This is a genomic window from Sphingomonas sp. Root241, from assembly GCF_001428865.1.
Classification (GTDB): domain Bacteria; phylum Pseudomonadota; class Alphaproteobacteria; order Sphingomonadales; family Sphingomonadaceae; genus Sphingomonas.
On record NZ_LMIV01000001.1, the window covers coordinates 981,195 to 1,211,880 of the forward strand.

Below are 230,686 nucleotides of genomic sequence, written 5' to 3' on the forward strand. Positions count from 1 at the left end.
CCGCGCGACGATCACCAGGTCGTGGCCGGTGCGCGCCAGATGCTCGGCGAAAGTGCGGCCGATGCCGGCGGACGCGCCGGTGACCAGGGCGCGGGGGCGAGTCGTCATGTTCAGTCTCCTGGGATGGGGTGCAGGATCATATAGGGAGTGCCGCGCCGAGCTTCTCCAGCGCCGGCACCAATTCGTCGAAATGATCGATCACGGCGTCCGCCGCCAGCTCCTCGATCGGTTGCATCAGGAAGCCGAAGCTGACCGCGACAGAGGGGATTCCCGCACTCCTCGCCGCCTGGATGTCGAAGATCGAATCGCCGACGAACGCCGCGCGCCCGCCGCCGCAGCGCCGGATCATTTCGCGGATTCCTTCGGGCGAGGGCTTGCGGTTGTCCGGTCCCATCGTGTCGCCGCCGATCACGCAGGCGAAGCGATGATCGAGCGCCAGTTCGGCGACCAGCTTCACCGCGAGGCTCTCCGACTTGTTGGTGACGATCGCGAGCTTCACCCCGCGGGTCTCCAGCGTGTTCATCGCTTCGACGAGCCCCGGAAAGGCGTAGGTACCTCGCGTGAGATTGTCGCCGTAGAAGGCGAGCAGCTCGGGATAGGTGCGCTCCAACACCTCGGGATCGCATCCGCCCGAGGCCTCGAGCCCCTGCTGGAGCATGTATTTCCCGCCGCGCCCGATCATCGGCTTTACCGTCTCGACGCTGAGCGGCGGGCGGCCGAGCAGCTCCAGCCCATGGTTGAGCGCGGCGGTGAGATCCGCACTGGTGTCGAACAACGTGCCGTCGAGATCGAATCCGACGATATCGAAGGGGAAGTCGGCCATATGCGGCGCCTGCTGCCAGCAACGCTATGGAATTGGCAAGCTTCTCATGGCAGGGGGCTTTTCCGGAGGGTATCATGACAGCGCCGATAGCCGCGATCATCCTTGCTGCGGGCAAGGGCACGCGGATGAAATCCGATACGCACAAAGTGCTTCACCCGCTCGCCGGGCGGCCCATGCTGCTGCACCTGATCGACAGCGTCGATGCGCTCGATCCGGCGCGCAATATCGTCGTGGTCGGCGCCGGACGCGAGCAGGTCGAGGCGGCGGTCCAGCCGCTCGGCGCCGAGACGGTGCAGCAGGTAGAGCAGCTCGGTACCGGCCATGCAGTACGGATGGCGGAGGATGCGCTCGCCGGGTTCGAAGGCGATGTGCTGATCCTTTATGGCGACGTGCCTTTGGTCTCGACCGCGACGATGCGCCGGATGCTCGAGCGGCTACACGGCGCCGATGCGCCCGTGGCCGTGGTGCTCGGTTTCCGCCCCTTCGATCCCGGCGCCTATGGCCGCGTGATCGCGGACGGGCAGGGGCACATCGTCAAGATGGTCGAGTTCAAGGACGCGAGCGCCGAGGAGCGCGCCGAGACCCTGTGCAATTCGGGGCTGATGGCGGTGGGCGCGAAGAACCTGTTCGCCTTGCTCGCGCAGGTCACCAACGCCAATGCCGCGGGCGAATATTACCTCCCCGACGTCGTGATGCTCGCCGCCGCCGCGGGCCGCCACTCGGCGGTGATCGAGGCCGACGCGCACGAAGTCACCGGCGTGAACAGCCGCGGTGAACTCGCCGCGCTCGAAGCCGAATGGCAGCAGGCGCGGCGCGCGCGCGCCATGGCCGATGGCGCGACCCTGGTGGCGCCCGAGACGGTGTGGTTCGCGCACGACACGAAGCTCGGCCGCGACGTGCTGATCGAGCCGAACGTGTTCTTCGGGCCCGGCGTCGAGATCGCCGATCGCGTCACCATCCACGGCTTCAGCCATATCGAGGGCGCGCGCATCGCCAGCGGCGCGAGTGTCGGCCCCTATGCGCGGCTGCGCCCCGGCACGGTGCTCGGCGAGGGCGCCAGGGTCGGCAATTTCGTCGAGACCAAGAAGACCGTGCTCGGCAAGGGCGCCAAGGCCAACCATCTGACCTATCTCGGCGATGCCGATGTCGGGGCGGGCGCGAATATCGGTGCGGGAACGATCACCTGCAATTACGACGGCTTCTTCAAATATCGTACGAGCATCGGCGAAGGCGCGTTCATCGGCTCGAACAGCGCATTGGTCGCGCCGGTCGCGATCGGCAGGGACGCCACGGTGGGTGCGGGATCGGTGGTGACGCAGGATGTCGAGGCCGGTGCGCTCGCGCTCGCCCGCGCCCGGCAGGAGGCACGGCCCGGCTGGGGCACGCGCTTCCGGGAAATGATGAAGGCCAGGAAGGCGGCTAAACCATGAGCGACCGCTACGCCGGCAAGCCGTTCCTCCGGCTGCTCGAAAGCTATATCCTCGATGCGATCGGTCATCTCGATCCGGCGGCCGATGCGTCGCTGCGCGCGATGGAGCCGCAATATCGCGAGATGTTCGGCGCCACCGGCAGCTGGCGCGAGATCGTCGTCGGGCGGATGCAGTTTCCGGACGGGATGCAGGGCGCCGTCCGGGAGGTCTGGCAATCGGGCCGCGTCCGCTTCCAGCAGGCGCACGGGCGCGAGCCCGATCCGATGGAATTCACGCGGGTTTTCGTAGACACCAAATTTCCGCACTGATCGCGGCAGGGGATAAGTTCGATGTGCGGAATTGTCGGAATCGTCGGCAACCAGGACGTGGCCCAGCGCCTGTTCGACGGGCTCAAGCGGCTCGAATATCGCGGCTATGATTCGGCGGGCATCGCCACGCTCCATGACGGCGAGATCGAGCGGCGTCGCGCCGAGGGCAAGCTGATCAACCTCGCCGCGCGGCTGGCCGAAAGCGCGCTGCCGGGCACGATCGGCATTGCGCACACTCGCTGGGCCACGCACGGCGCGCCGACCGAGGACAATGCCCATCCGCACATCGTCGGCGACGTCTCGATCGTCCACAACGGCATCATCGAGAACTTCAAGCCGCTCCGCGACCAGCTGATCGCCGAGGGTCGCGAGTTCAAGAGCCAGACCGACACCGAAGTCGTCGCGCACCTCGTCAGCCGCGAGCTCGAGCGCGGCAGCAGTCCTCGCGACGCAGTCGCCGCGGTGCTCCCCAAGCTCCACGGCGCGTTCGCCGTCGCCTTCCTGTTCCGCAACCAGCCCGACCTGCTGATCTGCGCCCGGCTCGGTGCGCCGCTCACCGTCGGCTATGGCGAGGGAGAGAATTATCTCGGCTCGGACGCGCACGCGCTCGCCTCGCTCACCCAGCGCATCGCCTATCTCGACGAGGGCGACTGGGCCGTGCTTACCCGCGACAAGGTCGAAGTCTTCGATCGCGACAACAATCCCGTCGAGCGCCCGATCGTCGCCTCGGGCGTGTCGGCGGCGCTGATCGACAAGGGCAATCACCGCCATTTCATGCTCAAGGAGATCTACGAGCAGCCGGTGGTGGTCGCGCAGACGCTGGCGTCGTATATCCGCCCGGTCGAGCAAAAGGTCGCGCTGCCCGACATGAGCTTCGACCTGAGCAGGATCGAGCGCGTCGCGATCGTCGCCTGCGGCACCGCCTCCTATGTCGGGATGATCGGCAAATACTGGATCGAGCAGTTCGCGCGGCTGCCGGTCGAAGTCGATGTCGCCTCCGAATTCCGCTACCGCGATCCCGTCCTGCTCCCCAATACGCTCGGCGTGGTGGTCAGCCAGTCGGGCGAGACCGCCGATACGCTCGCGGCGCTCCGCCACATGAAGGCGAATGGGGTTACCACCGCCGGCATCATCAACGTGCCGACCAGCTCGATGGCGCGCGAAGTCGACTTGCTGCTCTCCACCCATGCCGGCCCCGAGATCGGCGTCGCCTCGACCAAGGCGTTTACCTGCCAGCTCGCGGTGATGGCGGCGCTAGCGGTCAATCTCGCCCGCGCCAAGGGCAAGCTGAGCGAGGATGCCGAGCGCGAGATCGTCCGCCATTTGATCGAGGCGCCCGCCGCGATCAACGCCGCGCTCGCGCATGATGCCGAGATCGAGGGCATGGCGCACACCATCGCGGCGGCGCGCGACGTGCTCTATCTCGGCCGCGGCCCCGATTATCCGCTCGCGCTCGAAGGTGCACTGAAGCTCAAGGAGATCAGCTACATCCACGCCGAAGGCTATGCCTCGGGCGAGATGAAGCACGGACCGATCGCATTGATCGACGACAGCGTGCCGCTGATCGTCCTCGCCCCATCGGGCCCGCTGTTCGACAAGACCGTCTCCAACATGCAGGAGGCCAAGGCGCGCGGCGCCAAGGTCGTGCTGATCTCGGACGCCGAGGGGCTGGCGCTGGCCGGCGAAGATGCGCTGGCGACGATCGAGATGCCCAGCGTCCACCCGCTGATCGCGCCGCTCGTCTATGCGGTGCCGGTGCAGTTGCTGGCTTATCACGTCGCCGTGGCCAAGGGCACGGACGTCGATCAGCCGCGCAACCTCGCGAAATCGGTAACGGTGGAATAGGAGCCGCTACCCCAGCAGCGCCCGCAACGCCGCATCGATATCGGCTTCGCGATAGGGTTTCTCGATCAGCGGCAATGTCTCGAAACCCTCCGGCAAAGTGCCGTAGCCGCTCGCAAAGGCGAAGGGCACACCGCGCCGGCGCAGTGCCTCGGCGATCGGCGTGCTGCGTTCGCCGCCCAGATTGATGTCGAGGATCGCGGCGCCTAGCGGCTCGTTCTCGGCCATCGCAAGACCATCGACCAGCCGCGCGGCCGGTCCCACCGTCTCGCAGCCGAGCGCCTGCAATATGTCTTCGAGACACATCGCCACCACCGGTTCGTCCTCGACGACGAGCACGCGCAGCGCGCCATAGCCGCTCATTCGGCACCCTCGGGCAGTGGCGCGTCGACGGTGCAAACCAGGCCTTCGGGGCGGAAATCGATCTTGACCGTACCGCCGAATTCCGCCGCGAGTCCGCGTTCGATCATCCGCGTGCCGAAACCGCGGCGCGTGGGAATCTCGACTCTGGGGCCGCCGCGCTCCTCCCACAGGAGCGACAGCCGCGCGCGGTGATCGCTCGTCGTCCGCGCCCAGCGGATCGCCACGCGACCCTCGGGTTTCGACAGGGCTCCGTGCTTGACGGCATTGGTCGCGAGCTCGTGGATCGCCAACGCAAGGCTGATCGCGGTCTTGGGCAGGATCGGGAGATCGGGCCCATCGAGCTCGATGCGTCCAGGCTCGCCGCCATGCGGTGCGACGGCATCGCCGATGATCTGCGCCATCGACACCGCTCCCCAATGCTCGCGAGTGAGCAGATCGTGCGCCTCGGAGAGCGCGGCCAGTCTGCCCTCGAACGCGGCACGCGCGGCCGCCACGTCGGCACCGTCCTTGAAACTCTGCTGGGCAATGCCCTGGACGATCGCCAGCGTGTTCTTCACTCGGTGGTTGAGCTCGTCGACGAGCAGCCGGAGATGCGTCTCGGCGCGCTTGGCCTCGGTCATGTCGCGGCCGATCGCGTGGAGCGCAGTGGGCTTGCCCTCGTCGTCGGTGGTCAACTGCGAGTTGATCTCCCAGATCAGCGGCCGGCCGTCGCGCGCGCGCACGGTAACGGTCAATCGCGTGCTGCCGCCCTCGCGCATTTTGTGATTGAACGCCTCCATGCTCAACGCGAGTTGGTCGGAGTCCATGAAGTCGCCGATCGAGGCTCCGATCACTTCGTCTTCGGCATAGCCCAGAGCCGCGAGCACGGCCGGATTCACCGAAGTGATCTTCTGATCCAGCGTGGTGGTGATCAGGAAGTCGTTCGCCTGCTCGAAGATCGTCCGGAAGCGCGCCTCGCTTTCGCGGAGTTCGGCCTCGGCGCGTTTGCGGTCGGTGATGTCGAATGAGACGCCGACGAAGCGGCTCGGCCTCTTGTCCTCGTAATCGATGCGGCTGCCATGGCTTTGGAGCCATCGCTCCTCTCCATTGTCGGCGCGGTTGACGCGATATTCGATCGTGTAGGGCGTGCCGGTGTCGAAGCAGTTCCGCGCCGCGGCACGCACCATTTCCCGATCGTCGGGGTGCACGCGCTCGAGCCATTCGGCGAAGCTGCCGCGGCTGTCCGCCCGCCGCGCCATGCCGAGCAGGTCGAAGCGATTGGGCGACCATTCGCCCTGCATCGTCTCGAGATCGAGTTCCCAGCTCGCCATGCCCGCGCTTTCGATGGCGAGGCGCAGGCTTTCCTCGCTCTTGCGCAACCGCGCCTCGGCCGCGCGGCGACGCGTGACATCGAGCGTCACCGCCAGCACGCCGAACGGCTCGCCATCGGCGCGGCGGATCACCGACACCGAATTGTTGACCCACACGACGCTGCCGTCCTTGCGGACATAACGCTTCTCGTGCGTGTAGGGGGTGCCTTCGCGCACGGCTCTTTCGAACAGCGGACGATTGCCGTCGCGGTCTTCGGGATGGGTGATGTCGAGCATCCGCATCTCCATCAGCTCGTCGCGGCTCCAGCCGGCGATTTCGCAGAAGCGATCATTGACCAGCGTGAACTGGCCTCTCAGATCGACCTGCGCGAAGCCCGCCGTCGACTGGCTGATGAATGCCGAAAGCTGCGCCTCGCGGTCGCGCAGTGAGAGTTCCGCCTCCTTGGCTTCGGTCACGTCGTGCGCGACGCCGATAAAGCCGATATGCCGCCCCTGCGCGTCGCGCCGCGGGGAAGAGGTGGAGTGGAGCCAGCGCCATTCTCCGTTCGCGTTGCGATAGCGTCCTTCGAGATCGAAGGTCTCGAGACGCGCTTCTCCAGCGATCGATTCGGCGAGGATCCGCGCCGCGTCCTCGGGGTGGATGATCCTGCGCCAATCGAAGCGGAGCGCCTCGTCATAGGAGACGCCGAGGAATTCGACATAGGCGCGATTGACGAAGCTGCGCGTGCGGTCGAGCCGCGTGACCCACACCGCCACCGGCGCGCTATCCGCGATCAGGCGGAACTCGTCCTCGCCTACGGGAAGCGGTTCGTGCCCGGGCTCGGCTTGGGTCATTACGCGGTACGCACCCCCGAATGCATGCTTCGCATTCCTAGACCTAACCTCTGGAGAATCAATTGAAGGCTTAGCCGCGCGGCATCGCCAGCACGGCTTGGGCACGCTTCAGGTGCGGCATGTCGAGCATCGCGCCGTCGAGTCCGATCGTGCCGGCTCCGGGATTTGCCGCGAACGCCGCGACGATCCGTTCGGCACGCTCCAGCTCGCTTTCGGATGGCGAGAAGGCGCGGTTGATCACCGGAACCTGATCAGGATGGATCGCCATCATGCCCCGGAAACCCGCGCGGCGCGCCTTGGCGGCCACCTTGGCCAGCCCGTCGAGATCGCGGAAATCGCCATGGATGGTCTCGATCGGAGTCACCCCCGCCGCCGCGGCGCCCGCCAGCGCCAGCGCGCGGAAGAGCTGGTAGGGGAAGTCGTATTCGCCGGTCTCGTCGCGATTGTCCGTCGCGCCGAGTGCGGTCGCGCTGTCCTCGGCGCCCCAGGTGAGCGCGGCGAGGCGCGGGCAGCCGGCATAGTCGCCGAGGCCGAACAGGGCCGGCGCGGTCTCGGTCGCGACGACGATCGTGCGGATCGTGCCCGGCGCGATTCCCGACGCGACCTCGAGCGCAGTCAGGTAATGGTGGAGGCGATCGGCTTCGGCGCGCGTCGCCTTGGGAAGCATGATCCCGTCGGGACGATGGGGCACAACCGCGGCCAGATCGGCGAGCGCATGCCCGGTGTCGAGCGGATTGATCCGCACCCATTGCGGCTGCGCGCGCTCGGCGGTGCGCAGATGCTCGGCGACCAGCCGGCGCGCGTCAGCCTTGTTCGGGGCGGCGACCGCGTCCTCGAGATCGAGCAGGACGAGGTCCGCGCCGCTTGCTCCGGCCTTGGCCAGCTTGCGTTCGGAATCGCCGGGCGCGAAGAGCAGAGAGCGTGCGATCAACGGTTCGGCCATGGATCCTCCAAATTCGGTCGACAGACCTAGAACGCGGAGGAGCGCGGGTAAACCATGCGGGGCCCAGCCGAAGCCGTGAGGGATTGGTGACGGCTTCGGCTTGCTCTCTGGGCAATGCCCCTCCGGTAAGGAGAGGCGGCACTCGGTACGGACGAAGGCCCCAGGGAGACAGAGGCATCCGTGAACAGACTTCTAGACCGCATACCGTGCGAAATCCGCTCGGGAGTAATCCGTTATGGGTTTGTACCAGGTCTTAACGACGCGCGGCCGCCGCCACCGCTGGGCCCGGGCCGAATTTTACCCCGCGTTAACGCTGTTCACTTACCTTGTTTCAGTGCGGATCAAGGGGATTGGGGCATCGTGCGCATTCTAATCGTGGACGACGAACCGGGAATGCACGAATCCTATCGGCAGTGCTTCGCGGCGTCGCGCCCGAGCCATAGCGAAGCCGTGCTGGATGCGATGACCGCCGAATTGTTCGGTGACGCCGCGTCCGCCGAACCCGAAGATCCGACGCCCCAATTCGCCTGCGACCACAAGATGCAGGGGCTCGACGCCGTCGCCGCCGTCGAGGAATCGGTCCAATCGGGCGAACGCTATGCCGTCGCCTTCATCGACATCCGCATGCCGCCCGGGATCGACGGGAAGGAAACCGCGCGCCGCATCCGCCTGGCCGATCCCGACATCAACCTCGTCATCGTCACCGGCTTTTCCGATTTTTCGCCGATCGACATCAGCCGTGCCGCGGGTCCCGCCGACAAGATCTTCTACATCGCCAAGCCTTTTCAGGCCGAGGAGGTGCTCCAGACTGCGACTGCGCTCGCCAATCGCTGGAAGATCGACCTCGATCTCAAGCAGGCGATCGCGTTGCTCGAGGAGCAGAAGCTCGAGCTGGCCGCGAACGAATCGCGCGCCATCCACATGGCCAACCACGACTCGCTGACCGACGCGCCCAACCGGCTCGCCTTCCTCCACACGCTGGGGCAGGCGGTGCGAAGCGAGCATCGCTTTGCGATGGCGATGCTCGATCTCGACCGCTTCAAGCTGGTCAACGACACGCTCGGTCATCTCGCCGGAGACGAACTGATCCGCATGATCTGCGAGATCCTCCAACAGAATGTTCCCGCGGGCGGCTTCGTCGCGCGGCTGGGCGGTGACGAGTTCGCGATGCTGCTGCACGTGACCGGCGAAGACGAGGCCGCGATGCTGTGCGAGCGGCTGCTCAAGGCGTGCAGCACGAGCTTCACGGTGTTCGGCCATTCGGTGCAAGCCGGTGCTTCGATCGGGCTGATCGTCGTCGAGCCGGGCAGCATCGGCGATCCGGTCGACGTCATGCGCCGCGCCGATCTCGCACTCAACGAGGCCAAGCGCCAGGGCCGCGGTTGCGTGCGGCTGTTCGACGAGAGCATGGACGAGTCCATTCGCTTCCGCCGCCAGATCGAAACCGGGCTTTCCGGGGCGATCGCCAAGGGCGAACTGAAGCTCGTCTTCCAGCCGATCGTCGGCCGCGACATGGAGATCACCGGCTTCGAAGCGCTGATCCGCTGGTGCAGCCCCGAATATGGCATGGTCCCGCCGGCGATGTTCATTCCGATCGCCGAGGAATCGAACCTGATCCACGAGCTCGGCGATTGGGTGATCGATCGCGCGATCGAGGCGCTCGAAACCTGGCCGGATCAATATGTCTCGGTCAATTTCAGCCCGCGCCAGTTCCGCAGGCACAATTTCGTGGCGCATGTCGTGGAGCGCGTCGCCAGTGCGGGCGTCGCGCCCGGCCGCTTTCAGATCGAGATCACCGAGACCGCGATCTTCGACAATGTCGAGCGCGCCGCCGAGATCCTGTTCAAGCTCCGCCAGATGGGCTTCCGCATCGCGCTCGACGATTTCGGCACGGGCTATTCGTCGCTCTACAATATCCGCCGCTTCGCGCTCGATTGTCTCAAGATCGACCGCAGCTTCGTCGACGGCATGGGCCGCGAGCGCGAGTCCGCCGCGATCGTCCATTCAGTGATCCATCTCGGCCGCGCGCTGGGCATGGAAGTCGTGGCCGAAGGCGTCGAGACCGAAACCCAGCTCCAGGCGCTGCGCCTCGCCGGCTGCAGCCATATGCAGGGCTATCATCTTTCGCGTCCGGTCGATGCCGAGGATGCGCTGGTGCTCGCGCAACGCGGCAGTCTTTCCGCCCAGACCGACCTGGAGACCGAGGCCGCGGGCGACGGGACGAACGGCTGATGCCGGGCACGGGGCGCCTGCGCCCGCCGCGGTCGCTCGGCGCAAAGCTCGTCCTGATATTGACGGGTGTCGGGCTGCTCGGCGCGACGACGCTCACTCTCTTGCTCGCGACAGTCATCACGCCGAGCTTCAACCATCTCGAGCATACTGCCGAGGCGGCGCATGTCGCGCGCACCAAGGCCGCGATCGAAGATCTTCCGGCCAAGGTCGAGAGCGCGGTTCGCGACTATGGTGACTGGAACTCCTCGTGGAATTACATGGCCGCGCCCAGCCGCGCGTTCGAAGAGGAGAGCTTCTCGACCCTGGCGATGGTCAATCTCGATATCAACGGCATGGCCTATGTCCGGCCTGATCGCTCGATCGTGATCGCGCGCTGGATCGACGTGGCACAAGAGGCCGATGTGCCGCCGATGCGCGCCGCGCTCATCGGCGCGATCCAGCGGCTCGATTTCGAGGGAGCGCTCCAGGGGCGGAATTCGGCCGGCTTCTATCTCCGCCTCGGCGACACGCTGGCCGCGGTCGGCATCGCGCGGGTGCGCCGCAGCGACGGCAGCGGACGTCCGCGCGGCTATGTGCTGATGGCGCGCACGGTGACTTCGGCCCAGTTGAGCACCTTGCTCCAGCTCGAGGCGAGCTTCACCGCGCCGGTCAATCAGGTGACCGTCACGCCGACCTCCTCGCGCACCCGCATCGCGGTGCCGGTGCCGGGGTCTGATGGCCACGCGATCGCCACTGCCGCCTATAGCGTGCCGCGCGATCTCTCGATGCTCGGCAAACGGATGCTGATCCTCGCGGTGCTCGCGTCGACGCTGCTGCTGGCGGTGGTGCTGCTGGTGCTGCGGCGGATGATCACGCGGCTGGTGCTGCAGCCGCTCCATCGCGTCGAGCGCCATATGGGATTGGTCCGAAGCTCGGGCACGCTGGGCTTGCTCACCGAGCGCCCGCGTGACGACGAGATCGGCAGCCTCGTCACCAGCTTCAATTCGATGCTCCGCCAGCTCAAGGATCTGCGCGAGCAGCTCGAGGTGCAGAGCTTCACGCTCGGCAGGAGCGAAAGCGCGGTCGCGGTGATGCACAATGTCCGCAACGCGCTGAACCCGGTGACGACCGTGCTGAGCCAAGGGCTCGACCGCCCCGCCGCGCTTGATCGCACGACGATCGACAAGGCGCTGGCCGAACTCGCCGACCATAGCCTGGCGCCGGATCGCCGAGCCAAGCTGGCCGCTCTGCTCGCTGCCGCATTCGATGCGATCGAGTGCGAGCGCGAGGATCGTCGCGCACAGCTCTGCGTCGGGCGCGACGCGCTGCGCCACGTGCTCCAGATCATCGGCGAACAGCAGGAAGCCGCGCATGAGCGTCCGCCGCTCGCCACTTGCGACATCAGCGACATCGTCGCCCAGAATGCCACGATCGCGCGCTATTCGGGCGAGAACTCGATCGCTTTCAGCTTCCCGGCCAGGCCGCATTGGGTGCTCGCGAACCGCGTGATCCTCAGTCAGGTGGTCGGAAACCTGTTCGCCAATGCCGCGGAGGCAATTGCCGCCACGGGCAAAGGCGGGGGCAGCATAGCCGTGTCGATCCACGAAAAAGGCGACAAGATCGAGATCGTCATCCGCGACGATGGCGAAGGTTTCGATCCCGCGCTGGCGCCGACTCTGTTCCAGCGCGGCTTCTCGACACGCCCGCACAAGTCCGGCGGGTTCGGGCTTCACTGGTGCGCCAATTCGATGCTCGCGATGGACGGCGCGCTCGAGGTGCAGAGCGACGGCAAGGGTATGGGAGCTAGGGCGATCCTGAGGCTGAGTGCCGCGCCGCTTGCCGATGCGGAGGAACTCGCGGCGTAAATACAACCGTCACCCCCGCGAAAGCGGGGCCCCATCTCCCGGATTATCCACGAACACACCGGCGCTTTTTTGCCGCTCGTTCAGGAGATGGGCCCCCGCTTCCGCGGGGGTGACGAGTAATGGGCCTTACCCCACCGCCCGTTTCTCCGTCACTTCGTCCCGCTGCAGATACGGCGCCACCAGATTGCGTGCGCGGAACCACTCCCGGCGCTCCGCATCCAGCGAATCGAAATTGCCGATCACGCGCCGGCAGCTGGGAGCCTTGCACTGGCAGAGCATGTGCCAGTTCGATTCGCGCAACGTCGTCGAATAGTCCCAGCTGATCTCCTCGCCCGGCGCGATCGCGCGTATCGCCACCAGGAACACGCCCTCATCGCCGAAGCGCAGCCCTGCATTGGGCGCGCAATTATGGTTGACCAGATCGTCGAGCCGCCCGGATGGCCCCATATAATGATCGGGCGTCACCTGGACGAAGCGATCGCCGCGTCCACGCATCCGGCTCGGCACCTGGTCCGCGCGCAGCCGCTGGCCGGTGAATTCGAGCAGCACGTCTCCCTCGGCGAATCCGGTCGCCGCGAACACGGCCTTGCCGAGATGGTTCTCGCCGACCCTGAAAAGATTGGTCGAGGGACGATAGCGGTCGAATATGAAGAGCCCGCCGCGGCGGGCGCCGAGCGACCGCAGCGGATTGATCGTCGCCAGTCCGATCAGGAACCAGACGCTGGCATGGCAGAGCAACTCGACGAGGATATAGCCGAGCTCGGCTACCCCGAGTTCGGCGCCGCGGACCGCGATCAGCAAGGTCGCAAGATCGCCGAACGTCCACAGCCCCCAGGCAGGCGATCGCTCACGCGAACGATCTGCCCAGATGCTCGCCCAAGTCGGCCAGAAGCTCACCGGCACCGCGGCTACCACGAGCATGTGTGCCCAGAAGGCCTCTCGGAAAACCAGCCACAGCACCAGAGCGGTGAGGCAGGTGCCGATGCAGAAAGTGTCGGTCGGCGAGGGTGGCGACCAGGCCGAGCGGTGCCAGATGCCGATCGTCACCAGGATACAAGCGGCGGCGGACAGCGCGAACACCCAGCCCTGTGGCGCGCCCGGGTTCACCGCGGCATAGGTCAGTGCCTCGAGCGCGGTTGCCGTCGCCCAGATCAGCCAGGATGCGCGATTGGGGCGAATGGTCTGGCGGCGCAGTCCCAGCAGGTATGCGGCATAGCCCGAAAAGCTGAAGCCGATCGCCAGCAGGAACCAGATGTCCAAGCCCAAGAAACGCCCCTCCCCGGAGGAGCGTTTACCATGTCCATTGACTCTCGTCCACGCGCGACTCGGCGGGAATCCGCGAGTCGCGGAGATGAAGCTCCTCCGGGATAGGTGCGGCGGTAGTCCCCACAATCGTCATCCCGGCCTTGAGCCGGGATCCCGCTTCTTCCTGGCCAGAGGGTCAGCGGGACCCCGGCCCAAGGCCGGGGTGACGAACAGACGGAAGCGGCGATCCGCTAGGTTGAGGACTCATATTCAGAATCCGTCATCCCCGCGAAAGCGGGGACCCATCTCCCGAGCGGGCAGCAAAATGCACCGGCGCGCTCGTGGAAACTGTTGGAGATGGATCCCCGCTTTCGCGGGGATGACGTAAGGGGTTCGCGATGGACGAAGTGCAGCCGTTATGAATCAACAGCTTGTATAGGTTTTCACCCTAGTCCCGCCCGCAATCCCTTACCGCCGCCAGCACCGTCTGCGCCCATTCCTTCCGGCAGATCAGCAGGTCCGGAATGCTCGTCTCGCGCTGGTTGTAGACGATCGGCGAACTGTCGATCCGCGACGCGTGCAGCCCTGCCGCCAGTGCCACTGCGACCGGCGCGCAATTGTCCCATTGATGCTGGCCGCCGGTGTGGAGGTAGATCTCGGCCTCGCCGCGCACCACCGCCATCGCCTTGGCGCCGGCCGAGCCCATGCCCACCCGAACCGCGCCGATCCGCTCGGCCACGTCGACGCACAAGGCGCTCGGCCGCGTGCGGCTCACCAACAGCCGCGGCGGCGTCTGCGGAGCGGGAAGCGGGGGAGGGGCGTCGCTCGACAGCGTCACGCCCAGTTTCGGCAGCGCCACCGCGCCGCTCTCCGCATGACCGTCGACCGCCAGCGCGACATGCACTGCCCAATCGTCGCGCCGCTCGGCGAATTCGCGGGTGCCGTCGAGCGGATCGACGATCCACACGCGGCTGCGCTCCAGCCGGGCGAGGTCGTCGGCGGATTCCTCGGAAAGGATCGCATCCTCGGGCCGGGCCTCCCGCAACCGCGCGAGGATCAGCGTATTGGCCTCGCGGTCGCCGCGGTCGCCGCCCGCACAGTCGCTCTGGATCCGCATCAGCAGGGCACCCGCCTCGGCGGCGATGTCCCGCGCGAGTTCGGCGTCGGTCAAATCACCGGGCTCCACGTTCCCATGATCGTCTCGACGATCCGCTCGGCCGCGGCCTCGGGCGTTTCCTTCGTCGTGTCGATCCGGATCTGGGGGTTCTCCGGCGCCTCATAGGGGCTCGAGATGCCGGTGAAGTTGGCGATCTCGCCCGCGCGCGCCTTGCGATACAGTCCCTTTGGGTCACGCCGCTCGGCTTCGGCGATCGGCGTGTCGATGAAGATCTCGAAGAAGTCGCCTTCGGGCAGCATCGCGCGCACCATCTCACGCTCGGCGCGGAAGGGCGAGATGAAAGCCGTGAGCACGATCAGCCCGGCATCGGTCATCAGCCTCGCCACTTCGCCGACACGGCGGATATTCTCGACCCGGTCGGCGTCGGAGAAGCCGAGATCGCGGTTGAGCCCGTGGCGGATATTGTCGCCGTCCAGCAGGAAGCTGTGCTTGCCCATCGCGTGCAGCTTCTTCTCGACCAGATTGGCGATGGTCGACTTGCCCGAGCCCGAAAGCCCGGTGAACCACAGCAGGCGCGCGCGCTGGCCCTTTTGCGCGGCATGCGCCTCGCGGGTGATCTCCACTGCCTGCCAGTGCACGTTCTGCGCGCGCCGCAGCGCATGGTGCAGCATGCCCGCCGCGACGGTCGCGTTGGTCACCTTGTCGATCAGGATGAACCCGCCGAGATCGTGGCTCTCGGCATAGGGCTCGAAGACGATCCCGCGGTCCGCGGCGATCTCCGCGACGCCGATGTCGTTCAGCTTGAGCGTGCGCGCCGAGACGTGCGCGAGCGTGTTGACGTCGATCGCGTGCTCTGGCTCGCGCACCGTCACGCTCACTGTCTGGGTGCCGAGCTTGAGCCAATAAGCGCGGCCGGGCAGCAGATCGGCCTGGTCCATCCAGACGATCGTCGCCTTGAACTGATCGGCCAACTGCGGCGGCGCGTCGGCCGCTGCGATCACGTCGCCGCGCGAGCAATCGACTTCGTCGGCGAGCGTCAGCGTGACGGATTCTCCGGCGCCCGCCTCGTCGAGGTCGCCGCCGATCGCGACGATCCGCGAGACCGTCGTGGTCCGGCCCGACGGGAGTATTCGGACGGTGTCGCCGGGCTTGACGGAACCGCTGGCGATCAGTCCGGCGAAGCCGCGAAAGTCGAGGTTCGGTCGATTCACCCACTGCACCGGCAGCCGGAACGGCCCGGCGCGGTCGGTGTCAACTTCGACGTCTACTTGTTCCAGGTGTTCCAGCAATGCAGGCCCGCCGAACCACGGCGTTTTGGCCGACAGTCCGGTGATGTTGTCGCCCTTGAATCCCGAGATTGGAATCGGCGTGAAGCCCGCAATGCCGATCGATTCGGCGAAACCGCGATAATCTTCGACGATCGCGTCATAAGCGGCCTGATCGTAACCGATCAGGTCCATCTTGTTCACCGCGAGCACGATGTGCCGGATGCCGAGCAGGTGCGCGAGGTAGCTGTGTCGCCGCGTCTGGGTGAGCACACCTTTCCGGGCATCGATCAGGATGACGGCGAGGTCGGCGGTCGAGGCGCCAGTGACCATGTTGCGGGTATACTGCTCGTGCCCCGGCGTATCCGCGACGATGAATTTGCGCTTCTCGGTCGCGAAAAAGCGATAGGCGACATCGATCGTGATACCCTGCTCGCGCTCGGCGGCGAGTCCGTCGACCAGCAATGCGAAGTCGATCTCCTGCCCTTGCGTCCCCAGCCGTTTGCTGTCGGCTTCGAGGCTTGCCAGCTGATCCTCGAAGATCATCTTCGAATCATAGAGCAAGCGCCCGATCAGCGTGGATTTTCCGTCGTCGACCGAGCCGCAGGTGATGAACCGCAGCAGCGACTTGTTCTGGTGCAGCGTCAGATAGGCCGAGATATCGGACGCGATCAGCGCGTCGGGGCGATAGGAGGTCAAAAGTAACCCTCCTGCTTCTTCTTCTCCATGCTCGCGGCCTGGTCGTGATCGATCGCGCGGCCCTGACGTTCGGATGTGGTAGTGAGAAGCATCTCCTGGATCACCTCCTCAAGGCTAGCCGCCTCGCTCTCGACCGCGCCGGTCAGCGGATAGCAGCCCAAGGTCCGGAATCGCACCGATCGCTCGACCGGCACCTCACCCGGATTGAGCCGGAAGCGTTCGTCGTCGACCATCAGGATCAGCCCGTCACGCTCGACCGTCGGGCGGGGTGCCGCGAAATAGAGCGGGACGATCTCGATGCCCTCGGCAAGAATGTACTGCCAGATGTCGAGCTCGGTCCAGTTCGAGATCGGGAACACCCGCATGCTCTCGCTTTTGTTCTTCCGCGCATTGTAGAGGTGCCAGAGCTCGGGACGCTGGTTCTTCGGGTCCCAACGATGGCTGGCGGTGCGGAACGAGAAGACGCGCTCCTTGGCGCGGCTCTTCTCCTCGTCGCGCCGCGCGCCGCCAAAGGCCGCGTCGAAGCCGTATTTGTCGAGCGCCTGTTTCAGTCCCTCGGTCTTCCACAGATCGGTGTGCAGGCTGCCATGATCGAACGGATTGATTCCCTGCGCCAGCGCGTCCGGGTTCTGGTGCACGATCAGCTGCATGCCGGCGGCTTCCGCCGCCTTGTCGCGCAAGTCGTACATCGCCCGGAATTTCCACGTCGTGTCGACATGGAGCAGCGGGAAGGGCGGCGGCGCGGGATAGAATGCCTTCTTCGCCAGATGCAGCATCACGGCGCTGTCCTTGCCGATCGAATAAAGCATCACCGGCCGTTCAGCCTCCGCGACGACTTCGCGCAGGATGTGGATGCTCTCGGCCTCGAGGCGCTGGAGATGGGTGAGGGGTGGAAGAGACAAGTCGAATCCCGATTACGCTGCGTTGCCCGGCTAAAGCTTCGTGAACCTTCTGCCGCTATTTGGCAGTGTTGATCTAGGGGGGAGGGAGCCTCGATTGCGAGGCGTTCCTAATTCGGAGCGGAGAAGAAAAATTGTCAGGCCATTTCCGCCGCAGCGGTGATCGCAGGCCCGAGCCGCACGGCGTCAAGGGGATCATCCTCGCCGGCGGATCGGGCACGCGGCTCTATCCGGCGACATTGTCGATCTCGAAGCAATTGCTGCCCGTGTTCGACAAGCCGATGATCTATTACCCATTGTCGGTGCTGATGCTGGCGGGCATCCGCGACATCCTGATCATCTCCACCCCGCGCGATCTGCCGATGTTCGAGGCGCTGCTCGGCACCGGCGCAGCGTTCGGCATCAACCTCAGCTATGCCGTGCAGGCCGAGCCGGCAGGGCTCGCCCAAGCCTTTCTGATCGGCGAGGAATTCCTCGCCGGAGGCCCTGCGGCGCTGATCCTTGGCGACAATATCTTCCACGGCGATGCGATGGGCGCAAAGGGCCACATGGCCGCGACAGCGGCCGCGGCCGGCGGGGCGACGGTCTTCGCCTATCAGGTCGAGGATCCCGAGCGCTACGGCGTGGTCAGCTTCGATCCCGAGACTGCGCGCGCCACCAGCATCGTCGAGAAACCGGAGAAGCCAGCCTCGCGCTGGGCGGTCACCGGCCTCTATTTCTTCGATTCCGACGTGACGGCGATCGCGCACGCGCTGAAGCCTTCGGCGCGCGGCGAGCTCGAGATCACCGACGTGATCCGCGCCTATCTCGATCGCGGCGATCTGACCGTGAACCGCCTGGGCCGCGGCTATGCCTGGCTCGACACCGGCACCCATGACAGCCTGCACGAGGCGGGCGCGTTCGTCCGCACGATCGAGCACCGCCAGGGTATCAAGATCGCATGCCCCGAGGAGATCGCCTTCGACCTCGGCTATTTGAGTGCCGACGCAATGCTCGATCGCGCCGCGACGATGGGCAAGACCGGCTATGCCGATTATCTCCGCCGCTGCGTGCAGGACGCCGCATGATCCGGCGAGTGCTCGTCACCGGCGGGGCCGGGTTCATCGGCTCGGCGGTGTGCCGCCTGCTGGTCGCCCGCGGCTATCACGTCGTCTGCCTCGACAAGCTGACCTATGCCGGTAACCGCGCGTCGCTCCGCGATGCGGAGGCCGAACCCGGTTTCCACTTCGTCCGAGCCGACATCGCCGACACCGAGACGGTGCTGGAGCTGCTCCGCAACGAGCGGATCGAAGGCATCATGCATCTTGCGGCGGAGAGCCATGTCGATCGCTCGATCGATTCACCTGCGGCGTTCGTCGAGACTAATGTCGTCGGCACCGTCCGGCTCCTCGATGCTGCGCTCGCGCATTGGCGCACGTTGCCCGCGCGGGCCCGCGAGCATTTCCGCTTCCACCACGTCTCCACTGACGAAGTGTTCGGCGATCTGCCGTTCGACAGCGGCGTCTTCACCGAGGCAACGCCCTACGCGCCGTCCTCGCCTTATTCGGCGTCGAAGGCTGCGTCGGATCATTTCGTCCGCGCCTGGCACGAGACCTATGGCCTGCCGGTGGTGCTGTCGAACTGTTCGAACAACTACGGGCCGTTTCACTTCCCTGAAAAATTGATCCCCCTGACCATCCTCAACGCGCTCGAGGGCAGGCCGCTGCCGGTATATGGTCGCGGGGAGAACGTCCGCGACTGGCTCTTTGTCGAGGATCATGCCGCGGCGCTCGAGCGGGTGCTCACCCAAGGCAGGCCAGGCGAAACCTATCTGATCGGCGGCCGGGCGGAGGCGACCAATCTGAGCGTGGTCGAGGCGATCTGCGATATTCTCGATCGGCGCCAGCCGCTGCCTGGAATGGTCCGCCGGTCGCTGATCGGCTTCGTGGCCGATCGTCCCGGCCATGATCGCCGTTACGCGATCGATCCCGCCAAGGCGGAGAGGGAACTTGGCTGGACCCCGAACGAGAGCTTCGCATCGGGGCTGAGCAAGACCGTGGACTGGTATCTCGCCAATCGCTGGTGGTGGGAGCCGATCCGCGCTTCGAACTATGCCGGCGAACGGCTGGGAAGGGTCGCCTGATCAGCCCGCTCTGGGCTTGCCCACGCCGACCAGCTTCAATCCGGCGCGCGCCGCTTCCGCCGGCGGATAGATATTGCGTAGGTCCACCAGCAGCGGCGTCTTCAACGTCCGCGCCATTCGGCCGAGATCCAGCGCGCGGAACTCGTCCCATTCGGTGACGATCACCAGCGCGTCTGCGCCCTCTGCGGCTGCATAAGGGTTCGAGGAGAACTCGACGCCCGGCAGCATCGGCCGTGCCTGCTCGACGCCTTCGGGATCATAAGCGCGCACTGTCGCGCCGGCATCCTGCAGCGCCGCGATCACCGACAGGCTCGGCGCATCGCGCATGTCGTCGGTATTGGGTTTGAAGGTGAGGCCAAGCACCGCGACGGTCTTGCCGTGGGCGTCGCCGCCCATCGCCTTGATCACTTTCCGGCCCATCGCACGCTTGCGCGCATCGTTCACCTGGACCGTAGCCTCGACGATGCGTTGCGGCGTCTCGTTGTCGGCCGCGGTCTTGAGCAGCGCCAGCGTATCCTTGGGGAAGCACGAACCGCCATAGCCAGGGCCGGCATGGAGGAACTTGGCACCGATGCGATTGTCCATGCCAATCCCGCGCGACACTTCCTGCACGTCGGCCCCGACCGCTTCGCACAGATCGGCGATCTCGTTGATGAAAGTGATCTTGACGGCGAGGAACGCGTTCGCTGCATATTTGATCAATTCGGAAGTGCGGCGGCCGGTGAAGACGATCGGCGCGTTCTGATTGAGCGAAAGCGGCCGGTAGATCTCGCGCATCACCTGTCGCGCGCCTTCATCGTCGGTGCCTACGACGACGCGGTCGGGCCGCTTGAAATCCTCGATCGCCGCGCCTTCGCGCAGGAATTCGGGGTTCGAGACGACTTTCGCGCCGCTGTCGGGCGCCACTTCGGCGAGGATTCGTTCGACTTCGTCGCCGGTGCCCACCGGCACGGTCGACTTGGTCACGATCACGCTCGGTCCGGTCAGGTTCTCGGCGATCTCGCGCGCCGCGGCGTAAACATAGGAAAGGTCGGCATGGCCGTCGCCGCGCCGGCTGGGGGTGCCGACCGCAATGAACACTGCGTCGGCATCCTTGACGCCCTCGGCCAGATCGGTCGTGAAAGTAAGGCGGCCCGCCTTGACGTTCGATGCCACCAGCTCGGCGAGGCCGGGCTCGTAGATCGGCATCACATTCTGGTGGAGCAGCTCGATCTTGCGTGCGTCCTTGTCGACGCAGATGACCTCATGGCCGAAATCCGAGAAGCAGGCGCCGGAAACCAGCCCCACATATCCCGTGCCGATCATCGCGATGCGCAAGGCCAATCCCTCCAGTGTGAGAGACAGCGCCTTAACCAGACGTGCGCGGAGGGCAAGGGCGGGGCGACGCAACCGCTCTCCGGTGCTTGCCCGCGGGCAATAAAAAAGCGGCCGGAAATCCAGCCGCCGCAAAAGAATCGTCCGGGCCGGTCAGCGCGCCTTCACAGCTGAAGGTGCTTCACCGCCGGCCCGGAAGTGACGATCAAGTTAGAACGGACGAATTTCTTCGCCGGTGCTCTTGTCGCGAAAAAGAAGGTCAAACGCTAACATCAATGATCTCCCATCGGCGCGCAACGACGCGCAATTCGACTGGTTAAGGAGAGATTAACAACGAATCAATCAGGATTTCTGCGGAATGGCGGAGATCGGAAAACGTCAACCGCTTCCGATTTAACCCTTCCTTCAAGGGTCCGGTCGTAGTTCTCCAGCCATGTCAGGCGGGTCTGAGCCTTCGGTGCCCATGGGGGACGCAGCGTCGCACGCGACCACTTCGTCCATGGAAACCAATGGAATCACGGCGAAAGTCGAGTCGCGGCGCGCAACCAGGGCGTGCGCGCGCGAGGCGCTTGATGCGCCGACGACGCTGCGTGCGACGACCTCCGCGAGCCTCGCCAAGGGTGAAAAGCCCGTCCGTCCCAAATCAGGCTACTGGCGGATTCTGTCCCAATGTGAGATTCTGAATTTCGCGACTCTGCGTCGCCATCTCGGCCGGCCGCGCGCCGACGCGCTGATTCTCGATGTCGCGGCGCGAATCGCCGAAGTGCTTCCCGATGTCCGTATCCTCACCGCCGGCCGCGCGCTGATCGAGATCGGCTTCGAGCGCGAGGCTCCCGAAGCGGGCGCCGCCGATATCGATCGGCTGCGCAAGGCGCTGGCCCGGTCGTTCGATCTCGACGGCGAGCCGTACCAGCTTCAGATGCAGTTCGGCGTGGCGGTGGCGCCGTGCGAGGACTGCGACGACGTCCGGCTCACCGAAGCCGCCGAATCCGCGCTCGACCAGGCACGGAGCGAGAAGAAGGTCGTCATGCTCGATCTGTCGCGCGCGGATCTGGCCTTTGATCGCATGACGCTGATGCGCGAACTTCCCCGCGCGATCGCCAATGGCGAGATGTTCCTGCAGTATCAGCCCAAGGTGCATGTCCGCCGCCAGGAGATCGCCAGCGCGGAAGCGCTGATCCGCTGGCAGCATCCGCAGCGCGGTTTGATCCTGCCGGGCGATTTCATCTCGGTCGCCGAAGAGGCTGGCGAGATCGGCGCGCTGACGATGTGGACGCTGCGCCAGGTGATCGCGGACCAGAAGCGCCTCGCCGGCGAAGGCTACGATATCACTTTGTTCCTCAATATCTCGGGCATGCTGCTCGCCGATGCGGACTTCGTGAAGGAAGCATGTGCGATCGTCTCGGCCAGCGGCGCCAAGCTCGGCTTCGAGATCACCGAGACCGCAGTGATCCGCGATCCCGACAGCGCAATCCAGCATCTCCAGACCTTCGCCGATATCGGCGTCCGGCTCGCGATCGACGATTACGGCGCGGGGCTTTCCTCGCTTGCCTATCTGAAGCGCCTGCCCGCCAGCGAGCTCAAGATCGACAAGATGTTCGTGATGCAACTCACCAGCAGCAATCGCGATCCGCTGATCGTCCGCTCGACGATCGATCTCGCGCATGCGCTCGAGATGGAAGTCACTGCCGAAGGCGTCGAGACGCCGTCGGCGCTTGCATTGCTCAGTGTGATGGGCTGCGACATGGTGCAGGGTTTCCTGCTCTCGCGCCCACTCGGGTTCGACGCCTTCCGCAAATATCTCGTCGACGAGGCGCATCTCGCCAGTTCGGCCAACGTGCAGTCATTCATCCGGCCCGAGAGCTTCTGGAAGCGCGCGTGATGCGCGTGCTGCTTCGCCTGGCCGGTCTGGCGCTGGCATTGGCGGTCATCCAGCCCGCCCGTGCGGACGACGCGGCTTTTCCCGCCCCGCTCCAGGCGCAGATCGATGCCGCGAAGAGCAGCATGATGGCCGATCAGGCGCAGGTGCTGCGCCATGTCGTCCTGATCGATGGGCTCGCGCGTCGCATCCCCGACGCTCGCCAGCGCACGCTCGCACTCGCCACTGCGCGGTGGCTCGGAGCGGAGGCATATCTGCGAAGCAATGCGTCGGAACGCGCGAGGCCGCTTCTCGACGAAGGGCTGCGCCTCATTGGTGCGATACCCGCGCCGATCAAGCTGCGCGGCGATCTGCTGATGTCCCAAGGCGCGCTCTACATGCAGGCCAACGAGCCGGTGAAGGCGCTGGCCAACTATCAGGAAGCTTTTCGGATCTTCGGTTCGGTACGCGAGCCGCGCAGCCAGGCGATCGCGCTCCAGAATATCGGCGGGCTCTACAGCGTCGCGAACGACGACAATCGCGCACAACAATATTATCGCCAGGCTTCCGAGCTCTACGACGGCGATCCCGCGCTTTCGCTATCGCTACACAACAGCCGCGGCAATGTCCTCGCCCGTGCAGATGAGGGCCGCGCAGAAGCGGAGAAGGAGTACGAAGCGGCCTTGGCCATCGCACGGCAGCTCGAAAAGCCGTTGCTCGAGGCGCGAATTCTCGTGAATCTCGCGCGCAACCAGGTCGAACTCAAACATTACGAAGCCGCGGATCGCACCTTGGCGCGCGGCTTCAGGCTGGTCGAGGAGGCCGATGCGGATCTCCTGCGTCGCCAGCTTCTTGCCACCGCCGCCCGCCTGGCTGCCGATCGAGGTGATAAGGCGAAGGCGGTGCGGCTGATCGAACAGTGTTTCGCGGGCATGGATCTGACCACGACGACAGGCGATTTCCGGATTTCCCATTTTTTCGCCTACGAAATCCTGCGCGATGTCGGCGCGTCGAAGCTGGCCTTCGCGCATCTCCAGGCGCTGAGGCGCCTCGAGGAGGAAACCACCAAGGTCGCGACCTCCACAGGCGCGGCGCTGATGGCGGCGCGTTTCAACTTCGCCGAGCAGCAGACGCGCATCCAGACGCTCAAGGCCGACGAGGCCCGCCGCACCGCCGAGTTCCAGCGCACCCTGTTCCTCAGCATCGGCGGCGCCACGCTCGTCATCATCGCGCTGCTGAGCTTCGGCCTGGTCACGCTCCGCCGCAGCCGCAACCAGATCCGCGCGACCAATGTCGTGCTGGGCGAAACCAATCTGGCGCTCGAAAAGGCGCTGCGGGCGAAGACCGAATTCCTCGCCACCACCAGCCACGAGATCCGCACGCCGCTCAACGGCATCCTCGGCATGACCCAGGTCATGCTCGCCGATCCGAAGCTGGAGGCGGGGACGCGCGATCGCATCGGCATCGTCCACGGCGCCGGCGTGACGATGCGCAGCCTCGTCGACGACATTCTCGATGTCGCCAAGATGGAGACGGGCAACCTCACCGTCGAAGCCCTGCCGCTGGACCTTTGCCAGACGCTCCGCGAAGTGACTCGGCTGTGGGAAGAGCAGGCGCGCGGCAAGGGGCTCATCTTCCGGCTCGAGCTCAGCCACGCGCCGGGCTGGATCGTCAGCGACGCGGGCCGCCTCCGCCAGATCGTCTTCAACCTCCTGTCGAATGCCATCAAGTTCACCGAACGCGGTGCCGTCACGCTTCGCGCCGTGGCCGAGGGCGAGGGCGAGGCGCGCCGCCTGCGGCTCGTCGTCACCGATACCGGCATCGGCATCCCGACCGACAAGTTCGAGGAAGTCTTCGAATCCTTCCGCCAGGTCGATGCCGGCACGACGCGCCAGTTCGGCGGCACCGGCCTCGGTCTTACCATCTGCCGCAATCTCGCCCGCGCGCTGGGTGGTGAGATCTCGGTGGAGAGCATCGAAGGGCAGGGCGCGACCTTCACGGTCGATTTGCCGCTGGTTGCTGCCGAAACCCCGGCCGAGGGCCCGTCCGGATCGCGCACCGGAGGCACGATGCTGATCCTCGATCGTAACCCGATCGCACGGAGCATGCTGCGTACCCTGCTGGAGCCGAAAACCGCCTCGCTGCGGTTCGTCGCCACCGCCGAAGAGGCACTGGCAATGGTCGAGGAGGGAGGCGTCACGCATCTGCTGCTCGACGAAGCGACGCTCAAGGCAGGCGACGGCGAGCCGATGGTGACCCTGGCCACGCTCGCGGCAGCCAGCGCCCCCGCGATGTGTGCGGTTCTCTGGATGAAGCCCGACGACGCGCTCCGATCGCAACTTCTCGCCACAGGCATCGGACAGATCATCGAAAAGCCGATTTCCGGCGCGGCGCTGGTTGCCGCGATCATTACGGATACGGAAGAAAATTCTGGGCCGGGTGGCAGCGACCCGCTTGTGTCGCAGGCGGCTTAGCGCGATAGCACACGTCATATGATAAAAACGGTCGCCTCGTCTCCCTCGCTCCGCCCCGGCGGCAGTCAATGAACATCCTCTTCATCGAGGACGATCCGATGAACCGTCGGGTCGTGAAGGACATGCTCGACGTCGCCGGGGCGACCATGGCCGAGGCGAGCTGGGCCGAAGAGGGGCTGGCCAGGATCGACGCCGAGAGCTTCGACGTCATATTAGTCGATCTGCGCATGCCGGGTACCGACGGCTTCGAGACGATCCGCCGTATTCGCGCGCGCGACGACGAGAAAGGCAAGCTGCCGATCATCGTCGTGACCGCGGACACCGCAGTCGATCTGCGCGAGCGCTGCCTGGGGCTCGGCGCCGACGACGTGCTGTTCAAGCCGGTGGCGATGGATGCGCTGTTCGATTCGATCGGCCGCGTGCTCGCCAGCCGCGATGGCGGGATCCTCGCTTAGTCCTCGACGATGCGGCTGTGCTTCGCCGTGTCGCGCATCTTGAGATAGGTTATCAGCGAAATCCCGATCATCGCGGTGACATACCAGTAGAAGCCGCGCTCCCAGCCGGCGTCCTTGAACCACAAGGCCACATAAGGCGCCGTGCCGCCGAAGATCGCATTGGCGAGCGCATAGGGCAATGCGACGCCGAGCGTGCGGATATGCGCGGGGAAGAGCTCCGCCTTCACGACTGCGTTGATCGAGGTGTAGCCGGTGACGATCACCAGTGCGCCCGTCATCAGCCAGAATGCCTGCCATGCGGTCTCGACATTCTCGAGCGCCGTGAAGATCGGCCAGGTGAGCAGCACGCCCAATATGCCGAATCCCACCATCAGCGGCTTGCGCCCGATCCGGTCCGACAACGCCCCCGCGAGCGGCTGGATCGCCATGAATACGAACAGGGCCGCCGCATTGACTTGCGTCGCCATCGCATCGGAGAAGCCGGCGGTCTTCTTGAGGAAGGCGATCGGGTAGATCGTATAGGCATAGAAAGCGAGCGTGCCGCCGGCGGTCAGCAGCATCACTACCGCCGCCTCGCGCGGATGCTCGAGGAACAGCGCGGCGAAGCCGGATTTGCGCGCGGTGTCCCGCTTCTCGAAGCTCTCCGTCTCGGCAAGCCGTCGACGCAGCCAGAATACGATCACTGCCAATACGCCGCCGACGGCGAACGGAATGCGCCAGCCCCATTGCTTGAGCTCGGCCTCGGGCATCGAGGCCTGCAGCACGAGCAGCACGACCAGCGCGGTGAGCTGGCCCGAGATCAGCGTGACATATTGGAAGCTCGAGAAGAATCCGCGGTGCCGCTTGCCCGCCATCTCGGAGAGATAGGTCGCGCTCGCGCCATATTCGCCGCCGAGCGACAAACCCTGGATCAACCGCGCGACGACCAGCGAGACCGTGGCCAGTGAGCCGATCGCGGTGTAGCCCGGGGTAAGCGCGATCATCAGCGAGCCGATGCACATCAGCGTCACCGAGAGCGTCAGTCCCGCCTTTCGGCCGTGGCGATCGCCATAGACCCCCATCAGCCAGCCGCCGATCGGCCGCATGAAGAAGCCCACGGCGAACACCGCCCAGGCGTTCAGGTCCTTCGATGCGTCGTCGGGGAAGAAATGCGGCGCCAGATAGGTGGCGAGCACCGCATAAGCGTACCAGTCATACCATTCGACGAGATTGCCGGCCGAGCCGCCGAGGATCGATCGAAGGCGGTGCGGGCGTGCTGGTGCGGAGGTCATCGCCGTGCACTATAACGGCGCACCGTCTGCCGGGAAGTGGTGCACAGGAGTATGCCACGGCGCAGGGGATGCTGACCGCTCCATCCCTCGGGGTGAGCCCCATTTAAGCTGTTGATTTTACCTGGCAGGCTGACCCTCCTTTTCGTCATCCCCGCGAAAGCGGGGATGACGTGTTTTGGATATGAGTCTTCGACCTGGAGATCGAGGAACCTCAAGTGGTCCTGCATTCGCTTTCGCAGGAGCACTGAAGCCTACCGCGCCAGCCCGATCACCGCGGTCGCCGTGTACCCCGCCGCGGCACTCCCGCTCGTCGTGGGCGTCTGCTGGGCGATCTGCGCGCTCGTATTGTCGCCGAACACATTGTCGCCGCTCAGCGACACGCCGGCGAGGTTGCGCACGCTGGCACTGTAGCCCGTGCCGTTGTTGTAGACGTCGGTGCAGGCCGCTGCGGGCATCGCGAGCTGCGAAACCAGCGCCGCATAGCGCCCGCTCGTCGCATTGCTCAGGCTCGAAAACACTTCGAAATGCACGTGCGGCCAGCGCCCGGCATAGCAGCCAGGGAAGATCGTGGTGAAGGTCAGCTGCCCGTTGGCGTCGGTCACCCCCACGCCGCGCAGATAGCTCTCGTTCGGCAGATCGTAGAGCGAGTATTTCCCATCGCGGTCGCAGTGCCAGAGATACACCGCATAGCCCGCCAGCGGCGCGCAGCTCGCATTGACGTTGACCAATGTCAGCGTGAGCGTCAGCTGCACGCCGGCGGCCACCGCGGTGGAAGTGCCGATGAAGCTCGGGCGCAGGTCGCTACGTACCACGTTCGCGGCGGTCAACGCGTTCGAGGTGAGTCCGCTGGACGTGTTGGTGCCGTCGGCAGGGTAGGGGCCGTTGGTCTCGCTCGGATCGGCGACGCAACCCGCCGTCGGTGTCGGCGTGGCAGTCGCACCGGGTGTCGGTGTCGGAGTAGCGCTTGGCGACGGCGTAGGCGCGACGATCGTGCCCGTAGCCGAACCGCCGTCGCAGCCGGTAAGCAGTGCGCCCGCGCCCGCCCCGGCAAACCAGCGCAGCGCCCGGCGGCGGCTGGCGAGCGCGTTGATGGCCTCCAGATCATGCGCGAGGCCGAGATCATGTTCGTGATGGTCGTGATGCAATGCGATACTCCCGCTGGTTGATGGCAAGGAGTGGCGGGGAAACCGCGCCGCTCAATTTCGCACCATCGCGCGAATGTTTCACCGGATTGCAGTCGGCAATTCCTCCCTCGCGAAGCGGGGGAGGTGGCATGCGAAGCATGACGGAGGGGGCTTGGCCGCAGGCGAACCGCTTGTGGAGATGCCCCCTCCACCACTTCCTGGTCCCCCTCCCTCGCTTGCACGAGGAAGGAAACGATTACTCCGCCGGCAGCCGCACCCGCACGCGCCCGCCGCCGGCCTCGCGATTCTCCAGCCGGACCTCGCCGCCATGCGCCTCGGCGATCGAGCGGACGATCGCGAGGCCGAGGCCGGTGCCGCCGGTCGCGCGGTTGCGTGAAGCCTCGCCGCGTACGAACGGCCCGAACAGCGCGTCGGCGCGGTCGCGGGGGAAGCCGGGGCCCTCGTCCTCGACCAGCACTTCGACCCAGCCCGGCGTGCAGGACCAGCCCAGCCGCGCCCGATCGCCATAGCGGACCGCATTCTCGACCAGGTTGGTGAACAGTCGGCGCAGCGCCGCCGGGTCCCCCTCCACGATCACACGCGGGCCGAGATCGACTTCCACCGGCACGCCCGCCACCGCAAGATCCTCGCCCAGGCTCTCGACCAGGCTGCCGAGATCGAGCCGGGCGTACGGCGCCCGGTTGCGGTCGTCGCGCGTGAAACGCAGCACCGCACCCAGCATCGCGCGCATCTCGTCGATATCCGCCGCGGCGCGGTCGCGCGCGGCTTCGGGAAGCTGCTCGACCCAGAAGGCGATCCGCGACAACGGCGTGCCGAGATCGTGCGCGATCGCCGCGAGCATCGTCGTGCGTCCCTCCGCCTGCTGGAGGATGCGGTCCTGCATCGCCTCCACCGCCTCGGCGAGCTCGCGCACTTCGCGGGGGCCGCCGCGCGGGATCGCCGGCCGCGCACCGAGCCGCGCCCGCGTCGCCGCCTCCGCCAGCTTGCGGATCGGCTGCGAGATCCTGGCCGCGACATACCAGGCGAGCAGCGAGAGTATCGCCAGCGTCAGCAGCATCCCCGCCAGCCGCCGCAGGTGCCAACTGGTGAAGGTGGGCGGTGGCGTGGTCGAGACGAGGATCCAGCCGTCGCCGTTCTGCAGCCCCACGGTGAAACTCCCGCGGATGTCGCTGTCGGGGTCGCGCGGCGGGAATTCGTAGAGTCCCTGCACCTGGGCGGCGGGGGCGGGGATCAGCTTCGCAATCGCGGCGTCGCGCTCGGAGGAAGGCTGCTCGTCGCTGCGGCCGAACCGATCCTCGCCGGTGCGTGTGACTTCGATGCCCCGGCTATTGTCGGGCACCTGGCCGGTGCGCAGCGCTTCCGCCACACGCGCGATCGGAACCGGCCGGAACCAGGGCGGAGGCCCGCTGAACATCGATGTGAACTGCACCGTCGTCGCGATCAGCGCGGCGGCGATCACCAGCAACACGATGGGAACGACGATCGAGCGCGCGCGCCTCACTTCGCCGTGACTTCGGCGACGAACATATAGCCTTCGTTGCGGATCGTGCGGATCAACTCCTCGCGGCCCGGCCGTGCCAGCTTCTTCCTCAGGCGGCTCATCTGCACATCAATCGCCCGGTCGAAATGCTCGGACATCGGCCCGCGCGAAAGATCGAGTAGCATGTCGCGGGTCAGCACGCGCCGCGGCCGCTCGACCAAGGCGAGCAGCAACCGGAACTCCCCGTCGGAGAGGTTGATGATGACGTTGTCGGGGTCGTAGAGCTGCCGCGCGACCGAATCGAGCCGCCAGCCGGCGAAGCGGAGGAAGCTGCGCTCGGGTGCTCCGGACGCAGGCCGGTCGCCACTGCGGCGGAGCACCGAGCGGATCCGTGCCAGCAATTCGCGCGGATTGGCCGGCTTGGCGATGTAATCGTCCGCGCCCATTTCGAGCCCGACGATACGGTCGACATCTTCGCCGATCACCGAATGGAGGATCACCGCCGGCCCGGTCTCGCGATCGAGCGAGCGCAGGATGGTGAGTCCGTCCTCGCCGGGCATCATCAGATCGAGCACGATCAGTGCATAATCGTGCGCGGCCATCGCTTCACGCATCTCCGCGCCGCCCGCGGCGGTATCGACGACATGGCCGTGCTGCGACAGGAAGCCCGCGGTGAGTTCGCGGATACCGGGATCGTCGTCGACGATGAGGAGGCGGGTCTCGAGGTCCAGGGCGTAGGCTAACTGCATGGGGGTGGACTGGCAGGCGAACCTATCGGCTGCGTTGCAGCGCTGCAACGCAGTGTAATGTAGGTGCGCTGTTGCCCAGGGGCCACACCCGCGGGGCGGTATCCGGCCCGGATTCGCGCCGGGGTGCCGCTTCGGACCTTGAAAAATAGGATTTGCGCTGTTAGGTGGCCCCGATAACGCCGCAGCCTGCGCTCCGGCGAACCCTATTCTATTGTATCGAGATCGGAGCTGTACGGCCTTATGCAAATCATCGTTCGCGACAACAATGTCGACCAGGCGCTGCGGGCGCTCAAGAAGAAGCTGCAGCGTGAGGGCGTCTATCGCGAGATGAAGCTCCGCCGTCACTACGAGAAGCCCAGCGAGAAGCGCGCCCGTGAGCGTGCCGCCGCCGTCCGCCGCGCGCGCAAGCTCGAGCGGAAGCGCGTGGAGCGTGACAGCGCACGGTAATAAAATTGCGTATTGGCGCAGTTTCATTGCACGATTGCCGTGAAATGTGTGAAATTTGAGCGGCGGAACGCCGATCTGAGGATGACTCGATGTCCGTGACCGCCGTTCCGCTCCAGCCCGTCAAGCGGGCCTACAAGGTCTGGTTGTGGATCGGCGTGCTGCTGGCGATCGCGCTGGCATTCGGCCTCGCCTGGCTCGGCACGCGCGAGCAGGTCGCCGCCAAGCTGCCCAACGATCAGTTCCTGGCGTGGCACAAGGGGCAGGCGGGCATCCAGACCACGCCGTCGGGCCTGCAGTACCAGGTGCTCAAGGCGGGCGAGGGCCCGACCGCGAATGACCAGGACGGCGTCTCGCTGCAGATTCACGGCACGCTGCGCGACGGCAGCGAGTTCCAGCCTGCTGCGCCGATGCGCTTCCAGGTCGGCCAGCCGATGATCCCGGGCTTCACCGAGGGCGTGAAGCTGATGAACAAGGGTTCGAAGTTCCGCTTCTGGCTGCCGCCGAAGCTGGGTTATGGTGCCGAGCCCGGTGCGCAGGGCCCCGGCGCCGAACTGGCGGACAAGGTGCTGATCTTCGACGTCGAGATGAGCGATCTCGTTCCCGCCGCGGTCATCCAGCAGATGATGATGCAGCAGATGATGCAGCAGCAACAGCAGGGCGGCGCTCCCGGTGGTCCGCCTCCGGGCGCAGGTGGTCCGCCGCCGCAGGGCGCGCCGGGACAGTAAATCGCGCGTCAGCGGCGCGTAATTCCGGCGCTTGCTTGGTCGAGAATATCGTTCGCCATTCTCCGCATGATATTGTGTCGGGCAAATCGCTGCTTGAAGGACTCGCGGTCTATCGTCCCGGACCGGGCCAACAGCCTGTCGAACGCCTCGCACATTCCGGCCACGTCGCACGGATCGAACACTTCCGCAGCCGGCACTTCGCTCCGCAGGAACTCGGCCGCGTGGCCGGCCACACCGGCCAGGATCGGTTTGCCTGTCGCGGCATATTCGAAGAGCTTTGACGGCAGCACCTTCCTGAACGCCGCATGGTCGTTCAGGTGAAGGAAGAGGATGTCGGCCTCTCGATACTGTTCGAGCAGTTCCACTCGCGGCACGGGGTCACGTAGCTCAACCGAGCCGCGGCCCGTGCTCGTCGCCATCGCCGCTTCCAGCTGTTTGCGGCGCCCGCCATCGCCGATCACCCGGAAGCGGGCCCTTTGGGCCAGCGCTGCCGCCGCGGCCGGGACGATGCTGTGCAGGCCTTGTCCCTCGCCGATATTGCCCGCGTACAGGATTAGTGGAGGCCGTTCCGCCGTGGTTCCGGCGGTGGAGAAAGTGTTTGCGAGGAACTCGTCGTCGATTCCATTGGTGAAAATGCTCAGATCCACATCTGGCGCGATTGCACGCACATGGCTTTCGAAGCCCGCCGAGACGAGATTGATGTGCGACGCGCTTCGAAACGTCCGTCGCTCGAGGAGCCGGAACAACGGCAACGCGAAACGCAACGGGCTGTGCGCTAGCAGATCGCTCATGGTATCCGTGAACAGATCGCGGATATCGAGATAAAGCGGCGCGCGCGCGTGCTTGGCGAGATGGGCACCGAGCGCCGCAGTCATCAGACGAGACGAGGTTGCGAAGACGATGTCCCAATCCTGGCCCCGTACCAGCCGACGTGCCTGCCGGGCGAAGTGGATGAAGGCATACGCCTGGTCCGCCATGCCGCTATCATGGCCTGGCAGAGCGATACGCCGCACGCGAACCCCTTGCTGATTCTCCTCCGTCGCCGCCTCGCGGGTCAGAGTGCGATAACGATTCGGCATCGATGTGATGACATCGATCTGCAGGTTTTCGTTACCTACCTCCCGCAGCGCCTTCACCAAGGCCAAGGCGCGGAATGACCCCGCACTGAGATCCGGGGGATAATAAAAGCTGAGAATGAGAACCTTCATCGTAGCCCCCAGCCCTGTGCCGGCGTGATTGCCCTTTCGGAGCCGACCGACTGGGTTGAATTCTGTCGTTGCATCATCCGGCAGTCTCTTGCCTCACTCTATCGCCATGTCCCCCACCGGCGGCGGTCGCGAGCGCTATCCGCAGGTCGAGCAGGAGGGATTGCGACGCGCAATAACGGGCGTCCCATTCCGCGAGCAATTCGGGATCGCTCATGTCGATCCCGTTCACCTGCGCCAAGCCAGTGATCCCGGGCGTCAAAGCGAGTACGCCCCGGCGTTGGCGCGCAGCGACCAGGGCTGTCTGTACGGGCAGACACGGGCGGGGCCCGATAAGGCTGATCTCGTTGCGCAGAATATTCCAAATCTGCGGCAACTCGTCGAGTTTGGTGCGGCGAAGGAATGCGCCAAGCGGCGTCACTGCCGATGTCGAGATTTCGTGCGTGCCGAGCTGTGCGGTGCCGATCTTCATCGTTCGGAACTTGTAGCAGACGAACGTGCGGCCGTCGCGGCCGACACGCTCCTGCGCAAACAGTCCGGGGCCCGTCGATGACAGACGAACCGCAATCCAAATCAACAAGCCGAGCCACCAGAAGAACAATGCTACGACAACGGCAAATGCGAGATCGATCGTTCGCTTGGTAAAGCCAAAGAACCAATTCTGGCGCTGCGTGTCGGAAATCACGGTACGGCTCTCGCTCGGACCCCCGTCGATTAGGAAAGCACCCAGTTTCGCGATATTCACCGTGGGCTTCAGCGCTTTCAGAACCGAGAACAGCGATTTGGCAAGGGGACGCGGCAGCGTGTTGAGAAAGGCGAGCTTACCGCTCCACTGTCCAGAATAGACAAGCGGCAGATAAATGGTGAAGCATCGGGGGCCAGTGACGGCCGCCAGTGCCTCGGTTCCTTCCCGCTTGCTTTGGGCATAGGGGCTGTGATCCTTCGGATCCAACGCGCGGATCGAGGATATGTCGACAAATTGTTTGATCCCGGCTTCTCGCGCGCGGGCGAAGGTGTCGAGCAACATGTCGACATTGACCGCCCTGAACTGATCCAGGCTAGCATTCTGGTCGTTGTTCAACGCGGCGAGATGCAGCAGGAGATCGTATCCGGCGGCCATTTCCTGCAACTGCGAATAGTTGCAGACCGGGATCCCGGGAAACAGGTCGGTAAGCTTGGCAGGATTCCGGCCAACCAGCAGCAGTGTCGCGCCGGAAGCATCCAGTAGAGGTACGAGCTGTTTTCCGACGAATCCGGAAGCGCCGGTGATTGCGATCTTCATTGCGTGGCTTTCTGGTCCGGCTAGGGCAGTGACAGCCGCCAGTTCATTCTGGAAGCGTGAGCGTGCTAGCGCCCTGTCAGGCGGCTCGACCGGAATCCGGCCTGGATTCCAATGCCGCTGGCGGAGCTGCGTATTCGGGAACAAGATGCTTGAGAATCGCGATCGCGTTTTTGCGGTTCCCTCCGCGTACCGCCTCGCGAAGCAAGGTCAACTGGGCTTCCAGCGCGTGCCAAGGCAGGTGATCCTCGCGCGCCTGCATGATCCGTGGGTGTGGCGTCGCACGCGGTTGGTCGCCGATGAGAAGCTCCTCGTAGAGTTTCTCGCCTGGCCTCAACCCGACCTCGAGGATCTCGATATCGCCGTCGGGGTGATCGGCGTCGCGAACGCTCAAGCCCGAAAGGCTGATCATCGTGCGCGCGAGATCATAGATGCGGACCGGTTCACCCATGTCCAGCACGAAGACCTCGCCGCCGGTGGACATGGCGCCGGCCTGAATCACCAGCTGCGCCGCCTCGGGAATGGTCATGAAATAGCGCGTCACGTCGCGATGGGTGAGAGTCACCGGACCGCCGCTGCGTATCTGCTGCTGGAAGCGGGGAACGACGGAACCGCTGGAGCCTAGGACGTTGCCGAACCGTACCATCGTGAACCGTGTCGAACTGCCGCGGGCCGCAAGTGCCTGGAGAACCAGCTCGCAGATCCGCTTGGTGGCGCCCATGATGTTGGTCGGCCGCACGGCCTTGTCCGTGCTGATCAGAATGAAGTTCTGGACCCCGGCGCGCTCGGCCGCCAGCGCGCAGTGCAGCGTGCTGAAGACGTTGTTCCACAGCCCGGCCAAAACGTTCTCCTCGACGAGGGGAACATGCTTGTAGGCCGCAGCGTGAAAGGTCGTGTCAGGCTTCCAGCGCGCGAACAGCCGATCCGCCACGTCGGCATCTGCGACATTGCCCAGTTCTGCGACAATTCGCGTCGTCTCGGGAACGAGCCCGTTATCGCGCGCATGGCGCAGTTCCGCCTCGATCGAGTAGAGAGCATGTTCCGTCATTTCGACGAGGATGATGGTCGTCGGGTTGAGCGCCATGATCTGCCGGCAAAGCTCACTGCCGATCGAGCCGCCGGCACCGGTGACCATCACCGACTTCCCCTTCACCTTGCGATGCAGGAGCAGATGATTTGGCGGGACCGGATCGCGCCCGAGCAGGTCTTCGATTTCGATCTGCCGAAGGTCGTCGAGAGATATCTTACCGTCGACGATCTGCAGGACGTTCGGCAGCGTCAGCACTCGAACCTTATAGCCTTCGAACGAACGCACGATCCGTTCGCGCTGCGACCGCGGGAGATTCGGGATCGCGAGCAGAATCGTGTCGATCTCGAGCCGCACGAGCCATGCACCGATACGGTTGCTGCCATAAATCCGCACCCCGTCGAGATGCTGGCCATCGAGGCGAAGGTCGTCGTCTATGAACCCATGGAGCATCATCGTGGGCTCATGGCGCAGCGAAGCGGCCAACTGACGCCCCGCCGAACCGGCCCCGAAAATGAGTACCCGGCTCTGCGGACCGACGCGGTTGCGCTGATGCAGCAGGTCGAACAGGATATAGCGGATGGTGACGCGGCTGAGCATCAGCAGCAGCCCGAACACCAGCGGATGGATCACCGACACGGTGCGCGGAACACCCTCGACGCTCGTGACGCCGAACACTGCGACCAATCCGACCGTCATCAGTGCGCAGGAAGAGCCGATCCGCATCATCGTGCGCGAGCCGATGTAACGCACGATCGAACGGTAGATGCCCCGGATCAGGAAGATCGGCAGCCAGAGACCGATAGCCACGAGGCCAAAGGCCCCCATCGGCGGGCTCCACAGCCGCCATTCGCCGAGGCGCAGCGAAAACGAAATCCAGACCGCTGCGATACAGAGCAGGGCATCCAGTGCCACCAGCAATACGAACTTGGTGGGGCGCCCCAGATTGACGAGCCTCTGTATCGCACGGATTGCCGCGGCTTCCCCGGTGAGCAACCAGTTCCTCATCAATCCCCTCCCGGCTGCCGCTCGGATCGAGCCGCCGTACGGTCCGCGTCCATAGCCAAGTGCATCTCGCCCATCAACTCTTTCGCCGGATGCGGCCGTCGCAGGCGCGGGCGTCGCAATGCGGCAGGCAAAGATGCCTCATATCTTCGCCGCATAGACGACGATATCGCGCCCGAAACCGAGCGTGGCGGCGTGCTCGCAATAGCGGACATAGGCCTCGGGGTTCTTCTCGACGAGATGGTTCACGCAGAACACACGCGCCTGATGCGCCTGCTTCCCCTTGGACGGATCGGTGACGTAATTGGCGTGCGGATTGGCCAGGAAGAGCTCGATCGGGAACGTCACCTGCTTCGAGAGAATGCGCAGCCCCCTGTCCTCGAAGATCCGGTCGATATTCTCGGTGTTGAAATAGGAAAGATGCTCGGGGGGTGCGAACCAGGTGTTGCGCGTCATCTGGTTGGCGAGCAGCGCGGCCTGGAAATCGGAGTAGTCGTTCGGCACCACGCACCGGATCACGGTGTCACTGCCGCAGAGCTGATACAGCCCATCGACCGCCTCGGCCGGATCGAGCACATGTTCAAGCACGTTGGAAAAGTTGATGAGGTCGAATTGCGCGTCGTTCTGTAGTGAACGGATCACATCATAGGCGTCGCCTTTGATAAAGTGCTTCAGCAATTCAGGATGAAATCGGTTCAATCCGTCATCGGAGAAGTCGCAGCATTTGATATCCCAGCCCATGCGGGAGAAATAATTTGCGAAAAATCCTTCTCCGCAGCCGACGTCGAGCAGGGAGGTCGCCTTCTTTCCAAGAAGTCGGAGAGTGGTTTCGGCAAGAATGCCGTCAGCATCAAAGAACCTGATCTCATCATCGCTGTAGCTATGGCTATATTGCCCAAGCTGCTGCTGATAATATTTCTGTTCGTAGAACGTCCGGAGATCCTCGGCGGACGGTCGAGGCGTCGCCTCGATGAACCCAAGCTTGTTGCGGGTTTCGCTATACATGGTTCCCATTCTCTCAGCTGATCTCAAACTGTAAATCGAAGTGGATCGTGAACGGCCCCGGCGCCCAGCGTCCGTCGCCGTCCCTCACCAGCAGCAAATTGCCCGCGCCCGCGCGCGTCACGACGCCGCCGCTCTCGCGTCGACCTCCGGTGACGAGGCGCATCGGGTGCTCGCCATCGCGTGCGGCCCGTATGCCGCGCGGCAGGGACAGGTTGACCGCCGCCGCAGGCCGCCTGAGCGTGCCGCTGAGCGCGCCCGAAATGCGAACCGTCCGGCCCTGGCGTTGAAACCGGCAGTGATTGTCGGAGGAAGCGGCTACAGTCATGCTCGCTTCGTCGTTATCGCCGGCGAGCGTCGGGAGGTAATCCCGCCAGTCGGCGAGGCTCCAGCTTGCCTTGTTCGCCTCGTCGCTGACGACCCTGGAATAATCGTATCGATTGCTCGCGGAAGGGAAGGTTGCGGCGGCGCCGCCTTGCAGGACGATCGAGGGCTGCATCGTCGCGGCCAGCCATTCGTCGGTGATCGTCGGGTTGCATCCCGCGCCGACGGCGAGAATGGCGCGCGCGGTGCCGATGTCCATCGAAAATCGGCAACTCCGGATCGACGGCCATACCTTCCGGTTCGGGTCGCTGCCATCGAGGCGCAGGTGAAAGCCAAGCGTCAGGCTGGCGCCTTGTCCTCGCCTTCCAGACACGGTGAACGGCATTTCCGGAAATTGCGAATAGGCGCCGGCGTCGACGATCCGGACCGCGCGCAGCCCGCCGCCATTGTCGACCGCATCGACCACCAGCACCATCGGACCGGAACTTGCGCCCCCGGCCACCGTGAGCCGATCGCCTGAAGCATATCCCGAACCCGCCCGAAGGATCTGGACCGCGCCGCCGGAATGCCAATTATCTTCGAACCAGCAGCCGTCGAGGACGACGCCTTCGACAAACCCGTTTCCGCCTGGCGCGAACAGCAGGCCTTCGCGCCCGTTGCTTTCAAAGTCGCGGCCGATGCAGGTGATCGCCGCTCCGGATCGGATCACTCCTCCTTCGAGCCGTGCGCCGGTGTTCACGCCGCCGATATGAACGAGCGATGTGGGGAAGGCGGGGTCCTCCCCATGCCACAGCTCGTTCACGGCATTCTCTTCGGCGGTAACGTTGATGAAGACGCTTTTGAGACAACGGTCATATCGGATGCCGATCGCGCCGGGGCCGTTGAATTGCCGTACGCGAACGTTCTGGACCGTGAAGGAACCGCTGTTCGCCGCGCCGAAATGCATGCCGGTGGCGCCCGGCGAGCCGTTTCCCTGCAGTTGATAGTCGCGATGGGTCTGGCAATAGCCGGCCAGCGCCAGCCCGCTGCCGGCTTCAATCCTGAGAATGCTTCTGTGCTCCCCTTCGCCGATGATGGCGTCGCACGCGGGAGGGGCGAGGTTCGAGACCCGGTAGGTTCCGGCAGGAACGAGTATTCGGCGGCCCTTGGTCGCGAATGCGCGGTTCAGCGCGTCAGTGTCGTCGGCCTTGTCGTTGCCTACGGCGCCAAAGGATTTGATCGAGAGCATGCCGGTATCGCCTGCGGGCTCCTGCGGAAGCGGGGGCGCCGATCTCGCAGGTCCGCTTACGCCGGCCGCGGCCAGCAGGCTCAGCAGCGAGCGACGAGAAGGTTGAAGGTCCAAGGTGGGCAGTCCCGTACGCGTTGGTCAATAACGGTTCATGCGCTAGCCTATCCTTTGTGTTCGCGCGATAGCGTCGCGCGACTGGCAGATGTAGCGCCTTCGGCAGAGACGCGACAACGCGCAAGCTCGTGAAAGTCGACGAGCTTCTTGACTAGCAAACGTTGCCCACTATGCAGCGAAGCGGCTCGACGGGGCCGGGCGCGTCCTATGCTCAGGCCGTGTCCTGAACCGTTTGTACCGTCGTGAGAAGGATTTTCCTGACATTGAAATGATCCCTTCGACGGAGGCTCGCGCTGTTGCGGCATCTGGAGGGTTTGCTCCATTGCCGTCGGCGGCCATCCCGGCTCGACGGGGCCTCGCGATGGGCGACCCGGATGCTTCGCTACGTGATTTTAGAATAGGATGAGACATGCTTGAAGACGCAAGCATCTTGGTAACAGGGGGAACCGGGTCCTTCGGCAACGCATTCGTGCCGATGACTCTCGCTCGCTATAATCCGCGGCGGATCATCATCTTCTCACGCGACGAGATGAAGCAGTGGGAGATGGCGAAGAATTTCCGCGACGATCCCCGCGTGCGCTTCTTCATTGGCGACGTCCGTGATCGCGAGCGCCTCTATCGGGCTCTCGATGGCGTCGATTATGTCGTTCACGCAGCGGCGACCAAGATCGTTCCGACTGCGGAATATAATCCGTTCGAGTGCGTGAAGACCAATATCAATGGCGCCATGAACGTCATCGACGCCGCCATCGACAAGAGGGTCAAGCGGGTCGTCGCGCTGTCGACCGACAAGGCCAGCAGCCCGGCAAATCTCTATGGTGCGACCAAGCTCGCATCCGACAAGCTGTTCATCGCGGGCAATTCCTACTCCGGCAGTCACGAGACGCGCTTTTCCGTGGTGCGCTACGGCAATGTGATGGGATCCCGCGGTTCGGTCATTCCGTTCTTCCAGTCGATCCGTGATCAGGGCGTGCTGCCGATCACCGACGAACGGATGACTCGCTTCATGATTTCGCTCGAACAGGGTGTCGAGCTCGTCTGGCATGCGCTGGACGACATGGAGGGGGGGGAAATCTACGTGAAGAAGATCCCCTCGATGAAGGTGGTCGATCTCGCCCATGTCGTGGCGCCGGAGGCGCGGCAGGAAATCGTGGGGATCCGTCCGGGCGAGAAGCTGCACGAGCAGATGATCAGCGAAGAGGATTCGCACTACACCTTCGAATATCCCGAGCACTTCAAGATATTGCCGGCGATCAACGAATGGTCTCTCAGCCAAAGCCGGATCAAGGACGGCCGCAAGGTCGCCGAGGGTTTCAGCTATACCAGCGACAATAATCCGCAATGGATGACCCGCGAAGACCTCGCCGCGTGGATCGAGAAGAACAAGCAGAAGATCGGGAAGATCTAGGCCGTGATACCTTATGGTCGGCAGGATATTACGCAAGCGGACATCGACGCGGTCGTGTCCGTTCTGCGTTCCGATTTCCTGACGCAGGGGCCGATGGTCCCCCGCTTCGAGCGGGCGGTCGCGGATCATGTCGGGGCGGCGCACGCAGTGGCGGTGAACAGCGCGACCTCGGCGCTGCATATTGCCTGTCTCGCGCTGGGCCTCGGCGCAGGCGACTGGCTCTGGACGACGCCGACCACCTTCGTCGCGTCCGCCAATTGCGGTCTCTATTGCGGCGCGCAGGTGGATTTCGTCGACATCGACTCCCGTACCTACAACATGTGCCCGCGGGCCTTGCGCGCGAAGCTTGAGGTGGCGGCGCGGGAAGGGCGCCTGCCGAAAATCGTCGTGCCGGTTCATCTCTGCGGCCAGCCCTGCGACATGGCGGCGATCCACGCGCTCGCTGTCGAGTTCGGCTTCAAGATCATTGAGGACGCGTCGCACGCGATCGGCGGCCGCTATCGCGGCGAGTATGTCGGCAATTGCCGGCATAGCGACGTCACCGTGTTCAGCTTCCACCCGGTCAAGATCGTGACCACGGCGGAAGGCGGGCTCGCGACGACCAATGATGCGGATGTGGCCCGGCGCATGGAGTTGTTTCGCAGCCACGGGATCACGCGCGATCCGCTACAGATGACCCATGCGCCCGACGGACCGTGGTATTACCAACAGGTCGAGCTCGGCTACAATTACCGGATGACCGAGATCCAGGCGGCGCTGGGCGTCAGCCAGATGGATCGGCTCGACGAATATGTCGCGCAGCGGCACGCGCTGGCACGCCGCTACGACACGCTCCTCGCGTCGCTGCCGGTGATCACGCCGTGGCAGCACCCTGACGGCTATTCCGGTCTGCATCTCTACGTCATCCGCGTTCCTTCGGGAGGCAACGGGCTTTCCCATGCCGCCGTGTTCGAAGCACTGCGCGCCGGCGGGATCGGCGTGAACCTTCACTATATTCCGGTCCACACCCAGCCTTATTATCAGGCGATGGGGTTCGCGCCGGGCGATTTCCCCGAAGCCGAGCGCTATTATGAAGAGGCGATTTCGCTCCCCATGTATGCGACTCTGACCGAGACCGAGCAGGACAAGGTGGTCGAGACGCTTGCGAATGCGGTCAGGCATTGAAGCTCGCCCTCGGCACCGCGCAATTCGGCCTCGATTACGGCGTCGCCAATCGGACGGGCCAGGTCGATGGGCAGGCGGTTCGCGAGATACTGGCACTGGCGCGTGCATCGGGCATAGACGTGCTGGATACCGCGATCGCCTATGGCGATAGCGAGGCTGCCCTCGGGCTGGCAGGAGTCGGGGGGTGGCGCGTGGTTACCAAGCTTCCCGAAATGCCGACCGGCGAGGGGCCGGTGGAGGCGTGGGTACGGACGCAGGCGGAACAGTCGCGCACACGGCTCGGGATCGGGCAGCTGGACACGGTGATGCTGCATCGCCCGGGGCAATTGTTCGGTCCGTCCGGTGCGGCGTTGCTCGATGGGCTCCGGTCGCTCAAATCGTCGGGCATCACGAAGCGGATCGGCGTCTCGATCTACGCGCCGGACGAGTTGCCGAGGTTGTTCGACCTCGAGGCGTTCGACGTGGTCCAGGCGCCGATGAGCATCCTCGACCGCAGAATGGTCGAGAGCGGATGGGCCGATCGGCTTGCCGGCATGGGGGTCGAGCTGCACGCGCGTTCGGTTTTCCTGCAAGGCTTGCTGCTGCTCGCGCCCGAGGCGCGCCCTGCCGGGTTCAGCCGCTGGAACGCGCTGTGGACCCTTTGGTCGGACTGGCTGAACGAAACCGGCCTGACCGCGCTCGAGGCATGCTTGCGGTACATATTGTCGCTGGACGCCGTGCAGAGAGCGGTGGTGGGCGTGGACGGCCCGGCGCAGCTCGGCGAAATCGTCGCGGCTGCCCATGGCGCCCTGCCGGCGCCTCCAGACTGGCCCGAGATCGATGCGGCGCTGATCAATCCTTCCTGCTGGGCAACGCTATGAAGACCGTCGCAATCGTTCAGGCGCGCATGGGCTCCACCCGACTCCCGAACAAGGTGATGCGCCCGATCACCGGCACCCCGATGATCGAGCTGCTTCTCGCAAGACTGCGGGAGGCGGCGGAGGTGGACGAGATCGTCGTCGCGACGTCCGACGCGGCGCGGAACGACGTGCTCGCCGATCATGTCGCCGCGCTCGGCTATCGTTGCTATCGCGGCAGCGAGAACGACGTGCTGGATCGGTACCTGCTAGCCGCGCGCGGATCGGAAGCAGAGGTGGTGATCCGCATCACCGGAGATTGTCCGCTGGTGGACCCCGAACTCGTCGACCAGGCGGTGCGGCACTTCCGCGAAACCGGTGCAGACTATCTGAGCAACAGCGCCCCGCCGACCTTTCCCGACGGGCTGGATATCGAAGTTTTCACCGCTGCGGCGCTCGAACGCGCAGGGCGGGAAGCGACGGAAGTGTTCGATCGCGAGCACGTCACACCCTATCTTCGCCGGCCGGGCCTGTTCCGGCAGGCTTCGCTCGAGAATGACGTGGATTTGTCTGCGCTTCGCTGGACTGTCGATGAGCCGCACGATGCCGGGGTGATCGAAGCGATCTTCGCGCACTTCGCGCCCGACATTCATTTCGGGTGGCGGCAGGTTCTGCAATTGCAGCAGGCGCAGTCTCGGCTATTTGACGGCAATCAGCATATCGCGCGCAACGAGGGAGCTACGATGGGTACCGGCCAAAAGCTATGGAAGCGGGCCAAGCAGGTCATCCCCGGCGGCAATATGCTGCTTTCGAAGCGGGCGGAAATGTTCCTGCCCGAACAATGGCCGGCGTATTACAGCAAGGCCAAGGGCTGTCAGGTCTGGGATCTGGACGGCAACGTCTATACCGACATGACGATCATGGGCATCGGCACCAACATCCTCGGCTATGCCCATCCCGAAGTCGACGCTGCCGTCCACGCCGTGGTCGACTCGAGCAATATGTCGACGCTCAATTGCCCGGAGGAGGTCTACCTCGCCGAGCGCTTGATCGAGCTGCATCCCTGGGCCGACATGGTCCGTTTCGCGCGTTCGGGGGGTGAGGCGAACGCGATCGCGATCCGGATCGCGCGCGCCGCCTCGGGTCGGGACAAGGTCGCGATCTGCGGATATCATGGCTGGCACGACTGGTATCTGTCGGCAAATCTGGGAGAGGATGAGAGCCTTGCCGGGCATCTGCTGCCTGGGCTCGATCCCGCCGGGGTGCCGCGTAACCTTCGCGGCACGGTCTATCCCTTCAACTATAACGACTATGAAGGTCTCGAGGCTCTCGTTCGGGAGCACGACATCGGCGTGATCAAGATGGAGGTGGCGCGGAACCGGGGGCCGGAGAACGACTTCCTCCAGAAGGTCCGCGCCCTGGCAACCGCGCGCAACATCGTTCTCATTTTTGACGAATGCACCTCTGGGTTCCGGCAGACCTTTGGCGGGCTCCACAAGCTGTATGGGGTCGAGCCCGACATGGCGATGTTCGGCAAGGCGCTGGGCAATGGCTACGCGATCACCGGCACCATCGGGCGGCGCGATATCATGGAGGCGGCGCAGTCCACCTTCATCAGCAGCACCTTCTGGACCGAGCGGATCGGACCGACTGCGGGCCTGAAGACACTCGACGTGATGGAGCAGCTCCAGTCTTGGGACGTCATTACCCGGACCGGTCTGGGAATTCGCCAGAAATGGCAGGACCTTGCGGACAAGCACGGCCTGGCGATCGATCATTGGGGCCTGCCGGCGCTGACGGGCTACACGTTCCGCAGCCCGAACGCGCTCGCCTACAAGACGCTGGTGACGCAGGAGATGCTCGCCAAGGGCTATCTTGTCGGAAACAGCGTCTATGTATCGACGGAGCACACTCCCGAGATCGTCGACCGCTTCTTCGATCAGCTGGATCCCGTATTCGGGCTGGTGAAGGAGTGCGAGGACGGTCGCGACGTGATGAGCCTGCTGAAAGGGCCGATCTGCCACGATGGTTTCAAGCGACTGAACTGAAGCATCGATGGACGTCGCCTTTCGCGTCGATGCCTCACTCGACATCGGCGCCGGGCACGTCATGCGATGCCTGACCCTTGCCGACGCCCTTCGAGAAGACGGAGGCCGCGCCACGTTCCTGTGCCGCGAGCATCCCGGGCATCTGGGCGAGATGGTGCGGAGAAGGGGCCATTCGCTGGTAATGCTTCCGCCCGAGCCGGGCTTCGCCTGGGCGGAGACTCCCGTGCATTCCCGGTGGCTGGGTGCTTCCGGGAAGCGCGACGCGGCGCAGAGCATCGCCGCGCTGGGCGGCGCTTTGCCGGACTGGCTGATCGTCGATCATTATGCGCTCGAGCGGGAGTGGGAAGAGACGCTGCGGCCTTATTGTCGCCGATTGATGATCATCGATGATCTTGCCGATCGCACCCATGATTGCGATTTGCTGCTCGACCAGAACCTCGTCCATGATGCCTCGTCCTATCGGTCGCTCGTGCCTGCGCAGTGCCGGCTGCTGCTCGGTCCGGAGTTCGCATTGCTTCGGCCCCAGTTCGCCGCCACCCGCGCGCGCGCTCCGGCCCGCCCGCCGACCTCGGTGGCGACGCGATGGCTGATCAGTCTCGGCGGCGTGGACAAGGACGACGTGACCAGCCGGGTGTTACGCTGCCTGCGTGAAATGCCGCTCCCTGCGGAAACGCGGATCGATGTCGTGATGGGGGCAAGCGCGCCATGGACGGCAGAGGTCCGCGCGGTCGCCGCCGAGATGCCTTGGCCGACCCATGTTCTCGCCGACGTCTCCGACATGGCGGGCCTGATGGAGCAATGCGATCTCGCGATCGGCGCCGCCGGGGCGACGAGCTGGGAGCGCTGCTGCCTCGGCCTGCCTGCGGTGACGCTCGTGCTCGCGGAGAACCAGCGTGAAGGCGCCCGCATGCTCGAGGCCGCCGACGCAGTGATTTCCATCGACGACCTAGCCCGCCTCACCACCGACCTGCCACGCGCGGTGATGCAATTGATGCAGCCCGCCGTGGCATCACGCATGCGCCGCAGTTGCGCCGCAATCACCGACGGCCTTGGCACGGCTCGCGTCGTGCAAGCCTTGACCGCAGGCTGAGCCGGAGCAACCCGTTGCGGCCCGGTTTACGTGACATCATGTCGGGGGAAGGATATATTCCTGCACGCCCCGAAAAAAGCGGGTGCCTGTAGCCGGAGCCAGATAGGGCGGAACGGGCTCGCCAAGTGCCGCCGCGATCCACCACCGCAAATCGTGGAAGCCCAGCTTGTCGCGAAAGACCAGCGTGCTCGAGAGCCGCGGATTTATCTCGAAGAGGAGAGGGCCGGCAGCGGTGCGCCGCAGCTGGACGTTCATCACGCCATCGAGAGAAAGCACTTCCGCGATGCGGGCGACATATTGGTGAATGGCAGGATCATCCACTACCTCGCCGCTGCCGGTGAAGCCGCCCTGCAACTTGCGCCGCATCACCATTATGCGTGCAGGCACCTCGCGGGTGCAAAACACGGCACAGGTGTATTCGGCGTCGTCGGGTGTCAGATAGGCCTGCCAGACCAGCGCTCCGGCTTCGATGGCGTCGAGCTCGGCGGGCGTGTCGATCCGCCGCAGACCCTTGCTGCCCTGTCCCGAGCGCGGCTTGACGATGACCGGAAATCGCGTGGGCACATCTTGCCCGACCAGACCGTGTTCCGGAACCGCTACGCCCCGTCCGTCGAGGAAGTCGAGGCATGCATGCTTGTCCAGTCCGTATCGGACCACTTCGCGGCTCGACGACAGGATCCGGGCACCGGCGATCTCGGTCGTGCGGTCGAGAGCGTGGATCTCCGCTTCGCTGGTCGGAAGGACCAGCCCAATACGGTTTGCCGTCACGAAATCCCCGAGCCAGCCGAGATATGCCGGATCGGCAGCCCGCGGAGCGACGGGGCATCCGTCGAACAGCCGGGTGCCGGCATGGTTGGCGTGGATATCGGCTCCCCAGAGCACGCCGCGCCATTCCCAATCGCGAAGGATCCTTCCCGCGCCAAAACCGATGTCGCCGGCGACGCCGGTAACCAGGATGTTCGTCGATTTCATCGTTCGAGAATTTTCCAGAGATAGGCCAGTTCGGGGTCTCGCGCCTTTGCGGCGGCCGCAACGGCGTCCTTGTCGAAGTTCCGGCGCCGAAACTGGACGACTCCGGTGTCGGTCAGGACCAGGGCATAGCTGGCGAGGCCGCCAACGTCTCGAGGCTGCCCCACCGATCCCGGATTCAGGAGAAGCCGCTCGCCGGACGCGTGCACGAACGGATAGTGCGTGTGGCCGAATATGGTGATGTCTTCGCCGGAATGATTGGCGAGCAGCTTGGCGGCGTCGGCGTCGGGATAGATATATTCATCGGTCGAACGGAGGCTGCCGTGCCGCATGAAGAAACGTCTTCCGCCGATTTCGACACTGGCCTGTTCGGGCAGTTGGTCCAGCCAGGCCAGATGCCCGGCATCGAGCTCCGAAAGGCATACGTCATATCCCGAGCCATATTTCTTCCGGTAGGAATCCCTGCAGGAAGCATCCGCGACATACTCCCGGAAGATGTCTTCGTGGTTCCCGCGGATGCAGATGAACCTTCCATCAGCAACGATGCGATCGATCGTTTGCCTCGGCCAATAATAATAACCGACGACGTCGCCGGCGAACAGAATCGTTTCAACACCGGCACGATCAAGGTCGGACAAAACAGCCTCGAGCGCGAACCGGTTCGCGTGGATGTCGGAAAGGATCGCGACCTTCACGCCGCAAAGTCCCGGATGATTCCGGAGAGCTTCCCGGCCACCGCCGCCGCCGTCTGAAGCTGGTTCTCGCGCGCCATGGCACGGAAGGCATCGACCTCGGGCATGTCCTCCGGCGCGCTCTGCCGGATCCTCGCCTGCATCGGCGTATCGATGACGCCGGGATCAAAGTGCAGAACGGAGACGCTTTCTTCCTCCAGCGCCAATACGTCCAGCGCCGATCGAATGGCCGCCTTGCTCGTGCAATAAGCCGTCCACCCGGCAACCGGCCGAAGCGCAGCGCCCGAAGTAACGTTCAGAACCAGCAGGGGTATCGATCGAGCCCGGGCGACGCGTGCAAGATGCTGCGCGATAGCCAAAGGCGACGCGAAATTGACGTTCATCGCCTTGTGGAGTTCGATCGGATCGATACGGGCGAAGCTGGCGATCGGCTCGACCGTTCCGGCGTTGTTCACGAAAATCAGCCGGGCGACGTCCGGCGCGATCAGGATGCCATCCGCGTCGAAACGGTCTTGCGACAAGTCGCGCTGCAGAAACGTCTCGGCGCTCCCGGGCCCTTCAGTCGCACTGCGCCCGATCAGGATGCGCTGGTCGCCAGCGAAGATTTCGCTGCGCAAGGTCTCGCATACAGCCTTGCCCAAGCCTTGCGATGCTCCGGTCAACACGATGCTTCGGCGTGGCGGCGCGCTATGCGGCATTGGTACGGTTCCGCTCCCTGATCGGCTCTTGTCCACCGCGCCGCCTAACGCGATTTTCGGGGGCTGGATAGCCGGGCCTCGTCTCTGCGATGGGAGGGCAGGCGAACGCAGCATGACCCGTTTTCGACAGTCACCGCACTGCTTGTATTCCGAGGCCAATATTCTAAGGCCAACTCTGAACGATAGGCCCGTCATCTCGCGAATGCCAATCCTCTTGGCAACGCCGCGGACAATCTGCCATGTGTTTCGGGAGCAAATGGTGCGATCTGAGTTGCTTGAAATTTTGCGATGCCCAAAATCGGGAGAGGCGCTTGTTCTCGAAGAGCCGATTTACGAAAAGGGCCGCGTCTGTGAAGGGTGGCTGGTCGCTGGCGACGCAAGATATCCGATTCGAGACTTCATTCCGCGTTTCGTTCCCGCGTCCAACTATGCCGATAATTTCGGGATGCAGTGGAATCTCTTCAAACGGACTCAGCTCGATAGTCATTCAGGCCTTACGCTAACTGCCGATCGCTTCTGGGGCGCTACCGGGTGGACTGTCGAGGACCTGGCAGGTGAATGGGTGCTCGATGCGGGGTGCGGATCGGGCAGGTTCGCGGAGATTGCACTGTCGAGCGGGGCCAATGTCGTGGCGATCGATTATTCGAGCGCGGTCGACGCATGCTACCAGAATCTGTCGGAACATCCGAACCTCGACGTGGTGCAGGCCGATATCTACGCGCTGCCGTTTGCGTCAAACTCTTTCCCTTACGTCTATTCTCTGGGGGTGCTGCAGCACACGCCCGACGTCCACCGCGCTTTCCGCGCTTTGACGGAAGCGGTGAAACCCGGCGGAAGACTGTGCGTGGACTATTATTGGAAGCGGCTGCGCACGATGCTGTTGCCCAAATATGCGCTTCGGCCGATCACGCGGCGCGTGCCCGAGGAACGCCTGCTTGCCTTCCTGCAGCGCCATCTCGGAAAGCTTCTCGCGGCGAGTGGATTCGTGGGACGAGTTCCGCTGATCGGTCGTGGTCTGCAGCGCCTCGTGCCGGTCGCCAACTATAGCGGAATATATCCGCTGAGCGAGGCGCAGCTGCGCGAGTGGGCCTTGCTCGATACCTTCGACAATCTGGCGCCGCGATACGACAACCCGCAATCGGCCGTTACTGCGCGGCGCTGGTTGGAGGAGGCCGGGTTCGACGATGTCGAGGTGTTGCAGGTCGCGCATCTCGTCGCGCGCGGGGTCAAGCCGACGGGATAGCCTCCAACTGCCGGCGGGTAGATCATTGCCAGCCCCGGTGATCTCGTGTTTAGGAGTGCCTACGGCGCGCGCTCGAATGCCGACCCGGTGACGGGATGCGATTTGTTATTGTAGATGATACGGCGGCAGCGACGATTCGATTTCTGACGGTTCGCGCGAGCGGCGTCAAACGTTCCCGAGGCACTCACTCTCCATGACAGAGCATACAATCCAGATCGCCGGCCGCCCCATCGGCCCGGATCACCCGCCTTATGTGATCGCAGAAATCTCCGCCAACCATAACGGCAGCTATGAAATGGCGCTGAAGATCATGGAGGCGGCCAAAGAGGCGGGAGCGGATGCGGTCAAGATCCAGACCTATACCGCCGACACGATTACCCTCGATTGCGACGACGATGCCTTTCGCATCAAGGGCGGGCTCTGGGATGGCAGGACGCTCCACGACCTCTATCAGGAGGCGCATATGCCATGGGAATGGCACGCGCCCCTGTTCGAACACGCGCGAGCGCTCGGCATCACCCTGTTCAGCTCGCCGTTCGACCCCAGCGCAGTCGATCTGCTCGATAGCCTCGGCGCCCCGGCCTACAAGATCGCGTCGTTCGAGGCGGTCGATACGCCGCTCATCCGCTACGCGGCCAGCAAGGGCAAGCCGATGATTATCTCCACCGGCATGGCAGATGCCGAAGAGATCGGCGACGCCATTGCGGCTGCGCGCGCAGGCGGCTGCGAGCAACTCGCCATCCTGCACTGCGTTAGCGGCTATCCGGCGCCGGCGCGGGACTATAACCTTCGCACGATCCCGGACATGATCGCACGTTTCGGCCTCGTGACGGGCCTGTCCGATCACACACTGGACAACACTACCGCCGTGGCGAGTGTCGCGCTGGGGGTTTCGGTGATCGAGAAGCACTTCACGCTGGATCGAAGCGCCGGCGGTCCCGACGACAGCTTCTCGCTCGAGCCGCGGGATCTCGCCGAGCTGTGTCGGTCGTCGCGCACCGCCTGGGAGGCGTTGGGGAAGGTCGATTATGGCTGCAAGTCGAGCGAGCAGGGGAATATCCAGCTTCGTCGCTCGCTTTATTTCGTCAAGCCACTGCGCAAGGGCGATGTCATCGCCGCAGACGCGGTCCGCAGTGTCCGGCCCGGCTACGGCATGGCACCCAAGCATCTCGATCTGGTAGTCGGCAAACGGGTTTCGGCGGATGTTTCGTACGGGACGCCCGTCACTCCCGACGTGCTTTCATGAACCAACACCCACGTCGCGTGATGAAGACGGTTCTGGGTTTCGACAGCTGGACGGGAGGCGCGGCCAATTTTGCCCGCCTCGTGCCGGCATTTCGCGAACACGGTCTCGATCTCGTGGTGCTGCACATCGGATCCTGGGGTGGAGATCCGGGACGGCCTGCGCGCGAGTTCAAGGGCGACCTCGAGTTGCGCGACATCAGCCATTATGGCGGAAAGTCGATCGACGAAGTGCTGGAAGTGGAGCAGCCCGCCGCCGTGCTCTTCCTCTCGAACGAGGTTTTCGCGCACCGGGCGTTCAATCGGTATAGCCTCGCCGCCGGCATCCCGACCTTGCTCCTCTATCACGGCCTCGTCAGCGTCCAGGGTGTGGCGAGCGAAAAGCCGTACAAGGTCAATCCGCTCAGTCAGGCACGCTTCGTTCTCGAACGCTTGCCCAAGGCGTTGCTGAGGATCTGGCCGGCTTATGGGCGGGCGCTGGTGAAGACGTCCGCGACGCGCGAGGACTGGACCCGCTTCGTCAAGGACATCTTCAACATGGGGTTCGGGCGCTACAGCGTACGTGCTGCGGAGGACTCGCGCACCACGCGCGTCGCGGTATACACCCAGGCGGACCAAGCGCATGCCATCGCCAAATACGGGCAGCCGCCGGAAAGTGTCGCGATCGTCGGCAATCCCGATCTCCATGCCTTCGGCGTCGGGCCCGCGGATCTCGGAATCGCTGCGAGCGCGGCGACGGTCGAGCGGTCCGAGATCATCTACATCGACACCGGCCTGATTTACGCAGGCATGGTGTTCGACGGAGCCGCGGAGTTTCTGGAGCATCTCGAGCGGACGCACGACGCACTTCGACGCGCATCGAAGACTCTGGCGATCAAGCTGCATCCCGATCATTTCCGGACCGACATGCCCGACCGGATCGCCGCCCTCGGCATCGAAATTCTGAACAATCAGAATTTCGTATCGCGATTGAAGGCGTGCGCGGCGGCGATCGTGGAACCGTCCACGGCGGCACTGATACCGGGCCTCGTCGGGGTCCCCTTGCTCCTCGCGGGCTATGGCAAGCTTTCGGGCCAGGCCTTTGGCGAGGTTCTGACCAGCTATCCGAGGGCGCGGCATCTGCTGGATCCGTCGGCGGTCACCGATCTGCTCCTCGAAGAATCCCGCAGCTTCGATGCGGAAGCGATTCAGCGCTGGCTCGACGCGAACTCCGGACCGCTTCCCGGGGAATTGATGCCGTCGCGGGTGGCCGCCACCATCATCGAAATGATCGAGACTGCAGGGGCGAGCCTATCATGTGCGGCATAGCCGGATTCATTCGCCCCGGAGGCCTTCAGGTAGAGACGGCCTCGAATATTCTGCGTGCGATGACGGACAGCATCGCGCATCGCGGCCCCGACGATGCCGGGCAGTGGTTCGCCGCCGATGCGGGCGTGGCGCTCGGCCATCGCCGCCTCGCGGTCGTCGATCTCACCGAAGCCGGGCACCAGCCGATGGGCTCGCCCTGCGCAAGATACGTGCTGATCTTCAACGGCGAAATCTACAATCACCGCGAGCTTCGCAGTGAGCTCGGTGATCGCCAATGGCGCGGACATTCGGATACCGAGACCCTTCTCGCGGCGATTTCCGCCTGGGGCCTGAAGGCCGCGCTGCAAAAATGCGTCGGGATGTTCGCACTTGCGCTGTGGGATGCCAAAGAGCGGTGTCTCAGCCTCGCCCGCGACCGCATAGGCGAGAAGCCGCTCTATTACGGGTGGAATCGCGGTGTGTTCCTGTTCGGCTCGGAATTGCGCGCCTTGCGAGCATATCCGGACTTCGAGGCGGCGATCGAGCGGCAGGCGCTGGAGCGGCTGGTCCGGCAGGGTTATGTTTCCGGCGCACCTTCGATCTTCAAAGGCATACAGCGGGTGCCCCCGGGCGCGATCGTGGCCCTGGACGCGACGGGCGAAGTCGGCAGCCCCGTGACCACCACCGCCTATTGGAGTCTGCACGACGCGGCGCTGGCAGGGGCGAGAAATCCGTTTGCGGGATCGCCCGAGGACGCGGTCACCGAGCTCGAGCGACTGGTGGATCAGTCGGTTGCCGGCCAGATGCTCGCGGACGTGCACTTGGGGGCGTTTCTCTCCGGAGGAGTCGATTCGAGCGTCGTGGTGTCGTCGATGCAGAGGGCGAGCAGCAGGCGCGTCAAGACCTTCACGATCGGTTTCGAAGAAGAGCAGTATAACGAAGCGGATCATGCGCGTGCCGTTGCCGCGCATATTGGCACCGAGCACACCGAATTCTTCGTGACGCCCGAGGATGCGCTAGCGCTCGTGCCGCAATTGCCGAACGTATATGACGAGCCGTTCGCGGATATGTCGCAAATTCCCACGATGATGGTGAGCAGGCTCGCCAGAGCCGAGGTCACCGTGGCGCTTTCCGGGGACGGCGGCGACGAGCTGTTCTGGGGATATGGGCGTTATCCGCAGGCGCTCGACAATTGGGCGAAGCTGTCTCGGCTGCCGCTGTGGATGCGCAGGGGCATCCGGCCGCTGCTCCCGCACGGGCCGATCCGCTACGGTTTCGACAAGCCCGACATCCAGCAATTCTATCGCTACCTCAACACCCAGTGGAAGCATTGCGCCGACCTGGTCCTCGCTGCCTCGCCGCTCCCCGAAGAGGCAATTCCTCCCGAGCTCGGCCCGGTTGGCGGAATGGTGCTGTCCGACATGACCGGTTATCTGCCCGACGACATCATGGTGAAGGTGGACCGTGCGGCGATGGCGTACAGCCTCGAAACGCGCGCGCCACTCCTCGATCATCGCCTGGTGGAATTCGCGTGGCAGTTGCCCGGCGAAACCAAGATGCGGGGGGGCGTGGGCAAATGGCCGTTGAAGCAGCTGCTCTATCGGCATGTGCCTGAAGCGTTGGTGAATCGGCCCAAAATGGGCTTTGGCGTGCCGATCGCGGACTGGCTGCGGACCTCGCTGCGCGACTGGGCGGAAGCGCTACTGGACGAGCGGCGGCTACGTCAGCAAGGATATTTCAACGCGGCAGCGGTTCGCGCGGAGTGGGATGCGCATCTGGCGGGAACGGACCGGCATTATGGGCTGTGGGCGATTTTGATGTTTCAGGCGTGGATGGACTCTCATGATTGATCGCTCGATCAAATATCCTGCCAGATTCTCGATATTCCTGGTCACGTTGTGTGCGACGCCCGTCGTGGACCGTTTGGCGAGCCTGTCGGAGTACGTCACCTATATCAACACCTTCTATCGGCTGCTTTCGCTGGCCACGTGTCTTGTGGTGTGCGTCGGTTTCCCGAAGATAGTTACTCTATCGTCGAGGGCTCTTTTGATTCCGGCCATCTATGTGGTTACGTTCATAATCACATCGATGCGTGGAGTTAACCCTGAATTTTCCATAGACAACAGGCTGTTTCTTCTGCCGTTGATCATGGTAGATTTTTTCCAATGGTTTTTGGCCGGTCTGATTTTCAATGAAAAATCATTCCAGAAGAAAGTGTATTTCTACGGAGCAATTTACGGTTTTATCTCCATCGTTCTCGCTCTGACTGATCTGATTGACGTGGATCAGGCGCGAGTCATCGCTGGGCCCGACATTCCCGTCGCCCTGGTGGCCGCGATCGCCTCGAATCAAGTAATATACGCGGTATTTCTGATGGTGGCGGCCATCGGCTCCCTCAAGAAGACCGTGGTGCTATGCTCGGTGGGCGGCGCGGCTATTGCGTTATTCTTGATGCGGGTGGGGCGGACTAAAAAGAAAAAGGTCGGAGGAAAGAGGTTCAAATATCCGGCCTTCCTGCAATTTACCATTTTCGTGGGAATCGTGATTCCGTTCTTGTTTGTCGCCTTCCCTTATATCGATCAAACCGTCGTTCGTTTGTTTGGCGAGCAGGAGGATGTCATGCGAACTGCGATGTTCGATGAATTTAATTACCTCCTGCCGATATATTTTCCTTGGGGCACCGGATATTACACGTTCGGATATTTGACCCGAGATACCATCAGTTACGGCACGTTGACGGCCGATGGTCGAGAAGTTTTGGGGATGTCTCTCCATAATACAATTTTGCACGTCCTCCTGGAGGGTGGCGCGATCGTTTTTGGATGCTTTGTTATTTTGTACAGTGCATCCATTGTGTACGCGATAAAGCTGTTCAAATCCCTGGAAACCAGGCCCGTGGCTATCGTTATGCTGTCTTGGCTGTTCGTCGCACTCGTGTACGGGTTGACAAACCAGCTACACGCGACCCGCTATTATTTCGGCATAGTCGGATTTTGCTACGGCGTTTACTACCGTTATCGCCAAGTACAATTTACCGGTGTGAGGAACGCGTTGTTTGTTCGGGACGGGATCAGCATATGATCGCTCTGCGGATCGCCACTGCCCGGAAGTTACATGCGATTTAGCGTTTATCATAACGATAGCATTCCGACGTCTGGCCGGAGATTTTTCGGAGCCCTTTATCGGGAGCTTTCGAAGCATCCGGACTACCGGTCGACCGGCTACGACGTAATTCTCTGCAATATCTCCGTTCCGATAACACGCCTTCTCGTAGAGAAAATGCGAGGCAGGCGCGTGGTTTTGCGCGTGGACGGCTTGTATTTCGACAAGCTTTCCGACCGCCATCTGCGTGCTTTCGCCTGGCCTGTCCGGCTGGTGCTCCGCGGCCTGAGAGCAGTATTCGGGCAAAAGGGCCTGGCTGCGGACCTCGCGAATTTCATCAGCGGGAACTGGTCGGGCTTCACCCGCATGCTGTTTGCCGATCATATCGTCTATCAGTCGGCCTATTCGCGCGAGGTCTACGCCCGCTATTTCCGTTGGAAGCCGAGTTCGGTGGTGGTCAATGGCGAGCAATATCAGGGCGGCGAGCGAGTCCCCGTCGCGGCCGTGGATGATCCGATCCGGGTCGTGACGGTGTTCGACTCCTGGAGGCCGAGCAAGCGGATGGGCGAGACCATCGAGTTCGTGCGATGGGCGAACGAAGTGAAGGGAGTGCCACTCGCCTTCACGTTGCTTGGATATACCGGTCGTTTCTCCGCCGACACGCCGTCCGAGACAAGGGAGATCGTCGAAGGCAGCCGCTATATAGAAGCGCTCCCCCCCTTCGCTTCGTTCGACGGCGCGGTTGGAGAGGTGCTGCAGAGGGCGGACCTCTATCTCACGTTTTCGCATCGCGACGCCTGTCCGAACGTCGTCATCGAATCAATGGCACGCGGTCTGCCTGTGGTGGCGATCGACAGCGGCGGGATGGCGGATATCGTCGGCGATGCGGGGATCCTGCTTCCGGCCAATGACGACGGCAGCTATTTCACGGCGGCGCGGTACGATGGCGGGTTCCCGCCGATCGCCTTCGAGGAAGTCCTGCAGGCAGTGCAGGCAGTCGCCGGGAATCAATCGCAATTCCGCGCCAAGGTCCGGCAAAGGTTCGAGACGGATCTGGATCTCGCGCTCGTGGCGGACCGGTATCTGAAAGTGCTCGAATCGGTGTCGAAGTGATCGCGTGATGTCGGACCAGAATTATCTTTACCGGGTGCTGGGCCTCAGCTTCTTGCCCCGGGTGCTGACGTTCCTGCTTACGCTGATCAGCTTCCCCCTGATGGTGCGTGGACTGGGCGCGAGCGAATATGGCATCATCGTCTATCTGACTTCGGTCGCGATCGTCCTCGAGATTCCCGCCGGCTTCGGAGTGAGCGGCGCCGTGGGGAGGGCGATGGCGGTGCGTCGCGCTTCGGCGCCCCATAAGCTGCGCGAGGAATTGGCGCGTTGGGCGCGCTGGCAGCTGACGGTTTGCTTCTGTTCGCTGCCGATCTCGGCAGTCATCGGCTATCTGGCGGTCACCATATGGATCCAGCAAGCTATCCCGCTAGGGTTGCTCGCAGTAGTCATCCTGTCGCTCTACGTGTCGGTGTTCACTTCCTTTTCCAAGGCGGTCCTGACCTCCATGCTTCGTTTCAAGCATCTCGCGATGCTCGAGGCGTTCGAGTCATTGACGCGCTCGGCGGGCTGGTTCGCCGTCGGCATTTTCTTCAAGACCGTGTGGGCACTGGCGCTGGTGCAACTCGCCACCGCCGTTTGCGTCATGGGCTTGGCGATCTACTTTCTCACCAGGTCGCTGTCGGACATTCCTGCTGCAGACGAGGACATGATGGACGAGGCGGCAACCGCTGCCCTATCTCCTGACGGAATGTTCCGTCAGAGCGTCGCGTTCCTCATGCTGCTGCTGGGAACGCGCGCTTATCAGGCATTACCGGTTATGCTGGTCAGCAAGCTGCTCGGTTTCGAAGTGGCCGGCATTTTGGGTGCATTTGGGAGAATTGCCGAGCTGGTCAACGTGCCCTTCGTTGTCGTCGGCAATGCACTCATGGTCAGGGTGCCGGAGATCCACACCCGGGGCCTCGTGGTCATTACGCGTTACTGGGATATGCTCTCGCGTCTCGCAGTCGTGGCGCTCGGCGTCGGCCTCGGCTTCTGGCTGATAAGCGATGAGGTCTCCGCGTGGATGCTTCCTGATTCCGCTCTCGCGCCATCCCTGTTTGCTATCCAGTCTGCGCTAATCTTCTTCCGGGCGATATCGGATCTCGCGGCGCCGGCGGCGGATTATGTCGGCGGGTTGAAGAGGAGAGTCTATTTCCTCAGCGGTTTCGCCGCGCTGCAATTGCCGCTGATCTGGCTCGGATGGTGGCTGGGCGGCGTACATTGGGCGGTGGCGGCGATGGTGCTTTCTTATTCGACGATGGTCGTTGGCTATATCGCGATCGCAAGAAGCGTATTCTTCGGCGGCGCTCGATACTGGCCCCCTGCCGTCGCGATCACCGGCGCCATGGTCGTTGCGATGATCGCAGGGGCGGCGACGCTGAGTTTCGGCGCCTGGTATTGGCGGATCGGGGTCTTCGCATCGCTTTGCCTGGTTGCGTTCCTCGTTCTCCCGCCACTGCGGCGCAGTTTCTGGCCGACCCGGCTCATCCGCTTTGATTTCCTCTGAGGCCGGAATCGCATCCACCGATCGAAGAGTTGAAAGTTGTCTTTTCAAATGTCCGTCAGCAATGGATGTGCGCCGTCAGCCGGTGTCGACGCTGGCGGAGGGGCGGGGGTTCTAGGTGCAATACAGGCCTGAAATCGACGGGTTGCGATCGGTCGCAGTGGTCCCCGTCGTTCTTTTCCATGCGGGCTTCTCGCTGTTTGGCGGCGGCTTCGTTGGCGTGGACATCTTCTTCACGATCAGCGGCTACCTGATCACCTCTATCATCCTGAGTGAGCTGGAAGCAGGCAAGTTCACCTTAGGGAGGTTCTACGAACGCAGAGTACGGAGAATATTGCCGGCACTGTTCTTCGTGATGCTTTGTGCGATTCCGCTGTCGTTGCTGCTCATGCGGCCGCCAGAGCTCGTCGAATTCAGCGAGAGCGTCGTTGCCTCTACCTTCTTCAGCTCGAACATATTGTTCTGGAGAGAGGGGGGGTACTTCGGAACGGTAAACGATATCAAGCCGCTGCTGCACACCTGGAGCCTGTCGGTCGAGGAGCAATATTACATATTCTTCCCGCTTGTTGTAGCTGCCTGTTACAAGCTCAGGCGCAGCTGGGTCCCTTATCTGATCGCGCTTGCGGCCGTTGCGAGTTTCGCGATCAACCTCCTGGCTCTGCAGCTGAGCTTCGTGTCACTCGAAGCGACGTTCTTCCTGCTTCCGACCCGCGCCTGGGAAATCCTCTTCGGTGCGCTGTGCGCACTGCTTCTCAGGCGACATTATGCGTCGCCCTTTCGGCTGTTCGGCCATCATGTCCTCCGCGAAGCGCTCCCGCTTCTGGGATTGTCGATGATCGGTGCGTCGATATTTCTGATGGACGGGAGCGTGCCGTTCCCCTCGCAGTTCGCCTTGCTGCCCGTGATAGGCGCCTGCCTTATCATCCTGTTTTGCGCGGCGGACACGCACGCGTATCGACTCCTCGCAAGCCGGCCGTTCGTCGGGGTAGGGCTGATCAGTTACAGCCTCTACCTGTGGCATCAGCCCATTCTGGCGTTCATACGTCTCGCCGTTCCGCTCGATCACCGGCTGACCTTCGTCTGGTTCGGTCTCGCGCTGCTGATTCCGCTTTCTTTCCTCAGCTACAAATATGTCGAAATCCCCTGCCGGGGACTGAAGACCTCACGGGTTGCCTTGAGACCGTTGCTGGCCGGCCTGGGGTGCACGGCGCTGCTGTTCATCGGGTTCATGGTTGCCGTCGAGTGGAGCAAGGGGTTTCCGCAGCGATATTCGGCCTCGGATCAGAAGCTCGCGTCGGTCAACGCCCGCGCCCTGGGCGACTATGTCGCGCCGCGTTTCGAGGCGCTGTACCTGAAGGCGTTCGCCCAGGACGGGCGCAGCCGCATATTGCTGATCGGGGACAGTTTCGCGCAGGACTTCCTCAATATCGTGCACGAGACCGGCAGAGACCGGAATGTCACCATTTCGACCTTTCACATCACCGCTGCCTGCGGCAATCTCGACGTCGACGATCGGCTGGTGATGCCGAAACTCTCCCCTGCAAACCGCATCCGGTGCAACCTCGAGCCGCGGTACAAGCATCCCGAGCTGGCGAAGCGACTGGCCGAAGCGGATCATATCGTCCTCGTTTCCTCCTGGGAGGAGTGGCAGGTCCCGCTGATCTCCGCGTCGCTGCAATCGGTCGCCCGCAAGTCCAAAGCCGACGTGACGGTCATCGGGCGAAAGGATTTCGGCGACATCGATCTGAACGCCTATTTGCGGGTGGCCGGGCCCAAACGGCGCGACCTGCGCAACGCGGTGACCCCCGAGCATCTGCGGACCAACGCGCTGATGCAGCGTCTTCCTGCGGACTGGTTCGTTGATTTTCAGACGATCGTATGCGGCGATCCGCGAACTTGCCCGCTCTTCACCGAGGACGGATCGCTGATCAGTTTCGACGGACATCACCTGACTCGGGAGGGGGCGATCTATTCCGGCCGGAGGCTGTTCGGCGCTTCAGAGCGTTTGCGCGCGGTGTTTCCATGAACGCGCGATCGGCAGACGTCGCTGGCCAAAGTGGAGGATATCCACTAGGCGGGCAGGGAGCCGCCCGGCATGGCAGCGGCTTGCGGGTAGGCAAATTTGGCAAGGTCCGGCGCCGCGACCGCGTTTCGATTGTTCGGGGATAGCGTCGGTCTATGTGTGGCTTGGTTGGCGTTGCTGCCGAAAACCCGATCCCTCGCCGCGAATGGCTGCGCGAGGGCTGTAAGGTCATTGCGCATCGCGGCCCGGACGATGAGGGCCTGTGGTGGTCGAACGACGGGCATGTCGGACTGGCGCATCGCCGGCTGGCGATCGTCGATCTGTCCGCCGCAGGACACCAGCCGATGCTCGACGCGACCGGCGAGATCGTGATCGCCTTCAACGGCGAGATCTACAACTTCCGCGAACTGCGTGCCGAACTCGAAGCGATGGGTCACCAATTCCGCTCGCATTCCGATACGGAAGTGATCCTCGCCGCCTATCGCAGCTGGGGCGACGCATGTCTCGAGCGGCTGGACGGCATGTTCGCGCTGGCGCTTTTCGATCAAAGGACACGCCAGCTTCTGCTCGCCCGCGACCGGGCGGGGGAAAAGCCGCTTTTCTATCGACTGGATCGGGGCGAGTTGCGGTTCGCCTCCGAACTCAAGGCGCTGCTGGTAGACGAGACGCTGCCGCGCGAGGTCGACCGCGAGAGCATGGATGCATTTCTGTCGATGGGCTATGTTCCGGGAAGCCGGTGCATATTGCGAGGCTTCCGCAAGCTTCCCGCCGCGCATGCCATGCGGTTCGACCTCGCCAGCGGTGACACCAGGATCTGGCAATATTGGCAGTTGCCCGAATATGACCCGGCTGCGGCAGGCAGCGAGGGCGATCTGCTAGACGAACTCGAGCAGCTTCTGGATCAGGCGGTCCGGCGCCAGCTGGTTGCGGACGTGCCGGTCGGGATATTGCTCAGCGGTGGCCTGGATTCGAGCCTCGTGACTGCGATGGCGGCGCGCAACGCGGCTCGCCTGAAGACCTTCACCATCCGCTTCCCGGGCCATGGCAAGTTCGATGAATCCGGACACGCGCGGCTGATCGCGAACGCCTTCGGCACCGATCATCTCGAATTGGAGGCGGAAGAGGGCGCCGCGGACCTGCTGCCGCGCCTTGCGTGGCAGATCGACGAGCCGATGGCGGATTCGTCGATGGTGCCGACCTTCCTCGTGAGCCAGTTGGTCCGCCAGCATTGCACCGTGGCGTTGGGTGGCGATGGCGGGGACGAACTGTTCGGGGGTTATGGCTATTACGCCAAACTGCTGCAGCTTCAGCAGAAGATGCGGAGCATGCCGAGATCGGCCGGCCGTATGGCTGCCTGGCTCGCGACCCATCATAGTCCGCTGGGTGTGGGCGGCAGCAACCTGCGTGCATGGGTGCAGGCATTGGGGACGGACATGTCTCGCGATCTGCCGCTGATCGGCAGTTTCTTCGATCGACCGTCGCGGCAGCGGCTGATGGGGAACAGGTCCGGTTGGCCGTACCATGCCGAAGCGATCCATTCGGATGCGGTGCCCCCCGATCCGGACCTGATCCAGCGAGTCACGCGGCTCGACTTCAAACATTATCTGGCGGAGGACATACTGGTTAAGGTCGACCGGATGAGCATGCTCAACGCATTGGAAATGCGCGCGCCGATGCTCGATCGCCACCTCATCGAGTTCGCGATGCGCAAGGTTCCTGCCTCGCTCAAGACCAATGCAGGCCAGAAGAAGATATTGCTCCAGAAGCTGGCGGAGCGCGTCCTGCCGCCGGAGTTCGATCGGCAGCGCAAGCAGGGCTTCAGTATCCCCCTCAAGCATTGGCTGACCGGCGGGCCTTTCAAGCGACTGTTCGAGGAGGTCCTGCTCGATCCGGCATCGACCTTTGACAGGCGCTATGTGAGTTCGCTGCTGCGAGGGCAAGAAAAAGGGCGTGCGAACGAGGAGCGCCTGTTCGCGCTCGTCATGTTCGAACTCTGGCGCAAGCACTATGGCGCGATCGTTCGATGACCGGCGATATCGTCGTCGGGCTCGACGCTTCGCGTAACCGCTCGGGCGGCGCGAAGGCACATTTGATCGGATTGCTCCGGGATGGCGACCCGCTGGCCCACGGCATTCGCGAGGTGCATGTCTGGGCTTACCGGTCCTTGCTCGACGCGCTGCCTGATCGGCCCTGGCTCATCCGGCATAATCCGCCTGCACTGGAGAAATCGCTTTTGAAGCAATTGCTGTGGCAGCTGTTCGAGATGCCCGGCGAAGTGCGAAAGGCGGGGTGCGACATCGTCCTGAACACCGACGCCGGGGCGCTGTCACGGATAAGTCCCAGCGTGACGATGAGCCGCGACATGCTGTCCTACGAGCCGGGCGAGATCGAGCGCTATGGCTGGAGCAAGGCGCGGCTGCGGCTGCTGCTGCTTCGCTATGTGCAGAACCGCTCGCTGCGACGCTCCGATGGCGCGGTGTTCCTGACGCGCCATGCTGCGGAAGTGATCCAGCGGTCGTGCGGGCTTCTCGATCGTGTCGCGCTCATTCCGCATGGCGTGGGTGCGGAATTCGCCGAGATACAGGGTCGTCCGGCATGGCCGGCGGCGGACGAAAGACCGGTCCGCTGCCTCTATGTGTCGAATGCCGCGCCCTACAAGCATCAGTGGATGGTGGTCGCGGCGATCGAGCAGCTGCGGGCGGAAGGCTATGACGTGGAGCTGGAGCTCGTGGGCGGCGGATCCGGCAAGGCGCAGCAACGGCTCGACGCGCAGATCGCACAGTCTGATCCGGCCGGGAAGTTCGTCTCCCAGACCGGCCCGGTGCCGCAGGCAGCGCTGCCCGGGTATCTCGCCCGCGCGGATTTGTTCGTTTTCGCCTCCAGTTGCGAGAACATGCCCAACACCCTCATCGAGGCGATGGCCGCCGGGCTGCCGATTGCTTGCGCGCGGCGAGGGCCGATGCCAGAGGTGCTGGCAGATGGCGGTGTGTATTTCGATCCCGAAGTGCCGCAATCCATCGCCGCGGCGGTGCGTTCGCTGATCGATGATCCAGCGCTCCGGTCGCGGCTGGCAAAGCGGGCCAAGGAATTGTCGAGCCAATATTCTTGGGCTAGGTGCGCCCGGGAAACCTGGTCGTTCCTGACCCAGACCCTTCGAGCCATTGGCGAACGCCCCCATGCCTGACCGCGCATACCAGATTTGCAGAAACTGCGTCATGGACACCACCGATTCGATGATCGTGTTCGATGAGAAGGGCGTGTGCGATCACTGCAACGACTTCTACGCGAAGACCCTGCCCAACTGGCACACCGGCGAGGAGGGGAAACGCGAACTCGAACAGATGGCGGACGAGATCCGCAAGGCCGGCAAGGGCAAGGACTTCGACTGCATCATCGGGATGAGCGGCGGGATCGACAGCTCCTATCTCACCTATGCCGCAAAGGAGCTAATGGGCCTCCGCCCGCTGGTCTTCCACGTCGACGCCGGCTGGAACTCGCAGATCGCGGTCAACAACATCGAGCGCCTCATCGACAAGCTCGATCTGGATCTCTTCACCGAAGTGATCGACTGGCAGGAGATGCAGGACCTGCAGCTAGCCTTCTTCCGATCGGGCGTTTCGCATATCGATACGCCGCAGGATCACGCCTTCTTCGCGACGATGTACAAATTCGCCACGCAGCATGGCGTGAAGACTATCCTGACCGGCGGTAATCTCTCGACCGAGTGCATCCGCAACCCGGTTGAGTGGATGTACTACCAGTCGGATTCGCGGCAGCTTCGCGATATCCACCGCAAGTTCGGAATCCGGCCGCTCAAATCCTATCCGGTGACTTCGATCCTCTGGCACAAGATCTGGTTGCCCTATGTCCGAGGCATCAAGGTCCTTCGACCACTCAATTCGATGTCCTACATCAAAGAGGACGCGAAGGCGCTGCTGATGGAGCGTTTCGGGTGGCAGCCATATCCGCAGAAGCACTTCGAATCCCGCTTCACCAAATTCTACGAGAGCTACTGGCTGCCGAAGCGGTTCGGTTACGATGTCCGCCGGGTCCAGTTCTCCAGCCTCATCGTGACCGACCAGATGACGCGCGAAGAAGCGATCGCCGAACTCGAGAAGCTGCCTTACGATCCAGCGACGATCGGGCACGAGATCGAATTCGTGGCGAACAAGCTCGGCATCACCATCGACGAGCTCAACAGCTATATGGAGCTGCCGCACCGAACCTATCGCGACTACAAGTCGCAGCGTCAGATCTACGATCTTGGCGCGAAGGTCATGCGTGGGCTGGGTATGGAGGTAGGTGGCAAGCGATGATCGCGATCGTCGACTATGGCGTCGGGAACATCCGCGCCTTTGCCAATATCTATCGTCGCCTCGGAATGCCGGCGGAGCCGGTGACGACCGCCGCAGCGTTACGTCAGGCGGACAAGATCATCCTGCCCGGCGTGGGCGCTTTCGACTGGTCGATGCAGCGGCTCAACGATTCCGGAATGCGCGAGGCGCTGGACGAGAAGGTCGGCGGCGAGAAGACGCCGGTGCTGGGCGTTTGCGTGGGCATGCAGATGATGGCGCGCTCGAGCGAGGAGGGCGTGCTTCCCGGGTTGGGCTGGATCGACGCCCAGGTCGTCCGCTTCCGGCCGGGCGATCACAACGACGCCCGGCATCTGCCGCATATGGGCTGGAACGACGCCGAGCCAGTGGAGCAGGAAACGCTGTTTCGCGACATCACCGAGCCTCGCTACTATTTCCTCCATTCCTATTATGTCGCGCCTGCCAGTGACGATACGGTGCTCGCGCGCACGCAATATGGGCTGCGCTTCGCCTCGGCGGTTCGATCGGGCAATGTCTTCGGGACGCAATTTCACCCCGAAAAGAGCCATGACTGGGGCGTCAGCCTGCTTCGTAACTTCGCGCTGCTCTGAAGATGCTGAGACCGCGCATCATTCCGTGCCTGCTCGTGCACAAAGGCGGGCTCGTGAAGACCGTCAAATTCGGCGAAGGCAAATATGTCGGCGATCCGATCAATGCGGTGCGGATCTTCAACGAGAAGGAAGTCGACGAGTTGATCGTCGTCGACATCGACGCGACGCGCGACGGGCGTGAGCCGGATTATCAGCTGATCTCGAACCTCGCGAGCGAGTGCCGTATGCCGTTCTGCTATGGCGGCGGTGTGAAGACCGTCGAACAGGTCGAACGGATCATTGCGCTCGGCGTGGAGAAGGTCGCGGTGAGCTCCGCCGCGGTTGCGGACCCGGACCTGATTCCGGCCGCGGCGGCGCGTGTGGGAAGCCAGAGTGTCGTCGCGGTGATGGACGTGCGCAAGGCGGGTATGCTGCGCAAACCGGAAGTCGTGACGCACAATGGCACGCGTCGCACTGGCCTTTCTCCCGTCGATTTCGCGCGGCAACTCGCGGATGCCGGGGTAGGAGAGATCGTCCTCAACTCGGTTGATCGCGACGGGACCATGCAGGGCTATGATCTCGATCTCGTTGCCCAGATCCGCAAGGTTGTCGATGTGCCGATGACGGTGTTGGGCGGCGCGGGCGGGCTAGCCGATATCGAGGCGCTGCTCGCTGCGGAGAGAATCATCGGTGCTGCGGCAGGCAGCTTGTTCGTGTTCAAAGGGAAGTATCGCGCGGTGTTGATCAATTATCCCAATCGCGTCGAAAAGCAGGCGGTGCTTCAGCGGGGCGGATTCGACGCATGAAACAGGTCCTGCAAAGTCTCCAGACCGGCGAAACAAGCGTGACCGACGTGCCGGCGCCTGGGGCGGGCCGGGGGCGGCTCCTGATCCATTCGACGACGTCCCTCGTCTCCGCGGGCACCGAGCGGATGCTGGTGGAGTTCGGCAAGGCGGGCCTGATCTCCAAGGCGCGGCAGCAGCCCGAACGAGTCAAGATGGTTCTCGAAAAGGCGCGGACCGACGGGGTGTTCGCCACGCTGGAGGCGGTGCGCAGCAAGCTCAATCAGCCACTGGCACTGGGATATTGCAATGTCGGCCGCGTTGCCGCGCTGGGTAGCGGCGTGCAGGGTTTCCAGCCAGGCGATCGCGTGATCAGCAACGGCAATCACGCGGAAGTGGTGTCGGTCCCGCAGAATCTCTGCGCGGTGGTTCCGGACGAGGTCAGCGACGAAGCAGCGGCGTTCACCGTCCTCGCGGCGATCGGCCTCCAGGGCATAAGACTGGCGGCACCGGCGCTGGGCGAATGCGTCGTGGTGACCGGCCTCGGGCTGATCGGCCTGCTGACGGTCCAGATGCTGCGTGCGCAGGGGTGCCGTGTGCTCGGCATCGATTTCGATGCGAGCCGTCTCGAACTGGCGCGCAGTTTCGGCGCCGAAGTGGTGAACCCGGGAGAGGGCGAGGACGTGCTCGGGGCCGCCGCCGCTTTCTCGCGAGGGCGCGGCGTCGATGCGGTGATCGTAACCGCCTCGACCAAGAGCAGCGAGCCGATCTCGCAAGCCGCCAATATGTGCCGCAAGCGGGGCCGGATCGTGTTGGTCGGCGTGACCGGGCTCGAGCTGAATCGCAACGAGTTCTATGAGAAGGAGCTCACCTTCCAGGTGAGCTGCTCCTATGGGCCGGGGCGGTACGATGCTGCTTATGAGCAGGAGGGGCAGGATTACCCCATCGGCTTCGTTCGCTGGACGGAACAGCGCAATTTCGAAGCGGTGCTCGACATGATGGCGAGCGGCGCGCTCAATGTGACGCCGCTGATTTCCCATCGATTCCCGCTGGAGCAGGCCGCCGATGCGATGGCACTGCTGACCTCGGGCGAGCCTTCGCTGGGGATCCTGCTGCAATATTCGCCCGACGACGCGGCAAAGCGTCTCGAAGTGCGATCGGTAGCGCTTGGCGCGACGGTCGTTCCCGGGCGCGCCACCGTGGGGTTCCTCGGCGCGGGCAATTATGTTGGCCGTATCCTGCTGCCGGCGTTCAAGGCCGCCGGGGCTACCTTGCATACGATCGTGAGCGGCGGTGGCGTGAGCGCGGTCCATGCCGGTTCAGCCAATGGTGTCGCAAGCGCCAGCACCGATGGCGAAGCGGTGCTCGCCGATGGCAGCGTCGATACGATCGTGGTGGGGACCCGGCACGACATGCATGCACGGCAGGTGCTGGCGTCGCTGCGCGCCGGGAAGCATGTGTTTTGCGAGAAACCCCTCTGTCTGACGCACGAGGAGCTCGACGAAATCGAAGCGGAGGCACGTGCCCGTCCCGGCCAATTGCTGATGATCGGGTTCAACCGTCGCTTCGCGCCGCACATCGTGCGCATGAAGCGGCTCCTCGATACCGTCGACCAGCCGAAATCCTTCGTCATGACGGTCAATGCGGGCGAGATTCCGCCCGATCACTGGACGCAGAGCGCGGTGATCGGCGGTGGACGCGTCATCGGCGAGGCATGCCATTTCATCGACCTGCTTCGCCATCTCGCGGGGGCCGAGATCGTCGCACACAAAACGACTGCACTGGGCCGGCACCCGGCGATTCCCGTCCGCGACGACAAGGTGGCGATCACGCTCGAATTCGCGGACGGGTCCGTTGGGACGATCCATTATCTCGCGAACGGCCATAAAGCCTTTCCCAAGGAACGGCTCGAAGTGTTCTGTGCGGGCCGCATCCTCCAGCTCGACAATTTCCGCAAGCTTCGAGGCTGGGGCTGGCCGGGTTTCACCAAGCTCAATCTGTGGAGTCAGGACAAGGGCGCAGTGGAATGTGCGCGATCGTTCATTGCGGCGATCCGAAACGGTGCGCCGAGCCCGATTGCGCTGGAGGAGATCGTGGAGGTCAGCCGCGTGACCATCGCCGCGGCGTCCGACGCACGGTGACCGTCTGATGGGACAAAATATGCTGATCGACATCATCGCCGGGGCGCGGCCGAATTTCATGAAGATCGCGCCCATCATACGCGCGATCGACGCGCGGGCAGCGGCGGGGGGGCGGCTGCGCTATCGCCTCGTCCATACCGGGCAGCACTATGACGCCAGCATGTCCGGCGCATTCTTCGAACAGCTCGGTATCCCCGAACCCCAGGTCAATCTGGAAGTCGGCTCCGGAACGCAGGCCGAGCAGACCGGCGCGATCATGATCCGATACGAGCAATTGCTGCGCGAGGCGCCGAGCAGCTTGTGCCTCGTGGTGGGCGATGTGACATCGACTATGGCCTGCGCGATCGTCGCGCAGAAGCTGCACGTGCCCGTCGCGCATGTCGAGGCGGGGATCCGCTCGGGTGACTGGACCATGCCCGAAGAGATAAACCGGATGGTCACCGACGCCATCACCAACTGGTTCTTCACGACCAGCGAGACGGCGAATGCCAATCTGCGCAACGCGGGCGTGGGGCAGGAGCGGATCTTCTTCGTCGGCAATACGATGATCGACACCTTGCTCCACCATCGGCCGAACTTCGCCAAGCCGGACTTTTTCGATGCGCTGGGGCTGACGCGAGGGGCCTATTTCGTGGCAACGCTCCATCGCCCGGCGAATGTCGACGGCATCGAGGGCCTGGCGCGATTGCTGGATGCCATCGTGAAGGGCGCGCGCGGGCTTCCGGTGATCTTTCCCGTTCATCCGCGTACCGCGAAGACACTGCAGACGATGGGGGCATTGCCTGACGCGATCCGGCAGGTGGATCCGCAGCCCTATCTCCAGTTCAATTATCTAGTCGAGAACGCGCTGGCGGTGATCACCGACTCCGGCGGGATCACCGAGGAATGCACGGTGCTGGGCATTCCGTGTCTCACGCTACGCGACTCCACCGAACGGCCTGAGACGGTTTCTACGGGGACGAACGAGCTCATCGGCACCGATCCCGCGGCATTGGCGCCAGCGCTCGAACGCCTGTTTGCCGGCGAATGGAAGAAGGGCGGCATTCCCGAGAAGTGGGATGGCAAGACGGCCCAACGTATCGTCGACGCGCTGGAAGAACTCATCGACATGCGCGCGGTGGCGGCGCATTGAGCGCCTCCCGCTACTGGCAGACCCTTCGGCACATGAAGCCGCGGCAATTCTACGGCCGCCTGTGGTTTCGCTTCTATCGCCCGCCCGTCGATGCCTCGCCAGCTCCCGCCTTGCGTCTTCCCTCCGGCACGTGGCGCTCGCCGGCGCGCAGGCGGCCGAGCCTGGTCGGACCGACGCGCTTCGATCTGCTGAACGAACAGGGCGATCTGCGCGAACTGGGCTGGGACAATCCGGATCGCGAGAAGCTCTGGCGCTACAATCAGCATTATTTCGACGATCTCAATGCTTTCGAAGCCGAGGAGCGGCGCGACTGGCACCGCGATCTGCTTGCGGCGTGGCTGGCGGAGAATCCCGCAGCCCAGGGCAGCGGCTGGGAGCCCTATCCGACCTCGCTGCGGATCGTGAACTGGATCAAATGGGATCTCGCCGGAGGTGGGCTGGACGAACGGCATCGAAATAGCCTCGCAGTGCAGGCGCGTTGGCTCCGGAGACGACTGGAATGGCACCTGCTGGGCAACCACCTCTTCGTCAACGCGAAGGCACTGATCTTCGCGGGCCTCTATTTCGAGGGCGACGAGGCGCGGCGATGGCTCGACCTGGCTACCCGAATTCTGGAACGTGAAATTCCCGAACAGGTCCTGGCCGACGGCGGACAATTCGAGCTGAGCCCGATGTATCACGCATTGGCGCTCGAGGACCTGCTCGACCTCGTCAATATACTGTGCGCGTTCGAGCGCGCCCTGGGGCCGGCGCAGATGCAGCTGCTCGATCGCTGCCGAGCCTTGGTCCCGAAGATGCGCGGCTGGCTCGATGCGATGTCGCACCCCGATGGGGAGATCAGCTTCTTCAACGATGCGGCGTTGGACATCGCGCCCGCCAACGCCGAGCTATCCGGCTATGCCGAGCGCCTCGGGCTGCACGCTGTCCAATCCGTCGTCTCGCCCTGGCTCGGCGAAAGCGGATATGCGCGTCTGGAAAATGGCGATGCGGTGCTCATCGCCGACATGGCGGCGGTCGGGCCGGATTACCTGCCGGGCCACGCGCATGCTGACAGCCTCAGTTTCGAGCTCTCGATCGGAACGGAGCGGATCATCGTGAACGGCGGAACTTCGGTCTATGGCGCCGGTCCGGAGCGGCAGCGGCAGCGGGGTACCGCCGCGCACAGTACCGTCACGATCGCAGGACGAAACTCCTCCGACGTCTGGAGCGGCTTCAGGGTCGGGCGGCGTGCTCGCGTGTCTGGCGCACGCGTCTCGTGCTCGCTGGCAGGCTGCGAGGCCGAGGCGCGGCATGACGGCTATCGCACGCTCCCCGGACATCCCGAGCATGCCCGTCGGTGGTTCCTGGGCGAGCGACAGCTTCGCGTGATCGATCGAATATCGCCCGCGCATCCCGGCGGGATCGCGCGCTACCATCTTCATCCGTCGATCCGCGCGGTAGCCGCCGGGCCTTCCGGCGGCACGCTGCATTGTGCCAGCGGGCGTGTCCTGCGCTGGTCGAGTTCGGGCTCGGCGCGGCTGGAGGATTCCTCATGGCATCCGCGTTTCGGGCAGACCATTCCGACCAGCTGCATCGCGATCGCTGCCGGCACGGCTGATACGGAATTTACGCTGAGCTGGTGAGCTAGCCGGCGCGCGTCAGCACGATGTCCTCGATGGTGACGGGGCCGGCATTTTGATTGGCGCCGCTGGTCGCCTTGAGTTCGAGAACCTGTGCCGAACAAGCGGCACCAACGACGAGGCCGTGCTTGCCCGATGCGATCGGGGTCACCAGATTGTTCGCACCCAGCGCCTGTTTTTCGCCCTGACCGGCATAGCAATAAACCTGTGGATTGACCGTCACGTCGCCGGGCGAAGCGGGATCGACCGGCGCAATGCGCATCGCGATCGTGTAGGTGCCCGGGCGCAGGAAGAGCAGCTTGCGCGCCACCACCGCGCTGCGCTCGGAGGGCGCCTGCACGACGATCCGGGGCTTGCCGGTGCTTTCGTTCTTGTCGAACGATGCGAAGACTTCCTGATCGGTCCTGAGCTCCCAGGCAATCGGGGTCAGACCGGAAACAGAGGCGTCGGTGAGGCCGGGATTCTGAAGCAGGCTCGGCGACGCCTTGGGTGTGCGAAGATAGAAGTCGCGAGCACGCTCGACATAGCCTGCACCCGCCAGCGACTCCAGCAGCAGCCGCCCCAGGGTGGCGCTGTCGGAGAAGTTTGCCAGGCCTCCAGACTCGTTGACGAGCGCCGTCATTGCTATCGGATCTCCCTTGTTCGTGAGAGCGAAGCGCAACATGTCGCCCACCCACGGAGTCCGCGCCTTGACGTAGGGAATAAGCTCGCGGCGTATCGGAGCTTCGGTCAGCGCATCGACGAGCCTCTCGAACAACAGACTGTTCAGCTCGGGGTGGATGCGCAGGACATAGTCGTAATGCCGCAGCGCGCCCGCGATATCGTCGTTCGCGACGCTCCGCTCGACGTGCCACAGCTGCAACGCGGTCTCGCGCGGCGAGAGCTTCAGCGACAGATCCGACAGCCGCTGCACATCTTTCGGGCGATGCTGTACTTCACGCACCGCGAGCATGACGAAATAGGGGCGGGGATTGATCGGATCCCCCTTCAGCGACCGCTGCGCTATTCGCTCCACGGCCGCGACATTTTTGGCATTTATGCCATTCAATGTGACCGTGAGTGCCTTGTTCGCCAACGCCGATGAATCGTTGGGCGAAAGGCGCAGCGCCGCGTCCGGACTGGCGTCCCGCGACGCGGCGGTGAGCGCCGACACTGCGGCGAAATAGGCGCCCGCCACGAAACAAAGCGCCACGGCCGAGCGCGCGATGTCGGTCCTCCGGAAAGGGCGGCGAAATCGCATTGCCATCGCGGCTCAGCCGTCCCGTGCGTTGGTGTCGGCCGTGTCCCCATATCCATAGCCATAGCCGTACCCATAGCCATAGCCTGCGTGGCGGCTGCTGAGCTTGGTGAGGACGCCGCCGAAGATGTGGGCATGCACCGAATGGAGGCGATCCAGCGCCGCACGTACGCCGCGGACGGCCACGCGTTCGGTCTCGATGACATAGATGCAGCCCTCGACTGCCTTGGACAGCAAGGGAGCATCGGCGAGACCGAGGATCGGCGGAGCATCGACCACGACATGATCGAAGTGCTCGAGCAGCTGTTCGATCAGCATCGACATCCGGTCGCTGCTGAGCAGTTCGGCCGCGCTCGGCGGGGTGGGGCCGGCGCTGAGCAGGCTCAACCCCTTGAAGCTGGAGGGCTTGATCAGCTTCTGCCAGTCATTGTCGCCGGCGAGGATATTGCTGAGACCGGCGGCATTGTCGGCATCGAGGAACTGATGGATCGAGGGCGATCGCATGTCCGCGTCGAGGATCAGCACGTTCTTTCCGGTACGGCCGAGGACGACCGCCATGGCGAAGCTCGTCGTGCTCTTCCCTTCGGCCGGGCTGGTGCTGGTGACCATGAAGGCGCGCGGCACCCCGTGATCGGTCGAGAAAGCGAGATTCGACCGGATGCTGAGATATGCCTCGGACACGGAGGATTTGGCGTCCATCAGCTGCTGAAGCGCGTCTCCCTCCTCGATATTCGGCACGCTGCCCAGCAACGGAATCTGGAGCTGTTTGCTCACCTCGCCAGGTTCGCGGAAGCCTTCATCGATCTGCTCGAGAGCAAAGGTAGCCAGGCCGGCAAGGGCGAAACCCGCCACCAGCGCGAGCGCCATGTTGAACATGAGCCGCGGCGAGGACTGCCGGTCCGGGACCTTGGCGACATCGACCAGCGCGATGTTGTTGGCACCCACGCCCGCGACGCCGATCTCCTTGTAGCGCTGCAAAAGCCCATCATAGAGCTGACGATTGGTGTCCGCTTCGCGCTGATAGATGTTGTACTGGATGCTGTCGCGGCTCTGCTTGCCGAGCTGCAGCCTCAGCGTCTCGACCTGCCGCCGCAGGCCCTCTTCGCGCATCTGCGCCTCGCGATATTCCGTCGAACGGCTGCTGTCGACGCGTGCTTCCTCGCGCGAGATCGCCGAATCCAGCGACTGGAGTTGCTCGGCGAGGGCGCGCGACGCCGGATAGCCGGGCTCGAACTGAACAGAAAGCTTGGCCAGTTCGGAGGCGACCTCCGCGCGGCGCTGGCGAAGCGACGAGATCGCCGGATTGGTCAGCGCCTGCGGAGAGGCCCCGCGCTGCCGGACCGAGCGGCTTTCTGCCGCCAGACGATCGGCGGTCGCCGACGCCAGTGCGGCGTTCAATGCCTCGAGGTCGCTGGAGACCAACGTGCGCTCGACTTCGGTCCTGCCATCTGCGCTCTTGCTGGTGCCAAGCGCCGTGATGCCCTTTTCCGCGGCATAGTTCACGAGATCGCGCTCGGATGTTTCGAGACGGGTGCGAAGATCCGCCAGTCGCGATTCGAGGAATTTGCGCGCATCCGCTGTGGAGGCGAAGCGGCGATCCATGCTCGCCTCGATGAACTGCTGCGCCCATGTGTTGGCGATCTGGGCTGCCAGCTCAGGAGAGCCGCTGGTGTATTTGATGTCGACAAGGGCGGAATTGCGGATCGGCGAGATCGCAATGTTGCTCTGCAGGATCTGGACGGCCGCTTTCTCGCGCTTCGCCCTCTCGACTGCAGTCAACGCCTGGCCCTTCTGGCCAAACACGGAACCGCTTCCGTCCAGCTGGACGCCATGCGCCTCGAAGAAATCATTGCGTGTCGCCAGATTCAGCACCTTGGCGACGCGTTCCGCCAGGGATCGTGCGGCGAGCAGCGAATATTGGGTCTGATAGAATTCGAGATCTCGCCCCGACGCTGCAGACTCCAGCCCCTCTACGTTCGTGACCTTCTTCTGGTCGCGGCTGATCTCGATGCGCGACGTCGCCGTATATTTCGGCGTCATGAGCATCGTTATCACCAGGCCCACGACCAGCGTCGAGCAGATGATCCCGATGATCACCCACTTCCACCGCAACGCTACCTGCCAATATTGGAGCAGGAGCGGCGGCTCGAGACCCTGCTGGGGCGCGGCGAGCTCGGCTGGAACTACCTGGCCTCCTCGTGATGGGTCTTGAGCGGAGAAGTTCGACTGCAGCATGGTGGTCTTTCAGAAGGTCAGGAAGCGATCAGGTCACTATTGCAATAGCACAACGAGCGGCGCGGTGAGCAACGGTGCGACCGACAGGACATCGCGGAAAATGCGGCGAGCCTGAGAATCACCCACGACGATCACGTCGTTCGCATAGACCTCGGGATCATCATAGGCTCCGTTCCGGATCGCTTTCAAATCGTAAAGCGCGGCCATCTTCTGGCCGCCGACGGTGCGAAAAATCACCACTTCCTTGAGCTTCGCGAACTCGCCCGCACCCTTGGCGGTCGCGACCGCGCGCATGAGGGTCATGCGGCCGATGACCGGGTATAGACCGGGTTCCTTCACCTGACCATCGACGGTGATCACCTGGCTCACCGTTTCCTTGAGGTTGACGGTAACCTGGGGGTCGCGAATGTAGCGGCCGCGCAGCCGTTCCTCGATGACCTCCTCGAGCTCGCCAGGCGTCTTGCCGGCGGCTTCGATGATCCCGGCGAGCGGGAAGGAAATGCGGCCGCCTGCGTCGGTCTGCACCTCTTTCTTGCTCAGCTCCTCGATGCCGAACACGTCGATGACCAATCGATCGAACGGGCCGATCAGATAGGGCCGGTTCTGCTCGAAAAGGTCCGCGCGCTGGGGCGGCGGCAACGCGTCTGCATTAACCACCTGCAGGCGCGCATTTCCCTTCGTGCTCGGCGTCAACGGCGCATCGCCCGCGCACGCGGCAAGCGCGAGGCAGAGGCAAAGCGGTACCACTCGATTGATCATCATATTCTCTTAATTTTCGCGGGGATGGGCTAGCCGAGAGCGCCCTTCACTTCCACCGTTTTCTGTGCGGGGTGCGTCGGAGGCGGGTGGGGCGAAGGCACCCTGGAGCCAGATCGCGCAGAGCGCGGCGACGCACATGAGCGAAGGCGTGCGCAACGGATAGTCGGCGATGCTCGCCAGTCCGAAGAGCAGGAGCAGCGCCGAGCCGAGCCGGGAGAGTGCAACCTCGCGCCGGCCGATCGGCTTCGCGAACCATGCCTTGTACGATCCCCGGGCCCAGAAGAAGACGATCAGGGCCAGCAGGAGGAGGCCAACGGCCCCCGCCGTCATATAGGCCTCCAGCCAATCGTTGTGGGCGTGGTTCACATAGGTCGGCTTGAGCAGCCATGACGGCTCGTCGAGCTGATATACCTGCTCGAACGAGCCGATGCCGGAGCCGACCGGGAAATATTTCCCTGCGAGATTGGCGATCGGGCCCCACATCCGGAACCGCAGATCGGCATTCTCGTCATAAGCGAGAAGCCGGTTTATGGATTCGGCGCGCGAGAGAAACAGGAACAACAGCGTCAGGCCGGCGACGGCCGCGCCCGCAAGCAGATAGAGGGGGAGGAGGCCCGACCGGCCCTGGCGCGCGCCCGGCTTGTGATACAGCAAGGGAATGAAGATCAGGCCGACCAGCGCTACCAGCATGCCGCCGCGCGAACCGGCGACGAGTATCAGCGGAATGATGAACATCGACGCGGCGAACAGCGCCCAGAGGTGGAAGCTGGCCCGACCGGATGAATCTCGCCGGGTGCCCATATAGACCGCTAGTACCGGCAGCAGGCATGCGAGGTAGACTGCGGCGTGGTTGCGGTTGGCGAAGAGCCCCACCGGTGCGCCCTTGTTGCTGACGCTGTAGAAATAGAGGACGCTCTCGTCCGAGCCGGCGAGCTGCAGCAGCCCCAGCACGGCGGAAGCCAGGCCCAGTGCGATCAGCAGCGGGAGCAGCTTCAATTGCTCGTCGCGATTGATCTGCACGCCGATCAGGAGCACCGCCAACGGAGTGAACAGGGAGTAGAGCGCGTTCACGGTCGCGGCCGGAACGAGGCTCAGGGGGCGCCATATCTGGCCGATCCCGGACGCCTCGTCGAGGCGCGCGATCAATTCTCTTCCGGGAAGCTGCGTCCAGATCGAGGGGGGAAGCGGAATCAGATGGGCGGCGGTGACGGCGATCAGCAGCGCCGCGATCGCAAAAACCAAGGCGTGGCGCCGCACGTCCGCCCAGGTGAGCGTCCACAAAGCGACGCCGCAGACGAGCAGCGACAAGGGACGCAAGAGAATGAGGGAATGAATGTCCCCCCGCGCCCCCCCGCCTATCGCGAAGGCGAGCACCAGGAAGCCGGCCAGAATCCAGAACTGGATGGAATTCCCCGTATGACTCGATGCGAACTTAAACGGGAAATGCACGCTGCCGGTGCTGCGCCTGCTCCTCGCGGAAGCCCCGCCATAGTGTCTGGAGCGCATCTTCGATCCTGATAGTTGAGACACTGCGATCAACTCGCCCGCCTGAGGTGGCCCACCCGGCCTTGAAGGATTTTTCCGCGAAATGCGTCAATATTCGTTCAAAGAGACCAGAGCGAGAAGCCTGGTTTGGCAGTCCTCAGGCGAAGCGCATCCTTCAGGTCGCACAGAGTGCCGCCTGTGCGCAACATGTCCCAAAGCGCTTCTTCGCCCAATTCGAGATATTGCTGATGGGGGACGGCGAGAACCACCGCATCATATTTGCCCTGCAGGGCGTCCGATGAGAGGGAGAGGCCCGTTTCCTCCTCGGCATGGTGCGCATCGGCCAAGGGGTCATGGACCACAACCGTGTGCCCATGCGCCTTCAGGCCCGCGACGAGGTCGGTTACCTTGGAGTTGCGCAAATCCGGGACGTTCTCCTTGAACGTCAGGCCGAGCACCAGGATCGATCCCGCGGTCTCGCCCACCGCCCGGTGGACCGAGTCTGCGACGTAGCGTGCCATTCCATCATTGGTAGACCTGCCCGCGAGGATCAGCGCGGGATTGTGGCCAAGCTGCTCGGCGCGGAAGCTGAGATAATAAGGGTCGACGCCGATGCAGTGACCGCCGACGAGGCCGGGCTGGAATGGCAGGAAGTTCCACTTGGTACCGGCGGCGGCGAGTACGTCCCAGACCGAAATGTCCATCTTGGCGAAGATCTGCGCAATCTCGTTCATGAGCGCGATGTTCACGTCGCGTTGCGTATTCTCGATGACCTTGGCTGCTTCCGCCACCTTGATCGACGCGGCCCGGAATGTACCTCCGCTGGTCACCGCTCCATAAATTTCTGCAAGCTTGTCGGTTACCGCCGGAGTCTGTCCGGCTATCACCTTGGTGATCTTGTCTACGGTGTGCTCGCGGTCGCCGGGATTGATGCGTTCCGGCGAATAACCGAGGAAGAAGTCCTCGCCACAGCGAAGGCCGGTGAGCCGCTCGATTTCGGTCCCGCAGATTTCCTCGGTGACGCCAGGATAGACGGTGCTTTCGTAGACGATGATTGGTTTGCGATCGGCCGACAGCATCGCCGCGACGCTACGTGTGGCAGACAGGATCGGCCGCAGATCGGGAACGTTGTTCTGATCGACCGGCGTGGGCACGGTCACGATGTAGACATCGGCCGCGGCACAATCGTCCTCGGCACCGGTTATGTGAAGCGGCGAGGCCTTGAGCCGCGCGGATTCGATCTCCGCCGTGCGGTCGTGACCTTCTTGCAGTTCACTGATCCGCGACGGATCTATATCGAGCCCCCAGGTGTCGAACTTGTCTGCCAATGCGACGGCCAGCGGCAGGCCCACATACCCCAATCCTAACACAACAATTTTCACGAAGCTTCCTCGCGGATAGAGATCAGGCCGAACCCCGGGCCAGCGTTCGCCTCGTAACCAAAGTCGCGAGTGACGCAAGGTCTAGCTGCGGCGCGCCGCGGGCCGGCGGAGGCTTCGCGATTGGCGGGGCGAATCTCCGTGTTTCGCGGCATGCTTTCGGCCTGCGCCAATCTCGGTGGTCGCAGGTCCGTTTCAGCTGCGGGTGTTCAATATCCAGCGATCGCCGTTTTCGAATCCCATCGCGCTCAGGCGGCCCGACGCGAATGCGCCGGTGTCCAGCCCGATGCGGTGCGGCAGCTGCTCCACTTCGTCGGAGATCGTGTGGCCGTGCACGATGACTTTCTCGAGAGTGCCTTCATGGTTGATGAAGCTTTCCCTGATCCACCGCAGGTCCTTGATCCGCTGCTGCGCAAGCGAGGTGCCGGGATCCACGCCGGCGTGGACGAAGGCGTAGTCGCCCAGGATGATGACGTCCTCGAACGCGGAAAGGAAATCGATGTGCGCGGCGGGAACCATGCGCTGCAACGCCTGCATCAGCGCAGGATAGTCCATCTCGCAAAATTCGTCCTCGGTTATCCCATAGCTGAGGATGGTTTCCCGGCCGCCGATGCGAGTGAAGAAGCGCAACGCGCGCTCATCCCCGGAGAGTGCGTTCAGGAAAACCTCCTCGTGATTGCCGCAGAGTGAGCGAACGCACGGATGCGATTGTTGCAGTTGTCGGAGCCGTTCGACGACCTGAGCAGATTCGGGGCCACGATCGATGAGGTCGCCCAGTAATATCAGCTGTGTTTCCGCAGGCGGTCTCGCGGCGTCGTCCGCCGCTATCCTGTGCAGGATTTCGTCGAGGAGATCGAGGCGCCCATGGATGTCGCCGATCGCATACACCCGGATGCCGGGAGGTATCTCAGCAGAAGGTCCGGAGCGAAGGGCCCTCGAAGCCTTTCGTGAGAACAACTTGGTCAACATTGCGGGTCCGAGTTGCCTTCCGTCAAATTTGAGCAAACGACGTGCCGCCGGTAGCCTCCCTGCCCGCTCGCTTTAGGAGCCATCCAAGCACGCGCCTGTCATATACCACGTTGCATGGCGATTTGAGTGCCCGAAAACAAAAGTGGCGGCCCTTTCGGGCCGCCACTCGTAACTCCGGATACCGGACAGCTTACGGGCTGTCGGGATCGTCGTCGTTGTTGGCGAGCGCGATCGCGCCGCCGATGATCGCGGCCGTGGCAAGCACGCCGATGATCACGGCAGGAGCCAGTTCGCTATCCTTTTCGCTCGCCGTCGAGGCGCGCGAAAGCGACAGCTTGGAGGCCGGAGCCGCCACAACTGGGGTGGCAGCCATCGTAACGACTGCAGCCGCCGTAAGAAGCTTTGACAACATTATTCTACTCCCTCTTCGAGCTCCGGTGCTCTCGTCGAGCGATCCTATGACATAGGAGACCCCCGACGGCAACACCTCAAAATCCAAGCTCACGTCAAACTAGCAATGCCGTGGCCTGAACGCAACACCGGTCCGGTAGACCCGAACTCTCTGCTCACAACCAGGACCCGTGCTGCGAGCGCGTGTATTTATATAACGCGCCGCAGCATTAGTGCCAAGGGGGTTAACGGAAAGTGATCGTCCGATGCGGAGGATTTTGGGGCGAAATCCGGTTAGTTGCGGGCAATTCTTACCTCGAGCTGGCGCTGCGGCATGGGCGTATCGCATTGTGATTGCGGAATAGCCGTGGCTAAAGGCCCTATGGCTCGTTCCCTCAACTCCGTCGTCCGCCGCCTCGTCCGGTATTTTTCCTCGGCCGCCTCCAGCCTCGCTCTCCTCGGAGCGGTGTCCGCCGGCGCCGTCATCGAGCAGGATCGAGAGACGTTCGAGGCCGTACGGAAAGCCGATCTCGAACTCGCGACGATCGGTTGGCGCCTTTCCGTCCCCAATGCATCACTGTGCGACCGGCTCGAGCCAGGACTGGGTTTGCAGCTCCATACCCTCGATCAATTCGATTCGGATTCACGTGCTGCCGCCGGAACGTATTTCGGATTCGCCACGCCGGTCGCGGTCGAAGGGGTTGTGGCGGGCAGCCCCGCGGAACGAGGCGGTATCCGCGCGGACGATTCGCTGGTCCGAGTCGGTTCGATCGACATCGCCTCCCTTCCGGGAAAGCCGGGAACCACTCAGCGGCTCGTCGCAACGCAGCTTGCGATAGCGGCTCTGGCACCCGACGCGCCGATCGAGGTCGAGGTGATTCGGGCAGGCGCGCCGATCAAGGTCACCGTCCAGCCCGTTCCGGCCTGCCGTTCGCGTTTCGAGCTGCTGCTGAGCAGCGGCTACAATGCCCGGGCCGACGGGACGATGGTGCAGATCAGCTCGCAATTCCTCGAGGAATATACGCCGGAGCAGGCCGCCGCCGCAGTGGCGCACGAATTCTCGCACAACATATTGCACCACCGCGATCGGCTGGAGGCGCGCGGCGTCGATTTCGGGATGCTTTCCGGATTCGGCACCAATGTGAAATATTTCCGCCAGACCGAGCTCCAGGCTGATCTTCTGTCGGTGTATCTGCTCGCCAATGCTGGCTATTCGCCGCGTGCATCGATCGACTTCTGGAAGCGCTTCGGACCGAGCAAGGCCGGCGGGATCTTCCGCAGCCGCTCGCATCCGCACTGGCGCGATCGCGTCGCGACCCTCGAGGCGGAGATCGCGAAGCTGGAGACGATTTCGGCGCGTCCGATGATCCCGAGCCTGATCGCAGAGCGGAGCCAGCCGCTGAGTGGCGACTGGCAGTCGCTGTTGATCCGCGCGCGCTAGGCGGTATCGGCGGATCAGAGTTCGAGACCTCGCGCGACGATCTCTACAATCCGCTCCGCAGCGTGGCCGTCGCCAAACGGATTGTGGGCGCGTGCCATGGCAGAATAGGCGCGGGGCGCGTCGAGGAGGGTGGAGATTTCGGAAACGATCCGGTCGGGATCGGTGCCGACCAGCTTCGCTGTGCCGGCGGCGACGCCTTCGGGCCGCTCGGTGGTCTCGCGCATCACCAGCACCGGCTTGCCGAGCGCGGGCGCCTCTTCCTGCACCCCGCCCGAATCGCTGAGCACGACCTCAGCCATCCCCAAGGCACGGATGAAGTGCGGGTAATCGAGCGGATCGATGCGGCAGATATTGGGTTGATCGCCCAGCACTCGGTCCATCACCGAGACGACGTTGGGGTTGGGGTGCATCGGAAAGAGCACGGCAGTGTCGGGCCGCGCGGCGATGCGGGAGATCGCACCGGCGATCCCCGCCATGCCGTCGCCGAAATTTTCGCGGCGATGCGTGGTGACAAGGACGAGGCGCTTGCCGGCGAAGCGCTCGGCGATTTTGTCGAGGCCGGCGGCGAGCGACGGATCGGCGGCGATCCGGGCGCGAGTGGTGTGGAGCGCGTCGATCACCGTGTTGCCGGTGACATGGATCGTCGACGGATCCACATTCTCGCGGCGCAGTGCCTCGGCGGCGGTTTCGGTGGGGGCGAAATGCTGGTCGGCGATCGGCGCGACGATGCGGCGGTTTACTTCCTCGGGCCAGGGCTGGTAAATGTCGCCCGAGCGCAGTCCCGCCTCGACATGGCCGACCGGGATCTTGCGATAATATGCGGCGAGCGCACCGACCATCGCCGTGGCAGTGTCGCCCTGAACGAGGACGCGATCGGGCTTTTCGGCGTCGAATACCCTGCCGAGGCCGGTGAGCAGCCGCGCAGTGAGCTCGTCGAGCGACTGGCCCGGCGTCATCACGTCCAAATCCACGTCGGGCACGATTCCGGCGATCGCGAGCACTTGATCGAGCAGGCCGCGATGCTGCGCGGTGACGCAGGTGCGGACGGTGAGCCTGCCCTGCGCCTGAAGCGCCTGGACGACGGGGAAGAGCTTGATCGCTTCGGGGCGCGTGCCGAATACGACGAGGATCTTGGGTGCGGACATGGCGCCTGCTTAGCGCGCGAGGCTCAAGACCGATATAAGCGCGGCGGCATCCGCTTGATCGGCGCTTTGGGAACGGGCAAGGCGCCGCCCAAGGAGAGCCCGAATGATCAAGCCCCTGCGCAAGGCCGTATTCCCCGTCGGGGGCCTTGGCACCCGCTTCCTGCCCGCCACCAAGGCGATGCCGAAGGAGATGCTGCCCATCGTCGACCGGCCGCTGATCCAATATGCAGTAGACGAGGCCATGGAGGCAGGGATCGAGCAGATGATCTTCGTCACCGGCCGCGGCAAGAGCGCGATCGAGGATCATTTCGACATCGCCTTCGAGCTCGAGACGACGATGAGCGGGCGCGGCAAGTCGCTCGAAATACTCGAGGCGACGCGGCTGAAGCCCGGCGCGGTCGCCTATGTCCGCCAGCAGGAGCCGATGGGCTTGGGCCACGCCGTGTGGTGCGCGCGCGACATCGTCGGCGACGAACCCTTCGCGGTGCTGCTCGCCGACGATTTCATGGTCGGCAAGCCCGGCTGCCTCAAGCAGATGGTCGAGGCCTATAACAAGGTCGGCGGCAATCTGATCTGCGCCGAGGAAGTCCCCGACGACCAGACCCATCGCTACGGCATCATCACTCCGGGCAGCCGCGACGGATCGTTGACCGAAGTGAAAGGGCTGGTCGAGAAGCCTGCGCCGGGCAGCGCCCCGTCCAACCTGTCGGTGATCGGCCGCTATATCCTCCAGCCCGAAGTGATGCGGGTGCTAGAGGGGCAGGGGACTGGCGCCGGCGACGAGATCCAGTTGACCGACGCAATGGCGCGGATGATCGGCGATCAGCCGTTCCACGGGCTGACCTTCGACGGCACGCGCTATGACTGCGGCGACAAGGCCGGCTTCATCCAGGCGAACATCGCGGTAGCGCTGGACCGCGCGGATATCGGGCCGGCGGTGCGCGACTTCATCGCGGGGCGCTGCTGAGCGCCTCCTCCGCGAGGTCGGCAATCGAGACGCAAATGGCGAAGAAGAAGCGATACCTCACTGCCACTTTGCCCGACGGCTATGTCAAGACGATCGGGCCGACTGCGGCCCCGTTCACGCATTACTGGCGCATCATCGCGCATCTGGGCGGCGGGCGGACCGAAGTGTTCTGGGGGCACGCCAAATCGCTGCAGGAGGCAACGGGCAAGAAAGCCGCTACCGCCGACGCCGCGAAGCAGCGCGGCTGGGAGCGCTATGATTTCGAGATAGTGGCGCTCACCGAAACCTTGGCGTGACCGAGATCAGGACCCGTAATGCTCCAGATACCAATCGACGAAGCGCGCGACACCGGTCGTGGGCGGAGTCGATGGCGCATAGCCGGTGAGGCGGCGGAGCAATTCCGAAGAGGCCTCGGTGGCGGGGACGTCGCCCTGCTGCATCGGCAGGAAGTTCTTGATCGCTTCCTTGCCCAGCGCCGCCTCGAGCGCGCCGATATAGTCCATCAGGGGGGTGGGCTGGCCATTGCCGATATTGACGGTGCGAAACGGCGCGACGGGGGAGAGGCTGTCTCCCTCGACCGGCTGACGGCCGGGCACCGCGTCGGTGAGTTTGACGATCGATTCGGCGAGATCGTCGATATAGGTGAAATCGCGCACCATGTCGCCGTTGTTGTATACGTCGATCGGTTCGCCCGCGAGGATCGCCTTGGTGAACTTGAACAGCGCCATGTCGGGCCGGCCCCACGGGCCATAGACCGTGAAGAAGCGGAAGAAGGTCATCGGGGTGGCGAAGAGGTGACTGTAGCTGTGGCCCATAAGCTCGGTCGCGCCTTTGGTGGCTGCATAGAGGCTGAGCGGCGTCTGGGTGCGCTGGATCTCCTCGAACGGCATTTGGGTGTTGGCACCATAGACCGAACTGGTCGAAGCGGCGAGCAGATGGCGGACCGGATGGTGCCGCGCGAGCTCGAGCACGTTGTGGGTGCCGATGATGTTCGCGCCGATATAGCTGCGCGGCTCGTCGATCGAATAGCGTACGCCGGCCTGGGCGGCGAGGTGGATCACCGTGTCCGGCTTGAACGCGGTCCAGGCGGCGCCGAACGCGTCATTGTCCTCGATCGACACGCGGGCGAGCGAGAATTCGGCATGGTTGCCGAGGATGTCGGTACGCGCTTCCTTGAGCGCGACGTCGTAATAAGCCGAGAAATTATCGACGCCGAGCACTGTGGCGCCTTGCTGAAGCAGTTTGCTGCAGGTGTGGAAGCCGATGAATCCCGCCGAGCCCGTGACCAGGACTCGTTTGCCGTTGATTGCCATATACTTCTGCCTGTTTGATTGCGCCGATGGGTGAAATGCTTCGCCATGCACGGCGGCTACCAGCGGCTAAGCCGCGGCGTGTCAAGGACGAGGCGCCGGACGGGACTCCCAACATGCTGAACTTTGCGGTAACTTGTCCCCGCGACTCAGGGAGTTAAGGTCGTGAAAGAACCGAAAAGGGAAGAGGATGCCGTCGCGGAACAGCGCACGGTAGAGCAGGAAGTCGGCCCGCCGCAGGAACTGGCGACCGACCCGAAGGCCTATGCGTTCGACGGCTGGGCGATGGTGCCGCTGGAATTCGATCCGGTCTGAGTCCCGGCGCAGGCCGGGCAGCCCGGATCCTTGGGAAGCGTCAGGCTGCGGAAGCGTAGCGACAGCGCGTCCACCAGCAATAGCTTGCCGGCGCTGTCTTCGCCGAAGGATGCGCAGGCGCGGATCGCCTCCAGCGCGGCGAGGCTGCCTATCACGCCCGTGAGCGCGCCGAGCACGCCCTGTTCGGCGCAGGTCGCCTCGGCACGTTCGGGATCGGCACCGACGAAGCAGCGGTAACACGGCTTGTCGGCTTCCCAGCCGCGGAAGGTGCCGAGCTGGCCTTCGAACTCGGCGACCGCGGCGGAGATCAGAGGGATGCGCGCCACGAGTGCGGCATCGGCGACCGCGAGTCGGGTGGCGAAATTGTCGGAACCGTCGAGGATCGCGTTGGGCGCATGTTCGCGCAGCAACGCCGCAGCGTTGTCGGGGGTAATGCGGGTCTCGATTGCGTCGAAGCGGACATCGGGATTGAGCCGGGCGACGGCCATCTTCGCGGCGGCGACCTTAAGCGTGCCGATCTGATCGGTGCCGTAGAGCGTCTGGCGCTGGAGATTGGAGAGCGCGACCGTGTCGTCGTCGATCACGCTGATCCGGCCGACCCCCGCCGCCGCGAGATACTGGATCGCCGGCGAGCCGATGCCGCCGGCGCCGATCAGCAGGACATGACTGGCGAGCAGCCGCATCTGCCCCGCGCCGCCCACTTCGCGCAGCACGATGTGGCGGGCATAACGATCGAGCTGGGCGTCACTGAGGCTCATGGCTTCCATGTAAAGGTCAGGCTGGCGCGATACCATTGCGCGGCCGAATCGGTACGCGGCAGCAGATTGCCGCGCGCGAAACCGGCGACCAATGCGGCGGCATATTGCTCGACCGTGGGGCAGCGGATGGCGCGCGGCACGGCGGTGCGGATGCCGTTGGCCTCGTCGACCAGTACTGCGACTTCGACCGTCAGCGTGCCGGGCCCGGGCAGCGGGCAATTGCGCGAAACGGCCTCGCGCTGGACGAAGGCCTGCATCTCGGCGGTGAGGACCGGCGGCGTCCGCCAGGGCAGCGGAGCGAGCCCTTTCCACTCGATCGCGGTCGTCTGCAGCGCCGCCGCGAGGGCGAGCGCGATCACCGCCCGGTAGAACCGAAGCCGCCGGCGCCTCGCAAGGTCTCGTCGAGCGATGCGACTTCGTCGAGCGTTGTCCGCTGCACCACTGCGGGCACGAGCTGCGCGATCCGCTCCCCGCGTGCGATCGGAAAGGGCGCGCTGCCCAGATTGGCGAGGATCACCTTCACTTCGCCGCGATAGTCGCTGTCGATCGTGCCCGGCGTGTTGAGGCAGGTGATGCCATGCTTGAGCGCAAGGCCCGAGCGCGGACGGACCTGCACCTCATAGCCATCGGGGATCGCCATCGCGAAGCCGGTGGCGACCGCGTGACGCGCGCCCGGCGCGAGGATGAGGTCTTCCGCCGCGACCACGTCCATCCCCGCGGCGCCGTGCGTCGCATAGGCCGGTAGGGGCAGGCCCTCGCCATGGGGCAGGCGCTGGATGGCGATGCGGATCGGGAGCGACATGTCAGCCTTTTCTGGGGAGCGCGGCGGCGATGCGCTCGGCCGCGCTCAATACTTCGGGATCGTCGAGGATCTCATGGCCCTTGCCGGGCAGCACGCGGTAATCGGTGGCGATCCCGCGCAGCGCCAGCGCCTCGGCATAAGCGCGCGAGAATTTGGGCGGTGTGATCGGATCGTCCGCACCGACGACCAAGGCGGCACGCAGGCCGAGCTGGGCGCCGCCGACGGTCTGGAGCGGATCGAGGCTCTGCACCGGCTGGTCGAACGGCGCCGCAGGCAGGCGCGTCTTCATGTACCGGCGCCATTCGGGCAGGCTGCACGGACAGGCGGCGAGCAGCAGCCCGTCGACGAGTTCGGGCCGCGTGCCGGCGAGGTCCGCCGCCATTGCCGCGCCGCCCGAATGGCCGATCAGGACCAGGCGGGCATCGGGATAATGCGCGCGGAGTTTCCGGAGCGAGGCGCTCACTGCGTCGAGCCGGTCGGGCGTGTAATTGTCGCCGGTGGTGAGGCCGCGCTCACCCGGAGAGCGATTGCCCTGCGGGTCCTCATAGCCGGGGCGCAGCAGCGCGACGACGCGGGAGTTCGGGATGTGCGCGGCGAGCGTCTCGGCGAAGGCGTATTGATAGCCGGGTCTGGTGGTGGGAGCGTCGCCGTGGAGGACGACCAGCAAAGTGGCCGGGCGGGCCGCGCCGAAGCTGCGGGCATAGAGCGATTCGTTCGCATCGGCGGTCTGCGGGGCAGTCGAGGTCGTGGTGCAGGCGGCGAGCAGCAAAGGGAGGAGCGCGAGGCTAGAGCGCATCGGCGATCCGCTCCGCGAGCCGGCGCGCGACTTCGGCCTTGGGCAGGCGATCCCAATGTTCGACGCCGGCGGCGGTGACGAGATGGATGGTGTTGGCTTCACCTCCCATGACGTCGCCCGAAACGTCGTTGGCGACAATCCAGTCGGCGCCCTTACGGGTCCTTTTTGCGGTGGCGTGTTCGATCACCCGCTCGGTTTCGGCGGCGAAGCCCACGACGAGCTTCGGGCGATGCGGATCCTGCGCGAGCGACGCGAGGATGTCGGGGTTCTCGGAGAGTGCGAGCGACGGCGGCATCTCGCCCTTCTTGAGCTTCTGCGCGGCCGCTTCGGCGCGCCAGTCACCGACCGCGGCGACCATCACCGCGGCATCGGCGGGGAGGGTCGCCGCAACTGCCTTGGCCATTTCCCGCGCGGTCTCGACATCGATGCGCGTGACGCCCGCCGGGGTGGCGAGGGTGACGGGGCCGGACACCAATGTGACGCGGGCACCGAGTCGGGCGAGCGCCTCGGCAATCGCATAGCCCTGGCGGCCCGAGGAGCGATTGGCGATATAGCGGACCGGGTCGATCGGCTCATGGGTAGGGCCGGCGGTGACGAGGATGTGCTTGCCGGTCAGTCGCTGATTCGCGCCGAACGACTGGATTGCCGCGAAGATCGCCTCGGGCTCGGGGAGGCGGCCCGGGCCGTATTCGCCGCATGCCATCGGGCCTTCGTCGGGCTCGAGTATCGTCACCCCGTCGGTGCGCAGCCGGGCGACGTTGCGGACCGTCGCGGCGTGCTGCCACATGCGGACGTTCATCGCCGGGGCGGCGAGGACGGGCTTGTCGGTGGCGAGGAGCAGGGTCGTGGCGAGATCGTCGGCGAGACCCGCGGCCATCTTGGCGAGCAGATCGGCGGTGGCGGGGGCGACGACCACCAGATCAGCCTCGCGGCTCAGCTGGATATGCCCCATCTCGGTCTCGTCCTTGAGATCCCAGAGAGTGGTGTAAACCTGGTTTTCGGAGAGCGCGGCGAGCGTCATCGGCGTGACGAAATGGCTGCCCCCCTCGGTCAGCACGACCTTCACGCCGATCCCGGCCTTGCGGCACAACCGGACCAGCTCGCAGGCCTTGTAGGCGGCGATGCCGCCTCCGACGATCAGCAAGATGCGCTTCATCGCGCCACCCTTGTCACCGTTATGCGTGGTCTGTCGAGGCTCGGGCGCAACAGATCGCGTAGTCCGTCGGGCACGAAGACGAGGCCGACGAGGAACACCGGAGCCACCATCAATGCCCAGTAGAAGGTGTCGCTGCGCGCGAAGATGCCGATCAGCGCCGCATAGGCGGCGAGCACGACCAGCATGCGCAACGCCAGCGGATCGTTCCACGAGGCCCAGCCGAACAGGCAGAGCCCCACGATCAGCGCCGCCGCCGCCATCGGCACGAGCTGGAGCGCGGTGGCGAGGCTCAGTGCCTTCACGAAGAAACCGAAGCCGAGCAGCCCGCTCCATCCCGGCGAGGCCGGATCGAGCGGACCGGTGACGCCGGATACGGCATAAGCATGCGCGGTGAGCGCGGCCGCGAACAAAGCGAATGCGGCGAGCCAGCCCAGCGCCTCGCGCCGCTCGCCCTCGATCCACGCCAGCACCAGCATGACGATCACGTAGAGCGCCGCCGTCTCGCGGATCAGCATCGCGACGACCCCGAACGCGACTGCGTCGATCCAGCGGCCGGGACGGCGCAGTCCGAGCGAGAGCGCGATCAGCAGCCCCGACCAGACTTCGTGAAAGGCGGCGAGATCGGGCTGGAGGAAGGCGAGCATCGATCCGATCAACAGCAACGCCGCGAAGATGCGCGGCACTGCGCGCGGCAGCGCGGCGCCGAGGCGCATCCCCCAGATCAAGCCGACATAAGCGGCGAGCAGATAAAGCAGAATCGCCGGCCCCCAATCGGGCAAAGCCGCCTGTACCACCGCGAGCGACGGCATCCGGACGGTGAGGAACGGGCGCAGCGGATAGCCGCCGGCGCGCAGCGTATCGGTCGCGACGGTGTAATAATCGCCGCCGCCCTTCACCCCCGCGACGATCTTCTCATACACCATCAGATCGGTCTGGTCGGACTGGCCGGTGCCGGACCCGGGCGAGACGGCCGCGGGATCGGGCACGGTGAGCGCAGTCAGGCAGGCGAGGAACAGCAGCACGAGCACCCCGATCACGATTCGCGAACGCGATTTGCGCAAGCCGGCGAAACGACTAGGGGCGGCGAGCCAGAGAGTGGCGGAACGTGCCATGCTGGCGCGGGACTACACGGACGGTGGAGCCGGTGTCGAGGGGGAGGTGGGGCGAAACCGCCCTCACCCTCGCGGAGCGTGACTCCTTACAGGAACGCTATCCACATCGCAGCCGCGCTCGCCGCCGCGGCCAGCACCGCCACCGCCGCATAGCGCCAGCCGCCGCCGACGCGAACGACTTCGATCTCGCGCAAGGGTGGGGCGGGGGGTGCGCCGCCGGGCGTCGGGTAGCGCAGCTCGATGTTGCGGATGAGCTGGGGGAGGCGGGCGAGTGTGCGCAGATCGGTGATGATCCGGTCGGCGACTGCTGCTTCGGGACCCAATTCGGTGCGGATCCATTCGCGCACGAACGGGGCCGAGGTCTCCCAGAGATTGATCTCGGGATCGAGCCCGCGCGCGACGCCTTCGACCATCACCATCGTCTTCTGGAGGAGGAGGAGGTGCGGCTGGGTCTGCATGTCGAAGTCGCGGGTGATGTTGAACAGCCCGTCGAGCATCGCGCCGACCGACATGTCCTTGACCGGCAGCCCGCGCATGGGCTCGCCTACGGCGCGCAAGGCAGTAGCGAACTCGGCGACATTGTGGTGCGGGGGCACGTAGCCTGCCTCGAAATGGATTTCGGCGACGCGTTTATAATTGCCGGTGATCAGGCCGTAGAGGATTTCGGCAAGCCATACGCGGGCGCGGCGATCGATCCGGCCCATGATCCCGAAATCGATCGCGGCGATGCGGCCGTCGGGGAGCGCGAAGAGATTCCCCTGATGCATGTCGGCGTGGAAGAAGCCTTCCGCGATCGCCTGGCGCAGGAAGGCGCGGATCAGCTTGCCGGCTAGCGCAGTGGTATCGTGCCTGGCCGCGACCAATGCAGCGCGATCCGAGAGCTTGATGCCGTCGAGCCATTCGAGCACGAGCACCTTGCCGGTGGTGCGCTGCCAATCGATCGCGGGAACGTAGAAGTCCGGCTCGGCGGTCATGCCCTCGGCGAGCTCGGAGGCCGAGGCGGCTTCGCGGCGCAGATCGAGCTCGCGCGCGGTCCAGCGCTTGAAGGTCTCGATGATCAGCCGCGGGCGCAGGCGCGCGGCCTCGCCACCCATGCCCTCGACCTGGGCCGCGGCCCATTCATAGGTTTCGATCGCCCTTGCGAACTCGGCCTCGACGCCCGGGCGGAGTACCTTGACCGCGACCTGCGCGCCCTCGGTGGTGACTGCGCGGTGGACCTGCGCGATCGAGGCGGCGCCGACGGGGGTTTCCTCGATCGAGGCGAAGAAGGTCTCAAGCGGGCGGCCGTAGCTCGACTCGATGCGCTGGCGGATCACTGCGAAGGGCAGCGGGGGCAGCGCGTCCTGGAGCCGGAGCAGGTCGTGTGCGGCTTCCTCGCCGACGAGATCGGGGCGCGTGGCGAGCGTCTGGCCGAGCTTGATCGCGGCGGGACCGATCGCCTGGAAGGCGTCGGCGTAGCGGGGTACGTCGGGAATGCGTGCGCCGAAACGGAGAACGCGGACGAAACGCCGGACGGGTCTGGGTGTGTTGGGATCGCGCTCGATCCCGCGCAGCGCGCCGTGACGCGCGAGGATGCGGCCCCATTTAAACAGGCGCCAAAGGTGGATCGGGGGGGCGGTCATGCGATTCTGGATCAAATCTTCCAGCCGCTGTGGATCGCGACCAGCCCCCCGAGCAACGGCTCGATTTTGGTCTGGGTGAAACCCGCGTCGCGGATCATCGCCTCGAATTCGGGCATCGGCGGGAAGCGGCGGATCGATTCGATCAGGTAGCGATACGAGTCCGCATCGCCTGCGAGCAACTGGCCGAGCCGCGGCACGAGATGGTGCGAATAGGCGTCATAGACCTGCGCGAAGCCGGGCCACTGCGTGGTCGAGAATTCGAGCACGTAGAAGCGGCCGCCGCGCTTGAGGACGCGGTGCGCCTCGCGGAGCGCCTTGGGGATGTCGGTGACGTTCCGGATGCCGAAGGCGATCGTATAGGCGTCGAAGAACCTGTCGGGCCATTGCAGTGCCTCAGCATTGGCCTCGCTCCACACCAGCCCGTCGATCTCGCGCTGCGCCGCACGCTCGACGCCTACGCCCAGCATCTCGGGATTGATGTCGGCGACGGTGATCGCCGCGCCCGACGGCGCCATGCGGAAGGCGATGTCGCCGGTGCCGCCGGCCATATCGAGGATGTGCTCGCCGGCGCGGGGCTTTACCCGGCGGACGAACAGGTCCTTCCACAGGCGATGCAAGCCACCCGACATGGCATCGTTCATCAGATCGTATTTCGATGCGACGCTGGAGAAGACCTCGCCGACGCGGGCGGTCTTCTCCTCGGGGGCGATGTCTTCGTAGCCGAAGGAGACGGTGTCGGGCATGGCTGCGCTCTAGCGGGGGGAGGGCAGCGCGGCTAGGGGGTTGGCATGCCAGAGCTTCCCGAAGTCGAGACGACCGTGCGCGGGCTGGAACCCGTGCTGGAAGGCGCGCGGATCGAGCGGGTGACGCTCCGCCGCGGGGATCTCCGCCGGCCCTTCCCGCAGGACCTCGGCCAGCGGCTGACCGGCGCGACCGTCACCGGGCTGGGGCGGCGCGCCAAATACGGACTGATCGACACCGATCGCGGCGACACGCTGGTCTTCCATCTCGGCATGTCGGGCCGGTGGCGGATCGATCCCGAGGAATTGGGCAAGCACGACCATTTCGTGATCGAGACCGCCAAGCATCGGCTGGCGCTCAACGATGCGCGGCGATTCGGATCGGTCGATCTCGTGCCGACCGGGGAGCTGGCCGAATGGCCGGCGTTCAAGGCGCTGGGACCCGAGCCGCTGGAGCCCGGCTTCGACGCGGCGCATCTCGCTGCGGCGTTCAAGGGCCGGATCGCCCCGGTGAAGGCGCTGCTGCTCGACCAGCGTGTGGTCGCGGGGCTGGGCAACATCTATGTGTGCGAGGCGCTGTACCTTGCGCGAATCGCCCCGAGCCGGGCCGCGGGGACGATCAGCAAGGCGCGGCTGGCGAAATTGGTGGAGGCGGTGCGCGAAGTACTGACCGCGGCGATTCGCGCGGGCGGATCGACGCTCCGGGATTATGCGCGGCCCGATGGCGAGCTTGGCTATTTCGCCAAGGAGTGGCGTGTCTATGGCCGCGAAGGCGAGCCCTGCGAATGCGGCGGGCTGGTCGAACGGCGAGTCGATTCGGGGCGATCGACTTTCTGGTGTCCAAGGTGCCAGAAATGACCGGCCGGAAATGATTGACCCGAATCGCCTCAGACGTTAAGGGGCTCGCCTTTCCCGGCGTGGACCCGTACCGCGCCCCTCCAATTGAGCAGGAACGAGACGGCATGGCGAATACGCCGCAAGCGAAGAAGCGTATCCGGCGGAACGACCGCCGTGCGGAAATCAACGGCGCACGCGTGAGCCGTATCCGTACCTTCATCAAGAAGGTCGAGTCGGCGCTCGAATCGGGCGACAAGGCCGCGGCCAGCGTCGCGCTCGCCGCCGCGCAGCCCGAGCTGCAGCGTGGCGTCGCCAAGGGCGTGCTGCACAAGAACACCGCCAGCCGGAAGTTCTCGCGCCTCAACAAGCGCGTCCAAGCGCTGGCATAAACGTCACAATTCCGTAACGATGACCCCGCCGGAGCTGCTCCGGCGGGGTTTTTCGCGTGTGCAGCAAAGCACTTGGCGGCTGTTACCGAATGGGACGGCATAAGTGGCGGAAAACCAACGATTCGCATCCTTCAATTTTATGAAGATTGTCATAAGTCGTTGATTTTTGAGGTAGAAAATTGTGACATGACGGAAAACCGTGGGTTCCGCCGAGTCAACAAAACTATTTCACTTTCTTTGCACTTCGCCCCCTTGCTCGACTCGAATTTCGGTTCCTAAAACAGTCCTCCCCGGTCGCGTCTCGATCGGGGTTGTGAAGCTCGACGCGCCAGCCTGGGGGCAAGATTCCGGCTGCAGTGGGGCCTTAGGTCGTAGCGGGTTTACGCGCGGAAAGGGTCTGCTTTCCGCGAAGGAGGGGTGCGTCGTTGTGACTCAAGTGCAGACACTGGAGCGGGATGACATGGAGGCAGTCAGCAAGGCCTGGACACACGTGCGCGGCAATCTGCGGCGCTCGGCGGGCCAGCGACTGTTCGACCAGTGGCTGAAGCCGGTGGTGCTGATCAAGGGCTCGACCGGTGAAGCCGTGCGTCTGGGCCTGCCTTCGGCATTCATGACCCAATGGGTGAAGAATCACTATTCCGAGCGGCTGCTGCTCGAGTTCCGCGCGGTGCTGCCCGAAGTGCTCAGCGTCACCATCGAGACGATGGCCGACGAGCCCAAGCAAGTGCTGAAGGTCGAGCCCGTGATCGCGCCGGTGGCGACGCCTGGCGAGCGCCCGGCGTTTGACCCGCGCTTCAGCTTCGAGCGATTCGTCGTCGATTCGACCAACCGGGTGGCGTTCAACGCGGCGAAGGCCGTGGCGCAGCCGGGCATGCCCCAGTTCAGCCCGCTCTATCTCCATTCGGGTACCGGCCAGGGCAAGACGCACCTGATGCACGCACTCGGCCAGGCGTTCCTCGACGCCAATCCTGAAGCCACGGCGATCTACGTGACCGCCGAGCGCTTCATGTTCGAGTTCGTCCAGGCGCTGCGCAACAAGGACACGCACGCGTTCAAGACCCGGCTCCGCTCGGTCGACCTCCTGATGATCGACGATCTCCAGTTCATCGGCGGCAAGGACGCGACGCAGGAAGAATTCTTCCACACCGTCAACGAGTTCATGTCGTCGGGAAAGCGGCTGGTGATCGCCGCCGATCGCGCGCCGCAGGCGCTCGAAGGCTTCGAGCCGCGGCTCGCGGGCCGGCTCGGCTCCGGCCTGGTTGCCGATATCAAGCCCGCCGAGCTCGAGCTGCGCCGCGCGATCGTCGCGCGCAAGCTGCAGGACATGCCGGCGGTCGACATGCCCGACGAGGTGATGGACCTGCTCGCGGCGCGAATCACGTCGAATGTTCGCGAGCTCGAAGGCGCGCTCAATCGGTTGCTGGCTTATGCCAACCTCTCGAACGAGACGATCACGATCGACTTCGCGGTGGCGACGCTCGGCGAAGTGCTGCGCAGCGCCCAGCGGCGCATCACGATCGACGAGATCCAGCGCGCGGTGTCGAGTCATTTCGAAGTCAAGCAGATCGACCTGATTTCGGAACGGCGCGCCGTGGCGATCGCGCGACCGCGCCAGATCGCAATGTATCTCGCGAAGCGGCTCACCACGCGCTCGCTTCCCGAGATCGGACGGAAATTCGGCAATCGCGACCACTCGACCGTGATCCACGCGGTCAAGCGGATCGAGGAACTGCGCGGCAAGGATGTCGAGATCGACGGCGCGGTGCGCGCGTTGATGCGCTCGCTGGAAGGCTGAGCGCAAACCCGTTTCCGTCTCTCACGGGAGGCGGCTTCCCACCCCAACGGGTGGGGGCGGGGTGGAGGAGACGAGAGCGGGGCAAACGCTATGGTCACGCCTCCACCCCGATTGTCCCTGAGACTCCTGATATTATCGTGCCGCGCTTTCGTCCCTCTCCCCTTGTGGGAGAGGGAGGAGCCGACGAAGTCGGCGGAAGGGTGAGGGGGGTGAGACTCATGTCCCCCTCATCCTTCCCACTCGCTTCGCGAGCGGGCCCCTTCCTTCTCCCACAAGGGGAGAAGGAGTTAGTTCTCACGGCACGATTCGGAAAAAGTAGCTGTAGCTGCGCTGGGCGCCGCCGACCGTCACGCGATCGATCGCCACGTCGTAGATGACGTTGGGCTGGAGCCCGCTCACTGCGAACTGGAGGTTGTTGGGCAAGCCATAGCCCAGAGTGTCGAACGACACGCGCGAGACCGTCAGCGTGGCCCCGCCACGCTGACGGACGGTGATCGCGGCGTTCGAGAAATCGACATTGGTGTTGCCCCATTTGTTCGTCTTGTTCGAGATCACGCCGAACGAGAGCAAGGCGCTCGGGTCGAACAGGCGGGCGGGATAATCCTCGAACGGCCAGGCGACGAAATCGGGGAGCGGGCCGCTCGGGCCCGCGGCGCCGGCGGTGTTGAACACCTTCATCGCCGCGGCGTCGGCGCGGGTGCTGGTGGCGTGTGCGCCGGCGACTCGGCCATAGGCGATCGAGCCGAGGAACGGATCGAGCAGCCAGCGGCGATGCCCGACATTCTCCGCGACGATGTTGTTCACTTCGGTGAGCCAGCCGGCGATGACCTGCTCGTCGGTGATCAGGCCGAGCCCGGCGCCCATCCCGCCATAGAGATTGCTTGATCCCGAAGCGTCGGCACCGGCGGCGGTGTAGCAGCGCCAGCTGGTCGGCGGGGTGTGGCTGAGCTGGCCGTTGGCGGCCTGCATCAGCGCCGATTGCTGGGTCGCGGGTTCGTCGGTCGGCGAATAGGTGGCCGGGGGCAGGCGATGGAGCGCGCGCACCGCGTTGAGGGTCTGGAGCACCTGCTGCGTCACCGCGGGCTTGAGCAGCCCGGGCTGGCACGCGGCGATGTTGGGTGCGGTCGTGTAGAGCGCGGCGGCCGCGGCGAAGAAATCGCCGGGGGCCGGTGTCGGAGTGGGGAAGGGGACTGGCGCCGGCGTGGGCGTCGGACCGGGCGTTTGGATCGGAGGCGGGACGACTGTGCCGCCGCCGTCGCTGCCCCCGCCGCCGCAAGCGGCCAGCGCGAGGAGCGGGATCAGCAGGACGCTCAATCGGTTACGCATGACAACGCCCTCACGCAGGGGCGCTTGAGCGCGCTCCCCGGCGCTGAGGTAACGCCGGATCGGGCGCTACGTTTCCCTGCGACCGCTCAGCAGCCCTTGCCCGCCTTGCGCGCGGCCCAGGCGATGGCGCCGTCGACCAGCGCCAGATGCGCGGGATCGGACCAGCTTTCGGGCTTGTGGCCGAGCGCCGAATAGAAGATCCGCGCTCTGCCTTCGCAACGCCACCAGACCATGGCGTGATGATCGCCCATCCTGTGCTTGGGTTCGAGCCGCATGCCGTGCTCATCCAGCCGGGCGAGGATATGCGTATCGGCGCGCGGCGGGCCATTCCATGCATAATATTCCTCGGTCCATGGCCAGCGGGCCGGCAGATGGCGCGTGGCGGGGTGGCTGCGATCCTCGACGATCAGCGTGCTCGCCTGGAACTGGTCCGCGCCACCGGGATGGCCCATATATTTGCCGCCGGTGCCGATCATCGCCTGATACCAATCGGGATGGCTGCCGTCGCCCGCGGCGTGCAGGCCGACAAAGCCGTGACCGGCGGCGATCCATGCCTGAAAGGCGGCACGCTGATCGGGCGTGAAGAGATCGCCGGTGGCACTGGCGAAGACCACCGCATCGAACTTCGCGAGCTGCGCGGGGTTGAAGACCGCGGCATTCTCGGTGGCATAGGCGCTCCAGCCGCGCGCGCGGACGCGCTTCTCGACTGCGGCGACCGCGGCGGGAATCGAATCGTGGCGGTAGCTGTTGGTCTTGCTGAAGATCAGGATCGCCGGGCGTTTGAGCGCCGGGAGCCGAGGCGCGACCGTGTCCAAGGTCGGGGTGGGGAGATTGGGGTTTGGCGCGGTCTGGGGGACGGCCGCGAACAGCGCCGTGAGCACCACCATCGACTTCAGCATCTGTCTCTCCCTTTTCGTCCTTCCCCACGTTCGCGGGCGTGACGGCTTTCTGGTTAAACCTGCAACCCCACCGCTTCCTGCGCTGCCTTGAGCGTCGGGGCGGCCAGGGCATTGGCGCGGGCGGCGCCTTTGGCGAGCTGGGCGCCCACTGCGGCGCGATCGTCGAGCAGGCGGGTGAGGCGGTCGCGCACCGGCGCGAGCACCGACACCGCGAGATCGGCGAGCGCGGGCTTGAATGCGCCGAAGCCCTTGCCGGCGAATTCGTCGACCACCGATTGCGGCTCGCGTTCGGCGAGTGCGGCATAGATCGTCACGAGGTTCTTCGCCTCCGGACGCTCGGCGAGCGCGTCGAAGCTGTCGGGGAGCAGATCGGCATCGGACTTGGACTTGCGGATCTTGGTCGCGATCGTGTCGTCATCGTCGATCAGGTTGATCCGGCTCATGTCCGACGGATCGGACTTGGACATCTTGGCGCTGCCGTCACGCAGGCTCATGATCCGCGGCGCGGCCTTGCTGATCAGCGGCTCGGGCAGCGGGAACAGATCGACCTCGAAATCGGTGTTGAACTTGGTCGCCACGTCGCGGGCGAGCTCGAGATGCTGCTTCTGGTCCTCGCCCACGGGGACATGCGTCGCCTTGTAGACGAGCACGTCGGCGGCCTGGAGCACGGGATAGGTGAATAGGCCGACGCTGGCGCCCTCGCGGTTCTTGCCGGCCTTGTCCTTCCACTGGGTCATGCGGTTGAGCCAGCCCATCCGGGCGGTGCCCTGCAGGATCCAGCAGAGCTCGGCATGCGCGGGGACGCGGGCCTGGTTGAACAGGATCGCGCGGTCGTCGATCCCGGAGGCCATCAGGGTTGCGGCCATCTCGATCGTCGAATTGGCGAGTTCCTGCGGGCTCACATTGCCGGTGAGGGCGTGGAGGTCCGCCAGAAAGAACAGGCACTCGCCCTGGTCCTGCATCGCCACCCATTGGCGGATCGCCCCCAGATAGTTTCCGAGGTGGAGATTGCCGGTGGTCTGGATGCCGGAAACGACGCGCATGTTCACTCCTTGGGTGCCGTCTGCGCCTTGCGGCGGATCAGGGCCTTGAGGTCGCTCAGGCGATAGGCCCGGGTGACGAAGCAGGCGACGACATAGATCGCTCCGCCCGCGCCGACCAGCACGCTCAGCGCCGCGAAGCGCATCCAGATCGTGCCGGTCAGATACGGGTCGAGCAGCCGCTCGCCGGCGAACAGCGCGCCTCCCATCAAAACCGCGGCGAGCGCGAGGCGGGGAATGCGGCGCTTCAATTGCGCGTCGGCGGCGAAATGGCCGCGCTTGCCGAGCGCGCGGTAAAGCATCCAGACGTTGACGGTCGAAGCGATCGCCGTGGCGAGCGGCGGGCCGACATGCTTGATGAGCGGGATCAGCGCGAGATTTAGCACGAGGTTCACGCCGACCGAGATCGTGGCGAAGCGCATCGGGGTCTTGGTGTCCTCGCGCGCGAAGAAGCCGGGCGTGAGCACCTTGACCAGCACATAAGAGGGCAGGCCGATCGAGAAGGCTGAGAGCGCCCAGGCGGAGCGCATTGTGTCTTCGGCAGTGAATTGGCCGTGCTGGAAGAGGCCGCGCACGATCGGCTCGGCGGCGACGACGAAAGCGACGGTGGCAGGAAGCGTGAGGAACAATGCGAGCTCGATGCCGCGATTCTGCGTCTCCATCGCTTCGGCCTCGCGCCCTGCGCCGAGCAGCCGCGAAATGGTGGGGAGCAGGATGGTGCCGAGCCCGATGCCGATCATCCCGAGCGGCAGCTGGTTCAGCCGGTCGGCATAATAGATGTACGAGATCGAGCCCTCGGCGAGCAGCGCGCCGGCGAGCGCGGTCGAGACGATCAAGTTGATCTGTACCGCGCCCGCGCCCGCCGCGGCGGGGAGGATCAGCTTCATCAGCCGGCGAATCTCGGGATCGAGCCGCGGACGGCGCGGCCGGAGCGACACGCCCGCGGCGCGGCAGGCGATCCACAGCCAGGCGAGTTGGAGCAGCCCGCCGACCGGCACTGCGATCGCCTGCGCGCGCGCTGTTTCCTCGGGCGTGCCGTGGAAGAACAGGAGCGCCGAGACCATCGCGATGTTGAGTAGGATCGGCGCGGCGGCGTTGACCCAGAATTTGTCGAGCGAATTGAGGATGCCGCCGAGCAATGAGGCGAGACTGATCAGCATCAGATAGGGGATGGTGATCCGCGACAATTCGACTGCAAAGGCGAACTGGTCGGGAGTCGGGTGCTGCTTCGAGAAGCCGCCGGCGAGACCCCAGGTGAGCGGCCAGGCGGCGGCGAGCATCACTGCGGTCATCGCGGCGAGGAAGACGAACAGCACCGCCAGCGCGCGCTCGGCAAAGGCCAGAGCCGGGGCGAGATCGCCTTCGCTCTCGCCGACCTTGCGATTGAACATAGGGATGAAGGCGGAAGCGAACGCCCCTTCGGCAAAGAAGGCGCGGAACATGTTGGGCAGGCGGAACGCGACGAGGAACGCGTCCGACGCGAAGCTCGCGCCGACAAAGGTTGCTTGGAGCGAATCGCGGACCAAAGCGAGGACGCGGCTGGCGAGGGTGAGTCCGCCGATCGAGCCAAGGCTGCGGGCGAGCTTCATTCCGTGTGACCCAATGTCGTCATCCCCGCGAAAGCGGGGACCCATCTCCTGCAGGAGTCAGGAGTTGAAACCGCTGTGGTGGATGTCGAGCGTTCGGGAGATGGGCCCCCGCTTTCGCGGGGGTGACGATGGGTTGTCACAATGCCCGTTCCCCCTCAATCGATCAGGCGTTGCCTGCGATCTCGCCCTGCGCGACCTCACCGGCCTGGGCGCGCTGCTGCAGGTAGATGCCGGTGAAGTCGATCGGCTCGAGCATCAGCGGCGGGAAGCCGCCGTCGCGGACCGCATCGGCGATCACGCGGCGCGCGAAGGGGAACAGGATGCGCGGCGCTTCGCCGAGCAGGAAGGGTTCCATCTGCTCCTGCGGCACGTTGCGGATCGCGAACAGCCCGGCATAGGACAGGTCGACCACGAACGCAGTCTGGTCCTCGGCCTGCGCCTTGACGTCGATCTTGAGCACGACTTCATAGACGTCCTCGCCGACCTGGCCCGAGCCGATGTTGAACTGGACGTCGATGGCGGGCGCGGTCTGCGACTGATAGACCTGCGGCGCGTTCGGATTCTCGAACGAAAAGTCCTTTACGTACTGCGACAGCACACCCGCGACGGGCGCCGTATCGGCCCCATTGGCTGCGGGCTCGCCGAATTCGGCGATCGTGTCGTTCTCTGCCATCGAAGATTCCTCTGTTTGCCGGAAAGTTTCACGCGCGTGGCGCGTTTGTACAGCCAGCGCGCCTAGCAGGGGCGCGAAGGCAGTTCAATCGGGCCGCGTTCGGTCGAGATTTGTAACCCGCGACGCGAAGGCCTATGTACTGTCGCAATGAGGTCGGAGGCCCAGTGTCACTATTCTACGTAATCCTGTTCGCGATGGTCGCCGGTTTTCTGGCGCTCAGGCTCTATTCGGTGCTCGGCAAGCGCACCGGGCATGAGCAGGCACTGACCAAGCCGGCCGAGGAACGCGTCGGCGCGCAGCAGATGCCGCGCACGATCGACGTCGCACCCGAAGTTCGCGAGACCGCCGGCCGCCCGATCGAGGCGGGTGCCGAGACCGGACTGCGTGCCGTGATCTCCGCCGATTCGAGCTTCGACGTCGCACAGTTCGTCGAAGGCGCGAAATCGGCCTACCGGATGATCCTCGAGGCTTTCTGGAAGGGTGACGAAGAGACGCTTGGCTGGCTGGTCGAGGACGACGTTCGCGGCGGGTTCGCCGAGGCGATCGCCGATCGCAAGGCCAAGGGCCATGTGCTCGACAATCGGCTGGTCGTCATCGAGCGGGCAGTGATTTCCGACGCCGCGGTCGAGGGCAAGGTCGCGCGGATCACGGTGCGCTTCGATGCGGATATCGCGGCGGTGACACGCGATCAGGACGGCAATGTCGTTGCCGGCTCGCTCACCGACGCCGTAGAGACGCACGACGTCTGGACCTTCGCGCGGAACCTGCGCAGCGACGATCCGAACTGGAAGCTTGTCGAAACCGACGAAGCATAAGAGGGCCGAAACATGCGTCTGTGGGGGGCAGTCGCGCTTGCGGCTCTGTTGAGCGCCTGTTCGGGCGGAATCGTACCGCCCGAGGCCGGCCCGGCCCGGGCGCCTGCGTCGGCACCAGCCCCGGCACGTGAGCCGTCGCGGCCGAGCAGCCTCCCTGAAACGCCTGTCCATCTGCCCGCGCGGCAGCCGATTCCGGCCACGCCGTTTCCCGCGATGCCTGCGCTCGCGGCACCGGCGGGCGCCGCCGGCGCTGAACACGCTGCCGATCGCGCAGGAAAGCGCCGAACGCGGACTCACAGCCTATCGGCTGAGCTGCTCGACGCTCCAGCGGCGCATCGATAGCACCGGACTGACCCAGGGAGCCGACTGGATCGAATCGTGTCGTGCGGCCGCCGGCTGGCCCGTGCGCGACGCCCGCAATTTCTTCGTTCGCTATTTCGAAACGGTGCAGGTGGGTGACGGCAAGGCGTTCGCCACCGGCTATTACGAGCCCGAGATCCATGGCTGCCGCGAGCGGCGGCCGGGCTGCGAAGTGCCGATCTACGGAATCCCGAGCGACCTGATCGACGTCGATCTCGGGCTCTTCTCGGACGATCTCAAGGGCAAGAAGATCCGCGGGCGAGTCGAGGGCAAGAATTTCGTGCCTTATTACGACCGGACCGCGATCGAGGAGGGCAGGCTGCAGGGCCGCGCGCCGGTGATCGCTTATGCCAATGATCCGGTCGAGATCTTCTTCCTGCAGGTCCAGGGGTCGGGCCGGCTGCGGCTGCCGGACGGCGGGGTGATGCGGATCGGCTATGCCGGGCAGAACGGCCGCGATTACACCGGCATCGGCAAGTTGATGCGCGACCGCGGGCTGCTCGGGCCGGGCCAGGCTTCGATGCAGGGCATCATGGGCTATCTGCGTGCGCATCCTGAAGAAGGCCGCGCGATCATGCGCGAGAACAAGAGCTTCGTCTTCTTCAAGGAATTGACCGGCGCGGGACCGCTGGGCGCGATGGGGCTGCCGGTGACCGGCTGGACCAGCGCCGCGGTGGATCCCAAATTCGTGCCGCTCGGCGCGCCGGCCTTCTTGTCGATGGACCGCACCGACGCTACCGGACTCTGGGTGGCGCAGGACACCGGCGGCGCGATCAAAGGCGCCAACCGTTTCGACACCTTCTGGGGCGCGGGCGACGATGCCCGCGCGATTGCGGGGGGCATGTCCGCGCGCGGAACGGCGTGGCTGCTCCTGCCCAAGGGCGTGCTCGCGCGGCTGACGGCGGCGGCGCCGGCTACGCCGTGAAACGGACATTGGCGCCCGACGAAGCGGCGCTGTGGAAACGCGTGATCGAGACAGTGACGCCGTTGAAGGCGCCGCCGGTGGCGAAGGCTGCTTCTTCTGCTCCCATCCTTGCAAGGGAGGGGCAGGGGGTGGGTGCGAGTGGCGCAGCCGCGAGCCGTACGCCGATTGTGCGTATGCCGAAAGAACCCCCGAAGCGCGCAGAGGTCCACCCCCAACCCCTCCCGGCAAACAGGGAAGGAAGCAAGAAGGATACCTTGGACGGATCATGGGATCGCCGCCTCTCGCGTGGGCTCATCTCCCCCGAATCCTCGATCGATCTGCACGGGCATAATCTCGCCTCGGCCTATGACCGGCTCGATCATGGACTCGAACAGGCGATCCGGCGGGGCGACCGGGTATTGCTGCTGATCACCGGCAAGCCCCCACGCCCGGAATCCGAGCGGCCGCATGCGCGCGGGGCGATCCGCGCGGCAGTGGGAGATTGGCTGGCATCGTCGCGGTACGCGGATCGAATCGCCGCGGTGCGCGCCGCGCATCCGCGCCACGGCGGCAGCGGCGCACTCTATATCATACTCCGCCGGCCGAGGACGCCGCCGCCACGAAATTCTTAACTTATGTCTGCAAGGGTGCCCTCCTGGAGATTCAGGCGGGGGTAAAGCGGCCGAAGTGGAAGGGTTTTCGCTAAAGAGCCGGGCGATCGCGTTTGCGATGTGCGCCGGGGCGGTGGCGTTCATCCTTGCCGTGGCCGCTGCGTCGGAAGGCGTCATCACCGTCGAATCCGCCGGCCGCGCACTGATCGCCGCGATCATCTGTGGCGTGATGTGCTGGGCCTCGGCCGAGCGCAGCATCGCCTCGACCGCGGGCGCGATCGACGCCGCGATCGAGCGCCTGGCCGCCGCGGCCAATGGCGATCTCCAGAGCAAGATACCCGAGGAAGTCGAACGCTGCGTACCGCCGCTGGCCAAGGCGATGGACGGGCTGTTCCACCAGCTCCACGAGAATCTCGAAAGCGTTCAGCGGCTCGCGATGTTCGATCCGGTGACCGCGCTTGCCAACCGCACCAATTTCCGCCGGACCGCCGAGCGGATGCTCGCCGAGCTGCCGCAGGGCGAGAATGCGGTGCTCTATTTCATCGATCTCGACCGCTTCAAATCGGTCAACGACACCTTGGGCCATGCGACCGGCGACATGCTGCTGGGCATGGTCGCCAATCGGCTGCGGGCCGTGGGCGACCGCTTCGCCGCCGAGGGCGCGATCCGGGCGCCGCTGATCGGCCGGTTGGCGGGCGACGAGTTCACGATGTTCTTCCCCGAAATCGGCAACCTGCGTGATGCCGACCGGATCGGGCGCGGCGTGCTGTTCGCGCTTTCGGAACCGTTCGAACTTGCCGATCAGGAGATTTCCATCGGCGCTTCGATCGGCGTGGCGATGCGCCCAGAGCACGGTACGACCTTGCATGATCTGATGCGTGCGGCCGACGCGGCGATGTATCACGCCAAGTCGCTCGGCCGCGGCCGTGCCGAGCATTTCACCGAGTTCCTCGCTGCGCAGATCGCCGAGCGGGCGCAACTCGAGAGCGATCTGCGCGCCGCGATCGACAAGGATCAGTTCACGCTCGTCTTCCAGCCCCAGGTGAGCGCGGCGGATGGCCGCATCGTCGGCGCCGAGGCGTTGCTGCGCTGGCGCCATCCCGACGGGCTCAAGCTGCCTGGCGCGTTCATCCAGCGGGCGGAGGAGACCGGGCTCATCGTCGAGATCGGCGAATGGGTGGTCACCAACGTCGCCGAAACGATCTCGCGCTGGGGCAAATTGGGTCTCCAGCAGAGGCTCGCGGTCAATATCAGCCAGCGCCAGATCGACCATGCCGAATTCTTCCGGCGGTTGCGCGCAGCGATGCACGCGGCGCGCGCACCCGCCAGCCTGCTCGAGCTCGAGATCACCGAGACGCTGGCGATGCATTGCTCGAGCGAAGTGCTCGACGCGATTGCGGCCCTTCGCGCCGACGGGGCCAGCGTTGCCATCGACGATTTCGGTACCGGCTATTCGAACCTCGCGCGGCTGCGGCAATTGCCGGTCGACCGGGTCAAGCTCGACCGCAGCCTGATCGAGTATGTCGCCGAACAGGTTGAGGCGCGGACGATCGCACAGGCAGTGATCGGCCTCGTCCACGGCCTCGGCTGCGAAGCGGTGGCCGAGGGGATCGAGAGCGAGGCGCAGGCCGCGGTGCTGCGCGTGATCGGCTGCGACGTGCTGCAGGGCTATTCCATTGCGACGCCGATGCCCGAGGAGGCGTTCCTCGCCTGGGTCCGCGACGTCGAGCCGCGGCGGATCGCGAGCTAGGCGTTCACCCGCCGCAATATTTCCTCGTACACATCCGCGAGCGCGACCAAGTCCGCGACCGCCACGGCTTCGTCGAGCTTGTGCATCGTCGCATTGAGCAGGCCGAACTCGACTACAGGGCAGAGCTTGACCAGATAGCGCGCGTCCGAGGTGCCACCGCTGGTCGATAGCTCGGGGGTGATACCCAGCCTGGCCTCGATCGCGCCCGCGATGAGCGCGGAGAGGGCGCCGGGCGGGGTGAGGAAGGACTCGCCATAGACGGTACCCTTCACCTGCGCGCCCGGCGCATGACGCTGCACGATCTCGTCGATGCGGGCGATCAACTCGGGGCCGTTGTGCATGTCGTTGAAGCGGATCGAGAGCCGCGCCTTGGCATTGCTGGGGATGACATTCGTCGCTGGATTGCCGGTGTGGACGTCGGTGACTTCGATATTCGAGGCCTGGAACCAGTCATTGCCCGAATCGAGCGTGATCGCGTCGATCTCGGCGAGTGCGGCGATCAGGCGGGGGATCGGATTGTCGGCGAGGTGCGGATAGGCGACATGACCCTGACGCCCCGGCACGTCGATCCAGATGACTGTCGAGCCGCGCCGGCCGATCTTGATCGTGTCGCCGAGGCGGTGGGCGGAAGTGGGCTCGCCGACGAGGCAGAGATCGGGCTTCACGCCGCGCTCGGCCATGCGCTCGATCAGCCGGGGGGTCCCGTAAGTGGCGGGGCCTTCTTCGTCGCCGGTGATGATCAGGCTGAGCTTGCCGTCCGCCGGCACGCGCGCAGCCGCTGCGACGAAGGCGGCGATCGCGCCCTTCATGTCGACCGCGCCGCGGCCGTAGAGCAGTTCGCCGCGCACCTCGGGGACAAAGGCGTCACCGGTCCAGCCGGGGCCGGGGGGAACGACGTCGAGATGGCCGGCAAAGGCGAAATGCGGGCCGGCGTCGCCGCGGGTGGCGAGTAAATTCTCCACCGGCCCGTCAGGCGCCTCGCCCTCGATGAAACGCTCGACTACAAAGCCCAAGGGGATCAGCGCCGCCTCGAGCACGTCGAACACGGCGCCGCGTGCGGGAGTGACGCTTTCGGCGGCAATCAGCGCCTTGGTGAGTTCGATGACGTCGGGCAAAAGGGTCTCCACGGCTGTTGGAGGTGGCATTGCCCAAGCTCGATCTCGATACAATCCCGCAGACCAATGCGACCGGCTATCCGAAGCCGTATTCGGACGTCGTGCAGGGGCGTTGGTACCGACGGTTGGCCCGGGCGAGCGGAATCAGCGATTTCGGCGTCAGTCACGTTACGCTCCAACCCGGCGCCTGGTCGTCGCAGCGCCACTGGCACGAAGGCGAGGACGAGTTCGTCGTGATGCTGAGCGGCGAGGCGGTGCTGGTCGACGATTCGGGCGAGACGATGATGCGTCCCGGCGACGTCGCCGCTTTTCCCAAGGGCGACGGCAACGGCCATGTCCTGCAGAACCGCAGCGACGGAGACTGCGTATTCATCGCGGTGGGCCGGCCCGCCGCAACCGACTGCCACTATCCCGACATCGACATGCATTTGCCGGCGGGAGGAGGCTTCCGACGCAAGGGTGGCGGAACCCTGTAGTTTCCCATAACGCGCGATTCAGCCAAGCTTCATGGATGCGCGCTATCATGGCCGCATGCGTTGGATGCTCCTCTTGTCCGTGGTCGCGTTGAGCGTCGCCGATGTGGCGGCCTTCTCGGGCCGGCACCTCGTCGGGATCGGCCATATCGCGCGCGATCAGATCGAGAGCATCCGCACCCGCGCCGACGAATATTCGCGCATCCCGGCCTGACGCATCAGCCGCTCGCCGGCTTCTCGAACTGCTCGATCACCCAATCCTCTTCCTGTGCGGCCGCGATCCAGTCCTGCATGAAGGGATGCTGGAGCACCGCGAGCATATAGCTCTGCGCGAAGCGGGGGACGGGGAGCGAATAGGTCACGATTCGCGTCACTACCGGCGCGAACATCATGTCGACCGCACCGAACGCGCCGAACAGGAAATCGCCGTCGCCGCCGAAGCGCGCCCGGGCCTGCGCCCATAATTCCATGATGCGGCCCAGCTCGACGATCACGTCCGGGTCCGGCGTGCTAGGTGGATAGACCTGGCGGATGTTCATGCCGTGTTTGCGGCGGAGCGACGCGAAACCCGAATGCATCTCGGCCGCCATCGAGCGCGCCATCGCGCGCGCCATCGGATCCGCGGGCCAGAATTTGGTGCCGCCGGTCTTGTCGTTGAGATATTCGACGATCGCGAGGCTGTCCCACACCACCGCCTCATCGTCCCACAGGATCGGCACCTTGCCCGAGGAAGGGGCAAATTCGTCGCCCTGGCGGCGCTTGTCCCAATCCTGATCGTAGAGCGGCACCACGACCTCTTCGAACGGCAGCCCGGACTGCTTGCAGGCGAGCCAGCCGCGGAGCGACCAGGACGAATAGGCCTTGTTGCCGATGATGAGCTTCATGGGCAGGCGGGATAGCGGCGCGACGGAGCGGGGGCAATGGACGCGCTTGAACAACTCGAATGATGCATATACATCATGCATATGCATCATGATTCTCCGGCCACTTCTTCCGCCTGTGCCTGCACCACGCTCCGCAAGGCGTCGCGGGCAGTGGCGCGTGTCTATGACGACGCGCTTGCCGCCAATGGGATGACCACTGCGCAATTCTCGCTCCTGCGCCATATCGCGCGCGGCGAGCCGCTGCCGCTGAGCCGGCTCGCCGAGCAGCTCTCGATGGACCGCAGCTCGCTCTACCGCGCGCTTGCGCCCATCGAGACCAGAGGCTGGGTGACCGTTTCCGCCGGCGAGGGGCGGACCAAACTGGCGTCGCTCACGGCCACAGGCCGCGCCGCGGTCGAGGGCGCGGAGGCGGATTGGGACGCGGTGCAGGAGCGCATCGTCGGTGCGATGGGCGAGGAGAAGTGGATGGAACTGGAAGCGGCACTGCGCGCGGTGACGGAACTGGCCGAGCGCGCGCCGGGAGCGAACGCATGACGGCGCTGCTCCGGCGGCTGCCGGTTTCGACGGGGGGCTATGCCGGCATCGTCGTCGGTGTGACCTTTCTGGCATTGCTGGTCTCGGCGGGGCTGCGTTCGGCGCCCGGCGTGATGATGCTGCCGCTCGAACAGCATTTCGGCTGGGACCGCGCGACGATCTCGGCGGCGGCGGCGATCGGAATATTGCTCTATGGATTCGTCGGCCCCTTCGCGGCGGCGCTGATGCTGTCGATCGGCATCAAGCGGACGATGCTTGGCGGGCTGGTGCTGATGGCATCGGCGACCTTCGCCAGCCTGTGGATGACCGAGCCGTGGCAATATGTGCTGAGCTGGGGCGTGATCTCGGGCGTGGGCAGCGGCGCGGTGGCGTCGGTGCTCGGCGCGGCGGTGGTCAACCGCTGGTTCGCGACGCGGCAGGGGCTGGTGATGGGGATGCTCACCGCCAGCACCGCGACCGGCGCCCTGGTGTTCCTGCCGGTGCTTGCCTGGCTGGCCGAGGGCGGGGCATGGCGCCCGGTGGCGCTGGCCGTGTCGATCGCCAGCGCGACGATGCTGCCGCTCGTGTTCCTGTTCGTGCCCGAGCGGCCGCAGGACGTGGGCGTCCGCCGCTTCGGCGAGGCCGAGGATACCCCGCCACCGGCGCCGCTCAAGCAGGCTGCGACCGTGAGTCTCGCCTTTACGGCGCTGTTCCGCGCCGCGCGGACGCCGATGTTCTGGCTCCTGTTCGGCACCTTCTTCGTCTGCGGGCTGACCACCAACGGGCTGGTCGGCACGCACATGATCGCGTTTTGCGGCGATCACGGCATCGCGCCGGTCGCTGCGGCGGGCCTACTTTCGCTGATGGGACTGTTCGACCTGATCGGCACGACTGCTTCCGGCTGGCTGACCGACCGCTATGATCCCCGGAAGTTGCTGTTCGTCTATTACGGCCTGCGCGGGCTCTCGTTGCTGGCGCTGCCGTTCCTCGATTTCGGCCCGGGCAGCCTGTTCCTGTTCGCGGTCTTCTATGGGCTCGACTGGATCGCGACGGTGCCGCCGACGGTGAAGCTCGCCAATTTGACGTTCGGCGAGCGCGACGCGCCGATCGTGTTCGGCTGGGTGATGGTCGGCCACCAATTGGGCGCGGCCACCGCGGCGTTCGGCGCGGGAGCGATCCGCGCCTGGACCGGCACCTATACCCCCGCTTTCCTGATCGCCGGAGCGTTCGGTCTCGCCGCGGCGGTGGCGATCCTGGGCGGGCGGACCGAAGCGCGGACGCTTCAGCCGGCAACCTGACCGTAACGGCTTGCGGCGGGAGGAAAAAAACGACAGCATCGACCCGGGGCACGTGAATCGAAGGGGGAATGATGTCGCGTTGGGGGTGGAGCCTGCTGGTTGCGGGCGGGCTGGTCGCGATCGCTGCAACGGCAGGGGCGCAAACGGCGGACAAGCCGGCGGAGAAAGCGGCTGAAAAGAAGGCTGGGCCACTGGAGACTTCGGTTTTCGCCGAAATCCCGTCCTTCGAAGACCCCGATCTTTCGCCCAATGGCAACACGATCGCCGCCAAGGTCGCAGTCAACGGCACCCAATATTTCGCGATCATCCCGCTCGACGGCGGCAAGCCGCGCCTCGTGGGCTTGGGAGATTCCGATCTCAACTGGTGGAAATGGGTCAATGACGATTGGCTGGTGCTCGGCATCGGCGAATTGCAGCCGTTCGAAGGCGACGACTTCTATGTGCGGCGCGCGGTGAGCGTGAACGCCACCGGCACCAAGACGATCCTGCTGTCGAGCCGCGAAGCCGCCCAGAATGCCGACGACCTGATCTGGACCGCCACCGACGGGACGCCGCGCATCCTGATGGCGTCGCAGATGTCGGTCTATTCGAACAATGCCGGTTTCTGGCCGCAGGTCGACGAGATCGACGTCTCCACCGGCAAGCGCAAGCTGGCGCTTCGCGGCCGCGAGGGGATCTGGGACTGGTATGCCGATGGCAGCGGCACGATCCGGATGGGGATCGGATCGTCGCTGGACGGACGCACCCGCCGCGCAGTGTACCGTGAAAGCGGCAAGGACAGCTTCAGGACGATCGATCGCGCACGCACGCACAAGGACACGCTAACGGTGCCTTCGCTGTTCCTGAAGGAACCGGGCAAGGGCCTGATGATCTCGGACGATGGCGAGGGGTATTCGGCGCTGTACGAGCTCGATCTCGCGACGCTGACGCGGGGCAAACAGCTCTTCGCGACCAAGGGCTACGACATCGGCGGGTTGGTGCGCGACCAGACCGGCTTCAACTATGTCGGCGTCTATGTGAACGAGAACAAGCGGGGCATCCGCTGGACCGATCCGGCGATGGAGGCGATGCAAAAGACGATTGCCGACAAGATCAAGGGCGGCGAGCCGCGGATCGTCTCGCTCAATCGCGATCGCAGCGTGGCGATCGTCCATGTCGGCGGCGCAAACGCCCCCGGCGCCTATTTCCTGTACCGCGCTGCCGACGATTCGATGCAGCTCCTCAGGATGAACAACAGCACGATCGGCATGAAGCGGATGCATCCCGTGCGTACGATCCGCTACAAGGCGCGCGACGGGCTGGAGATCGCCGCGGTGCTGACGCTGCCGTTCGGCAAGAAATCGAATTTGCCGCTGATCGTGATGCCGCATGGCGGGCCCTTCGCGCGCGATACGGAGGAATGGGACTGGTGGACCCAGTTCCTCGCCGAGCGCGGCTATGCAGTGATCCAGCCCAATTACCGCGGCTCTTCGGGCTATGGCACGCCGTTTACCGAGAAGGGGCTCGGCCAATGGGGCCTGGCGATGCAGGACGACCTCAACGATGCGGTTGCCGAGCTCGCCAAATTGGGGATCGCCGATCCGAAGCGAGTCTGCATGGTCGGTGCCTCTTATGGCGGCTATGCGGCGATGCGCGCGGCGCAGCGCGACGGCAAGCTATACCGTTGTGCAGTGGCCTATGCCGGCGTCTCGGATCTCAACCGGATGAGCAGCCACGACCGCAACTTCCTCGGCGCGGGCGCGCGGAAGGACTGGCTCAAGATGCAGGCGCCGGACCTGAAGAGCGTTTCTCCGCTCAATCTCGCGAGCGATTTTTCGATTCCGATCCTGCTGGTGCATGGCAAGAAGGATCGGGTGGTGCCGCCGGTCCATTCGCGGGTGATGGCGCAGAAGCTCAAGGCGGCGGGCAAGGACGTGACCTGGATCGAGCAGCCCGAGGCCGATCATCATTTCTCGCGCAGCGAGGACCGGCTGGAGTTCCTGAAGGCGCTGGAGGCGTTCCTGGCCAAGCACAACCCGGCCTGAGCCGCAGGAGCGGGGAAGTCAGGCGGCGAGCGTCGCGACGAAACTGCGCATCTCGCGCATCAGCAACTCGGTCTTGCCGACCAGATCGGTGGTCACCGCGCCCAGTTCCTCTGTGACGCCGGCGGCGGCGCCAGCGGCATGTTCGGCGATCGCGGCGCTGCCGTGGAGGCTCGAAGTGAGTGCGGCGGCTGAGCCGGCATATCGCTGGATCGAGCGGATGACGTCACCCTGCCGCGCCATCGCCTGCTCGACCGCGCCGGCGCCTTCGGTGATACGGCCGAAGCTCGCACGCATGTCGCTGACGATGGTGGCGGTGGAGGTGACCGCGTCGGTGATCTGCGCGAGCTGGCAGCGAATGTCCCTGGTCGCGAATGAGGTCTGCGAGGCGAGCGCCTTCACTTCCTGCGCGACGACCGCGAAGCCGCGGCCCGCCTCGCCTGCGCGCGCGGCCTCGATCGAGGCGTTCAAGGCGAGCAGATTGGTGCGCGCGGCGATCTCGGCGATCAGATCGGCGATGGTGCCGGCGCTGCTGGCAAAATCGACCAAGGTCGCGAAGCGATCGTCGGCGGCGAGGGAGAGCGTGTGCAGATGTGCCGTGGTCGCTTCCTGCGCGGCGATACTGGCCTCGACCGCGGCGCGGGCATGGCCGAGATTCTCGGATTCGCCGAGCAGCACCGTGGCGCCGTCATCGGCCTTGCTGATGTGGCCGACGATGCCGTGAACCTGATCCTGCGAGGTGCGGGCGCTCAGCACCAGCAGCTCGGCGGACTGGCGCGTCCGATCGGCGGCGGCGGCGAGATCGGTGACGTTGCGCACGAAGATCTGTTCGAACTGACCGGCGATGCGCCGCACTTCGTCGTCGCGGGCGCAGCGGCTCGCGGCCTCCATGCGGGTACGCGCCTCGGCGGCGGCGGCCTGGCGCTGCCATTCCTCGCGCTGGGCCTCGGTACGAAGCAGGTCGCGCTCGTGCTCGGCGGCGGCGCGGGCCTGGCCCAGCTCATATTGCTGCGCGACAAGGGCGGACTGTTCGAGCACGAAACGGCCGAGCAGGAGGATGTACGCTCCGAGAAACACCGACATGCCGGTCGGCAGTTTCCACAGGATCGCAAAGACGAAGCTGACCAGATTGGCGGTGACCAGGAACGCGAGGCTCGCGGGCGGCAACGCGGCGTAGCGCAGCGCGCCGACCGCGGTGACGCCGGCGATCACCGCGACCACCACGATGAGCTGGCTATCGGCCGCGCCCAGCCCGCAGGTGCCGAGGAACACCATCCAGCCGAAAGCGGCGAGGCAGCCTTGCGCGGCCGACAGGTGAACCGCATGCCGCGAGCTGGCGACGTGCCAGCCGCGTGCCTGCTGGCGAATGTAGCGGACCAGAAACCCGCTGAGGATGCCGAGATGGAGCACGAGCGCGGCGATGCGGACCGGCAGGTAATCGGCATCGTGGGACATCGCCAGCATCCCGATGCTGACGATCACCGACATCGCGAAGGTGAACGGGAAGCCGCGCGATACCGACACTATCTGGATGCGTACCAGTTCCTCGGGCAGCGCCACCCAGCGGCCGTAAACGGCGCGGGCGAGACGGGAGGTCAAAGGGCGCAGCGAGAGGATCACTGATCCATTTTAGGCAGGAATGGCGGCGCTGCGGGTTTTGCGTGCAAGTATAAGTAGTTGAACCTAGGTCTCACGCCGTCCCATGGACCTGGGCAGCGCCGTCACAGCCGGAGATGGATCCCGCGACGGTGGAACGGCACGAGCGCTGCGAGAACGAGCGCGAGTGCGATCAGGGCATAAGCGAAGGAGGCGGCATAGGGATCCGGGATCAGGGCGCTCAGCCGCGCGAAGCCCCAGTCCTGGACGCTCCGGCCGCCGACGAACAGACGGAAGCCGGCGATGCCGACGAGCACCGACAGGATATAACCGAGGATCGCATTCATACCGAGCATGTGGAGCGGGGCGAGCAGGCGGGGCACGCCTTTTCTGGTCGCTGCCATGCAGAAGGCGAGGAGCAATGCGGACGCTCCCGAGGTGAAGATCGCGAAGCTGCTGGTCCATAGCTTCTTGTTGATCGGCAGAATGGGGTGGAGGAGCAGCCCCACCGCGACGAGCGCCGCGCCCGCAAGCGCAATCCGCAAGGTCGCCCGCGCCGGTTCGCGCTGCCACGCGATCGCGGCGAGCATGCCGAACAGCACATTGGCGAGTGCGGATATCGTCGAGAGCAGGCCTTCGGGGTCGTAGACGACATTCCCCGCGGCATCGGTGCCGCCGCGCCAGATATGCGCGGTGGTGAACACCGCGCGATCGACGAAGCCGGTGAGATTGCCTTCGGGGCTGAGCTGGCCCGCGCCATGGCCAGGGACCGGCACGAAGGCGAGTAAAGCCCAGTAGAGCAGCAATGCTGCCAGTGCCGTGGTGAGGATCGCAGCCGGGCCAAGCGCGCGGCGGCCTTCCATTTGTCTCGACGCAGTGAGGATCGCGATGCTCGCCGCGAGCGCGTAGCAGAGCCCGATCCGCTGGAGAACGCCGGGGAAGCGGAAGGTGGCAAATTCGGGGCGGGCGAGGAGCTGGAGCCCCCAGCCGATCGCGATGAGCAGCACGGTGCGCCGCGCGATCTTCAACCAAATCGCGCCATCGATCTTGCGCGGAAAGGACAAAGCGAGCGCCACGCCGACCGCGAAGAGGAAGGCGGGAAAGACGAGATCGGTCGGCGTCCAGCCATGCCATTCGGCGTGATCGAGCGGCCACCAGAGATGCGACCAGCTGCCCGGCGTGTTGACGAGGATCATCCCCGCGACCGCGAGCCCGCGGAAAATGTCGAGGCCGGCGAGACGCGGCCTCGCAGGGCTCAACCCACCGCCTCCAGCACCGCGGCGCGCAGCTCGGGGAGGCCCATGCCCTTTTCGCTCGACGTGGCGATGATCTCCGGATGCGCTGCCGGGCGCTTCCGCGCCTCGGCCTCGGTGCGTTCGCGGACCTCGGCGAGTTCGGTCGCCTTGATCTTGTCGGTCTTGGTCAGAACGATCCGGTAACTCACCGCGGCGGCGTCGAGCATGTCGAGGATATCGTTGTCGACGTCCTTGATGCCGTGGCGCGAGTCGATCAGCACCAATGCGCGCTTGAGCACATCGCGGCCGCGCAGAAAGTCGTTCACCAGATAGCGCCATTGGCGCTGCATGTCCTTGGGCGCCTTGGCGAAGCCATAGCCGGGCATGTCGACGAGGCGGAACCTGAGCGGATCGCCGACATCGAAGAAGTTGAGTTCCTGCGTGCGGCCGGGCGTGTTCGACGTGCGCGCGAGGCCGTTGCGGTTGGCGAGCGCGTTGAGCAGCGACGATTTGCCCACGTTCGAGCGGCCGGCGAACGCGACCTCGGGCACCACCGGGTTCGGCAGATGCTCGAGCTTGGGCGCCGATTTCAGGAAGGCGATCGGGCCGGCGAAAATCTTTCGCGCGGCCTCGACCTGATCGTCGTCGAAGCCGCTCACTTCGCCTTCGCTTCCTTCTTGATCGGCTCCTTGAGCGACGGATGCCGCTGATAGAGCAGCCATTGCTGGGCGATCGTCAGCACGTTCGACGTGATCCAGTAGACCTGCAGGCCCACCGCGAATGGCGCCATCAGGAACATCATCATCCACGGCATGATGCTGAAGATCTGCTTCTGCATATCGTCCATCGGCGCCGGGTTGAGCTTGAACTGGAAGTACATCGAGATGCCGAGCAGGATCGGGATTACGCCGATCGCGATGAAGTGCGGGGGCGTAAAGGCGAGCAGCCCGAACAGGTTGAGCGGCGTCAGCGGATCGGGCGCCGAGAGATCCTGGATCCATCCGACGAAGGGCCGGTGGCGCATTTCGATCGTGAGCAGCAGCACCTTGTACAATGCGAACATGATCGGAATCTGGATCACGATCGGAAGGCAGCCGGCGAGCGGATTGACCTTCTCCTCCTTGTACAGCTTCATGATCTCCTGCTGCTGGCGCTGCTTGTCGTCCTTGTAGCGTTCCTGCAGCGCCTTCATCTTCGGTTGGACCGCCCGCATCGCCGCCATCGAGGCGAACTGGCGCTGCGCGATCGGGAAGAGCAGCAAGCGGATCGTGATCGTCAGCAGGATGATCGCGACGCCGAAATTGCCGACGAGGCGGAACAGCCAGTCGAGATAATAGAAGATCGGCTGCTCGATGATGCCGTACCAGCCCCAGTCGATCGCGCGATCGAACTGCACGATGCCCTGCTCGTTCTCATATTTATCGAGGAGCTTCACTTCCTTCGCGCCGGCGAAGAAGCGGCTGTTGTAGGTGACCTTCTTGCCCGGCACGAGGTTGAGCGGCTCGGACAGGCGGTAATCGGCCTGATAGGCCTTGCCGGTCTCGCCGCGTTGCTGGAGCTGGACGGGCACGCGCTGATCGGGGACCAATGCGGTCAGCCAGTAATGATCGGTATAGCCGACCCAGCCGCCGGTGGTGCTGAATTGCTGCGGCGTCCCTTCGACGTCCTTCCAGTTGACGTAGTTCGCCGCCCCTTGGGAGATTGCGATCGGGCCGACATGCGCGGCCCATTGATCGGGATCGACCGAACGCTCGGCGCGCGAGACGAGTGCGAAGGGCGTGACCGACACCGGCGTGGTGCCGACATTCGCCACCGTCTGGCGGATGTTGAACATATAGTTGTCGTCGACCGACAGTTCGATGCGGAACAGCTGGCCCGTCGGGCTCTGCGAAGTGAGCGTGACCGGGGTGGTGGGAGTCAGCCTGGTGCCGCTGGCCTGCCACACCGTGTCGGGACCTGGAGCCGCGACGCCCGCACCCTGCCACCCGAACTGCGCGAAATAGGCACCCTTGGCGCCGCCCGGCGAGAGTAGGCGGATCGGCGGCGAATTCTTGGCGACGGTCTCGGCATATTGGCTGAGGACGAGATCGTCGAGGCGCGCGCCCTTGAGGTTGATCGAGCCGCGCAGCTTGGGCGTTTCGATCGCCACGCGCGGCGTCTCGGCGAGCACGATCTGGCGATCGCGCAGCGCCTTGGGCGAATCGCCGGCGGGATCGGCGCCGGGATTTGAGACGACCTTGGTCTTGCCGCCCTCGATCGTGACCGGCGCGGGCTGCTGCTGCGGGAAGATCCAGTGTGCGATCTGCGGCCAGCCGAACAGGATCAGTGCGGCCAGCACTGCAAAGATCACGAAATTCTTTTGGTCGTGTTTCACCGAATAGTCCCCGGAAAGTCCGTCATGGCACGGGATCGTAGCCGTGCCCGCCCCATGGATGGCAGCGCAGGATGCGCCTTGCGGCCAGCCAGCCGCCCTTGAGCGCTCCATAGCGGCGGAGCGCCTCGATTGCATAGGCCGAACAGCTGGGCGCGTAGCGGCAGCTGGGCGGCAGGATGAGCGAGGGGCCGAGCTGCCAGCCCCGAGCAATGAGGATGAGAAGACGCGCTAGCATGTCGCCATCCTCCAACAATAAACGTCACCCCCGCGAAAGCGGGGGCCCATCTCCGCGGCCATCCGCGCTTCCCACGGCTGTGGGATTTCTGGCATCTGCAGGAGATGGGCCCCCGCTTTCGCGGGGGTGACGGAAAAGTGGAAGATCATCGGGCGAGTCTCGCCAATGCCTTGGCCAGTTCGGCCTTGAGATCGGCATAATCGCGCTCGATCCCGCTGTTGCGGCCGATCAGGACATGATCGGCGCCCGGAATTCCCGATTCGGGCAAAACCTCACGCGCGAGCGCGCGGAAGCGGCGCTTCATGCGATTGCGCACCACCGCGTTGCCGACTTTTTTGGATACGGTAATACCGATTCGCATTGTCGAATCGGCATCGTCGCGCGCACGCACGAGCAGGACGAAGCCGGGCATGGGTGCCCGCTTCCCCGCATTGGCGGCGAGATAGTGCTTGCGCTCGGTGAGCCGCGCGAGCGGTACGGCGGTTAGGCCGACAGCTTCTTGCGGCCGCGGGCGCGGCGGGCACGGATCACGTTGCGGCCGCCGACGGTCGCCATCCGGCTGCGGAAGCCGTGCCGGCGCGCACGCACCAGGTTGCTCGGCTGAAAGGTCCGCTTCATCGCTCATCCTCGGTAATCTAGAACGTAAAAGGGCCGCTACAGGAGCGGCCGCGTGTCGGGTGCCCATATCGAGGAGAGTCGCCGAAGTCAACGCGGGTCTGCGGGAAAACCGAGGAGCGCGGCTTCCGCTTCGGCCTCCGCCGCCTCTTTGGCACGTTGCTGCCGTCGGCGAAAGCTCCGGCGGCGCAGCGCCATGTCGCTATAGTGGCCGAAGCGCGGCCAGCGCCGCTTGAGCCGCGCGAAGTGACGGCGCGCCCATGTCGCATTCTTCAGCACGAGCACCAGCCCGGCCGCGAAGACGAGGATCCCGCCGGGGCCAGGGATGATCCCGACCAGCGGCGATGCCGCCATGATCGCGAATCCCAGCACGACCAGAGCAGTGCGGAACAGGTGGGGGCGGGTGTGTGAGTTCGCCATTACACCGGATGTGGGAACGGGGGCGGGCGCTGCCAAGTATCGCCCGTTCGAATATGCGGATCGCCGATCTCCCCGATTCGGATCAGTTCTGTTCCATCCCGGACGAAAGCCGGTAAGAACAGGGCGGGGGGAAGCCAGATGATCGCGAGCGTTTCGACGGTGGCCTATCTGGGGCTGGAGGCACGCGCGGTCGAGGTGCAGTGCAATCTCGTCGCGGGCCTGCCCAGCTTCGTGGTCGTCGGATTGCCCGACAAGGCAGTCGCCGAAAGCCGCGAACGCGTGCGTGCGGCGATCGCGGCGATCGGTCTGGCGCTGCCGCCCAAGCGGATCATCCTCAATCTCTCGCCCGCCGATTTGCCCAAGGAAGGCGCGCATTTCGATCTGCCGATCGCGCTGGCGCTGCTCGCTGCGATGGGCGTGGCCGATGCCGAGACGCTGTCGGGCTATGTCGTGGTGGGCGAGCTCGGGCTCGACGGCCGGGTCGCGCCGTCGCCGGGCGTGCTGCTCGCGGCATTGCATGCGTCGGAGGAGGGCAAGGGGCTGGTCTGCCCCGCGTCGCAAGGGCCCGAGGCGGCCTGGGCGGGCTCGATCGAAGTGGTCGCGGCGCCCGACCTGATCGGACTGCTCAACCATTTCAAGGGCAACCAATTGCTGCCCGCCGCACCCGCGGGCGAGATGGACATGCCCGGCTATGGCCCGGATCTCGCGCAGGTGAAGGGTCAGGAGACCGCCAAGCGTGCGCTAGAGATAGCGGCCGCGGGCGGGCACAACATGATCATGGTCGGGCCGCCGGGAGCGGGCAAGTCGCTGCTCGCATCCTGCCTGCCGGGGATATTGCCGCCGCTCGACGCCGCGGAGGCGCTCGAAGTCTCGATGGTGGCGTCGGTCGCAGGGACGCTGTCGGGCGGACGATTGACGCGGACGCGGCCGTTCCGCAGCCCGCACCATTCGGCGTCGATGGCGGCGCTCACCGGCGGCGGGCTCAAGGTAAAGCCGGGCGAAGTGAGTCTCGCGCATCTCGGCGTGCTGTTCCTCGACGAGCTGCCTGAGTTCCAGCGCGCCGTGCTCGATTCGCTGCGCCAGCCGCTCGAGGCGGGGGTAGTCAGCGTCGCACGGGCCAATGCGCATGTCACCTTTCCGGCGCGCGTCCAGCTGATCGCGGCGATGAACCCGTGCCGCTGCGGACATCTCGGCGATCCGGCGCTCGCCTGCGCACGCGCACCGAAATGCGCCGCCGATTATCAGGCCAAGGTGTCGGGGCCGCTGCTCGACCGGATCGACCTTCATATCGAGGTGCAGCCGGTGAGCGCCGCCGATCTGGTGCTGCCGCCGCCGGCGGAAGGATCGGCCGAAGTGGGCGCGCGCGTCGCCGGGGCACGCGCGGTCCAGATGGCGCGCTACCGCGACGTGGCGGCGCGCACCAATGCCGAGGCCGAGGGCGAGGTGCTGGCTGAATTCGCGACGCCAGACGAGCCCGGCCGCAAGCTGCTGGCCCAGGCGGCCGAAGCGATGCGGCTGTCGGCGCGCGGCTATACGAGGGTGCTCCGCGTGGCGCGAACCATCGCCGATCTCGCCGGTGCGGAAGGCGTCGGCCGCATCCATGTCGCCGAGGCGCTGAGCTATCGGCGCCAGGCGCCGCGGAATTGAGCCGCACGCACCATCTTGCGGCCGGGGCGCCCTTCGTCTAGCCACACCCGCTCGCTGCCCCTGTGGCGAAATTGGTAGACGCGACCGACTCAAAATCGGTTGCCGCAAGGCATGCTGGTTCGAGTCCGGCCAGGGGCACCATTTCCTAGGTGCAGCTATGCTTCCGTAGCGAAAGCGGAGCGCTTTCGTCGCCCTCGCGAGGTTCGAGGATGCGCAGCATCTCGCTTGCGCGTACCGGCTCGCTGAACAGGAAGCCCTGCATGTTGGGACATGCTCCCCTGGCGAGGCGAGCGCGTTGTTGTTCGGTCTCGACACCCTCGGCGACGCAGTCGAGGCCGAGCGTGCGCGCGAGATCGAGGATGCTTTGCACGATCGCCGCGGTGCCGCCGTCGGTCTCCATGTCGCGCACGAAGGTCCGGTCGATCTTGATCCGGTCGAGCGGGAAGCGGCTCAGATATCCCAATGCGGACCAGCCGGTCCCGAAGTCGTCGAGCGACAGCGCGATGCCGAGCTCCTTGAGCTCCCTCATGATCCGCAGCGTCGCATCGGTGTCGTCGAGCGTGAGGCTCTCGGTCAGCTCCAGTTCGAGCCAACAAGGGGCGAGGCCCGATTCGGCGAGCGCGTCGCGAACCGTCCGGACGAGATCGCCACGATAGAATTGTTGGGCGGAGACGTTCACTGCGATCCGGATGGGGGCGATCCCGAGCGCCTGCCATGCGGCATTCTGGCGGCAGGCCTCCCGCAGGACCCAACTGCCGACTTCCACCATCAGCCCGCGTTCCTCGAGCAGCGGAATGAACACGATCGGCGAGATCAGGCCTTCGCCCGGATGGTTCCACCGGAGCAGGCTTTCGACCCCGACGACATGACCGTGGGCGAGCGATATCTGTGGTTGATAATAGACTTCGAACTCGCCCCGGGCGCAGGCGCCGTGCACGTCCTGCGACAACATGCGCCAGCGCTCTCCGGGCACATTCAGTTCATGCGTGTAGCGCCGGCAGGTGTTGCGGCCATCCTTCTTGGCACCGTACATCGCGGTGTCGGCCGCCTGAAGCAGCGCACGCGGACTATCCCCGTCCTCGGGAAACAGGCTGATGCCGATGCTCGCGGAGACATGGGCGCGCTGTCCTTCGAGTTCGAAAGGCTCGGCAAGGGCGGCGAGGATCCGCTCCGCCACTTCCTCGGCCCGTTCGCGGGTGCCGATGTCCGACAGCGCGATCACGAACTCGTCGCCACCCAGGCGCGCCGCAGTGTCGGTGTCGCGAAGGCATTGGAGGAGGCGATCGGAAACGACTTCGAGCAATTGATCGCCGACCAGGTGGCCGAGACTGTCGTTGACCTGCTTGAAATGATCGAGGTCGATCACGAGGAGCGCACTAGCGCCACCGCTGCGCCTTGCCCGGGCGAGCTCGCTGCTCAGGCGGTCGAAGAACATGATGCGATTCGGCAGCCCGGTGAGCGCGTCGTGCAGCGCAAGGTAACGAATGCGCGCCTCGGACTGTTTGCGTTCGCTGATGTCGCGAAGGTTGAACTGCGCCATTCTGCGACCCGCCGCTTCGCAAGTCGAGGCGAGCAGATCGACGAACACGTGCGAGCCGTCGGCAGCGCCGATCGACAGATCGTCGCGATGCAGCGCGCCCGAGCGTTCCAGCTCCGCCAGCGCGGCGACATCGGCGAGCTCCGCGAATTCCGGAACCGACCGGATATTCCGCCCCGCCAGCACTTCCCGCGTTTGACCCACCATCGCGAGAAGGCGGGGGTTCGCGTCCGTGATCTGTCCGGAGTCGATGTCCAGCAGCAGGATGCCGTCGCCTGCTGTCTCGAACAGGCGGCGATAATTCTGCTCCGATGCGCGCAGCGCCGTCTCCGTCTTCGTGCGCGCGACGATCTCCTGCTCGAGCACGCTGTTCTGCAGCGCAAGGCGTTGCCGGGCCGAGCGCAGCGCCAGATGAGTCGAGATGCGCGCGAGCAATTCCTCGAAGTGAAACGGCTTGGGCACATAATCCACGCCGCCGGCGTCGAATGCCGCGACCTTGTCGCGCACGTCGCCAAGTGCCGTCATGAAGATGACCGGAATGTCCCCCGTCGCCGGATTCGCCTTCAGCCGGCGGCACGTCTCGAATCCGTCCATCTGGGGCATCATCACGTCGAGAAGGATGAGATCGGGGCAGGCATATTCGGCCCGCGCGAGCGCTTCCTCTCCGCCGAGGGCGACGAGTACCTCATAGCCCTGGGCTTCGAGATGGCCGACCACCACGCCCAGGTTCACGGGATTGTCGTCGACGATCAGGATCGTCTCCTTCGCCGAACGGAAGGACGCGTCGAGATTGCTCACGCTTCTACACTTTCGTTGAGGTGGCGCTCGATCACGTCGAGCACCGCGGCGGACTGGTAGCCGCGTGCAAGTTCGAGGATATGCGCTCCAAAATCCGCATATTCCGGGCTGCGCACGATCAATCGCTTCGCCTCGACGCAAACCGCTCGCATGCTGCCTGCGCGCGCCGGGGCGAGAAGCGGCTCCAGCAACGCAGGCGGAGGCACGGCGGGCGTGGAGAAAGCGCCGCGCGCGGGCTCCTGCGCGGGCAGGCCGTTCGAATGCCCCTCCGACGCGCATGTGGTCAGCAATCCGCGATCCGCGAGCGGCAGCGCCAGGTCGAACCAGAAGCGGCTGCCTTCGCCCTCGCGGCTTTCGGCTTCGATCCGGCTCCCCATCCGCGTGATCAGCTGCTGGCTGATGCTGAGCCCGAGCCCGGTGCCGTTCGCGCGGGTTCCGGCGGTACCGGCCTGCTCGAATGCCTCGAACACGCGGTCGAGAGCATCCGCGGCGATACCCTGTCCGGTGTCCCGGACCTCGAACCTCAGCCGCACGTCGCCGCTCGCCTGTTCGACGACGCCGAGCAGGAACATGACTTGACCCGAGTGCGTGAACTTCACGGCGTTGCCGAGGAGATTGATCAGCACCTGCCGCAGATGCTTTTCGTCGCCTTCGATCCCCGCGGGCACGTCGGGAGCGATCGACCACCCGAAGTGCAGGCGCTTCTCCTCCGCGCGCAGGCGCGTCATCTCGGCGACGCTGCGCACCATCGCCCTCACGTCGAACGGCACGGCGGTGATCTCGACCTTGCCCGCTTCGATCTTCGACAGATCGAGAATGTCGGTAATGAGCGACAACAGATGCTCGCCGCTTTCCTGGATCGTTCCCGCGGCCCCCTGGTGCCGCTCGCCCAAATCCGCCGATCGCAGGATCTGCGCATAGCCGAGGATCGCATTGAGCGGAGTGCGGAGTTCGTGGCTCATGTTCGCCAGGAACCGCGATTTGGCATGACTGGCGCTTTCTGCCGCGGCCCGTGCCGTCTCCATCATCCGCGCCTCGGCGATGTGCTGTTCCTGCCGCGCCGCCATGTGCCTTTTCAGGCTCAGCACCCGATAGACGAGAAGCAATGCGGCCAGCGTCGTCCAGATGCCGAGGATCAGCAGATACCATTGCTCGGTCGAAAGCACGCTGCCGTCGAAGTCCAGGGATTCGACCTCGAATTCGTGGTGGCCGGGCCTCGCGTCCGGACCCGTCTGCAAGTCGATGGCGACGACATTGTCGATCATCGGCGTGCTCGCCAAAGGATTGGCTTGCTGATGCGCCTCTATCCACCAGGGCTCGACCACGGCGTCGGCAAGCTGCAGCTCGATGGTCTGGCGACCCGGCACCACCTTGAATTCTATCGCGTTCGGCTGGGCGTCCTCGTCGGCGACCGGCTTGCCGTCGCGCATCCTGCGGTTCTTGAGGGCGAGCTTGAGTGTTTCGGACGCACCCCGATAGTCGATCACGAGCGTGACTTTGCTGAACCGCGACAGATCACGGCCTGAGCCGGTGTTGCGCTTGTCCAGGATCAGGCCATAGCCGCAAAAGGGATAGGCGTAGCCCGGCTTGATCTCGCACGACCATTTGAGTGGCTGCGACGCAATCGAGGTTGCGATCGAGGCGCCGCCGGAGGTTTGATCGCTGTAGGAATAGACAGGTAGTTGAGCGACCAGGGAGGGGCGGATCGCCATGTGGCGGTCGACGATCGTGTTCTTGAAAAGGACAGCGGCAAAGGTCGCGACGAGCAGGACGAATACGATCGCCTCGAGCTTCAGGCCGCCGAGCTTCGAACCGCCAGATCGGGGCTGGTGGCAAGCGACACGATCAGCAGAGGGAAGGGATGAAGGCGACGACACCGCATCCAGTCCTGTCGACACGCTTACACTCCCGACAGCTCATACAAATGGAGCCCATTCACTCCATTATAGAACCGGGCCCGTCGCCGGCTCGCTACTCGCGCGAAAATCTGGGCACCGGGATGCTGCGGCGGTCTTGCGATTGATTCGCAGCGGGAACTTGCGCGCCGATGACGCTTTGCAATGCTCGACATCAAACGGGAGAATTTCCATGCCGGATCAGGAATATACCGACGCGATTGCCCTGCTGAAGGCGGACCATCGCAAGGTCGAGGAACTGTTCGAACGCTATGAAAGCACGAGCGAATCGGCGGCCAAGCGGAAGCTCGCGCACCAGATCTGCGTCGAGCTCAAGATCCACACCGCGATCGAGGAGGAGATCTTCTACCCCGCCTTCAAGGGCAAGATCGAAGGCGATACGCTCGACGAGGCCTATGTCGAGCATGACGGCGCCAAGATCCTGATCAACGATATCGAGGCGGGGAGCCCCGGCGACGAATTCTACGACGCCAAGGTCAAGGTGCTCTCCGAAGAGATACAGCACCATGTTCATGAGGAAGAGATGCGCGGCGAGGGCATGTTCGCCCAGTGCCGCAAGACCGATGTCGACCTAGTCGCGCTGCGCGACGCGATGCTGGCGCGGAAGCAGGAACTGATGGTCCAGGAGAAGAGCGCCGGCCTGCCACCCGCGGAACCGCGTGCGGTGAACCTGCAGCCCGCCTGAGCGTGCGTGGACCAGGTTGAGGACTCATGTCCAAAAAAATGCGTCATCCGCGCGAAAGCGGGGACCCATCTCCTGAACGAGCGGCAAAATGCACCGGTGCGTTTGTGGAAACTGTCGGAGATGGATCCCCGCTTTCGCGGGGATGACGAAGAAGAGAGGCCGGCCTGTTAATCAAAAATCAGCTTGGACAGGCTTCCCAGCCTAGTCCGCCTTGCGGCCCCATTCCTTGTTGATGCCCAGGGCCGCGAGGGTGCAGATCGCGCCGGAGAGCAGATAGGCGCCGACCGACCACAGCCCGAACTGGCTGGCGAGGGTGAGCGCGACGAGCGGGGCGAAGCCCGCGCCGATCAGCCAGGCGAGGTTAGAGGTGAGCGCCGCGCCGGTGTAGCGCCGTTGGCTCGAGAAGCTGCCGTTCACTGCGCCCGAGGATTGGCCGAAGGCAAGCCCGAGCAAAGCGAAGCCTGCGATCATATAGACGGTCTCGCCCGCGCCGCCGGCGCCGAGCAGCTGCGGTGCGAAACCGCTATAGGCGCCGATCAGCACTGCCGATACGCCGAGCACCGCGCGGCGACCGACGCGATCGGCGATCACGCCCGAGGCCATGATCGCGAGCACGCCGACCACTGCGCCGACCATCTCGATGACCAGGAAGCGGACGGGCGGCTCGCCGGTGTAGAGCGCCACCCAGGAGAGCGGGAACACCGTGACGAGGTGGAACATCGCGAAGCTGGCGAGCGGAGCGAAGGCGCCGAGGATCACGGTGCGGCCTTCCTCGCGCAGTGTCTCGCCGACGGGTGCGGGCTGGAGCTCGCGCGATTCGAACAGGTTCTCGAACTCGGGGGTCGCCACCAGCCGCAGCCGCGCGAACAGCGCCACGACGTTGATCGCGAAGGCGACGAAGAACGGATAGCGCCAGCCCCAGGACAGGAAGTCCTCGGTCGACAATGTCGACATGAAGAAGGCGAACAGACCGCAGGCGACGAGCAGGCCCAGCGGTGCTCCCAATTGCGGGATCATCGCGTACCAGCCGCGCCGCTCGTGAGGCACATTGAGCGCGAGCAGCGAGGGCAGGCCGTCCCACGCGCCGCCCAATGCCGCGCCCTGGCCGAGCCGGAATAAGGCGAGCAGCCACACCGCGGCGATGCCGATCTGCCCGTAACCGGGCAGGAAGGCGATCGACATGGTCGAACCGCCGAGCAGGAACAATGCGATGGTGAGCTTCACGCCGCGGCCGTGGTTGCGGTCGATCCACATGAATATCAGCGAGCCGATCGGCCGGGCCATGAAGGCGAGCGCGAACAACCCGAACGAATAGAGCGTGCCGGTCAGCGGATCGGCGAACGGAAAGATCAGCGACGGGAACACCAGCACCGAGGCGATGGCATAGACGAAGAAGTCAAAGAACTCGCTGGTGCGCCCCACGATCACGCCGATCGCGATTTCGCCCGGGGCGACGCGGTGCTCGCGCGCGTTCACGATGCGCGCGTCGCGCTCGAGGGGCGTCGATGTGGACGCGGCGATCGGTGCACTCATTCGCTTTCTGCTCCGGCGGCCTGATTCGATGTTATTGCGTTTCAACGCCCGTTGCACCAGAAAAGCGCGCGAGTGGGGATAGGACAAAATGTCCAATGTCGGCGCATGGGCGCGTCGGGATAGGCGAGGTCCATGCGCGAATACCTGAACCTGCCCACTGCTCGACGCGCCCTGGGAGCGCTGTGCCTCGCGGTGCTGCTCGCGGGCTGCAAAGGCGACGTGCTCGATCCCGCCGGCGATATCGCGCTCCAGCAGCGCGACATCATCTACATCTCGACCGCGCTGATGCTGCTGATCATCGTGCCGGTGATGGCGCTGACGATCGTCTTCGCGTGGCGCTATCGCGAGTCCAACAAGGAAGCGACCTACGATCCCGATTTCGATCACTCGACGTCGCTCGAACTGGTCATCTGGTCGGCGCCGCTGCTGATCATCATCTGCCTCGGCGCCCTCACCTGGTGGAGTACCCACCTGCTCGATCCGTACCGTCCGCTGAACCGGATCTCGGCCGAGAAGGCAGTGGATCCCAAGGCCAAAACGATGGTGGTGCAGGTCGTCTCGCTCGACTGGAAATGGCTGTTCATCTACCCCGAACAGGGCATTGCGACGGTCAACGAGCTGGCGCTGCCGGTCGATCGGCCCGTGCGCTTCGAGCTGACCTCGACCAACATGATGAACACCTTCTACGCGCCCACCCTGGCGGGGATGATCTACACCATGCCGGGGATGCGCGGCACGCTCCACGCGGTACTCAACCGGCAGGGGCAGTTCGACGGCATGTCCGCCAATTACAGCGGCGCCGGCTTCTCCGACATGCGCTTCAAGCTTTACGGCGTCGACCAGGCGGGCTTCGATGCCTGGGTGGCGCGCGTGAAGGGATCGGGCCATGCGCTCGACACCAACGGCTTCCTGGCGCTCGAAAAGCCCAGTGAGAAGGTGCCCGCCATGTACTTCGCCGGCGTAGAAGGCGATTTGTTCGAGCGCGTCTACAAGCGCTGCGTCCGTCCCGGCACCCCCTGCATGAACGGGATGCACGGCGGTCACGGCTCGATGCCGGAGAGCGGAAAGCCCGAAGGCGCATTGTTCAAGGGAGGCGAAGAAAAGGGCCGGGGCGAGAGCCTCACGCCGCCCCCAGGTGCGCAAGCCAGCCCAGCACCGCATTCGCACCAGGAGCGCTAAATGTTCAACGAAACGCTGGCGCGCACGATCTTCGGCCGCCTTACCTTCGACTCCTTCCCGGTTCACGAGCCGATCCTGCTCGTGACCTTCGTCGTGGTGGTTCTACTTGGTCTCGGCCTCGTCGGCGCGGTCACCAAATACCGGCTCTGGGGCTGGCTGTGGCGCGAGTGGTTCACCACCGTGGACCACAAGAAGATCGGGATCATGTACATGATCCTGGGCATCATCATGCTGTTGCGTGGATTTTCCGACGCGCTGATGATGCGGCTCCAGCAATCCTTGTCGTTCGGCGCGAGCGAAGGCTATCTGAACGCCCACCATTACGATCAGATCTTCACCGCGCACGGCACGATCATGATCTTCTTCGTGGCGATTCCGCTCGTCGTGGGGCTGATCAACTTCGTCATGCCGCTCCAGATCGGCGCGCGCGACGTCGCCTTCCCGTTCCTCAACAATCTCAGCTTCTGGCTGACCGTGGCGGGCGCGCTGCTCGTGATGATCTCCTTGTTCGTCGGCGAATTCTCGCGTGCCGGCTGGCTCGGCTATGTGCCGGTCTCCAATCTGCAGAACAGTCCGGATACCGGGCCGGACTATTATCTATGGGCGCTGCAGATCGCCGGCATCGGCACGACGCTGTCGGGCATCAACATGGTCGTCACGATCATCAAGATGCGCGCGCCGGGCATGTCGCTGATGAAGATGCCGATCTTCTGCTGGACCGCTCTGTGCAGCAACGTGCTCGTCGTCGCGATCTTCCCGGTGCTCACCGCCACCTTCGCGATGCTGATGCTCGATCGCTATGTCGGGACCAATTTCTTCACCAACGATCTCGGCGGCAACCCGATGATGTACTGGAACCTGGTGTGGATCTGGGGCCACCCCGAGGTGTATGTGCTCGTCCTGCCGGTGTTCGGCATCTATTCCGAGATCACCTCGACCTTCACCGGCAAGCGGCTGTTCGGCTATTCGTCGATGGTCTACGCGACCGTGGTCATCACGATCCTGAGCTATCTCGTCTGGCTCCACCACTTCTTCACCATGGGATCGGGCGCCAGCGTCAACAGCTTCTTCGGCATCGCCACCATGGTGATCTCGATCCCCACCGGCGCGAAGATCTTCAACTGGCTCTTCACCATGTACCGCGGCCGCATCCGCTTCGAGCTGCCGATGATGTGGGTCGTCGCGTTCATGCTCACCTTCACGGTGGGCGGGATGACCGGCGTGCTCCTCGCCGTGCCCCCGGCGGACTTCGTGCTCCACAATTCGCTGTTCCTGGTGGCGCACTTCCACAACGTGATCATCGGCGGCGTGGTGTTCGGCCTGTTCGCGGGGATGGATTACTGGTTCCCCAAGGCGTTCGGTTTCAAGCTCGACCCCTTCTGGGGCAAGATCCACTTCTGGGGTTGGGTGATCGGCTATTGGGTGGCGTGGACCCCGATGTACATCGCCGGACTGATGGGCGTGACGCGCCGCGTGCGCCATCTCGACGATGCGACATTGCAGCCGCTGTTCGTGATCGCGGCGATCGGCGCGGTGATCATCCTGATCGGCATCGCGGCGTTCATCATCCAGATCGCGGTGAGCATCAAGAACCGCGACAAGTTGCGCGACACCACCGGCGATCCGTGGGACGGCCGCACGCTCGAATGGGCGACCTCGTCGCCGCCGCCGGCCTATAATTTCGCATTCACGCCCAGGGTCCACGATCTCGACGCGTGGTACGACATGAAGCAGCGCGGGCACGAAGTGCCGCGGGCCGGCTTCCAGCCGATCCATATGCCGCGCAACACCGGCGCGGGCGTGATCCTCTCGTTCCTCGCCCTGGCGCTCGGCTTCGGTATGGTCTGGTACATCTGGTGGCTCGCGGCGCTCTCGGCGGTCGGCCTGTTCGTCGTCTCGATCGGCCACACCTTCAACTACAACCGCGACTATTTCATCCCGGCGGATGAAGTCGCGCAGGACGAAAGCGAGCGCCTGAAGCTGCTCGGCGCAGGAGCCTGACATGGCGAGCGACGCAATGACCGCCGAGGGCGCGGCCAACCCGACCTTCTATCACGTCGAAGAGCATCACCACGAGACCGGCGGCAGCACCGCTTTGGGTTTCTGGATCTACCTGATGAGCGACGCGCTCATCTTCGCCACCCTGTTCGCCACTTATGGCGTGCTCAGCACCAGCTATGCCGGCGGGCCGACCCCGGCCGAGATATTCGAGCTGCCGCTGGTCGCAGTGAACACGGCCCTGCTGCTCATTTCGTCGATCACCTACGGCTTCGCGATGATTGCGATGCAGGAAGGCAGACTGAACGGCACCCGGCTGTGGCTGGTGATCACCGGGCTGCTCGGCGCCGGGTTCGTCGGGATCGAGCTGTTCGAGTTCAGCAGCCTGATCCATGAGGGCGCGACGCCGCAGACCAGCGCCTTCCTGTCGGCCTTCTTCACTCTCGTTGCGACGCACGGGCTGCACGTCACCTTCGGCATCATCTGGCTGTGCGTGATGCTGGTCCAGCTCGGCCAGCGCGGGCTGCATCCTGAGAACCAGCGGCGGCTGATGTGCCTCAGCATGTTCTGGCACTTCCTCGACGTCGTCTGGATCGGCGTCTTCACCTTCGTCTATCTCCTCGGAGTCCTGCGATGAGCGCGCCCCACAGCACCCACGACGCCGACGGGCACGAAGGCGGGCACGGCCATTTCTCGCGCCGCGGCTATCTGATGGGCTTCCTGCTTTCGGCGGTGCTCACTGCGATCCCGTTCTGGCTGGTGATGACCGGCGTACTGCAGGACAAGCAGGCCGCAGTGCTGATCGTGATCGGTTTAGCGGTGATCCAGATACTGGTTCACACTGTCTGCTTCCTACACCTCAACACCCGCTCGGAAGGCGGCTGGACGCTGATGGCCTATATCTTCACGGCAGTGATCGTGCTGATCGTGATCACGGGATCGCTGTGGATCATGTATCATATCAACGGGAATATGATGCCCGCGCCGGCGGGGGGCTTCGGCTCCTGACATCCGGCGCCCGGCGCAACTGGTTCCTCGCGTTCGCGCTGCTCGCCGGCGCGGGCTTCACGGCGCTGGGCGTGTGGCAGATCGAGCGGCGGGCGTGGAAGCTCGACCTGATCGCCAGGGTCGATGCCCGCATCCATGCGCCCGCCGCGCCCTTGCCGGCCCGCGCCGATTGGGTGCGCGTAAATGCGCGTGATGATGCCTATCGGCATGTCCGCGTAACCGGCAGCTTCCTCCACGATCGCGAGACGCTGGTTCAGGCGGTCACCGAACGGGGTGCGGGCTTCTGGGTGCTGACGCCGCTGCGCACTGCCGAGGGGATCGTGCTGGTCAATCGCGGCTTTGTGCCGCCCGAGCGTCGCGACCCGGCGCGCCGCCATGCGAGGCAGGGGCCGGTGACGGTCACCGGCCTTTTGCGGATGAGCGAGCCGGGTGGAGCGTTCCTGCGTTCCAACGATCCTGCGACGGGGCGCTGGTATTCGCGCGATGTGGCGGCGATCACCCGCACGCGGGGGCTAGGCGATGTGGCGCCCTTCTTCGTCGACGCGGATGCGACGCCCAATCCCGGCGGCTACCCCGTCGGCGGGCTGACCGTCGTCGCTTTCCCCAACAACCATCTGGTCTATGCATTGACGTGGTTCGGACTCGCTGCGCTCTCGGCCTGGGGCGCGGCACTGATCCTGCGCAAGGCAAGGCGGAATTGATGGACGCGCCACTTCTCGCACTCACCCGCAAGCGCGCCGGCGCGCCGAGCGGCCCGTCGCCCGAAAGCGCCGCAGCCGACAATATGCGCCAGCTCATCCAGCTGCGCTGGATTGCGGTGGCGGGGCAGGTCGTCACGATCTTCGCGGTGCATTTCGGGCTCGGCGTGGTGCTGCCGCTCGGTTCGATGCTGGGTGTTGCCGCGGCACTCGCCGCCGCCAACCTCGCCGCGACGCTCGCGCTGCCGCGCCACCGCGTGCACAATGCCGAGATCATGGTGGCGCTGCTCGTCGATATGACGGCTCTGACGCTCCAGCTCTATTTCAGCGGCGGCGCGACCAATCCGTTCATCTCGCTCTATCTGCTCCAGGTCGTGCTCGGCGCGATCCTGCTTCCGCGCGGATCGGTCTGGGTGCTCGTGGCGGCGACGTGCTTTTGCTACGCGCTGCTCAGCGTCCGCCACATTCCGCTCGTGCTTCCCGCTTCGCTGCTGGCCGAGAGCGCGGATCTCTACAGGATCGGCAACTGGATCGGCTTTGCGATGGTCGGCACCTTGCTCGTGCCCTTCGTCACCCGGATCAGCCACAATCTGACCGCGCGCGACGCCTATCTCGCCGGGCTGCGGCAGCAGGCGGTCGAGGAAGATGGCATCATCCGCATGGGGCTGTTCGCGTCGGGCGCGGCGCACGAGTTGGGCACGCCGCTCTCGTCGATCTCGGTGATCCTCGCGGACTGGCGCCGCATGCCGCGGATCGCCGGGGATCCCGAACTCGCCGCCGAAGTCGCCGAGATGCAGTCCGAGGTGCAGCGGTGCAAGGTCATCGTCTCGGACATCCTCCATTCGGCGGGCGAGCCGCGCGGCGAAGCGATGGCGAGCACTCCTGCGCGTGCTTTCCTCGAGGTGCTGGCGGAGGAATGGCAGGTCGCGCACCCGCACGTTCCGCTCGTCTTTCGCGCAGTGCTTCCGCCCGAAGCGACGATCCCCACCGATCCCTCGCTGCGACAGGCGATCTGGAACCTGCTCGACAATGCCGGCGAAGCCTCACCCGGTTATGTGGCGCTCGACGCGGGGATCGAAAGCGAGGCGCTGGCGATCGGCGTGTCCGACCACGGGCCCGGTTTCCCGCCCGATCAACTCGCGAGCATCGGCAGGCTCTATCAGTCGGGAAAGGGCGCAGGCCACGGCCTGGGACTGTTTCTCGCGGTCAACGTCGCGCGACGGCTGGGCGGACGGCTGGAGGCGAACAACCGCGATATCGGTGCGCAGGTTCGGCTGGTGCTGCCGTTGCTCGTTCCGGTGAAGGAGAGCGAATGACGTTGGAGCCCAGCCGGAGACTGGTGCTCGTCGAGGATGACGAGACCTTCGCGCGGACGCTCCAGCGTTCGCTCGAGCGGCGGGGCTATCAGGTCGCGCTCGCACGCAGCCCGGCCGAGCTCGACGCGCTGATCGAAACGCAAGGCTTCGAGTTTGCGGTGGTCGATCTCAAGCTGGGTACCGCATCAGGCCTGCCCTGCGTCGCGAAGCTTCACGCGCATAATCCGGAGATGCAGATCGTGGTGCTGACCGGCTTTGCCAGTATCGCCACCGCCGTCGAGGCGATCAAGCTCGGGGCGCGCCACTATCTGGCCAAGCCCTCGAACGCCGACGACATCGAGGCGGCGTTCGGCAGGGCCGGGGGCAATGAAGACGAACCGATCGGCGCGCGCCCGACCTCGATCAAGACGCTCGAATGGGAGCGGATCAACGAGACGCTGGCCGCGACTGGGTTCAATATCTCGGAGACTGCGCGACAGCTCGGCATGCATCGCCGCACGCTGGCGCGGAAGCTGGGTAAGCGGCCGGTGAAGTGAAGGCGTGCGGCAATGCGACAGTCGGTGCCCCGCAGGCGTCGCCGATTACGCTCGAAAGATTGTCTACGATGCTATACAGTCGGCAAGGCAGGGTCGAGGCCGAGGCGCCCGCATCCTGCGACGAGAGGATGCAATGTCGGAAGGATCAGGCGGGCCGTGGACCTCGTCGGGAGCGCATATATCGGCGCCACCGCAGGAAACCGCGCATGCTGCTGCAGCCGAGCCGATCGAACGCGGCGGACGCTTCCCCGAATTCCCCGCCGAACGCGCCGAACGCGGCATCCAGATACTGTCGCGACTCGCCGGACCGCTGGTTTTCTTCCTCGCATTGGGCGGAATCGCATGGTTGCTGCTCAAGTAACTGATCGAGCGTGATTTTGCGTTGAGCGTGGGAAAGTCCGCTTAACCTGGATTTGGTTGCCGGATAAAACCCACCGATTTGCCGTCCTATCGGCGAATCTCTCTCCCGGCACGGGTCGTCCCGAAAATGCCGGGTTTTCCCCGACCCCCGCTTGCCTTCGCCCTGAGCCTGTGCCCTGCTGCATTGCAGCAAGCGCCTTGCCGATGCTCGGGCAGGGAATTGCTGGCCCTTTTTCGGGTGTGTTGTGTCAGGGAGTTTCGGGGTGTCGCATGTCAAAGATTGACCTAGCGATCCACGGTTATCCGAACCGAACGCCGTTCGCCTCCGCGGCGCGGCGAAGCGCCAAGGTATGGCTGTCGCTGACGCTGATCGGCGCCGATACGCTGGCGCTGATCATCGGCTTCGCGATCGGCCTTCGCATCGAACAGCCCGGCACCATCTCCGGCGACGTGTGGACCTCCTTGCTGGGAGTGATCCTCGTCCATGTCGGCATTTCCTTCCAGAACCAGGCCTATGGCGCCAAATGCCTGACCAATGCGGCATGCAGCACGCGCCAGGCATTGCTGTCGGTCGCGGGCACGCTGCTGCTGTTCCTGCTGGTGGTGTTCTCGCTCAAGGTGACCGGGCAACTGCCGCGTCTCGCGCTGTCGGTGGGTATCGTCTCCACCACGGTCCTCATCGTCAGCCAGCGGCTGCTGCTCTGCCACCTCGTCCGCCGCGCTTATGGCGATCGGCTACACACCGAATTGGTGATCGTCGATGGCGGAAATGTACCCGATGCGTGCCTCGGCGGCGACATCATCGATGCCGGGGCCGCGGCGTTGCGCTCGGATCTCGACGATCCATACATGCTCAACCGGCTCGGCACGCTGCTGCGCCACTATGACCGCGTCGTCATCAGCTGCGCCCCCGAGCGCAAGGTCGAATGGGCGCAGGTACTGAAGGGTGCCAATATCCAGGGCGAGATCATCGTCCCCGAAATCGGCGAGCTCGGGCCGCTGGCGGTGCATCAGCTGAGCGGCGTCACCACCGTCGTCGTTTCGCGCGGGCCGCTGAATCTGCCAAATCGCGCCAAGAAGCGCGCGCTCGATATCGCACTCACCGTGCCGGTGCTGATCGCATTGCTGCCGCTTATGATCACGATCGCGATCCTGATCCGACTCGATTCGCCGGGACCGGTCTTCTTCCGGCAGGAGCGAATGGGGCGGGGCAACCGCATCTTCCACATCCTCAAGTTCCGCAGCATGCGCATCGAGACCAGCGACTCGGACGGCACGCGTTCGGCGAGCCGCGACGATGATCGGATCACGCGGATCGGCCGTTTCATTCGCCGAACGAGCATCGACGAGCTGCCGCAGCTGATCAACGTGCTGCTCGGCGAGATGAGCCTCGTGGGCCCGCGCCCGCATGCGCTCGGGTCGCTTGCCGGCGACGAGCTTTTCTGGCGGGTCGATCGTCAATATTGGCATCGCCATGCGCTCAAACCGGGGATCACCGGCCTCGCGCAGGTCCGTGGCTTTCGCGGTGCGACCGAGCATCGCCGCGATATCGTCAACCGCCTGGAGGCCGATCTCGAATATCTCCACGGCTGGAGCCTGATGCGCGATCTCGGCATCCTTGCGAAGACCGCGCAGGTATTGGTGCACAAGAATGCATATTGAGCAGGAGAGGCTGGGCGAGCGCGAATTAACGATCGCCAACAAGCTTCCATAAAGGATTTTCGGTCATAGCCGCTGCCGGGCAATAAGGGTCTCGGGCAGTGGCGGAAAATTGGTTGATGGCGAGGGACGCCGATGCGGGCTCTGCCGATAATGCGCAGGCGGAGCCGATGTGGCTGATGCCTGCGGACCTTCGCGAGCCGATCGCGGAACGCCTGATCCAGGCCGGCTCGCGCTGGGCGGGAATCGCCAGCTTCGTCGTTGCCCTGGGCGCGGTCGGGCTCTGGCTGCTGGGCTGATCGCCCGGGTCTGAACTTCGCTGACGGCACGTGTTGCCGTCCAGAAACAAACAAGCCGTGCCGTTGGCGCGACCAACTGCATCTGCCCCAGTGGGCACCGGCGCTTGAACGCTCTAGCATGATCAAATTGCTGCACTGCAATGAGGTCGAGAGCGCGTGCTTAGCTCTGACGAAAGAGTAACCGAACGAAAAACTTTCGCATCTGCGAAGGGTTTTTGGCGTGCGCGGCGGGGCGTTGCCGTGTTGCGGGGAAGGCCGCTGCTGGCGGTGTTCGGCGTGCTGTCCGGCGTGCCGGCATATGCCCAGCAAGCCGAGGCGCCGGAGCGTGCTCAGCAAGCTGAGGTGCCGGAACGTGCCCAGGAAGCGCCGCGGCCCAAGCCGCAGCCGGAGGCCAGACAAGGCCTGCGAATCGTGCCTTCGCTGACTGCGGTCTATGACGACAATGTCTATCGCGTCGATTCACGGAGAGAGGATCCCGTCGCCGACGTGATCATCACCCCCGGGGTCGAGATCGGCTATGATCGCGACATCGGAATGGCCGCCGTCAATCTGCGCGCGTACGCGGGCTACGACCGGTTCATCTCCGAAAGCCAGCGGAGCAAGCCGCTTCTCGAGATCGAGGGTTCGGGCAAGTATGTCCTTGCCGGGCAATGCTGGGTGCGGCCGTCCGCGAGCTATCGCCAGCAGCGCGCCGACTATGGCGACATCAACAGTGCCAGCGAGAATCTCCAGAAATTCTCGACGCTCGGCGTCGCTGCCGATTGCGAGCGTCCTGCCGGCCTCTATCCGGTCGTCGCGTGGCAGCGCGACACCACACGCAATGGTGACGGTTTCGAATATGCCGATCAGACCAGCAATCTCTATCGCGCCGGCATCGGCTATTCACGGCCGAGCCTCGGCAAGCTGACTGCTTATTACGAGCACGTCACCAGCGAGCGGCCCCAGCTCGGCGTGGAGAATCGCAGCGACGCTTATGGGCTGTCCTTCTCGCGCTCGGTATCGCCGCTGACTTCGATCGACGCCGATGTCCGCTGGATGCATGTCACCAGCACCGCCGCGGTGGGCAGTTACAATGGGCCGGGCTGGAACGTCAGCATCTCGACGATGGCGATCCCGCGGGTGAAGCTCACCGGCGCCACCGAGCGCACGATCGTCAACGACAGCCTGATCGCGACCGGGTTCGCGGTGCGCACCGCGTGGCGCCTCTCAGCCGACATTGCGTTGAGCGAATTGACCACCATCGGTGTGTATGGCGAGCTGGCGCGGCGCGATTTCCGCCAGGACGCAGCGATCCGCCCGTTCAGCTATACGCATGATCGAACGAACCAGTTCGGTTTGATCGCGCGCCGCAAGATCACCGAGGCTCTGGCTTTGGATCTTACGCTCTCACATCTCGACCGATCCACCAACAGCGACGTCTCGAACTATCGCGCCAATCGCGTGTCGCTTGGCGCAACCATGAGGTTTTGAACCTATGAGGAACATTCTCCTGACCCAGAGCCGGCTCTTCACCGCGGCGATCGCCGCATCCGCCCTCGCCTTGCCGGTAGCGGCGCAGACCACCGGCGCCGGCGTTGCCGCCGCACCGGCGGCGCCTGTCGCCATGGCTTCCGCGCCTGCCGCACCGACGCCCGCCGCGCCGCCTCGGGCCGCCGCGGCGGAAGGCTATCGGCTCGGCCCCGACGACGAGGTGAAGGTCTTCATCTATGGCCAGCCCGATCTGTCGGTCACCACGCGCGTGAAGGCCGATGGCACGATCCGCCTGGCGATGCTCGGCGCAGTCGACGTGCGCGGCAAGACCACCGCCGAGCTCGCCGATACGATCGCCGCGGGATATGCGAAGGGCGGTTATCTCGAGCGGCCTTCGGTCAATGTCGAAGTGTCGCAGTTCGTCAGCCGCTTCGTGACTGTCCTCGGTAACGTGCCCCAGGCGGGCAATTATCCGCTCGATCGGCCCTATACGGTTGCCGGGATGCTCGCCCGGGCGGGGGGCGCCACCGCCACTGGCGCGAATGCCGTCATCCTCACGCCCGCCGACGGCAGCGGGCCCGTCCGCATCTCGCTCGCCGAGATGAATGCGGGTGCGAGCCGGCCGCTTGCGCCCGGTGACATCCTGTTCATCCCGCCGGCGGAGAAGGTCTACGTCTACGGCCAGGTGCAGTCGCCCGGCGCGTTCACCTTCGTGCCCGGCCAGACCTTCCGGCAGGCGCTGGCGCTCGCCGGCGGACCCACGCTCGCGGGCTCGACCAAGCGGATCAAGGTGCGCCGCGCGGGCAAGGAAGTCGAAGGGCTCAATCTCGACGACCCCGTCAAGCCCGAAGACGTGCTGGTCATCCGCGAGAAGCTGTTTTGAGCACGGCGCAGAATTGGAGTCACGGCATGAGCTGGAGCGAGCGATTGCAGCATTGGCTGCGGGGGCTGCTTGGCGGAGACGCCGGCAGCAGACGCATTCCCGAGCGGCTCGATTTTGACGCGCCGCCCGAAGAGGAGGCCGCAGTGCCGATCTCGGGCGGTCGTGCATCGACTGCCGGGCCCAGTATCGCATTCCGGCGCAACGCCGTATTTGCGGCATTCAACACCGCCGTGCCGGTGAGTGATCGCCACGGGCTGGCAGGGCGCAAGAAGGAGCTTGCGCGGCTGATCGACGCAGTGGTCAAGCAGCGCAAGCACGCACTGATCTATGGTGCACGCGGATCGGGCAAGACTTCGCTGGCGCGCGTGTTCGGCGATCTGGCCGATGAGGCGGGATGCGTCGCGCTTTATGGCTCGGCGAGCGAGGGCGCGGATATCGACGGGCTATTCCGACCGTTCCTCGACGAGCTGCCGCTCCAGCGCGGGATCGCGGCGACGATCCCGGCGGACCGGCCGATGAGCGTCCAGCAAGTCGCCAATCTGTTCGTCCAGGGCGTCAATCAGCGCACCTTGCTGATCGTCGACGAGTTCGATCGTGTCGCTGCGGAGCGCACCCGGCACGAAGTCGCGTCGTTGCTCAAGCTGCTCACCGACATGCATTCGACCGTGCAGATCGTGCTGGTCGGGATCGCCGGGAATGTCGACGGGCTGCTCGCCGCGCATCCCTCGCTGCGGCGCCATTTGTTCGCGCAGCCGGTGTCGCCGATCGAGCGCGATGAGCTTGCCGGTTTGCTGCGGCTTTGTGCGCAGCAAGCGGGGCTGTCGTTCGAGGAAGAGGCGGTTCAGACGATCGTCTCGGCGGCGATCGGATCGCCTTATCATGCGCGACTGTTCGGCATGCATGCCGCACTCGCGGCGGAGGGAGCGGGGCGCGATCGCGTCATGCTCGCCGATGCGCAAAAGGGGCTTGCCGAAGCGCTCGCCGAATGGAGCGATCTGACTCCGGACGTCTATGCGATATTCGCACGAGCGCTCGGCCAGGCGGGCCCGTTGCGCGGGATGGTCGCACTGTCGGGCGTGCTCGCCGCGCATGCGCCGGTGCTCACTTTCGAACGGATGACCGCGGCGGGCACCGACCTGTTCGGCGAGGAGCTGGGCGGCCCGACTGCGGTCGATCGCACGATCGGGTTGATCGCTCCGGCGCTGAGCGAGGACGGGATGCCCGGCGAACTGCAGTTCGCGGATTCCCTGTCGCCGCAATTCCTCGTGCTGATGGCGAACGGCGCCGCGTCGCGGCCGCGCGAGGCTGCGACACCGGATCGCGAGGCGCTCGATGCGCGTGAGCTTCTCCAGGGAGTCGGGCTATGACGATCAAGGCAGCCGATCTGATCGAGGCGCTCAAGGCGCGCTGGTTGCTGGTCGCGGCGATCACTGGCGTGTTGTTCGCGATCGTCGCGGGCATCGCACTGGTGCAGCCGCGCCAATATCTGGGGACATCATCGCTGCTCCTGGATCTGTCGCAGACCGATCCCACGGACAGCAGCACCCAGCAGCAACAGGGGCGCGTGGAGACCGACTCGATCATCGCGACGCAGGTCGACCTGATCAAGAGCGCCAAGGTGACCGATGCAGTCGCCAAGGCCGCGGGCTTCGTCGATCAGGTTCCCGCCGATCTTCCGCCGGACGCGCGCCTCCAGCAGGCGGCGGCACGCATGCGCGCCGGGCTTACGGTCACGACCGGGCGGCAGAGCAATGTCCTCCAGATCCAGTTCCTCGATCCCGATCCAGCGGTCGCTGCGCGGGTCGCAAACCTCGCCGCACAGATCTACATGCGCGAGCAGGTGAGTCTCCGCGCTTCGGCGGCGCAGGGTTCGGCGGAATGGTTCGAGGCGCGCACTGCCGATGTCCGTCGCCGCTACGAAGTCGCGCAGAAGAAGCTCTCCGACTTCCAGCGTGCGCACGACATCATCGGCATGAACCGCATGGATCTCGAGGCCGAGAAGCTGAAGAACCTCTCGGCCTATCTCGTCCAGGCGCAGGCCGATGCGGCCGCGGCGCATTCCAAATCGGGTTCGGGCGCGGTGCCCGAAGTGGCGACGTCGCTGGTCGTCCAGAACATCCAGGAAGCGATCGCCACGCAGGCGGCGAAGGTGGCCGAGCTCGGCAAGTCGCTGGGCCCGAACCATCCGCAGATGACCGCCGCCAAGGCGCAATTGAGCGAGCTGCAGGGCCATCTCAGCCAAGCGCGCGGCGTTCAGGCGTCGTCGATGACCGCCAATAGCAGCGCCGCCAGCCGCCGCGAGGCCGAGCTTCGCGCCGAAATGGCGGCGCAGGAGGATCGCATGATCCGGATGTCGGGGGTGCAGGACCAATTGATGGTGATGCAGCGCGATGTCGAGGCGGCGCGCCAGACCTATGACACGGTCCGCCAGCGCTTCAACGAAGCCGCGCTCAAGAGCCAGATCTCGCAGCCCAATGCCAGCCTGCTCGATCAGGCGACGGTGCCGTTGTTCCCCGCGCGCCCGAGCCTGCCCTTGTGGTTCGCCGCGGGGATCGCGCTGGGGCTGCTCGCCGGTATCGCCGCGGTGGTGCTGAGCGAGATCCTGCGCCCGCGCGTCCGCACCGTGAACGGACTGGCGGCTTCGACCGAAGTCGAGGTCATCGCCGACCTCTCTCCCAAATCACGGCCCGTCGAGGGCCTGTTCATGCCACGTCAGGAGGCTGCATGAGGCTCCGTTCCACTGCGGGCGCAAACCCGCTCTTCGCCGAGGCGACGGTCCATCCGGGGAGTGACGCCGAAGCGCCGGCGCATGGCGGTCTCGCGCTGCTCGACCGGGATGACGATCGCGTGGATCCACTGGTGACCGCGGCGTTCGATGCCGACGATCCCTATGTCGCCAAGGTCCGCAAGGTCCGCGCCAAGCTGCTCGCCACGGCCCGCGAGGCGAGCGGCGCCGACGGCAGGCTGCGACTGGCGATCCTATCGCTCCAGGGCGGCGATGAGGCATCGATCCTCGCCGCCAATCTCGCGACGGTGATGGCGCAGATGGACGGGCCGACGATTGTCGTCGATGCCGATATCGACCGGCCCTCGCTCGATCGGCTGCTCCGCTTGCCCAACCGCATCGGGCTCGCCGAGCAGCTGGCCGGTTTGGCGTTGCGGCTGCCGGTGCTCCAGACCGCGATCGACCGGCTGTGGCTGATGCCCGCCGGTCAGGCGGCGGGCGGTGCGGCAACCTTGGTCGAGAAAGGCTCGCTGGCCGAGGCGGCGGAAGGCTGGAACCTCCCCGATGCCAATCTGCTCGCCTTTCTCGCCGAGCGTCCGCGCGGGGGAACCGCGTTCGGCAACATGCTCGAAAAGTTCGACGCGGTTGTGGTCGTCGCGCGGCGGGGCGTCACGCCTGTCGCCGAGATCCGCCGGGTCATCGACGATCTCGACCGGCATCGCATCCCGATCGCCGGTTCGGTGGTGAGCTGAGAGGCGAGCGATGCACGGAAACGCCACCCTCGAATTCCCCTTGAGCGGGAGCGGCGCGGACGGCAGCGGGTATTCGGAGACCGCCTGGGTGGGCGGTGTGCCGGTGTCGACGCTGTCGCTCCGTGCGCTGATCGAACGGATGCTGCGCGACGCGCCGCTGCGGCTCGCCGCGGGAGAACAGCCCTTGTTGGTGTTCGACTGCAACGGCCATGGCCTGTCGCTCAACGCCACTGACAAGGCCTTTGCGAAAGATCTGGCGCAGGCCGATCTGATCCACGCCGACGGCCAGGTGATCGTCAAGGCGTCGCGCTGGCTGGGCGGCCCGCAGATCGCCGATCGATCGAGCACCACCGACATGTTCATCGACAGCCTTCCCGGCGCGTCGGCGGGTGAGGTGCGTTATTATCTGCTCGGCGGCACCGAACAGGTGAACAAGGATTGTGCCGACAAGATCTGCGCGGACACGCCGGGTCTGGAACTGGCGGGGCGCCGCAACGGCTTCTGGAAGGCGGACGAAGAGGACGCGGTGATCGACGCGATCAACGCCGCCGCTCCCGATGTGCTCTGGGTCGGCACCGGCAAGCCGCGCGAACAGGCGTTCTGCGTGCGCAACCGCGATCGGATCAGGGCTGGCTGGATCGTCACTTGCGGCGGGCTGTTCAACTATATCACCGGCGATTACCCACGCGCGCCGCAGTGGATGCAGAATGCCGGCCTCGAATGGCTTCACCGTATGGCGACCAATCCGCGGCATTTGGCGTGGCGCTATCTCACGACCAATCCGCATGCACTGTATCTGATCTGGAAGCACCGGAATGGCTGAGGCGACTGCCTTGCCTCCTGGAAAGAAGCCGATCCGCGCGACGCTGGCGCGGTTCGGATTGGCGAGCATGTCGTCGGCCGTGGTGTCGGTCAGCCACCTGCTCGTTCAGCTCGTATCGGTACGGCGGCTGGAGGCGAGCGAGATCGGTACGCTCGCTTTCCTGCTGGTGATAATCCAGCTCGGCTACGGCCTGTCCAATGCGCTCGTTTCGACGCCCTATGCGATCGCAGTGAACCAGCGCGAGGACGGGGCGGAGGGTGCGGGGGGCTTCGACTTCTTCTTTCCGATGAACCTGCTGCTCGCGCTGTCGCAGGGGCTGCTCTGCGCGGCGATCGGCTGGATCATGGCGGGCCCTTGGGCCGCCGCGGCGTTCGGGCTGGCGGGGATGTTCTCGCTGCTCCGCTGGTTCGGGCGCGCCATTTCCTATGCGCATCACAAGCCGGGCGGCGCCGCGGTCTCGGACCTGGTCTATGCAATGCTCGTCGTCGCAGGCGTGGGTGCGACGCTCGCGATCGGCGCGCGGCTCGAGCTGTTCGGGGCGGTGATCGCCGGTGCCGGGCTGCTCGCCCTGATCCCCTTCGGCACGGGCTTCCTGTCCCGACATCGGCCGACCAGGCTCGGCCGCGCCTTTGGCGACTATCGCCCGGTGTGGAAGCGGCAATCGGCGTGGACGCTGATCGGCGTGATCACTACCGAGGCGACGTCGAACGCGCACAGCTATATCGTCACCTTGTTCGCCGGCCCCGCAGCATTCGCGCCGATCGCAGTCGGCATGCTGTTCTTCCGCCCGGTCAACGTCTGCATCACTGCACTGACTCAGCTCGAGCGCCCGCGCATGGCGCGCGCGGTGGGGCAGGGCGACGAGCGATCGGCGCGCGGATCGGTGCGGGCCTTCATGGCCGCTCTGGTGGTGATCTGGATCGCGACGGTGGTGACCGCGGCGCTGATCCTCTGGCTCGTCCCGCAAGTGATCATCAAGCCGACCCTATCGGTGGAAACGGTGATGATCGCGGTCGGACTATGTGCCGCGCTGTCGCTGGTGCAGTGCCTCCAGGCGCCGATGAGCGTGCTCACCCAGGCGCGCGGCGCGTTCCGGCCGCTCGCGGCGACCAGCGTGCGGAGCTGCGTCGTCGGCGTCGCCGCGGTGGTTGCGATCACGCTGTTCGCGCCATCGGTCTACACGATTGGCGGGGTAGTGCTGGCGCAGCTCGTGATGATGCTCGGCATCTGGCGGCTGGACCATGACTGGCGGCGCAAGCAGCGCGAGGCGGCGGAATGAGCCTCGCGCTTCCCTGGTATCGCGGCCGCGCTCCGCATCGCACGGGGGGCGCCGCGCCGGCACGCGCCGAAGCGCTGATCCCGATCGCGCAGGCCGTTTATTACATTTTCCTGATGCTGATCTTCATCGGGCAGCAGCCTTTCTCGTCGCGCAACCAGGAGCAGCTGGTCGCGATGGCGGCGAACAATGACGGATCGGATCCGTTCAAACAGGCCTTCTTCATCGGTTTCGCGATGTTGCTGACGCTGCTCGAGCTCGTGCGGCGCTACAGACCGCAATATCGCTTCACCTATTGGCCGCTGCTGCTGATGCTCGGCTGGTTCCTGATCAGCTGCGCGTGGGGCATCGACCCCTTCGTCTCGTTCAAGCGCGTGATGCAGCAGGTGATCGTGATCTACATCACTTTCCTCTCGCTCGCCTTGCTCGGACCGGAGCGGATCTATCGCACCCTGGTGGCGGCTCTGGTGACGTCGCTGCTGATCTGTTGGATATCGCTGCCGATCACGCCCAATGCGGTCCATCCGCCGACCGAGAGCGACAAGGCGCTGATCGGCGCGTGGCGGGGCTTCTTCTTTCACAAGAACATCGCCGGTGCGGTGATGGCGCTCACCTTCGTGGTCACCGCGCACGCTTATTTCACGTCCAAAAAGTGGTATTATGCGCTGTTCTCGGTGATGGCGTTCATCTTCGTGGTCGGCACGAAGAGCAAGACCTCGCTTGCCCTGTGCTTCGCGATCCTCGCAGTCAGTTCTGTCTATCGGTTGCTCAGCCAGTCGGTCGCCAAGCGGGCGGTGCTGTTGCTGCTCGTCGGGCTCGGCATGCTGCTGTTCCTCGCGCTCTACATCGCCTTCCAGCCGCTGATCGAACGCTGGTTCGCCGATCCCACCGCCTTCACCGGACGCGTCTCGATCTGGAGGGTCGCGATCGATTACCTTGCCGATCATCCCTGGCTTGGCGCGGGCTTCGGCGGCTTCTGGCAGGTGGGCGATCTCTCGCCCTCGCACCAGTATCTCAACCAGCAATTCCAGCTGCTAACCGCGCATTCGCACAACGGCTATCTCGAGATACTCGTCACCACCGGCCCGGTCGGGCTGGTGCTGCTGCTGCTCTCGTTCGTGGCGCTGCCGGCTTACTGGTTCCTGACCGGCACCACGAAGCAGAACGCCACGCTGATGGCGAGCGCCTTCGCGATCTGGAGCTTCGTGCTCTACCAGAACCTGCTCGAGACCTCGTTCTTCGACAAGGATCGCCAGGTCTGGGTGATCTTCCTCTCATCGATCGCCATCGCGCACGCCTCGTTCAAGGCGGTCGAGCGGCCGCGCTGGCACCGCCAGCGCGCGCGCACCCTTCCCACCGGAGTCCCTGCATGACCGAAATCGCCATCTGCATTGCCACGCGCCAGCGGCCGAAAGGGATCACCCGTACGCTCCGCTCGCTCGCCGCGCTGCAGACCGAGCGCGCGGTTACGGTGATCGTCGCGGATAACGACGCGGAGAAGCAGGAGGGGATCGCCGCAGCCAAGGCGCTGCGGGCGGAGGGCTATCGCTGGCCGCTCGAGCTGCTGACGGTTGCCCAACCCGGCATCCCGCAGGTTCGCAACGCCCTCGTCGCCGCGGCGCTGCGGCTGCCCGACATCCGCTTCGTCGCGATGCTCGACGACGACGAGGCGGCCGATCCGCACTGGCTCCACGCGATGCTGGCATGTCAGGCCGCGACGCGCGGCGATGTGGTCGGCGGCGCGGTGCTGCGCGAGATGGAAGGCGACGTGCCGTCCTGGATGATGGAGCATCCGATCCTCCGGCCGAAGCTGCGCGGCGCCTCGGGCGTGGTCGAGCTGGTCGACAGCACGGCCAATGTGCTGATCGCGGCCGAGGCGCTGCGGGCGCTCGGCGATACGCCGTTCGACGAGGCGATGGCGCTCACCGGCGGCTCCGACAAGGAGCTCTTCACCCGGATGCGGCGCGGCGGGCGGCGCTTCGCCTGGGCCGACGACGCGCGCGTCACCGAGCTGATTCCGGCGAGCCGCATCACGACCAAATGGCTGCTGATGCGCGGCTACCGGATCGGGATGACCGATACGATCACTGCGCTGACTCACAGCACGCCGATCAAGGTGGCGACCGCCGAGGCGCCGCGCATCGTCGGCGGCTTCGTGCTCGGCTCGCTCGGTGCGCTGACGTTCGACCCCGGCAAGCGGATCGAGCGGCTCGGCAAGCTCTATCGCGCGGCGGGCAAGATCGCCGCGCTCACCGGCAATCACTACGAAGAATATCGCAAGGTGCACGGCGCATGAGGAACGACACCGGCCAGCCCACCTTTTCGGTGGTGATCCCGCTCTACAATCGGGCGGAGATCGTCACGACGACGATCCGCTCGGTACTGACCCAGGATTTCGGCGATTTCGAGATCATCGTCGTCGACGACGGATCGAAGGACGATCCCGAGCCGGTGGTGGCTGCGATCGGCGATCCACGCATCCGCTATGTCCGCCAGGACAATGCCGGCGGCGGCGCGGCGCGCAACCGCGGGATCGAGGAGGCGCGCGGGCGCTATATCGCGTTCCTCGACTCCGACGATCAGTTCCTGCCCGGCAAGCTCTCGATCATGGCGGCGGCTTTGCCCGACGAGGACGATACGGTCCTCTATTCGCAGATGAACGTCGACCGCGGAGTCGACCGTTACTGGGTCCGGCCCGAGCGGGGAATCCGCGAGGATGAGGATGTCGGCGAGTATCTGTTCTGCGCCAACCAGTTCATGCAAACCTCGACGCTCGTCGTGCCCACCGCGCTCGCCAAGCGCGTGCGCTTCGATCCCGCGCTGAAGAAGGGGCAGGATCTGGATTTCGCCGTACGGCTGCAAGTTGCCGGCGCGCGCTTCCGGATGATCGAGCAGCCGCTCACCATCTGGCTCGACGCGACCGAAGTGGGGCGGACCTCCTATGTCCGCGGCTATGAGACCTCGCTCGACTGGCTCGATCGCTGCGGGCATTTGCTCACCAGCCGGGCGCGACACGGCTATCGCGCCACGGTGCTCGCCTATCACATGGCGCCGGTTCGTCCGCTCGCGACGATCCCCGAACTGGTCCGCGGCCTGTTCTACGGGCGCGTGCCGGCGCGCATCCTCGCGCGCCAGTTGCTCCGCTCCTACCTCCCCAAGTCCTTCTACCGTTCGCTGGTGAACCAGTTCGTCCATCGCTTCGGCAAGCCCGAGGCGCTGGCTGGCAAGGCGGGCAAGTGAATGGACGCGGCTAGCCAGCCTCAGCCAACCGGGGCGAACGCAACGGAGGGACCGTTATTCACGGTCGTCATCCCCACCTTCAACCGGCGTGACGCCGTCGTCGAGGCGGTGCAGTCCGCGCTCGAGCAGAATGTCCGCGACATCGAGGTCATCGTCGTCGACGACGGCTCGACCGACGGCACCGCGAGCGCAGTCGCCGCGATCGGCGACGAGCGGCTCCACGTCATCGTCCAGCCCAATGCCGGGGCGGCGGCGGCGCGCAATCGCGGTATCGACTATGCGCGCGGGCGCTATGTCGCCTTCCTCGATTCGGACGATCGCTTTTTTCCCGATCACCTCGCCGATCTGCTGCCATTGCTCGCGCAGGGCGACGATGTCGTGGCCTATTGCCGCGTGGTGGTCGATCGCGGCTCGGGGCGGCACTTCCTCAAGCCCTATCGCGAGATATTGAGCGGCGAGACCGTCGATCGCTATCTGATGTGCGAGCGCGGCTTCATCCAGACCAGCAGCCTCGCGCTGCGCCGGACGCTGGCGAACACGGTGCGCTATCGCGAGGATGTCGGCTTCGGCGACGATACCGATTTCGCGGTGCGGCTGTCGCTGGCGGGTGCGCGCTTTCTGATGGCGCAGCGCGCGACAGTGGTATGGGCCGATCGCAAGACCGAGAACCGTCTGTCGCAGGTCCGCGCCAATATCGGCAACCTCGCCTGGCTCAAGGATCTGCGCCCGCACATCTCGGCGCGCGCCTATTCCGCCTATATGGGCTGGCACGCCGCGAAGAGCGTCTGGCCGACCAGCCGACGCACGGCGCTGCTTTATTATTTCGACGCCCTGCGTCACGGCGCCTTCCGCCCGCGCGTCGCTGCTATCGTGCTATTGCAAATCATTATCCCTGATAATGTTTATCGAAAAGCGGCAGATCGATGGATCTCATTGACCAGCCGGGTGCGGGGCGCCCGGATATGAAGCGGCGCACCTTCATCGCCGGCGCCGCGGCGGCGTGCAGCGTCCCGCTCACCACCAGCGCAGTACCTTTCGTGCCGCCGGAGCCCGATATCAGCGGACCCGGGCTCGACGCCCGTGCCCGCAAGAGCGGGCAGCATTTCGGCTGCGCGATCAAGTCGAGCCAGATCGCCAAGGATCCGGATTTCACTGCCGCGGTGCTGCGCGAGGCGGGGGTGATCGTCGAGGAATATGAACTCAAGCGCCATGTCACGCAGGCGAAGCAAGGCACATATGACTTCAGCGGTGCCGACAAACTGATCGATTTCGCCCAGAAACATGGCCTCGCCGCGCGCGGGCATACCCTGGTCTGGTACGCGGCGAACCCGCCCTGGCTCGAGGCGGCGCTGCCCGGCGCCAGTCCGCGCGGCCGCGAGGATCTCCTCGGCGGCTATATCCAGACGGCGATGCGCCGCTATGCCGGGCGCATCACCGAATGGGACGTGGTCAACGAGCCCGTCGAGCCTAACCAGGGCCGCCGCGACGGGATGCGCACCAAGAACATCTGGGAACAGGCGTTCGGCGACCGCTATGTCGACCTGGCGTTCCAGATCGCCCGCGAATCCGATCCCAAGGCCAAGCTGTTCCTCACCGATTTCGGACTCGAGCACAATTCGCGCCGCTGCGCCGCGCGCCGGGATGCGATCCTGCAGCTGCTGGAGGGCGCCCTGTCGCGCGGCGTGCCGATCGACGCGCTGGGCGTGCAGGGGCACCTCAAGCCGTTCCGCGAGCCGTTTGACGAGCGCATCTTCGCCGATTTCCTCGATCGCGTGCGCGGGATGGGGTTGGGAATAGCGATCACCGAGTTCGATATCGCCGATCGCGGCGGGCCCGCCGACGTCACGGCGCGCGACGCGCAGGTCGCGGCGGTGGGGAGGGCGTTTCTCGACGTCGCGCTCGACAATCCGGCCATGGGCTCGGTGCTGAGCTGGGGCCTGTCCGACCGCTATTCGTGGCTGTCGACCTACCCCGAATATCGCTGGCCCGACGGGCAGAAGTCGCGCGGGCTGCCGCTCGACGCGGACCTTCGCCGAAAGCGGCTCTGGGCGGAGATGGCGGCGGCGTTCGATGCCGCGCCGCCGCGCCGGGCGAGTATCGAAACACACGGAGTGCCGGCATGAGAATCGCGTCCTTGACCGGCCTGCGCGGCCTCGCTGCAGTCGCAGTGCTGCTCTATCACATCCCGCATTCGCCCGCTTTCCAGGATTATGCGATCGGGCTGTTCTCGCGCGCCTATCTGGCAGTCGACCTGTTCTTCGTGCTCAGCGGCTTCGTCATCTCGATCGGCTATTACGAACGCGTGGTGAAGCGCCCGAGCGCGGCGAGCTATGGCGATTTCCTGCTCAACCGTATGGCCCGCGTCTGGCCGCTCCATTTCGTCGTCGCTCTGGTGTTCCTCGCCCGCATCCTCGTCAATGTCTCGGGCGATCAGGCCGTGGCGCTGACGCCGGCCAACATCATTACCAACGTGCTGATGATCCAGAGCTGGGGATGGGGGACGCAGGCGCTTGCCGGCAACAGCTGGTCGGTGAGCACCGAACTCGTCGCCTATCTGCTGTTTCCGTTGATCGCGATCCTCGCTTTCTCCCGCGGGGTCTGGCTGCAGGTCGCCGGTGCGGTGGCGCTGCTGTTCCTCGTCGCGATGTTCGGCCACGGTTCGCGTGGGCCGCTCGACGTCAATGACGGGAACTCGGTCCTGCCGGTGCTGCGCTGTCTCGCCGGCTTCGCGCTGGGGGTGACTGCCTTCCGCGTCGCGCGGCACTCGTTGTGCGCGCGCCTACTGGGCGGCGAACACGGCTTTCTCGGGAGCTGCGCGCTGCTCGTCCTGGCATTGCTGATCCCCGGCGGCGATGTCGTGGCGGCGCTGTGTTTCCCGCTGCTCGTGATCGCCTGCTACTATGACGGCCGCGCGTCGCGGGCGCTGCTCGCGAATCCGGTGGTGTTCCATCTCGGGCTGATCAGCTATTCGATCTATCTCTGGCACCCGCTGGTCCGCGACGTCTTTGCGCGCGTGATGGGGATCGCCCACCGCCATGGATTCTCCGGGTTCGACTGGGCGTTCTACGCCGGCACGCTGATCGCGACATGGCTGGTATGCTGGGCGAGCTATCTGCTGATCGAAGTGCCGGGCCACCGCGCGATCAAGAAGCTCGAGCGCCGTGTGGTGCCGCGGCCGCCGCTGCCGTTCCAGCAGGCCGCCGAATAGGCATGCGCGCCTCGACGATCATCGCGATCCCGACCTTCCGGCGCCCCGACCAGCTGCGTCATTTGATCGAGGCGATCGCGAAGCTCGATCGGCTGGAGGATGCGGCATTGCTCGTCGCGGACAATGATGCCGGCGGGGAAGGGGCGGCGGTAGCGGCCGCGATGGCGGAGAAGGGGCTCCCGATCCCGATCGAAGTCATCCGCGTGCCCGAACCCGGTCTGTGTCATGTCCGCAATGCGATTGTCGCGCATGCGCTCTCCATGGAGGGGATGCAGCGGTTGGTGATGATCGACGACGACGAATGGCCCGAGCCGCAATGGCTGGCGGCGTTGCTCACCGTGCAGCAGCGCACCGATGCCGCGGTGGTCGGCGGACCGGTCATTCCGGTCTTCCGCGAAGGCACGCCCGACTGGGCCGAGCAGACGCTCATATTCCGCCCCGAGCAGCGCCCCGAGGGGCCCGCCGAGATGCTCTACGCGAGCAACAACCTGCTGGTGATGCGGCCCGCATTGGTAGCGCTGGGCGCCCCGTGGTTCGATCCCGCCTTCAATCGCAGCGGTGGCGAGGATCTCGATTTCCTCACGCGTTTGAAGGCGATCGGCTTCACCTTCGCCTGGGCGCCGGGTGCGCGCGTCTCCGAATGGGTCGGCGCGGATCGCGCGAGAAGGGCATGGGTGCTGCGGCGGATGTGGCGGATCGGCGTCACCGATACGCGTGTCGCCCGCAAGCAGCGCGGGCTGATCGGGCGTGTCGGCCTTGGCCTGCGTTCGCTCGCATTGCTCGGCCTGCGCACCGCCGCGCTGCCGGCGCTGGCGTGGCAACGCCACCGCCGCCTCGACATCGCCGGCCAATGGGTAAAGGCGCTCGCCCGCCTCTATGCGCTGGCAGGCGGGAGCGACGCGATTTACGCCGCTCCCAACCCGCTCAGTTCGCCCAGGCGCGGAAGCTCTTGACCACCATGTCGCCCGAACCGTCGTCGTAGCTGCCGGTCGTCTTCACCGCGACATCCATGATCGGGTAGAAGCGGAAGCCGCGGAACGGATTGACGCTCTGATAGGTCTCCAGCCCGTCGACGAACCAGGTGATGTATTCGGGCCCGATATCGACGGCATAGCGATGGAAGCCTTGCGAGAAGCCCGACATTCCATAGGCCTGCTCGGCCTGGATGTTGGTGCCGCGCTGGAAATAGCGCACCCCGCCGGTGCCGCCATGGATCGTCGCCGAGACGTGCCGGTCGAAATCCCAGTAGCTCTGATATCCGAAGCCTTCATAGACATCGATTTCAGGCGGCCAGCCCGAAGTCGAGATCAGCCAGAAGGCCGGCCATGACCCTCGCCGCGTCGGCATCTTGGCGACCCACTCATATTGGCCATAGCCGATATGCGTGGAGGGCGTATTGTGCCCGCTCAGCACCACCGACCCGTAATTGTAGGCCACGCCGTTATAGGTGATCGGCGACCAGAGCTTCTGGGTGTGGAACACCAGCCCCTCGTCGGTGTAGCGCAGCGGCGGCTCGACCCACGGGTAGAGACTTTCGTCAAGATAGAGGCCGGTCTCGCCGTTGGCAGGCTGGGCGCGGCCGTGCGAGAGCGCGGTCGACCACGCACCCGACCAGCCGGCATCGGACCAGCGCATCGTGCTTGGGGTCATCTCATATTGAAGCGTGCCATAGGTGCGGAAGGTCCGCGGATTGCGGAAGCCCCATGTGGCCGGGGCAGTGGCGGCGGCATCGGCATCCGCCGTGACGGTCGCCGATGCCGTGCCCTGGTTCGCACCCCACGGCGCCTCGCGCAGCTTGAGCGAGAATTGCTGCCCGTCGGTCGCGTCGAGGATCGGCACCGACACGGTCTGGCGCAGCGGATCGCCCGGGCGGAAGATCACCACATCTTCGGTCGCCTTGTACTGATAGCCCGAGATCGCTTTGTTGGCGTCCGTTCCGTTTACGGTGATCACGCGGGCGATCACGGTATTGGGCGTCTGCTGGTTGAGCGTCACCGGCACATAGGCGACCGATGCGCCCGGGTTGAACACCGCCGCGCCGATCGACAGCGTCGCCTTGGGCGGCAGCTTTGTGCCGTTGCCGAAGTCGAAGGCCGCGAAGCTGTTGGTGCTGGTGCTGGTTGCCGCGTCCTGGACTTGCGCTGGCGCTGCAACGGCAGTGGTCGTTTCGGGTTCGGCCGCAATGACGACCGTACCGGATTGCTGTTGGGAAGAATTGGCGCCGCCGCCTGCGCACGAAGCGAGCACGCAAAGAGAGAGGGCGCCCGCAAGCGGGCGCAAACAGGTAATACGCATGAAACACCCCCCGGTGTCGGCGGCCGACAACTGTGCCGCCTCAGGGGTATGTAGTACGAAAAGGGCGAGTAACCTAGGTTACTCGCCGCATTTGCGCTAAGTTGAAGTCGAAAAGATGCTGAACGGTAAGTTGATTTACTCTGCTGCAATCGCGAGTGCTTCAGGTGCAACTGCCAGTCCGCGCCCGACACCGGTATAAGTGAAGCCGGCGGCTTCCACGGTGTCGGGCCGGTAGATGTTGCGCAGGTCGACCAATACGTCGCCCTCCATCCGCGCGTGCAGTGCTTCGAGATCGAGCGCGCGGAAGGCGTTCCACTCGGTGACGATCACCAGGGCCGCGGCACCGTCGGCCGCCTCGTACGGCGAAGTCGCGAACTCGACATTGGGCAGCAAGGGCCGCGCCGCTGCCATGCCCTCGGGATCGAACGCGCTGACGCTCGCGCCATTGTCCTCCAGCGCCTGGATGATCGCGAGGCTCGGGGCATCGCGCATGTCGTCGGTGTTCGGCTTGAAGGTCAGGCCGAGCACGGCGATTTTCTTGCCGCGCACCGATCCGCCGCACGCGGTGATGATCTTGCGGCCCATCGCCCGCTTTCGTGTGTCGTTGACCGCCACCGTCGCCTCGACGATGCGGACGGGCGTGCCCGAATCCTCGGCGGTCTTGACCAGGGCCAGCGTGTCCTTGGGGAAGCACGAGCCGCCATAGCCTGGCCCGGCATGGAGGAACTTCGCGCCGATGCGGTTGTCGAGCCCGATCCCGCGCGCGACCTGCTGGACGTCGGCGCCCACCGCTTCGCAGAGATCGGCGATTTCGTTGATGAAGGTGATCTTGACCGCGAGAAACGCGTTCGCGGCATATTTGATGAGCTCGCTCGTGCGCCGGCCGGTGAACAGGATCGGCGCCTGGTTCAAATAGAGCGGACGATAGACCTCCTCCATCACCGGGCGGGCGCGCTCGTCCTCGATGCCGATGACGATGCGGTCGGGGCGCTTGAAGTCCTCGATCGCGGCGCCTTCGCGCAGGAATTCCGGGTTCGAGGCCACGGTGAACTGCGCCTCGGGGTTGGTCTCCCCGATGATCCGCTCGACTTCGTCGCCGGTGCCGACCGGGACGGTCGACTTGGTCACCACCACGGTGAAGCCCTTGAGGCACGGCGCCATCTCGGCCGCCGCTGCGTAGACATAGGAAAGATCGGCATGGCCGTCGCCCCGGCGCGATGGCGTGCCCACTGCGATGAATATCACATCCGCTTTCTCGACCGGCCCGGCGAGCTCGGTCGAGAAGGACAGGCGGCCCGCCGCGACGTTGCGCGCGACGAGATCGTCGAGCCCCGGCTCATAGATCGGGATCTGCCCGGCGTTCAGCCGCGCGATCTTGCCCTCGTCCTTGTCGACGCAAGTGACCTGGTGTCCGAAATCGGCGAAGCACGCCCCCGAGACGAGCCCCACATAGCCCGATCCGATCATCACGATACGCATTGCCGATACTCCTTACTGGTTCACGCCGCGCTGCGCAGCTGGCGCGCTGCGAGCAGGTTGCCGGCGAACAATTCGACTTCGTCGGCCAAGTCCTCGCGCTCCAACGCCATCGCCAGATTGGCGTGGAGGAAGCCCGCCTTGTCGCCGCAATCATAGCGGGTGCCGGCGAAGGTGAGCCCGTGGAAGGCCTGCTCGCCGATCATCCGCGACATCGCGTCGGTGAGCTGGATCTCGCCGCCGGCGCCTTTCTCCTGGCTTGCCAGCACGCCCATCACTTCGGGCTGCAGGATGTAGCGGCCGATCACCGACAAATTGGACGGGGCGGTGCCCGGCGCCGGTTTCTCGACGAGTCCCTTTACTTGCGTAAGTGCGCCCGAGTGCGTGCCGGGGGTGATGATACCATAGCGATGCGTCTGCTCGTCGGGCACCACTTCGGCGCAGATCAGATTGCCGCCGACCTGCTCATACGCATCGATCATCTGCTTGAGGCAGCCGGGCCGCCCGACCATGAAATCGTCGGCGAGCAGCACCGCGAACGGCTCGTCGCCGACCACGTCGCGTGCGCACCACACGGCGTGGCCCAGCCCCATCGGCTCCTGCTGGCGGACATAGGCGACCGCGCCGGGCCGCAATCGCGTACGCCCGAGGATGTCGAGCGACTTGCCGCGCCCGCTCATCGTGGTTTCAAGTTCGAAAGCGATGTCGAAATGGTCTTCGATCGCCGCCTTGCCGCGGCCGGTGACGAAGATCATCTGCTCGATGCCAGCCTCGATCGCTTCCTCGACTGCATATTGGATCAGGGGACGATCGACGACCGGCAGCATCTCCTTGGGGATCGCCTTGGTTGCCGGGAGAAAGCGGGTACCTAGCCCGCCGACGGGAAACACAGCCTTACGCACTCGCTTCGGGGTCATATACACCACCTCCTTCGCTGCGATGCAGCATAGATTGATGGCGGCGAGGCGGCAATTTCGCCTCGGCGTCCTGAAGGCACCGGTGGTCTGTGTTTTGGGGTCCGTCGCTGCATCTGTTCGTCACCCCGGCGAAAGCCGGGGCCCAGGAGTCACATGCCATTCGGCCTGACAACTCCGGATCCCGGCTTTCGCCGGGATGACGGCAATGGAGTGAAACGCGGCTGGCAGCTCAGCCCGCGGCGGGCGCCACCGATGCCCTTCGGATGAGCGTCGACACGAACAGCGATGCCTCGCCGTCCTCTCCCGGCGGACCTCCGCCTTCGCCACTCACGAGCTTCAGCGCCGCGGCGCGCGCCATCGTCGCGATCGGCCAGCGCACGGTGGTCAGCGGCGGCCAGAGGTGCGACGCGATCGGCGTGTCGTCGAAGCCGATGATCGACAGATCCTGCGGCACGTTGAGACCGCGCTGGCGCGCGACATGGAGCACGCCGGCTGCCATCTCGTCGTTCGACGCGAACACCGCGGTGGGGCGCGGCGAGAGATCGAGCAATTGCTCGGCAGCGCGCATCCCCGATTCGAACTTGTAATCGCCCTGGACGATCAGCGTGCGCTGGAGCGGCAGCCCGGCGCGCTCGATCGCTTCCTCATAGCCCTTTTGCCGCTCGAGCGCCGAGCGGAAGCCATGCGGCCCGAGCACCAGCCCGATCCGGCGATGCCCCGATTCGATCAGATGCTCGACTGCGCCGCGCACTGCCTCGCGATCGTTCGAGGCGACCATGTGCGATGCCTCGTCGAGCGTCGCCGAACCCATGCGGACATAGCGCACGCCCAGTTTGGCGCAGAGCCCGGCGAGCTGGTCGTTCTCGGAAATCGGCGGCAGGATCATCACGCCGAACGGCCGCTGCCGCTCGAGGAAATGGCCGATATCCTCGAGCATCGTCGGCGAACCACGATCGACCGGGTGGACGATCAGTTCGAACTCGGTGTCGCGCAGCACTTCGAGCATGCCCTGCTGGACGTTGAGGACCATCTGCGCGTTGGGATTGTCGTGGATCAGCCCGATCAGGAAGTTGCGGCGAAGCGCCAGCGCGCGTGCCTGCGGATTGGGGACATAGCCGAGATCGGCGATGACTTCCTCGACGCGCTTGCGGGTGTCGCCGTTCAGCAGCGGCGACTGGTTGATTACCCGGCTGACGGTCTTCTTGGAGACGCCGGCGATGCGGGCGACGTCGTTGATCGTGGGCTGGCTGCTGCGCTTCATTGCGATGGGACATAACCCGGCTGTGCGATTGCGCCAAATGCAGTTGTGAAGGTGCGTCTGTGCCGCCCATTCCAATCCCCGTTCGCGCTGAGCTTGTCGAAGCGCCGTCCTGCTCCTCTACGGCAGGATGAAGACGGGAACGACGCTTCGACAGGCTCAGCGCGAACGGGAGAGGGGCGGTTGCCACTCAACCGCATTTCCTGATACCGGTGTCATCAACGGCCGCGAGAGCCGGACGTTGCGAGAGGATGTCCATGCTGATTCAGCCGTCACGGCGTGACCTGTTGCGTTACGGATATCTCGCAGGAGCGGGCGCCCTGTTGCCCGGCAGCGCTCTGGCGGCCGCGGACCCGTGGCAGCGCGCCGCCGACATCGCGCGCACCGTCCGCGCGCCGCTCTTTCCGGCCCGCGTTTTCGACATCACGAAGTTCGGGGCGAAAGGCGACAGAACGACGCTCAGCACCGAATCCATCGCGAAGGCGATCGCCGCCTGTGCCGCGGCGGGCGGAGGCAGGGTGCTCGTCCCCGCCGGAGACTTCCTGACCGGCGCGGTGCACCTCAAGTCGAATGTCGAGCTGCATCTCGCGGCCGGCGCGACTTTGCGGTTCAGCACCGATCCCGCGCACTACCCGATGGTTTTCACGCGCTGGGAAGGCGTGGAGCTCATCAATTATTCCCCCCTGATCTATGCGTACAAGGCGAAGAACATCGCAGTCACCGGCGCAGGCACGCTCGACGGGCAGGGCAGTGCGCAGCATTGGTGGTCGTGGAAGGGCCCTTGGGGCGGCACGGTCGCATATGGCTGGCGCGAGGGGATGCCCGATCAGCGGCCGGCCCGCGCGCGCTTGTTCCAGATGGCCGAGGATCGGGTGCCGGTGGAGAAGCGCGTGTTCGGCGAGGGCCATTACCTGCGCCCGCCCTTCATTCAGCCCTATCTGTGCGAGAATGTGCTGATCGAGGGCGTCAGCATCCGCAATTCGCCGTTCTGGAATGTCCACCCGGTGCTCTGCCGCAACGTCACTTTGCGCGGGCTCGACGTCTTCGGGCATGGGCCGAACAACGACGGCACCGATCCGGAATCGGTCGACATGATGCTGATCGAGGATTGCACCTTCGACACCGGCGACGATTGCATCGCCGTCAATTCCGGGCGCAACGAGGACGGCCGGCGCCTCGGCGTACCTTCGCAGAACATCCTGATCCGCAATTGCCGGATGAAGGAAGGGCATGGCGGCATCACTGTCGGCTCGCAGATATCGGGCGGCGCGCGCTGGGTGTTCGCCGAGAAATGCCAGCTCGACAGCCCCGATCTCTGGTATGCGATCCGCTTCAAGAACAATGCATTGCGCGGCGGATTTCTCGAGAACTTTCATTATCGCGACATCCATGTCGGCCAGGTGAGCCGCGCCGCGATCGCCTGCGACTTCAATTATGAGGAAGGCGCCAAGGGTCGCTTCACACCGATCCTGCGGCACATCAATATCGAGCGGCTGCGTGCCAGCAAGGCGACGCGCGTGCTCGACAGCCAGGGGCTTCCCGGCGCGCCGGTGACCGACATCGCCTTGAAGGATTGCACCTTCGACGGCGTCACTCAGCCCAGCGTCATCCGGCACACCGAACGTGTCGCGCTCGCCAATGTCCGCGTGAACGGCAAGGTCGTCCGGGCGCTCGATCAACTCTCGGCATCCTGAGGTCTCATGCTAGCATTCGCGCTTCTCGCTCTGTCTTCGCCGGATTCCGGACAACTCGCTTTTCCCGGCGCGGAGGGGGCGGGGCGCTTCGCCCAAGGGGGGCGCGGCGGACAGGTGCTGTTCGTCACCAATCTCGAGGATAAAGGCCCCGGCAGCCTGCGCGCCGCGGTCGAGGCCAATGGGCCGCGCACGATCCTTTTCCGCGTCTCGGGCACGATCAAGCTCGCAAAGCCGCTGGTGATCCGCGAGGGCCGCGTCACCATTGCCGGCCAGTCGGCGCCGGGCGACGGCATCACGCTGCGCGACCATCGTCTCGAAGTCGCCGCCGACGATGTGGTGATCCGCTATATCCGCTCCCGCCTCGGCGACGAATCGAGGACCGAGTCCGACGCGGTGTGGATCGACCGCGGCCGCCGGATCATCCTCGATCATGTCTCGGCGAGCTGGTCGGTCGACGAAACGCTCTCCGCCTCGGCGCGCTATACCGATCCGGAGGCGGGCTTTTACGACCTGACGGTGCAATGGTCGATCATCTCGGAATCGCTGACCCATTCGCTGCATGCCAAGGGCGAGCATGGCTATGGCAGCCTGATCCGGGGCGGGCGCGGTTCGAGGATCAGCTTCCACCACAATCTCTGGGCCAACCATGCCGCGCGCATGCCGCGTCCCGGCAATTACGACGGCCCCGAAGTCGATCCGCTCGGGCCCGTCTTCGATTTCCGCTCGAATGTCTTCTACAATTGGGGCGGCGACCGCTCCGGCTACAACGCCGACAAGGCCACGCTCGCCAGCTACAATTTCGTCGACAATGCCTATGTCGCCGGCCCGCAATCTGGCAAGCCGATCGCGTTCAACGAATCCAACATGCTCGCCAAGGCGTATTTCGCCGGCAACAGCATGAACGGCACGATCCCCGCCGATCCGTGGAGCCTCGTCACCGGCGTCTCCCCCGAAGGCTATCGCCTCGCCGCGCCGGTGGAGGTGGCACCCGTCGCGCCCGATCCTGCCGCGCGCGCCTATGAACGCGTGCTCGCGGGCGCGGGTGCGTCGAAGGTCCGCGACCCAGTCGATACGCGCGTCGTCGCCGGGGTGCGTAGCCGCACCGGCGTGCAGATCGACAGCCAGCGTGACGTGGGTGGCTGGCCCGAGCTCAAGAGCCTGCCCGTACCGCGGGACAGCGACGAGGATGGCATGCCCGACGCGTGGGAGCGCAGCCACGGCCTCGATCCGAAGATCGCCGACGGCAATGGCGATCGCGATCGCGACGGTTTCACCAATATCGAGCAATGGTTGGCCGACGCGGCCGAGAGCAGGGGCTGAGCCTCCGCGCGGGACTCTAAAAAAGCTCTGAAACCATTGCGTTGCCGCCACGGGCGAACGCACTGGATTTATGTCTCGCTTGTGACACCGGTGACCAGTTGGTTCTCCTTCAAGAGCTCCGTTCATCTCACATAATGAGAATTCGTTTCCCTTTGCGAGCTGTTGCTGATCTACAACAGGTGTCGAAGGGAAAAGAATGTGTCGACAGGCGAACCTGTTGACACCGGTTTCCAATCCCCGGTAGCAAGGCCCCCGCACCGGCTGTGCCGCGCAATTGCGCGCAGCAAGGATGCGACGCGGACCGACCCAGGACGGTGCGCGATTCCGGAAACCGCCAGCAGAGCGGGCCGGCAGGATTAGGCAAGGAGGATGGCATGAAGGCGCGCGTTTCCGGATCTCACTGGCGCAACACCGTATCGGCGACGGTCGTCGCGCTCGCGCTCGGCACGGCTGCGAACGCCGCGGCACAGACCGCCGACCCGGCGCCGGCGCCCGCCGATGCGCAGGAAGCGCCCGCCGACGAGCAGACCGGCGACGAGATCGTCGTCACCGGCTTCCGCCAGTCGCTGGAGGCCGCGCTCAACGTGAAGCGCGCTTCGGTGTCGGCAGTCGATGCGATCGTCGCCGAGGACATCGCCAAATTCCCCGACCAGAACCTCGCCGAATCGCTCCAGCGCATCCCCGGCATCTCGATCCAGCGCGACGGCGGCGAAGGCCGTGCGATCACGGTGCGCGGCCTCGGCGCGCAATTCACCCGCGTGCGCGTCAACGGGCTCGAGACGATCACCACCACGGCTGACGGCGCCAGCGCCAATCGCGAGCGCGCGTTCGACTTCAACGTCTTCGCTTCCGAGCTGTTCAGCTCGCTGGTCGTCCACAAGACGGCCGAAGCCTCGCTCGACGAAGGCTCGCTCGGTGCCGTGGTCGACCTCAACACCGGCAATCCGCTCGGCGGCAAATACGGGCTCACCTTCGTCGCATCGGCGCAGGGCAGCTATAACGACCTCTCGAAGAACTGGGGGCCCCGCGTCGCCGGCCTGCTCTCGTGGAAGTCGCCCGACGGGACGATCGGCGCCTCGATCTCCGCCGCATATCAGAAGAGCGACACGCTCGAGCTCGGCAACAACACCGTGCGCTGGGCGCAGGCGCGGTTCGACAGCGTCAACGGCACCAATTGCTGGACCACCGCGAACTCCGGTGGAACCTATGTCCCGAGCGCGGCGTGCAATCAGGCCGCTCTCTCCTTCCACCCGCGCATCCCGCGCTACGGCGAGGTCCGTCACGATCGCGAGCGGCTGGGCCTGACCGGCAGCGTGCAATGGGCGCCGAGCGATGCCACCAAGATCTCGATCGACGGCCTCTATTCGCGCTTCAAGGAGATCCGCGAAGAGAAATGGGGCGAAGTGCTGCTCCGCTCCAACGAGCGCTCGATCAACGTCGTCAACCCGGTCTATGACGACAACAACAACATGATCTCGGCGACGCTCAACGACGCCTGGGTGCGCACCGAACATTATTGGCGTGAATCGACCACCGAATTCTACCAGGTCGGCGCCAGCTGGGACCAGGACCTCGGCGAGAATTTCCGCTTTACGCTGCTCGGCGGCATCTCCAAGTCAGATGCCGACATCCCGATCGAGACCACGTTCATCTTCGACGATCGCGACGCGCAGGGCTATCAGTACGACTATACCAACAGCCGCTCGCCCCGGCTGACCTTCGGCACCAGCGTCACCGATCCGGCGAATTTCCAGCTCGCCGAGATCCGCGACCGCCCGTCCAACACCACCAACAAGTTCAGGACGGCCCAGTTGCGCACCGAATGGGACGTAACCGAAGGATTCAAGCTCAAACTCGGCGGCGTCTACCGGCGTTTCGACTATGACCTGACTGCGTACCAGCGCGACACCGCAGTGTGCGGCAATGGCGGGCTCGACCTGGTCCTGCGCCAGATCACCTGCTCGCCCAGTTCGCTGTTCGGCCCGACAGCGGTCTACGGTTTCCGCGCCACGTCTGCACTGTCCGAGCTGGTCAATCTCGGCAATGCCGGCCAGCCCGAGGGCAACACCGACAGTTGGCTCATCCCCAATATCGATGCGGCCGCCGATTATACCGGGCTCTACAACCGTCCGCTGCTGCTCGACGCCGGCAACAACCGCAGCGTTACCGAGCAGGTCAAGGGCGGCTATTTCCAGGTCGACCTCAACGGCTCGGTGCTCGGCCTCAACGTCCGCGCCAATGCCGGCATGCGTTATGTTCGCACCGAACAGTCGTCGACCGGACTCAACAGCGGCACCCAGGTCACTGTCGATCGCGACTATGAGGACTGGCTGCCCTCCGCCAACATCGCCGCCGACCTCACCCCCAATCTGGTGCTGCGCGCCGCGGTGGCCAAGGTGATGACTCGGCCGCTGCTCGCCAATCTGACGCCCGGGGGATCGGCTGACGGGTTCAACTTCCGTGTCAACTTCGGCAACCCCGATCTCCAGCCCTATCGCGCCACGGCGTACGACGCCGCGCTCGAATGGTATTTCGCGCCGCAATCGGTGTTCTCGGTCGCGTTCTTCAAGAAGGAGATCGACAGCTTCCCGGTGGCGAGCTCACGCGTGGACACCTTCACGTCGACGGGGCTGCCTACGTCGGTGCTCGCTTCCTCCTCGCCGGGCTTCCTCAACCCCGCGCTGCAGGCGCAGCCGATCTGGACGATCCAGACCACGGTCAACGGCACCGGCGCGGACCTGAAGGGCGTCGAACTCTCGCTGCAGGCGCCGTTCCGTTTCCTGCCCGGGTTCCTCAGCAACTTCGGCGGCATCGTCAATGCGAGCTTCATCGACTCGAACGCGACCTACGCCCAAGGCGTGCCGGCCACCGTGCCGGGCGGCGGCAACGTCAACCAGCCGTTCGAAACGACTTTGTACCAGCTGTCCAAGCGCGCTTTCAACGCAACGCTCTATTACGAAGACAGCAGGTTCAGCGCCCGCGCCTCGGTCGCCTATCGCGGCGGCTTCAACGATCAGGGTTCGGCGACCGGCAACGTCTTCGAAGGCTATAGCCCGATCACCAATGTCGACGCGTCGATCCGCTACAAGATCACCGACAATATCGAGCTGTCGCTGGAGGGCACCAACCTGACCGACGCGTATCGCGAACGCTGGGTCGATCAGGACGCGAAGCGGCCCTATGAGAATAACCATTTCGGCCGCACCTTCCTGGTCGGTGCGCGCTTCAAGATGTGATCCTCAGCCGGCGGCTCGCGTCGCCGGCGCAAACTTCGTCACAAGAACGGCGCGGAATTGCTTCCGCGCCGTTCTTCGTTGTTGAAGCTCAGGCCAGGCCCTGGCTGCGCGCCCAGGTGAGGAACAGTTCGGGCCAGACGCCCGCGGGCTTGCCCAGCGCCTTGGTCATCCCATAGCCGTGACCGCCATGGGTGAAGAGGTGAGTCTCCACCGGCACCCCGGCCGCCCTGAGCGCGGTGCGCAGCAACAGGCTGTTCTCCACCGGCACCGTGTCATCGTCCTCGGAGTGGACGAGGAAGCAGGGCGGGGTCGCCTTGGTCACGTTGAGGTGCGGCGAATGCGCGGCTTCGCGCTCGGGGCTCGCATCCTCGCCGACCAGTTGCTTGCGCGATCCCATATGAGCCGTCGGCGCGCTCATCGAGATCACCGGATAGATCGGCGCCGCGACGAACGGCCGCGCACCCAGCTTGTCCGCCGCGTCGACCGGATCATAGGTCTTCACTGCATGCCGGGTCGCCAGATCGGCGCAGAGATGCCCGCCCGCCGAGAAGCCGATCGCCGCGACGCGTTCGGGATCCAGCGCATCGCGGATCGCACGCGCGCGGATCAGCCGCATCGCGCGCTGTGCATCGGACAGCGCGACGTCGGGACCCGCCGCCCAGCCGTCGCCCGGCAGGCGATAGAAGAGCACATAGGCGGTGAAGCCCTGCGCCGCGAGCCAGCGCGCGAGCACATAGCCTTCGTGATCGAGCACGATCCGGACATAGCCGCCGCCCGGCGTGATCAGAACCGACGCGCCGTTGGCGACGCGCGGGCGGAACACCGCCATCCGCGGATTGGCCACGCCGGTCACCGAACGATCGGTGAGTGCTGCATCCGTGCTGCGCTCCTCGACTTTCTCGATCGGCAGCTTCGCCGGCTTGCCCGGCACGCCTTTGGGCCAGAGGTCGATCGTCTCGGTCGGATCGGTGAGCCCCGCCGGCAGCGGCTTGTCGCTCCTGGGCGGCGCGGTCTGCGCGGCCGCCGCGAACGGCGTGGCAAGGGCGGCGAGCAACGCGGAACGACGGTCGAGCTTCATCGGCAACCTCCTGAGGCCGCCCGGCGTCAGGTGCCGGGCTGGATATAGGGCACGCGCGCGAACAGCTCGCGCTGCCATTTGCGCGGGTCGTTCTCGACGCGGCTGCGCATATCGAAGACCATCGTCGCGCGCTTGTCGAGGCCGTAGCGCGGCCAGCGGGGCAGCCCGGCATGATTGGGATCGCCGGTCTTGGTGAAGGCGACGAAGCTGTCCTGCATCGCCTTCGATGCCGCGCACGCATCGGCGCCGGTGCCGGTTTGCGAGCCCTCTGCGCCGAGCGTTCCGAACACCAGAGCGATGTCGAGCGAGTGGAAGGCGCCGCGCCGCGGATCGATGCGCGAGCCGAAATCGAGCTGGTAGACCCAGCCCGGCGCGCCGGCCTTCGCGCGTTCTTCGGCCTCGATCACCTGTCCGCGCCAGCTTCGTCCCGCGGTGGTCGCGTCGTAGAAGACCTGCTCGGGCGTCCAATCCGGGTAATGTGCCCGATATTCGGCGACCACCCATTCGGGGAGGATGTCGATGCGCAGCTCGGGCGCGATCCGCTCGGCGATATTGTCCCAGCGCAAGTCGCGCATCTTCGCTGAATCCGGCGCGATGAACGCGCGTGTCTCGTCATGCGTGTTGCCGAGGATCATCGGGATGCCCAGCGACTGCGGATGGGCGTCGGGCCAGAAGGGGTGGCGGGTCAGCCATTTCATGTCGAGCACCGGCCCGAAATAGACGCCGCCGCCGAGCAATGGATCGGTCGCCGAAAGCCCTTCGATGAGTTTCTCCTGCGGCATCGCCAGCAGCGCGCCGAGATCGCTTTCCTGCACGCCCAGCTTGCCGAGATAGGCCCGTGTCCGTGCCGTCGCGTTGAGTGGTCCCGAGGCAGTGACTTGCTGTCCGCTCATCGTCGCCGCGCGGTGGAACAGGCCCTTGGCCGCGGGCATGCCCATCATCGTCGCGATCTTGGCGCCGCCGCCCGACTGGCCGAACACCATCACTTTGTCCGGATCGCCGCCGAAGTTCGCGATGTTGTCGCGCACCCAGCGGAGCGCGAGGATCAGGTCGAGCTGGCCGCAATTGCCGCTGTCGGGGAAGCGGGGATCGAGCCGCGCGAGATAGAGATAGCCGAACGCGTTGAGCCGGTGATTGACCGTCACCACGACCACATCCCCGCGTGCCGCCAGTGCGTGCCCGTCATTGAGCGGATCGGTGACGCTACCACCCGAATAGGCGCCGCCATGGATGTAGAGCATCACCGGCTTGCGCGCGGCGGCGCGCGCATCGGCGGTCCAGATGTTGAGGAACAGGCAGTCCTCGGATTGTGGCCCATAGCGGTTGCCCGATTGCGGCGAGACCGGCCCGAAGGTCGTGGCGGGCTGGACCTCGGCGGGAGCGGGAACGGCGACCGGCGCGCGGAACCGCTCGGCGCGGCCATAGCGAATGCCCCGGAACACGCGAACGCCACCCTCGACCGTCCCCTGGAACGCACCCGCGGCAGTGCGGACCGGCCCGGCGGACTGGCCCCAGGCGCGGCCGGCGATCAGGCTTGCGGAGGCGGCAGCCCCGCCGATCAGCGTACGCCGGTCGATCATCGCTCTCTCCCTTATTTGTTTGCTCGATCGGGTAACCGGTGTCAGATGCCTTTGCAACGGCGCCGCGCCGCACGCCGCCAGATGGTTGCGTCGGGGGCCGTTTGGACCCACATAGCCAGCGGCGCACGGGCGCCCCGGAACGCGCATGACCACTGCCCTCAAGATCCATTCGAGCGATCATGTCGCGACCCTGCTCGAGGCGGCGGCCGCGGGCGAGCGCGTCGAAATCGGCGGGGCGCATGTCGTCGCGCGGGCCGATATTCCCAAGGGCCACAAGATCGCGCTGCGCGATATCGCCGCGGGCGAGGAAGTGGTGAAGTTCGGCTTTCCGATCGGCCGGGCGACCGCGCCGATCGAGGCCGGCGATCACGTCCACAGCCACAATCTCGCGACCGGCCTCTCGGGCACGCTCGATTATCGCTATGATCCGCATGCCGAGCCGCGCGCGCCGACATCGGGCGGGCCGACCTTCCTCGGCTATGTCCGCGAAGACGGCCGCGTGGGCACTCGAAACGAGATCTGGATCCTGCCCACCGTGGGCTGTGTCGGCCGCACCGCCGAGCGCATCGCCGCCGAGGCGGGCCGGCGCCATGCCGGGCACGTCGACGGCGTTCACGCCTTCGCGCATCCTTATGGCTGCTCACAGCTCGGCGACGATCTGAACGCCACGCGCCGCATGCTCGCCGCGCTTGCCGCCCATCCCAATGCCGGCGGCGTGCTGCTGATCGGGCTGGGCTGCGAATCGAACCAGCTTTCGCGGCTGCTCGAGGAGGTTCCCGAGAGCTACAAGCCGCGCATCCGCACCGTGATCGCGCAGAACTCGACCGACGAGGTCGAGGACGGCCTCGCCGCGGTCGCCGAGCTCGCCGCAGAGGCCGCGAAGACGAAGCGCGAGCCGGTCGGGCTCGACAAGCTCGTGCTCGGCGTCAAATGCGGCGGCTCGGACGGTTTTTCGGGCCTCACCGCCAATCCTTTGGTCGGCCGGATGAGCGACGTCGTCACTGCCGCGGGCGGCAGCGCGATCGTCACCGAGATTCCCGAGATATTCGGCGCCGAACAGATGCTGATGGACCGCGCCGAAAGCCGCGCGGTGTTCGAAGGCGTCGTCGGCGTAGTCAACGACTTCAAGAACTACTTCCTCAGCCATGGCGAGCCGGTGTCGGAAAATCCGTCCCCGGGGAATGTCGCCGGGGGCATCACCACGCTGGAAGAGAAGTCGCTGGGCGCGGTCCAGAAAGCGGGCCATGCGACGCTGACCGACGTCAAGCGCTATGGCGAGCGCATCGAGCGCACCGGCCTGACCCTGCTCGAGGCTCCCGGCAACGATGCCGTTTCCTCCACTGCGCTGGCCGCGGCGGGCGCCACCGTGATCCTGTTCACCACCGGCCGCGGCACGCCGCTCGGCTTCCCGGTGCCGACGGTCAAGATCGCGTCGAACAGCGATCTCGCGGCCCGCAAACCTGGCTGGATCGATTTCGACGCGGGGCAGGTGCTCACCCATGGGTTCGACGCCGCCGAGGAAGCGCTGATCGACCGCATCGTCGCGATCGCCTCGGGCGCCGAGACGGCGGCGGAGCGCAACGGCGAACGCGAGATCGCCTTCTGGAAGCGTGGGGTCACGCTCTAACCCGTCACCCCTGCTCTGCCGTATCGCTCGTGGCTCTGGATCCCGGCCTTCGCCGGGATGACGGTGTTGGGGGAAAATCCAGAGTTTGGATGACTCCCCCGTTGCCAATGACACCGGTTTCCCCTAATCCACCGCAAACAGAGCGTTGAGAGGATGGGGCCTGGTGGGATCCGTACAATTTGCCGATGAAGCGCGTCGGATCGCCGAGACGTTCGTCGAGGCGCGCCGGGAGAGCCGCGGGCTACCCGAATTCCCTGGCGATATCCCCGCCGGCCTCGACCAGGCCTATGCCGTGCAGGACCATGCGATCGCCTTTGACGGCCGTCCGATCGGTGGCTGGAAGGTCGGCCGGATCAATCCTCCGCTGGGCGGCGTCGACCGGCTCGCGGGACCGATCTTCACCGATCGCATCGTCGAAGCCCGCGAAGGCATCGAGATGCCGATCTTCAGCGCGGGCTTCGGCGCGGCCGAGGCCGAGTTCCTGCTTCGCCTCCGCGCGACACCGCCCGCGGGCAAGACCCGCTTCACCGAAGAGGAAGCTGCCGACCTGGTCGACGCCGTCCATGTCGGGATCGAGATCGCGAGCTCGCCCTTCCCAGGGATCAACGATCACGGCCCGACCGTGACCATCTCCGATTACGGCAACAATAACGGCCTCGTCATCGGCCCCGAGATCAAGGACTGGCGCAGCGCCAATATCAAGGCGTGGCCGGTCACGCTCGATATCAACGGCGCGCGGATCGGGGCCGCCACCGCCGAGACGATGCTCGACGGACCCGTAGGCGCAGTGCGCTTCCTGCTCGAGCTGATGGCCGCGCGCGGCATCGCGCTGCAGGCGGGGCAATGGGTTTCGAGCGGCGCGGTGACCGGCGTCCACCCGGTCAAGCCGGGCGACGAGGTCGAATGCCGGTTCGGCGACGGTTTCGAAGTGACGTGCACGATCACTGCCTCGTAAGAAGGCGGAAGCGCAAAAATGGAGAGAGCATGGTTGAGGCGCGGGCAGGGGCGATAGCCGCTGCCGACCCCCGGGTTCGCATCGGAATGCGCGCGCGCGTGCTGCTGGCACTCGCGGCCGCGACGGCATTGACGCCGCCCGCATCGGCGCAGGAGCTCCTGTTCCGCGCGAGCGGCGACAAGGACTTCGCCGCCGAGGTCGCGAAAGGCGACGCCCAGCCCAATTTCCAGAGCGGCATGTCGATCGTTCCCGATGGCGCGCACGGATCCGCGATGCGCTGGCCCGACGACGGCTATCTGGCCTGGCGCGCGCCGGGCAACATGCTCGCCCAGCGCGGCACGCTCTCCTTCTTCTGGCGTTCGCACGAACCCGTCGGCGAAGCGCCATTCGTGATCTTCCGCGCCGGGTTCGCCGATCATTCGAGCTGGGACATGGCGTTCCTGCGCATCGACTGGAATGGCCACGGCTTCGACGCCTTCGTCACCGACGCGAACCTGTCGCGCATCCGCGTCTCGTGGCGGATGGACGCGCTGCCGGCACCCGACGCATGGCACCATATCGCGTTCGGCTGGGACGAGACGCAGGGCGTGCGCCTGTTCGTCGACGGCAAGCTCGTCGCGAAGGACACCACCCGCGCCGATCTCGACGCCGGGCTCGACCAGTTCGGCCTGGCCGCGCGCGTGCTCTCGCCGCACCAGGTCCAGAGCCGCTACAATTTCACGCGCGGCAGCGATTTCGACGAAGTCCGCGTCTACGACCAGTTGCTCGATGCCCCCGCAGTCGCGCAGCTTGCCGCCGGCGCAGAGCCTGCCGCCAGGACGCCGGTCACGCTCGATCGCGCCGCCTGGCTCCATCGTTTCGGCTGGGACCGCGGCGCGCCGCCGCTCCTCGCCGCGCAATCCACCAGCATCCGCAAGGTCGAGTTCGCCGACGCGAAGGACCTCAAGGAATGGATGTGGAAGGGCGTGGACGGCGTGGCCGAGACGACCTGGCCCGGCGTCTATAACCGGTCGCGGCTGCCCGGCCGCAGCGACTATTTCGACCTGCCCGACTGGAACGTCTATGTCGACGGCGGCAAGGCCTACACGCTCCGCATCCCCGCGAACGAGGCGTTCAACCGAGTCGAGATACGCGGCGCGGCCTATGGCGACCTCGCATGGAGCGCCGATGGCGACAGCTTCGCTTCATTGGCAAGGCGACCGAAAGGCGTCGTCCGCAGCGTCGACGATCTCGCCACCCGCACCGGCGGCGTCCTGCGCTTCACCAACATCGAGCAGGAACAGCCGATCCAGGAGATCTGGGCCTATAACATCACCGAGGGCGCCGAGCCCAAGGGCACCTACAAGCTCGCTTACACCGTCGATGCCGGCGCCGCGGCCGATCTCGCGGGCCTGCGCGATCTCAACCGCTTCATCGCCGGCCGCTATCCCGCCGACGAGCGCGCCACCGTCATCGCGCTCCCCGCCGGCGCCCGCAGCGCCGCGCCCGCCGCGGGAAGCGCCGCCGCGACGGGCGCCGCAGTGCGCAGCGGCAGCGAGGCGCCGATCGTCCATGTCCTGATCCCCTCGGGCTTCGGCCCTGCCGATCCCGGCAAGCCGATCGCCCGCGCGTGGAATTACGGCTGGGAAAACAGCCATGACGGTCTCGACGGCGTGGCGCTCGATATTCCCGCGCTGAAGGCCACGCCGGACGCGTCCGGCCGGATCGCGCTCAACATCCGGGTCAAGGATCCGATCTGGCCCGGCCGCGACATGATCGATGTCTCGGTCTCGGTGAAGCCGGGGCAGGCGCGCACGCTCTGGCTCGATCTGCGCGATCGCATCCTGACCAACGACAATCTCTATCTGACGATCGCCTCCGCCGCGCCCGACTTCCGCGCGCAATCGCTCGACGGCATGAACGTCCGCCTGGTCTTCAAGGCGCGCGAGGCGGCGAAGGCCGAGCATGTTGCCGATCGCTTCAATCAGGTGAAGGACAATTGGGCCTTCCTTGTCGAAGAGCACACCGCCTCGCAGCGCGAGGGGCTCTATCGCCGCCTCTATGCCGATATCGGCGACCTGCTCCGAGTCGATCCCGATCATGTCGAGGGGCGGCGTTATTGGGCGGATATCGGCTATGCGCCCGAGAAGATGCCAACCGCCACGATCGCGCCGGCGCCGGCGGGGGTGCCCGAATGGGCGTGGTATCAGCTGCGGGACCTCGGCTGCGTCCGCGAATTCGTGAACTGGTGGATCGACAACCGCCAGGTGCCGTTCGGCGATTTCGGCGGCGGGCTCTCGGACGATGTCGATCTGGTCCAGCAATGGCCGGGGCTCGCGCTGATGGGAGTCGAGCCCGACAAGATCAACGCTTCGCTCCGTGCGCTCACCGAGGCGGTCTACAAGCACGGCATGATGGAGAACGGGCTCGGGGTGCTCACCGCCGACGAGCTCCATGCCTATGAGGAGGGGATGAACGCCGATGCGGCGCGGCTCTACCTCAATTGGGGCGAGCCGCGTTCGGTCGAGCGGATGCTGGCGACGGTGAAGGGGCTCGAGACCGTCATCCTGCCCAACGCCGCGGGGCACATGCACTTCGCCAGCAACTGGTACGGCGCGCGCAAGATGTACCGCGAGGGGCCATGGGAATGGCAGAAGCCCTATAGCTGGGTGGTCACGCACACCCCGATCCTGATGGGTGTCTACAATGCCAATCCTTCGGCGAAACGGCTGGTCACCGGGCTGGTCGACGGCCTGCTCGCCCACGGCAAGCAGGACGCCGCCGGCAAATGGAGCTTCCCCAACGAGATCAACTGGCGCAGCGACGCCGAGCGCAAGGGCGATGGTGGCGGGGCGAGCGTGCCGCTCCAGTCGGCCTGGGCGGCGTGGCGCTTCACCGGCGACGCCAAATATCTGGCGCCGGTGACGTCGCGGATCGCGGGGGGACCGACGCTGGTCGGCGAGTTCAACGAGAATGTGCTGACGGCACTTCCCGAGGGCAGGCAATGGGCCGCCGCACTCAAGGACCGTGGCGATCTCGGCCGCTACGTCCAATGGCAGGAGAGCGGGGATACCAGGCTGCTCGCCGATCTCCACCGCGACGCTACGGCTCAGAAGATCAACCGCATGTACATGATGACCGAGGGGCATTGGTGGTCCGATCGCGTCTCGATGCCGCAGGAATGGCTCCAGCGTGAGCGGCTCGGCGGCATCGCGCTCGCACGCAACCAGAGCTATCCCGGGCACAGTGTCAGCTGGCGCTTTGCCGAGCCCGGTGCCGCCGAGCAGGTCGCGATTCTCGTGCCGGGCGCCACGCGTGAGCATTTCCGCGTCATCGCCTACAATATGAGCGATCGGTCCCAGCGGGCCGAGATGAGCACCTGGAACGTCGCTGCCGGGCGCTGGACGATGCGCGCCGGGACGCAGGCGGACGGGTCGGATCTGGGAGCACCGTCGCCGCTCGAGCTTGAGCGCAGCGCCGCCGCCGATCTGGTGTTCGCGCCGCGCGCGACCAGCGTGTTCGATTTCACGTTGGATCAGCCCGGCGGGGATCCTTCGACTCGTCCCGATCTGGGCATCGGGGTCGACGATGTAAGCTTGAAGGGTCGCGCGCTCACCGTCATCGTGCACAGCCTCGGCTCGGCGACAGCGCCGGGCAGTACGCTTTACCTGGAGGATTCCTCGGGTCGCACCGTGGCTTCCACGAAGATCGCGGCGCTCGCCGCACCGACGGACCTTATGCCAAAAACAGCGCGGGTGCGCCTCACGGTGCCGGCGGGCGTCGCGGTCGAAACGCTGCGGCTGCGGCTGGCGCTGGCCGATGGCGGCCGCGAGGTCACCCTGCGCAACAATGTGCTTCCGCTCGCCATGGTAGTGCGCCGATGATCGCGCTGGGCCGTCGCGAGGTGCTGGGTGGTCTCATCGCCTGCGCGGCCCTTCCTGCGATGCCGGCGCGGGCCGGGTCGGGCGCCGATGCGAAGCTGCGCCAGACGCTCGACGGGCTGAGCGCGGTCCCCGGCTATGACGCCCGGCTGGCGCGTCTCGAGGCTTTCGATGCCGCCGCGCTGTCGCCGTCGGCGAGCCTCGATTTGCGAACCATTCGCAGCGCTCTTGCGATAGATTCGCAACTGATGCGCCTCATTCCCGGCGGCAAATCGGAAGGGCCGTATCGCCTCCCGCCTGCCGCGGAGCCCGGGCTCTGGCGCCACGCCAACGGCGACCTGGCGTACAAGCTGCTGCTGGAGCGCCATGTCGGCGAGCGCGTCGATCCCGAGGCGGCGCATCGGCGGTTCGAGCGCGAAGTCGCCGCGCTCGGAGCGCGTGCCGGCCGGCTGATGCGTGGCGCTGGTTTTGCGAAGGGCAGCATCGGCGATCGCTTCAAGGCCGCCTTTGCCGATCCGCGCTGGCTCTATTCGGACGACGATGCAGGCCGCGATGCCGCGGTGGCTGACATGAATCGCTGGCTCGGCAAGGCACGCGCCGCGACGCCGGCGTTGGTCGGGCCGGTGCCGCGCGCCAGCCTCGACGTCGGCGTCCGCCGGATGAGCCGCGCCGACGAAGCCGCGGGGAAGCAGGGCTATCGCCAGATCCCGTCGGGGGACCAGTCGGGCAGCTATGTCGTCGACCTCAAGCAGATCCGCCGCCGGCCGCGCTGGAGCCTCCACAGCGTCGTCCATCACGAGCTGCTGCCCGGTCATATGGTCCAGCTTCCGATTGAGGCGGAGGCGAACGCGCACCCGCTGCGTATCGCCTATCTCCCTGCATTTTCCGAAGGCTGGGCGATCCATGCCGAGCAATTGATGGCCGATCACGGCGCCTATCGCGGAGCACCGCTCGAGGAGCTCGGCCATGTCCACTGGCTGCTGTTCCGCGCGGTACGCGGGCTGATCGATACCGGGATCCATCACTGGCGTTGGAGCCTCGATCAGGCGCGTGCCGAGTTCGACCGGCTACAGGGCGTGCCGGCCTATTTCGCGCCATTCGAGACCGATCTTGCACGAATCGCGAGCGACCCTGCCGTCCGCGCCGCCGAGGCGTTGATTTGGCTCCGTCTCGCTGGCCTGACACAACGCAGCAATAGTAGCTTGCTGTGTCAGGCCAATTCGCGAATATTGGTCAATGGCCGTAAACCCCTGCAGGACATCCCGAATATTGGGAGTGATTCACAAAATGCGAAATTTATGCTCCGAAGCTTCCCACGGCAGGGGGTTGCAGCTAACCAACCAGGCCGCGAGCGGGAAACCCGGTGGCGAATAACAGCGGGAGAGGCTGAATGAGCGATGCGCGAGGGGCGACCATAGCGGGCGCCGCGGACCGGATCGGGCGGTATCGCTGGGTCATTGTCGGCCTGCTGTTTGCCGCTACGGCAATCAATTATATCGACCGTCAGATGATCGGGCTCCTGAAGCCGATCATGATGGAAGATCCCGCGCTCCACATGGACGAGCGGACCTATGCCGATGTCGTGGTGTGGTTCCAGATCGCTTATGCGATCGGCTATCTCGGCTTCGGCAAGGTGGTCGACGCGATCGGCGCGCGGCTCGGCTATGCCGCCGCGGTCATCATCTGGACGATCGCGCATATCGCGCATGGCGGCGCCTACAGCGTCACGCAGTTCGCACTGGCACGCTTCAGCCTCGGCATCGGCGAATCCGGCAACTTCCCCGCCGGTGTCAAATCGGTCGCGCAATGGTTCCCGCAAAAGGAACGCGCCTACGCGATCGGCCTGTTCAACGCGGGCGCCAATGTCGGCGCGATCCTGACGCCGCTGATCGTCTATGTGATGATCTCGCACCTCCAGATGAGCTGGCGCACCGTGTTCATCGCCACCGGCATCTTCGGCGTGATCTGGCTGATCGCGTGGCTGGCCATCTATCGCGACGATCCCGCGACGCATCCCAAGGTGAACAGCGGCGAGCTCGCGCACATCACCCAGGATCCGGCCGATCCCGACGTGAAGACGCCCGGCCTGTGGCTGCGCCTGCTCGCCACCCGCGAGACCTGGGCGTTCGCGCTCGGCAAGTTCTTCATCGATCCGATCTGGTGGTTCTACCTGTTCTGGCTGCCGGGTTTCCTCGGCGCGCAATACGGCCTCGATCTCAAGACCTGGTCGACGCCCACCGCGGCGCTGGCGCTCGGCGCGATCTACCTGATCTCGGACGTGGGCAGCGTCTTCGGCGGCTGGCTGTCTGGCCGCTTCATGAAGGCGGGCATGAGCGTCAACAAGGCGCGCAAGCTCACCATGCTGATCTGTGCCTTCTGCGTGCTGCCGGTGGTGTTCGCCACCTCGGTCGACAATCTGTGGGTCAGCGTGATCCTGATCGGTATCGCCGCTGCCGCGCACCAGGGCTTCTCGGCCAATCTCTACACCTTGCCGTCGGACACCTTCCCGCGCTTCGCCGTGGGCGCAGTGATCGGCATCGGCGGCACGGTGGGTGCGATCGGGGGCGCTTTGTTCTCCAAATATTCCGGCGACATCCTCGATAGGGTGGGCAGCTACGCGCCGATGTTCATCGCGGCGGGTGCGGCCTATTTCCTCGCCGTGCTGTCGGTGCATCTGCTGACGCCGCGGCTGGCGCGCGTGGAGAGCTTCCATCGCTCGACGCCGTGGGGCGTGATCGCCTCGGTGGCGGCCGGGCTCCTCGGCGTGATCATCTTCCTCGCCTCGGGCAAGGAAGTCGAAGGCTGCGTGCCGGTGTGGATGGGCGTCGCCTCGCCCTGTTTCCAGACCGGCACCTATTGGGCGATCCTCGGCGCATGCGCGGCGGTTGCGATCCTTGCGATTGTCGCCAATGCGCTGTTCCGCGACAAGACGCCGCAAGCGTAAGAGAGCAAGATGAGCAAGCCCCTCAAACTCGATCCCGATCGGCTGTTTCCCTCCGACGAGCGCACGCGGAGCATCGCGCGTGCGCTCTACAAGGAAGTGTCCGGGCTGCCGATCATCAGCCCGCACGGCCACACCGATCCGAAGTGGTTCGCCACCGACGAGCATTGGTCGAACGCGACCGAGCTGCTGCTCTCGCCCGATCACTACCTCTATCGCATGCTCTATTCGCAGGGCGTCGCGCTCGACGATCTCTGCGTGCCGAGCAAGGCGGGCATGCCGGGGACCGATCCGCGGAAAGCGTGGCGGACCTTCGCGGGGAATTTCCACCTGTTCCGCGGCACGCCGTCGAGCATGTGGCTCGGCCACGTCTTCGCCGAGGTGTTCGGCTTCGACGTCGCGCTCGATGCCTCCACCGCCGATCTCTATTACGACCGCATCAACGAGAAGCTGGCGAGCGACGCCTTCCGCCCGCGCGCCTTATTCGATCGCTTCGGCATCGAGTTCCTCGCCACCACCGAAGGGCCGCAGGACGATCTCTCGCCACATCACGCGATCCACAAGTCGGGCTGGCAGGGCAGGGTGGTCACCACCTATCGCCCCGACGCAGTGATCGACGTCGAGCATGAGCAGTTCGCCGGGGCGATGAAGATCTTTGCCGAGAAGACGGGCGAGGACGTCTGGTCGTGGGACGGCTATCTCGCCGCGCACCGCAAGCGCCGCGCCGATTTCCGCGCAGCCGGCGCCACCGCGACCGATCACGGCCACCCCACCGCGCAGACCGCCAACCTTGCCTACGACGAGGCAGAACGGCTGTTCCGCACGATCCTGTCGAACAGCTGGACGCCGCAGGATGCCGAGCTGTTCCGCGCGCAGATGCTCACCGAGATGGCGGCGATGTCAGTCGAGGACGGCATGGTGATGCAGATCCACCCCGGCAGCTTCCGCAACCACAATGGAGGGCTGTTCGAAAGCCATGGCCGCGACAAGGGCGCGGATATCCCGATGCGGACCGATTACGTCCATGCGCTCAAGCCGCTGCTCGATCGCTTCGGCACTTCGACCGACCTGTCGATCATCCTCTTCACGCTCGACGAGACGGTGTACGCGCGTGAGCTGGCGCCGCTCGTCGGGCATTATCCGTGCCTCAAGCTGGGCCCGAGCTGGTGGTTCCACGACAGCCCCGAAGGCATGCGCCGCTTCCGCGAGCAGGTCACCGAGACGGCGGGTTTCTACAACACCGTCGGTTTCAACGACGACACCCGCGCCTTCCTGTCGATCCCCGCGCGCCACGATGTCGCGCGCCGGATCGATTGCGGCTTCCTCGGGCAGTTGGTCGCCGAAGGGCGGCTGCTCGATTGGGAAGCGCATGAACTCGCGCACGAACTGACCAACGGGCTCGTGCGCAAAGCCTACAAGCTCGATCAATCCGCGCCGGCGCCTGTCGCCGCCGCAGCCTGAAATCAAACCAACGGAGTATTCCATGTTCGACCGCACCTATTACGCCACGCACCCCGACATGATGGAGTGCGTCTCGAACGAGGAGCTTCGTGATCGCTATCTGATCGACGGGCTGTTCCGCGAAGGCGAGTGCGTCCTCAACTACACCCACGCCGATCGCTTCGTGATCGGCGGCGTCGCAGTGGCGTCGGGCAGCGTCAAGCTCCCCGACCAGACCGAGCCGGCATCGGCGGCGGGTCATCCCTTCCTCGAGCGCCGCGAGCTGGCGGTGGTCAATGTCGGCAAGGTCGAGGGCACCGTCACCGTCGACGGCGAGAGCTTCACGCTTGGCAACAAGGACTGCCTCTACGTGACGATGGGCGCGAAGGACGTGCAGTTCTCGGGTGACGGCGCGCGCTTCTACCTGGCTTCCTGCCCGGCGCATAAGGGCTTCCAGACGCGGAAACTGTCGATCGCGGATGCCAATGCGCTCGAGCGCGGCAGCCTCGAGGAATCGAACGAACGCACGATCTTCCAGCTCGTCATCCCGGGCGTGTGCGACAGCGCGCAGCTCGTCATGGGCCTGACCGTGCTCAAGCCCGGTTCGGTGTGGAATACGATGCCTCCGCACATCCACGAGCGCCGCAGCGAGATCTATTTCTACTTCGAACTCGATGGCCCCAACGACCGCGTCTTCCATTACATGGGCGAAGGCGAGGCGATGCGGCACATCGTGATGGGCAACGAGGAAGCAGTGATCAGCCCGCCCTGGTCGATCCATATGGGCTCGGGCACCAAGGCCTATGCCTTCATCTGGGCGATGGCCGGCGAGAACCAGGACTATACCGACATGAACGTGCTGGACATCTGCCAGCTGGCGTAACTTCTTCTGCTCCCCCTCCCGCATGCGGGAGGGGGCCGGGGGGTGGGCCCCCGCTAACCACGAACCTCACCGCTGGAGGAAGGCGGGGGCCCACCCCCGACCCCTCCCGCAAGCGGGAGGGGAGAAGTGACTTGACCAACCTATTCGATCTGACCGGCAAAACCGCCATCGTCACCGGCGCCAACACCGGTATCGGCCAGGGCATCGCGCTGGCGCTCGCCGGCGCTGGCGCGAACATCGCCGCCGTCGGCCGCTCCGCTGCGACCGAGACCGTCGAGAAAGCCCGCGCCCTCGGCGTGAAGGCCGAGATCATCTCCGCCGATCTTTCGACGATCGAGCCTGTGGGCAGGATTGTGGACGAAACTGTGGATAAGCTCGGCGGGCTCGACATTCTCGTCAACAATGCGGGGATCATCCGCCGCAACGACAGCCTCGATTTCTCGGAGGAGGATTGGGATGCGGTGATCGATACCAACCTCAAATCCACGTTCTTCCTGTGCCAGGCCGCCGGCCGCCACATGGTCAAGCAGGGCAGCGGCAAGATCATCAACATCGCCTCGATGCTGAGCTTCCAGGGCGGCATCCGGGTGCCGTCCTACACCGCCAGCAAATCGGGCGTCGCGGGGCTGACCAAGCTGCTCGCCTGCGAATGGGCGTCGAAGGGGATCAACGTCAACGCGATCGCGCCGGGCTATATCGCCACCAACAACACGACTGCCCTGCAGGCCGACGAGACCCGCAACCGTCAGATCGTCGAGCGCATCCCCGCCGGCCGCTGGGGCGATCCGGGCGACTTGGGCGGTGCCGCGGTGTTCCTCGCCTCCAGCGCTTCGGACTATGTCCAGGGCCATGTCCTCGCGGTCGACGGCGGGTGGCTGGCACGATGAGTTCAACTACCGTTCGCGCTGAGCCAAATCCAACCGTTCGCCCTGAGCTTGTCGAAGGGCGAGGTTTCTCGCTGGCCGGTTGCCAAGCGCAGAGCCGTGCTTCGACAGGCTCAGCACGAACGGAGAAGGCCCGATGACCATCGCATTCTTCGGCGAAGTGATGCTGCGGCTCTCGCCGCCTGGGCGCGAACTGCTGCTGCAGACGCCCAAGCTCGAAGTGAATGTCGGCGGGGCCGAGGCGAATGTCGCCACCGGCTTAGCGTGCCTCGGCCACGCCACGCGTATGATCAGCGCGGTGGCCGACAATCCACTGGGCGGCGCGGTGATCAACGAGCTGCGCCGGCGCGGCGTCGATACGTCGACCGTGGCGAGCGAGGAGGGGCGTCTCGGTCTCTATTTCCTCACTCCGGGTGCGGGCCTCAGGGCTTCCGAAGTCGTCTATGACCGGGCGCATTCGGTGTTCGCCACGCGGCCGGCCGACAGCTGGGACTGGGACCGCCTGCTCGACGGCGCGACCCGGCTGCATCTATCGGGGATCACTCCGGCGCTCGGCCACAACACTGCCGAGGCGGCGATCGCCGCCGCCGAGGCGGCGTCCGCCAGGGGCATCCCGGTCTCGTTCGACGGCAATTACCGGGCGAAATTATGGGAAGCGTGGGACAGCGATCCACGTGCCGTGCTCAATCGCCTGATCGGTCATGCCGACATCCTGTTCGGCAACCATCGCGACGTCTCGCTGCTGCTCGGCAAGCCCTTTTCGGGCGAGGGCTCGGACCGGCGACGCGAGGCGGCGGAGGCCGCGTTCGCGCATTTCCCCAAGCTCCAGACGATCGCATCGACTGCGCGGCACGTCGACGACGCGGACAGCCACCGGCTTTCGGCGCGAGTCGATACGCGGGGCGGCGCGCACCAGACCGACGAGGTGCTGATCGCCGGCATCGTCGACCGGATCGGTGCGGGCGATGCCTTTGCCGCAGGCGTGCTGCACGGCCTCATCGAAAGCGATGGCGACGCGCGTGCCGCCGCGAAGTCGGGGCTGGCGCTGACCGCGCTCAAGCACTCGCTGCCCGGCGACGCCAGCCTGTTCACGCGCGCCGATCTGGCAGCATTCGAAGGCGGGGGGCTGGACGTTCGTCGATGACAACCAAGAGGCGTGGTGACGCCCGGGGGAGGGTGTATGTTGAAGGAGAATATCGGCGCCGCCGATGAAACCGCATTGCCACGGCAAAGCGCCGCGGCATTGCGGCAAGGCTATGCCATAGACGATCGCTTCGAGACGGAACTGCGCGAAGCCTGGACCTTCATCGAGCCGCATATCGCCGGCATCGCGCGCGATCTGCTGGAGCGGCGCGCGGGCGGGCCCGTCTCCGACGACCTGGTGGCATCGCGCGTCGAATATGCGCGCGCCAAGCTGGCCCGGCCGATCGATCAACGCTGGCTCGACGCAGTGATTGCGGAGGCCGATCGCATTTCCCAGAACGATCTCGACTTCGCGGTGGTCGCCGCATCGATGCTGGTCGCGCAGATGCGGATCCATGCGCTGTTCTTCGAGCTGACCCAGGATCCCGCCCAGCTCGAGCGGCTCACTCGCTCTACCCAGAAGCTCGCCGGCATCGAGTTCGAGATTATCGCGAGCCGGTTGCGCGCGATCGCCCGGGCGCGGAACCAGGTCGCGGTGCGCGCCGAAGCCGCGGCGGTCCGCAAACAATTGGGCGATGCGATCACCACCAGCGTCCGCGCCAGCCGCGACATCGCCGGTTTCACCGAACGCACCGCCGCCGAAATGCAGTCGTTGAGCAAGCCCACCGCCGAAGTGGCGACCGCGGCGGATCAGTCGGCGACGGCGATGAGTCAATCGGCGGAGAGCGCCGCGGTGCTGATCTCGGCGTTCGATCGCGCACGCGAGGAGGCGCTCGCCGCCTCCGAAGTCGCCGGCCGGGCCGATACGATCGCCATGCAGGGGGCGGAGAACGCAGCCAATCTCGCATCGCATACCGCGCAGATCGAATCGGTGCTGACGCTGATCGCCGGCATCGCCCAGCAGACCAAGCTGCTGGCGCTCAATGCGAGCATCGAGGCGGCACGGGCCGGTGAGAGCGGGCATGGCTTCGCGGTGGTCGCGCAGGAGGTCCGCAGCCTCGCCGATCAGGCCGCCGACGCCACCGGCGGCGTCACCGTCACGATCCGCAAGGCGCAGGACGCCAGCGAAGTCATGGCCCGCACCAACCAGGCGATTCTCGCGATCGTGAGCGAGCTGATGGAGCGCGTGCGCGGCCTTTCCTCGGAGATGGAGACGCAGGTGGCCACGGTGGGCGCGATCCTCGCCTCGATCGACGAGACGGCAATGTCCTCGCGAGAGATCGCGGTGCTGATCTCGCAGATCAGCGGGCGGGTCTCGGAGCTCGCCGCCGCCGCGCAGGATGCGGGCCGTCAGGCCACGGAGGCGGGCGAAGCGCTCCACCGGGTCGAGGAAACCGTCGGCCAGTTCATGGCCGAAGTGTCGCGTTAGGAGTGTTCATGGATCGTCGCACCGTCCTCGCTTCCGGGCTTGCACTGGGGATTGCCGGCGCCGCGCGCGCTTCGGCGCCGGCCGACATCGAGCGGGTAATGCTTTGGCCGGGCACGCCGCCGGGCGGAGAGGGGCTGGGGATCGCGGACGTGACGGTCCCCCGTTCGCCGAAACCCGACGACATCGCCTGGACGCATATCGGCACGCCGGCGATGACCGTCGCGCGCGCCGCGAAGCCCAACGGCGCGGCGATACTGCTCATCCCGGGCGGGGGCTATGCGCGGGTCGCGGTGGGCCGTGGGCCAGGCAGGATCGCCCAGATGTTCGCCGCGCAGGGGATCACGGCGTTCGAATTGCTCTACCGCTTGCCGCACGACGGCTGGCGCGCCGGCCCGGCGACATCGCTGCAGGACGCGCAGCGCGCGATGCGGCTGATCCGCGCCGGCGCCGCGAAATGGGGGATCGATCCTGCGCGCGTCGCCGCGATGGGTTTTTCGGCGGGCGGGCATGTAGTGGGCTCGCTCGGTACCCGCGCCGACAAGGTCACCTATGATCCGATCGACGCCGCCGACCGGCTCCCCGCGCGGCCGATCGCCGTCGCGATGTTCTTCCCGGTGGTGTCGATGCTGCCGCCGATCGCGCATGAGCAGTCGCGTCGCGAGCTGCTCGGCACCGATCCTTCCGAGGCGTTGGCCCGATCATGGTCGCTCGAGCTCGACGTGCCCGCCGCGACGCCGCCGACCCTCGTCTGCCACGCCGCAGACGACAAGACCGTCAAGGCGGCGAACAGCTTGGCGATGTTCGCGGGGCTGCAGGCGGCGGGTATCCCGTCCGAACTGATGATCGCCGAGAAGGGCGGGCACGGCATTCCGTTGTTCGATGCCGACGGTAAGCCATATGTCTGGTTCGATCTCTTCCGCCTCTTTGCCGGCCGTCACGGCTGGCTTCCCAATTTGTGAGACGAACTTCCACATTGGCTTGACAGACACTGCGCCGATAAGACAAGTTGGCCTGACCAATTGGGAGGGTGCCTTGCATAGATCCGTCGGTGCCGTGCTCGGCATGCTGCTCGCGACCGTCGCAGTCCCGGCGATCGCACACGACGCATCGACTGCGGTCGCCTCACCGCGCGCGACGTACAACCTCAATCCCGGCTGGCGGTCGACGACCGGCGAACAGGCGGGCGCCGAGCGGCCGGGCTTCGACGATCGCGACTGGCACGAGGTCACGCTCCCCAACGCCTTCAACGAGACGCAGGCGTTCGCGCGCGACATCAAGGATCTGTCGACCGGCATCACCTGGTACCGCAAGCGCATCGTCCTGCCCGCGCAGGGCCCTGGCGGCCGCGCTTTCCTCGAGTTCGAAGGCGTGCGTCAGGCAGCCGAGGTCTGGGTCAACGGCCAGTCGGTAGCCCTCTCCGAGAACGGATCGATGGCGTTCGGCGCCGACATCACGGCGGCGCTGAGGCCCGGCGAGAACCTCATTGCGGTCCGTGTCGACAATGACTGGAAATACAAGGAGCGCGCGACCGGCAGCGGCTTCCAGTGGAACAACAACAATTTCAACGTCAATTATGGCGGCATCACCAAGAATGTCCGGCTCCATCTGACCGGCCCCGTCTATCAGACGCTGCCGCTCTTCTCCGGCCTGGGCACTATTGGCCAATATGTCTGGGCCGACGCATTCGACGTGAAGGCCCGCCGCGCGACGATCCATGCCCAGACCCAGATCCGCAACGCCGGCGCGACTCCGCGCAAGATCGGCTACCGCGCCGAGATCCGCGACCGCGATGGCCGCGTCGTCCGCCGGCTCGACGGCGGCGACGCGACGCTGGCGCCCGGCGAGACGCGCCTGCTCACGGCCGCCGGCACTGCAGAAAACCTCCATTTCTGGAGCTGGGGCTATGGCTATCTCTACACCGTAACCACGATCCTGACCGAGAACGGCAAGGTCATCGACAGCGTCGATATCCGCACCGGTTTCCGTCAGACGAAGTTCGCCGACGGCATGGTCAGCCTCAACGGCCGCGTGATCCAGATGCACGGCTATGCCCAGCGCACCTCGAACGAATGGCCCGCGGTCGGCGTGTCGATCCCGCCCTGGATCAGCGACTTTTCCAACGGGCTGATGGTCGAGAGCGGCGGCAACCTCGTCCGCTGGATGCACATCGCGCCGTCGAAGCAGGATGTCGAGAGCGCGGATCGCGTCGGCCTGATCCAGGCGATGCCCGCGGGCGATGCCGAAAGCGACGTCACCGGCCGCCGCTGGGACCAGCGCAAGGAAGTGATGCGCGACGCGATCGTCTATAATCGCAACAATCCCTCGATCCTGTTCTACGAGGGCGGCAACGAGAATATCAGCGACGCGCACATGGCCGAATTGAAGGCCATCCGCGACCAGTACGACCCGCATGGCGGCCGCGCGATCGGTTCGCGCGAGATGCTCGACAGCAGGCAAGCCGAATATGGCGGCGAGATGCTCTACATCAACAAGAGCGCCACCAAGCCGGTCTGGGCGATGGAATATTCGCGGGACGAGGGCGCCCGGCTCTACCAGGACGAGCTGACTCCGCCGTTCCACAAGGATTCGCCCGACTATAACCGCAACCAGGACAGCCACGCGATCGAAGACGTCAAGCGCTGGTGGGACTATTATCGCGTCCGCCCGGGCACCGGGAAGCGCGTCAGCTCGGGCGGCGTCAACATCATCTTCTCGGACTCGAACACCCATTATCGCGGCGACAATAACTACCGCCGCTCGGGCGAAGTCGATGCGGTCCGCCTGCCCAAGGAGGGCTTTTACGCCCATCAGGTGATGTGGAGCGACTGGGTCGACAGCGTCACCCCGCGCACGCACATCATCGGCCATTGGAACTACGCGGCAGGCGCCACGAAGGACGTAACCGTCGTCTCGAACGGCGACGGTGTCGAGCTGTTCCTCAACGGCCGATCGCTCGGCAAGGGGGAGCGCAGCAACGGCTTCCTGTTCGGCTGGCAGGTCCAATGGGCGCCGGGGACGCTCCGCGCGGTGGCGACCTATGCCGATGGCCGCAAGTCCGAACACGTGATCGAGACCGTCGGCGCCCCCGTCGCGCTGCGCCTCACCCCGCATGTCTCGCCGCGCGGCTTCGTGATGGACGGCGCGGACATCGCTCTGGTCGATGCCGAAGTGGTCGACGCCAAGGGGCGGCGCGTGCCGACCGCGCACGACATGGTCAAGTTCACGCTCGACGGCCCCGCCGAATGGCGCGGCGGGATCGCCCAGGGCGATTCCTCGGGCAAGCCGCGCGCCGCGGCCGCGGCGGGCCCGGCCGAGCCGACCAAGCCCGCCGGCGCCGACCAGACCACCCAATATGCGGGCACCGCGCGCGGCGAGGACAATTACATCCTCTCGCCCAACCTGCCGGTCGAGGCCGGCGTGAACCGCGTCCTGCTCCGCGCGGGCACCGGCCGCGGCACGGTCCGCGTCACCGCAACCGCGCCGGGGCTCAAGCGCGCGACGCTGACGATCCCGACCAGCGCGGTGAAGCCCGCAACCGGCGGCCTCTCGGCCGATTTCCCCGAGGACCACCAGCCGGCCCTGCTCACCCGGGGACCGACGCCCGCAAGCCCCTCCTTCACCCCCAGCCGCACCACCGTCATGCCCGCATCGATCGTCGCGGGCTCGAACCAGGGCGAGGCCGCGAACAGCACCGACGACAACGAGCTCTCCCGCTGGACCAGCGACGGCCAGCCCGGCTCGGCATGGATCGAATATCGCTTCGCCGCGCCCGCGGCGCTGAGCGAGATCGACCTGAAGCTCGTCGGCTGGCGCTCGCGCAGCTACAAATTGCGGATCACGCTCGACGGCAGGACCGTGTGGGAAGGCGAGACCGAGCGCCAGCTCGGCTATGCCAATGTGAAGTTCGCCCCGGCCACCGGCAGCCTGCTCCGCATCACCCAGATCGGCCCGGTCGTCGACCGCGACGCCTTCGGCAAGGTCATCGAGCTCGATACCTCGCGCAAGGCAGGGGACACCGGCGCCGACGCAGTGCCGCCGGGCTGGCGGCTGGGCGTGGTCGAGGCCGATTTCCACGGCCCGGTCGCGCGGAAATAGTGTTCCCCCTGCGGCGGTGATGGTACCGACGCTCGCGATGACGTGGCGGCGAGACAACAAGCCTGATCGCGGGGCGAGCCCGTCACGCACGCTTTGGCTGGCGCTGGGCTGGTTCTTCGTCCTGCTGGGCTTTGTCGGCGCGCTTTTGCCATTGATGCCCACCACGATCTTTCTGATCCTCGCGGTCGGCTGCTTCGCGCGATCGTCGCCGCGGCTCGAGGCCTGGCTGCTCGACCATCCGCGGTTCGGACCGTCGCTCCGCGCGTGGCGGGAGAACGGCGCGATCACGAAGAAGGGAAAGCTTCTCGCGTGCACGGGAATGGCGCTGGGCTACGCCGTCTTCTGGTTCACGGCGCGCCCCGGCCTGACGGTGGACGTGGTGGTGGCGCTCGCATTGGCAGGATGCGCCGCCTTCGTGCTGAGCCGCCCCACGGCGCGGTGAACCTCGAGGGCTGCGAGCTCCGTTCTCCCCGCCGTAATCGTCACGTCCTGCAAACGTGAAGAAATTCTAAACAAAGCCGGGATCTCGCCGACTGGGTGTGCAGGGGCATTGGCCCGTGATTTCAGGTGGGCGGGGGCGATGGTTGCAATTTTCACGGGCTCGGGGGCAGGTCTCGAGCGCGGTTCGGGTAGTGTGCTGGGCGGCTCGGGACTGCTTGGCTCGGCAAGTCTCGGGCGCAGCGGCGAGCAGTTGTTCCTCAACGCCGCGAACGGCAACCTGGTGGTGCGCCACCGCGACGAGTTCCTGACCGGGCGCGGCGGCGACATCGCGATCAACCGGACCTATAACAGCCTCGGCAACCTGAGCGACGACAATAGCGACAATTGGCGCCAGAGCACCGACCGCGCGATCTTCGACTTCACGGGCACGATCAACACCTGGGGGAGCAGCGTCAAGCGCCGTTCGGCTGACGGTTCGGAGATCGGCTATAGCTGGAACGGCTCAGCCTATGTCGCGACCGACGGCTCGGGCGCCTTCGACACGCTGACGTATCACAGCGGCAATAACTGGGCCTGGACCGATGGCGACACACGGGTGGTCGAGGTCTATGGTTTCCACAACGGCGACTGGCGGATCGTGTCCGAGCGCGACACCAGCGGCAATACCCTCACCTACACCTATACCGGCGACCATCTGACGCAGATCGCAACCGCCGATGGCGGGGTGGTCCAGTACACGTGGTCGGGCAACAATATCACCAGTGTCGTGACGTCGAGCCAGGGTGCGACGCTGACGCGCACGCGCTACAGCTATGACGGCGCCAACCGCCTCGCCAGTGTGACCGTCGATCTCAGCCCGGAAGACAACAGCGTCGCCGACGGCAAGGTCTACACCACCAGCTACACCTATCACGGCACGTCCAAGCTCGTCGCCAGTATCAGCGAAACCGACGGATCGCGTGTCGATATCGGCTATGACAGTGCGCTTCGCGTGACGAGCATCACCCAGGCCGTCGCCAACGGCGTCAGCCGCACGACCACGCTTGGCTATGGCGACGGCTATACCAACATCACCGATCCTGCAGGACAGGTGACGCGGCTGGATTTCGCCAAGGGGGACTTCGCTGCCGAGCTCGAGACCTGGAGTAGCGGTAACCTCGTCAAGGAGCCTGCCGTCATCGATGGACGAGCGGCGACCCGATACACGGTCGTCAATGGAGGTTCCTGGTCGGGCGTGATGCAGGGGTTCACCGTCGCGGCTGGAGAAACGATCAGCTTCGCGCTGACTTTGCAGGCCGCAGGCAACGTCACGACGCAGGATCTTGGCCTCCACGCGGATAGCGAAGGCTGGGCGACGAACGACATTTCTTCCGCTCGCATCGTTTCGGGTCCGGGTACTCTCGTGCAACTGGCTGGTGGCCTTTGGCGGATAACGGGTCTCTCCCAGACCACAGGCACGCGTGTCGAGATCACGCGCACTTACGAACAAGCCCAGGCGGCCGGTGCCTATTTCTATGTCGACAACCCCGGCGGCTTTCGCCCGGGCGCCGCGCTGATCGCCGCCGATCCGATGCTGCTTCGCAGTGCGACCGCCACCAATCCTAGTCAGATGGATTTGGCCAACTGGAACAATGGCAATGTCAGCGTCGTAGGAGCTGGCACGATCCATGGATCGCCGGCCTACCAGTTTACAGTGCAGCAGGCAGGCGCTTGGTCGGCCTTTTACACTGGTCTTTTCGCAGAAGGCGATACGTACAGCTTCTCGCTGAGCCTTCAGGCGGTCAACGGTTTCACCAGCCATTCGCTCGGTCTTCATGGCTCCAACAGTCTGTGGGGCGGTGGCCAGACGACTGCCCGGATCGTCTCGGGTCCGGGCTCCATTCGTCGCTATGAGGGCGGCCTCTTCACTGTCGAAGGGTTGTCTGAAACCGAGCCGACGCGAGTGGAGATCGTCAGGACCTATGATCGGACCGAATACGGCGGCGTCTATGTCTATCCAGACATGGAGGGCGGATTTCGCGCAAATGCTTCGCTCATCGCCGCGGCGCCGCTGCTCACCAAGCTGCCAGTTGAATCGGCCAGTGCCGGCCAACTGCTCAAGATCACCGCTCCGCCCGCGCAATCGGGGGCGGCGCAGCAAGTGGTGCAGTTCGGCTATGACGCGCAGGGCAACCTCGCCAGCGTCACCGATGCGGCGGGTAATGCCACAAGTTATAGCTACGACGTCTCGGGCAACATGGTCAGCCAGACCCACCGGCTCGGCAGCATCGTCACTCGTACCTACAATGCCGCGAACCAGATACTGACCGAGACGCGCATCGGATCCGACAAGGACTCGAACACCACTGCGCATACGACTCGTTTCGTCTACGACGGTGCCAACCGGCTGGTCTACGTCGTCACTTCCGAAGGTCGAGTCACGCGCAACTGGTACGATACCGCCGGCCAGCTCCACTTTATAAGCGATTTCCCGGATTATTTCTATGATCTGAGCGGGTTCGCGACAGACCAGAGTCCCAGCCAGGTGCAGCTCGATGCCTGGTGTACGAGTCTGCCGGAGTCCGCGAGCGCCGAGATCACGCAGATCATCTACGATGAGCGCGGCAATGCGAGCCACCGGCTAAGGGCGAGCCAGAACTATGGTTACGCCCACCTCAATATCGAGGGAGAGCATTCGCACGAGCTCTTCACCTATGATTCCGCTGGCCAGTTGCTCAGCCGATATGTCGTCGGACAGAATGTCGAGAGCTTCGTCTATGACGGGCTCGGCCGGATCACTGCCAGCACCGATCTGAACGGTGGCACCACCAGCTTCGTCTTCAACGATGCAGCGATGCAGGCGGTGGTGACGCTCGCCAACGGCTTCGTCCAGACCTCGGTATACAACAAGGCCGGGGAACTGGTCAGCTTNTTCGTCTTCAACGATGCAGCGATGCAGGCGGTGGTGACGCTCGCCAACGGCTTCGTCCAGACCTCGGTATACAACAAGGCCGGGGAACTGGTCAGCTTCACCGAGTCCGGCGCCCATGTGACGGTGGGCGAGGCGACCTACCTCTACGACCGCAACGGCCGCGTGCGGCGGATGACCGACGCCAGCGGCATCAAGAGCTATTATCTCTACGACAAGGTCGGGCGCAAGATCGCCGACATCAACGAGGCCGGCTGGATCACCGAATATCGCTACGACGCCAATGACCGGCTCGTGGCGACCGCCCGCTATGCCAACGGYTCGGTGTCGCCAGCYGCRTTGTTCACGTATCTGGCGGACCCCAACGCCGACATCGAGTTGGCGGCCTATCGTCCCGTGGCGCACAGCTTCGATATCTGGACCTGGACGGTCTACGAYAAGGAAGGCCGCGTGATCGAGGCGATCGATGGCGACGGCTCGGTCACCGCCTACCAATATGACGCGTCTGGCCGGCTCATCCGGACGACCGGCTATTTCAACAAGCTTTCGGCCGGGCAGATCGCTGTGTTGCCGGGCGCCCATGCGAACGACAGCATCGCGCGCACCTTCTACGACAAGGATGGCAATCTCGTCGGGGTGCTGAACGGCGAGGGGTATCTGTCGCGCATCGTTTACGACGGTGCCGGCCGCAAGGTCCAGGAGCTTGCCTGGGCCAATCCGACCAATGCCGCCGATCGTGCGAACGGCTCGTTCCAGACACTGATCAATGGCGTGGGCGCCGACGCGCGCACGATGCGCTATGTCTATGACGGCCAGGGGCTGTTGCGCTTCCAGATCAACAGCCTCTTCCAGGTTACCGAATTCGGTTACGGGAGCGGCGCGGACGCGCACGGGCCGGTGCGCCAGACGACACAATATGCGGGGTCGATCCCGGCGCTCTCGAGCTACACCTATGCTGCGGTGAAAAGTGCGGTGGCTGGTTTTGCCGGCCAAGCGGACAACCGTCTGAGCTTCGGCGTCTATGACGGCGCCGGACGGCTGGCCTATTCGATCGATGCCGGCGGTGGGGTGGTGGGCTATGTCTACGACACGCTCGGCCAGCTGATCCGCAAGGTCGAGTACGACAATCTGCGTTGGACCGGGAGCCTGCCGACCAAGGGCGACATGGATTCCTGGGTCGCGACCTATCCCACAGTGAATGACCGCATCACGCGCTATTACTATAATGCGCGCGGCGAGCTCCGCTTCACGGTGGACGCCGAAGGCTATGTCACGCGCACCGACTATGACGCGGAGGGGCGCAAGACCTGGCAGGGCCGGTGGAACACGGCGCTGTCGGTGAGCGACAGCTCGACGATCGACTATGTCAAGAACAGCACCGATGGTTGGATCGACTATACCAGCCAGAGCTGGTCCTATGACGCCACCGGCCGGCTCACGGCCGAGTATAATGGTGAAGGCGAGCGGCGCGACTATGTCTATTGGGCCACTGGCGAGCTCGCGCGCGAGATCGTAGGGGCTGGCACGGCCGACGCGAGCCACACGCTGTATGTCTATGACGCGGCTGGCCAAGTCATTGCGCGGTATGACGGCTATGAGGGCGGCGCTCCGGAATACGCGCTGACCACGTTCGCCTATGACGGCCTCGGCAATCTGGTCAGCACGACGGATGCGAACAGCCACACCACCAGCTGGACCTACGACAAGCTGGGCCGCAGGCTCAGCGAGACCAATGCAGCGAGCGGCGTCACCAGCTTCGAATATAACGGGTTCGGCGATCTCGTCCGCACCATCGACGCGCGCCTGAACTCGACCTGGAACTATTACGACAAGCTGGGCCGGGTCGTGGCGACACGCGATGCCGAGGATTACGTCACCGAGACCAGCTACACGGTGTTCGGCGAAGTGGCTTCGGTCACGCGGCGCGCAAGCAAGGCGACCAATACGGCGTCAGTGACCGCGCCGCCGGCGGTGCTGGCGAACGCGAAAGATGCGACCACCAGCTTCACCTACGACAAGCTCGGCCGCGTCAAGACCACCACCGATGCCGAGGGCTATGTAGAGACCAACTGGTACGACGCCTTNCGAACGCGAAAGATGCGACCACCAGCTTCACCTACGACAAGCTCGGCCGCGTCAAGACCACCACCGATGCCGAGGGCTATGTAGAGACCAACTGGTACGACGCCTTCGGCGGAATCAACCAGACCCAGAACAAGCTGGGTGGCGTTACCGTATACTCGCGTAACCGGCGGGGGCTCGTATACTATGAATATGTATACTCGCCGGTCCATAACGAGGCGGGAACCCAGACTGCCGCCGCCTATTACCGCAACGTCTACGTATATGATGCGCGTGGAAACGTCGTGCATCAGGTCGAGGCCTATGGCCTGCCCGAGCGGCGCGACACATATTTCGCCTATGACAAGGCGGGCCGGCTGACCTCGAAGACCGGCTCCACGATCAACTATGTCGACCAGACGAACCATATCGGCCTGATTTCCGCGACGCCGGTCGAGAGCTACAAATATGACAAGCGCGGCAACCTCGTCGAGGCGACCGATGCCAACGGCGCGCGGACGCTGTTCTGGTATGACGAGTTAGACCGCAAGGTCGCCGAACTGGGTGCGCTCGGAACGTTTTCGACCTATGGCTATGACGGGGTCGGCAACCTCATTTCATCGCGGACCTATGCAACGCCGATCGCATTGCCCGTCACGCCTGGCGGCACGCCGCCGGCGGCGCCTGGAGGCGCGTATCGCGAAACAAGCTATGCCTATGACGCGATCAACCGGCTGACCTCGACCAGCATTGCAGGGGTTCGCACCGGCGCGTGGAATGGCTCGTCGTTCGTGTTGTCGACCGCGGCGATCACCACCAGCTACGTCTATGACGCGGCCGGCAATGTCGTCAGCACCACCGACGCCAACGGCGTCACCAGCTATGCCTATTACGACAAGCTCGGCCGCAAGACCCTTGCAGTCGATGCGCTGGGCTATGTGACCCGCTGGGATCTGGATGCCGAGGGCAATGTCGGAGTCGAGCGGCGTTACGCCATCCAGTTCAGCGGCGCGAGCGTTGCGGCGCCGCCGGCGCTTGCCGAGAGCACGTCCGATCGCGTCACCGGCTTCACCTATGACAAAATGGGCCGGCGGATCGCCGAGCATCGCTACGGTGTCGAAGCCTATGTGGTGAATGCCTCGACCGGGGTGCTCTCCGGCAATGGCGGCACCGCCAGCATCTATTACAGCTATAACGGCCTGGGTCAGGTCACGCGCAAGACCGAGGCGACCGGCGAATATTCTGATTACGAATATGATCTTGCGGGTCGGCTGGTGCGGGAACAGCGCGCAACAATAATCGATTATTCGGGCACCGCGATCAGGCCGGTCGTCTCATATTATTATGATGCGCTTGGCAATCTCGTGCGAAGTGTGCAGGCCGGCGGCACCGCCGCCGACCGGGTGACGCGCTATGTCTATGGGGCAGGCGGGCGGCTGTTCTCGAAGGTCGATCCTTCGGGCTCGGTCACCGAATATTATTACGACGCCGCTGGAAACGTTCTGCGCGAGAATTACGTGCGCACTACCTCGGACGGGGCGGCCGTCTATGAGGGCATCCTCTACACGCGCGACATCCTCGGGCGCGTCATCACCCAGACGGTGGGCGCATGGACCGGCTCGAGCTGGAACAAGGGCGATGCCCAGCAGATCCAGTACAACGCCTATGGCGAGGTCGCGCAAAAGGGGATCAACGGCGGGTGGCAGGAGCAGTTCGCCTATGACGGCGCAGGCCGGCTCTACCGCAGCAATTCGGGCGACGGCGTCTGGCGCTATTATGTCCATGACGCCAATGGCAACCAGAGCGCGGTCATCGAGAGCGAAGGCAATTCGATCGCCGGGCTGAGCCTCGATCAGATGCTGTCGAGCGCGACGGGCGGGTTCGCTTATGGGCTGGGCCAGCTCCATGTCGACGGGCTCAATGTCACGATCAATGCCTATGACAAGCGTGGCCAGGCGATTTCGACCCGGCTCGCCCAGCGCCAACTGAGCAATGCCGGTGGCACCACCGACATCGTCACCGGCCGCAGCTACAATGCCTTTGGCGAGGTCGCTACCGAAACCGACGCGCGCGGCTACCAGACCGTCTACGGTTATAACGCGATGGGCCGCACCACCTACGCCCTGCGCGCCTCGGTGCTGGTCACTTACGAGAATGGCAGCCAGGCATGGGTCAACCCGAGCAGCCACAATTATTATGACATCGCCGGTCGGCTCATCGGCCAGGACGACGCCAACGGCAACCGTACCACCCGTACCCTGCTTGCGGGCACCGGCTATGGCGGCAGCGAAGCGCAGGTCGTGTGGGAGTGGCATGCCGACGGCGGCATCGTGAAGAACGGCTACGATCGCTTCGGCGACCTCCGGCGGGTGACCGATGAGATCAACCGCACCACCGCGATGGACTATGATGCCATGGGGCGGCTCATTCAGGTGACTCGCCCGAGCGGTCTGACCGAATATTTTGCCTATGACGTGCTCGGCCAGCGCATCAAGCACTGGAACTCCTTCTACGGCACCGCCAATGTCGAGACGACCGACTACGATGTGCAGGGCCGGATCGTGCGGACCGTCGCCTTTGGCGGCGATACGACGACGACGAGCTATGTCTGGGAAGGTGGTGCCGGCGCCAACGGGCTAGGCGCCGCCCCTGGCGCCTGGACCACGCTTACGACCTATGCCAATGGGCGCCAGAGCGGGGATCAGTCTGACCTGTTCGGCCATCTCATTGCCTCCACCGACATGGGGGGGCATCAGACGCTCTATGTATACGACCTCGCCGGGCGGATGATTCAGCGTTCGGGCGGCGAGACGATCAACTACGATTATCTCAATACCGGGTTGGTCGGGCGCGTCACCATCGGGATCGACACCTCGGCGTCGCAGGGCAACTTCACCCAGGATCGCACCAGCTACGCCTATGATGCCGCCGGGAACCGGCTGACCGAGGAGTTCACCCGGCTGACCGGCGCGATGGTCGATCACGGCTATTGGGAATACGACTATAGCTACGGCTATCCTGACCAATATTGGGTCAGCGACTGGCAGTACGAAACCTCGCTCGTCACCATCTCCAGTCAATCCGCCAATTATGACGCACTGGGCCGCCTGACCTATTGGTCCGCCGCCGCCACCGGCACCACGCCGGCGGCGAGCACCAATTATTACTACGACGCCAATTCCAATATCCGCCGCAGCGTCGCGAGCTTCAGCCTGCTCGACCAGAATGGCGCCGCCTACTCGGCAGGTACGCAGGATTATTGGTACCGCTACGACAGCATGAACCGGGTGGTGACCGCCAAGGGCATCCAGACCGGGAGCGGCATCGTTCGCGGCGGGCAGGGCGTAGATCTGCTCTACGACGCCGCCGGCCAGCGGACCCAGGCACTCAGCACGACCACTGCCTGGGGGCAGGTCTATGTCGAGGTCTATGATCCCAACATGTATGGCGGCTGGGGCGGCTATACATGGCAGTATCAGGACGTCTCGTACGAAGCCGACAATCGCGAGGATTACACTTATTGGGGCGATGGTCAGCTCAAGGACGTCCGCGTCGCGCAGAGCGGCTATTCCGACAATGGCGACGGCACGATCACGGTGACCGCGCCCGCCGCGACCGGATTGCGCAAGGCGAATTATTGGTATGATGGGCTGGGCAGGCTCGAGCGCCAGATCGACTGGGGAGATGCCGATCCCGACGTCTATGGCAACGGGGCGCTCAATTCGGCGATCTACGACAAGCGGCTCGAATACAACGCCAAGGGGCAAGTGACGTTCGAGCAGCTGTTCCAGCGCCAGGGCGGGATCACCCAGGTCAACGAGACCACCAGCGACTACGGCACCGGCACCGGCTATGCGCTTGGCGCGCTGGTCAGCTCCACCACCAATGCCTGGCGTACCGGCGTACCCTATTCGACCTCGACCACGAGCAACAGCTATGCCTGGTACGATGGCGCTGCGCTCGCCTCGACGACGGTGACGGGCACCACCAGCGGCACGACCACCTACAATTACAACGGCTTGGGCCAACTGGTCAGCGCGTGGATCTCGGACGGGCGCTCGCGCAATGTGAGCTTCCTCAACGACGCGAATGGTCTGGCGATCCGCCGCGACGAGCAGGATTATGTCGGCCAGGGCGATCCGCACGAGATCTGGTATCGCTTCGCCGGCCGCGAGATGGGCTATACCGGCAACAACGGCACGCTCGAGACCGACTATCTGAGCTCGGTCGCCAGCCGTCCGCTGACCCCCGGCAGCGGCGCGTTCCGGGGCGGGGCGAGCTACGGCCAGGCCCATGCCGATTTCGACCAGTTCTACAATCCGGTCACTTCCCATGAGCAGGGCGGCGCCGGCGGCAGCTACACGGTCCGGGGCGGCGAGACCTTGTCCACGATCGCCGCGCAGCTCTGGGGCGATTCGAACCTCTGGTATCGCCTCGCCGAAGTAAACGGCCTCTCCGCCGGTTCGGCGCTCGCCGAGGGCCAGCGGCTGACCATCCCCGCGGGGGTGATGCGCTCGTCGTACAACGCGTCCACCTTCGCGCCCTACGACCCAGCCGCAGCGCTGGGCGATACCAGCCCGACCACCCCGACCCCGCAGGCGCCGCGCAAGTCGAAGAGCAACAATTGTGGTGTGTTCGGGCAGTTGCTGCTCGTCGTCGTGGCAGTTGCCGTCACCGTGGCTTCTCAGGGAACCCTCGCCGGCTTGCTCGGTAGCCCGGTACTCGGCGGCGCGGCCGCAGGCGTTGCCGGCAGCGTCGTCAGCCAGACGGTCGGCCTGGCCACCGGCATCCAGAACAAGTTCAACTTCGGCGCAGTCGCGATGGCGGGGATCGCCGGCGGCATCGGCGGCGGCCTGAGCAGCGTCAAGGGGCTTGAGTCGATAGCCGGCAGCAAGTTCCTGGGCGACGTCGCGCGCGGCGCCATCGGCAGCACACTCACGCAAGGCATAGGCGTGGCCACCGGGTTGCAATCGAAGTTCGACTTCGCCGGTGTGGCGGTTGCCGGCCTCGGGGCCGGCGTGGGCGGTGCGGTGGCGCGCGGTATCGACGGCAAACGGTTGTTCGGCATGACGATCGGCGGGACCAGCAGCGCCGGCAATGCCTTTCTGAGCGGCACGGCGAGTGGAGTGGCGAGTGCCGCGGCTCGCAGCTTGGTCACCGGTACTGACTTCGGGGACAATCTGCTCGCCGCATTGCCGGACGTGATCGGCAGTACGATCGGACGGATGGCGGCGGACCGGCTGGAAGCCTTGTTCGAGCCCCGACAGAAGCAGGTGGCCGTCGGTCAGGACGATATAGCTGAACAGACCTCGAAGGAGAGTGGCGGCCCAATTGGGAGTCGCACACAAGCCGGCGCCGGTTCCGTAGAGGATATGGAGGGAGGTGGCAGTTCGCCGGTAACGCGCGCGAATGCGGCGGGCCGAGCCGCGACCGACGCGGCAGGCGATCCGTCCTCGCTCGACCTCACCACCTATGGCATTCGCGATGTCGAACCCAAGACACGCGAGGAGAACCGGCGCAACGTCGAAGCGGGAATCGAGCATGCCCGCAAGCGCACCGATCTCACGCAAACCGAAAAGACGGCGGTGATCGATGAACTCGAGCGCCGCGGCTCTTATTGGGATTCGATCCTCCCTTCGGCTTCCGCACTTGCTGTCGCCGGTCTCGCCGCGATTGGCATCAGTTTCTCAAACGGCGCGCTCTCGGTGGGCGGATACGAAATCTTCTCTTCTGGTGACAGCCACTTCCGGGTGTTCGGACAGAACGGCCTGTCAATCGATCACGACGGTTTTTCGCTGGGCGGTGACAATGGTCTGGTGATCAGCAACGGCGTGCGTCTCGGCGGGACGAACGGACTTGATATCACCTCTAACTATTTCCGGTTAGGTGGCACGAACGGTATTGACATCACCAGCGATGGGCTCCGGCTCGGGGGCGGCAATGGTCTGGTCGCCTCGAATGACGGTTTGTCGATCGGCGGCACCTATGGCCTCAACATTTCCAGCGATCGCTTGAGCATCGGGGGTTACACGTTGGTTGGTGATGCCGCAGAGAGCATCGCCGTGAGTCTCACTAAGTCTGACTTTCCGGAGATCGCTTCGCAGGTTAGTCAGAAACAGTTCAGACATATAGGTGGCAGAACTGAGTATCGAGGTGGAGGGTATCTCGATAGTGTCAATGATGCCCAAGCGGTCTTACAAGCCTATCATTCTGAGACGGCAACTATACTCGGGAAAACGTCGAATGGTGGGTTTCCGGTTGTTCGTGTCAAAGGTATTACGGGAACGAACGTGAATCTCGGCGCTGGTTTTGTGAAGCAGCCGACAAACGTGTTCATTATCAAGGGAACGGCTAGCCCCAGCATTGTTCCGACTAACCCCAACTGGAGACCGTAATGGTCACTGAACCTAACCTCGACGAATGGAATCGGCAGCACATCGCCGTCAGTCAAGTTCTTCTCGGTGTCATATCTCCTAATATAAGAATGGTTTGGTTGGAGTGTCAAAAGGGAGAATGGGTCATAAACTTTGTACTAGAGCATGATGATGATACCGATCGTGAAGAAATAGGTGACTCTATCACGGAGTTTGAGGCGCTTCAGGATCGCGCAATAGCTTGCCGTCTTAATGTCGTGATAGATTCTGGTACTTTGGAATGGCCAGCGTCTCCGGCGCGTGTCGTTTTCCGCCGTCGAGAGATCTAAATTAGAATTACGGTGACAGTTTGCTGAATCCATCGAGTGTATACGCTGTGTGCTCCGCGCACGCTGTCTTCCGCAAATGACCGTCCTTGCAATGTAGGATTTCGTCTGCTTGCCTCGGGCGGTCGGCCTTGCTGGCCGCTCTTTCACATCGTCGGATCGATCCGCCTCCAAGACCGGGATTACGGTGACAGTTTACTAAATGCATTGAATTCGGTCCGCCCTTGCAATGTAGGATTTCACCTGCTGCCGTCGCGCCTGGCTGCACGCTGCTGCGCGCTCTTTGACTTCCGCCGCAACGATCTCGACCTCCGCGCAAGGATTACGGTGACAGTTTACCTAACCCCCAATCTCTCCTCGCTCGCCGCTTGCAATGTAGGATTTCGCCTGCTCCACTCACGCTCCGGCCTCAGGCCCGGCGCTCTTTGACCCTGCGATCTCCCCGAGCGTACGCGCGCGCTCGGTTCACCGCATTTCTGCGCTGACGCCCCGTCACCTTCGCGCCTTGGCGAGCAGCCGCCAGCGCTTCTCGCGCAGCGCTTCCGCAAGACCCTTCGACCAGTGTGACCCTTGTGTGACCTTCCGCCGTACCTCCTCGGCGGAATTAAGGTGGGCATACGCATTGCGGTGACAGTCTACTAAATGCATTGAACGCATCCCTTGCAATGTAGGATTTCGCCGCCCTCAGAATGGAAAGTTGACCGACTCAGCGGAGTATTGGTATTTCATTCGACCACGCGGACGGTGCAACGGTCTCAGACGTTGTCGTTCCGACTCAAAAAAGACACTGGCATTCCGCTGGTCGCGCAGCCGGGGCATTCGGACCAACCGTTCGACACCAAGCGGGGGTAGTGACCGAACATGTCGTCGATTTCACCAGACCAGCGCCCGATGATTTGGGTGGTCAGTGATATCGCGCTGGTGCGCGAAGGATTGAGCGCGCGCCTCGCGGCGGAATCTCGAGTCGATTTCGCCGGCGCCAGCTGCCCGAGGGAACCGCTGCCCGGCAAGGTGCCGCTGCCCAATGTGTTCGTGCTCGATTTCGGTTCGGCCTGGTCGCGCGGTTTCGTCGACAGCCTCCGCGAGCGTGACAGCGCCGCGCGGATCGTCGGAATAGCGATCGGCAAGAGCGCGACTGCGTTGGCCGATTGGGCCGAGGCGGGCGTGTTCGGATTTGTCGAGGACAATGGGAGCATCGAGGATCTGGTTCAGGCCGTGCTGCTGGTCGCGCGCGGCGAGTTCTGCTGCTCGCCGAAAATTGCGGCCGAGGTCGTCGGCGGTCTGATCGGCCGCCCGCGTCAGGCCATCGCCGTCAGCTCCAGGCTCACGCCGCGCGAGACCGAGATCCTGGTCGATCTGGAGCGCGGCGCCAGCAACAAGGAAATCGCGCGGCGTCTCGGGATCAGCTCGGCGACGGTCAAGAACCATGTCCACCATCTGCTCGAGAAGCTCGCCGTATCGCGCCGCGCCGAAGCCGGCGCGCTGCTCCGCTCCTTCCGCTAACCTCTGCGCTTTGACCGAATCCCGGCGGGCACGCCCACGCCCGTGCCGTTGTTCACGCGCTCCCTGAGCCGAACGGTCCGGTTCCTCCGGTCCGGAACGACTCGTGAATCCGCGCTCCCTTGTTCCTTCGAGCCGGCCGTTCGGCCCGGCCCGAAAACGCATCTCCGGGTTCATATCGAGCGCGCACCCACGCGCCTATGAAATGGCATCTGATGCGGCGGGAGCGGTTCGTTGGCGCGCGAGAGGCTCGACATTCTGATCGATCGCATGCCGCCGATCCCGCTCGCCATCGTGCAAACCTTTGTCGAGACCTGTCCCGAGGTTTCGGTGGTCGCCGACGATGTCGGCGCTGCCGAGTTGTCGGATACGGTCGCGGCGGTGCTTCCCGACGTGATCATACTCGGCAACGCCGATGCGCTCGGCAGCGATGCGGATATCGCCCGGCTGCTCGGGCCGCCCGAAGTGCATCGCCGGATCGTGACTCTGTTCGGCCCCGACCGGATCGCACGTCTGCACGAGTGGCGGCATTCGATGACCGTCGTCGAGGATCTCTCGGCCGCAGCATTGCGCGCAGCGATCCTGGGAGGCGGCGATGGCTGACTCATCCGGTATCGGCCATGTCTCCCAGAGCTTGCAGGATACGTTGCGCGCAGCGATCACCAGCGCCGGTCCCTTCGCCGGCACGCAGGTCGATCTGCGTTCCCCGAAGGAAATCCCGCCGCCCGGGCCCGCCGCCATGGTGCTGTCGCTGTGGCTCTATCGTGTGCGCCGGTTCGATGAACTGGAGAATGCACCCCCTCGCGTCGGCACCGACGGCCGGCTCCGGCGCGCGCCGCTGCCGCTTGTCCTGCACTATCTGGTGACGCCGCTTTCGAGCGACGAGCTCAATCGCCACAGACTGCTGGGCGCGGCGATGCAGACGCTGCATGACCACGCCCGGATCGGGCCCGAATTCCTGCGTCCCGCGCTGCAGGGGGAGGAAGATGGCCCGGTGGGAATCCATCTCGAACAACTGAGCTTCGAGGACACCAGCCGGATCTGGCACGCGCTCCAATCCCCTTACCAACTGTCGGTCTCCTATTTCGCGCAATATGTCCCGATCGAGGCGCACCGCTCGCTGAGCGATGGCGCGCCGGTGCTCGAAACTCATTCGCATTACGCCGCCATCGAGGAGGTCTCCTGATGGACACGCTCGTTTCTATCCCGCCGCGCACTTATGCCGCGACGTTCGATCGGACGGTCACGCGGCGCTGCTTCGCGACCGGAGCGATCCGCGATGACGCGAATGGTGCACCGATCGGCTCGGGCGCGGCGCTGATCGTCGACGACCCGCAGCTTCTGGGATGCCTGGGGACATCGGCCTATGCGGTGATTGGCGACCCCGACGTCGCGCTGCGTGATACGACGATTCCCCATCCGCTCACGCTGATGATCACGCGAGGCGGTTATCGCCCAGCAATGATCGCGCTGATCGTGCCGGCCTTTCCTTCCGGTCCCGTAGTCCAGGACATCGCGCTGCGGCGGCTGCCGGTGCCGCTGCGCGGCCGGGTGCTGGGGCGCAACGGCGCCATCCCGCCTGAATTCCTGCCCGTCGCCGATGCTCGGATCGATGTGACCGGGCCGATCGGGCCCGGCGGCGAGATTCCATTACTCCTCGGCCGGCCGCTGGGCCGCGATCTCGGCGCCGGCGCGACGCTGAGGGCGCGCGGGCTCTCGGCGCTCGCCGATGTCAGCGCCACGATTGGCGCCAGCACGGGTGGCGACGGCGTGATACTCGTGGACGGCACCGGCGTCGCAGCGGGACAACTGCTTCGCTTCGGCACCAGTGCCCGCGGCCACTGGACGGAGATCGCCGCGGTGGCGCCCGATCCCGATCGTCCCGCCCCGGCCGCCATCGCCTGGACGACCGAACGGCTCGGCGGAAGTGTGGTCGCGGGCGAGCCGATCCGGAGGTTCACCAAGAATGCACTGACCGGCCCGACCGCGACGCCCGCGGGACAGGCCTATGGGGGCGAATCGATCCTGTGGGTCGATGCGCTACCCGTCGGCGGCGATGTGCTGGTGCTGCGCGAGGCGGGGCACCCCGATGCCTATTTCGATCACGGCGCCGCGAGCGGACTGGCCGGCGACTACGCAATCGACGGGTTCGCCCGGATGGGTAGCGCGTCGATCACTGTCAGCGCCGCCGGCTTCGTCCCGCAGACCCGCGACTTTTCCGCCGCCGGCCTGGCCGGTGAGCAGCTCGACTGGAGACTCGTTCCGTAACTCATTCCGCAGCGCAAAGGAGCGCGAACCATGGCCGAATATCTCGCACCCGGTGTGTTCCTCGAGGAAGTCGACCTCAAACCGCCTGCGATCGAGGCAGTGAGCACGAGCACGACGGGTATGGTCGGATATACCGAGCGCGGGCCCACGTTCGGGCCGCCGGTCCTGGTGACCAACCCCCTCCAGTTCCGCCAGTCCTTCGGCGGGCCGCTGCCGGCCTCCACCGGAAGCGTCGGCGAGATGTTCTATGCCGTGCAGGGGTTCTTCGCCAATGGCGGGCGCCGGCTCTATGTCGTGCGCGCAACCGGCGCGGGCGCCCTGCGCACCCAATTCGCGACGCGGGGAGGCTTCGTGACGCGGCTCGCTCCCGGCGCGGATGCCACCGTCGGTGCGACGACCGCGCGCCTCGCCAGCACGCTCGCGCTGCGCGACGGTTCGGGACTGACGCTGTCGTTCACCGACGAGGGTGTCGCCTATGTCGCCACCGCGAACACGATTGCCGCCGGCGGAATCAACACCGCCACGGGTGACGTCACGCTGACCAACGCCATCGATATCACGCCCACGGGCAAGCCGGCATTTCCTGCCGCGCGGACAGCAGTGGTGACGACCTTCAACGGCATCAACAACGCCGGCCTGCCGACCACCGGAGCGCGCCCGGCCAGCATCACGCTCGAGGCGGCCGATGCCGGCTCCTGGGGCGGCCGCATCGCTCTGACCACGCGCCATGTGAGCTCCGCGCGTGCGGTCTACGACACGCTGATCTCCGGCGGCGTCGACGCCAATCAGGTCCGCGTGCGGACTGCGAGCGGCTTCTACCCCAATGCCTGGGTGCAGATCGATCGTGGGCCCGGGGCGCCGCGCAACATCCGCCGAGTGATCGCGGTGAACGGCACGGTGCTGACGCTATCCGGCCAGGCGCTCACCGGCCCGACGATGGCGCCGGTGGCGCCGGCCACCGAGACGGTGCTCACCGTCTGGGAATTCGCGATGACGGTGAGCTTCGACGGCATCACCGAGACCTATCCGTCGCTCACTCTGGCGAATGTTCCCGGCAAATATGTCCTCGACCAGATCAACGGCCGGTCGAACCTAGTCCGGGTGCTGGCCGCATCGGTTCCGGCGGCGATCGCCGATACCCATCCGTTCCGGTTCCCGACTGCCGACGATGGCCTGACGCTGCTGCCGACGACCGCGGGTACCGATGTGCCGCCGATCGCCGCCGACATCCGCGGTACCGACGGGGGGCCGGGCGCGCGGACCGGGCTGCGCGCGCTCGAGGAGATCGACGACATTTCGATCATCGCCGCACCGGGCTGGGGCGACGTCAGTGTCCAGGCCGCGATGATAGAGCAGTGCGAGCGGCTGAAGTACCGGGTCGCATTGCTCGATCCCGAAGTGACCGGCGCTCCGCCGGTTCCGCCGACGCTCACCCAGATCCAGAACCAGCGATCGCGCTTCGACAGCAAATATGCCGCCATCTATTACCCCCGGATCATCATCCGCGACGCCGCCGACGCGCCGCGTGCGATCGGCCCGGCGGGGCACATGGCGGGGCTCTGCGCGCGCATCGACAATGAGCGCGGCGTGTTCAAATCGCCGGGCAACGAGGTGATGCGCGCGATCGTCGACCTCGAGACGATCGTCACCAAGGGCGAGCATGAGATCCTCAATCCGCGCAACATCAACGTCATCCGCGACTTCCGCAACGAGAACCGCGGCATCCGCATCTATGGCGCGCGCTGCATCACCAGCCTGGCCGATTGGAAGTATCTCGCGGTGCGCAGGCTGTTCATCGCGATTGAGCGGTCGATCGAGATCGGCACGCAATGGGCGGTGCTGGAGCCCAATGGCCCGCAGCTATGGGACCGGCTGATCGACAGCATCGACAGCTTCCTGACGACCTGGTGGCGCGACGGCGCGCTGCTCGGCGAGGAGAAGGCGCAGGCTTTCTACATCCGCTGCGGCACCGCAACCATGACGCAGGATGACATCGATAACGGCCGGCTCGTCATGGAGATCGGCATCGCACCGGTCAAACCCGCCGAATTCGTCATCATCCGGATCAGCCAGACCCCCAGCGGGCTGCTGGCCGCCGAAGCCTGAGAAAGGTCTGAACCATGCCCGATCGCAATCGTCCCGACCCGTTCCGGGGTTATAATTTCCGCGTCGAGTTCGACGGCATCACCAAGGCCGCTTTCCGCGAATTTTCCGGCCTGACGTTCGAAACCGATCCCGTCGAATATCGCGAGGGCGACGAACGCCGGCTGCACGTCCGCAAGCTGTTCGGCCTGCGGAAGTTCACCAATCTCCAGGCCAAGCGCGGGATCACCACCGATATGCAGCTTTATCGCTGGTATTCGGAGATACTGAACGGTGGGGCTCGGCTTCGGGACGGGGCAGTGATCCTCACCGACGAGCTGCAGAAGGACAAGATGCGCTGGTCCTTCCGCAACGCCTTCATCACCAAATGGGAGGGGCCCAGCTTCAACGCGACTTCGAACGACGTGGCGATCGAAATGATCGAGATTGCGGTCGACCGCGTCGAACTCATCCCTTCGGCGCAATAGGCGGCGAAGCGTGCCCAGCGGCCTCAACCCCGGCGTCCATGCCCGATGGCTGACGCGATCCGCGCCCGAGCCGGTGCGGATCGATATCGCCGGGTTCATCGGCATTGCCGAGCGCGGCCCCACGGACCGGCCGGTCGCGATCGAAGGCTGGCCGCAGTTCCTCCGGACCTTCGGGGACTTCCGCGCGAATGCTTTCCTCGCTTATGCCGTGCGTGGTTTCTTCGACAATGGCGGCCGGCGCTGCCACGTCGCGCGCGTCGTGGCCCCGGCGATCGAGACGCAGACCAGCGGCCCGCAGGCCCTCGACGGCGCTTGGTCACGCCTGGTCAACACCGTAGGGGTTCGCGCTGGGGCGCTGGCGACACTCGAGCAGGTCAGCACTACCGCTGCAAGCGGCGCCCAACCAGCCGATCGACGGAGCAGCGTCGTGCTCGACGTTGCCGGATTCGCCTCGGGGGAGCGCGCGGTGCTGCGGCAGACCGGCAAGGCGCCGGTGACGCAGATCGTTGCCAGCGCGGACGCGCCGACGCTCACGCTTCGCTGGTCGTCGGAGATCCCGCTCGAGATCGACCTGACATTGCCGTTCACGATCGAGGCCGTCGCCCGCGATGTACGGCTGGTGGCCGGGGTCGTCGGTGACGTGGTCACCTGGACGCGCCCGCTCGATCCGCGCTTCGACATGTCGAAACCGATCAAGATCGGCCTGGGCGGGGCCTCGGCCTCGGCGATCCTGTGGGACGAGCACGGAGCGCCGCTGATCGAGATCGAGGCGGCAAGCCCGGGACGTTGGGGCGATACGCTTTCGGTCCGCGTGACGACGAGCCTTTCGGCGGAAATCGCGACGCGTACCCGGATCACTCCGGATCCGGCCGATCGCCTGACACTGACCCGCGTGACCGGCCTGGCCGCGGGTGCGACGGTCGAGATCGTCCAGGATGGCGTCGCGGCCGTCCGGAACCGTCTCATAGCCGTCGATCCGGCGGCGTCGCAGGTGGCGCTGGCGACGCCGCTTATTGGTTTCGACCTTGCCGGAGCAGCCGCAGGTACCAAGCCGATCCGTCTGCGCCGCCTCTCCTTCGCGCTGTCGGTGCGAGAGAATGGCCGGCTGATCGAGCAATTCGCCGATCTCGACCTGCCGACCTTGGCCGAACCCAAGGCGAGCCCGGTGAATATCCGGTCCGAGCTGATCCGGATCGCGCGTGCCGCCGGCGCACCGGATGCGTGGCTCGATCCGGGATCGCCGCTGCTCGACTATGGGGAGGCACGGTTATGGGGCGGCCGCGACGGCATCGCCATGCTGCGTCCGCGCGACTTCACCGGCAGCGCTGATGCGCCAGAGCGGCTCGGGCTCCGTCTGTTCGAGATCGACGATGAGCCCGCGGCGCTCGCGGCTCCCGACATCTTGCTGCCGCCGACGCTCGCCCGCGAAACCGTCCCACCGGAGCCGGTGCCGCTCGATCCCTGCGAGCTCTGCCCGCCGCCGGTGATCGCCGCCGCTCCGCCGCCTTTCACCGTCATCGTCGAGGCGGCGCCCGAATTCTCGCCCGACGACATTCTCGACGTGCAACGGGGAATGATCGAGCATTGCGAGGAGCGGGGCGACCGCATCGCCGTGATCGATCCGCCGCCGGGCCGCGACTTCGACCTGCCGGCGCTGTTCGATTGGCGCCAGCGCTTCGACAGTTCCTACGCCGCCACCTATTTCCCCTGGGTATCGGTCGCCGACCCGATTGCCCGCCCGCCCGATCTGCTACGCACCGTGCCGCCTTCGGGCCATGCGCTCGGCGGCTATGCCGCGGCCGATGCCGATGCCGGACATGACGCCCCGGCGAACCGGCCGCTCGGCTGGGCCTTCGGATTGCCGCGCGACTGTGACGAGGAGACGCACGCGCTGCTCAACGAGCGCGGCGTGAATGCCATCCTCGCGCGGTCCGCCCGAGGTATTCGGGTGATGGGCGCGCGCACATTGTCGAGTGCGGCCGACTGGAAGCAGCTCACGGTGCGCAGGCTGTTGTTGCGGCTCAAGCGCATGCTGGCGCGCGAGCTGCAATGGGTGGTGTTCGAGCCGGCCGGGCCGGCGCTCGAGGCCGATGTGATTGCCTCGGTCGAAGGGATGCTCGAAACCGAATGGCAGGCTCGCCGGCTGGCGGGATCATCGGCCGAAGAGGCTTTCTTCGTCCGGGTGCTGCGCTCGCAGGACGACACCGATGCCGGGCGCTTCATCGTCGAGATCGGCGTGGCCTCGGTCGTACCAGCTGAATTCATTCTGCTCCAGGTCGTGCGCAGCATGGACCGGGTCGAGCTTGCCGAAGCGGGCGTCGTCCGGGGGTGGCCGCAATGACGCGGAGCAACGATCCGGTCCTCGGGTTCAACTTCACCATCTCGATGGTGAACACCGCGAGCGCGGGTGCCTTTCTCCAGGCGACGATCGGCAAGCCGCCGGCGGGAGGGTTTTCCGAATGCAGTGGCCTCGAGATGACCATGCCCGCCGAGACCTATGCCGAGGGCGGCAATAACGGAACCCTGCTCAAATTCGCTGGTCGGACCTCATGGGCGAACCTCAAGCTCAAGCGCGGCATCGTGTCCTCCGCCGATCTGTGGCGCTGGCATTACGACTATGTCGAGGGGAAGGGCCGTCGTCGCGACGGGGTGATCAGCCTGCTCGACGAGCGCGGCAAGACCGTCCGCGTGTGGCGCTTCGTGCGTGGCCTGCCGGTGCGCTGGGCCGGCCCCGCGCTCGACGCCGCCCAATCGCATGTCGCTATCGAGGAGATCGAGATCGCGCATGAGGGCCTGCGACAGACCGGGGCGGGCAGCGGCTCTCTCGTCGACACCGTCAGCAATCTGTTCAACTGAGGGAGGGCGGAATGGACATCGAAATCGGCGAAGTCTCGAGCGAAGTCACCGCTCTCGATCTCACGCAGCTCAAGGCGGAGGTGATCGCCGAAGTGATGCGCCGCGTCGAAGAGGAGCGGCGGCTGCACGATCGGCTCGATCGTGACCGGCGGATGCGGGACGGCGCGATCGACCGACCCGAGGGAGTCGCCTGATGCAGTGGCTCGCCAAAGCCCAGGTGCAACGATTGCGCGCCGACGGCACGCCGAACGGGGCGGCGATGGACGTGCTGTACAATCCGACCGAGTATACGCTCGCCAAGGCGGCGCAGTTCGCCGAGGTGCCGATACCGGGGCTCGACTCACCGATCCTCCAGTTCATCCGCGGGCAGAGCGAGACGCTGACGCTCGACCTGTTCTTCGACACCACTGACGCCGGCGGCACCGGCGCCGACGCCAAGCCGGTTACCGAGAAGACCGACGCATTCTACCAGCTGATCAAAATCGAATCGGAGAGCCATGCGCCTCCGGTGATCCTGTTTAGCTGGGGCGGCGAGGCCTTTCCGGGGCACCGCACCTACGAGACGCTCGCCGGACAGAACCGGTATGGATTTAAGGGCGTGGTCGAAAGCGTGCGCCAGCGCTTCACGATGTTCTCCTCGCTCGGGCTGCCGCTGCGCGCCACGCTCTCGCTGTCGATCAAGGAATACAAGACTCTTCACGAGCAGATCGCAGAGCTCAACCGGAACTCGCCCGATCGCACCAAGGTACATGTCGTGCAGGAAGGCGAGACGATCTCGCGCATCGCCGAACTGGCACACGACAATGGCGGCGACTGGCGCGCGATCGCCGAGTGGAACGGCATCGAGGACCCCCTTGCTGTCGAGCCGGGCCAGGCGATCGAAGTGCCACCGCTCGCGGCGATCCGAGCCAAGAACCAGGCGCGCGCGCGATGACCGCCGAAGTCATCGAGCTCTCGGCGCAGCGCGATGCATTCTATGCGCCGTCGTTCCAGATATTCGCCTTCGGGCAGGAAGCGCCGCCCGCGCAGGTCAAGGACATCGTCGAAGTCAAATATGACGACGCGATCGAACGGATCGACGGCTTCACGCTGACCGTCAACAATTGGGACGCCCAGCGGCGCGCGCCAATTTATTACGGCCATTACGAAACCGCCGTCAGCCCCGAGCATCCCGATCTGTTCGAGCCGGGCAACGAGCTGCTCCTCTACATGGGCTATCGCGACACCACGCAGCTGATGGTGACGGGCATGGTCACCTCGGTCGACGTGCAATTCGCCGAGAGCGGCCATTCGAAGCTGGTGGTGAGCGGCCTCAACGTGCTCCAGCGCTTCGCGCGCCAGCAATATACCTGGTCCTGGCCTGCCACCGGCAATGACTTCGTCCGCGACAGCGACATCGCCCTCGACCTCGCGGCACCGCCCAACGAGGCGCTGCACAAGCCGGGGCTGGGGATGCGCGTGGTGATCGACGAGGAGGCGCGCAATCGCGAGCCGTTCTTCGCCAACATCTTCATGAACAACCAGTATCCGGTGCTGTTCCTGATGGAGCGCGCCCGCGCCCGGGGATATCAGGTGATCCTGCGCGAGAGCGAGGAGCTCGACGCGCAGGGTGAGGTCCAGCAGGAGATATTCTTCGGCCCCACCGAGTTCGACCGCGACGTCACCTATGTGCTCGAATGGGGCAAGACGCTCACTTCGTTCCACCCGACCTATTCGAACGCGCGCCAGCTCTTCGCAGTGAAGGTCTGCGGTTGGGATCGGACCGCCAAGGCGCGGATCGAGGAGCGCAAGACGCTCGATGACCTGACCGATCCGCCCAACCGCGATCATATCGCAGTCGCGCGCTCCGCAAATCGCGAGGAAGTCATCACAATGCCTCCGGCGCAGACGGTCGCCGAGGCACAGCGCCGGGCGGAGGCGGCACTGCGGCACAACCATCTCGGCATGGTCGAGGCGAGCGGGACGACCGTGGGCCTCCCCGCGCTGCGCGCCGGCAAGATCGTCCATATCCGCGGTACCGGCCGGCATTTCGACGGCATCTACACCGTGCTGACCACCAGCCATGTGCTCAACGAGCAGGGCTATCGCACCAGCTTCACCGCGCGGCGGGCGAATCCCGAAGAGCCGGGCGCCCATTTCGCCGCAGATCTGATGGAGGGGGCATGAGCCGCACGCCTGGCCTCGTGACCGGCCTCGTGGTCGATGTCGATGACCCCAGTCGCCAGGGGCGCGTGCGGGTCGATATCCAGTCGATGCCGGGCAACACGCGCACGGCTTGGGCACCTGTCGCCGCGCCGATGGCGGGTGACGATCGGGGACTCTATTTCATGCCCGAGATCGGCGACGAGGCGATCGTCGGTTTCCTCTCGGACGATCCCGAACAGCCGATCATCATGGGCTATACCTGGAACGGTGCCGATCGCCCGCCGGCCGAACATCCGCGCGAACGCGTGATCCGCTCGCTCAACGGGCATACCATCCGGATGATCGACGAGCCGCCCGGCGCCAATGGATCGGGTTCGCTGACCATCGAGGATGCGAACGGCAACGTCGTCTCGCTTTCGAACGGCAAGATCCGGCTCGAGGCCGTGGCTGTCGTCGAGATACATGCGCCCATCATCACCCTCTCGGGTGATGGCTGGCGGCGCGTGGTCACTCCCAACAGCTCCCCGGTCTGAGAGAGGAAACGATGCGCCACGACGTCGAAATCCCGATCCCGGACAATCTCCGCGAGCTGTTCTCGATCCCGACCTGCGAGATGGTTTCGCTGCCGGATGCCGAACCGCTCCAACTGCGCCTGCCGAACGGCGCGACGATGACTCCCGTCGCCGACCTCAGCAAGGGCATTCCCACCGATTGCTCGCTGGCAGTGAACCTCTTCGTCCAGCTCGGGCCGTTCCTCGCGAGTATAGAATGTCTGCTGCGGGTGCTGGGGCTGCTCCAACCGCTGATCAAGGTGGTCGGTTCGCTGGGGCCGCCGCCGGATCCGATCAAGCTCCCCGAGGCAATCGTCGAGTTCGGGGAAGCTGCGGCGAAGCTCATGCCCTGTTTCGGCATGATCATGCCGGCGGGACCGAACATACTGATGTTCCTCAAGGATCTGATCCTGATGATCATCAAGCTGGTCAAATGCATGATTGGTCAGCTCGAAACGATCCTGGGCATCATGCAAGGCATCGAGATCAAGCTCGACACCGCGCAGAAGGCCGGCAACACCGAACTCGCCAAGATCCTCGAATGCGCGCGCGAGAATGCTAGCACCGCCGCGCAGCACGCGCAGGCCTCGCTCGGCCCGGTGCAGAATCTGATGCCGCTGATCGGCTTCTTCCTCGAGCTGGCTGGCATCTCGTTCGAGATCCCCGCGCTCGGCAGCGCCGAGGACAGCGCCGCGCTGCAGGGGACGATCGACACGCTCAAGGACACGATCACCACGCTCGAGACCGTGCTGGAGACGCTGCCATGACCGGCTCGCGCAAGTTCCTGGGATCTGGCCTCGCCTTTCCGCTGCGGGTCACACCGCGGGGGGGCATCGAGACGGCGAGCGAGGAGCGGCTCGTCCAACAGTCGATCTGGGTGATCCTGTCGACCGCGAAGGGCGAGATGCAGCGCAACCCGAGGTTCGGGTGCGGCATCCACGACTTGGTGTTCACCAACAACATTCCCGCCAATCGCGCGCAGATAGCGCACCAGGTCCGCGCGGCGCTGCTCGAATGGGAGCGGCGGATCGATCTGGTCGATGTGCGGGTCGAGCAGGGCGAAGCGCCCAATCAGCTGCTGATCGGCATCGATTACCGGCTGCGCGCCAACCATGCCTATGGCAACCTCGTCTATCCCTTCCATCTCTTCGATCAGGGAGGTTCGAGCCGTGCCGCTTGAAGCTCCCGATCTGGACGACCGCCGCTATGGCGAGATCGTCGAGGAAGCGCTCCAGCTCATTCCGCGCTTCGCACCCGAATGGACCGACCGCAACGACAGCGATCCGGGCGTCGCCATCGTCAAGCTGTTCGCCTGGATGACCGAACTCACGCTCTTCCGGCTGAACCAGGTGCCCGAGCGTGCCTATGTCAAATTCCTGCAGATGGTCGGGATCGAGCGGCGTGCCGCTGCAGCCGCGCGGGTCGAGCTGCAGTTCACGCCGGCACGAAGCGACGTGTCCGAGATCTGGGTGCCGCAGGGAACCCAGATCGCCGCCGCTGCCGATGACGCGGGTCCGGTGCTGTTCGAGACGCTGGCGCCGCTCGCAGTCCTAGGCACAGCGCTGGCGGCAATCCAGGTCCATGACGGCTTCGGCTTCTCGATCGCGACGCCGCGCGCCGCCGCCGAGGGGCAATGGTTCTATCCCTTCGGACCTCGCGCCAACGCGGACGCCGCGCTGATGATGGGATTTGCCGGGCCGGCGACGGTCACCGCGGGGCCGATCGACTTCTATGTCCGGTTGCGTGACACTGGTGGCCCGCCCGCCCCGGTCTCCAGGATCGACCCCGCCGAGCCGCAGGCGCTGCCGCCGCCGGCGAAGCTGGTGTGGGAATATTGGGATCTCGCGCAATGGCAGCCGCTCGCGCTGCTGCGTGACGATACCGGTGGTTTCACTCGGTCGGGGCACATCGTGGTGCGCGGGCCCGGTGTAGGCGCGCGGCTAGCGGTGCTCGGCGACGTCACCGAGCCGCGCTACTGGCTGCGCTGCCGTGTGATCGAGAGCGGCTGGGAGCGCGCTCCGGCGCTCGACGCGGTTTTGATCAACATGACCGCCGCGATCCAGGCGAGCGGCTTCGCCGACGAGGTGGTCGGCCGAAGCGATGCGAGCCCCAACCAGCGTTTCGCGCTCGCCAACCGCCCGATATTGGCGCTCGATACCCCCGAACGGATCGTCACGGCAGACGACCGCACCGTCGAGCGCATATCGGTGCTGCTCGAGGTCGACGAAGGCAGCGGCTTCCTCGCCTGGCAGGAAGTCCCGGACTTCCACGCCTCAGGCGCCACCGACCCGCATTTCACGCTCAATCGCACCACCGGCGAGATCGGCTTCGGTGACGGCATCCAGGGCCGTATCCCCGCGTCGTTCCTGCCCCCGGGCATGCGCGGCAACATCGTCGCGCGCCGCTATCTGAGTGGCGGCGGCCGGCGCGGCAATCTTCCGGCCGGGACGATCACGGCAATCCAGAGCTTCCTTCCCGGTATCAGCACCGCCGCCAATCCGTACCCCACTACCGGCGGCGCACAGGAGGAGACCACCGCTTCCGCCAAGCGCCGCGCCGCTGCCGAGATCGCCGCCAACGGGCGCGCGGTCACCGCCGCGGACTTCGAATTGCGTGCGCTCGAAACCGGAGTCCGCCGCGCCAAGGCGCTGGCGTTGGCGCATCCGCGTTACCCTGGCGTAGTCATTCCCGGCTCGGTCACGGTGATCGTCGTCCCCGATGGCGACGTTCCAAATCCTATGCCGAGCGCGACGACGCTCGAGGCGGTGGCCAAGCACCTCGACCGCACCCGGCTGATCACGACCGAAGTTCATGTCGTGGCGCCGACCTACAACACCGTCTCGGTCGAAGCCGATCTGCTGATCCGTCGCACTGCCAATCCCGAGACGGTGCGCGCGGCGCTCGAGGCGCGGCTCAACGCCTTCCTGCACCCGCTCACGGGCGGTGCCGATGGCGAGGGATGGCCGTTCGGCGGCGACATCTATTTCAGCGACCTCTATCGCCTCGTCATCGAAACGCCGGACGTCGCGCGGATCGTCGACGGCCAGCTCGGCATCCGCGTCAATGGCGAACTCGCCCCCTTCTGCCGTGACGTCACCATCTGCCCTGGCGAACTGGTCCATGCGGTCCCGCATAAGCTTGCGCTGTTCGCCGAAGGAACCGCGCCATGACCCCGCGCCGCGACTTCCGGCTCGACGGCCGCATCGGCTGGCGCGCGGCGGCATCGACCGGCGTCTCCGCCGGCCGCGACGGGCTGACCCTGGCGGCGATCCCGGGGACTGCGATCCCGCTCGCGGCTCCTGATGGCAGCCTAGCGGGGATGGCGCTGCCGATGCACGTGGCTGCTGGGCCCGAAGGGACCCTGTTCCTGCTCGATTCGAGCGGCGCGGTGCTGGCCTGGGACCCCTGTCTCGAACGCTTTGCGCCGATCGCCTGCCTCTCGGTTGCGCCGCGCCGCCCGGGCCTGGCTCGCCCCGTCGCCTTGGCCTGGCATTCGGCGGGCGACCTGCTGGTGCTCGACGGCGATACGAAATCGGTGACCGCTATCCGGGTCGTCGACGGCTATCCGCGGCTGAGCTTCGGGCCGTTCGCCGTGGAAGGCGACGGGCTGCGCGCCGTTCCGGCGGTCGTCGAAATCGATCCGCTCAGCGGCTGCGCGACCGGTGAGGCGAGCGCGCCGCCCGGAGCGTGGGATCCGGTCGACCTCGGCGTGCTGCCCGACGGCAGGATCGTGGTCAGCGATCGCGCAGCGAACCTGCTCCGCGTATTCGACCGGCGCGGGTGCCTGCGGGAGTCGTGGAGCGGCGCGACCGAGGATGCGCCCAAGCTGGTCCGTCCCACGGCATTGGCGATTGCGAATGACGGCCGGATCGCCGTGGTCGAGGAAGACGAAGATGCCGTCGCGGTGCTCGACCGTGATGGCAGGATCGTCGCGCGCTTCACCGACCCCGGGGCAATCGCTGGTGATTGGGGAAGGGCCGGGGTCGCCTTCGACCTCGACGGCACGATCTGGATCTCCGGACGGCGCGATGCTCCGGCATATCGGATCGGGCGCGATTGCGCGGGGCAATGCGGCGCCCCCGAGCCGGTATGCCTGACACCGGCCCATTGCGCGCTGCTCGCGTTCGACAGTGAGGGGCATGCGATTCTCGGGACCCCGCGCAACCCGTGCCCGATGCGCGCCGACATGACCGGCTTTGCCCCGACCGGCACATTGACCACCGGCGCGCTCGACAGCGGCATGACCGGCACGGTCTGGGATCGGATCACGCTCGATCTTTCGGTCCTCGAAGGCACAACCCTGACCGTCGAGACCTTCGTCAGCGATGCGCCGCTCGGAGACATCGAGGTCGCCGCGCTCGATGCAAGCGCCTGGACCGCGAGTGTGATCGCGCGCGACGACGAGGGCAGGGCGGTGCTCGCCATCCGCAGCGGGCCGGGGCGCCATTTGTGGCTGCGCCTCACGCTAGCAGGCGATGGCAAGACCACCCCGTGCGTAACGGGAATCACCGTTACGTCGCCGCGCCGTACCTCGGCGCGCCTCCTGCCGGCGACCTATTCGGCCGAACCGGTCAGCGCCGATTTCCTCGCGCGCTTCATGCTGCTGTTCGATCAGCTTCGTGCCGAGATGCTGGCACCGATCGATGCGCTGCCCGCGCTTTTCGATCCCCGGGCGACGCCCGCTGCCGAGGCCGATACGAGTGGAGAGGATTTCCTCGACTGGCTCGCTGCGTGGATCGGTATCGCACTGGATCGCGGATGGAGCGTCGAACGCCGGCGCCGACTGGTGCGCGAGGCGCCGGCGCTCTTCCGTATCCGCGGCACGGCCTTGGGGCTCAAGCGGCATGTCGCCGTCTATACCGGGGTCGAGCCGCGCCTGGTCGAGCATTTCCGCCTGCGCCGGTGGCTCGCGCTCGATGAGGCCCAGCTCGACGGCAACGCCCAGCTCTGGGGCCCCGACATCGTCCGCCGGCTCCAGCTCGACGAATATTCGGAGATCGGCCGGTTCGCGCTGGTCGACGGTGACAACCCGCTGACCGATCCGGTCGGCGCCTATGCCCATCGGGCGACGCTGTACGTCCCGGTCGGCGAGGGTTTCGGCGATCGCGACCTCGCAGCAATCGAGAATGTGGTCGAGGCGGCTGCGCCGGCGCATGTCGTCGTAGACATTCGGCTGATGCGCCCGCGTTTCATTATCGGTTGCGACCTGCTGCTCGGCGTCAACACCGTGCTCGGCCGCGATATCCGCACGGCGCGCGCCGACGAAGCCGTGCTCGGCGAGCCGGTGGTGCTCGCCGGCCCGCCGGAACCCTTCACCCTCGGTCCGGGGCTCCGCCTCGGCGCCGATACGATCCTGCAATGAGCGAGGTGGCCCCATGACGCATGGTTGCGAACCGGTCGAATGTCCCGCCTGTGACGAACCACAGCTCGCGCGCAATACGCTGTTCGACGGCAAGCCGATGGCTGCGCAGGACTTTCTCGACGAGCAGAATTACTTCCTCGGCAAGCATCGACGACATAACCGCTATCTCCACGGCTGGGGCACGGCCTGCGGCCTCACGGTTCATGAGCATCCCAATCCGGCTTGCCGCCCGCAATATGTAGTGGTCGAGCCCGGGATGGCGATCGATTGCTGCGGACGCGAGATCTGGGTGCGCGCCAAGGCGATGGTCGATCTGCGCGCGCTGTTCGTCGACGCGTGGCGCGCGAAGCACGGAAAGGATTCCGAGCCGGACGACCTCCCGCACCGGCTGTCGTTGCTGCTGCGCTACGCCGAATGCCCGATAGACCCGGTGCCGGCGGTGTTCCAGGGATGCGGCAGCGGCGAGAGCGCCTGCCTGCCCAGCAAGCTCGTCGATGGTTATCGGTTCGAGGCCGCGATCGATCGGCCGATCGAGGACGCAACGCTGGGGCTGAAGCGCCTCGAATGGGAAGCGACCAACAATATCGACGGTGCCATCGCCTTCGCGGTCGATAATGCCGGTGATCGGGTCCATGTCCTCACGCAGGGCGCGCCCGCGATGCTGCTCACGCTCGATGCGGATACCAACAGTATCCTCGCCAGCGCGAGCTTCGCCGGCAAGGTGGGGAAAAGCGTGGCCGCTTCGAGCGACGGCACGCGGCTGTTCGTGGCGCTGGCCCCGTCGGGCGGCGGCGATGCCGAGATCGCGGTCCTCGACGCCGCGGATATCGCCGCGGCGCCGATCCGCACGCTCGCCTTGACCGGCAGTGGCGCCGAGGTCGACCTGCTCATGCTCGCCGATGGGCGGATGGCGATCGCGACGCCGGCCGACAAGAAGCTCCGGGTATGGGGTGCCGACGCCGGCGGCTCGGGCTCGCCTGCCGCGCCCACCGAGATCACACTCGCCAATGCGCCGGCAGGCTTGGCGGAGGGGCCGCAGACCAACTTCTTCTATGTCGCCTCGAGCGACGCCGCCGAAGTGGTCGCGGTCAAGCAGTCGGACCTGTCGACCGTCGCTTTGCCGGTAGGCAGCGGTGGTACCGCGCGGCCGGCCGCGATCGTGGTGATGGAGCGCGAGGGCCGCGATCTGCTCGCCGTGGTCGATAGCGCGGGCAAGGCGCTGCACCTGATTGCGGCGACACCCGAGGCCGCCGCGCCCGCCGACCGTGTCGAGGACGCCGCTCCGCCGATCACGGGCCTGATCGACGATCCGGTCGCGCTCGCGGCATCGCCCGGTGGGGGCTGGGTCTACCTGCTGAGCAAGGCTGCGGACGGTACGCACAATCTGCGTATCGTCTCGGTTGCCAGGCGTATTCTCGGCCGCGAGCCTTCGATCAGCAACCCGATTGCTGCGCCGGTGGGAAGCGCCATGATCGCCGTGGCGGGGCCGAAGCAGTTGTATCTCGCCTTCACCGGTAGCGCCTCGGGCGTGGATCCGCACGTGCCCGGCGGGCTCGCCATGTTCACCATCGCGGGTGACGCCTGCATCGACCTGCTCGACACCGTACTCGATCCGTGTGCCATATGTGAGGAAGGCGACGACCTGGTACTGGCGACGATCGCCGAATATCGCTGGGGCGATCCTTTCACCGACATGGTGATCGACAACCGCACCGAACGGCGGCTGCTCGCCTCGACGCAACTGCTCACCGAAATCATCGCCTGCATTGCCGAGCAAGGTTGTGGCGGCGGTGAGGAAGGACCTCCGGGACCTCCCGGTCCGCCCGGTGCTGATGGCGCCGACGGTGCCGATGGCACCGACGGTGCCGATGGTCAGGACGGGGAGGACGGCCAGGACGGCCAGGACGGACAGGACGGCGAGAATGGCGCCGATGGGCGGGATGGCCGAGACGGCGTCGACGGGCGAGATGGAGTCGATGGCCGCGACGGAGTTGACGGCAAGGACGGCGTCGGGCTGCGCGATGACCTGCCGCGCATCGTCGGCATCAACTGGCGGCACAACGATACGATTTCCGAGGACTCGCCGGAGCATCGCAAACTGTCCGAAGACGGGCTGGTCGTGGCGTTCGACCCCGCCTTCCCGATCCTGCGCGAGACGCTGCACGAGCAATCGGTCCAGTTGCTCTATCGAGGCCCCACGGAGTTCCGCGAGGAGATATTCGGCACCTATTGCTACTGCAATTGTGAGGTCGGAGTCGCCGGGGTCAAGCTCGAGGCGAAATGCGGCGAGCCGCTGGTGATCCCCGCCGACGACGCTACCGGCGTCGCTGTCACCGGCGTGCGCATCCGGCTGCTCGGGCGCCAGGGTTCGAAAATCCCGTTGCCGCCCGGCACCTACCGCGTCGTGCTCGAGGGCGATCACATTCTGGGCGAGAAAGAGATCGAGATCGATGATCTCAACAACCCCGGCCAGACGATCCGAGTCAATCCGGCGCTCGATGCCAATCATTTCGCTCCAGGGCTGCCGAAGCGTTGCCCGAGCGGGGATCGAGTCGAGGGCGGTCGTTTCCTGAGCTGGTTCACGATCCGGCGCGGCTGAGCGGAGGAGCAAGCAAGATGGCGACCATGATCAAGACGCACGGCAAGGCGAAGCACGCCAACGAATGCTGCTGCCCCGCCTGCACCGGCCTCACCAATTACGAGCGGCCGCTGTTCGCGACCGGCCAGACGCTGACCGCGGCCGACCTGACCGCACTGCAGAGCTACGTTGCGGGCAAGAACCGGCTGCACAATCGCTACCTCCATGGCTGGGGCGTCGTGTGCGGGCTCGAAGTGGTGTGCGACGATTGCGAGGGGTCGGTGACGATCCGCCCCGGCTATGCGATCGATCCCTGCGGCGCCGATATCGTAGTAGCCCAGCCGGTCCGGTTCGACGTGGTCAAGGCGATCCGCGACTGCGAGGGCCAGGCGCGGCCGAAGACCGGCGACTGCGATCCGTGGATGCCGCCGCCTGATCCCGGCTGCGCGGACGCGCTCGGCCATTGGTGCATCGCGCTCAAATATCGCGAGGTGGAAACCGCAGTCAGCCAGCGGCTGACCAGCGGTGGATCGGCATGCGGCGGCGCGGCCAAGCCGGCAGGTGGCGATTGTGGATGCGGCGGCGGGTGCGGCGGCGGGGGTGGGTGCAACTGCCAGCCCAAGGCCGTGGTCAATGCGCCGCCGGTCTCCACGATCACCGCCAACAACAGCTGCGCCCCCCGGCGGGTGACAGAATGCTTCGATGTCAGCCTGATCCGTTCGGCGGAGGCATGCGCGCCGACTTTCGACCGGTTCGACAGGGGATCGACCGACGACGACAATCCGCTCGGCAATTTCGACTGGCTGATCCCCAAGCGCAGCCTGTTGCGCAATATCATCGACTGCATCCTGGGCGACCTGGCGGCGCTTCAGGAGCGAATGACCGACCAGGAACTGGCGCTCGTCGTCGGCGTGGCGATGGGGGACCCCGCTGAGCTGGCAGACGAAGACCCCGATCTCGACGCGATCCATGCCGCCGTCTGCAAGTTTCGCGGCGCGGTGGTATCGGCGCTGGCTTCCGACAGCTTTCCGACGCGCTGCCAGCTTCGCCGCGCGGCGGGCGAAGTGACGTTGCGCGCGCCCACCAACGATGACGAGGAGACCCTCGAGAACCGCACTGAATATATCGAGCTTGCGAAGGAGGCGGCGACCGACCTGATCGCTGCCTTCCTCCAGATGCTGCTCGATTGCGTCTGCCACGCGTTCCTCCCGCAATGCGGCGAGAACCCGTGCGACGATCGCGTCGAGATCGCCTGCGTCACGGTGAAGGCGGGGAAAATCCTCTCGATCTGCAATTTCAGCTGCCGGCGCTATGCCGGCGCCTTCCCCTCGACCGTCTATTGGATGTCGCTGATCCCGATCCTGCCGCTGATCTCGCGGATGCTGGTGATGCTGTGCTGCCAGCCCGACCTGCTCCGGCGTAATTCGCCCTTGGTGAACGATCTCGTCCCGCTGCTGCGTACCGTGGATCCGACCGGCAGGCTTGGCAACGCGGTGGTGAAGAACAATTTCGCACTGCCGCGGCGTTATCTGTCAGTCCTGACCAAGGCGGCGAAAGTGCCGATCATTCCTGCTGTCGTCGAACGGCTCAATCGCGGCGTCGCGAAGATCGAAACAAAGGGAGAGACCGCGCCCGTCGCCGTCTCGACTCCATTCGCGACCAAGGTTGAAGTCGCGGGCGAGGCCGCCGCACTCCGCAGCGAGATCGTCGCATTGCGCAAGGAAATGGCCGCGATGACGGCGGGCAAGCCGAAACCGGCAGCGCTCCCCCGCAAGAAGGGAGGCTGAGATGGTTGCCGAGCCCGTCGAGCGGATGAACTATTTCCAGTTCCAGAATGTCGGAGCGGAGGATTTCCGTATCCAGCAGGCCTATCATCGCGACAAGTTGCGGCGGCACAATCTGGGGCCCCACCTTTGGGGAATCGTGGGGGGATGCCGTGTCGTCGAAAGCGAGCGCCCCGGCGATACCGGCTTCGTCGACCTGACACTGACTCCCGGCCTCGCGATCGACGGCTTCGGCCGCGAGATCGTACTGCTCGAACCGGTGCGGGTGGCGCCCGACTTGTTCACGGCGTTCGACGGCGATCGCGTGCTCGAACTCTGGCTGCACTATGACGAATATGCCTCGCGCACCGGCAATGACCGTCTCGCCATCTGCGCGCTGGACGGCGCCTATAGCCGCGTCGTCGAAAGCTATCGGCTGCTCGTCGGCACCTTCACGCCCGCCCGCGATCCGCTCGTCGTCGGCGGCGACGAGGCCAAGCCGGCGCTGCCGAGCGGTGAACCTGATGGCGGGGCGCCGATCGAGCCCGCCGACAGTTCGATCGCCTGGCAGGATTTTCCGGACATCGAACGCAACGCCTTCTGGCCGGTACGATTGGGCAGCGTCCGCTGGGATGGGTCGGTCGGCAAGTTCCGGCCGGTGGCGGCGCCCTCCGTGCTCGTTCAGGGGCGCCGCTATGCCGGGCTGACCGGCGCTTCGTTGCTCGCGGAAGGGCAGGAGCTCCGCATCGCCCCACGCGAGCCGGTGGCGTCGGCGAACCGCGACGACCGCGACTTCGCCACGATCGAGGGCCGCGTGACGGTGGACGGGCGGATCGTCGCGCATCGCGACATCTTCCTCGAAGGCGGGATGGCGTCCTTCCAGGGCGCAGGCGGCGCGGAAGCTGCCAATCCGCTCTGGATCAAGCGGCTTTCGACCGGAGGAAGCGGCAGCGACCTGCGCATCCATATCGGCGACACCGTCGGATCCACCACCGCGCGTTTCACTGTCGGACCCGGCGCCCCGCCGCATGCGATCGCCGATGAGAAAGTGATGTTCTCGGTGCGCGCCGACGACCGTGTCGACATTCCCAGCGGCCGCCTTCGCTTCACCGGCAGCGCGCGCCAGGCGATCGATCTGTCGGTACCCGCCGACGATACGCAGCCGGGCACCAATGCGATCGGTTGGCAAGGCGGCGCGATCTATCATCGCTCGACAACCGGTTACTACTGGTTCTCCGGCGGCGTCCACAGCGGCACGGAAGGCGATCCGGGCGCGGCCGGCGTGCGCCTGTTGCGGCTGGCCAACGATGGGAGTCTCTACTTCGGAAACAATTTCCGCCAGTTGCTCAACTTCAACATGACGAGTCCATCGGGGACTCAGTCCTCGGGCATTGGCGTTCAGGAGCAGACGCTCTACGCCCGCGCCCCGCAGAACTTCGCCTGGTACCGCGGCGGAGGCCACGACAATGGCGCGTTGTCGCCGGGCGGCGGTGCACGCGCGATGAGCCTCGACGCGTCGAGCGTCCTGACCGTGGAGGGCGGGATCGTCAGCAGGGGCGCCGTCGCGCTCTGGGGCACGCCGCTCGAGTTCCGCACCGGCAGCGGTGGAACCGACACCGACGTGCTCGAGATCGCGCGCGTCAGCCAGGGAAGCGACGCCACCGACCTCCAGGTGACGATCGGCGACAATACCGGGGGCGACGACCGGTTCGTCGTCGGCCCGCGTGTCTCCGGGAACATTCGCGAGCAGTTCGTCGTCCTGAACTCGGGCGACGCGCGGGTCGCGCGCGACCTCTACGTCCGGGGCCGCAAGGCGATGTTCGATGTGATCGCCGGCGAATGGGCGCTGAACGCGCTCGGGGCGGGCAGCGGGACGGTCAACATCCCTGTATCGTCCTCGCGGCTGGAAACGATCAGCGGCGCCGAGCTGATGGTCGCGCTGAGCGACATCCGCAATGTCAGCACGGCGATCGGCGCCCGCTGGCGCGTGAGCTACACGCCGGGCAGCCGCACGCTCAATCCCCCCAACGGCGCCACCTTCCCGGTAAATTGGACGATCGAGGACATCGACGGGCACATCCTGCGCTTTTCCTACATCGCCATTCTCTACTCCTGAGCCATGGCCGCGGTCCCGCGCCAGATCGAGCCTTTGGTCAGGTCGGGCCCGCACGTCGGCATCGGGCGGCTGACCGTCCGAATCGCCGGAGACCGGTCGCGCCCGTTGCCCCGGGCTCCGGACCCGGCGAGTCTGCTGAAAGCGGTCGGCGAGGCGCTGTCGTCGCTCGTCGACCCGGCAGACCCGACAATATGGGTGGTGCGCAGGCTCAACCTCCACACTCGATCTGCCATCGCCGACACGGCGGGGATAGTCGCGGCGGTGGCGGCGGCTCTGCGTGCCGCGATCGCGCGTGTGCTTCGCGGTGAGACCGTCGATGGCGTGTTGCGGTTTCCCGATCGGACCGCCTGGCTCTCAGCGCTGCTCTGGGACCATGGGCGCGGCGAAGCACGGGGGCGCTGGTGCTATGCGCGCTTCGCGTATCTCGACGCGCTCCCCTCTGAATGGGTACCGCGCCAGCTCTTCACCGCCGAGCCTGAAATGGCCTGGCCGATCGTGAAGCGCTTCCACGCCGAGCGACGGTTGGCGGCCTGGCTCAACACCATAGGAGAGCGGGGCGTCGGTGGCATCGAGCCGTTGCTGTTGGACGGGCGCGCGCGGAACGGCGCTGGCGGCGAAGCCGTCACTAGGTCGCTCGCCCACGCGTTGCTGCATGCGGCTGCGGCTGGCATGCCCGTCGCATCGCGCCGCGCGATGCTGTTCGCGGTGATCGAATGCCTCGCCGAAGGCAGCCTCGCAACCGCGCCCTCGCGCACCGCAATGTTGGCGGCGCGAACGGTCGCGGCGGCGCGGGCACGCAATCCGGTGAGGTCCGGCATCTCCAATCCACGGATATCGCCTCTCGTGCGCAGCCCGGAAGACTCCGCCGCGCCCCGCGCGCTCGGCCGATCGGACGATCGCGACGCGCGCCCAGAAGACGGCACCAAGCGAGTTCTCCCGGATGATGCCCTGTTCGATACGCCGCGTGCCGGCGTGGTGCTGCTCTGGCGGTCGGTTCGCGCACTCGGGCTCGACGCGCTGATCGAGGGCAGGGAAGACGCGCCACGCGCTCGGCTTACACTGGCGGCGACCTTGGCGGGGCCTTCGCGTGACGCCGCATGGACCGATCCGGCGCTGCACTGGCTGACCGGCTTCACCCCCCGGAAGGGGGACAAGCCGCTCGCCGGCGATGCAAGGCTGGCGAGGCGGTTTGCCGATCATATGATCGAGCACGCCCGGCCCAAGGCCATCGAGCGGGTGACGCAGCAATGCGGCGGCCTCGCGATCGAGCAGGACCGCGCGAGCGAAGATTGGCTCGCGATCGCGCCGCGCTCTGCGCCGGGACTTCGGACGGAGGCGATGCGCGATCCCGCGCTCGATATCGCCTTTTTCGGCATATCCCGGTCGCGTGCACGGCGACCATGGGCGCTGCTCGCCCGCGCCGCCTATGCCGATCTGGGACGGCGGCTGACCGGGCTCGAGCGGTCGAGCGCCTCCTGGCTGTGGACCAATGTGCTAGCCGGCTCGGGGCAACTCGTGCCCAGCGGCGACGCGACGCTGTTCATGCCTTCGGTCCCACTCGACCTTGTGCTCCGGATGACTGGGCTCGACGGCACGCGCTTCACGCTGGGCGATGGGCGCTCGGTCACGATCCAGCTGCCGGGAGCGCGGTAGATGCGCCTCGACACGGTCCCGCTCCAGCGATTTGCCGACGCCGCCGAGCACATGACCGCCGAGTGCGGTTGGATCGACATGCTGCTCGCAGACCATGTCCGCCAGTTGCGCACCGAGGGACGGTTCAACGACGATCCGATGCGGGGGCTCTATGCCCGGGCCGACGACGTGTTGCGCGACCTCGAACGGGCGCCGCGATCGGTGCCGGCATACGATCGGCTTCGTGCAGTGATCGACGCCCGGGCCGCGCTTGCGCCCCCTCCCTTGTTCAGGATCGCCGAGGCATGCGGGCTCGACGCCTTCGCGCGCAATGCGCTCGCGCTCGTCGCTGCGCCTGCGATCGACCGGCGATATCGAACTGCGTTCGCCTTCGCCCAGAACGACATGTCGCGAGCCTGGCCGACGCCCGACCTGCTGGTCGAGCTGCTTGCGCCCGACGCGCGTATGGCGCGCTTGGCGCACTTCGCGGCCTCCGCTCCTTTAATCGCGCTTGGTCTGGTCGGCTTTGCCGATGGGGAAGAAGCCAGGCCGCTCGCCGATCGCGCCCTGGTGGTCGACGATCGCGTCGTACAGGCCCTGCTTGGTCTTTCCTGTGGCCCGGATCCGCGCGTCGCCGATTGGCTCGCGGAGGCACCGGTGCCGGACCGCCCCCTGGAACTGCCGCCGCTGACGGCCGCTCCGGAAGACGCGCTGGTGCTGATCGAATGCACCGGAGATGCAGGCCAGGGGATCCGGACGGCGCGCTGGTCACGCGATCGCGGAAAGGAGCTGCTCATCGTTGCGGCCGAGCCGGCATTGTCGGGAGAGCTCCCGGTCGCGAAGCTCGCGATGCTGATGGCGCGCGAGGCTTTGCTACGCGGCGCGAGTCTTATGATCGATGCGATGGCAGGGCCCGGGCCTCCGGGACGGCTGGAGGCGTTGCTCACGATCCTTTCGCTTCTGGCCCCGCCGGTGGTCGCCGCTGTCCGGCCCGGCACCATAGACGGTGCCCGGTTGCCGTACGAGCGGCGTATCCGCCGGATGGCGCTCGCCCCACCGGACGCGGCGGAACGGCGCATATGGTGGGGAAGCGCGATCGGCGAGGGCGGTACCGCGGATCACCTCGCCTGGTCGACTCGCCTCGGCGCTGATGCGATCGCCGCGCTCGGGCGGCATCCCGCCGAGATTTCCGCCGCTGCCGCCGCGCGCTGCCGACGTAGCCTGCCGTCGATCCTGCGGCGGGTCGAGCCGCGCTGGCGCCGCGAGGAACTGATCCTCCCGGCACCGATCCTGCGCCAGCTCGACGAACTCACGGCCTTCGTCGCGCACTGGCCGCAAGTGATCGGACAATGGGGGTTCGCCGCGTCGCATCCGCAGGCGCGGGCGTGCATCGCCTTGTTCGCCGGGCCGTCGGGCACCGGCAAGACGATGGCGGCGGGGATCGTCGCGGCGGCCGCGGAAATCGACCTCTATCGCGTCAATCTCGCGGCGGTGTTCGACAAATATATCGGCGAAACCGAGAAGCAGCTCGACCGCCTGTTCGACGCGGCCGCCGATGCCGGAGTCGGCGTGCTGTGCGACGAGGCAGACGTGCTGTTCGGCGCCCGCACCGAGATGCGCGATGCGCATGATCGGTACGCCAATCTGTGCACGGCGCACATCCTCCAACGGATCGAGGATCACGAGGGCCTCGTCATCCTCTCGACCAACTTGCCGAAGAACATGGACGATGCCTTCGCCCGGCGGCTGACGCACAGCATTGCGTTTCCCTTTCCCGATCCCGGGCAGCGCGCGCGGCTCTGGCGCGCCGCATTCCCACCTGCGGCGGCACTCGACGGGGATATCGCCTGGGATGAGATTGCCGCCACCTTCGAACTTTCGGGCGGCAATATCCGGAACGCCGCGCTTGCGTCCGCTTATCTCGCGGCGGCGAACGGCGCGCCCATCGGCATGCCGCACATCCTACGCGCCGTTGCACGCGAACTCGAAAAGACCGGGCGCGCGCCGATCGCTGCCGATTTCGGCCGATTGGCGCTGCCCGGCTGAGCCATGGCCCTGCCTCCAACCGTCGCGACGCGCGAACCCGAGCCGCTTTCCGAGGGCGCGCGCCCGGCGCCGCGCCGTGTCACGGCCGCCTACATGATGCGGCTGATGACGAGTGGGCGGACCGGCGGACCGCTCGCAATTCCGCCCGAGGCCACCGGCACCGTCGCCGAGATTCTTCGCGCCGCGCAGGGAATGGCGGGGAACCAGGCGATCGCCGGCTTGCTGACCGATCTGCCCGCGCCGCCGGAACCCACGGAACTTCCGCCCGCGCCGGGTCCCGAAGGCGAGCATGCCGAGCTACGCCCGCCCGATCCGGACGCTCCCGCGCCGGCGGACCCGGCGGGGACCGTGGACGATGCGCCGCCCGCCACCGGCCCCGAGGCACCCCCGCATGAGGCGGGCGGCGCGATCGCGCCTCCCGGTGCGCCTGCGGCTCGGGCTGGGCCGAGCGGCGGCGGCGGGGCGGTAGCGCCTGTCGCGCCCACGGCAGTAGCGGTCGCCGCGAGCGCGTCCGCGACTGCCTCGGCGATGCCGCACCCGCCGGCGCTCGCCACCGCCAGTGCGGTTCCAGCGCCAGCCAGGCCGCCGCGATCGCGGGCACCGGCGGCACGACGCATTCCCGGTCCGCCTCCCATTCCCAAGGTCGAACCGAGCTTCGCCAACCTGCCCGATCCGATCGTGCCCGCCACCCAGCGCATCGAGGCGGTCGCCAACCGCCTGCTCCCCGAGCAGAGCCTGCCCACGGTCGAGGCGAGCCCGGGTGGGCACATGCCGGTCGTCGCGGAGCCCGATCGCCCGATCACGGCGGCCGATCGGCGAATGATCGTGCTCGGCGAAGATGCGATGAATCGCGCCGGCCTGACGCGCGAGGGAGATCCGCCCGGACCGGGCGAGGAAAATGGGGGCGAGACGCGCACGCGGCTGCTCGCGCTGCGCGCGCAATTGCTTGCCGAGCCGACGACCGCCGCCGACGGCACCGTCACCACGGCCGTGACCCCGCCGGTGGTTACCGTCTCCACCCCGCCGATGCCCGAGCCGGACGTCACCATCGCCGAGCAGCAATTGTTCGCTGCAGTGCTGGCGCGAACCATGGTCGACACCGAGGATGCCGGCGACGACATTCTGCACGCGATCAAGCAGGACATGGCCGACTATCCCGGCGGCGCCCTCAACACGACCCAGTATCCCGCGCTCGATAATCTCGGCCGGGACCAACTGCCGGCGATGACGACGCGGGTCACCGACCGCGTCAACGCAACCGCGCGGATCATGGGGGCGGCAGGAGCCGTGCTCGACAACGCCGTTGCGGCGCGCCGGACCGAGCTCGCGAACGCGCTGAGCGGAGCTAGCGCGACTGCCACCACCGATGCGACGACCGCCGCCACGGCCGCCGCGACGACTGCGGACACCCGCCTCGCCGATGCCGCCGCCGCGCGCGCGGCAGCAGAGGAAGCGCGTCGCCGCGCACGCGCTGGCCCGCCGCCCGAGCCGGGGTTCCGCGCAATCGCCGAAGGTTCGGTGGCGCGCATCCAGGCCAAGGTCTCGGAGGCGATCGCTCGCTTCAGGCTGCAGAAGGGTGAGCGCGCGCGCGAACTCGACGGCGCGCGCGATCGCGTGATCGCGGCCTATGAGCTCGCTGTGAGCGCCGACCAGGCCTCGACCGAGCAAGCCAACAATCTCGGCCCCGGCCAGACGCCGCCAAGCGACGCCGCCCAGCTTGCGACCGCCCGGCGCCGCGTGAACGCGGCGATCAACGCCGCGCGCGAATGGAAGGATCGGCGTGTCCGCGCGCTTCGCACCGAAGTCGAGCGGATGAAGGCGTCTGCCAACGCCACCGCCGATGCCAATATCACCGAAGTCGAGAATGAAGGCGCGGCGGCTTTCCGCGCGCTACGCGACTGGGGCGCCACTCAGGAGGGGGCGAGCGAAGCCTGGTGGACCGGCACCGTCACCGACCTCGATCGCTGGGCCGACGCCGCCCATGAGACCGCGACGACCTGGGCCGAGACCGAAGCGCGGCTCGCTCGGCTCGAGATGCAGCGCGACGTCGCTCGGCTGCGGACGCGGATCGAGCGTTCGATTGCCGCCGACGCCGTCAATGCCGAGGGTTTTGCGCGGCTCACCGAAGACCAGAAGCGAGACTTCATCGCCAACATCCTCTCCACTTCACGCGAGCCCAATTTCATCGACCAGCTGTCGGGCAATCTGCGGACCCGCCAGGTCGCCGAGGAGCGGCACGCGATCGAGATCGAGGTCGACCGCCAGCTTCACGGGCTGCCGCGCGGCGAATGGGAAGCAATCGAATTTGCCGCCAAGGCGAAGAATTCGAGCTTCAGCGCGCGCGAGCGTGCCAACGCGATCTACAGCGCCGGCTATGACAAGGTCGGCACCGATGAGGCTACCATCTACGCGCAGCTCGACGGGTTGCGCCCGATCGAGCTCGAAGCCGTCACCAAGTGCTACAATCAGCGCCGCGGAAACGACAACGCGCTCTACAACGACCTCGACGAGGAATTGTCGGGCGACGAATGGCGGCGCGCGCAGGCGCTGATGGAAGGCGACCCGGTCGCCGCAGCGGTAGAGGCGATCCACGATGCGGCCTATGGTCCCGGCACCAACGAGCCGCAGATCATGGCCGCGCTGCGCTCGATCGAGGCGCTGCCCGAGGACCAGCGCGCGGCGGCGCGGACCCGGCTCAATTCGCTCTATTTGGAACGGTATGGGGAATCGGTCGACAGCGTGCTCTCGGGCGATCTGTCGGGGTCCGAGTTAGGTCAGGCGCGCGCGATCGCCACGGGCGACACCACTGCCGCCGAAGCCTATGAGATGGACTATGCGCTGAGCGGAGGCTTCTGGGGTCCGGATGCCTCCGCCGCTACGGCGGTCTATGAGCGCATCCGCACCGAGTCGATGGCGCTGGCGCGCTCCGGCGACTGGACCCCTGCGGAGTTCGAGGCGGAAGTCGCCCGGCGCAATGCTGCGATGGGCGCAAGCTTCGAAGAGCGTTTCGCCAATGTGCCCGCCTATAGCTGGGGCTCGGGCTCGGCGCTCGAGAACGCGGTAGGCTATCGTTTCGCCTTCGATCGCGGCAACCGCGACATGCTCCAGGGCTATGCCACTGGCGACATGGACCGGGTCGATGCCGGGCGGATGGAGGCCGAGCGCCGCAGCACCTATGCCGACGACGAGGTGATGGGCAATGTCGTGCGCGCGCAATATACGCGCGCGCTCGATCGCGCCCAGCTCGAGGAGGGGCCCGAGCGCCGCGCCGGCATCGACGCGACGATCCGGCGCGAGACCGAAGCCGCGCGCCGCGCCGGCACGCCGCTGACCGAGCGCGCGATCATGGACCGGCGCATGGCGCTCCAGCGCGAGATGGACGCTGCCATCTCGGACCGCGCCTTCGATATCTCGCGTACCAGTACCGCTGCCCTCGATCGCCGGCTGACCGATCGCTACGGCATCAGCCTCGACACGATGCTGACGCAGACGATGTCGGACAATACTTTCGGCCGCGGGGGCGCTCTCAGCGACGCGCGCGCGCGCGTGGAGATCATGCGCCGCGACGCCGCCGATCCCGCGGCGCGTCGCGAACGGCGGCTCGACTGGGCCTATGCGCGCGTCGCCTTCGGCATCGAGGGCGTCGGCACCGACACCGGCGAGCTGCGCGGCGGGCTGGAGGGCCTGACGCCCGACGACATGGCCTATCTCGACACCCGCTGGCGGCGAGAGCATGGCAACGAGACGCTGCGCGAGGCGGTCCAGGGCGATACGAGCGGACGCGAGGAGGACGACCTGGTCGACGTGGTCGACCATGGCACGGCGCTCACCACCAAGGATCGCGTCGAAGAACTCCGCCGTCGTCTCGGCCGCGACGAGGCGGGAGTGGGCTGGGCCGGCGCCCGAGCGTCGCGCGCCGAATCACGCGAATCCCGGGCGTCGCTCGAACGGCTCGAGGCGATGTCCGCCGAGCTCGACGATCCGAACCTCTCGACCGAGCGCCGCGCGCATCTGTCGGGAGTGTTCGACCAGCGCGTCGAGAACGCTCGCCTGGCCATCGACGCGCAACGGGCGGCCGTCGACAGCTTCGCGGACAATTTTACCACCATCCTGCAATATGTGATCGGCGCCGTGGCGATCGTGCTCGGCGCGATCCTCGGCGTGGTGACTGGCGGTGCCGCGGTGCCGGCACTGATCGCGATCGCCGGATCGGTGATCGGCACGCTCTCCGGCATGGCCGCCAAGGCCGCGATCAAGGGCAGCGCCTATGGCGCTGAGGAAATCACCACCGATCTGGTCGTCGGCGCGGTCGATCTGGTGGTCACGCTCGCCACCGTCGGCGCATTCAAGGGCGCGGGAACGTGGGCGCGAGAGGGTGGCAAGACGATCCTCGGCGCGGCGCGAGAGGGGCTGCGCACCATGGGCCGTGCTTCGGTACGCGCGACGCTCCGCCAGGTCGCCGGGCGCGGGCTCGCTACGGCGGCTGAACGCGCGGTCGGCCAGGGATTGCGCCCGAGTATCGGCCAGCGTGCCGCCGCCTTCGGACGCGCCTTCGTCGTCGACCAGGCGCGCGATCTGGTTACCGGCATTCCCGCAGCGATGGCGGGCGCGGTGATGAACGAGCAGAATTGGCGCCACGGCAATTTGATCGGCAACATCGCGCACGGCACCTGGGAGGCGAGCCTCGAGAATCTCAAGAACGGGATGGTGATGGGGCTCGGTGGCCATGTCGTGCACGCCGGCGTGGGCCGGTTCATGCACGTCGAGCATCGGGCGATGACTCCGGTCGAGGCACGCGCGCGGGAATATCGCTCGTTCCGTGCCGAGAATCCCAACGGCACCCATGCCGATTTCGTCGCGCGCATGGAGGCGGAGGCAGCCGCGGCTTCGAACAACGCCGACGCGGTCCGGGCTGCGACTCGCGAGGCCCGGCGCGAGCTATTGGGCGCGATCCCGCCGGCCGAGCGCCGGGCCATCTCCGACGTGCCGATCCTCCATGTCGGCGAAGCGCAGTTCCGCGCGCTCAACGGTGGTAATTTCGGCGACGCGATGGTCTATGTCCACGACGGCCAGGCAGTGGTGGTAGTCCGCGAAGGGGCGCCGCTCGCGGCTTTGCGCGGCATCGGCGCGGAGGTGCGCCAAGTAGTCGCGCCCGGGACTGGCGGGCGTACGGTCAATCCCGTCGACTCGCTGCCGGCGCGGCTCCGCAACCGGGTCGAGGTCGAAGTAGTCAACGACTCCTCGTTCGGTCCCGACGAAGTGCGCGCGGTGCCGCAACGCGACCGTGCCGGCAACATCATCGGAGTCGCGCTGCAGATCGGGCCGAACGCGCGGGCGGCCGATATCCAGAACCATGTCGGGACGATCGACGCGATGCGCCGCTATGCCGGCGCGGCGGGGCGCGCGCGACTGCTGCTCAACGATCTCGGCAGGGCGATTGGCTTCGACCTGGTCTCGCCGCGTGATCGTGGCCATTGGGAAGCGATGCTCGAAGTCGCCAAGCTCCCCCGCATCATCGAGGATCGGATGACGCGGTTGTCGGAACAAGGTCTCGATCCGCGTCGCCGTGCGCTGGTAATGGAGGAGATCGCCGGACTCGAGCGCCAACTGTCGCAGGAGCGCGAGCGGCTCGCTCTGGGCGCCGATGCCCAGGAGCGTGGCTATGTCGCGGCGAAGTCAACCAAGCGGCCGCCCGCTGCCCCGGCTGCGCCCGAGCCGGACATGCGCGAACGCCTCCGAGGCCAGGAAATCCTGACCGAGCTCAGCGGGATCGAACCGGGCCTGCTTGTTCATGAACGTGCGTTCGCCCAGCTCGAGGCCGCGCCCGAGAATGCGATGCATGCGATCCAGACCAATATCGAGATGCTGACCGCGCGTCGGGGCGACGCGCCGCCCCCCGCCAAGCTCGCTGAAATTCTCGAGTTGATTCAAGGCAGAGATCTTACCGGGGCCAGTGCGCGACTCGCCGAATGGCTCGCGACCAAGCCGGCGACGCCACCGCCCGAGCTGCTGCGCGAGATGCACCCGACCGATCGCGCAATGTACGAGCGCTTTGATCTGCTGCGCAGATTGCAGGGAGAATATGAAACCGGACAGGCGCGGTTCGTCGCGGAACGCGATGCTTTTCTCGAACGTATCGAGCCGCTGCGCCAGCAGGTCGACGCGTTGCGGGCCGAGCTCGACTCGCTTCGTATGTTCAACGGCATCGCGCTGCACCCGGCGCTGCCGGACCCGGTCGCGGGGCTGCTCTATCGCCCGGACGCCCGAACGTTGGAGGCGCAGCAGGCGCACCTGAACGGATATCTGGCGGAGGTCCGGCTAGCCAATCACATAGCGCACCAGGATCTCGGCATCGTCATCGATTATGGCCACGCGGTCGGCGTCAACTATGCCGATGTGATTTCTATCGATTCGACGACCGGCCGCGTGACGCTTTGGGACTCGAAGTACCGCGGTGAAGGCAGCGCGGCGCGACATTCGGAGACCTTCACCGATGCGCGGCGGCTCACCTCCGCGCGCAATCAGGCGCTGGACCTGCTCAATGGCTCGTCGCATGGGCTCACCCCCGAAATCCGTGCCAAGGCAATCGATTTCCTGACGAACTGGGACTTCGAGGCGACGACGTCGCATACGAATGGCGGACCTTTCCGCCATGAGACGATCAACGTAAGAAAAGATCCGACGAAGCCATGATGAGCACCCCCAGATTCGATCCGATCGCAATTGCTGAACGTGCCCGAGGCGCGCGCGGAAGCTTTCCCGATGAACAGGACTTGCCCAAATTCGGGCCGGCAGGCCTGGTTCAGGCGGCGACCGTGACGATTTCGGCGGTGGCGGAGGCCTGGCTTGTCGGTGAGGAGAACGATCTGACCGTCGCGCTGGAACGGGGGCTGCGCTGGGCGGAAACCGCAATAGCCGAGGGGCTCGCCTATGGTGGCGACGCATTGTTGTTCTCGGTCGGTCTTAAACGCGCGCGCGCGGTGGGGATGTGGATGCGCCGCGATGTCCTCGATCGGGGGGCGTGGCACGAAGCCGGGGAGGCGAGCGCCGCGCTTTGGCGTCGTGAACGTGACGATCGGCCGCTGCTTTCCCCGCTTTACGATGTGCTGATCGATCTCGCGCTGGCGGGTGAAGCCGAAGCTGCTCTGGCGCTAGGCGAATCCGTGGAACCCGACCCGGCGTCGCGTGCGATCCTCGCTATTCTCGCGTGCACTGATGCCGCACAACGGGCCCGATACGTGTACGACTTCCTCTCGCAATGGCTGCCGCAATGGCTCGGCTATCTGCCGTCTCCGAATATTGCCGCTGTTCTCGCCTTCGGATTCGGTGACCAGCCTTGGGCGCTGTCGTCGGCAAGCATCCCTAACCTCGTCTACTCGGTCGTGCCTTCTCTGCCGGTGCCCCCCCGGTTCAAGGGCGGCGCGACGGCGAGCATCGGCTTTCCGCTTCCGACGGACCCGGCGCGATCGTTCCGCAAGCTCGGCCTGCTGCTCGCCGCGCTAGGCCTCGCGCGAGATCCCGACGCGGAGGTGCAGCCTTTATTGCCACACTTCGCGTCATGGACGCGACATCCGGCGCTGGACCTCGAAGTCGACTGGCACGCCCCCGAGCCCGGAACCGCCTGGATCGAAATCCGGGGCGAGGGTGCGGAACGGCTTGCTCGAGCGTTTGGCGATGCCCTGGAAGGAAAGGTGGCGCCCGACCCGCAAGCGGCGCTCGCCGAGCTGCTGACGGTCCCGCCCACGATCCGCTCGACCGCCAATGGGCACGTTCGGTGGGAGATACTCACCACGACCCTCAGCGCGATGCCCGCGGCGGATCGTACCACGATCCTTCCTCTGGTCGCGGCGGGTCTGGCGGACACGGACTGGCGTGTGCGGATGGTCGCGATTTGGGGCGTAGGGGTGCTGGAACTAGAAAGCCTCGCCACGGCGGCGGCGAGAGCGCCGCTCCCGCCGCTCGAAGAGGCGGGCCTGAACGCTGACGATCGCCGCACGCTGCTGGCGCTGCGCGATGCTGCGGTGCTCAAGGCAGGCGGCCGGCAGCCCCAAGCCGTTACCCGTGAAGGTTCGGGCCCGGGTGGAGCGCGTCGTGTGGCATTTGTCCAACGCATCGTCGCACTGCTCGGTCCATTGCCGATCGTCCCACACGATCGCCACGCGGCTCTGATCGCCGCCGTGCTGCGGCAACCCGGACTCGACGAAAAGGCAATCCCGCGCGCGTGGCGGAGCTGGATCGGGAGCGGTTGAATCGGCCGAAGGCCTCTCAGAGATACCTTCGATTGCGTCGGCTGTGCGCCCTCCTTTCGGCCGTTCACCCGCGTTTGAGCGAATCCCGCAAACGGACATTGGAGCGGGCCACCGATGGGGGTCGCCGGTATGTCCAAGTCGAACCTTCGCTATCGAATGGCCAACATAATCGCCGTCACGGACTCAGGCGGCGCGACGAGCACGGGAAGTGGTTTCGATGCGACGCGAGCAGCTTGGCGCGTCGCATCCGTGATGATGACCTCCCGCACGGCCGCGCGCGGCACGGCGATCGTCAGCGCGCGCGAAAAAGGCCCGGGGTTCATGTGGACCAGCACCAATGTCCCGCCATCCGGCGCCATCGCCCCCACGGTATCAGCATCGTCCACTGGGACGAGTCGATAGCCAGGGCGGATATACCGGCTGAATACGGCCATCGCCCAATATTTTGCCGTGATGTGGATCGGATGCGGTGCGTCCGGCGCCGCGCGCAGGTCCATCTTGATGAGGCCCCAATTGGAGCCTCCCGCGCCACCCTTCGCGCTGATCGTCTCGATCGCCTGCCAGAAGACCCAGGCGGAAGGCTCGAGACGCTTGAGATCTTGGATCACATGCTCGGCGAAGGCGAGCGCCGAGGGCATGCCGTCGAAATCCTCCGGCTCCTTTTCCAGCGGCGTGTCGTTCTCGCTCATCCACAGGCGAATACCCGACACCCGGGCGATATCGCGCACCGCGGTCTGGTGGACCGTGCCGTAGCTGTGGACGTTAAGCTGGCCGATACGGGCGCGCGTCGCGGGCGGATAATCCGCCCAATCGCGCACGAAGAGGTGCGAATTGGTCTCGTCGGGCGCGGCGATCGTCGTCGCGAGTCCCTGATCCTCCAGGGCCGCCGCGACGGCGTCAATCATCGTCGCCTGCCGCGCGGGGCTCCAATGCGAGCCTTCCTGCGTATTCGCGGCGAACCAATAATCGGTATTCGGCTCGTTGACCGGCGACAGGGTCCTGAAGGTGATATGATGGCGCCGCTGTAATTCGCTGACTACCCGTGCGAGATAGGCAGCGAACTTGCCTTCCTGCCCAGGGCGCAAATTGTCTTCGGTTCCCTTTTTCGAGCCCGAAACGCGACCGCTGACCGTCATGAACCAGGGTGGCGAGTTCGAAAATGCCTCGAAGATCGGGGCGCGGACCCGCATCCGGATCGCGTCCAGCCACCAGCGCTGATTGGCATCGGCCGACCAGTCCCACATCGCCGGGTCATCGGGTCTCCACCAATCCTGGCTAGTCGCGTTTTCGGGCCGTCGCCAGAACCCGGACACGGCGGCGCCCGGGCGCAAATAGGGCGGCGTACCGGCGGCATTGCCGCCGCCGATATTGTAGCGCGCGATCGTCCAGCCGAGCCCGTCAGGTCCATAAAGGAGGTCCGCGAGCCGTTCGCGCGTCGCGTCGGGATAGCCGCCGGTGACCTCGGCGAACCACGCCAGCGCAGTGCCCCAGCCCTCAAAGAGCGGCCCCGGGCGGTCGATTGCCGGACGGATCGTGATCGCGACCTGGCTTGGCTCGGCGTGGAGCGGCGCCGTGGCAAGCCCCATGGCGGCGATGGTCCCGCCG

General features: G+C 65.5%; 175 protein-coding genes, 1 tRNA gene and 3 pseudogenes (2 of these 179 only partly in view). 115 read left to right on the forward strand and 64 right to left on the reverse strand.

What is annotated here, in order from left to right:
• Together ASE13_RS04725 and ASE13_RS04730 are read right to left on the reverse strand one after the other, a co-directional pair.
• Positions 1-108 carry the beginning of an SDR family NAD(P)-dependent oxidoreductase gene (locus tag ASE13_RS04725; protein ID WP_056612116.1) on the reverse strand. Its footprint begins 681 nt before the window's first position, so only the first 108 of its 789 coding nucleotides appear in the window; it begins with the start codon at positions 106-108; its stop codon lies off the left edge, out of view.
• 28 nt (positions 109-136) lie between these two features.
• The gene (locus ASE13_RS04730) at positions 137-823 is read right to left on the reverse strand and encodes an HAD-IA family hydrolase (protein WP_056612119.1); all 687 of its coding nucleotides are present in this window, start codon (positions 821-823) and stop codon (positions 137-139) included.
• 74 nt (positions 824-897) lie between these two features.
• Between ASE13_RS04730 and glmU the strand changes: the two genes are divergently transcribed.
• From glmU to glmS, 3 genes are read left to right on the forward strand one after another with little or no spacing between them, the layout of a single operon-like run.
• Positions 898-2,253 (forward strand): bifunctional UDP-N-acetylglucosamine diphosphorylase/glucosamine-1-phosphate N-acetyltransferase GlmU, encoded by a 1,356-nt coding sequence (gene glmU, locus ASE13_RS04735; RefSeq protein ID WP_056612122.1) that lies wholly within the window; start codon positions 898-900, stop codon positions 2,251-2,253.
• Complete coding sequence (locus ASE13_RS04740; RefSeq protein ID WP_056612125.1) at positions 2,250-2,561, forward strand: hypothetical protein; 312 nt, start codon at positions 2,250-2,252, stop codon at positions 2,559-2,561. Before glmU ends, ASE13_RS04740 begins: the two co-directional genes overlap by 4 nt.
• 21 nt (positions 2,562-2,582) lie before the next feature.
• On the forward strand, positions 2,583-4,406 hold the full coding sequence (gene glmS / locus ASE13_RS04745; RefSeq protein ID WP_056612128.1) for a glutamine--fructose-6-phosphate transaminase (isomerizing): 1,824 nt from the start codon (positions 2,583-2,585) through the stop codon (positions 4,404-4,406).
• Positions 4,407-4,412: 6 nt separating this feature from the next.
• Here the strand turns inward: glmS and ASE13_RS04750 are convergent, their stop codons facing one another.
• From ASE13_RS04750 to ASE13_RS04760, 3 genes are all read right to left on the reverse strand, one after another.
• Positions 4,413-4,766, reverse strand: a complete 354-nt coding sequence (locus ASE13_RS04750) for a response regulator (protein ID WP_056612131.1) — start codon at positions 4,764-4,766, stop codon at positions 4,413-4,415.
• Entirely contained in the window at positions 4,763-6,910 is a 2,148-nt protein-coding gene (locus tag ASE13_RS04755) for a PAS domain S-box protein (RefSeq protein ID WP_056612132.1), read from the reverse strand. Before ASE13_RS04755 ends, ASE13_RS04750 begins: the two co-directional genes overlap by 4 nt.
• 70 nt (positions 6,911-6,980) lie before the next feature.
• Positions 6,981-7,853 carry an HpcH/HpaI aldolase/citrate lyase family protein gene (locus ASE13_RS04760; RefSeq protein WP_056612135.1) on the reverse strand — a complete coding sequence of 291 codons (873 nt, stop codon included), beginning with the start codon at positions 7,851-7,853 and terminating at the stop codon, positions 6,981-6,983.
• Positions 7,854-8,213: 360 nt separating this feature from the next.
• Here ASE13_RS04760 and ASE13_RS04765 point away from each other — a divergent pair, with 360 nt between their 5' ends.
• Together ASE13_RS04765 and ASE13_RS04770 are read left to right on the forward strand one after the other, a co-directional pair.
• Positions 8,214-10,085 (forward strand): putative bifunctional diguanylate cyclase/phosphodiesterase, encoded by a 1,872-nt coding sequence (locus ASE13_RS04765; RefSeq protein WP_235536840.1) that lies wholly within the window; start codon positions 8,214-8,216, stop codon positions 10,083-10,085.
• The gene (locus tag ASE13_RS04770; protein ID WP_056612138.1) at positions 10,085-11,929 is read left to right on the forward strand and encodes a CHASE4 domain-containing protein; all 1,845 of its coding nucleotides are present in this window, start codon (positions 10,085-10,087) and stop codon (positions 11,927-11,929) included. Before ASE13_RS04765 ends, ASE13_RS04770 begins: the two co-directional genes overlap by 1 nt.
• Before the next feature lie 126 nt (positions 11,930-12,055).
• Here the strand turns inward: ASE13_RS04770 and ASE13_RS04775 are convergent, their stop codons facing one another.
• The 4 genes from ASE13_RS04775 to cysD all read right to left on the reverse strand — a co-directional run bounded on the left by ASE13_RS04775 (position 12,056) and on the right by cysD (position 17,157).
• Positions 12,056-13,195, reverse strand: a complete 1,140-nt coding sequence (locus ASE13_RS04775; protein WP_056612140.1) for an SET domain-containing protein — start codon at positions 13,193-13,195, stop codon at positions 12,056-12,058.
• Between the two features lie 427 nt (positions 13,196-13,622).
• Positions 13,623-14,345, reverse strand: a complete 723-nt coding sequence (locus ASE13_RS04780; protein WP_056612143.1) for a 3'(2'),5'-bisphosphate nucleotidase CysQ — start codon at positions 14,343-14,345, stop codon at positions 13,623-13,625.
• On the reverse strand, positions 14,342-16,255 hold the full coding sequence (gene cysN, locus ASE13_RS04785) for a sulfate adenylyltransferase subunit CysN (protein WP_056612146.1): 1,914 nt from the start codon (positions 16,253-16,255) through the stop codon (positions 14,342-14,344). The genes ASE13_RS04780 and cysN overlap by 4 nt, the downstream gene beginning before the upstream one ends.
• Positions 16,252-17,157 (reverse strand): sulfate adenylyltransferase subunit CysD, encoded by a 906-nt coding sequence (gene cysD, locus ASE13_RS04790; RefSeq protein WP_056612149.1) that lies wholly within the window; start codon positions 17,155-17,157, stop codon positions 16,252-16,254. The genes cysN and cysD overlap by 4 nt, the downstream gene beginning before the upstream one ends.
• Positions 17,158-17,288: 131 nt before the next feature.
• On the opposite strand from cysD, the gene rfbA reads away from it, so the two are divergent.
• The gene (rfbA, locus tag ASE13_RS04795; RefSeq protein ID WP_056612151.1) at positions 17,289-18,221 is read left to right on the forward strand and encodes a glucose-1-phosphate thymidylyltransferase RfbA; all 933 of its coding nucleotides are present in this window, start codon (positions 17,289-17,291) and stop codon (positions 18,219-18,221) included.
• Positions 18,218-19,276, forward strand: coding sequence for a dTDP-glucose 4,6-dehydratase (gene rfbB / locus ASE13_RS04800; RefSeq protein WP_056612154.1), 1,059 nt, complete (start codon positions 18,218-18,220; stop codon positions 19,274-19,276). Before rfbA ends, rfbB begins: the two co-directional genes overlap by 4 nt.
• On the opposite strand, the gene ASE13_RS04805 is transcribed toward rfbB, so the two are convergent.
• Complete coding sequence (locus ASE13_RS04805) at positions 19,277-20,593, reverse strand: UDP-glucose dehydrogenase family protein (RefSeq protein ID WP_056612157.1); 1,317 nt, start codon at positions 20,591-20,593, stop codon at positions 19,277-19,279. It abuts the gene before it with no gap.
• A 496-nt stretch (positions 20,594-21,089) separates the two neighbouring features.
• On the opposite strand from ASE13_RS04805, the gene ASE13_RS04810 reads away from it, so the two are divergent.
• The 3 genes from ASE13_RS04810 (at position 21,090) to ASE13_RS04820 (ending at position 25,377) form a co-directional block, all read left to right on the forward strand.
• Positions 21,090-22,472: a putative bifunctional diguanylate cyclase/phosphodiesterase gene (locus tag ASE13_RS04810; RefSeq protein WP_082596361.1), complete on the forward strand. Its 1,383-nt coding sequence runs from the start codon at positions 21,090-21,092 to the stop codon at positions 22,470-22,472.
• Positions 22,472-24,922, forward strand: coding sequence for an ATP-binding protein (locus ASE13_RS04815; protein WP_056612160.1), 2,451 nt, complete (start codon positions 22,472-22,474; stop codon positions 24,920-24,922). The genes ASE13_RS04810 and ASE13_RS04815 overlap by 1 nt, the downstream gene beginning before the upstream one ends.
• Positions 24,923-24,990: 68 nt before the next feature.
• Entirely contained in the window at positions 24,991-25,377 is a 387-nt protein-coding gene (locus ASE13_RS04820; RefSeq protein ID WP_056612163.1) for a response regulator, read from the forward strand.
• Here ASE13_RS04820 and ASE13_RS04825 read toward each other — a convergent pair.
• From ASE13_RS04825 to ASE13_RS04840, 4 genes are all read right to left on the reverse strand, one after another.
• Complete coding sequence (locus ASE13_RS04825) at positions 25,374-26,648, reverse strand: MFS transporter (RefSeq protein ID WP_056612166.1); 1,275 nt, start codon at positions 26,646-26,648, stop codon at positions 25,374-25,376. The two genes, ASE13_RS04820 and ASE13_RS04825, sit on opposite strands and share 4 nt — an antisense overlap.
• Positions 26,649-26,899: 251 nt before the next feature.
• On the reverse strand, positions 26,900-27,793 hold the full coding sequence (locus tag ASE13_RS04830; RefSeq protein WP_056612169.1) for an intradiol ring-cleavage dioxygenase: 894 nt from the start codon (positions 27,791-27,793) through the stop codon (positions 26,900-26,902).
• A 235-nt stretch (positions 27,794-28,028) separates the two neighbouring features.
• Positions 28,029-29,294 carry a sensor histidine kinase gene (locus tag ASE13_RS04835; protein ID WP_235536841.1) on the reverse strand — a complete coding sequence of 422 codons (1,266 nt, stop codon included), beginning with the start codon at positions 29,292-29,294 and terminating at the stop codon, positions 28,029-28,031.
• Entirely contained in the window at positions 29,291-30,022 is a 732-nt protein-coding gene (locus ASE13_RS04840; RefSeq protein WP_056612172.1) for a response regulator, read from the reverse strand. Before ASE13_RS04840 ends, ASE13_RS04835 begins: the two co-directional genes overlap by 4 nt.
• 240 nt (positions 30,023-30,262) lie before the next feature.
• On the opposite strand from ASE13_RS04840, the gene rpsU reads away from it, so the two are divergent.
• Positions 30,263-30,469 (forward strand): 30S ribosomal protein S21, encoded by a 207-nt coding sequence (gene rpsU / locus ASE13_RS04845; protein WP_019368605.1) that lies wholly within the window; start codon positions 30,263-30,265, stop codon positions 30,467-30,469.
• An 89-nt stretch (positions 30,470-30,558) separates the two neighbouring features.
• Positions 30,559-31,194, forward strand: a complete 636-nt coding sequence (locus tag ASE13_RS04850) for an FKBP-type peptidyl-prolyl cis-trans isomerase (protein WP_056612175.1) — start codon at positions 30,559-30,561, stop codon at positions 31,192-31,194.
• A gap of 8 nt (positions 31,195-31,202) precedes the next feature.
• Here ASE13_RS04850 and ASE13_RS04855 read toward each other — a convergent pair whose 3' ends face one another.
• From ASE13_RS04855 to ASE13_RS04875, 5 genes are all read right to left on the reverse strand, one after another.
• Positions 31,203-32,402 carry a glycosyltransferase family 4 protein gene (locus tag ASE13_RS04855; protein ID WP_056612178.1) on the reverse strand — a complete coding sequence of 400 codons (1,200 nt, stop codon included), beginning with the start codon at positions 32,400-32,402 and terminating at the stop codon, positions 31,203-31,205.
• Between the two features lie 73 nt (positions 32,403-32,475).
• Positions 32,476-33,681: a sugar transferase gene (locus ASE13_RS19345; RefSeq protein ID WP_200955571.1), complete on the reverse strand. Its 1,206-nt coding sequence runs from the start codon at positions 33,679-33,681 to the stop codon at positions 32,476-32,478.
• 76 nt (positions 33,682-33,757) lie between these two features.
• The gene (locus ASE13_RS04865) at positions 33,758-35,713 is read right to left on the reverse strand and encodes a polysaccharide biosynthesis protein (protein WP_056612181.1); all 1,956 of its coding nucleotides are present in this window, start codon (positions 35,711-35,713) and stop codon (positions 33,758-33,760) included.
• 138 nt (positions 35,714-35,851) lie between these two features.
• A complete protein-coding gene (locus ASE13_RS04870) occupies positions 35,852-36,715 on the reverse strand; it encodes a class I SAM-dependent methyltransferase (protein WP_056612183.1) in 864 nt (287 codons plus the stop codon).
• A 13-nt stretch (positions 36,716-36,728) separates the two neighbouring features.
• Positions 36,729-38,264: a glycosyl hydrolase family 28-related protein gene (locus ASE13_RS04875; protein ID WP_056612185.1), complete on the reverse strand. Its 1,536-nt coding sequence runs from the start codon at positions 38,262-38,264 to the stop codon at positions 36,729-36,731.
• A 523-nt stretch (positions 38,265-38,787) separates the two neighbouring features.
• On the opposite strand from ASE13_RS04875, the gene pseB reads away from it, so the two are divergent.
• The 5 genes from pseB (at position 38,788) to pseG (ending at position 44,924) form a co-directional block, all read left to right on the forward strand.
• Complete coding sequence (gene pseB / locus ASE13_RS04880; protein WP_056612188.1) at positions 38,788-39,786, forward strand: UDP-N-acetylglucosamine 4,6-dehydratase (inverting); 999 nt, start codon at positions 38,788-38,790, stop codon at positions 39,784-39,786.
• A 3-nt stretch (positions 39,787-39,789) separates the two neighbouring features.
• Positions 39,790-40,950 carry a UDP-4-amino-4,6-dideoxy-N-acetyl-beta-L-altrosamine transaminase gene (gene pseC / locus ASE13_RS04885; RefSeq protein ID WP_056612192.1) on the forward strand — a complete coding sequence of 387 codons (1,161 nt, stop codon included), beginning with the start codon at positions 39,790-39,792 and terminating at the stop codon, positions 40,948-40,950.
• On the forward strand, positions 40,947-41,810 hold the full coding sequence (locus ASE13_RS04890; RefSeq protein ID WP_056612195.1) for an aldo/keto reductase: 864 nt from the start codon (positions 40,947-40,949) through the stop codon (positions 41,808-41,810). The genes pseC and ASE13_RS04890 overlap by 4 nt, the downstream gene beginning before the upstream one ends.
• Positions 41,807-43,834, forward strand: a complete 2,028-nt coding sequence (locus tag ASE13_RS04895) for an aminotransferase class III-fold pyridoxal phosphate-dependent enzyme (RefSeq protein ID WP_056612198.1) — start codon at positions 41,807-41,809, stop codon at positions 43,832-43,834. The genes ASE13_RS04890 and ASE13_RS04895 overlap by 4 nt, the downstream gene beginning before the upstream one ends.
• A gap of 61 nt (positions 43,835-43,895) precedes the next feature.
• Positions 43,896-44,924 carry a UDP-2,4-diacetamido-2,4,6-trideoxy-beta-L-altropyranose hydrolase gene (gene pseG, locus ASE13_RS04900; protein ID WP_235536931.1) on the forward strand — a complete coding sequence of 343 codons (1,029 nt, stop codon included), beginning with the start codon at positions 43,896-43,898 and terminating at the stop codon, positions 44,922-44,924.
• A 36-nt stretch (positions 44,925-44,960) separates the two neighbouring features.
• Here the strand turns inward: pseG and ASE13_RS04905 are convergent, their stop codons facing one another.
• The 3 genes from ASE13_RS04905 to ASE13_RS04915 are packed head-to-tail and all read right to left on the reverse strand — an operon-like array spanning position 44,961 to position 47,478.
• Complete coding sequence (locus ASE13_RS04905) at positions 44,961-45,896, reverse strand: ATP-grasp domain-containing protein (protein WP_056612203.1); 936 nt, start codon at positions 45,894-45,896, stop codon at positions 44,961-44,963.
• Positions 45,893-46,588, reverse strand: coding sequence for a metallophosphoesterase family protein (locus tag ASE13_RS04910; protein ID WP_056612206.1), 696 nt, complete (start codon positions 46,586-46,588; stop codon positions 45,893-45,895). Before ASE13_RS04910 ends, ASE13_RS04905 begins: the two co-directional genes overlap by 4 nt.
• Positions 46,585-47,478 (reverse strand): SDR family NAD(P)-dependent oxidoreductase, encoded by an 894-nt coding sequence (locus ASE13_RS04915; RefSeq protein WP_082596363.1) that lies wholly within the window; start codon positions 47,476-47,478, stop codon positions 46,585-46,587. Before ASE13_RS04915 ends, ASE13_RS04910 begins: the two co-directional genes overlap by 4 nt.
• Positions 47,479-47,485: 7 nt before the next feature.
• On the opposite strand from ASE13_RS04915, the gene ASE13_RS04920 reads away from it, so the two are divergent.
• From ASE13_RS04920 to ASE13_RS04995, 16 genes are all read left to right on the forward strand, one after another.
• Positions 47,486-48,526 carry a methyltransferase domain-containing protein gene (locus ASE13_RS04920; protein ID WP_200955573.1) on the forward strand — a complete coding sequence of 347 codons (1,041 nt, stop codon included), beginning with the start codon at positions 47,486-47,488 and terminating at the stop codon, positions 48,524-48,526.
• 193 nt (positions 48,527-48,719) lie between these two features.
• Positions 48,720-49,772, forward strand: coding sequence for a pseudaminic acid synthase (gene pseI / locus ASE13_RS04925; RefSeq protein ID WP_056612212.1), 1,053 nt, complete (start codon positions 48,720-48,722; stop codon positions 49,770-49,772).
• Between the two features lie 20 nt (positions 49,773-49,792).
• The gene (locus ASE13_RS04930) at positions 49,793-51,076 is read left to right on the forward strand and encodes a hypothetical protein (protein ID WP_056612216.1); all 1,284 of its coding nucleotides are present in this window, start codon (positions 49,793-49,795) and stop codon (positions 51,074-51,076) included.
• The gene (gene asnB / locus ASE13_RS04935; RefSeq protein WP_056612219.1) at positions 51,064-52,905 is read left to right on the forward strand and encodes an asparagine synthase (glutamine-hydrolyzing); all 1,842 of its coding nucleotides are present in this window, start codon (positions 51,064-51,066) and stop codon (positions 52,903-52,905) included. Before ASE13_RS04930 ends, asnB (ASE13_RS04935) begins: the two co-directional genes overlap by 13 nt.
• A complete protein-coding gene (locus tag ASE13_RS04940) occupies positions 52,898-54,136 on the forward strand; it encodes a hypothetical protein (RefSeq protein WP_056612222.1) in 1,239 nt (412 codons plus the stop codon). Before asnB (ASE13_RS04935) ends, ASE13_RS04940 begins: the two co-directional genes overlap by 8 nt.
• A gap of 225 nt (positions 54,137-54,361) precedes the next feature.
• Complete coding sequence (locus tag ASE13_RS04945; RefSeq protein ID WP_056612225.1) at positions 54,362-55,270, forward strand: glycosyltransferase; 909 nt, start codon at positions 54,362-54,364, stop codon at positions 55,268-55,270.
• Positions 55,271-55,277: 7 nt separating this feature from the next.
• Positions 55,278-56,756 (forward strand): lipopolysaccharide biosynthesis protein, encoded by a 1,479-nt coding sequence (locus ASE13_RS04950; protein ID WP_056612227.1) that lies wholly within the window; start codon positions 55,278-55,280, stop codon positions 56,754-56,756.
• 115 nt (positions 56,757-56,871) lie between these two features.
• Complete coding sequence (locus ASE13_RS04955; RefSeq protein ID WP_082596365.1) at positions 56,872-58,779, forward strand: acyltransferase family protein; 1,908 nt, start codon at positions 56,872-56,874, stop codon at positions 58,777-58,779.
• Between the two features lie 161 nt (positions 58,780-58,940).
• The gene (gene asnB, locus ASE13_RS04960; RefSeq protein ID WP_200955575.1) at positions 58,941-60,803 is read left to right on the forward strand and encodes an asparagine synthase (glutamine-hydrolyzing); all 1,863 of its coding nucleotides are present in this window, start codon (positions 58,941-58,943) and stop codon (positions 60,801-60,803) included.
• A complete protein-coding gene (locus ASE13_RS04965; protein WP_056612235.1) occupies positions 60,800-61,960 on the forward strand; it encodes a glycosyltransferase family 4 protein in 1,161 nt (386 codons plus the stop codon). The genes asnB (ASE13_RS04960) and ASE13_RS04965 overlap by 4 nt, the downstream gene beginning before the upstream one ends.
• Positions 61,953-63,092, forward strand: a complete 1,140-nt coding sequence (locus ASE13_RS04970; RefSeq protein WP_082596366.1) for an N-acetyl sugar amidotransferase — start codon at positions 61,953-61,955, stop codon at positions 63,090-63,092. The genes ASE13_RS04965 and ASE13_RS04970 overlap by 8 nt, the downstream gene beginning before the upstream one ends.
• Positions 63,089-63,700, forward strand: a complete 612-nt coding sequence (gene hisH, locus ASE13_RS04975; protein ID WP_056612238.1) for an imidazole glycerol phosphate synthase subunit HisH — start codon at positions 63,089-63,091, stop codon at positions 63,698-63,700. The genes ASE13_RS04970 and hisH overlap by 4 nt, the downstream gene beginning before the upstream one ends.
• Positions 63,701-63,702: 2 nt before the next feature.
• Complete coding sequence (locus tag ASE13_RS04980; RefSeq protein ID WP_056612241.1) at positions 63,703-64,485, forward strand: AglZ/HisF2 family acetamidino modification protein; 783 nt, start codon at positions 63,703-63,705, stop codon at positions 64,483-64,485.
• Positions 64,482-66,602, forward strand: a complete 2,121-nt coding sequence (locus ASE13_RS04985) for a bi-domain-containing oxidoreductase (protein WP_056612245.1) — start codon at positions 64,482-64,484, stop codon at positions 66,600-66,602. Before ASE13_RS04980 ends, ASE13_RS04985 begins: the two co-directional genes overlap by 4 nt.
• Positions 66,603-66,621: 19 nt before the next feature.
• Positions 66,622-67,734 (forward strand): non-hydrolyzing UDP-N-acetylglucosamine 2-epimerase, encoded by a 1,113-nt coding sequence (gene wecB, locus ASE13_RS04990; RefSeq protein WP_056614716.1) that lies wholly within the window; start codon positions 66,622-66,624, stop codon positions 67,732-67,734.
• A 32-nt stretch (positions 67,735-67,766) separates the two neighbouring features.
• Entirely contained in the window at positions 67,767-69,356 is a 1,590-nt protein-coding gene (locus ASE13_RS04995; RefSeq protein WP_056612248.1) for a heparinase II/III domain-containing protein, read from the forward strand.
• A gap of 1 nt (position 69,357) precedes the next feature.
• On the opposite strand, the gene ASE13_RS05000 is transcribed toward ASE13_RS04995, so the two are convergent.
• The 7 genes from ASE13_RS05000 to ASE13_RS05030 form a co-directional block, all read right to left on the reverse strand.
• Positions 69,358-70,599 (reverse strand): hypothetical protein, encoded by a 1,242-nt coding sequence (locus tag ASE13_RS05000; RefSeq protein WP_156404737.1) that lies wholly within the window; start codon positions 70,597-70,599, stop codon positions 69,358-69,360.
• Between the two features lie 6 nt (positions 70,600-70,605).
• On the reverse strand, positions 70,606-72,825 hold the full coding sequence (locus ASE13_RS05005) for a GumC family protein (RefSeq protein WP_082596369.1): 2,220 nt from the start codon (positions 72,823-72,825) through the stop codon (positions 70,606-70,608).
• 36 nt (positions 72,826-72,861) lie between these two features.
• Positions 72,862-73,584 carry a polysaccharide biosynthesis/export family protein gene (locus tag ASE13_RS05010; protein ID WP_235536845.1) on the reverse strand — a complete coding sequence of 241 codons (723 nt, stop codon included), beginning with the start codon at positions 73,582-73,584 and terminating at the stop codon, positions 72,862-72,864.
• 9 nt (positions 73,585-73,593) lie between these two features.
• Complete coding sequence (locus ASE13_RS05015; protein WP_056612256.1) at positions 73,594-74,892, reverse strand: O-antigen ligase family protein; 1,299 nt, start codon at positions 74,890-74,892, stop codon at positions 73,594-73,596.
• Between the two features lie 296 nt (positions 74,893-75,188).
• On the reverse strand, positions 75,189-76,451 hold the full coding sequence (locus ASE13_RS05020) for a nucleotide sugar dehydrogenase (RefSeq protein WP_056612259.1): 1,263 nt from the start codon (positions 76,449-76,451) through the stop codon (positions 75,189-75,191).
• Positions 76,452-76,643: 192 nt separating this feature from the next.
• On the reverse strand, positions 76,644-77,417 hold the full coding sequence (locus ASE13_RS05025) for a metallophosphoesterase family protein (RefSeq protein WP_056612261.1): 774 nt from the start codon (positions 77,415-77,417) through the stop codon (positions 76,644-76,646).
• Between the two features lie 190 nt (positions 77,418-77,607).
• The gene (locus tag ASE13_RS05030) at positions 77,608-77,790 is read right to left on the reverse strand and encodes a hypothetical protein (protein WP_156404738.1); all 183 of its coding nucleotides are present in this window, start codon (positions 77,788-77,790) and stop codon (positions 77,608-77,610) included.
• Positions 77,791-78,189: 399 nt separating this feature from the next.
• On the opposite strand from ASE13_RS05030, the gene ASE13_RS05035 reads away from it, so the two are divergent.
• A complete protein-coding gene (locus tag ASE13_RS05035; protein WP_056612265.1) occupies positions 78,190-79,248 on the forward strand; it encodes a M48 family metallopeptidase in 1,059 nt (352 codons plus the stop codon).
• Between the two features lie 14 nt (positions 79,249-79,262).
• Here ASE13_RS05035 and wecB (ASE13_RS05040) read toward each other — a convergent pair whose 3' ends face one another.
• Entirely contained in the window at positions 79,263-80,393 is a 1,131-nt protein-coding gene (wecB, locus tag ASE13_RS05040; RefSeq protein ID WP_056612268.1) for a non-hydrolyzing UDP-N-acetylglucosamine 2-epimerase, read from the reverse strand.
• 103 nt (positions 80,394-80,496) lie between these two features.
• Here wecB (ASE13_RS05040) and galU (ASE13_RS05045) point away from each other — a divergent pair, with 103 nt between their 5' ends.
• Both galU (ASE13_RS05045) and ASE13_RS05050 read left to right on the forward strand, forming a co-directional pair.
• Positions 80,497-81,360 (forward strand): UTP--glucose-1-phosphate uridylyltransferase GalU, encoded by an 864-nt coding sequence (gene galU / locus ASE13_RS05045; protein WP_056612271.1) that lies wholly within the window; start codon positions 80,497-80,499, stop codon positions 81,358-81,360.
• 35 nt (positions 81,361-81,395) lie between these two features.
• Positions 81,396-81,656, forward strand: coding sequence for a hypothetical protein (locus ASE13_RS05050; protein ID WP_056612275.1), 261 nt, complete (start codon positions 81,396-81,398; stop codon positions 81,654-81,656).
• A gap of 6 nt (positions 81,657-81,662) precedes the next feature.
• On the opposite strand, the gene ASE13_RS05055 is transcribed toward ASE13_RS05050, so the two are convergent.
• Positions 81,663-82,673, reverse strand: a complete 1,011-nt coding sequence (locus ASE13_RS05055; RefSeq protein ID WP_056612278.1) for an NAD-dependent epimerase/dehydratase family protein — start codon at positions 82,671-82,673, stop codon at positions 81,663-81,665.
• 162 nt (positions 82,674-82,835) lie between these two features.
• On the opposite strand from ASE13_RS05055, the gene ASE13_RS19735 reads away from it, so the two are divergent.
• Complete coding sequence (locus ASE13_RS19735) at positions 82,836-82,985, forward strand: hypothetical protein (protein ID WP_156404739.1); 150 nt, start codon at positions 82,836-82,838, stop codon at positions 82,983-82,985.
• Here the strand turns inward: ASE13_RS19735 and ASE13_RS05060 are convergent.
• The 8 genes from ASE13_RS05060 to ASE13_RS05095 all read right to left on the reverse strand — a co-directional run bounded on the left by ASE13_RS05060 (position 82,934) and on the right by ASE13_RS05095 (position 89,974).
• Complete coding sequence (locus ASE13_RS05060; RefSeq protein WP_056614726.1) at positions 82,934-83,743, reverse strand: HesA/MoeB/ThiF family protein; 810 nt, start codon at positions 83,741-83,743, stop codon at positions 82,934-82,936. The two genes, ASE13_RS19735 and ASE13_RS05060, sit on opposite strands and share 52 nt — an antisense overlap.
• Entirely contained in the window at positions 83,740-84,102 is a 363-nt protein-coding gene (locus ASE13_RS05065) for a hypothetical protein (RefSeq protein WP_056612283.1), read from the reverse strand. Before ASE13_RS05065 ends, ASE13_RS05060 begins: the two co-directional genes overlap by 4 nt.
• Positions 84,099-84,545: a dUTP diphosphatase gene (gene dut / locus ASE13_RS05070; RefSeq protein WP_056612286.1), complete on the reverse strand. Its 447-nt coding sequence runs from the start codon at positions 84,543-84,545 to the stop codon at positions 84,099-84,101. Before dut ends, ASE13_RS05065 begins: the two co-directional genes overlap by 4 nt.
• A gap of 1 nt (position 84,546) precedes the next feature.
• Positions 84,547-85,341, reverse strand: coding sequence for an alpha/beta hydrolase (locus ASE13_RS05075; RefSeq protein ID WP_235536846.1), 795 nt, complete (start codon positions 85,339-85,341; stop codon positions 84,547-84,549).
• On the reverse strand, positions 85,331-86,497 hold the full coding sequence (gene coaBC, locus ASE13_RS05080) for a bifunctional phosphopantothenoylcysteine decarboxylase/phosphopantothenate--cysteine ligase CoaBC (RefSeq protein ID WP_056612290.1): 1,167 nt from the start codon (positions 86,495-86,497) through the stop codon (positions 85,331-85,333). The genes ASE13_RS05075 and coaBC overlap by 11 nt, the downstream gene beginning before the upstream one ends.
• A complete protein-coding gene (locus ASE13_RS05085) occupies positions 86,494-87,609 on the reverse strand; it encodes a hypothetical protein (RefSeq protein ID WP_056612293.1) in 1,116 nt (371 codons plus the stop codon). The genes coaBC and ASE13_RS05085 overlap by 4 nt, the downstream gene beginning before the upstream one ends.
• A gap of 86 nt (positions 87,610-87,695) precedes the next feature.
• Positions 87,696-89,231 (reverse strand): 2-polyprenylphenol 6-hydroxylase, encoded by a 1,536-nt coding sequence (gene ubiB, locus ASE13_RS05090; protein WP_056612296.1) that lies wholly within the window; start codon positions 89,229-89,231, stop codon positions 87,696-87,698.
• Between the two features lie 11 nt (positions 89,232-89,242).
• The gene (locus tag ASE13_RS05095; protein ID WP_056612299.1) at positions 89,243-89,974 is read right to left on the reverse strand and encodes a class I SAM-dependent methyltransferase; all 732 of its coding nucleotides are present in this window, start codon (positions 89,972-89,974) and stop codon (positions 89,243-89,245) included.
• A 45-nt stretch (positions 89,975-90,019) separates the two neighbouring features.
• Between ASE13_RS05095 and mutM the strand changes: the two genes are divergently transcribed.
• The 3 genes from mutM (at position 90,020) to dnaA (ending at position 92,992) form a co-directional block, all read left to right on the forward strand.
• The gene (gene mutM, locus ASE13_RS05100; RefSeq protein ID WP_056612302.1) at positions 90,020-90,829 is read left to right on the forward strand and encodes a bifunctional DNA-formamidopyrimidine glycosylase/DNA-(apurinic or apyrimidinic site) lyase; all 810 of its coding nucleotides are present in this window, start codon (positions 90,020-90,022) and stop codon (positions 90,827-90,829) included.
• A 104-nt stretch (positions 90,830-90,933) separates the two neighbouring features.
• Positions 90,934-91,197 (forward strand): 30S ribosomal protein S20, encoded by a 264-nt coding sequence (gene rpsT / locus ASE13_RS05105; protein ID WP_056612306.1) that lies wholly within the window; start codon positions 90,934-90,936, stop codon positions 91,195-91,197.
• 460 nt (positions 91,198-91,657) lie between these two features.
• Positions 91,658-92,992 carry a chromosomal replication initiator protein DnaA gene (gene dnaA / locus ASE13_RS05110; RefSeq protein WP_056612309.1) on the forward strand — a complete coding sequence of 445 codons (1,335 nt, stop codon included), beginning with the start codon at positions 91,658-91,660 and terminating at the stop codon, positions 92,990-92,992.
• 294 nt (positions 92,993-93,286) lie between these two features.
• On the opposite strand, the gene ASE13_RS05115 is transcribed toward dnaA, so the two are convergent.
• The 5 genes from ASE13_RS05115 to secB all read right to left on the reverse strand — a co-directional run bounded on the left by ASE13_RS05115 (position 93,287) and on the right by secB (position 98,519).
• Positions 93,287-94,318 carry a CAP domain-containing protein gene (locus ASE13_RS05115; RefSeq protein ID WP_156404740.1) on the reverse strand — a complete coding sequence of 344 codons (1,032 nt, stop codon included), beginning with the start codon at positions 94,316-94,318 and terminating at the stop codon, positions 93,287-93,289.
• 86 nt (positions 94,319-94,404) lie between these two features.
• Entirely contained in the window at positions 94,405-95,217 is an 813-nt protein-coding gene (locus ASE13_RS05120) for a ThuA domain-containing protein (RefSeq protein ID WP_056612314.1), read from the reverse strand.
• Between the two features lie 53 nt (positions 95,218-95,270).
• A complete protein-coding gene (gene trpS, locus ASE13_RS05125) occupies positions 95,271-96,260 on the reverse strand; it encodes a tryptophan--tRNA ligase (protein ID WP_056612320.1) in 990 nt (329 codons plus the stop codon).
• A 2-nt stretch (positions 96,261-96,262) separates the two neighbouring features.
• Positions 96,263-97,846 carry a murein biosynthesis integral membrane protein MurJ gene (gene murJ, locus ASE13_RS05130; protein ID WP_056612321.1) on the reverse strand — a complete coding sequence of 528 codons (1,584 nt, stop codon included), beginning with the start codon at positions 97,844-97,846 and terminating at the stop codon, positions 96,263-96,265.
• 163 nt (positions 97,847-98,009) lie between these two features.
• Positions 98,010-98,519 (reverse strand): protein-export chaperone SecB, encoded by a 510-nt coding sequence (secB, locus tag ASE13_RS05135; RefSeq protein ID WP_056612322.1) that lies wholly within the window; start codon positions 98,517-98,519, stop codon positions 98,010-98,012.
• Between the two features lie 194 nt (positions 98,520-98,713).
• Here secB and ASE13_RS05140 point away from each other — a divergent pair, with 194 nt between their 5' ends.
• The 4 genes and pseudogenes from ASE13_RS05140 (at position 98,714) to ASE13_RS05155 (ending at position 102,959) form a co-directional block, all read left to right on the forward strand.
• Positions 98,714-99,334 carry a Tim44/TimA family putative adaptor protein gene (locus ASE13_RS05140; RefSeq protein WP_056612324.1) on the forward strand — a complete coding sequence of 207 codons (621 nt, stop codon included), beginning with the start codon at positions 98,714-98,716 and terminating at the stop codon, positions 99,332-99,334.
• 12 nt (positions 99,335-99,346) lie between these two features.
• Positions 99,347-100,619: pseudogene (locus tag ASE13_RS05145) on the forward strand (murein transglycosylase A).
• Positions 100,620-100,672: 53 nt separating this feature from the next.
• Positions 100,673-101,230, forward strand: coding sequence for a Smr/MutS family protein (locus tag ASE13_RS05150; RefSeq protein WP_235536932.1), 558 nt, complete (start codon positions 100,673-100,675; stop codon positions 101,228-101,230).
• Positions 101,231-101,285: 55 nt separating this feature from the next.
• Positions 101,286-102,959: a putative bifunctional diguanylate cyclase/phosphodiesterase gene (locus tag ASE13_RS05155; protein WP_056612332.1), complete on the forward strand. Its 1,674-nt coding sequence runs from the start codon at positions 101,286-101,288 to the stop codon at positions 102,957-102,959.
• On the opposite strand, the gene dapE is transcribed toward ASE13_RS05155, so the two are convergent.
• The gene (gene dapE, locus ASE13_RS05160; RefSeq protein WP_056612334.1) at positions 102,956-104,104 is read right to left on the reverse strand and encodes a succinyl-diaminopimelate desuccinylase; all 1,149 of its coding nucleotides are present in this window, start codon (positions 104,102-104,104) and stop codon (positions 102,956-102,958) included. The genes ASE13_RS05155 and dapE overlap by 4 nt on opposite strands.
• On the opposite strand from dapE, the gene ASE13_RS05165 reads away from it, so the two are divergent.
• Both ASE13_RS05165 and ASE13_RS05170 read left to right on the forward strand, forming a co-directional pair.
• The gene (locus ASE13_RS05165) at positions 104,104-104,550 is read left to right on the forward strand and encodes a cupin domain-containing protein (protein ID WP_056614734.1); all 447 of its coding nucleotides are present in this window, start codon (positions 104,104-104,106) and stop codon (positions 104,548-104,550) included. The two genes, dapE and ASE13_RS05165, sit on opposite strands and share 1 nt — an antisense overlap.
• Before the next feature lie 64 nt (positions 104,551-104,614).
• A complete protein-coding gene (locus ASE13_RS05170; protein ID WP_156404741.1) occupies positions 104,615-104,761 on the forward strand; it encodes a hypothetical protein in 147 nt (48 codons plus the stop codon).
• A gap of 4 nt (positions 104,762-104,765) precedes the next feature.
• On the opposite strand, the gene ASE13_RS05175 is transcribed toward ASE13_RS05170, so the two are convergent.
• A complete protein-coding gene (locus ASE13_RS05175) occupies positions 104,766-105,431 on the reverse strand; it encodes a glutathione S-transferase family protein (RefSeq protein ID WP_056612339.1) in 666 nt (221 codons plus the stop codon).
• Between the two features lie 81 nt (positions 105,432-105,512).
• Between ASE13_RS05175 and ASE13_RS05180 the strand changes: the two genes are divergently transcribed.
• From ASE13_RS05180 to ASE13_RS05190, 3 genes are all read left to right on the forward strand, one after another.
• Positions 105,513-105,965: a MarR family winged helix-turn-helix transcriptional regulator gene (locus ASE13_RS05180; protein WP_056612342.1), complete on the forward strand. Its 453-nt coding sequence runs from the start codon at positions 105,513-105,515 to the stop codon at positions 105,963-105,965.
• Positions 105,962-107,242 (forward strand): MFS transporter, encoded by a 1,281-nt coding sequence (locus ASE13_RS05185; RefSeq protein WP_056612344.1) that lies wholly within the window; start codon positions 105,962-105,964, stop codon positions 107,240-107,242. Before ASE13_RS05180 ends, ASE13_RS05185 begins: the two co-directional genes overlap by 4 nt.
• Positions 107,243-107,313: 71 nt before the next feature.
• Positions 107,314-109,266 (forward strand): alpha/beta hydrolase family protein, encoded by a 1,953-nt coding sequence (locus tag ASE13_RS05190; RefSeq protein WP_235536848.1) that lies wholly within the window; start codon positions 107,314-107,316, stop codon positions 109,264-109,266.
• An 18-nt stretch (positions 109,267-109,284) separates the two neighbouring features.
• Here ASE13_RS05190 and ASE13_RS05195 read toward each other — a convergent pair whose 3' ends face one another.
• From ASE13_RS05195 to ASE13_RS05230, 8 genes and pseudogenes are all read right to left on the reverse strand, one after another.
• Positions 109,285-110,862 (reverse strand): methyl-accepting chemotaxis protein, encoded by a 1,578-nt coding sequence (locus ASE13_RS05195; protein ID WP_156404742.1) that lies wholly within the window; start codon positions 110,860-110,862, stop codon positions 109,285-109,287.
• 122 nt (positions 110,863-110,984) lie between these two features.
• A complete protein-coding gene (locus ASE13_RS05200; RefSeq protein ID WP_235536849.1) occupies positions 110,985-112,118 on the reverse strand; it encodes an acyltransferase family protein in 1,134 nt (377 codons plus the stop codon).
• Entirely contained in the window at positions 112,115-112,753 is a 639-nt protein-coding gene (gene yihA / locus ASE13_RS05205; protein ID WP_056612358.1) for a ribosome biogenesis GTP-binding protein YihA/YsxC, read from the reverse strand. The genes ASE13_RS05200 and yihA overlap by 4 nt, the downstream gene beginning before the upstream one ends.
• Entirely contained in the window at positions 112,750-114,468 is a 1,719-nt protein-coding gene (gene yidC / locus ASE13_RS05210; RefSeq protein ID WP_056612361.1) for a membrane protein insertase YidC, read from the reverse strand. The genes yihA and yidC overlap by 4 nt, the downstream gene beginning before the upstream one ends.
• 22 nt (positions 114,469-114,490) lie before the next feature.
• The gene (gene yidD / locus ASE13_RS05215) at positions 114,491-114,703 is read right to left on the reverse strand and encodes a membrane protein insertion efficiency factor YidD (RefSeq protein WP_056612363.1); all 213 of its coding nucleotides are present in this window, start codon (positions 114,701-114,703) and stop codon (positions 114,491-114,493) included.
• Between the two features lie 145 nt (positions 114,704-114,848).
• A pseudogene (rnpA, locus tag ASE13_RS05220) lies at positions 114,849-115,160 on the reverse strand (ribonuclease P protein component); the annotation flags it as partial.
• A 26-nt stretch (positions 115,161-115,186) separates the two neighbouring features.
• On the reverse strand, positions 115,187-115,321 hold the full coding sequence (rpmH, locus tag ASE13_RS05225) for a 50S ribosomal protein L34 (RefSeq protein WP_029724273.1): 135 nt from the start codon (positions 115,319-115,321) through the stop codon (positions 115,187-115,189).
• A gap of 87 nt (positions 115,322-115,408) precedes the next feature.
• Complete coding sequence (locus ASE13_RS05230) at positions 115,409-115,738, reverse strand: hypothetical protein (RefSeq protein WP_235536850.1); 330 nt, start codon at positions 115,736-115,738, stop codon at positions 115,409-115,411.
• Between the two features lie 138 nt (positions 115,739-115,876).
• On the opposite strand from ASE13_RS05230, the gene ASE13_RS05235 reads away from it, so the two are divergent.
• Positions 115,877-117,385: a YifB family Mg chelatase-like AAA ATPase gene (locus tag ASE13_RS05235; RefSeq protein ID WP_056612375.1), complete on the forward strand. Its 1,509-nt coding sequence runs from the start codon at positions 115,877-115,879 to the stop codon at positions 117,383-117,385.
• Between the two features lie 56 nt (positions 117,386-117,441).
• Positions 117,442-117,526, forward strand: a tRNA-Leu gene (locus ASE13_RS05240).
• A gap of 4 nt (positions 117,527-117,530) precedes the next feature.
• Here the strand turns inward: ASE13_RS05240 and ASE13_RS05245 are convergent.
• Both ASE13_RS05245 and ASE13_RS05250 read right to left on the reverse strand, forming a co-directional pair.
• On the reverse strand, positions 117,531-119,720 hold the full coding sequence (locus tag ASE13_RS05245; protein WP_056612378.1) for an EAL domain-containing protein: 2,190 nt from the start codon (positions 119,718-119,720) through the stop codon (positions 117,531-117,533).
• Positions 119,717-121,618, reverse strand: coding sequence for a sensor histidine kinase (locus ASE13_RS05250; protein WP_082596379.1), 1,902 nt, complete (start codon positions 121,616-121,618; stop codon positions 119,717-119,719). Before ASE13_RS05250 ends, ASE13_RS05245 begins: the two co-directional genes overlap by 4 nt.
• 190 nt (positions 121,619-121,808) lie before the next feature.
• Between ASE13_RS05250 and ASE13_RS05255 the strand changes: the two genes are divergently transcribed.
• Positions 121,809-122,321, forward strand: a complete 513-nt coding sequence (locus tag ASE13_RS05255; protein WP_056612381.1) for a hemerythrin domain-containing protein — start codon at positions 121,809-121,811, stop codon at positions 122,319-122,321.
• Positions 122,322-122,522: 201 nt separating this feature from the next.
• Here the strand turns inward: ASE13_RS05255 and ASE13_RS05260 are convergent, their stop codons facing one another.
• Complete coding sequence (locus ASE13_RS05260; RefSeq protein WP_056612383.1) at positions 122,523-123,854, reverse strand: MFS transporter; 1,332 nt, start codon at positions 123,852-123,854, stop codon at positions 122,523-122,525.
• Positions 123,855-123,986: 132 nt separating this feature from the next.
• Between ASE13_RS05260 and cyoA the strand changes: the two genes are divergently transcribed.
• From cyoA to ASE13_RS05380, 24 genes are all read left to right on the forward strand, one after another.
• Positions 123,987-125,033 carry a ubiquinol oxidase subunit II gene (gene cyoA, locus ASE13_RS05265; protein WP_056612385.1) on the forward strand — a complete coding sequence of 349 codons (1,047 nt, stop codon included), beginning with the start codon at positions 123,987-123,989 and terminating at the stop codon, positions 125,031-125,033.
• Positions 125,034-127,034 (forward strand): cytochrome o ubiquinol oxidase subunit I, encoded by a 2,001-nt coding sequence (cyoB, locus tag ASE13_RS05270; protein ID WP_056612389.1) that lies wholly within the window; start codon positions 125,034-125,036, stop codon positions 127,032-127,034.
• Between the two features lies 1 nt (position 127,035).
• Positions 127,036-127,668 (forward strand): cytochrome o ubiquinol oxidase subunit III, encoded by a 633-nt coding sequence (cyoC, locus tag ASE13_RS05275; RefSeq protein ID WP_056612393.1) that lies wholly within the window; start codon positions 127,036-127,038, stop codon positions 127,666-127,668.
• Positions 127,665-128,039, forward strand: coding sequence for a cytochrome o ubiquinol oxidase subunit IV (gene cyoD, locus ASE13_RS05280; protein WP_056612400.1), 375 nt, complete (start codon positions 127,665-127,667; stop codon positions 128,037-128,039). Before cyoC ends, cyoD begins: the two co-directional genes overlap by 4 nt.
• Positions 128,036-128,740, forward strand: coding sequence for an SURF1 family protein (locus ASE13_RS05285; protein WP_082596605.1), 705 nt, complete (start codon positions 128,036-128,038; stop codon positions 128,738-128,740). The genes cyoD and ASE13_RS05285 overlap by 4 nt, the downstream gene beginning before the upstream one ends.
• Positions 128,740-130,053: an ATP-binding protein gene (locus ASE13_RS05290; RefSeq protein ID WP_056612402.1), complete on the forward strand. Its 1,314-nt coding sequence runs from the start codon at positions 128,740-128,742 to the stop codon at positions 130,051-130,053. The genes ASE13_RS05285 and ASE13_RS05290 overlap by 1 nt, the downstream gene beginning before the upstream one ends.
• Positions 130,050-130,589, forward strand: a complete 540-nt coding sequence (locus ASE13_RS05295; RefSeq protein ID WP_156404743.1) for a response regulator transcription factor — start codon at positions 130,050-130,052, stop codon at positions 130,587-130,589. Before ASE13_RS05290 ends, ASE13_RS05295 begins: the two co-directional genes overlap by 4 nt.
• A gap of 133 nt (positions 130,590-130,722) precedes the next feature.
• Positions 130,723-130,950: a hypothetical protein gene (locus ASE13_RS05300; RefSeq protein WP_056612403.1), complete on the forward strand. Its 228-nt coding sequence runs from the start codon at positions 130,723-130,725 to the stop codon at positions 130,948-130,950.
• 269 nt (positions 130,951-131,219) lie between these two features.
• Positions 131,220-132,611: a sugar transferase gene (locus tag ASE13_RS05305; RefSeq protein WP_056612405.1), complete on the forward strand. Its 1,392-nt coding sequence runs from the start codon at positions 131,220-131,222 to the stop codon at positions 132,609-132,611.
• A 116-nt stretch (positions 132,612-132,727) separates the two neighbouring features.
• A complete protein-coding gene (locus tag ASE13_RS05310; protein WP_029724433.1) occupies positions 132,728-132,907 on the forward strand; it encodes a hypothetical protein in 180 nt (59 codons plus the stop codon).
• A gap of 240 nt (positions 132,908-133,147) precedes the next feature.
• Entirely contained in the window at positions 133,148-134,377 is a 1,230-nt protein-coding gene (locus ASE13_RS05315; RefSeq protein ID WP_235536851.1) for a hypothetical protein, read from the forward strand.
• A gap of 4 nt (positions 134,378-134,381) precedes the next feature.
• Positions 134,382-135,260, forward strand: a complete 879-nt coding sequence (locus ASE13_RS05320; RefSeq protein WP_156404744.1) for a polysaccharide biosynthesis/export family protein — start codon at positions 134,382-134,384, stop codon at positions 135,258-135,260.
• 26 nt (positions 135,261-135,286) lie between these two features.
• Positions 135,287-136,627, forward strand: a complete 1,341-nt coding sequence (locus tag ASE13_RS05325) for an ATP-binding protein (RefSeq protein ID WP_056612407.1) — start codon at positions 135,287-135,289, stop codon at positions 136,625-136,627.
• Entirely contained in the window at positions 136,624-137,988 is a 1,365-nt protein-coding gene (locus tag ASE13_RS05330) for a GNVR domain-containing protein (protein ID WP_056612408.1), read from the forward strand. The genes ASE13_RS05325 and ASE13_RS05330 overlap by 4 nt, the downstream gene beginning before the upstream one ends.
• A complete protein-coding gene (locus ASE13_RS05335; RefSeq protein ID WP_056612412.1) occupies positions 137,985-138,737 on the forward strand; it encodes a hypothetical protein in 753 nt (250 codons plus the stop codon). Before ASE13_RS05330 ends, ASE13_RS05335 begins: the two co-directional genes overlap by 4 nt.
• A gap of 10 nt (positions 138,738-138,747) precedes the next feature.
• Positions 138,748-139,560, forward strand: coding sequence for a WecB/TagA/CpsF family glycosyltransferase (locus ASE13_RS05340; RefSeq protein WP_082596380.1), 813 nt, complete (start codon positions 138,748-138,750; stop codon positions 139,558-139,560).
• A complete protein-coding gene (locus ASE13_RS05345) occupies positions 139,553-140,839 on the forward strand; it encodes a polysaccharide biosynthesis protein (protein ID WP_056612414.1) in 1,287 nt (428 codons plus the stop codon). The genes ASE13_RS05340 and ASE13_RS05345 overlap by 8 nt, the downstream gene beginning before the upstream one ends.
• Positions 140,836-142,209, forward strand: a complete 1,374-nt coding sequence (locus tag ASE13_RS05350) for an O-antigen ligase family protein (RefSeq protein ID WP_056612420.1) — start codon at positions 140,836-140,838, stop codon at positions 142,207-142,209. The genes ASE13_RS05345 and ASE13_RS05350 overlap by 4 nt, the downstream gene beginning before the upstream one ends.
• Positions 142,206-143,132, forward strand: a complete 927-nt coding sequence (locus tag ASE13_RS05355; RefSeq protein WP_056612424.1) for a glycosyltransferase family 2 protein — start codon at positions 142,206-142,208, stop codon at positions 143,130-143,132. The genes ASE13_RS05350 and ASE13_RS05355 overlap by 4 nt, the downstream gene beginning before the upstream one ends.
• A complete protein-coding gene (locus tag ASE13_RS05360; protein WP_056612427.1) occupies positions 143,129-144,076 on the forward strand; it encodes a glycosyltransferase family 2 protein in 948 nt (315 codons plus the stop codon). Before ASE13_RS05355 ends, ASE13_RS05360 begins: the two co-directional genes overlap by 4 nt.
• Positions 144,077-145,042: a glycosyltransferase family 2 protein gene (locus ASE13_RS05365; protein WP_056612431.1), complete on the forward strand. Its 966-nt coding sequence runs from the start codon at positions 144,077-144,079 to the stop codon at positions 145,040-145,042.
• Positions 145,039-146,199 carry an endo-1,4-beta-xylanase gene (locus ASE13_RS05370; RefSeq protein ID WP_056612432.1) on the forward strand — a complete coding sequence of 387 codons (1,161 nt, stop codon included), beginning with the start codon at positions 145,039-145,041 and terminating at the stop codon, positions 146,197-146,199. The genes ASE13_RS05365 and ASE13_RS05370 overlap by 4 nt, the downstream gene beginning before the upstream one ends.
• Positions 146,196-147,284, forward strand: coding sequence for an acyltransferase family protein (locus ASE13_RS05375; protein WP_056612436.1), 1,089 nt, complete (start codon positions 146,196-146,198; stop codon positions 147,282-147,284). The genes ASE13_RS05370 and ASE13_RS05375 overlap by 4 nt, the downstream gene beginning before the upstream one ends.
• A 2-nt stretch (positions 147,285-147,286) precedes the next feature.
• The gene (locus ASE13_RS05380; protein ID WP_056612439.1) at positions 147,287-148,237 is read left to right on the forward strand and encodes a glycosyltransferase family 2 protein; all 951 of its coding nucleotides are present in this window, start codon (positions 147,287-147,289) and stop codon (positions 148,235-148,237) included.
• On the opposite strand, the gene ASE13_RS05385 is transcribed toward ASE13_RS05380, so the two are convergent.
• From ASE13_RS05385 to ASE13_RS05400, 4 genes are all read right to left on the reverse strand, one after another.
• Positions 148,209-149,531 (reverse strand): family 16 glycosylhydrolase, encoded by a 1,323-nt coding sequence (locus tag ASE13_RS05385; protein WP_235536852.1) that lies wholly within the window; start codon positions 149,529-149,531, stop codon positions 148,209-148,211. The two genes, ASE13_RS05380 and ASE13_RS05385, sit on opposite strands and share 29 nt — an antisense overlap.
• A gap of 183 nt (positions 149,532-149,714) precedes the next feature.
• Positions 149,715-151,058 carry a UDP-glucose dehydrogenase family protein gene (locus tag ASE13_RS05390; protein WP_056612441.1) on the reverse strand — a complete coding sequence of 448 codons (1,344 nt, stop codon included), beginning with the start codon at positions 151,056-151,058 and terminating at the stop codon, positions 149,715-149,717.
• A gap of 20 nt (positions 151,059-151,078) precedes the next feature.
• On the reverse strand, positions 151,079-151,972 hold the full coding sequence (gene galU, locus ASE13_RS05395) for a UTP--glucose-1-phosphate uridylyltransferase GalU (RefSeq protein WP_056612444.1): 894 nt from the start codon (positions 151,970-151,972) through the stop codon (positions 151,079-151,081).
• A 229-nt stretch (positions 151,973-152,201) separates the two neighbouring features.
• On the reverse strand, positions 152,202-153,233 hold the full coding sequence (locus ASE13_RS05400; RefSeq protein WP_056612447.1) for a LacI family DNA-binding transcriptional regulator: 1,032 nt from the start codon (positions 153,231-153,233) through the stop codon (positions 152,202-152,204).
• A 320-nt stretch (positions 153,234-153,553) separates the two neighbouring features.
• Here ASE13_RS05400 and ASE13_RS05405 point away from each other — a divergent pair, with 320 nt between their 5' ends.
• From ASE13_RS05405 to ASE13_RS05415, 3 genes are all read left to right on the forward strand, one after another.
• Positions 153,554-154,924 (forward strand): glycoside hydrolase family 28 protein, encoded by a 1,371-nt coding sequence (locus ASE13_RS05405; protein ID WP_235536853.1) that lies wholly within the window; start codon positions 153,554-153,556, stop codon positions 154,922-154,924.
• A 6-nt stretch (positions 154,925-154,930) separates the two neighbouring features.
• Complete coding sequence (locus ASE13_RS05410; RefSeq protein ID WP_056612452.1) at positions 154,931-156,244, forward strand: polysaccharide lyase family 1 protein; 1,314 nt, start codon at positions 154,931-154,933, stop codon at positions 156,242-156,244.
• Positions 156,245-156,618: 374 nt separating this feature from the next.
• Positions 156,619-159,480: a TonB-dependent receptor gene (locus ASE13_RS05415; protein ID WP_056612455.1), complete on the forward strand. Its 2,862-nt coding sequence runs from the start codon at positions 156,619-156,621 to the stop codon at positions 159,478-159,480.
• Between the two features lie 88 nt (positions 159,481-159,568).
• On the opposite strand, the gene ASE13_RS05420 is transcribed toward ASE13_RS05415, so the two are convergent.
• Positions 159,569-160,558, reverse strand: a complete 990-nt coding sequence (locus ASE13_RS05420) for an alpha/beta hydrolase (RefSeq protein ID WP_056612458.1) — start codon at positions 160,556-160,558, stop codon at positions 159,569-159,571.
• Positions 160,559-160,584: 26 nt separating this feature from the next.
• Entirely contained in the window at positions 160,585-162,138 is a 1,554-nt protein-coding gene (locus tag ASE13_RS05425; RefSeq protein ID WP_056612461.1) for a carboxylesterase/lipase family protein, read from the reverse strand.
• Positions 162,139-162,283: 145 nt separating this feature from the next.
• Here ASE13_RS05425 and ASE13_RS05430 point away from each other — a divergent pair, with 145 nt between their 5' ends.
• From ASE13_RS05430 to ASE13_RS05615, 36 genes and pseudogenes are all read left to right on the forward strand, one after another.
• Complete coding sequence (locus tag ASE13_RS05430; protein WP_056612463.1) at positions 162,284-163,765, forward strand: UxaA family hydrolase; 1,482 nt, start codon at positions 162,284-162,286, stop codon at positions 163,763-163,765.
• Positions 163,766-163,928: 163 nt separating this feature from the next.
• Complete coding sequence (locus tag ASE13_RS05435; RefSeq protein WP_056612466.1) at positions 163,929-164,720, forward strand: 2-keto-4-pentenoate hydratase; 792 nt, start codon at positions 163,929-163,931, stop codon at positions 164,718-164,720.
• A 29-nt stretch (positions 164,721-164,749) separates the two neighbouring features.
• A complete protein-coding gene (locus ASE13_RS05440; RefSeq protein WP_321164329.1) occupies positions 164,750-168,583 on the forward strand; it encodes a LamG-like jellyroll fold domain-containing protein in 3,834 nt (1,277 codons plus the stop codon).
• A complete protein-coding gene (locus ASE13_RS05445; RefSeq protein ID WP_082596381.1) occupies positions 168,580-169,974 on the forward strand; it encodes a DUF885 family protein in 1,395 nt (464 codons plus the stop codon). Before ASE13_RS05440 ends, ASE13_RS05445 begins: the two co-directional genes overlap by 4 nt.
• Positions 169,971-171,284: pseudogene (locus ASE13_RS05450) on the forward strand (MFS transporter); the annotation flags it as partial. The gene ASE13_RS05445 and the pseudogene ASE13_RS05450, both read left to right, overlap by 4 nt.
• Before the next feature lie 249 nt (positions 171,285-171,533).
• On the forward strand, positions 171,534-172,982 hold the full coding sequence (gene uxaC, locus ASE13_RS05455) for a glucuronate isomerase (RefSeq protein ID WP_056612472.1): 1,449 nt from the start codon (positions 171,534-171,536) through the stop codon (positions 172,980-172,982).
• Positions 172,983-173,004: 22 nt separating this feature from the next.
• Positions 173,005-173,844, forward strand: a complete 840-nt coding sequence (kduI, locus tag ASE13_RS05460; protein ID WP_056612475.1) for a 5-dehydro-4-deoxy-D-glucuronate isomerase — start codon at positions 173,005-173,007, stop codon at positions 173,842-173,844.
• A gap of 131 nt (positions 173,845-173,975) precedes the next feature.
• Positions 173,976-174,731, forward strand: coding sequence for a 2-dehydro-3-deoxy-D-gluconate 5-dehydrogenase KduD (kduD, locus tag ASE13_RS05465; RefSeq protein WP_056612478.1), 756 nt, complete (start codon positions 173,976-173,978; stop codon positions 174,729-174,731).
• 133 nt (positions 174,732-174,864) lie between these two features.
• A complete protein-coding gene (locus tag ASE13_RS05470) occupies positions 174,865-175,872 on the forward strand; it encodes a sugar kinase (protein ID WP_056612479.1) in 1,008 nt (335 codons plus the stop codon).
• Between the two features lie 36 nt (positions 175,873-175,908).
• A complete protein-coding gene (locus ASE13_RS05475; RefSeq protein ID WP_056612482.1) occupies positions 175,909-177,240 on the forward strand; it encodes a methyl-accepting chemotaxis protein in 1,332 nt (443 codons plus the stop codon).
• A gap of 8 nt (positions 177,241-177,248) precedes the next feature.
• Positions 177,249-178,199: an alpha/beta hydrolase gene (locus ASE13_RS05480; RefSeq protein WP_056612484.1), complete on the forward strand. Its 951-nt coding sequence runs from the start codon at positions 177,249-177,251 to the stop codon at positions 178,197-178,199.
• A gap of 73 nt (positions 178,200-178,272) precedes the next feature.
• The gene (locus ASE13_RS05485) at positions 178,273-181,335 is read left to right on the forward strand and encodes a glycoside hydrolase family 2 protein (RefSeq protein WP_235536854.1); all 3,063 of its coding nucleotides are present in this window, start codon (positions 178,273-178,275) and stop codon (positions 181,333-181,335) included.
• Between the two features lie 37 nt (positions 181,336-181,372).
• A complete protein-coding gene (locus ASE13_RS05490) occupies positions 181,373-181,777 on the forward strand; it encodes a YbaN family protein (protein WP_056614761.1) in 405 nt (134 codons plus the stop codon).
• A 12,568-nt stretch (positions 181,778-194,345) separates the two neighbouring features.
• Entirely contained in the window at positions 194,346-194,948 is a 603-nt protein-coding gene (locus ASE13_RS05505) for a LuxR C-terminal-related transcriptional regulator (RefSeq protein WP_162254668.1), read from the forward strand.
• 231 nt (positions 194,949-195,179) lie between these two features.
• Positions 195,180-195,548, forward strand: a complete 369-nt coding sequence (locus tag ASE13_RS05510; protein WP_056612492.1) for a hypothetical protein — start codon at positions 195,180-195,182, stop codon at positions 195,546-195,548.
• Entirely contained in the window at positions 195,541-196,131 is a 591-nt protein-coding gene (locus ASE13_RS05515; protein WP_056612494.1) for a DUF4255 domain-containing protein, read from the forward strand. The genes ASE13_RS05510 and ASE13_RS05515 overlap by 8 nt, the downstream gene beginning before the upstream one ends.
• Positions 196,131-197,213, forward strand: coding sequence for a hypothetical protein (locus tag ASE13_RS05520; RefSeq protein ID WP_056612496.1), 1,083 nt, complete (start codon positions 196,131-196,133; stop codon positions 197,211-197,213). Before ASE13_RS05515 ends, ASE13_RS05520 begins: the two co-directional genes overlap by 1 nt.
• Before the next feature lie 30 nt (positions 197,214-197,243).
• A complete protein-coding gene (locus ASE13_RS05525) occupies positions 197,244-199,319 on the forward strand; it encodes a phage tail sheath C-terminal domain-containing protein (protein ID WP_056612498.1) in 2,076 nt (691 codons plus the stop codon).
• A gap of 14 nt (positions 199,320-199,333) precedes the next feature.
• Entirely contained in the window at positions 199,334-199,783 is a 450-nt protein-coding gene (locus tag ASE13_RS05530; RefSeq protein WP_056612500.1) for a phage tail protein, read from the forward strand.
• Positions 199,784-199,793: 10 nt separating this feature from the next.
• Positions 199,794-202,124 carry a phage tail sheath C-terminal domain-containing protein gene (locus ASE13_RS05535; RefSeq protein WP_056612503.1) on the forward strand — a complete coding sequence of 777 codons (2,331 nt, stop codon included), beginning with the start codon at positions 199,794-199,796 and terminating at the stop codon, positions 202,122-202,124.
• Positions 202,121-202,639, forward strand: a complete 519-nt coding sequence (locus ASE13_RS05540; RefSeq protein ID WP_056612505.1) for a phage tail protein — start codon at positions 202,121-202,123, stop codon at positions 202,637-202,639. The genes ASE13_RS05535 and ASE13_RS05540 overlap by 4 nt, the downstream gene beginning before the upstream one ends.
• An 11-nt stretch (positions 202,640-202,650) precedes the next feature.
• Positions 202,651-202,833 (forward strand): hypothetical protein, encoded by a 183-nt coding sequence (locus ASE13_RS05545; RefSeq protein ID WP_056612507.1) that lies wholly within the window; start codon positions 202,651-202,653, stop codon positions 202,831-202,833.
• The gene (locus ASE13_RS05550) at positions 202,833-203,573 is read left to right on the forward strand and encodes a CIS tube protein (RefSeq protein WP_056612508.1); all 741 of its coding nucleotides are present in this window, start codon (positions 202,833-202,835) and stop codon (positions 203,571-203,573) included. The genes ASE13_RS05545 and ASE13_RS05550 overlap by 1 nt, the downstream gene beginning before the upstream one ends.
• A complete protein-coding gene (locus ASE13_RS05555) occupies positions 203,570-204,805 on the forward strand; it encodes a phage late control D family protein (RefSeq protein WP_056612510.1) in 1,236 nt (411 codons plus the stop codon). Before ASE13_RS05550 ends, ASE13_RS05555 begins: the two co-directional genes overlap by 4 nt.
• A complete protein-coding gene (locus ASE13_RS05560) occupies positions 204,802-205,317 on the forward strand; it encodes a phage baseplate assembly protein V (protein ID WP_056612512.1) in 516 nt (171 codons plus the stop codon). The genes ASE13_RS05555 and ASE13_RS05560 overlap by 4 nt, the downstream gene beginning before the upstream one ends.
• Before the next feature lie 11 nt (positions 205,318-205,328).
• Positions 205,329-206,102 carry a hypothetical protein gene (locus ASE13_RS05565; RefSeq protein ID WP_056612514.1) on the forward strand — a complete coding sequence of 258 codons (774 nt, stop codon included), beginning with the start codon at positions 205,329-205,331 and terminating at the stop codon, positions 206,100-206,102.
• Positions 206,099-206,515, forward strand: a complete 417-nt coding sequence (locus ASE13_RS05570) for a GPW/gp25 family protein (RefSeq protein ID WP_056612516.1) — start codon at positions 206,099-206,101, stop codon at positions 206,513-206,515. Before ASE13_RS05565 ends, ASE13_RS05570 begins: the two co-directional genes overlap by 4 nt.
• Positions 206,505-208,505 (forward strand): putative baseplate assembly protein, encoded by a 2,001-nt coding sequence (locus ASE13_RS05575; protein WP_056612518.1) that lies wholly within the window; start codon positions 206,505-206,507, stop codon positions 208,503-208,505. Before ASE13_RS05570 ends, ASE13_RS05575 begins: the two co-directional genes overlap by 11 nt.
• Positions 208,502-210,697 (forward strand): phage tail protein, encoded by a 2,196-nt coding sequence (locus tag ASE13_RS05580; RefSeq protein WP_056612521.1) that lies wholly within the window; start codon positions 208,502-208,504, stop codon positions 210,695-210,697. The genes ASE13_RS05575 and ASE13_RS05580 overlap by 4 nt, the downstream gene beginning before the upstream one ends.
• A 13-nt stretch (positions 210,698-210,710) precedes the next feature.
• On the forward strand, positions 210,711-213,296 hold the full coding sequence (locus ASE13_RS20145) for a hypothetical protein (protein WP_056612523.1): 2,586 nt from the start codon (positions 210,711-210,713) through the stop codon (positions 213,294-213,296).
• 17 nt (positions 213,297-213,313) lie between these two features.
• Positions 213,314-215,062 carry a hypothetical protein gene (locus tag ASE13_RS05590; protein WP_056612525.1) on the forward strand — a complete coding sequence of 583 codons (1,749 nt, stop codon included), beginning with the start codon at positions 213,314-213,316 and terminating at the stop codon, positions 215,060-215,062.
• A gap of 1 nt (position 215,063) precedes the next feature.
• Complete coding sequence (locus ASE13_RS05595; protein WP_056612527.1) at positions 215,064-217,154, forward strand: hypothetical protein; 2,091 nt, start codon at positions 215,064-215,066, stop codon at positions 217,152-217,154.
• A gap of 3 nt (positions 217,155-217,157) precedes the next feature.
• On the forward strand, positions 217,158-218,807 hold the full coding sequence (locus ASE13_RS05600; RefSeq protein WP_056612529.1) for a hypothetical protein: 1,650 nt from the start codon (positions 217,158-217,160) through the stop codon (positions 218,805-218,807).
• On the forward strand, positions 218,808-220,832 hold the full coding sequence (locus ASE13_RS05605) for an AAA family ATPase (protein ID WP_056612531.1): 2,025 nt from the start codon (positions 218,808-218,810) through the stop codon (positions 220,830-220,832).
• A 3-nt stretch (positions 220,833-220,835) separates the two neighbouring features.
• Positions 220,836-227,525, forward strand: coding sequence for a hypothetical protein (locus tag ASE13_RS05610; RefSeq protein WP_056612533.1), 6,690 nt, complete (start codon positions 220,836-220,838; stop codon positions 227,523-227,525).
• Entirely contained in the window at positions 227,522-229,081 is a 1,560-nt protein-coding gene (locus tag ASE13_RS05615) for a HEAT repeat domain-containing protein (protein WP_156404746.1), read from the forward strand. Before ASE13_RS05610 ends, ASE13_RS05615 begins: the two co-directional genes overlap by 4 nt.
• A 149-nt stretch (positions 229,082-229,230) precedes the next feature.
• Here the strand turns inward: ASE13_RS05615 and ASE13_RS05620 are convergent, their stop codons facing one another.
• Positions 229,231-230,686, reverse strand: partial view of a glycoside hydrolase gene (locus tag ASE13_RS05620; RefSeq protein ID WP_235536855.1) — the 3' portion only. 5 nt of this gene lie beyond the right edge of the window; 1,456 of the gene's 1,461 nt are visible here — the last part of the coding sequence; its start codon lies off the right edge, out of view; it ends in the stop codon at positions 229,231-229,233.

Excerpts from the sequence above, each read along its gene's own strand:
- hisH (WP_056612238.1), top strand. The coding sequence starts at position 63,089 with ATGATCGCGATCGTCGACTATGGCGTCGGGAACATCCGCGCCTTTGCC.
- ASE13_RS05430 (WP_056612463.1), top strand. The coding sequence starts at position 162,284 with ATGACCACTGCCCTCAAGATCCATTCGAGCGATCATGTCGCGACCCTG.
- ASE13_RS04895 (WP_056612198.1), top strand. The coding sequence starts at position 41,807 with ATGAAGACCGTCGCAATCGTTCAGGCGCGCATGGGCTCCACCCGACTC.
- ASE13_RS05095 (WP_056612299.1), bottom strand. The coding sequence starts at position 89,974 with ATGCCCGACACCGTCTCCTTCGGCTACGAAGACATCGCCCCCGAGGAG.
- ASE13_RS05330 (WP_056612408.1), top strand. The coding sequence starts at position 136,624 with ATGACGATCAAGGCAGCCGATCTGATCGAGGCGCTCAAGGCGCGCTGG.
- ASE13_RS05480 (WP_056612484.1), top strand. The coding sequence starts at position 177,249 with ATGGATCGTCGCACCGTCCTCGCTTCCGGGCTTGCACTGGGGATTGCC.
- ASE13_RS04760 (WP_056612135.1), bottom strand. The coding sequence starts at position 7,853 with ATGGCCGAACCGTTGATCGCACGCTCTCTGCTCTTCGCGCCCGGCGAT.
- wecB (WP_056614716.1), top strand. The coding sequence starts at position 66,622 with ATGCTGATCGACATCATCGCCGGGGCGCGGCCGAATTTCATGAAGATC.
- ASE13_RS05545 (WP_056612507.1), top strand. The coding sequence starts at position 202,651 with ATGGACATCGAAATCGGCGAAGTCTCGAGCGAAGTCACCGCTCTCGAT.
- ASE13_RS05355 (WP_056612424.1), top strand. The coding sequence starts at position 142,206 with ATGACCGAAATCGCCATCTGCATTGCCACGCGCCAGCGGCCGAAAGGG.
- ASE13_RS04850 (WP_056612175.1), top strand. The coding sequence starts at position 30,559 with ATGTCCGTGACCGCCGTTCCGCTCCAGCCCGTCAAGCGGGCCTACAAG.
- ASE13_RS05055 (WP_056612278.1), bottom strand. The coding sequence starts at position 82,673 with ATGGCAATCAACGGCAAACGAGTCCTGGTCACGGGCTCGGCGGGATTC.
- ASE13_RS05000 (WP_156404737.1), bottom strand. The coding sequence starts at position 70,599 with ATGGCAATGCGATTTCGCCGCCCTTTCCGGAGGACCGACATCGCGCGC.
- ASE13_RS05470 (WP_056612479.1), top strand. The coding sequence starts at position 174,865 with ATGACCATCGCATTCTTCGGCGAAGTGATGCTGCGGCTCTCGCCGCCT.
- ASE13_RS05255 (WP_056612381.1), top strand. The coding sequence starts at position 121,809 with ATGCCGGATCAGGAATATACCGACGCGATTGCCCTGCTGAAGGCGGAC.
- ASE13_RS05400 (WP_056612447.1), bottom strand. The coding sequence starts at position 153,233 with ATGAAGCGCAGCAGCCAGCCCACGATCAACGACGTCGCCCGCATCGCC.
- ASE13_RS05170 (WP_156404741.1), top strand. The coding sequence starts at position 104,615 with ATGCTCCTCTTGTCCGTGGTCGCGTTGAGCGTCGCCGATGTGGCGGCC.
- ASE13_RS04950 (WP_056612227.1), top strand. The coding sequence starts at position 55,278 with ATGTCGGACCAGAATTATCTTTACCGGGTGCTGGGCCTCAGCTTCTTG.
- dnaA (WP_056612309.1), top strand. The coding sequence starts at position 91,658 with ATGGAGGCAGTCAGCAAGGCCTGGACACACGTGCGCGGCAATCTGCGG.
- rfbB (WP_056612154.1), top strand. The coding sequence starts at position 18,218 with ATGATCCGGCGAGTGCTCGTCACCGGCGGGGCCGGGTTCATCGGCTCG.
- ASE13_RS05300 (WP_056612403.1), top strand. The coding sequence starts at position 130,723 with ATGTCGGAAGGATCAGGCGGGCCGTGGACCTCGTCGGGAGCGCATATA.
- ASE13_RS05010 (WP_235536845.1), bottom strand. The coding sequence starts at position 73,584 with ATGATCAATCGAGTGGTACCGCTTTGCCTCTGCCTCGCGCTTGCCGCG.
- ASE13_RS05050 (WP_056612275.1), top strand. The coding sequence starts at position 81,396 with ATGGCGAAGAAGAAGCGATACCTCACTGCCACTTTGCCCGACGGCTAT.
- dut (WP_056612286.1), bottom strand. The coding sequence starts at position 84,545 with ATGTCGCTCCCGATCCGCATCGCCATCCAGCGCCTGCCCCATGGCGAG.
- ASE13_RS04840 (WP_056612172.1), bottom strand. The coding sequence starts at position 30,022 with ATGCAGTTAGCCTACGCCCTGGACCTCGAGACCCGCCTCCTCATCGTC.
- rpsT (WP_056612306.1), top strand. The coding sequence starts at position 90,934 with ATGGCGAATACGCCGCAAGCGAAGAAGCGTATCCGGCGGAACGACCGC.
- cyoA (WP_056612385.1), top strand. The coding sequence starts at position 123,987 with ATGCGCGAATACCTGAACCTGCCCACTGCTCGACGCGCCCTGGGAGCG.
- ASE13_RS04940 (WP_056612222.1), top strand. The coding sequence starts at position 52,898 with ATGATTGATCGCTCGATCAAATATCCTGCCAGATTCTCGATATTCCTG.
- ASE13_RS05290 (WP_056612402.1), top strand. The coding sequence starts at position 128,740 with ATGGACGCGCCACTTCTCGCACTCACCCGCAAGCGCGCCGGCGCGCCG.
- ASE13_RS05360 (WP_056612427.1), top strand. The coding sequence starts at position 143,129 with ATGAGGAACGACACCGGCCAGCCCACCTTTTCGGTGGTGATCCCGCTC.
- ASE13_RS05565 (WP_056612514.1), top strand. The coding sequence starts at position 205,329 with ATGCGCCACGACGTCGAAATCCCGATCCCGGACAATCTCCGCGAGCTG.
- ASE13_RS05380 (WP_056612439.1), top strand. The coding sequence starts at position 147,287 with ATGCGCGCCTCGACGATCATCGCGATCCCGACCTTCCGGCGCCCCGAC.
- ASE13_RS04825 (WP_056612166.1), bottom strand. The coding sequence starts at position 26,648 with ATGACCTCCGCACCAGCACGCCCGCACCGCCTTCGATCGATCCTCGGC.
- ASE13_RS05425 (WP_056612461.1), bottom strand. The coding sequence starts at position 162,138 with ATGATCGACCGGCGTACGCTGATCGGCGGGGCTGCCGCCTCCGCAAGC.
- ASE13_RS05410 (WP_056612452.1), top strand. The coding sequence starts at position 154,931 with ATGCTAGCATTCGCGCTTCTCGCTCTGTCTTCGCCGGATTCCGGACAA.
- ASE13_RS05370 (WP_056612432.1), top strand. The coding sequence starts at position 145,039 with ATGAAGCGGCGCACCTTCATCGCCGGCGCCGCGGCGGCGTGCAGCGTC.
- ASE13_RS05365 (WP_056612431.1), top strand. The coding sequence starts at position 144,077 with ATGGACGCGGCTAGCCAGCCTCAGCCAACCGGGGCGAACGCAACGGAG.
- ASE13_RS04905 (WP_056612203.1), bottom strand. The coding sequence starts at position 45,896 with ATGAAATCGACGAACATCCTGGTTACCGGCGTCGCCGGCGACATCGGT.
- ASE13_RS04970 (WP_082596366.1), top strand. The coding sequence starts at position 61,953 with ATGCCTGACCGCGCATACCAGATTTGCAGAAACTGCGTCATGGACACC.
- ASE13_RS05490 (WP_056614761.1), top strand. The coding sequence starts at position 181,373 with ATGACGTGGCGGCGAGACAACAAGCCTGATCGCGGGGCGAGCCCGTCA.
- ASE13_RS05605 (WP_056612531.1), top strand. The coding sequence starts at position 218,808 with ATGCGCCTCGACACGGTCCCGCTCCAGCGATTTGCCGACGCCGCCGAG.
- cyoB (WP_056612389.1), top strand. The coding sequence starts at position 125,034 with ATGTTCAACGAAACGCTGGCGCGCACGATCTTCGGCCGCCTTACCTTC.
- ASE13_RS05445 (WP_082596381.1), top strand. The coding sequence starts at position 168,580 with ATGATCGCGCTGGGCCGTCGCGAGGTGCTGGGTGGTCTCATCGCCTGC.
- ASE13_RS05550 (WP_056612508.1), top strand. The coding sequence starts at position 202,833 with ATGCAGTGGCTCGCCAAAGCCCAGGTGCAACGATTGCGCGCCGACGGC.
- ASE13_RS05325 (WP_056612407.1), top strand. The coding sequence starts at position 135,287 with ATGAGCTGGAGCGAGCGATTGCAGCATTGGCTGCGGGGGCTGCTTGGC.
- ASE13_RS05035 (WP_056612265.1), top strand. The coding sequence starts at position 78,190 with ATGGCTCGTTCCCTCAACTCCGTCGTCCGCCGCCTCGTCCGGTATTTT.
- galU (WP_056612271.1), top strand. The coding sequence starts at position 80,497 with ATGATCAAGCCCCTGCGCAAGGCCGTATTCCCCGTCGGGGGCCTTGGC.
- ASE13_RS05390 (WP_056612441.1), bottom strand. The coding sequence starts at position 151,058 with ATGCGTATCGTGATGATCGGATCGGGCTATGTGGGGCTCGTCTCGGGG.
- ASE13_RS05060 (WP_056614726.1), bottom strand. The coding sequence starts at position 83,743 with ATGAGCCTCAGTGACGCCCAGCTCGATCGTTATGCCCGCCACATCGTG.
- pseB (WP_056612188.1), top strand. The coding sequence starts at position 38,788 with ATGCTTGAAGACGCAAGCATCTTGGTAACAGGGGGAACCGGGTCCTTC.
- ASE13_RS04755 (WP_056612132.1), bottom strand. The coding sequence starts at position 6,910 with ATGACCCAAGCCGAGCCCGGGCACGAACCGCTTCCCGTAGGCGAGGAC.
- yidD (WP_056612363.1), bottom strand. The coding sequence starts at position 114,703 with ATGCTAGCGCGTCTTCTCATCCTCATTGCTCGGGGCTGGCAGCTCGGC.
- ASE13_RS04915 (WP_082596363.1), bottom strand. The coding sequence starts at position 47,478 with ATGACGGGCCTATCGTTCAGAGTTGGCCTTAGAATATTGGCCTCGGAA.
- ASE13_RS05140 (WP_056612324.1), top strand. The coding sequence starts at position 98,714 with ATGGTCGCCGGTTTTCTGGCGCTCAGGCTCTATTCGGTGCTCGGCAAG.
- ASE13_RS20145 (WP_056612523.1), top strand. The coding sequence starts at position 210,711 with ATGACGCATGGTTGCGAACCGGTCGAATGTCCCGCCTGTGACGAACCA.
- ASE13_RS05415 (WP_056612455.1), top strand. The coding sequence starts at position 156,619 with ATGAAGGCGCGCGTTTCCGGATCTCACTGGCGCAACACCGTATCGGCG.
- glmS (WP_056612128.1), top strand. The coding sequence starts at position 2,583 with ATGTGCGGAATTGTCGGAATCGTCGGCAACCAGGACGTGGCCCAGCGC.
- ASE13_RS04985 (WP_056612245.1), top strand. The coding sequence starts at position 64,482 with ATGAAACAGGTCCTGCAAAGTCTCCAGACCGGCGAAACAAGCGTGACC.
- ASE13_RS05120 (WP_056612314.1), bottom strand. The coding sequence starts at position 95,217 with ATGCTGAAGTCGATGGTGGTGCTCACGGCGCTGTTCGCGGCCGTCCCC.
- glmU (WP_056612122.1), top strand. The coding sequence starts at position 898 with ATGACAGCGCCGATAGCCGCGATCATCCTTGCTGCGGGCAAGGGCACG.
- ASE13_RS04855 (WP_056612178.1), bottom strand. The coding sequence starts at position 32,402 with ATGAAGGTTCTCATTCTCAGCTTTTATTATCCCCCGGATCTCAGTGCG.
- ASE13_RS05515 (WP_056612494.1), top strand. The coding sequence starts at position 195,541 with ATGGCTGACTCATCCGGTATCGGCCATGTCTCCCAGAGCTTGCAGGAT.
- uxaC (WP_056612472.1), top strand. The coding sequence starts at position 171,534 with ATGAGCAAGCCCCTCAAACTCGATCCCGATCGGCTGTTTCCCTCCGAC.
- ASE13_RS05230 (WP_235536850.1), bottom strand. The coding sequence starts at position 115,738 with ATGGCGAACTCACACACCCGCCCCCACCTGTTCCGCACTGCTCTGGTC.
- ASE13_RS05440 (WP_321164329.1), top strand. The coding sequence starts at position 164,750 with ATGGTTGAGGCGCGGGCAGGGGCGATAGCCGCTGCCGACCCCCGGGTT.
- ASE13_RS04730 (WP_056612119.1), bottom strand. The coding sequence starts at position 823 with ATGGCCGACTTCCCCTTCGATATCGTCGGATTCGATCTCGACGGCACG.
- ASE13_RS05185 (WP_056612344.1), top strand. The coding sequence starts at position 105,962 with ATGACGGCGCTGCTCCGGCGGCTGCCGGTTTCGACGGGGGGCTATGCC.
- ASE13_RS04770 (WP_056612138.1), top strand. The coding sequence starts at position 10,085 with ATGCCGGGCACGGGGCGCCTGCGCCCGCCGCGGTCGCTCGGCGCAAAG.
- trpS (WP_056612320.1), bottom strand. The coding sequence starts at position 96,260 with ATGCGCGTCGTTTCCGGCATCCAGACCACCGGCAATCTCCACCTCGGA.
- pseI (WP_056612212.1), top strand. The coding sequence starts at position 48,720 with ATGACAGAGCATACAATCCAGATCGCCGGCCGCCCCATCGGCCCGGAT.
- asnB (WP_056612219.1), top strand. The coding sequence starts at position 51,064 with ATGTGCGGCATAGCCGGATTCATTCGCCCCGGAGGCCTTCAGGTAGAG.
- ASE13_RS05190 (WP_235536848.1), top strand. The coding sequence starts at position 107,314 with ATGTCGCGTTGGGGGTGGAGCCTGCTGGTTGCGGGCGGGCTGGTCGCG.
- ASE13_RS05590 (WP_056612525.1), top strand. The coding sequence starts at position 213,314 with ATGGCGACCATGATCAAGACGCACGGCAAGGCGAAGCACGCCAACGAA.
- ASE13_RS05420 (WP_056612458.1), bottom strand. The coding sequence starts at position 160,558 with ATGAAGCTCGACCGTCGTTCCGCGTTGCTCGCCGCCCTTGCCACGCCG.
- ASE13_RS05595 (WP_056612527.1), top strand. The coding sequence starts at position 215,064 with ATGGTTGCCGAGCCCGTCGAGCGGATGAACTATTTCCAGTTCCAGAAT.
- galU (WP_056612444.1), bottom strand. The coding sequence starts at position 151,972 with ATGACCCCGAAGCGAGTGCGTAAGGCTGTGTTTCCCGTCGGCGGGCTA.
- ASE13_RS04875 (WP_056612185.1), bottom strand. The coding sequence starts at position 38,264 with ATGCTCTCGATCAAATCCTTTGGCGCCGTAGGCAACGACAAGGCCGAC.
- rpsU (WP_019368605.1), top strand. The coding sequence starts at position 30,263 with ATGCAAATCATCGTTCGCGACAACAATGTCGACCAGGCGCTGCGGGCG.
- ASE13_RS05310 (WP_029724433.1), top strand. The coding sequence starts at position 132,728 with ATGGCGAGGGACGCCGATGCGGGCTCTGCCGATAATGCGCAGGCGGAG.
- ASE13_RS19345 (WP_200955571.1), bottom strand. The coding sequence starts at position 33,681 with ATGAAGATCGCAATCACCGGCGCTTCCGGATTCGTCGGAAAACAGCTC.
- murJ (WP_056612321.1), bottom strand. The coding sequence starts at position 97,846 with ATGAAGCTCGCCCGCAGCCTTGGCTCGATCGGCGGACTCACCCTCGCC.
- ASE13_RS05235 (WP_056612375.1), top strand. The coding sequence starts at position 115,877 with ATGATCGCGAGCGTTTCGACGGTGGCCTATCTGGGGCTGGAGGCACGC.
- ASE13_RS04815 (WP_056612160.1), top strand. The coding sequence starts at position 22,472 with ATGCGCGTGCTGCTTCGCCTGGCCGGTCTGGCGCTGGCATTGGCGGTC.
- ASE13_RS05570 (WP_056612516.1), top strand. The coding sequence starts at position 206,099 with ATGACCGGCTCGCGCAAGTTCCTGGGATCTGGCCTCGCCTTTCCGCTG.
- rpmH (WP_029724273.1), bottom strand. The coding sequence starts at position 115,321 with ATGAAGCGGACCTTTCAGCCGAGCAACCTGGTGCGTGCGCGCCGGCAC.
- ASE13_RS04810 (WP_082596361.1), top strand. The coding sequence starts at position 21,090 with ATGGAAACCAATGGAATCACGGCGAAAGTCGAGTCGCGGCGCGCAACC.
- ASE13_RS05525 (WP_056612498.1), top strand. The coding sequence starts at position 197,244 with ATGGCCGAATATCTCGCACCCGGTGTGTTCCTCGAGGAAGTCGACCTC.
- ASE13_RS04820 (WP_056612163.1), top strand. The coding sequence starts at position 24,991 with ATGAACATCCTCTTCATCGAGGACGATCCGATGAACCGTCGGGTCGTG.
- ASE13_RS05335 (WP_056612412.1), top strand. The coding sequence starts at position 137,985 with ATGAGGCTCCGTTCCACTGCGGGCGCAAACCCGCTCTTCGCCGAGGCG.
- ASE13_RS05340 (WP_082596380.1), top strand. The coding sequence starts at position 138,748 with ATGCACGGAAACGCCACCCTCGAATTCCCCTTGAGCGGGAGCGGCGCG.
- ASE13_RS05560 (WP_056612512.1), top strand. The coding sequence starts at position 204,802 with ATGAGCCGCACGCCTGGCCTCGTGACCGGCCTCGTGGTCGATGTCGAT.
- cyoC (WP_056612393.1), top strand. The coding sequence starts at position 127,036 with ATGGCGAGCGACGCAATGACCGCCGAGGGCGCGGCCAACCCGACCTTC.
- ASE13_RS05600 (WP_056612529.1), top strand. The coding sequence starts at position 217,158 with ATGGCCGCGGTCCCGCGCCAGATCGAGCCTTTGGTCAGGTCGGGCCCG.
- ASE13_RS05520 (WP_056612496.1), top strand. The coding sequence starts at position 196,131 with ATGGACACGCTCGTTTCTATCCCGCCGCGCACTTATGCCGCGACGTTC.
- ASE13_RS04750 (WP_056612131.1), bottom strand. The coding sequence starts at position 4,766 with ATGAGCGGCTATGGCGCGCTGCGCGTGCTCGTCGTCGAGGACGAACCG.
- dapE (WP_056612334.1), bottom strand. The coding sequence starts at position 104,104 with ATGCCACCTCCAACAGCCGTGGAGACCCTTTTGCCCGACGTCATCGAA.
- ASE13_RS05530 (WP_056612500.1), top strand. The coding sequence starts at position 199,334 with ATGCCCGATCGCAATCGTCCCGACCCGTTCCGGGGTTATAATTTCCGC.
- ASE13_RS05075 (WP_235536846.1), bottom strand. The coding sequence starts at position 85,341 with ATGCGCTCTAGCCTCGCGCTCCTCCCTTTGCTGCTCGCCGCCTGCACC.
- ASE13_RS05375 (WP_056612436.1), top strand. The coding sequence starts at position 146,196 with ATGAGAATCGCGTCCTTGACCGGCCTGCGCGGCCTCGCTGCAGTCGCA.
- ASE13_RS05580 (WP_056612521.1), top strand. The coding sequence starts at position 208,502 with ATGACCCCGCGCCGCGACTTCCGGCTCGACGGCCGCATCGGCTGGCGC.
- ASE13_RS05115 (WP_156404740.1), bottom strand. The coding sequence starts at position 94,318 with ATGCGTAACCGATTGAGCGTCCTGCTGATCCCGCTCCTCGCGCTGGCC.
- secB (WP_056612322.1), bottom strand. The coding sequence starts at position 98,519 with ATGGCAGAGAACGACACGATCGCCGAATTCGGCGAGCCCGCAGCCAAT.
- pseG (WP_235536931.1), top strand. The coding sequence starts at position 43,896 with ATGCGATGCCTGACCCTTGCCGACGCCCTTCGAGAAGACGGAGGCCGC.
- ASE13_RS04965 (WP_056612235.1), top strand. The coding sequence starts at position 60,800 with ATGACCGGCGATATCGTCGTCGGGCTCGACGCTTCGCGTAACCGCTCG.
- ASE13_RS05540 (WP_056612505.1), top strand. The coding sequence starts at position 202,121 with ATGACGCGGAGCAACGATCCGGTCCTCGGGTTCAACTTCACCATCTCG.
- ASE13_RS04870 (WP_056612183.1), bottom strand. The coding sequence starts at position 36,715 with ATGTATAGCGAAACCCGCAACAAGCTTGGGTTCATCGAGGCGACGCCT.
- ASE13_RS05180 (WP_056612342.1), top strand. The coding sequence starts at position 105,513 with ATGCATCATGATTCTCCGGCCACTTCTTCCGCCTGTGCCTGCACCACG.
- ASE13_RS05610 (WP_056612533.1), top strand. The coding sequence starts at position 220,836 with ATGGCCCTGCCTCCAACCGTCGCGACGCGCGAACCCGAGCCGCTTTCC.
- ASE13_RS05555 (WP_056612510.1), top strand. The coding sequence starts at position 203,570 with ATGACCGCCGAAGTCATCGAGCTCTCGGCGCAGCGCGATGCATTCTAT.
- ASE13_RS05005 (WP_082596369.1), bottom strand. The coding sequence starts at position 72,825 with ATGCTGCAGTCGAACTTCTCCGCTCAAGACCCATCACGAGGAGGCCAG.
- ASE13_RS05175 (WP_056612339.1), bottom strand. The coding sequence starts at position 105,431 with ATGAAGCTCATCATCGGCAACAAGGCCTATTCGTCCTGGTCGCTCCGC.
- ASE13_RS04980 (WP_056612241.1), top strand. The coding sequence starts at position 63,703 with ATGCTGAGACCGCGCATCATTCCGTGCCTGCTCGTGCACAAAGGCGGG.
- ASE13_RS04930 (WP_056612216.1), top strand. The coding sequence starts at position 49,793 with ATGAAGACGGTTCTGGGTTTCGACAGCTGGACGGGAGGCGCGGCCAAT.
- ASE13_RS05345 (WP_056612414.1), top strand. The coding sequence starts at position 139,553 with ATGGCTGAGGCGACTGCCTTGCCTCCTGGAAAGAAGCCGATCCGCGCG.
- ASE13_RS04865 (WP_056612181.1), bottom strand. The coding sequence starts at position 35,713 with ATGAGGAACTGGTTGCTCACCGGGGAAGCCGCGGCAATCCGTGCGATA.
- mutM (WP_056612302.1), top strand. The coding sequence starts at position 90,020 with ATGCCAGAGCTTCCCGAAGTCGAGACGACCGTGCGCGGGCTGGAACCC.
- ASE13_RS05260 (WP_056612383.1), bottom strand. The coding sequence starts at position 123,854 with ATGAGTGCACCGATCGCCGCGTCCACATCGACGCCCCTCGAGCGCGAC.
- ASE13_RS04920 (WP_200955573.1), top strand. The coding sequence starts at position 47,486 with ATGCCAATCCTCTTGGCAACGCCGCGGACAATCTGCCATGTGTTTCGG.
- ASE13_RS05320 (WP_156404744.1), top strand. The coding sequence starts at position 134,382 with ATGAGGAACATTCTCCTGACCCAGAGCCGGCTCTTCACCGCGGCGATC.
- ASE13_RS04995 (WP_056612248.1), top strand. The coding sequence starts at position 67,767 with ATGAAGCCGCGGCAATTCTACGGCCGCCTGTGGTTTCGCTTCTATCGC.
- cyoD (WP_056612400.1), top strand. The coding sequence starts at position 127,665 with ATGAGCGCGCCCCACAGCACCCACGACGCCGACGGGCACGAAGGCGGG.
- ASE13_RS04740 (WP_056612125.1), top strand. The coding sequence starts at position 2,250 with ATGAGCGACCGCTACGCCGGCAAGCCGTTCCTCCGGCTGCTCGAAAGC.
- ASE13_RS05350 (WP_056612420.1), top strand. The coding sequence starts at position 140,836 with ATGAGCCTCGCGCTTCCCTGGTATCGCGGCCGCGCTCCGCATCGCACG.
- ASE13_RS05475 (WP_056612482.1), top strand. The coding sequence starts at position 175,909 with ATGTTGAAGGAGAATATCGGCGCCGCCGATGAAACCGCATTGCCACGG.
- ASE13_RS05030 (WP_156404738.1), bottom strand. The coding sequence starts at position 77,790 with ATGGCTGCCACCCCAGTTGTGGCGGCTCCGGCCTCCAAGCTGTCGCTT.
- coaBC (WP_056612290.1), bottom strand. The coding sequence starts at position 86,497 with ATGAAGCGCATCTTGCTGATCGTCGGAGGCGGCATCGCCGCCTACAAG.
- ASE13_RS05295 (WP_156404743.1), top strand. The coding sequence starts at position 130,050 with ATGACGTTGGAGCCCAGCCGGAGACTGGTGCTCGTCGAGGATGACGAG.
- kduI (WP_056612475.1), top strand. The coding sequence starts at position 173,005 with ATGTTCGACCGCACCTATTACGCCACGCACCCCGACATGATGGAGTGC.
- ubiB (WP_056612296.1), bottom strand. The coding sequence starts at position 89,231 with ATGACCGCCCCCCCGATCCACCTTTGGCGCCTGTTTAAATGGGGCCGC.
- ASE13_RS05305 (WP_056612405.1), top strand. The coding sequence starts at position 131,220 with ATGTCAAAGATTGACCTAGCGATCCACGGTTATCCGAACCGAACGCCG.
- ASE13_RS05085 (WP_056612293.1), bottom strand. The coding sequence starts at position 87,609 with ATGGCACGTTCCGCCACTCTCTGGCTCGCCGCCCCTAGTCGTTTCGCC.
- ASE13_RS05025 (WP_056612261.1), bottom strand. The coding sequence starts at position 77,417 with ATGTTGACCAAGTTGTTCTCACGAAAGGCTTCGAGGGCCCTTCGCTCC.
- wecB (WP_056612268.1), bottom strand. The coding sequence starts at position 80,393 with ATGTCCGCACCCAAGATCCTCGTCGTATTCGGCACGCGCCCCGAAGCG.
- ASE13_RS05615 (WP_156404746.1), top strand. The coding sequence starts at position 227,522 with ATGATGAGCACCCCCAGATTCGATCCGATCGCAATTGCTGAACGTGCC.